Below are 230,686 nucleotides of genomic sequence, written 5' to 3' on the forward strand. Positions count from 1 at the left end.
GACATAGCCCTTCTTCACCGACAGGTGGCCCGCCTCCTCCAGCGCGCTCGCCGCCTTGCTGAGCACCGAGTCGGAGACCTGGCAGTAGTCCCTGACGGCGGAGAACTCGGCCTCGATGCAGCCGCCGAGGAACGCCAGCACGGTGAGCCGGGTGGGGTGCTGGAGCAGCGGGTCGAGCCCGGCCATCAGACGCCCTCCGCCTCACGGCGGATCCGGGCGTTCACGCGCACCATCGCCAGCCAGAACAGCGCACCGGCCGTGACACCGGCACTGCCGAACGTCCCCCGGGCGTCGGCACCCAGCAGCTGGACGACGCCGGCCACGGCGAGGGCTCCGGCGAAGACCAGCACCACCCAGCGCGTCATCGGTCCGCCGTAGCCGGGCGTCCAGCCCCTCGCGACACCGCCGCGACGGGTCACGACGGCCCCCAGGGCGCCGCTGGCCGCCGCGAAGACCGCGCCCAGCACGCCGGCCAGCCAGCTCGCGTCCGCCCACAGCGCGTAGCCGAGGCCGAGGCCGTAGAGCGAGAAGCCGGCCGCGAAGGTGGCGCCGTACCAGGTGGGCACCAGCTGCGGTGCCTGGGCGGCGGCGCGGGCCCGGGCGGCGAGGCCCAGCGCCTCGGCCGCGGACAGCTCGACGGGCACGGAATCGCTCATGAAGTCCCCCGGTGGTGATCGTTGATCTTGATTCCACTATGGCACGCACTTTCCGCGATGGAAAGTACTTTCAGTGGAGCACCGGGTTTCAGTGGAGCACCGGACCGCCGCACCCGCTCCTCAGCAGCGGGAGTCGATCTCCTGGAAGGTGGCGTAGTGGTCCGCGGTCCAGTACTGCTCGCCGGAGTCGCCGGTGACCACCCGGCGGGCGCCCCGGTCACCGGAGCCGGGGGTGACGACGGTGAACTCGTGGTAGTAGCCCGAGGTCTTGCGCGGAAGGCGGCTCTCCCGGTTCTCGAAGACGATGCCGTCGGAGCGGTAGGGGTAGGGGCCGCCCTTGGCGATCAGCCCGAGGGTGTCGCGGGCCTGGTCCGGGAGCCTGGTGCGGCAGACGTCGGCCAGCGCCGGGTCGGTCGGCACCCAGCCGGTGCCGGCGGCGGTCGCGGGCGGCGTGGCGGGGGCCGAGGACCGGGGTGCGCTGGGCTTCGGCGCCACCGGGGCGGTCGAGGCCGCGGCCGGGCCGGTGGCGGTGGCGGTGGCGCCCGGGGCGGTGGTTCTGGACGCGGCGGTCTTGGACGCGCTGCCGCCGGTGTCGTCCGAGAGCAAGTAGCCGACCGCGGCGGCGAGCACGCAGATCAGTACGGCGAGGGCGGTCCACAGGCGGTTTCTGCTGGTCATGGGCCCAGCTTGGCAGTCGGCGGACCGGGGCCCGGCCAGCCACACGCGTGGTCGGCACCACAACGGGGGGCCGACCGCCGCGGCGGCGGGCGACCCCCGGGGCGGGGGGCGGCCTCCGGGGCGGGTCCGGCCGGGAAAAGCATGCGGCCGGGGCGGGTACGGACGCCATTGTCCGTTCCTGCCCCGGCCGCTTCACGTACGCCGGTTCTCCTGCGCCGAGCTCCGGTGTACGCCCCTCCCCGATGGAGGGGACACGGTCAGCGATTCGGCCGCGCCGGGGGGCTCATGACGAGCCCCCGGCACTCAGCGCGAGTCGCTGCCCGCAGTCTCGATGGCGGCGCGGCCGGCCTCCAGGCGCGCCACCGGGATCCGGAAGGGGGAGCAGGAGACGTAGTCCAGCCCCACCTCGTGGAAGAAGTGCACCGACTCCGGGTCGCCGCCGTGCTCGCCGCAGACGCCGAGCTTGAGGTCGGGGCGGGTGGCCCGGCCGGCCTGGACGGCGTGCTTCACGAGCGCGCCGACACCGTCGCGGTCGATGGTCTCGAACGGCGAGACCCCGAAGATGCCCTTCTCCAGGTAGGCGGTGAAGAAGGAGGCCTCGACGTCGTCGCGGGAGAAGCCCCAGACCGTCTGGGTGAGGTCGTTGGTGCCGAAGGAGAAGAACTCGGCGGCCTCGGCGATCTGGCCGGCCGTCACGGCGGCGCGCGGCAGCTCGATCATGGTGCCGAGCTTGATGTCCAGCTGGACGCCGGTGGACTGGGCGACCTCGGCGAGCACGCGCTCGCACTCGTCGCGGACCAGCTCCAGCTCCTGGACGGTGCCGACCAGCGGAATCATGACCTCGGGGCGCGGGTCCGCCCCGGCCAGCTTGCGCTCGGCGGCGGCCTCGGCGATGGCGCGGACCTGCATGCCGAACAGACCGGGAATGACCAGGCCGAGGCGCACACCGCGCAGGCCGAGCATCGGGTTCTGCTCGTGCAGCTTGTGCACCGCCTGGAGCAGGCGCAGGTCGTTCTCGTTCGGGTCCTTGCGGGCCTCGGCGAGGGCGACGCGCACCGACAGCTCGGTGATGTCGGGCAGGAACTCGTGCAGCGGCGGATCGAGCAGACGGACGGTGACGGGCAGTCCGTCCATCGCCTGGAACAGCTCCAGGAAGTCGCCCTTCTGCAGCGGCAGCAGGGTGGAGAGCGCGGCCTCGCGGTCCTTGTCGTTGTCCGCGAGGATCAGGTGCTCGACCTCCTTGCGGCGCTCCTCACCGAGGAACATGTGCTCGGTGCGGCACAGGCCGATGCCCTGGGCGCCGTACCGGCGGGCGCGCGAGCCGTCCTCGGCGTTGTCGGCGTTGGCGCGCACCGCGAGGCGGCGGCGGCCGTCGGCGTGCGACATCAGCCGGTGCACGGCCTGGACCAGACCGCCCTGGACGTCGGCGCCGGCGTGCAGGGTGCCCTCGAAGTACTCCACCACTGCGGAGGGGAGCACGGGTACCTCGCCGAGGTAGACCTTGCCGGTCGCGCCGTCGATGGAGACGACGTCGCCCTCCTCCAGCTCCAGGCCGTCGGCGGTGGTCATCCGGCGGCGCTTGGTGTCGACCTCCAGCTCCTCGGCACCGCAGACACAGGTCTTGCCCATGCCGCGGGCGACGACGGCGGCGTGCGAGGTCTTGCCGCCGCGCGAGGTGAGGATGCCCTCGGCGGCGATCATGCCGTCCAGGTCGTCCGGGTTGGTCTCGCGGCGGACCAGGATGACCTTCTCGCCGGAGCGCGACCACTTCACCGCGGTGTAGGAGTCGAAGACGATCTTGCCGATCGCGGCGCCGGGCGAGGCGGCGAGGCCCCGGGCGATCTGCTTGGACTCGGCGTTGGGGGCGAAGCGCGGGAACATCAGCTGGGAGAGCTGGCCGCCGGTGACCCGCATCAGGGCCTCGTCCAGGTCGATCAGGCCCTGGTCGACCAGCTGGACGGCGATCCGGAAGGCCGCGGCGGCGGTGCGCTTGCCGACCCGGGTCTGGAGCATCCAGAGCTTGCCGCGCTCGATGGTGAACTCGATGTCGCAGAGGTCCCGGTAGTGGGTCTCGAGCGTCTGCATGATCGACATCAGCTCGTCGTACGACTTCTTGTCGAGCTTCTCCAGCTCGGACAGCGGCAGGGTGTTGCGGATGCCGGCGACGACGTCCTCGCCCTGGGCGTTGGACAGGTAGTCGCCGTAGACGCCCTGGGCGCCGGTGGAGGGGTCGCGGGTGAAGGCGACGCCGGTGCCGGAGTCCTCGCCGAGGTTGCCGAACACCATGCTGCAGACGTTGACCGCGGTGCCCAGGTCGTTCGGGATGCGCTCCTGGCGGCGGTAGAGCCGCGCCCGGTCGCCGTTCCAGGAGTGGAAGACGGCGTGGATGGCGAGGTCCATCTGCTCGCGCGGGTCCTGCGGGAAGGCCCGGCCGGTCTCGCGCTCGACGATGCCCTTGAACACCTCGACCAGCTGCTTCAGGTCCGCGGCGTCGAGATCGAGGTCGTCGGCGGTGCCCTTGGCGTGCTTGGCCTCGTCCAGGGCCTCCTCGAACAGCTCGCCGTCGACACCCAGCACGGTCTTGCCGAACATCTGGACCAGGCGGCGGTAGGAGTCCCAGGCGAAGCGCTCGTTGCCGGACTGCGCGACCAGGCCGGTCACCGAGGTGTCCGAGAGGCCGATGTTCAGGACGGTGTCCATCATGCCGGGCATGGAGAACTTGGCGCCCGAACGCACCGAGACGAGCAGCGGGTCGTCGGCCTGGCCGAGCTGCTTGCCCATCTCCTGCTCGAGCGCGTCCAGGTGGGCGCTGATCTCCTCGTGCAGCGAGGTCGGCTCGGTGCCGGTCTCCAGGAAGACCTTGCAGGCCTCGGTGGTGATCGTGAACCCCGGAGGGACCGGAAGGCCGAGGTTGGTCATCTCGGCCAGGTTCGCGCCCTTGCCGCCAAGAAGATCCTTGAGGTCCTTGTTTCCTTCAGTGAAGGAGTAAACAAACTTCTGCTGGGACGACACGGGTCTGTCTCCTCGCGCACGGTTGCCCTGACGCCGGAGAACATACCCATTTCGAAGGCTCTTCTGCGCTGCCAATAGGCCGTACGTGGCCAGGACCAGCAGGTAACCCGATAGATCGAATGCATGGAACGGCGTTCACCTCTGGAGGCGAAATCGTCCGGATGACGCTAGCAAGCGTTCAAGTCTTGAACGCGGGGAAACCGGAAGATCACATAACCGGAACACACGGTAGCCACCGGGCGCCCGGCCTGACGGCCCGGCTTGATTTCCTGCACCCTCAGTGCCGATCCGTCGCCGCCCCCCTTCGGGAAGCGATCCACCATCGACTTGTTCATTTCGTCCTGTCGGACCCCTGGGGCACGCAGGGTATGTGGCAAGCGTCACGGACACATCTCACCGATCGAACGTAGGCCGACCCCGCCCATCGTCGCACTACGTCCAGAAACGTGCTCGCTCCGTGACATTCGAATGCCAAAAAGGAGCCCTCTTGTCCATAGTGGAAAAGAGGGCTGGGACGGGATGGCCAGCGACCCGAGAGGGTCATCTTTGCCATCCCGTACAGATCATCCGCCAGAGGTGTCCGATTCGGCGTCTTCGCCCGGTCGGGCGCAGTCGTACGGATCGTCCAACCAGCCTTCCGGCAGAACCACGCGGTTGTTGCCGCTGGTCCGGCCCCGCGGACCGTCGGCACCGGCCGGCCAGCTCTGCGACTGCTCCACCAGGGCCAGGGTTTCGGCCAATTCGGCCAACGAGGACGAGTTCGCCAGCTTCACCCGCAGTTCCGAGCCCACCGAGAAGCCCTTGGTGTACCAGGCGACGTGCTTGCGGAAGTCGATCACACCGCGGGCCTCGTCGCCCAGCCACTCACCGAGCAGCTGCGCGTGGCGGACCATCGCCCGCGTCACGTCGGCGAACGTCGGACGGGCGTAGTCGACCTCGCCCTCGAAGATCGCCACGAGGTCCCTGAACAGCCACGGCCGGCCCAGGCAGCCACGACCCACCACGACGCCGTCGCAGCCGGTCTCGCGCATCATCCGCACCGCGTCGTCCGCCGACCAGATGTCCCCGTTGCCGAGCACCGGGATCCCCGCCGGGACGGCCTCGCGCAGCCGGGCGATCGCCGACCAGTCGGCGGTACCGCCGTAGTGCTGGGCGGCGGTGCGTCCGTGCAGGGCGATCGCGGAGACGCCCTCCTCGGCGCCGATCCGGCCGGCGTCGAGGTAGGTGAGGTGGTCGTCGTCGATGCCCTTGCGCATCTTCATGGTGACCGGCAGGTCACCGGCGTTGGACACGGCCTCGCGGAGGATCTCGCGCAACAGGTTGCGCTTGTACGGGAGCGCCGACCCGCCGCCCTTGCGGGTCACCTTGGGGACGGGGCAGCCGAAGTTGAGGTCGATGTGGTCGGCGAGGTTCTCGTCCGCGATCATCCGAGCCGCCTTGCCGACGGTCACCGGGTCCACGCCGTACAGCTGGATCGACCGCGGCTTCTCGCTCGGGTCGAACTTGATCAGCTGCATGGTCTTGGCGTTGCGCTCGACCAGGGCCCGGGTGGTGATCATCTCCGACACGTAGAGGCCCTTGCCTCCGCTCTGCTCACGGCAGAGGGTGCGGAACGGCGCGTTGGTGATGCCGGCCATCGGCGCCAGGACCACGGGCGGCCAGACCCGCATCGGGCCGACGGTCAGCGGCGCGAACTCGCCGGTGGCCGGGGTGGCTGCGGTGGCGCTGCCGGTCGCGGTCGCGGTGCCGGTGAGGCCGGTGGCCGCGGTGCCGGTGGCGCCGGTCGCGGTGCTGGTGCCGGTCGTACCGGTGGCGCCGGTCGTGCCGGTCGCGGTGCTCGGCTCGGTGGGTGCGGGCGGGACTGTCATGCGCGGCTGACCTCGGGGACGGCGATTCGGGGACTCTCCATTGTCCCCCACCCGCCGGACCCGCCCCGGGGGGCCGCCGACCCGGGCTCCCCACCGCCTCTGGGGCGGCCCGGCCCGGGCTCCTTGCCTCCCTCTCCCCGACGCCGCCCGGGCCCCTCCCGACCCCCGGTCCGGTCGGCCTTCAGCCGCTGCCGTCGACGTCCCTCGCGCGGACCTCCACCGAACCGGAGCTGACCGAGATCCTGACCTTGTGCGGGCTGGAAGGGTCGGCCAGCGCCGTATCTATCCCGCCCCTGGGAGCCATGCCGCCCTCGAAGTCGTAGTGGGATCCGCGTGGCAGGCCCAGGCTCACCGATCCCGAGGTGACACCGATGTCCACGGCCGAGGGCTCCGTGACGAAGCCCAGCTCCACCGAGCCCGAGGTCGCGGCCACGTCGGCCCTCGGGGAGGTGAGGCGCCGGCCGTGCACGGAGCCGGAGGTGGTGCGCACGGTCAGCGGACCGGACACATCGGCCAACCGGACCTCCCCCGAGGTGGAGACCAGATCGATCTCACCCCTCACCCCGGCGATGTCGATGTTGCCGCTGGACTGGCGGCCGGTCACCGCGACCCCGGGCGGAACCTCCAGCTCGACCACCGCCCCGCAGCCGACGTCCCTGACCGCGAACACCTGGTTGCAGAACATCCGGACATCGAGCTCGTCCTGGTCGAACAGCGCCGAGACCACCGGCTTCCGCACCACCCAGTTCAGGAACTGCCGGACCACCACCTGGCCCTCCTGCCCGGGCTTGATCCGGACGGTGGCCCGCCCGGTGTCCAACCGCACCTTGGTCACCGCGATCCCGTAGGTCCGCTCCGAACGGGCCTGCTGCTGCACCGTCATCGCCCAGGTCTGCACCGCACCGATCAGCACCACCACGACGAGTGCCAGGGTCCCGATCACCCGCCAGCCCCGGTGGCCGCCGCGCGCGGGCCCGGGCACCGGTGCCTCCGGGCGGGCCGTCGTCGACCCCCCGTTCCGGGACGGGCCGGTGCCCGCCGCCGGAGCGGCCTCCGGCGTCCTCATGCCACCTCCAGGAAACGCAGCACCGCCATCACCCGGCGGTGGCTGTCGTCGGCCTGCGGCAGGTCGAGCTTGGCGAAGATCGAGTTGATGTGCTTGGCCACCGCGCTGTCGCTGACCACCAGGGATCCGGCGATGGCCGCGTTCGACCGGCCCTCCGCCATCAGGGCGAGCACGTCCCGCTCGCGCGGGGTCAGCCGCTCCAGCGGATCGCGGTGGCGCCGCACCAGCAGCTGGGCCACCACCTCCGGGTCCAGTGCCGTCCCGCCCTCGGCGACCCGCTGCAGCGCGTCCACGAACTCGTCGACATTGGCCACCCGTTGCTTGAGCAGGTAACCGACCCCGCTGGTGTTGCTGGTCAGCAGGTCCGCGGCGTAGCGCTCCTCGACGAACTGGGAGAGCAGCAGCACCGCCACCTCCGGCCACTGGCGGCGGATCACCAGCGCGGCCCGCACCCCCTCGTCGGAGAAGCCGGGCGGCATCCGGACGTCCGCCACCACCACCTGCGGGCGGTGCTCCTCCACCGCGACGAGCAGCGCCTCGGCGTCCCCGACGGCGGCGGCCACCTCGTAGCCCACGGCCTCGAGGACCTTGACCAGACCGACCCTGAGCAGGACCGAGTCCTCGGCGATCACAGCACGCACGGCAACTCCACGGTAATGGTGGTCGGGCCCCCGACGGGGCTGAGCAGGGTCAGGGATCCGTCGACCGAGGCGGTGCGCTGCCGCAGGCCGGTCAGACCGGTGCCCCGAGCGGCGTCCGCCCCGCCCACGCCGTCGTCGCTGACGACCAGGCGCAGCCGGCCGCCGGCCGTCCGCACCGAGACGTCCACCCGGGAGGCCCGGGCGTGCTTGGCGACATTGGTCAGCGCCTCGGAGACGGTGAAGTAGGCGACGGCCTCGACCGTCGGCGCTATCCGCTCGGTCAGGTCGACGTCCAGCCGGACCGGCAGCGGGACCCTGGCCGCGATGCCGGAGAGCGCCGCGTCCAGCCCGCGGTCCTCCAGAACGGCCGGGTGCAGGCCCCGGACGAGGTCCCGCAGCTCGTCGATGGCCGCCTGGGCCTCCTCGTGCGCCTCGACTATCACCTGCATCGCCTCGGGCGGGACGTCCTTGAGGGTGCGGCGGGCCAGGCCGAGGTTCATCGCCAGGGAGGTGAGCCGCTGCTGGGCCCCGTCGTGGAGGTCGCGCTCGATCCGGCGGCGCTCGGCGTCGACCGCGTCCACCAGGCCGGCCCGGCTCTCCACCACCTCCTCGATCCGGTGCTCCAGCACCGCCGTCCGGCCCGGACCGAGCATGCGCACCGCGAGCGCCTCGTCCAGGGCGGCCAGCAGCCGGACCGCCCGGGGCAGGACCGCCAGCAGCAGCACGCCGCCGACGGTGAGCGCGACGTCCAGCTTGGCCCAGTGGTCCGCGACCGGCGAGGTGGACGGCATCATCCAGGCCCAGCCGAGGACCGTCGCGGCCACCGCGGCCGCGCCCCACGCCCACAGCACGGCCAGCGCGCCGAGCGCGACCAGCGGGCCGACCACCAGGTGGTAGCCGACCTGGCGCCAGCTCACGGCGGTGCGCAGCGCGGTCACCGCGCCGGACGAGGAGCCGACGGGCCGCAGCAGCGGCGGGACGTCGACCCCGCGCAACGCCCGCAGCCGGGCGCGCTGCGCGGCGGAGAGCAGGCGGATCCCGAGCAGGATCGCGCCCACGAGGAACAGCGATGCCTTGGGGACGGTGAGGGTCAGCCAGACGGGAAGGGAGAGTGGGATTCCGGCGGCGAGGAACCGGGCGTCCCGCCAGGACGCCGCAGGCCACGGGGGCCGGGCGGCGCTCCCGATGAGCGCACGGCGCGGCTTCGTGGAGAGCATGGCGGACAGCCTAGAGGGCCGTGATCGGCCGTCACCATGAAGGCCGGTGCCGAGAAATGGTGAAGCTGGGTACACCCCCGATTCGGATCGGTGCACTACCGACAACGCTGCCCGGGACGGCCAGTCTTGAGGGCATGACGAGCTACGCATCGCACTCCGCCGATCTGCCGCACGGGCGTCCGACCCACGGCGCCACCGCCGCGGCCGCCCCGGCGGACCGGGCCGAGGGGCGGCTTCCGGTCGGGCCGGCCGCCCTGCGCGGCCAGGGCCACCCGGCCGCCGGGCCGTGGTCGGTGCGCAGCGTCCGGGCCGGCCGGTCCCGCGGCCGGGCGGCCCTGGAGATCTACGAGCACGACGAGTTGGTGGACGTTCTGGTCGCGACCCGCCTCACCGGCGGTCTGCTGCGCGGGGCCCGCGCCTGGGCCGCGGCGGGGGCGGGCCGGCGCCGCAGTTCCCGACTCGGTCTCGCCTGGGGGCGGCTGCCGGACGGCGGCGCGGTCCCGGTCGTCGGGTTCACCGGCGGGCGGCTGCTCCGGCTGCCCGGCCGTCCCGCCCCGGTCGTCCGCGCGGCCGAGGTGGTCACCGTGGGCGGGGAGTTCTGGCTCGCCTGGGGCGAGGGCGTGTTCGACGGTGTGCTGGTCGAGGCGAGCGGTGCCGCCCCCGAGCGGTCGCCGCTGGTCCGGGCCCGTGTCGGCGCCGCCGGGGGTGCCCGATGAGCACCGCCGTCCTCGGCCGCACCCCCGCCTTCGCGCCGCGCGCCGCACGGGCCGGCCGTCCCGTGCTCGGCCCGCTCGCCGAGCAGGTGCCCGCGCTCGCCGCGTTCCTGCTGCTGCCGTGGACGGCCCTGCTCGTGGCCGCGGGGGACACCGCGTGGGCCGCCCTCGACCTGTGCGAACTGGCCGCCCTGCTCCGGCTCGATGCCGGGCTGCGCCGCCGCGGCGCGGCCGCCGCCGGACCGGCCGCGGTGGTGGCCCTGCTGCTCGCGGGCGACGCCCTGGTCGACATCGCCACCGCGCTGCCGGGCCAGGAGACGCTCGCCGCACTGATCATGGCGGGCTGTGTCGAGCTCCCGTTGGCCGCGCTCTGCCTCGCTCTCGGCCTGGCCCGCACCGGGCGGCCGTCAGCCGAGCGACGCCCCCGCCCCCGCCGCGGCCGACGGAAGCCGGGTGGGCAGCCGCGACAGCAGCGCGGCGGTCTCCTCGTCCTTCGGCGTGTAGACGATCATTCGCGGCCCCTGGACCGGACCGAGCCAGAGGCTGGTGTAGTCGAGCCGCAGCAGCCCCACCTCCGGCACCAGGAAGCGCTTCAGACCGTTCCCGGGCCGCAGCACGTCGTGCCGCTGCCAGGCCGCGTCGAAGACCGGAGAGGCCTTGCGCAGCCGGCAGAGCAGCGCCCGCCAGGCGGGCTCGGCCCCGTGGTCGCCCATCCCGGACCGGAACCGGGCGACCATGACGTCCCGCTCCTCCTCGTGGTCGACCAGCACCTCGCGGAAGCGCGAGGGGGTGAAGGCCAGCCACATCAGGTTGCGGTCCTCGGGCGCCAGCGCGGCCAGATCGCCGACGATCCCGGTGTACTGCGCGTTGTGGGCCAGCACGTCGTAGCGGGAGTTGATCACCGCGGCGGGGTAGGGAGCCATCCGGTCCAGCGTCATCCGGACCGCGGGCGTGACGGTCGGGCACTCCCGGACCGGCGTCGGATCCTCCGCCCCGGCCAGGGTGAACAGATGGGCCCGCTCACTGGGGTCGAGCAGCAGGGCACGTGCCACCGCGTCCAGTACCTGCACGGACACCTGGATCTCGCGCCCCTGCTCGAGCCACGTGTACCAGGTGACGCCGACGGCGGCGATCTGCGCCACCTCCTCACGGCGCAGCCCCGGCGTCCGCCGCCGACCGGTCGGCGGCAGCCCCACCTGCTCGGGGGTGATCCGCTCCCGACGACTGCGCAGGAACGCCGCCAGCTGTTGCCGCCGAGGATCGGCGGGCACTTTCCCGGTGGTTGCCGTGACGGCGGTCAGACTCATTCCACCAGCATGCGGCACAGCTCATCCTGTTGCCAGGTACTTCTTATACCTGGATAAGCACACTCTGGTACCAGGGTGCGGCACGGCGGATCGTATGACCGTGACCCAGCAACTGACCGCCACCAGGCCCCTCGTCCCCGCCACCGCCTCAGCCGCTTCCACCGGCACCGCCACCGCCCCCTCCTCCGCTCCTACTTCTCCCTCCTCCCCGTCCCTCGGTACAGCCGGACTGGTCACCGTCCTGCTCGGGGCGTTCCTCCCGATGCTTGACTTCTTCATAGTGAATGTCGCCCTGCCGACCATCGACCACGACCTCGCCGCCGGGCCCGCCGTCCTGGAGCTGGTCGCCGCCGGGTACGGCATCGCCTTCGCCGTCCTCCTCGTCCTCGGCGGACGACTCGGCGACCTCTTCGGCCGGCGCCGCCTCTTCGTGGTCGGAGCGGCCGCCTTCGCCGTGACCTCGCTCGCCTGCGGACTCGCCCCCGGGGCATGGAGCCTGGTCGCCGCCCGGGCCGCCCAGGGCGCGTCGGCCGCCCTGCTGATCCCCCAGGTCCTCGGCACCATCACCGCCGCCACCCACGGCGCCCGGCGCGGGCGCGCCCTCTCGGTGTACGGCGCGGTCGGCGGCATCTCGGTGGTCATCGGGCAGGTGCTCGGCGGGATGCTGGTCGCCGCGGACCTCTTCGGCACCGGCTGGCGCTCGGTCTTCCTGCTGAACGTCCCCTTCGCCCTGCTCGCCCTCGTCCTCGCCCTGCGCTTCGTCCCGGAGAGCCGCGCCCCGCAGGGCGCCAAGGTCGACGTCGCCGGGACGGTGCTGCTCACCGCCACCCTGCTCGCCCTGCTGGTGCCGCTGATGGAGGGCCGCGCCGCCGGCTGGCCGCTGTGGTCCTGGCTGCTGCTCGCCCTGTTCCCCGTGTTCGCCACCGCCTTCGCCCTGGTCGAGCGCCGGGCCGAGCGCCTCGGCGGCGCACCGCTGGTACCGCCCACCCTGCTGCGCATCCCCGAGATGCGGCGCGGCCTCGGCATCGCCCTCCCCTACTTCGGCGGCTTCGGCGGCTTCATGTTCGTCATCGCGGTAGCCCTCCAGCAGGGCCTGCACCTCGGACCGGTCGCGGCGGGCTGGGCACTGGTCCCGATGGCCGTCGGCTACTTCACCGCCTCGCTCTCCGGCCCGCGCCTCATCGGCCGCTTCGGCAGCCGGGTCCTGACCGCCGGCGCCGTCGTCCAGGCCCTCGGCCTCGTCACCCTGGCCGTCACCGTGCTCGCCGACTGGAACGGGTTCTCCCCGCTGCGGATGGCCCCCGGCGTCGCACTGGCCGGCATCGGCCAGGGCCTGATCGGCACCCCGCTGTTCCGCGTCGTCCTCTCCAAGGTCCCCGCCGCCCGGGCGGGTGTGGGCAGCGGTGTCCTCGCCACCGGTCAGCAGTCCAGCCTCGCCCTGGGCGTCGCCACCCTCGGCTCCCTCTACCTGAGCCTCTCCCCCACGCTGGGCATGGACCGCGCGCTCGCCCTCTGCCTCGGCATCCAGCTGCTGGGGTCCTTCACCGTCCTCTACCTGACGACCCGCCTCCCCCGCTCCATCGGCTGACGGCCGGCCCTGGGTCCCCCTTCCGTCGTGGCCACCCGCTCCGGGTGGCCACGACCGGTCCTACTCCGCCCGGGTGGGGCGCAACTCGCACCGCCCGTCGGCACACTCCCGCCGCAGCCGACCCCGGGACACCGTCTCCAGGAGCCCGATCACCCAGCAGGTCGGACACCCGCGCAGGGCGACCACCCCGAGCGGCAGGAGGAGCAGCGCCACCGGCCCGGCGAACGGCAGCAGCAGGAACGCCCCCGCCAGCGCGCCGAACCCGACCCCGCCCCGCACCAGATGCCCGGCCACCGTCCGACTGGCATATCCGGAAGCGCCGCCCTTCACCACTCCGCTCCGACGGTGACCGCCCGGACCGCCGCCCGCGCCCGGTGCAACCGCGACTTCATGGCCGCGGTGCTCAGCCCCAGCAGATCGGCGACCGTCCGCCCGCTGAGCCCCTGGACGTCCCGCATGACCAGAACCCGCCGCTGATCCTCCGGCAACGCCGCGATCGCCTCCGCCACCCGCCCGGCCTCCAGCCGCCCCAGCACCTCGTCCTCGGCCGACCGGTACGGCGTCTCCCCGGCCGCCGGCCGCTCCCGCAGCACCGAACGCGCCCGTCGCAGGCACTCGTTCCGCACGATCCGGAACATCCACGAGGCCAGCGCCCCGGTCGCCCGCAGCATCCCGATCTTGCGGTAGAGAATGATCAGCGCCTCCTGCGCCGCGTCCTCGGCGTCCTCCGGCGTGGCGCAGAGCGACCGCGCGAACCGCCGCACATGCGGATGCGCCCCCGAGACCAGCGCGGCGATCGCCTCCACATCACCGTCCTGCGCCGCGGCCACCACCGAACTCCCCGGCCACTCCCGCACCTCAGCCACGCCGCCGCCCCCACTTCCGCAGCACCGTCGCACTGCACGCCCCGACCAGCAGCACACCGACCACCACAGCTGCCCAGACCATCGTCGCAACCTCCTCGTCCGCCCCGGTCCTCACCGAAGTCGTCCATAAGAGGCGGCGACCCCGGGAAAGGATTCACCCCACCGCGACCGGAGGCCACTCCGCGGCCGGGTCGCCCGAGGTCGGTACAGAGGGTGAGCCGGAGCCCCCCGCACCCCCACCCCCACACCCGGCACCCCGCACCCCGCACCCCGCCGGGAAATCCGCTCGCCGCAGCGAACCCCTTTGTGTCAGCATGACGATATGAGCGACGAACGCACGATCGACCCCGCCGACACCCGCGACCGCGCCGCCCTGACCGCGGCCGTGGCGGCGGGCGCCCAGGCCAAGTGGCTGATGTTCTGGGGCCATCAGCCGCAGCGGGACGGGTCGTTCGGCCCCGGCGTACTGAGCCAGTGGTGGCCCGACCACCCGTTCACCGTCGACGGTACCGAGTACCGGACCGCCGAGCACTGGATGATGGCGGGCAAGGCCCGGATGTTCGACGACAGCAGGACGCTCGCCCTGATCCTCGCCGCACCGAGCGCCGGCGAGGCGAAGAAGCTGGGCCGTCAGGTCCGCGGCTTCGACGACGCCGTCTGGCGTGCGGGCCGCTTCGAACTGGTCGTCACGGGCAACGTCGCCAAGTTCGACAGCCATGCCGGGCTCCGCGCCTACCTGCTGTCGACCGCCCGACGGGTCCTGGTGGAGGCCAGCCCGCTGGACCGGATCTGGGGCATCGGCCTCGGCGCGGAGAACGAGCGCGCCGAGCGGCCCGCCGAGTGGCGCGGCGAGAACCTGCTCGGCTTCGCCCTCATGGAGGCCCGCGCCCGGCTCGCCTCGGCCTGAGCGGTGAGCCGGACCGGCACCGCCGACCGGGAGGCGCACGGACAGCAAGCGCGCGCCTGGTCGCTCACGATCCGTGCGCCCCATGCGCCCCCGGACACCACTCGCAAGACTGTGGACGCACTGCCGTAACTCCAGCGCCGTATTCCAACGCCAGGATGACTGGCCGTCAGGGTCAAGTTGGACAGGTTGCGGTGATCATGCGTACACGGCACACGGAACAGCCCCTCGCCCCGGACGCGGGCATCGGTGCGAGCGAGCAGGACGCTCTCGAACTCAGAGCCCAGTTGGACGAATTACTGCGGGCCAGACAGTACGCGGTGCAACGCGAGCGGCGGCTCGCCGAAGCCGTCCGGTCGCTGCCCGAGCGCCGGCCGGTGGACGGCGAGCTGCTGCGACAGCTGACCCAGGCGCGGACGCTGCGCGAAGGACTCGGCACACGCTGCCTGGAGCTGAGCGACCGACTGAAGACCGTGGAGGAGCAGTTGCGACAGCCGTCGCCACGGATCAGCGGCGGAGAACGGCCGGGGAGCACTGCGGGCACCCCGGACGGCATACCGGACAGCGCCCACGGCGAGGCCCACCACGACCTCCGCCACAACGTCCACCACGACCTCCACCGGGCCCCGGCCGACGACGGCCCCCACCTCACCCCCACCGGACCCGCGCCCTCACCCGCGCCCTCACCCGGGCCCACATCCGCACCCGGCCCCGCACCCGCGCCGGCACCCGCCCCGCCCCGCCACCGCTCCCCCGGCGAGCTCGCCGCCCTCGCCGAGCGCATCACCGGCCTGTACCGGAACGCCTCCCCGACCGAGGCCGCCGACATCCTCGGCCAGGCCGCCGAGCACCTCACCCCGGAGGACACCGCCGCGCTGGCCGCCCGGCTCTCCCACCGGGGCCCGACCGACGCCTCCCTCCACCTCGCCCGCAGCGCAGTCCACGGCAGCCCCCACCACGCCGCCGCCACCCTCGCCGAGCTGCGGCGGGCCGGGCTGGCCGACGAGGCCGGGGACCTGTTCAACGCGCTGCGCTCCTGCCCCGCCGCCGACCTGCCGGCCCTGCTGGACGGGTTGGAGCGGGCCGGGCAGCACGCCGACGGCGCCACCCTGCTCTGGGAATGGGGCTCCGCCCCGACCGCCGAGCTGGCCGCCCTCGCCACCGTCCTCCACCAGGCGGACCGCGCCGCCGACGCCCGGACCCTGCTGCGCCAAGCCGCCGGCCGTCCCACCGGCGACCTCACCGCCCTGGCCACCACGCTCCCGGCCCCGCTGCCCGCCCTGCTGCTGGGCGAGTTGGCGACGCTGCGCCCACCGGCCGAACTGGTCCGGCTGGCCGGCGCGCTGGCCGGTCGGACCGACCTCTACGAGGCCCTGCTCCTGCCTCTGCTCGCGGACCCCGGTCAGCACCGCACCACTCTCGCCGCACTCCGGACCGCCGGCCTCCCCACCACCCCGGCCAACCGCCCCCGCTCCCGCTGGGGCCGCCGCTGAGCGCCGGAGCCTCTCGCCGACACCCCTCAGGAGGCCGGGGCGGACTCCCCCTGCGGCGGAAGGACGACCGGGGGCGGCGTCGGCATCACCCCGGCCGCGCGCAGCGCCCCGGCGAGCGCCTCGAACTTGGCGGATAGCCCCCGGTCGCGCAGCTCGTCGCCGTGCGCCTCGGCCAGGGCCTCGATCAGTCGGCGCCGGATCTCCGGCAGGTTCCTCTCCCAGCTCGCCACATGCATGGCGATGGCCTCGTCGAGGAAGCGCACGGGAGAGCTGCGGCGGACCCGGTCGAGCGGCGACCGGATCATGGACCGTCGGCCCTGGAGGACGCGCTCGAAGCACCACAGCATCGTGAAGTAGGCCGCGAGCACCTCGGGTCCGTACGGCTGCTGCCCCCGACGGAAGGCCACCAGGGTGTAGCGGGCCAACGCCACTTCACCGCTCGTCAGGTCGAGGTGGAGCGTCCGGGCGAGTTCGAAGTCCACCTGCCGGGTCTGTCCCCGGTAGACCGCCCAGGCCCCCGCGACCGATGCCAGGGCGCCGACACCCGACGCGATCGACCATGGATCCGCCATCCCCACCTCCCCGTAGCTGGGGCCGGTCCGACGGCCCGGAGCGGAGATTAGCCGATCGTCACGGCGGCCGGGCCTCGAAGCGGAAACCCCGGGAACAGCGCCCCCAGGACGCAGCGCTCCCGAAGCAGCACCCCAGGAAACAGCGCTCCCAACGCGGAACCCCCGCCCGCCCCGGGGAGACCGGGGCGAACGGGGGTTCGCACGGAAGACCGCGGGCGCGGGGCCCGCCGACGTCAGCAGCCGATGAGCCGCGCCGCCAGGTAGGACTTCACCTGGTCGAGCGAGACGCGCTCCTGCGTCATGGTGTCGCGCTCGCGCACGGTCACCGCGTTGTCCTCCAGGGTGTCGAAGTCGACCGTCACGCAGAACGGCGTGCCGATCTCGTCCTGGCGGCGGTAGCGCTTGCCGATGGCACCGGCGTCGTCGAACTCGACGTTCCAGGCGGTGCGCAGGTCGGCGGCCAGGCCGCGGGCCTTCGGCGAGAGGTCGGCGTTGCGCGACAGCGGCAGCACCGCGACCTTGACCGGGGCCAGTCGCGGGTCGAGCCGCATGCCGACGCGCTTCTCCATGACGCCCTTGGCGTTCGGCGCCTCGTCCTCGAAGTAGGCGTCGATCAGGAAGGCCAGCATGGCGCGGTTGAGACCGGCTGCCGGCTCGATGACGAACGGGAAGTACCGCTCGCCGGACTCCTGGTCGAAGTACTTGAGGTCCTGGCCGGAGGCCTCGCTGTGCACCGTCAGGTCGTAGTCGGTGCGGTTGGCGATGCCCTCCAGCTCGGAGAACTCGGTGCCGCCGAAGTTGAAGCGGTACTCGATGTCCACCGTGCGCTTGGCGTAGTGGGAGAGCTTCTCCTTCGGGTGCTCGAACAGGCGCATGTTGTCGGTGCGCAGGCCGAGGCCGACGTACCAGTCCCAGCGCTGCTGGAGCCAGTACTCGTGCCACTGCTCGTCCTCGCCCGGCTTGACGAAGAACTCCATCTCCATCTGCTCGAACTCACGGGTCCGGAAGATGAAGTTGCCGGGGGTGATCTCGTTGCGGAAGCTCTTGCCGACCTGGGCGATGCCGAACGGCGGCTTCTTGCGCGAGGTGGTCTGGACGGCCTTGAAATTGGTGAAGATGCCCTGGGCGGTCTCCGGGCGCAGGTAGGCCAGGCCGCTCGCCTCCTCGGTGACGCCGAGGTGGGTCTTCAGCATGCCCGAGAAGTCCTTGGGCTCGGTGAACTGGCCCTTGACGCCGCAGTCGGGGCAGTTGACGTCCTGGAGGCCGTTCGGCGGCGGGAAGCCGTGCTTGGCCTCGTACTTCTCCTCCAGGTGGTCGGCCCGGTGGCGCTTGTGGCAGGAGAGGCACTCGGTCAGCGGGTCGTTGAAGGTCTTGACGTGGCCGGACGCCTCCCAGACCTCGCGGGCCAGGATCACCGACGAGTCGAGTCCGACGACGTCCTCACGGGCCTGCACCATCGCGCGCCACCACTGGCGCTTGATGTTCTCCTTGAGTTCGACGCCCAGCGGACCGTAGTCCCAGGCGGCACGCGTGCCGCCGTAGATCTCGCTGCAGGGGTAGACGAAGCCACGGCGCTTGCTAAGGCTGACGATCGTCTCGATCTTGTCGGCTGCCACAGTGCTCTCTTCAGTACGTACGGCACGGTCAGGGCACGGCTGGTTGCGCGTACCCGAATACCTCAGGTTACCGGCCATATGGGTACGGGGTTCAAATCGGTATCTCCGCCACCGGCCCACTCACCGTCACCACCCGTTCACCCGTCCGAGTGATTTGACAATCATTTCCATCTAATCTGAGAATGGTTGTCATGATGATCCGACGACGTACTCGCGGCGCCATAGCCCTGACCGCCACCGCCCTCACCGCCGGCCTCACCCTGACGGCCTGCGGCAGCAGTGGCGGCGCCCAGGGCGCGGAGGGCAAGCTGAACGTCGTCGCGTCCTTCTACCCGATGGAGTTCCTCGCCGACCGGATCGGCGGCGAGCACGTGAAGGTCACCGACCTCACCGCCGCCGGCGTCGAGCCGCACGACCTCGAACTCACCGCCAAGCAGGTCGGGACGGTCAAGAAGGCCGACGCGATCGTCTACCTCAAGGGCCTGCAGCCCACCGTCGACAAGGCGGTCGCCGGCTCCGGCTCCAAGCACAAGATCGACGCCACCGCGGCCGCCCCGCTGGAGGACCACCACCTCGCCGAGGGCCACACCGAGGGCGACGGGCACGACCACGGCGGCGACGGGCAGAGCGGCGACGGCCACGACGGCCACGACCACGACGGGGCCGCCGGCGATCCGCACATCTGGCTCGACCCGGCCCGCTACGCGGCGGTGGCCAGGAGCGTCGGCGCCGAGTTCGCCAAGGCCGACCCGGCCCACGCCGAGGACTACCGGAAGAACACCGACGAGCTGGTCGGCCGCCTCACCGCCCTGGACCAGGAGTTCAAGGACGGGCTGAAGGACGTCCGGAACCGCACCTTCGTCACCAGCCACGCCGCCTTCGGCTACCTCGCCGGGGCCTACGGCCTCACCCAGGTCGCCATCAACGGCGTCGACCCCGAGTCCGAGCCCACCCCGGCCCGCCTCGCCGACGTCCAGAAGGCCGCCAAGGAGAACGGCGTCACCACGATCTTCTTCGAGACCCTGGTCAGCCCCAAGCTCGCCGACACCGTGGCCAAGGACCTCGGCCTCAGGACCGCCGTCCTCGACCCGCTGGAAGGCGTCAAGGACCCGGCCAAGGACGACTACCTCTCGGTCATGCGGCAGAACCTGGCCAACCTGCGGACCGCCCTCGGCGCCGACACGCCGGCCGCGGCCGCCCCCTCCGGCGCGACCACCGCGACCACTGCGCCGGCCGCGCCCGCCGCACCCACCAGCTGACGGGACCACCGGCATGACCTCCCCGACATCCCCGGCCTTCCCCGCCTCCGCCGCCTCCCCGGCCCACCCGGCCCACCCGGCCCACCCGGCCCACCCGGCCGTCCGCCTCCACGACGCCGTCGCCTCGCGCGGCGGACGGCCGGTGCTGCGCGGCATCGACCTCACCGTCCGCCCCGGCGAGGTGGTCGCCCTGCTCGGCGCCAACGGCTCCGGCAAGTCCACCACCGTCAAGGCCGTCACCGGGGCCGTCCCGCTGGAGCGCGGCACGCTCGAACTGTTCGGCACCCCGCTCGCCCGGTTCCGCGCCTGGCACCGGATCGGCTACGTGCCGCAGCGCACCACCGCCGCCTCCGGCGTCCCGGCCACCGTCCGGGAGGTCGTCTCCACCGGCCGGCTGCCGCTGCACCGGCTGCTGCCGTTCCGCCGCGCGGACCGCGACGCCGTGGACCGCGCGCTGGCCGCCGTCGGCATGCTCGACCGGGCCCGGGACGGGGTCGCCGACCTCTCCGGCGGCCAGCAGCAGCGGGTGCTGATCGCCCGCGCCCTGGCCGGCGCCCCCGATCTGCTGATCATGGACGAGCCGATGGCCGGGGTGGACGCCGCCAGCCAGCAGGTGCTCGCCGACACCCTGCGCGCCGAGGTCGCGCGCGGCGCCGCCGTCCTGCTGGTGCTGCACGAACTCGGGCCGCTGGAGCCGCTGATCGACCGGGCCGTGGTGCTGCGCGACGGCTGCGTCGCGCACGACGGCCCGCCCGTTCCCAACACCGGTCTGCACGCCCTGCCGGGCCACGACCACGTCCATCCGCACGCCGACCACGGCCACGAACACGACCGACCCCGGGGACTGCTGTCATGACCGAGATGCTCAGCTACGACTTCATGCAGCGGGCGCTGATCGCCGCCGTACTGGTCGGCATCACCGCCCCCTCCGTCGGCATCTACCTGGTGCAGCGCCGCCAGGCGCTGATGGGCGACGGCATGGGCCACGTCGCGATGACCGGCGTCGGCCTCGGCTTCATCTTCCAGACCAGCCCGGTCTGGATGGCCGTGGCGGTCTGCGTGCTCGGCGCCGTCACCATGGAACTGGTCCGCGCGCGCGGCAACCAGCGCGGCGACATCGCCCTCGCGATGCTCTTCTACGGCGGCATGGCCTGCGGCAAGCTGCTGGTCTCCAAGTCCGCCCAGGCCGGCGCCGGTTCGCTGGAGAGCTACCTCTGGGGCTCCATCCTGACCGTCTCCCCCGCCGACCTCGCCACCATCGGCGCGCTCGGCGCCGTCGTCGTCGCCGTCACCCTGGGCCTGCGCCGCCAGCTGTTCGCGATCTGCCAGGACGAGGACTTCGCCCGGGTCACCGGCGTCCCGGTGCGGCTGCTCAACCTGCTGCTCGCGGTGATGGCCGCGGTCACCGTCACCGTCGCCATGCGGGTGGTCGGCCTGCTGCTGGTCAGCGCCCTGATGGTGGTTCCGGTCGCGGCCGCCCAGCAGCTCACCCGCTCCTTCGCCGCCACCCAGGCCGGCTCGATCGCGGTCGGCGTGCTCGTCGCCCTGGCCGGCGTCACCGGCTCCTACCAGCTGGACGTGCCCTCCGGCCCGGCCATCGTGCTGCTGGCCATCGTCGTGTTCGCGGTGTTCGGCGCGATCGCGGCCCCGCTCGCCCGCCGCCGCCACCGCGACACCCCGGAGAGCGGACCGCAGGTCTGCGACGTCCGACTGCCCGGCCCGGAGCGGGTCGACGCGACCACTCCGGCGCCCAGTGCGGGGCTGGCACAATGAGGTGCCAGTCGCCCACACCAGCAGGAGGACCCACGGTGACCACCGCAGGCCCGTCGCCGCGAGCCCGATCGACCCGGCAGCGCGCCGCCGTCTCGGCGGTCCTGGACGAGATCGAGGACTTCCGCAGTGCCCAGGAGCTCCACGACATGCTGAAGCACCGGGGGGACTCGGTCGGTCTGACCACCGTCTACCGGACGCTCCAGTCCCTCGCCGACGCCGGCGAGGTGGACGTCCTGCGCACCGCCGACGGTGAGGCCGTCTACCGCCGGTGCAGCAGCGGGCACCACCACCACCTGGTCTGCCGCCAGTGCGGTGCCACCGTCGAGGTCGAGGGCCCCGCCGTCGAGCGCTGGGCCAACTCGGTCGCCGCCGAGCACGGGTTCAGCGACATCGCGCACACCCTGGAGATCTTCGGCACCTGCGCGGAGTGCGCCGCGAAGGTCTGAGCACCGGCGCCGGAACGCCGAAGGGCCCGCTGGGAGTCACCTCCCACGGGCCCTTCTCCGCGCGCGGACCCGGCACCGCACCGAGCGCCGCACCAGCGGCACCGGCTCGACGCAGGACCGGCCCGGCGCCGCACCGAACGCCGCACCGGCTCGACGCAGGCGCCGAACCCCGCACCGCTCAACGCCGCGACTCAGCGCCGCGGCTCAGCGCTGCGCCGGCACCTCGCCGACCAGCTCGGCCGGCGCCTCGTTCGGGAGCGCCCCGCCGAACCGGCGGTCGCGCATCGCGTACTGCTCGCAGGCCCGCCACAGGTCACGGCGGTCGAAGTCCGGCCAGAGCACGTCCTGGAACACCAACTCGGCGTAGGCCGACTGCCAGAGCAGGAAGTTCGACGTCCGCTGCTCGCCGCTGGGGCGCAGGAACAGGTCCACGTCCGGCATGTCCGGGTGGTACAGGTACTTGGTGAGGGTCTTCTCGTTGACCTTCTTGGGGTCCAGCCGGCCCGCCGCGACATCGGCCGCGATCGCCGCCGCGGCGTCCGCGATCTCGGCCCGGCCGCCGTAGTTGACGCACATGTACAGCGTGACGGCGTCGTTGTCCTTGGTCTGCTCCTCGGCGACCTGGAGCTCCTGGACGACGCTCTTCCACAGCTTCGGCATCCGGCCGGCCCAGCGCACCCGCACGCCCATCGCGTCCATCTCGTCGCGGCGGCGGTGGATCACGTCGCGGTTGAAGTTCATCAGGAACTTCACCTCGTCGGGTGAGCGCTTCCAGTTCTCGGTGGAGAACGCGTAGAGCGAGATGTTCTTCACGCCGAGCTCGATCGCGCCCTTGAGCACGTCCAGCACGACGGACTCGCCGACCTTGTGCCCCTCCGTGCGCGGCAGCCCGCGCTCCTTGGCCCAGCGGCCGTTGCCGTCCATGACGATCGCGACATGGCCCGGGACGAGCTCGCCGGGGATCTTCGGGGGCCGGGCGCCGCTGGGGTGCGGGGTCGGGGGGAGGTACTCCCTCTGCTTGCCGCCGCCGAAGAGCCGTCGCGCTGCCATGTGCTCACTTCTCCACGTATCTCATCGAGCGGATGCCCCGCTCCAGGTGCCACTGCAGATAGGCCGCGACCAGTCCGCTGCCTTCCCGCCAGTACCTCGGCTCGCAGGCGTCCGCCGTCTGCCAGTCCCCTGACAACAACGCGCCGAGCAGTACCAGTGTCTCAGGGGAGGGTACGGCACATCCGGGCACGCGGCAGTCCGGGCAGAGCACGCCTCCGGCCTGGAGCGAGAAGAACCGGTTGGGTCCCTCCATGCCGCATTTCGCGCAGTCGTCGAAGGTCGCTCCGTACCCGTTGACCGCGAGCGAACGCAGCAGGAACGCGTCCAGCACCAGGTGCGACTCGTGCACCCCGGCGGCCAGCGTGCGCAGGCCGCCGACCAGCAGCAGGTACTGCTGGACGGCCGGCTGGCCCTCGTTCTCGGCGAACCGTTCCGCCGTCTCCAGCATGGCCGTCCCCGCGGTGTACCGGCCGTAGTCGGTGACGATCGAGCCGCCGTACGGGGCGATCGTCTCCACCTGGGTGCAGAGCGGCAGGCCCCGGCCGACCAGCTCGCTGTTGTTCCGGCTGAAGAACTGCACGTCCACGTGCGAGAACGGCTCCAGGCGCGCGCCGAACTTCGACTTGGTCTTGCGCACCCCGCGCGCCACCGCGCGCACCTTGCCGTGGTGGCGGGTGAGGAGGGTGATGATCCGGTCCGCCTCGCCGAGCTTCTGCGCCCGGAGCACCACTCCGTCGTCGCGGAAGAGGCTCATGCGCCCGTCTCACCGCCGCTGCGGCCCTGGAACAGTGTGGACATCCCACCATTGTCCCCCAGGGGCGGACAGCCGTGTGCCCGCACCGGGGCCGTGGGGGCTCGCCGAGCGGTGCGGGTCACGGCGGGCCCCGGCCGTGGGGACGCCACCGGCCGGGAGCCGGGGGCGGAAGGGGCCCGGTTGTGGGGGTCTGGAGGAGGTGCCGAACGAGGAGAGGGAGTCGCGGGTCCGGCGAAAGGATCTGCCGGAAGGACCGCGAACGGAACGATCAGGAAGCCGAAGGACCGGGAAGCCGAAGGACCGGGAGAAGGAGAACAGGAAGGCCCGGAGCGCTAGTACGGCGCCCGGGTCGCCGCCTCCAGCAGCGCCCCGACCCGCGCGTGCGGCAGGTCCAGACAGCGCCCGATCGCGGCCAGCGCCTCCCGCTCCTGCGGCCGGTACCGGCCGTCGGCCAGCGCGATCGCCGCCCCCTGCAGCAGCAGCCGCTCCCGGCCCGGCCGGGCCAGGTGCGGGGCCAGCGGCTCCAGGACGGCGTGCAGTTCCACGGCCAGCCCGCCCGACATGCCGTGCGCGTCGTACAGCTCGCCACCGAGGCCGGACATCGCGGCCAGGGCCGCCAGCACCTGCGCCTCGCCGCAGTCCTCGAAGCCGGCGTCCCGGACCGCCCCGCAGGCCGCCTCGCGGGCCGCGCGGTGGGCCGTGCCACCGGCCGCCAGCACGGCCAGCGCGACGGTGTACTGCGCGTCGCGCAGCATCCCGCCCAGACGCACGCAGGTCGGCTGCTCCAGGCTCTCCACCCCGAACCGGCCGTGGCAGCTGGTGCACTGCACGCTGCCGATCACCGGTCCGAGCGGAAGTACCGGAGTCCCCAGCAGCCGCAGCCACCGCCGGCCGTGTTGCCGGCGGTAGTTGCGGTCCCCGCCGCAGCCCGGGCAGAAGAAGTCACCGAGAACATCAGTCCGCCACCTCGGGCGAACACCCCACATCCCTGTCACGGCGCCACTCCCCAGACATGGCAGGCGGCCTGCACAACAATGGGCAGGTCACGCGACCGGCCACCGGGCCGTCCCACCGACCCGGCTTACCGGTGGGACGATGTTGCCACGGTTGCCGACACGTGTCAGTACCTCGAACGGCCCGATCCGGCAAAAAATGTGGCGCAGGACACAGCCGGGGCACCCCCGGCCGGACGGCCGCCCCGCGACGTCCGGGAACGCCGCCGGGCCGCCCCGCAGGGGACGGCCCGACCACTTTTACCCGTACGAACTAACCGCGCTGCGCCCGGTTGACAGCGCTGATCATCGCCTTCAGCGAGGCCAGCACGGTGTTGCTGTCGATCCCGACGCCCCACAGCACCCGGCCGTCCACCGCGCACTCCACGTACGCGGCGGCCTGGGCGTCGCCGCCCTCGCTCAGCGCGTGCTCCGCGTAGTCCAGCACCCGGACGTCCACGCCGATCTGCGCCAGCGCGTCCGCGAAGGCCGAGACCGGGCCGTTGCCGGTACCGGCCAGGCTGACCGTCGCCCCGTCCACCACCGCGTGGGCGGTCAGCGCGTCCCGGCCGTCCTCGGTGGTCAGGGTGCGCGAACCGGTCAGCGAGATCCGGCCCCACGGGTTGCCCGTGGTCGGCAGGTACTCGTCCTCGAAGACCCGCCAGATCTCGGCCGGGGTGACCTCGCCGCCCTCGGCGTCGGTCTTGGCCTGGATGATCCGGGAGTACTCGATCTGCATCCGGCGCGGCAGGTCCAGCTTGTGGTCGTTCTTCAGGACGTACGCCACACCGCCCTTGCCGGACTGGCTGTTGACCCGGATGACCGCCTCGTAGGTGCGGCCGACGTCCTTCGGGTCGATCGGCAGGTACGGCACGCCCCAGGTGTGCTGCTCGACCGGCACGCCCGCGGCGGCGGCGTCCGCCTCCAGCGCGTCGAAGCCCTTCTTGATGGCGTCCTGGTGGGAGCCGGAGAAGGAGGTGTACACCAGGTCGCCGGCGTACGGGTGGCGCGGGTGCACCTCCATCTGGTTGCAGTACTCGGCGGTGCGGCGGACCTCGTCGATGTCGGAGAAGTCGATCTCCGGGTCGATGCCCTGCGAGAACAGGTTCATGCCCAGGGTCACCAGGTCGACGTTGCCGGTCCGCTCGCCCTGGCCGAACAGGCAGCCCTCGATCCGGTCGGCGCCGGCCATGTAGGCCAGCTCGGCGGAGGCCACGGCGGTGCCCCGGTCGTTGTGCGGGTGCACCGACAGACAGACGAACTCGCGCCGCGACAGGTGGCGCGACATCCACTCGAACTGGTCGGCCTGGACGTTCGGGGTGGCCCGCTCGATGGTGGCCGGCAGGTTCAGGATGATCTCGCGGCCCTCGCCGGGCTGCCAGACGTCCATCACCGCCTCGCAGACCTCCAGCGCGAAGTCCAGCTCGGTGTCGACGAAGATCTCCGGCGAGTACTGGTAGCCGAAGGCGGTGTCGTCGCCCAGCAGCTTCTCGGCGTACTCCATCACCAGCCGGGTGCCGTCGACGGCGATCGCCTTCGTGGCCGCCTTGTCGTTGCGGAACACCACCCGGCGGAACAGCGGCGCGGTCGCGTTGTACAGGTGCACGGTCGCCCGCGGCGCCCCGACCAGCGACTCGACGGTCTTCTCGATCAGCTCCTCGCGCGCCTGGGTCAGCACCGAGATGGTGACGTCCTCCGGGATCGCCCCCTCCTCGATCAGCGAGCGCACGAAGGCGTGGTCGGTGGCCCCGGACGACGGGAAGCCGACCTCGATCTCCTTGTAGCCCATCGCCACCAGCAGGTCGAACATCTTGCGCTTGCGGGCCGGGGACATCGGGTCGATCAGCGCCTGGTTGCCGTCCCGCAGGTCGGTGGACAGCCAGCGCGGCGCCTTGGTGATCACCTGGTTCGGCCAGGTGCGGTCCGGCAGGTCGACGGCGCCGAACGGCAGGTAGCGGCCGTGCCGCATCCCGGACGGCCGCTGGCGTACCGAGGCGGCGGTGATCGGGGTCGGACGGTCGACGAAGGCGCGGGCGGCGTGGATGGGCGCGGCGGAACTCTGCTCGGTCATGGAGGTGAGTCTCGGCTTCCTGTGATGCGTGGTGCGGGCGGGTCGGGGTGAGATGTCACCCGACTCGGCCGGCCTGCTGCCGCTCACGACCCGTTCCCGGGTCGTCCGAAATCAGCGCGCAGCACAGTCCCCGCGGCGAGGGAAGCCGGCCCTTGACGGACTACAGGCCCTCGACGCGGCAGCTAAGAAGAAGCAGCCCGATGCGCATGATGCGATCCAGCCTAACCCAGCGCCTCGCGACCCCGAAGCCGCCCGGGCGGTCTTCCCACCCCTTGAGACGGCCCGCGGCGGCGCACGGCGCGGCGCGGGCGGCGCGCAAATCCTGTCCGCGCCGGTGACAACACGTCATCAATGCCTCACCCTGGGCCACATGACAGCCGAACCGACGCTCTGCGCGATCGTTCCGCCGTACGTCCTGGACCGCCTCGCCGAGGACGGTCACGAGCCCGCCGCCCGCTCCCTCGCCCTCGACGCCGCGCACCGGGCCGCGCGGCTCACCGCCGCCCTGCCGGACCGGGCCGCCGCCGACCGGCTGGAGCGGGTGATCTCCGACGCCGCGCACCGCGAGCGCCTGCCCGGCCGCACCGTCCGCCGGGAGGGCGACGGCGCCGTCCCGGACCAGTCCGTCAACCACGCCTACGACGGCCTCGGCGCGACCTGGACCCTGTTCTCCGCCGTCTACGGCCGGCACTCCATCGACGACCAGGGGCTGCGCCTGGACGCCACCGTCCACTACGGCCAGGACTACGACAACGCCTTCTGGGACGGCCGGCGGATGGTCTTCGGCGACGGCGACGGCGAGGTGTTCGGCGACTTCACCGCCTGCATCGACGTGATCGGCCACGAGCTCGCCCACGGCGTCACCCAGTTCACCGCGGGCCTGGAGTACCGGGACCAGCCGGGCGCGCTCAACGAGTCGGTCTCCGACGTGTTCGGCTCCCTGGTCAAGCAGTACGCGCTGGTCCAGGACGCCGCCGAGGCGGACTGGCTGATCGGCGCCGGACTGCTCGCCCCGGGAGTCCAGGGCGTGGCGCTGCGCTCGATGAAGGAGCCCGGCACCGCGTACGACGACCCCCGGCTCGGCAAGGACCCCCAGCCCGCGCACATGCGCGACTACGTGCGCACCGGCCAGGACAACGGCGGCGTGCACATCAACTCGGGCATCCCCAACCACGCCTTCTACCTGCTCGCCACCGCGCTCGGCGGCCGGTCCTGGGAGCGCGCGGGCCAGATCTGGTACGACGCGCTGACCGGACGGCGGCTGCCGGCGGACGCCGACTTCACGGCCTTCGCCCGGGCCACCGTGGCGGCCGCGAAGGCCCGCTACCCGGAGCCGGAGGTCGCGGACACGGTGACCGCGTCCTGGGCGAAGGTCGGCATCAGCCCGACCTGAGTGGCGATTGGGTCAAGGTCCGGAAAAACACCGGCAAACGCCATCCCTGGGTAGCACCATGGACACCATGCGTATCCAGGTGACCCGGACCGGCGGCCTCGCGGGACACGTCCGCCGCGCTGAGCTCGACACCACCGAGCGGGTGGACGCCCCGCACGTGCACGCGCTCGCCCGCGAGGCCGTCGCGGGCGGGTTGCGCGCGCCCTCCTACGGGGTGCCGGACGGCTACCACTACGCGATCACCGTCGACGGGCGCACGGTGCACTGCGCGGACCCCAAGCTCACCGAGTCCCAGCGGGAGCTGGTCTCGCTGGTCCTGCGCGAGGGCGCCTGACCGGCCCCTCCCGGCCCGCACCCGAGCCGTCGCGGCGCGGCCGTCGCAACCGACCGTCGCACCGCGGCGGTCGGAGCCGACCCTCGCACCACGGCCGTCCGAGCCGACCGTCACACCCCAGCTGTCACAACGCGGCCGTCACAGCCAGCCGTCGAGCGAGGCCAGGAAGCCCGGGAGGTCGTCCCGGTGGATGGTGTGCCCGGCCCCGGGCACCGTCCGGACCTCGTAGCCCAGGCCGCGCAGCGTCGCGGCGTCCTCGGGCCCGATCAGCCAGCTGTTGTCGGCCAGCTGCACCAGGGACGGCACCACCGGGGCGCCGGGCAGCGCGGCCCGGTCCGCGAGGGCGGAGAGGGCGAGCGCGGTGTCCGGGTCCCAGGCCGCGAGGGTGGCCAGCTCGACCTCGACGTCCGCCGCGTCCCAGCGCGGGCTGAGCGCGCCGATCTGCTCCCGGGTGGCCGCCTTGAACTGGGTGAACACGGCCGGGTCGAACAGGCCGGGCCGGACGAACCGCCAGGCCGGGTCGGAGTAGACGGCCCGGGCCGGCCGGAGCCGGTCCACCGCGTGCAGCAGGGTCAGGGCGCCGAGGGAGTGGCCGATCGCGAGGTCCGCGCCCGCCGGCAGGGTGTCCACCAGGTCCTGGGCGTAGTGCTCGGGCCCGTAGCGGTCCTCCGGGGCGGCGCCCTCCCCGCGCGGGCTGGCGCCGTGCCCGCGCAGGTCGACCGCGATCACCCGGTAGCCGCGCCCGGCCAGCGCCGGGCCGACCGACCGCCAGCTGCGGTGGTCGGACATGATCCCGTGGACCAGCAGCGCCACCCGGTCGCCGGTGCCCCACTCACGCGTGTTCAGCCTCATCCCCGCCCCCTCGCCGCCACCGCCGTCGACCCGGACCCGCCGTCGGTCAGAACCCGAGCTTGCGCAGTTGCTTCGGGTCCCGCTGCCAGTCCTTGGCCACCTTGACGTGCAGGTCCAGGTAGACCGGGGTGCCGAGCAGCGCCTCGATGTGCTTGCGGGCGGTGGTGCCGACGTGCTTGAGCCGGGCGCCCTTGGCGCCGATGACGATCGCCTTCTGGCTCTGCCGCTCGATGTACACGTTGGCGTGGATGTCGAGCAGCGGCCGGTCGGCCGGACGGCCCTCGCGCGGCAGCATCTCCTCGACCACGACGGCCAGCGAGTGCGGCAGCTCGTCGCGGACGCCCTCCAGGGCGGCCTCGCGGATCAGCTCGGCCACCATGATCTGCTCGGGCTCGTCGGTGAGGTCGCCGTCCGGGTAGAGCGGCATGCCCTCCGGGAGCAGCTTGGTGATCAGCTCGGCGACCAGCTCCACCTGCTTGTCGCCGACCGCGGAGACCGGGATGATCTCGGCCCACTCGATGCCCAGCTCGGCGCCGAGCTGGTGGACGGCGATCAGCTGCTCGGCGAGCCGCTTGGAGTCGACCAGGTCGGTCTTGGTGACGATGGCGACCTTGGGGGTCTTCTTGATCTCGGCGAGTTCCTTGACGATGAACTTGTCGCCGGGGCCGAGCTTCTGGTCGGCGGGCAGGCAGAAGCCGATCACGTCGACCTCGGCCCAGGTGCTGCGGACCAGGTCGTTGAGGCGCTCGCCGAGCAGGGTGCGCGGCTTGTGCAGGCCGGGGGTGTCGACCAGCACGAGCTGGGCGTCCGGGCGGTGCACGATGCCGCGGACGGTGTGCCGGGTGGTCTGCGGGCGGTCGGAGGTGATCGCGACCTTCGTCCCCACCAGAGCGTTGGTCAGGGTCGACTTGCCCGCGTTGGGCCGGCCGACGAAACACGCGAAGCCGGAGCGGTACGAGGAGGAAGGGGCACTCATGGACCCCATTCTCCCTGATCACCCGCGAGGGGACCGCCACCGGCGTCCGGGCCGGTCATTTCTTCCCGCCGAACAGCGCGCCCAGCCCCCAGCCGAGGACGATCAGCAGGAAGGAGACCGAGCCCCAGAGCCAGAACGGCGAGCCGGTCTCCTGCCACTTGCCCATGCCCATCACGCCCAGCAGCAGTCCCGCGAAGAACGCGTACGGCCCCATCGCCCAGCCCCCTCACCGTGCGGATTCCCCGCCCGTCCCCGGTGAGATTATCCGTCGATTCCAGGGGGGTTCGAACGCACGGGTGCCCGGGGCGCGAACCCCGGGCACCGGCCCCGCTCCGAGCTCTCAGCGCGCCTCGACGGAGACCCGCAGCACCCCGTCCGGCCCGGCCAGCAGCAGCGGGGTGCCCGCGCCGCCGAGGTCCCGCACGGCCGCCAGATCGGCCTCGGCGGGCTGCTCCGCCTCGGACACCACGGCCGCCGCCTCCAGCGACTTCGCACCGCTGGCCACCGCCATCGCCACCGCCGTCTGGACCGCGGTCAGCCGCAGCGACTCCAGTGCGACCGTCCCGGCCACGTACGTCCGGCCGGTCTCGTCACGCACCGCGGCCCCCTCCGCGACGCCGTTGCGGGCGCGGGCGGAGCGGGCCAGGGTGATGATCTTCTTGTCTTCGGGGTCCAGCTCGACGATGTCACTCATGCCCAGGAGCATAGGCCCCGCCGGCCGGCGCCCTCAGTGGCCGATCGGATTGGGCGGACCGGGCCGGATCACCTTCACGAAGGTCTTGGGACCGTTGGGCATCGCCACCTCGTCCGCCGCCCGCTGGCGCCAGTACGGGTTGTCGTGCGGCAGGTGGCTGCTGACCCGTCCGTACATCCCGAAGGTGGTGATCACCACGCCGAAGGCGAAGGCGAAGATCACGTTGTGGATCCCGAAGTTCAGGATGTTGGCGTCCGAGCGGCCGAGCACGGTCAGCCCGTAGAACCCGGACAGCACGAACAGCACGCCGACCGCCATGTTCACGTTGGCGGCGACATTGCCGCCGATGACCGCGGCGACCACCAGCACCCCGCCCATCACGATGGACAGGACGCTCAGCGCGCCGTTGGTGGACATACCGGCGATGTCGTTGCCCTCGGTGGACAGGAATCCCGGGTGGTCGGCCAGCCCCAGGCAGCCGAACACGATCAGGAACACCCCACCGAGACCCGCCCCGATCCGCCACACCAGCACCAGCTTGTGGTCGACGGGCAATTCGTCCTGCAGCTTCATGGCGACCTCCGACACGGTCGTAGCGCCTGGCTGTTTCTTGTCGGGCCCGGGCCCGCCTAGCTGTAGGGGTGGCTCCCCTGCATGTGCGGCACCTCGTGCATGTACAGCGAACCGCACTGCTGACAGCACCGGAGCCCGGTCCCCCACTCCCGGTCCGACCGGGTCTCCACGTCGGCGGGCATGCTCCGGCCGCACAACGCCACGGCCGGATCCCCCTCCCGCACCACGTGCCAGACCTTCACCCCGCCCGCCGCCCCCTGCGGGCCGTACTCCGCGCGAAGTTGGTGACTCATGCCCCCATCGTCGCTCCGGACGTACCCGAACGCTACTCGTCGGCCCCGTGGGCCGGGTCCTCCGCCGTCCGCACCGGGGCGGCGACGACGGAGCCGATGCGGTTGCGGCGGCCGGCGGAGCTCTCGGCGGTGAGGCGGATGGCGGTCAGGCCGCCCGGGACCTCCTCGGGGAGCGGGATCGCGCAGGAGGAGCCGGGGATCGGGACCCGGCCCAGGTGCTTGGCCAGCAGGCCGCCGACCGTCTCGACGTCCTCGTCCTCCAGCTCGATCCCGAACAGCTCGCCCAGGTCCTCGACCAGCAGCCGGGCGGTGATCCGGTAGGAGCCGTCCCCGAGGTCCTCCACCGGGGCGATCTCCCGGTCGTACTCGTCGGTGATCTCGCCGACGATCTCCTCCAGGATGTCCTCGATGGTGACCAGGCCGGCCGTGCCGCCGTACTCGTCGATCACGATCGCCACGTGCGAGCGCATCTGCTGCATCTCGCGCAGCAGGTCGGTGGCGGGCTTGGAGTCCGGGACGAACACCGCCGGGCGCATCACGGCGCCGACCTCGTCCGACTCGGAGTCCCGGTTGATGTGGGTGCGGCGCACCAGGTCCTTGAGGTAGACGATGCCGACCACGTCGTCCTCGTTGTCGCCGACCACCGGGATCCGCGAGAAGCCCGAGCGCAGCGCCAGGGTCAGCGCCTGGCGGACGGTCTTGTGCCGCTCGATCATCACCAGGTCGGTGCGCGGCACCATCACCTCGCGGACGATGGTGTCGCCCAGCTCGAAGACGGAGTGCACCATCCGGCGCTCCTCGTCCTCGATGACGTCGTTCTTCTCGGCCAGGTCGACCAGCGCCCGCAGCTCCGCCTCGGAGGCGAACGGACCCTCCCGGTAGCCCTTGCCGGGCGTGAGGGCGTTGCCGAGCAGGATCAGCAGCCGCGGGATCGGGCCGAGGATCCGGGCCAGCGGCAGCAGCACGAAGGAGGCCGCGGTGGCGGTGGTGAGGGGGTGCTGGCGGCCGATCGTGCGCGGGGAGACCCCCACCGCCACGAAGGACACCAGCACCATCACGCCGAACGCCAGCAGCACGGCCTGCCAGGTCGTGTCGATGTTGCGCACGCACACCACGGTGACCAGCACCGCCGCCGCCATCTCGCTGGCCACCCGGATCAGGGTGGCCAGGTTGAGGTAGCGGATCGGGTCGGAGGCCAGCGCCAGCAGCCGGGCCGAGCCCCTGCGGCCGGACCGGACCGCCTCCTCGGCCCGGAACCGGGACACCCGGGAGATGCCCGCCTCGGCGCACGCGGCCAGCCAGCCGAGCACGACCAGCGCGACCGCGCCGAGGATGAAGCTCGTACTTTCACCACTCACAGGGGTTCGGGCTCCGCGCTCAGTGGGTGGTGGGGGCCGGGGAGATGCCGCCGAGGCCCCGCTCGGCCCGCCAGCCGTCGAGGATCGCCTTCTGGAGGCCGAACATCTCCTCCTCCTCGTCCGGCTCCTCGTGGTCGTAGCCGAGCACGTGCAGCACACCGTGCACGGTGAGCAGCTGCAGCTCCTCGTCCATCGAGTGCTTGGACGGGGCCGCCTTGCCCTGCTGCTCGGCGACCTCGGGGCAGAGCACGATGTCGCCGAGCAGGCCCTGCGGCAGCTCCTCGCCCTCCTTGCCGGGGCGCAGCTCGTCCATGGGGAAGGACATCACGTCCGTGGGACCCGGGAGGTCCATCCACTGGATGTGCAGCTCCTCCATCGCCGCCCCGTCCACGAGGATCACGGACAGTTCGGACTGCGGGTGGATCCGCATCTTGTCCAGGGCGTAGCGGGCGACGGCGAGGACGGACTCCTCGTCGACGTCCCAGCCGGACTCATTGGCGATGTCGATCGACATGACGGGCTGGTTACTCAGCTTTCGGTGCGATGGGACTGTCGGGGTGCGCGTGAGCCGCGCCGCTGGGCGGCCTTGACCGGGGTGCGTCGCTCCTCGGTCTCCTGGGCCTCCTGGAGGGCGTCCCAGCGCTCGTACGCGTCCACGATCCGGCCGACCAGCTTGTGGCGGACCACGTCGGTGCTGGTGAGGACGGAGAAGTGGATGTCGGGCACGTCGACCAGGATCTCCTGGACGACCTTGAGGCCGCTGCGGGTGCCGCCCGGGAGGTCGATCTGGCTGGTGTCGCCGGTGACGACCACCCGGGAGTTGAACCCGAGGCGGGTGAGGAACATCTTCATCTGCTCGGGCGAGGTGTTCTGGGCCTCGTCCAGGATGATGAAGGCGTCGTTGAGGGTGCGGCCGCGCATGTAGGCGAGCGGCGCGACCTCGATCGTCCCGGCGGCCATCAGCCGCGGGATGGAGTCGGGGTCCATCATGTCGTGCAGCGCGTCGTACAGCGGCCGCAGGTACGGGTCGATCTTCTCGTAGAGGGTCCCGGGCAGGAATCCGAGCCGCTCGCCCGCCTCGACGGCCGGACGGGTCAGGATGATCCGGTTGACCTCCTTGGCCTGGAGGGCCTGGACGGCCTTGGCCATCGCGAGGTAGGTCTTGCCGGTGCCGGCCGGGCCGAGGCCGAAGACGATCGTGTGCTTGTCGATGGCGTCGACGTAGCGCTGCTGGTTGAGGGTCTTCGGACGGATGGTCCGGCCCCGGTTGGACAGGATGTTCGCGGTGAAGACCTTCGACGGCACCGGGCTGTCCGGGTCGTCGACGCCGCTGCGGAGCATGGCGATGGAACGCTCCACGGAGTCCTCCGTGAGGGGTTGGCCGGTGCGCAGCACCAGCATCAGCTCGCTGAACAGCTGCTTGACGAGGGCGACCTCGGCGCGCTCGCCGGTCGCGGTCACCTCGTTGCCCCGGACGTGGATGTCGGCGGCGGGGAAGCCCTGCTCGATCACTCGCAGCAGCGAGTCGGCGGCACCGAGCAGGGTGACCATCGGATGCTTCTCGGGGATGACGATCCGGGCGCTGACACGGCCGTCCTCGGCCGGTTCGGGGCGCGGCTGTCCGTTGGAACGGGTCTGCGATGTGTCACTCATAGGTCGGCGCTGGGCCTGCCTCATCCCATCCGTGTCTCGTGTGCCGCTCGGTCTCTCCGGGGCACCAGGGTACGCCGCGCGGATGATCGACGCGGCGGGCGGCGGGGCCGCACCCGACGATGCTGCGGCAGAACGCCGGGCGGCGCGAGCGGTTTTCCCGGCTGTTCACCGCGGCCCTGACGGGTGGGCGCCTCACTTGTGCCGGGGCGGTACTGGTACCCGGGCGAGGTCCTCGGCAAGCACGATCGGTCCGTCGAAGTGCTTGCGGGCGTCGGCGAGGTGCTGGCCGAGGTCGGGGTAGCGCTGCGAGAAGTGGGTCAGCACCAGGGTGCGGACGCCCGCCTCGGCGGCCACCTTGGCGGCCTGGCCGGCGGTGAGGTGGCCGTGGTCCTCGGCCAGCCCGGCGTCCGCGTCGGAGAAGGTGGCCTCGACGACCAGCAGGTCGGCGCGCTCGGCGAGCTCGTACACGCCCTCGCAGAGCCGGGTGTCCATGACGAAGGCGAACCGCTGCCCGGGCCGGGGCTCGCTGACCTCCTCCAGGGTGACCCGCCGGCCGTCCACCTCGATCGCGCCCTGGTGCTGGAGCCGGCCGGTGTCGGGGCCGGCGATGCCCAGGGCGGCCAGCCGTTCGGGCACCAGCCGGCGGCCGTCCGGCTCGCTCAGCCGGTAGCCGAAGGACTCGACCGGGTGCGAGAGCCGGACCGCCTCCAGCGCGAAGCGGGCGCCGGGCGCGGGCAGCGGGCCCGGCTCCTCGATCGGACGGGGCCGCAGCACGGCCGTCTCGTGGAAGGCGGTGGCGTGCCGCAGCCGCTCGAAGTACACCTCGCCGGAGGCCGGGAAGTAGACGTCCACCGGGTGCGGGACCCGGTCCAGGTTGATCCGCTGGATCACCCCGGCCAGGCCCAGGCTGTGGTCGCCGTGGAAGTGGGTGACGGCGATCCGGGTGAGCTGGGTGGCCGAGACCCCGGCCCGCAGCATCTGCCGCTGGGTCCCCTCACCGGGGTCGAACAGCAGGCCCTCGCCGTCCCAGCGCAGCAGGTAGCCGTTGTGGTTGCGGTGCCGGGTCGGGACCTGGCTGGCGGTCCCGAGGACGACCAGTTCGCGCTGCGACACCCCTCAGACCATGCGCTCGGTCATGGAGGTGCCGCCCAGCACGTGGACGTGGGCGTGGAAGACGGTCTGGCCCGCGCCGGCGCCGGTGTTGAAGATCAGCCGGTAGTCCTCGACGCCCTCGTCCGCGGCGACCCGGCCCGCCTCGGCGAGCAGCTCGCCGGCGATGTCGGGCTCCGCGTCGGCCAGCGCGGCCGCGTTCGGGTAGTGGGCGTGCGGGATCACCAGGACGTGCACCGGGGCCTTCGGGGCGATGTCGCGGAAGGCGAGGGTCCGGTCGGTCTTGCGGACCACGGTGGCCGGGATCTCACCCGCCACGATCTTGCAGAACAGGCAGTCGGGCTGCGGCTCGCCGGCCATCGGGATCTCCTCGCGGGATGCTGGTGCCGGTCCGGTGGGACCGTACGGCGGCATGCTAGGCCCTCTCTTTCGGATCACGCCAGGCGGCAGCACCGGGGCGGGAGGCCGGACCGGGGCCCGGCCTCCCGCCGCCGTCGGACCACCCCTAGTGCTCCCAGGGCAGCGCCGGCGGGGTCTTCGCCGGCCGCTCCGCGAGCGCCGCCAGCGCGATCCGCACCCCCTCGGCGAGCTGCGGGTCCTCCCCCGCCGCCCAGGCGTGCGGCGGGAACGGCACCTCCACGTCGGGGTCCACCCCGTGGTTCTCCAGGCCCCAGCCGAGCCGCTCCGACCAGAACGCGTACTTGGGCTGGGTCACCAGGGTCCCGTCCACCAGCGAGTAGCGGCTGTCGATGCCGATCACCCCGCCCCAGGTGCGGGTGCCGACCACCGGGCCGATCCCCAGCGCCTGGATCGCCGCGTTGACGATGTCGCCGTCCGAGCCCGAGTACTCGTCCGCCAGGGCGACGACCGGACCGCGCGGCGCGTCCTCCGGGTACGGCGCGGGATTGGCGACGTCCCGGCCCACGCCCCAGCCGACGATCCGCCGCGCCAGCTTCTCCACCACCAGCTGCGAGGTGTGGCCGCCCCGGTTGCCCCGGATGTCGACGACCACGCCCTCCCTGGCCATCTCCGACCGCAGGTCGCGGTGGATCTGCGCCCAGCCGGTGGTCTGCATGTCGGGGATGTGCAGATAGCCCAGCCGGCCGTCCGACAGCTCCCGGACGGCGGCCCGCCGCCCGGCCACCCAGTCGTGGTAGCGCAGCGCCTCGTCGTCGGCGAGCGGCACGACCACCGGGTGCCGCTGGTCGGTGCCGTCCTTGCTGACCACCGTCAGCTCGACCGGCTGCCCGGCGGTGCCGGCCAGCAGCGGCGCCGGACCGGTCACCGGGTCCACCGGGCGGCCGTTGACCGCCAGCAGCGCGTCCCCGGGGCGGACCGCCGCGCCCGGGGCGGCCAGCGGCGAGTGCGCCCGGGGGTCGGAGGACTCCCCCGGCAGGATCCGCGCGACCCGCCACACCTCGCCGTCCCGGACCAGGTCCGCGCCCAGCAGGCCCTGCCGGCGGGCCGGCTCGGTGTGCACCCCGTGCGCCACCACGTACGCGTGCGAGGTGCCCAGCTCGCCGTGCACCTCCCAGAGCAGGTCCACCAGGTCGTCGTGCGAACCGAGCCGCTCCACCAGCGGGCGGTAGCGGGCCAGCACCCCGGCCCAGTCCACCCCGCCGAGGTCGGGACGCCAGAAGTTGTCCCGCATCAGCCGGCCGTTCTCGTCGTACATCTGCCGCCACTCGGCCGCCGGGTCGACCGTCACCCGCAGCCGGTCCAGGTCGACGTCGATCTCGTCGTCCTCGCCGGACGCCTTGTGGTCGGCGGGCACGATCCGCAGCTCGCCCTCGTCCAGCACCGCGAGCCGGGTGCCGTCCCCGCTCACCGCGAACGCGTCCAGGCCGTCCACCAGCTGCTCCGCCCGGCGCTTGCGGAAGTCGAATCGCTCCAGCGTCGGCCTCGGGCGCTCGTCCTCCAGCGAGGCGGCCTCGTCGCCCAGCTCGCCGACCAGCGGGAGCCTGGTCCACAGCACGCCGTCCCTGGCGGCCCGCAGGACGCCGAACCGGCCGCCCTCCACCGGGAACGGCACGATCCGGTCGGCGATGCCGTCCAGGTCGACCCGGGTCGCCGGCGGCGCGTCGGCCGCGCCCTCCTCGCCGTCCGCCCGGCGGCCCTTCGGCTCGTCCTCCTCCCCGCCGGCCGGGCGGCCCGCGCGGCGCGGCCCGAACGGCGACGGCGTGTCGGCGGCCAGCGTGATCAGGTACGGGCGGCAGCCGTTGGGGAACGACAGGTCGAAGACGTGCGAGTCGTACACCGGGTCGAAGCTGCGGACCGAGAGGAACGCCAGGTGCCGGCCGTCGGCGGTGAACGCCGGGGAGGTGTCGACGAACCGCTGCGGGGTCGCCTCGGAGACCGTCCGGGTGGCCAGGTTGGCCAGCACGATCTGGCGCAGCGACCACGCCCCGAGGGTCGGCTGCGACCAGGCCAGCCAGGCCGAGTCCGGGCTGAACGCCAGCCCGCTGACCTCGCCGTCGGTGCTGTGCGCCAGCTCGTGCACGGCGCCGTCGGCCAGGCCGACCAGCAGCACCCGGCCGTCGTGCGCGCCGACCGCCAGCTGCTTGCCGTCCGGGGAGACCAGCAGCGAGCGGACCCGGCCCAGCTGCCCGGCGGCCAGCCGGCGGCGCTCGGTGCCGAGCACCGCGGGCGCGTACTCGATCGCGTCCTCGCCCTCGGCGTCGGTCACCCAGACCACGCCCTGCGCGGCGTCCTCGCCGACCGGTCCCGGCACCACCCGGGCCAGCCGGCCGCGCACGCCCGGCGTCTCGTCCAGCACCCGGGCCGGGCCCTCCCGGTGGGTCAGCCAGTGCACGGAGCCGCGCACCACCACGGCCCCGGCCCGCCCGGTGCGGTCCGGGGCGACGCCCTCCAGCCAGTGCGCGGCGGACACCGGGCGGGGGCGGCGGCCGGTGCGCGGGCCGGCCGGGCGGACGTCCAGGCGGCGCGGTTCGGCGCCGTCGAGGTCCTCCAGCAGCCACAGGTCGCCGGCGCTGTGCCAGACCACCCGGCTCCCGTCGGTGGTGGCGGTGCGGGCGTAGAAGCCCTCCGGCGAGAGGCCGTGCCGGCGCAGGTCGGAGCCGTCCGGGAGGCTGGAGTACAGCGCGCCGACGCCCTCGTGGTCGGAGAGGAAGGCGATCCGGCCGCCCACCCACAGCGGCGACTCGATGTGCCCGGCCAGCTCCTCGTGGACGCGCTCGAAGCGGTCGGCGCCGATCCACAGCCGACCGGTCCGCCCGCCCCGGTAGCGCTTCCACCAGGCCGGCTCGGTCGCGTAGGCGGAGACCAGCAGCACCCGGTCGCCGCCGGGCTCGAAGGCCAGCCCGCCGACCGGGCCGTACGGCAGCCGGGCCGCCTCGCCGCCGTCCAGCGGCACCGCCCGCGCCCAGGTGCGGCGCAGCGAGGCCTGCCCGGTGGCGGTGGTGGCGATCGGCCGGCCGTCGGCGGTCCAGCCGCGCAGCTGGGTCTGCGCGTCGCCCCAGTGGGTCAGCCGCCGGGACGGCCCGCCGTCCACCGGGGCCACGTGCACCTCGGGGGCGCCGTCCCGGGCGGAGGTGAAGGCGACGTGGCGGCCGTCCGGGGAGAACATCGGTCTGCGGACCGGGCGGTGGTCGGCGGTCAGCCGCCAGGCCCGGCCGCCCTCCAGCGGGGCGAGCCACACGTCGTTCTCGGCCACGAAGGTGATCAGGTCGCCGTGCAGGTGCGGGTGGCGCAGGTAGGCGCCCTCGGGGGTGCTCTCGGGTTCGCTCACGGTCGCCACCCTAGGCAGCCGGGGGCGCGGCGCGCCCGCCGTTCGCGGTCCGCGAACCCCCACGGGGGACGCCGGTGTCAGGCCCAGCGGCCGGTGCGGCCCAGCAGCAGCGCGCCGGCCGCGACGCCGGCCGTGGAGGTGCGCAGCACCGAGGGGCCGAGCCGGTACGGCCTCGCGCCGGCCTCGGCGAAGGCGGCCAGCTCCTCCGGGGAGACGCCGCCCTCCGGGCCGACCACCAGCACCAGGTCCCCGCCCGTCGGCAGGGCGGCGGCGGCCAGCGGTTCGGCGCCCTCCTCGTGCAGCACGGCGGCGAACGCGGCGGCGGCCAGTACCGGGGCCAGCTGCCGGGTGGTCATCGCCTCGCGGACCTCGGGGAAGCGCAGCCGCCGGGACTGCTTGCCGGCCTCCCGGGCGGTGGCCCGCCACTTGGCGAGCGCCTTGGCGCCGCGCTCGCCCTTCCACTGGGTGATGCAGCGCGACGCGGCCCAGGGGATCACCACGTCCACGCCGACCTCGGTCATGGTCTCCACCGCCAGCTCGCCCCGGTCGCCCTTGGGCAGGGCCTGGACGACGACGATCCGCGGCGCCGGCTCCGGCTCGCGGCGCACCGCCGTCACCGTCACCTCGATCGCGTCCTTGCCGTGCACCGCCGCGACGGTGCCGTCCACGCCGAGGCCGAGCCCGTCGGCCAGGGTGACCGCCTCGCCCGGCTCCAGCCGCTTCACCGCGGCGGCGTGCCGGCCCTCCGGCCCGTCCAGGCGCACCGTCGCGCCCGGCGCGGCGGCGGCGATCCGCTCGGTGTCGACGACGAAGACGGGCGCGGTCATGCGGGGAACCTCCGGGGTGGGGACGGGAACGGGAACGCGAAAGGGGTGCCGAGGAAGCCTCGGCACCCCCGCGCGGGACGGCTACCGGCCGTTGAAGGCGTCCTTCAGCCGGGAGAACAGCCCCTGCTGCCCGGGCGCGAACTGGCCGGAGGGCCGCTCCTCGCCGCGCAGCACCGCCAGGCGGCGCAGCAGCTCCTCCTGCTCGGGGTCGAGCTTGGTGGGCGTCTGCACCTCGACATGCACTATCAGGTCGCCCCGGCCGCCGCCGCGCAGGTGGGTGATGCCCCGGCCGTGCAGCGGGATCGACTGGCCGGACTGGGTGCCGGGCCGGATGTCGACCTCCTCGATCCCGTCCAGGGTCTGCAGCGGCACCTGGGTGCCGAGCGAGGCCGCCGTCATCGGGATGGTGACCGTGCAGTGCAGGTCGTCGCCGCGCCGCTGGAAGGTCGGGTGGGCGGTCTCGGCGATCTCGACGTAGAGGTCGCCGGCCGGGCCGCCGCCGGGGCCGACCTCGCCCTCGCCGGCCAGCTGGATCCGGGTGCCGTTGTCGACCCCGGCCGGGATCTTGACGGTCAGGGTGCGGCGGGCGCGGACCCGGCCGTCGCCGGCGCACTCCGGGCACGGGGTCGGCACGACGGTGCCGAAGCCCTGGCACTGCGGGCAGGGCCGCGAGGTCATGACCTGGCCCAGGAAGGACCGGGTGACCTGGGAGACCTCGCCCTTGCCGCGGCACATGTCGCAGGTCTGCGCGGAGGTGCCGGGCGCGGCGCCCTCGCCGCTGCAGGTGGTGCAGGTGACGGCGGTGTCGACCTGGAGTTCCTTGGTGGTGCCGAACGCGGCCTCCTCCAGGGTGATCTCCAGCCGGATCATGGCGTCCTGGCCGCGCCTGGTCCGGGAGCGCGGTCCGCGCTGGCCGGAGGCGGCGCCGAAGAAGGCGTCCATGATGTCGGAGAAGCCGAAGCCCGCCGCGCCCGCACCGAAGCCCGCACCGGCTCCGCCGTTCGGCGAGAGCGGGTCGCCGCCGAGGTCGTAGACCTGGCGCTTCTGCGGGTCGGAGAGCACCTCGTAGGCGGCGTTGATCTCCTTGAACCGCTCCTGCGTCTTCGGGTCCGGGTTGACGTCCGGGTGCAGTTCGCGTGCCAGGCGCCGGAACGCCTTCTTGATCTCGTCCTGCCCCGCATCCCGTCGGACGCCGAGTACCGCGTAGTAGTCCGTGGCCACCAAATGCTCCGCTTGTTCCGCCTGTGTGAGTGCTTGCGACTTAGGGCGCCGTCAGCTGTCCGACGACGACCGTTCCTACGACTCGGCCAGAATCTGGCCCACGTACCGTGCCACCGCTCGCACCGCCCCCATTGTGCCCGGGTAGTCCATCCGGGTCGGACCGATCACCCCCAGTTTGGCCACGCTCTCGTCGCCCGAACCGTAACCGACCGAGACGACCGAGGTGGAATTCAGCCCTTCGTAGGCGTTCTCCCGCCCGATCCGGACCGTCATCCCGGCGTCCGCGGTCTCACCCAGGAGGCGGAGCAGGACGACCTGCTCCTCCAGCGCCTCCAGCACGGGCTGGATGGTCAGCGGGAAGTCGTGGCCGAAGCGGGTCAGGTTGGCCGTGCCGGCCAGCATGATCCGCTCCTCGCGCTGCTCGGCGAGGGTCTCGAAGAGCGTCGCCAGCACCGTCGACACGGTCGGCCGGTCGACCGCCTCGAACTGCCCGGGCAGTTCCTCCAGCAGCCCCGGGACGTCCGGGAGCCGCTGTCCGGCGGCCCGGGCGTTGATCCGGCCCCGGAGGTCCGCCAGCACGGTCTCGCCGACCGTACCCGGGCAGTCCACCAGTCGCTGCTCGACGCGGCCGGTGTTCATGATCAGCACCAGCATCACCTTGGCCGGGGCCAGCGCGACCAGCTCGATGTGCCGGACCGTGGAACGGCTCAGCGAGGGGTACTGCACCACCGCGACCTGGCGGGTCAGCTGCGCGAGCAGCCGCACCGTGCGGGCGACCACGTCGTCGAGGTCCACCGCGCCGTCGAGGAAGTGCCGGATCGCCCGCCGCTCGGGCGCGCTCATCGGCTTGACCTCGGCCAGCTTGTCGACGAACAGCCGGTAGCCCTTGTCGGTGGGGATCCGCCCGGCGCTGGTGTGCGGCTGGTGGATGTACCCCTCCTCCTCCAGCGCCGCCATGTCGTTGCGGACGGTGGCCGGGGAGACCCCGAGGTTGTGCCGTTCGACCAGGGCCTTGGAGCCGACCGGCTCCTCCGTCCCCACGTAGTCCTGGACGATCGCGCGAAGCACCGCGAGTTTGCGGTCGTCGAGCTGGCGGACCTCACCGGCCATGGGCACGCACCTCCGTCTTCACGCGTTGTCCGTTGTGACACACCGTCGTGGCATGTGTCCGTGTTCGAGCTGTCCGGTCCGACCCCGCGGGGCCCGGCCTTGGCACTCTGAACACACGAGTGCCAGAACCGTACCTGCCAGTGTAAGGCCCGGGTCCGACGGCAGGAACGGCCCGGCCGGGGTGATCCTGCCCGCAGTCCCCGGCGCGCGGGTGATGCCGCGGGGCCCGCCCGGTGGCAGCATCGGAAGCGGACGGCGAACGGAGGAGCAGCGATGTCGAGCTCGGGCCAGCACACCCGCTTCGCCCCCGACCGCGGCCTGACCGGCCGCATGGTGGGGACGATGTTCCTGATCGGGCTGTTGTACGTGGGATTCACCGGTCTGCTGATCGTGCTGCTGCGCGGCGCGTGGCCGATCGTCGTGCTGATCTCGGGCGGCCTCTTCGTCGCCCAGTTCTGGTTCAGCGACCGGATCACCGAACGGGCGATGGGCGCCCACCGGGTCACCCCGGAGCAGTACCCGCAGCTGCACGGCGCCGTCGACCGGCTCTGCGCGCTCGCCGACATGCCCAAACCCCGGGTGGCGGTCGCCGACAACGACATGCCGAACGCCTTCGCCACCGGCCGCAACCCGCAGAACGCGGTGGTCTGCGTGACCACCGGCCTGCTGCGCCGGCTGGAGCCCGAGGAACTGGAGGGCGTGCTCGCCCACGAGCTGTCGCACGTCGCCCACCGGGACGTCGCCGTGATGACGATCGCCGGCTTCCTCGGCGTGCTGGCCGGCGCGATGACCCGGATCGCCATGTACGGCGGCTTCATGGGCGGCGGGCGCAACAACAACGACTCCAACGCCGCGATCGCCGCCCTGGTGATCCCGCTGGTGTCGATCGCCGTCTACGCGATCAGCTTCCTGCTGACCCGGCTGCTCTCCCGCTACCGGGAGCTGGCCGCCGACCGGGCCGCCGCGCAGCTCACCGGACGCCCCAGCGCGCTGGCCTCGGCGCTCACCAAGGTGACCGGCCAGATCGCCGCCATCCCGACCCGGGACCTGCGCCAGTCGCAGGCGTACAACGCGTTCTGGTTCGCGCCGGCGCTCAGCGCCCGGGAGGCCGCCACCCAGCTGTTCTCCACCCACCCGTCGCTGGAGCAGCGGCTGGCCCAGCTGGCGAAGATCTCCTCCGACCTCGGCCACTGAGCCGCCCGTACCGCACCGCTCCCCGCACCCGCACCCGCCTCCGCACCCGCTCTTCGACGAGGAAGGACCGCCGTGGGCATCCTGGACACGCTGTTCGGCCGCACCAAGCCCGTCAAGCCCGACCTCGACCAGCTGTTCGGCGTACCGTCCGCCGCCCTCACCCTGGAGGCCGCGGCCGGCTTCCGGCCCACCGGGCTCGGTTCGGTCTGCTTCGCCTCCGTCGAGGGCGGCGCCTTCGACGAGGTCGAACGGCAGGTCCGGGCCCTGCTCGACGCCGACACCGAACGCGGCGGCGTCCCCGTCGAGGCCTCCAAGGACTCCTACGGCTATTCCTGGCTGCTCGCCCGGCACACGCCCGAGGAACTGCCCGAACTGGTCAACGACCTGCACGCGGTCAACAGCGAACTCGAGGCGCACGGCTTCGGCCCCCAGCTGCTCTGCTCCCTGGTCGGCTTCCGCGACGCCGACGGAGGACGCCCGCTCGCCCTCGTCTACCTGTACAAGCGCGGCACCTTCTACCCCTTCGCACCGCTGCCCGGCGGCGGGGAGAAGCGCGACAACCCGCTGGAACTGCAGGTCAACGCGATGCTCGGCAACGACCTGCGGCTGGAGAAGGACCTCACCCGCTGGTTCCCGGTCTGGGGCGCGCCGGGACTGTGAGCCGACGGCCGCCCCCGGCCCGGTAAATCGGTGGCCCGCGGCCGCCCCCGCCCCTAGGGTCCGCCCCGTGATCAACTGGACCGCGCTCGAATCCGCCGCCCCCACTCCCGACACGCTCGCCGCCGTCAGCGCCGCGCTGCGCTCGCCCGACCCGCACGTCCGCGACAGCCTCGCCTACGAGCAGCTGTGCCGCTGGGTGCCGCTGCTCACCCCCGAACAGCGCCTCGCGCTCGGCGACGAGATGGCCGAACGCCTCACCGACCCCGAGATCCAGGCCCGCACCTTCGCCCCGCTGGTCCTCGCCGACCTCGCCGACCACGGCGCCCACCGCCCGGCCTGGCTGGAGGCCTTCGCCCGCTGGTACGTCGACGAGACCGACCTGCGCGGCTTCGACCCCGAACTCGGCTGGCTGCACGCGGTCGCCCACGGCGCCGACCTGCTGGCCGCCCTCGGCCGCGGCCCGCTGCTCGCCGACCCGACCCCGCTGCTGGACCTGGTCACCGCCCGGCTGCTGGCCCCCACCGACCACGTACTGGACGCCATGGAGGACGACCGGCTCGGCCGCGCCGTCGCCCAGATCCTCACCCGCCCGGAGCTGACCGAGCGCCAGGCCCTCGGCTGGCTCGACCCGATCGCCGCGCAGCCGCCGCGCCGCCCCTCCGCGACCGCGGGCGCCGTCCCCGCCGTCGTCTCCAACACCCTGCGCACCCTGCGGGCCGTCTACGTGCTCGCCGACCGGGGCGTCCGCACGGAACGCGGCGGCGCACCGGTGCCGCTGCCGCACTCCGCGGCCCTGCGCGCGCGGATCGCCGAGCTGCTGGTGCTGAACTCGCCGTTCACCGGCTGACGCCTCGTAGACTCCGAGGAATGCGCAGCCGCCAATACGGTCCCGACCTGACCCCGCCGTGGAAGAAGACCGCACCCGCCCCGGAGGTGCCCGCCGAGCGGGACCTGGTGGTCGAGGAGGCGGCGACGGGCTTCTGCGGGGCGGTGGTGCGCTGCGAGCGGACCGCCGAGGGCCACACCGTCACCCTGGAGGACCGGTTCGGCAAGCACCGGGTGTTCCCGCTGGTCCCCCGCGGCTTCCTGCTGGAGGGCCGGACGGTCACCCTGGTACGCCCCTCGGGCCCCGCCCCGGCCCGCACCCCCGCCCGCACCGCCTCCGGCTCGGTCGCCGTCCCCGGCGCCCGGGCCAGGGTCGCCCGCGAGTCGCGGATCTACGTCGAGGGCCGGCACGACGCCGAGCTGGTGGAGCGGGTCTGGGGCGACGACCTGCGGATCGAGGGCGTGGTCGTCGAGTACCTGGAGGGCGTCGACGACCTGCCCGCGATCGTCGCCGAATTCGCCCCCGGCCCGGAGCGCCGCCTCGGCGTCCTCGTCGACCACCTGCTCCCGGGCACCAAGGAGCACCGCATCGCCGGACAGGCCGGCGGCCCGCACGTCCTGGTCGTCGGCCACCCCTACATCGACGTCTGGCAGGCCGTGAAGCCCTCCTCCGTCGGCATCCCGGCCTGGCCCGCCGTCCCCCGGGGCGAGGACTGGAAGACCGGCACCTGCCGCCGCCTGGGCTGGCCCGAGGACACCCCGGCGGCGTGGAAGCGCATCCTGTCGAAGGTGGACTCCTACCGGGACCTGGAGCCCGAGCTGCTGGGCAAGGTCGAGGAACTGATCGACTTCGTGACCCTGCCGGGTCAGGAGTAGGGCCGGAACTCCGTGGTGTCGAGCGTGATGCCCAGCAGGTCCACCGGAACCGGCTCGCCGAACTTGGTGGTCCGCTCGGCCACGTAGTCGGGCAGCCCCGAGGCCGCCGCCCGGGCCGGCTCGGTGAGCAGGACGCAGAGGCCCTTGATCGGATCGACGATCAGGTACACGGGGATCGCACCCTCGGCGTACAGCTCCCGCTTGGTCCGGTAGTCGCGCAGCACGCTGGTCTTCGAGACGACCTCGACGACCAGCGTCACGGCGGGCGCGGGCACCAGACGCCCCGGACCGTCGACCGCCCCGCGTTCGAACACGACCAGGTCCGGCTGGGGCTCGCTGAGCGCACCGACGAAGGCCACGTCCTGCGTGGTCAAACCGTGCCAGCGATGATGCGGAATCTGGTCCCGCACAGCTGCGGTGATCAGGTTGGCAGTCAGGTCCGAGCTCATGCTCAGCACAATCTCGCCACGGATGAGCTCCGCCCTCCACCCTTCCGGGACTTCCAGCCCTTCGAATAGCGCCATCACCCTGTGTCCATCGGTCGTCACAGGAGAAAGCTAGCGCGGGTCAGTCCACCAGGTCACGTACCACCGCGTCCGCCAGGAGGCGGCCGCGGAGGGTGAGGGCGGCGCGGTCGGCGGCCCAGGGTTCCGGGGCGAGGAGGCCGTCGGCCAGGTGCCGGCGCGCGGCCTTCAGTCCGGTCTCCGTCAGCAGGTCCAGCGGGATGCCCTCGGCCAGGCGCAGTTCCAGCAGGATCCGCTCGACCCGGCGGTCCTCGGCGGCGAGGCGCTCGCGGCCCTGGGCGGGGGTGCGGCCCTCGGCGAGGGCGCGGGCGTAGGCGGCGGGGTGCTTGGCGTTCCACCAGCGGACGCCGCCGACGTGGCTGTGCGCGCCGGGGCCGGCGCCCCACCAGTCGCCGCCGGTCCAGTACAGCTCGTTGTGGCGGCAGCGGCCCTCGGGGGTGGTGGACCAGTTGGAGACCTCGTACCAGGAGTAGCCGGCCGCGGCCAGCGCCTCCTCGGCGATCAGGTAGCGGTCGGCGTGCACGTCGTCGTCGATCATCGGCAGTTCGCCGCGCCCGACCCGGGCGGCCAGCTTGGTGCCCTCCTCGACGATCAGCGAGTAGGCGGAGACATGGTCGGGGCCGGCGCCGATCGCGGCGTCCAGGGAGGCCCGCCAGTCGTCGTCGGACTCGCCGGGGGTGCCGTAGATGAGGTCGAGGTTGACGTGCTCGAAGCCCGCCGCGCGCGCCTCGGCGACGCAGGCCTCGGGGCGGCCGGGGGTGTGGTGGCGGTCGAGCAGCTGCAGCACGTGCGGGCGGGCCGACTGCATGCCGAAGGAGATCCGGTTGTAGCCGCCCTCCCGCAGCTCCGCCAGGTACGCCGGGTCCACGGACTCCGGGTTGGCCTCGGTGGTGACCTCGGCCCCCTCGGCGAGCCCGAACTCCTCGCGGATCGCGGCGAGCATCGCCACCAGGTCGCGGGCGGGCAGCAGGGTCGGGGTGCCGCCGCCCAGGAAGACGGTGCGCACCGGCGGGGCGGCGTCGCCGAGCACCCGGCGGGCCATCCTGACCTCGGCGACCACGTTGTCCGCGTAGGTCTCCTGGGAGGCGACCGTGCCGGAGGAGCGCAGCTCGGTGGCGGTGTAGGTGTTGAAGTCGCAGTAGCCGCAGCGGCTGGCGCAGTACGGCACGTGCAGGTAGAAGCCGAACGGCCGGGAGCCCAGCCCGTCGAGGGCGTGCGCGGGCAGGGAGCCGTCGGACGGTACCGGTTCACCGTCGGGGAGTGCGGAGGGCATGACCCCATTGTCCCGTACGGCCGGAGTGATCCCCCCGGGCCGTACGGGACGCCGCCGGCACGCGGCGCAGCGGGGCCGGGATCAGGCCTCGTTGGCGCCCGAGTACATCGCGGTGACCTCGTCCGCGTAGGTCCGCTCCACCACCGGGCGCTTGATCTTCAGGCTCGGGGTGAGCTCGCCGTGCTCGACGTCCAGGTCGCGCGGCAGCAGGTGGAACCTCTTGATCGTCTGCCAGCGCTGCAGCGAGCCGTTCAGCCGCCGGACGAAGCCCTCGATCAGCTCGTGGGTCCTCGGGTCGGCCGTCACCTCGGCGTAGGAGCTGCCGGCCATCCCGTGCTCGGCGGCCCACGGCATGATCACGGCCTCGTCCAGGCCGATCAGCGCGGTGCAGAAGTTGCGGCCGTTGCCGATCACCAGGATGTTGCTGACGAACGGGCAGACCGCCTTGAACTTGCCCTCCACCTCGCTCGGCGCGACGTACTTGCCGCCGGAGGTCTTGAAGAGGTCCTTCTTGCGGTCGGTGATCCGCAGGAAGCCGTCCGGGGACAGCTCGCCGATGTCCTCGGTGTGGAACCAGCCGTCCGACTCCAGCACCTCGGCGGTCTTCTCCGGCAGGTTGTGGTAGCCGCGCATCACGCCGGGGCCGCGCAGCAGGATCTCGCCGTCCTCGGCGATCCGCACCTCGGTGCCCGGCAGCGGACGGCCCACCGTGCCGACCCGGATGTCCTCGGCCCGGTTGACGCAGGAGCCGGCGCTGGTCTCGGACAGGCCGTAGCCCTCCAGGATCGGCACGCCCGCGCCGACGAAGAAGTAGCCGATCTCGGGCGCCAGCGCGGCACTGCCGGACACCGCCCCGCGCAGCCGGCCGCCGAACGCGGCCCGGATCTTCGCGTACACCAGCCGGTCGGCGATCGCGTGCTTCAGCCGCAGCCCCACCGGCGCGGTGCCCACCCCGGTCGCCACCCGGCTCTCCTGCACCGCACGGGCGTGGCCGCGGGCGGTGCGCGCCGCCCACAGGAAGATCTTGTACTTGGCGCCGCCCTCGGCCCTGGCCTTGCCGGCGATGCCGTTGTAGACCTTCTCGAAGATCCGCGGCGCCGAGGCCATGATCGTCGGCCGGATCACCGGGAGGTTGTGGATGATCCGGTCCACCCGGCCGTCCAGCGCCATCACGTGCCCGGTGGCGATCTGCCCCGAGATCAGCGTCTTGCCGAACACGTGCGACAGCGGCAGCCACATGAACTGCACGTCGTCGGCGGCCAGCAGCCCGCTGGCCTCCTGGGCCCGCCCCTCGTACGCCCAGCAGTCGTGCACCAGCCGCACGCCCTTGGGGCGGCCGGTGGTGCCGGAGGTGTAGATCAGGGTCGCCAGCTGCTCCTTGTCGAGCGCGGCGATCGCCTTCTCCACCGCGTCCGGGTGCGCGGCCAGGTACTCGGCGCCGAGCCGCTCCAGCTCGGTGAAGGACAGCACCTTCAGCCGGCCGGCCTCGGGCGGCCCGTCGGGCGCGTCGAAGAGGACCACCGTCTCCAGCGCGGGCAGCCGGTCCAGCTCGGCGACCACCTTGTCCAGCTGGGCGGTGTTCTCGGCGAACATGGCCCGGGAGCCGGAGTCGGAGAGGATGAACGCGGTCTCGTCGGCGTTGGTGCTCGGGTAGACGGCCGTGGTGGCCGCGCCCGCGCACATGTTGCCGAGGTCGGCCAGGACCCACTCCAGCCGGGTGGAGGAGGCCAGCGCGACCCGGTCCTCGGCCTCGATGCCCAGCGACAGCAGCCCCGCCGCCACCGCGTGCACCCGGGTCGCGGTCTGCGCCCAGGTCAGCGACCGCCACTGCTCGGCGCCGGGGGTGCTGTCCGCCGCGTGCTCGTCCACCGGCACCGGGTAGCGGTAGGCCTCACCGCCGGGGGTCAGCGCGACCCGCTCCTGGAACAGGTGGGCGACGGAGGTGGGGCGCCCGGCGACGAGGTCGGGACGGCCGGAGTCGATCAGGGACTGCGCGGAACTCAACGAGGACCTCCGGGGGCGGGTGGCCGTCCGATGGACGTGGAGGGACGGGTCTGCGGCTGGGGCCGGCACCGCGGACGGAACGCGCGGCGGCCGTGGGGGCGGTCGCCGGCCCGCCTGACGCAAACCGGGCCGGTACCAGTGAGTAACAAGAGGGCTTTCAGCAGCCTAGGGGGAAACCGGTCATTCCGTAAGAGGGCGGGCCGAGCTGGCACCCTGCCGAACCATCGGTGCCCGGCACCACCCCGCCGCCCGGAACGTTCGGCAAAGAGCCGGACAAAGATCCGGCTCGCTTGCCCGGAATCGGCTGTACGAGCCCTCCGAACAACGAGAATTGGGATGCCAACGACGCCGCCGACGACAAGAGTGAGCCAGTGCTGATCAGACTGCTAAGGGCGTACCTCCGCCCCTATTCCCGACCGATCACCCTGCTGGTGCTGCTCCAGCTGGTGTCCACCCTCGGGCTGCTCTACCTGCCCACACTCAACGCCGACATCATCGACAGCGGCGTCATCAAGGGGGACACCGGCTACATCCTGCGGGTGGGCGCCGTGATGATCGGCGTCACCGTCCTCCAGACCCTCTGCTCGATCTCCGCCGTCTACTACGGGGCGCGCACCGCCATGGCCGTCGGCCGCGACATCCGCGCCGCCGTCTTCGACCGCGTCCAGGGCTTCTCCGCCCGCGAGGTCGGCCAGTTCGGCGCCCCGTCCCTCATCACCCGCACCACCAACGACGTCCAGCAGGTCCAGATGCTGGTCCTGATGTCGTTCACGCTGATGGTCGCCGCGCCGATCATGTGCATCGGCGGCATCATCATGGCCCTCAACCAGGACGTGCCGCTCTCCGGCCTGCTGCTGGCGGTCGTCCCCGCCCTCGCCGTCGTGGTCGCCGTGCTCGTCCGCCAGCTCCGCCCGCGCTTCCGCAGCATGCAGGAGAAGATCGACACCGTGAACCGGGTGCTGCGCGAGCAGATCACCGGCATCCGGGTGATCCGCGCCTTCGTCAAGGACGACCACGAGCAGAACCGGTTCGCCGACGCCAACGAGGACCTCACCGGCGTCTCGCTGCAGGTCGGCAAGCTGATGGCCTACCTGTTCCCGAGCGTGATGCTGGTCGTCAACATCTCCAGCGTCGCCGTCCTGTGGTTCGGCGCCCATCGGATCAACAGCGGGGACATGGAGATCGGCGCGCTCACCGCGTTCCTCTCCTACCTGCTGCAGATCCTGATGAGCGTCATGATGGCCACCTTCATGTTCATGATGGTGCCGCGCGCCGAGGTCTGCGCCGAACGCATCCAGGAGGTGCTCGGCACCGACTCCAGCGTCGTACCGCCCACCGACCCCGTCACCGAGGTGCTGCGCCGCGGCCACCTCGAACTGCGCGAGGTCGACTTCCGCTACCCCGGGGCCGAGGCCTCCGTGCTGCGCGGCATCGACATCACCGCCCGCCCCGGCGAGACCACCGCCGTCATCGGCTCCACCGGCAGCGGCAAGTCCACCCTGCTCGGCCTCGTCCCCCGGCTCTTCGACGTCAGCTCCGGCCAGGTCCTGCTCGGCGGCGTCGACGTCCGGCAGCTCGACCCCGGCGCCGTCTCGGACAGCGTCGGACTCGTCCCGCAGAAGCCCTACCTGTTCTCCGGGACCGTCGCCAGCAACCTCCGCTACGGCCGGCCCGACGCCACCGACGAGGAGCTCTGGCACGCGCTGGAGATCGCCCAGGCCAAGGAGTTCGTCGAGAAGTTCCCCGAGGGCCTGGACGCGCCCATCGCCCAGGGCGGCGGGAACGTCTCCGGCGGCCAGCGCCAGCGCCTGGCCATCGCCCGCACCCTGGTGCGCCGGCCCGACATCTACCTCTTCGACGACTCGTTCTCCGCGCTCGACTACGCCACCGACGCCAAGCTGCGCAAGGCGCTCGCCCGCGAGACCACCGAGGCGACCGTGGTGATCGTCGCCCAGCGCGTCTCCACCATCCGCGACGCCGACCGGATCATCGTCCTCGACGAGGGCGCCGTGGTCGGCACCGGAACCCACGGCGAGCTCATGGCCGGCAACCCGACGTACCGGGAGATCGTGCTCTCCCAGCTCACCGAGCAGGAGGCGGCGTGACCAGCCCCGACAGGCCCGCACCCGGGCCCGACGCAGCACCCGGCGGACGGCCGGGCGACCCCGGCGGCCCCGGCGGACGACCGGACTTCGCCAAGGCACCGGGCGGACGACCGGGAGGACCCGGCGGCCCGGGCGGCCCGGGCGGACGACCCGGAGGACCCGGCGGACCCGGCGGACCCGACGCGCCGGCCGGTGACTCCCAGTCCGCCGCCGCCCGCCGCGGCCCCGCCGGACCCGGCCGCTTCATGGGCGGTCAGGGCGCCGAGAAGTCCATGGACTTCAAGACCTCCGGCAAGCGGCTGCTCAAACTGCTCCGCCCCGAACGCGCCCTGATCGCCGGCGTCCTCGGCCTCGGCGTCCTCAGCATCGGCGCCGCCATCGTCGGCCCCAAGATCCTCGGCCACGCCACCGACCTCATCTTCGCCGGCGTCGTCAGCAGCCGCTTCCCGGCCGGCTCCTCCAAGCAGCAGATCGTCGACGCCATGCGCGCCCGCGGCGACGGCGACATCGCCAACCTGATCTCCTCGGTCGACTTCACCCCCGGCCAGGGCATGGACTTCGACGCCATCGGCAGCATCCTGCTCTGGGTCCTCGCCATCTACGTCGCCTCCGCCGTCTTCGGCGTCGTCCAGGGCCGCCTCGCCGCCCGCGCCATCCAGCGCGTCGGCTACCGGCTGCGCCAGGACACCGAGGCCAAGCTCGCCCGGCTGCCGCTCAGCTACTTCGACAAGCAGCCCCGCGGCGAGGTCCTCAGCCGGGTCACCAACGACATCGACAACATCAGCCAGACCATGCAGCAGACCACCGGCCAGGTGATCAACTCCCTGCTCACCGTCATCGGCGTGCTCGCCATGATGTTCTGGATCTCCTGGCTGCTCGCCCTGATCGCGCTGATCGCCGTCCCGCTGTCCGTCGTCGTCGCCACCCGCGTCGGCAAGCGCGCCCAGCCCCAGTTCGTCCAGCAGTGGCGCTCCACCGGGCAGCTCAACGCGCACATCGAGGAGATGTACACCGGCCACTCCCTGGTCAAGGTCTTCGGCCGCCAGAAGGAGTCCGCCGCCACCTTCCGCGAGCACAACGAGGCCCTCTACGCCTCCAGCTTCAAGGCCCAGTTCATCTCCGGCATCATCCAGCCCGCGATGATGCTCATCGGCAACCTCCAGTACGTGCTGATCGCCGTCGTCGGCGGCCTGCGGGTCGCCAGCGGCGCCCTGAGCATCGGCGACGTCCAGGCGTTCATCCAGTACTCCCGGCAGTTCAGCCAGCCGCTCACCCAGGTCGCCAGCATGGCCAACCTGGTGCAGTCCGGCGTCGCCTCCGCCGAGCGCGTCTTCGAACTCCTCGACTCGGCCGAGCAGACCCCCGAACCGGCCATGCCGGAACGCCCCGACACCCTGCGCGGCCGGGTGGTCTTCCAGGACGTCGCGTTCCGCTACGACCTCGACAAGCCGCTCATCGAGGACCTCTCGCTCAAGGTCGAACCCGGCCAGACCGTCGCCATCGTCGGCCCCACCGGCGCCGGCAAGACCACCATGGTCAACCTGCTGATGCGGTTCTACGAGGTCAGCTCCGGGCGGATCACCCTCGACGGCGTCGACATCGCCGCCATGTCCCGCGAGGAACTCCGCTCCGGCATCGGCATGGTCCTCCAGGACACCTGGCTGTTCGGCGGCAGCATCGCCGACAACATCGCCTACGGCGCCGAGGGCGCCACCCGCGACCAGGTCGTCGAGGCCGCCCGGGCCGCCCACGTCGACCGCTTCGTCCGCACCCTGCCGGACGGCTACGACACGGTCATCGACGACGAGGGCACCGGCGTCAGCGCCGGCGAGAAGCAGCTCATCACCATCGCCCGCGCCTTCCTCGCCCAGCCGTCGATCCTGGTCCTCGACGAGGCCACCAGCTCCGTCGACACCCGCACCGAGGTGCTCATCCAGCGGGCCATGGCCCGGCTGCGCACCGGCCGCACCAGCTTCGTCATCGCCCACCGGCTCTCCACCATCCGGGACGCCGACGTGATCCTGGTGATGGAGAACGGCTCCATCGTCGAACAGGGCGGCCACGACGAGCTGATCGCCGCCGACGGGGCCTACGCCCGGCTCTACCAGGCGCAGTTCGCCGAGGCGGTCGCCGAGGTCGAGTAACTCCCGGAGGATCCTCCCGGCGAACCTCTCCGCGAACCCGGGGCGGCCGGCCCGACGGCCGACCGCCCCGGGTTCCCGCACGTCCGGGGCCGTCCCGCCCCACCGCACCCGGGGGCGGGACGCTACCGTGGGGCCGTGAGTGACGACCCGTCGGCGACGACCGCCGCGCCCAGCACCGGCAGCGGTGGCACCGGCAGCACCGACGCCGCGACCGGCGGCACCGCCCCGGACGCCTTCGAGGCCAACCGGCGCTACCTCGGCTCCGTCGCCTACCGGATGCTCGGCTCCTTCACCGACGCCGAGGACGTCCTCCAGGAGGCCTGGCTGCGCTGGCGCGCCGCCGACCGCACCGCCGTCGCCGACCCCCGGGCCTTCCTCACCACCGTCGTCACCCGCCTCTGCTACGACCAGCTCGGCTCCGCCCGGGCCCGCCGCGAGTCCTACTTCGGCGAATGGCTGCCCGAACCGTCCGTCTCCTACCAGAGCGGCCCCGCCTCCCCCGCCGAGCTCGCCGAACTCGGCGAATCCGTCTCCCTGGCCCTGCTCGCCGTCCTCGAACAGCTCACCCCCGCCGAACGCGCCGCCTTCGTGCTGCACGACGTCTTCGCCGTCGGCTTCGACGAGATCGCCGCCTCCCTCGACCGCAGCCCCGACGCCGCCCGCCAGCTCGCCTCCCGCGCCCGCCGCCGGGTCAAGGACGGCGGCCGCCGGGCCACCGCCGACCCCGCCGAGCACCGCCAGGCCGTCGAGGCGTTCGCCGCCGCCACCGCCCGCGGCGACATCGAGGGCCTGCTCGCCGTCCTCGACCCCGAGGTGGTCTGGCACTCCGACGGCGGCGGCCTCGTCACCGCCGGCGCCCGCCCGGTGTTCGGCGCGGAGAAGGTCGCCCGGCTCGTCGCCGGCCTGGTCGCCAAGTGGGGCACGCCCGACACCGTCATCGAGTTCGCCCTGGTCAACGGCGAACCCGGCCTGGTCTGGTACCAGCAGCCGGGCCTGGTCGGCGGTGTGGTCGGCTTCACCGTCGCCGACGGCCGGATCACCTCGGCCTACACCGTGGTCAACCCGGAGAAGCTCACCCACCTCAACCCGGCCGACACCCCTCCGGCGGTGTGACGCAGGTCACCGTCACACTCCGACCGGCTCCGTCGTCCCCCTTCCGAACACGCGGAGAGCGCTCCCCGGCCACCCCGGGGGCGCCGGGAGAGGACGCCGCCGACGGCGCCACGAAGGAGCGGGACGACATGACCGAGAAGCAGATCGTCGTACTGGGTGCCGGCTACGCGGGCCTCGCCGCCGCCACCCGCGCCGGCAAGCGCGGCCAGGTCACCCTGATCGCCCCCGAGCAGCGGATCCTGCACCGCGTCCGGCAGCACGAGACCGCCGCCGGGCACCCCGAGCACCGGCCCGCCGTCGCCGAGGTGCTGCGCGGCCGCGCCGTCCGCCACATCGCGGCCCGCGCCACCGGCATCGACCTCGACGGCCGCAAGATCGTCCTCGACAACGGCGAGGTCGTCGCCTACGACACCCTCGTCCACGCCCTCGGCAGCCGCACCGCCTGGCACGGCGTCCCCGGCGCCGCCGAGCACGCCTACGCCGCCGAACGCGCCGCCGGGATCGCCGAACGGCTGCGCACCGCCGACCGCCCCGGCACCGTCGCCGTGGTCGGCGGCGGCGCCACCGGCATCGAACTGGCCGCCGAACTCGCCGAGGCCCACCCCCGCTGGACCGTGCGGATCGTCGCCGCCGACCAGGTCGGCGGCTGGTTCTCGGCCAAGGGCCGCGGCCACGTCCACCGGGTGCTGCGCGGGCTCGGCGTCGCGATCCACGAGCACACCACCGTCACCGCCGTCGACACCGAGGGCCTCACCACCGCCGACGGCCGGATCCCCGCCGACCTGGTCGTCTGGGCCGCCTCGATGGAACCGCACCCGCTCGCCGCCGAGGCCGGCCTCGCCGTCACCCCGGCCGGCCGGGCGATCGTCGACGACCACCTGCGGTCGGTCTCGCACCCCGAGGTGTACGTGATCGGCGACGCCGCCGAGGTCACCGTCCCCGGCACCGGCACCCTGCGGATGGGCTGCGCCACCGCCCTGCCGCAGGGCCAGTACCTCGGCAAGGTGCTCGCCGGGCGCACCGACAAGCCGTTCGCCTTCCGCTACGTCGTGCAGTGCCTGAGCCTCGGGCGGCGGGACGGAGTGGTCCAGCTGATCCACGGCGACGACTCGATGCGGCCCTCCGTGCTCACCGGCCGGACCGGACGGCTGGTCAAGGCCGCGATCCTCAGGAGCGTCGTCATGTCGCTGCGCTGAAGCACGCGCGAGGGGCCCGGGACGCGCAGTGCGTCCCGGGCCCCTCACGGTGGAGAGCGAGCGACCGGGTCCTCCCCGGCCGCCCCTCCCCCGGTTACTTCTTCTCGCCCTTGGGGGTCTCGGCGTCGGTGGACAGCGCGGCGATGAAGGCCTCCTGCGGGACCTCGACCCGGCCGACCATCTTCATCCGCTTCTTGCCCTCCTTCTGCTTCTCCAGCAGCTTCCGCTTACGAGAGATGTCACCGCCGTAGCACTTGGCGAGGACGTCCTTGCGGATGGCGCGGACGGTCTCACGGGCGATCACCCGGGAGCCGATCGCCGCCTGGATCGGCACCTCGAACTGCTGGCGCGGGATCAGCTTCTGCAGCTTGCCGGCCATCATCACGCCGTAGCCGTAGGCCTTGTCCTTGTGCACGATCGCGGAGAACGCGTCCACCGCGTCGCCGTGCAGCAGGATGTCGACCTTGACCAGGTCGGCGGTCTGCTCGCCGATGGGCTCGTAGTCGAGCGAGGCGTAACCGCGGGTCTTGGACTTCAGCTGGTCGAAGAAGTCGAAGACGATCTCCGCGAGCGGGAGGGTGTAGCGCAGCTCGACCCGGTCCTCGGACAGGTAGTCCATGCCCTGGAGGTTGCCGCGGCGGGACTGGCACAGCTCCATGATCGCGCCGACGAACTCGTTCGGCGCCAGGATGGTGCCGCGCACGACCGGCTCGTACACCTCGGCGATCTTGCCGACCGGGAACTCGCTCGGGTTGGTGACGGTGTGCTCGGAGCCGTCCTCCATGATCACCCGGTAGACCACGTTCGGGGCGGTGGAGATGAGGTCGAGGTTGAACTCGCGCTCCAGGCGCTCCCGGATGATCTCCAGGTGCAGCAGGCCGAGGAAGCCGCAGCGGTAGCCGAAGCCGAGCGCGACCGAGGTCTCCGGCTCGTACACCAGCGCCGCGTCGTTCAGCCGCAGCTTGTCCAGGGCGTCGCGCAGCAGCGGGTAGTCCGAGCCGTCCAGCGGGTACAGGCCGGAGAACACCATCGGACGCGGGTCCTTGTAGCCGCCGAGCGGCACGGTGGCACCCTTGTGCATCGACGTGATGGTGTCACCGACCTTGGACTGCCGGACGTCCTTCACACCGGTGATGATGTAGCCGACCTCGCCGACGCCCAGGCCGTCGGCGACCTTCGGCTCCGGCGAGATGACGCCGATCTCCAGCAGCTCGTGGGTGGCGCCGGTGGACATCATCGCGATGCGCTCGCGCTTGGTCAGCTGGCCGTCCACGACACGGACGTAGGTGACCACGCCGCGGTAGGAGTCGTACACCGAGTCGAAGATCATCGCGCGGGCCGGGGCGTCCTTGACGCCGACCGGGGCCGGGACGGTGTTGACGATGTGGTCCAGCAGGTCCTCGACACCGAGACCGGTCTTGGCGCTGACCTGGAGCACGTCGGACGGGTCGCAGCCGATGATGTGCGCGATCTCCGCGGCGTACTTCTCCGGCTGCGCGGCCGGCAGGTCGATCTTGTTCAGCACCGGGACGATGGTGAGGTCGTTCTCCAGCGCCAGGTACAGGTTGGCGAGGGTCTGCGCCTCGATGCCCTGGGCCGCGTCGACCACCAGGACGGTGCCCTCGCAGGCCGCGAGGGAGCGCGACACCTCGTACGTGAAGTCCACGTGGCCCGGGGTGTCGATCATGTTGAGGATGTGCGTGTTGCCGGCGTGGGGACCGGTCCTCGGCGCCCACGGGAGACGGACGGCCTGCGACTTGATCGTGATGCCGCGCTCGCGCTCGATGTCCATGCGGTCGAGGTACTGGGCGCGCATCTGCCGCGGGTCGACCACACCGGTGATCTGCAGCATCCGGTCGGCGAGGGTCGACTTGCCGTGGTCGATGTGGGCGATGATGCAGAAGTTGCGGATCAGCGCCGGGTCGGTACGGCTGGGCTCTGGCACATTGCTGGGGGTCGCGGGCACCTTGGTCCGATTCTCCGTTGGTCCGGGGGCCGGGGGTGTCCGGATCATCGCTGACCGGCTTCCCGGGCGACCGGACGGTCGTCCGATCGAGATAGTTCCTCCCATCTTCCCACCTCCTGCGGGCGGACCGCGCGCCACCCGTCCGCTTCGGGCCGCCCGGGGGCCCGCGAGGGGCCGTGCGGCGGGGTCGGAGCGGCAGGTCGGGGGCGGCAGGTCGGGGCGGCAGGGTCGGAGCCGGGGGCAGCGGGGCACGGTGGCGGGGCGGCCGGGCAGGATGGCGGGCCATGATCCTCGAAAGCGCCCTGCTCGACGTCCTGCCCGGCCTGGAGGAGGAGTTCCTCGCCGCCTTCGCCGAGGCCCGCCCCCTGATCGCCGGGCAGCCCGGCTTCCGGTCCCTGGCCCTGCGCCGCCGCCTGGACGAGGGGCGCGGCTCCCGGTTCCTGCTCCAGGTGGAGTGGGAGAACCTCGCCGACCACACCGAGGGCTTCCGCCGCTCCCCCGAGTACCAGCGGTGGCGCGCGCTGCTGCACCACTTCTACCGGCCGTTCCCCGAGGTCGAGCACTACGGCGAGCCGCTCCTGCGGGCCTGACCGGCGTCCGGCGCCCGACCGCCCGCCGGACGCCCGCACGGGCCCCGCCCAGTTTGGGCCGGACCCGCCACCCCTGGTAGCGTTGGCCGCTGCACCTGGCCCCGGCATGCCCTCTCAGCTGACCCGAGCGCCGCTGGTGCAGCCCTCCCAGCCTCCGGCCGGGAGACCCCAGATCCGATTTCACAGACTGAGGCACTTTCGTGGCGAACATCAAGTCCCAGATCAAGCGCAACAAGACCAACGAGAAGGCGCGCCTGCGCAACAAGGCCGTCAAGTCCTCGCTGAAGACCGCCCTGCGCAAGGCCCGTGAGGCCGCTGCCGCCGGCGAGACCGAGAAGGCCGCTGTGCTGGCCCGCGCCGCCTCCAAGGCGCTGGACAAGGCCGTGAGCAAGGGCGTCATCCACGCCAACCAGGCCGCCAACAAGAAGTCGGCCATCACCAAGCGCGTCAACACCGCCGTCCAGGCCTGACGCCCCCGGGGCCGCACGACGGCCCCACCCCTCGGGACGCCCGGCCCTCTACCCGGAACCCCCGAGGCGCACAACAGACTTCGCACCGCACGCGGCCTGCGTTCGCCACGCGGGTGCGGTGCACAGGGATTGACCGGAAGTACCTGCCCGCAGGACTTCCCACCACTGCCCGCCCGGTACACACCGGGCGGGCAGTCGGCGTTTTATCCGCGTGGATCCGAGCGCAGCCCCATGTGGCGAGCACAGTCCCGGTCCCGGCCGCGCGCGGCGGCCGGACGCGTCAGTGCTGGGTCAGCCAACCTTCGTCCACATCTGGCATCCCTGCGACTTGAACAGAGCATCGGACTTCTTGATCGTGACGACCCCCTGCCCGGTCAGCGCGTCGTTGGCGATGATCGAACCGGCGTCCCCGCTGGTGCCGCTGCTGCGTTCCCAGTAGCAGAGGCCCGTGCTGTCGCTCGGGCCGGCTGTCTTGTACGTCCCGGGCTGAACGTCCGCACCGACCAGATAGGTCCCGCTCCCGGCGATCGTGCCGTCAGGCTTTGCCGCAGCCTCACTGGTCGGCTGCAGCGTGGTGGTCGCGGTCACCGTCGCCGTCACCGTGACTGTGGGAGCAGGGGCTGCGGGCGCTGTGACCGTTTCGACGACGGTCTTCGTGATTGTCGGCAGTGCGGACGGCGAGCCGGCCGCAGCGCTGGTGCCGGAAGTGCTGCTGCACGCCGTTGCGGTCCCGACCAGGACCGCAACGGCAAAGGCGATGCGTATGCGCATGGCGATCCCCGTTGAAATGGATGTGAGAGCGGGACCATATCGCTCGTACTCACAGGGACTACGGTCTGTTGCGGAGCCGTGATGTGCCGTAGTTCGCCCTCTTCCCCACAAGAAGTGGCGCGCGGTCGTGGCCAACCCTCGGAGTCCGGCCTGAGCAGCAGGGCAATCGCGTCGGCCGTCGGGCAGAGCGACATTCAAGTGCGACAGTACCTGGCCGCGACAAATGGCCCTCGATGCCGTCGGAGACACCCGGTCCTCGGAGTTCCGTCAGCAGGCCCGACGGGGCGGGAACCGGGGCGGCCCGGCGGCCGTCGCTTTCCACGAACGGTCGCCCGGCCCGGCCGATAGGGTCGGGTCTCCGGCACCCACGTCGCAGGCCCGAGGGGGGCACACATTGGGGACACCGCCGCCGCCGTCATCACCTTCACCGGCACCGTCACCGCCGCCGCAGAACGGACCCGGTTTCGCCGGCTTCCCGCAGCAGCCGCCGGCGCCCAGCAGCCCGCCCGGCTTCGGGCCGCCGCCCGGCCTCCCCAGCGCGCCCGGCGCCCCGGGCACACCGGGTGCTCCGGGCGCTCCCACGGTGCCCGGCTCGGCGGCGGTGGCCGGTACCCCCGGACCGGGCGGCCGTCGGAGCGGCGGACTGCGGCGCAACGCGACCTGGGCGTTCGTCGGCGCGATCCTCGCCTCCGCGGTCTGGACCGGCACCGTGCTCGCGGTGCCCGGCCTCGTCGGCGACGGGTCCGCGGCGAAGAACCTCCGCGGCTACCACGCGGTGGACCGGATCTGCGACGCCGGCAAGCTCACCGCGTTCCGCGGCAAGTACAAGATGGTGGACAACTACCCGCTGGAACACGTCGGCCGCACCGACACCATGGACGTGATGCGCTGCTACGCGCTGATGAAGCGCACCCCGTCCGACAGCGAGACCACCGACTACGCCACCCTCGACATCCGGGCCGAACTGCACCGGGCCGTCGACTCCGTCCCGGAGTTCACCGCCCTGCGGCAGTACTTCGAGCAGCAGAAGTACGAGATCACACCCGTGCCGGGCCTCGGCGAGGAGGCCTACCTCGCCTACGGTGACGAACCGACCAGCTCGGACAAGACCTTCCACGACATCAACTACTACCTGCAGATCCGGGACGGCGGCATGACGTACTCGCTGTACTGGACGGACAACTACCAGGTCGGCAAGAACCACACCCTGGACCGGGAGACCGTGCGCAAGGCCATGCTCGACGACACCCGGGACATGCTCAAGGCGATCGGCGGCCCGTAGCCCCGGGGCGGGCTCAGTACGAGGGCTGCCGGGAACCGGCCCTGGCGGCCCTCGCCACGGCGACCACGGCGCGCTCCAGGGCGAAGGCCGGGTCGTCGGAGCCGCCCTTGACGGCGGCGTCCGCCTGCGCGATCGCCGTCAGCGCCACGGCCACGCCGTCGCCCGTCCAGCCGCGCATCTGCTGGCGGACCCGCTCCACCTTCCACGGCGGCATACCCAGCTCACGGGCGAGGTCCCCCGGGCGCATGTTCCGTCCGGCCGTCGCCAGCCGCCCGATGCTCCGCACGCCGGACGCCAGCGCGTAGGTGATGCCGGTCGGCGGCTGGCCGACCGCCAGGGCCCAGCGCAGGCGCTCCAGCGCCTCGGCGGCCCGGCCGGTGACCGCCAGGTCCGCCACCTCGAAGCCGGTGGCCTCGGCCCGGCCGCTGTAGTAGCGGGCCACCACGGTCTCGTCGATGGTGCCCTCGACGTCGGAGGTCAGCTGGCTGCAGGCGGCCGCCAGCTCGCGCAGGTCGCTGCCGAGCGCGTCCAGCAGGGCCTGGCAGGCCTCCTGCGTGGCCGAGCGGCCGAGAGTGCGGAACTCGCCCTTGACGAAGGTCAGCCGCTCGCCGGCCTTGGCGAGCTTGGCGCAGGCCACCTCGCGGCCGCCGGCCTTGCGGCCCGCGTCCAGCAGGCCCTTGCCCTTGGCACCGCCCGCGTGCACCAGGACCATGATCACTTCTTCGGCGGGGGCCTCGATGTACGCCTTGACCTCCTTCACGGAGTCGGCGGAGAGGTCCTGCGCGGCCCTGACCACGATGACCTTGCGCTCGGCGAAGAGCGAGGGGGTGGTGAGCTCGGCCAGACTGCCGGGCTGCAGGCCACCGGGCGGGAGGTCCCGCACATCGGTGTCCGGGTCGGCGGCCTTCGCCGCGGCCACCACCTGCGCCACCGCGCGGTCCAGCAGCAGCTCCTCCTGGCCGACCGCGAGGGTCAGCGGGGCGAGCAGGTCGTCGGGTGCACTCTTCCTGGCCATCGCCTACCAGCATCCCACGGGGCACGGACAGCTCCGGCCGCCCTGGAGAATGGGCAGGTGACCGAAGACCCCACCACCGAGCCCGTGACCGAGCCCAGCGTCGGGCCGGCCGCCGACCTGCCGGACGACTTCGACCCGCACGCCCGGCAGCTGCTCGTCCTGCCCGACCGCGATGCCGCCGAGGAAGCCGCCGAGGAGCTCGGCGCCGACCACCCCGACCTCGACGAGCCGGAGATCGTCCGGGACGCCCTCGCCGGGGAGGACGACGCCGAGGACGCCCAGTGGCTGGTGGTCGTGGAACCCCCCGAGCACGGCTGGACCCCGGCCCTCCTCCACGCCCTCGACACCGTCGCCGCCTCCCACGACGGCTGGCGCGAACAGCACTGACCCGCCCCTCGTACGGGATCGCGTGGGAAGTCGGACGGGCCGACTTCCCGTGCGAGGCACCTGGCGATCCCGGGTCGCCCGACCGATCCGGCCTGTCCCTCACACCCACCCGGGCAACACCTGCTGCCCCCACCCCGACCGCCCGCCCTCGCCGGGCCCGAGCGCACCGCTCGGGCCCGGCGAGAAAGGCCCACACAACCAGTGGCCTACCAAGAGCGGGGCGGCACACGTCAAGGTGACCGTCCGACTGGCCCCTCGTCGCCACCGGGGTGTCCGGGTTCCGCCAGGGGCAGCGGGCCGAACCGGTCTTGCCCAGCCCCAGCCTCCTCTGGCCTGCTTCAGATGACGGAAGCGATGGACGACGCCTCGTGCGACTCGCGCTGCAGCAAGATCGCAGAAGAGGACCTTGCGGCCCTCTGCGAGTCCTTCGGGCTCGGTGAGATCCAGACGTGCGACTTCCCCCAGTAACGGGCGCTGATTGCCGAGACCTCACTTCGCGGCGATCGAACGCACTGCCTTGGCATACGAGGCTCTCCAGTGCGGGATCGCACGGGAAGTCGGACGGGCCGACTTCCCGTGCGAGGCGCTTGGTGCTCCAGGGTCGCCCGCCGGATCCGGCCCGTCTCGCCGTTGCGCTCCGGGTGGGGCCCGGGGCGCAACGAAATGCCCCCTCGCCCGAGCAACACCTGCTGCCCCTCGCCGGGCCCGAGCGCTGTGCTCGGGCCCGGCGAGGAAAATCGTTTCTGCTGGGCCCGCCCCCGCCCCTCCTCCCCAACCCCCACCCCCAATTTCCCACCCCCACACTCACGGGGTCGGGGAGGAAGGCAGCAACGGGGATCACCCGGGCGGCGCGCGGGGCCCGTGGCCCCCGCGCGCCGCCGACGCGACGCCGGGCTCGGCCGCCCGACCGGCCCGGGCCCCGGGGCGACCGTGGCCGGAGCGCTCCCCTCGTGGGTGGACGGAGGCACCGAGATCACCCGGACCCGCACCGGTCACCGCGATGTCGCCCACCCGGTCCGTGCGCAGCACCGTGGCGCCCAGAGCCCGCAGCCGGTCCACCGTCCGCGGCGACGGATGGCCGTACGGGTTGCCCTCCCCGCAGGAGATCAGAGCCAACCGGGGGCTCAACTCCGCTGTCAGCGCCCAGTCCTGATAGGCCGAGCCATGATGCGCCACCTTCAGCACGTCCACCTCGTTCTCCTTCCCCGCCGCCCTCAGCCGGCTCAGCAACACTTCCTGGGCCGGCGGCTCCAGATCGCCCAGCAGGGCGAAACGCAGACCTCCCGCCACCGCCACCCGCAGCACGACACTCGCGTTGTTCGGACCCGACACCACCGACGACTCCTCTCCGTCCGGCCACAGCACCTCCCACGAGACCCCCGGCCCCGCCGACCGCCGCTCACCAGGAGCGGCCCGCACCAACGGGACCCCCGCCCGCGCCGCCCACTCGGCCACCCGGGCGGCCTCGCCCGGCGGATCGTCCACCGCCGTACCCTCCACCGCCCCGACCCTCCGACCGCGCAGCACTCCCGGCAGCCCCTCCACGTGATCCGCGTGGAAGTGCGTCGCCAGGAAGAGCGGCACCCGGTCGATCCCGAGATCACGCAGACAGCGGTCGGCCTCCCGCGGATCCGGCCCCGCGTCCACCACCACCGCGCTGTCCGGCGGCCCGCCGCCCTCGGGCGGCACCGGTAGCACCACCATGTCGCCCTGCCCCACGTCGCACATGACCAGCCGCCAGTCGGGCGGCGGCCAGCCGGTCGCGATCCGGGCCAGCGGCGGCGGCCGGAGCAGCACGGTCAGCAGGACCAGCAGCAGGGCTACTGTCACCACCGGGCGGATCCAGCCCCGCGGGGAGCCCTGGCGGCGGGGCCCTGCGGAGCGCCCGGGCAGCAGCAACGGAACCGTCCAGCACAGTGCGGCCGTGCCGACGGCGAGGCTCACCGTGCCGAACCATCCGCCCGGCCAGGACAGTCGGCCGCCCGGCAGTTCGGCGCCGTGCCTGGCCACCGCGGCCAGCCAACCGGTCGGCACCGCGGCGGGCTCGGCGAGGAACCGGGCCAGCGCCGGGGAGAACGGGTCCGCGATCAGGACCGCGAAGCCGAGCAGGGTCGCCGGGGCCACCGCCAGTTCGGCCAGCAGATTGCAGGGGATCCCGACGAGGCTGACGTGTCCGGAGAGGAGCACCGTCACCGGCGCGCAGAGCGCCTGGGCCGCGGCCGCCGCAGCGACCGCGCCCGCGAGGTGCCGGGGCCAGCCCCGTGCCCGGAGGGCGTCCGCCCAGCGCGGACCGAGCACCAGCAGCCCGGCCGTGGCGAGCACCGACAGCAGGAAGCCGAAGGAGCGTGCCAGGTAGGGGTCGAGGAGGATCAGCAGCAGGGCTGTGCCGGCCAGCGCGGGCACCGCCCGGCGCGGACGGCCGGTGGCCAGCGCCAGCAGTCCGATCAGCCCGGTGCCCGCCGCTCTGAGCACGCTCGGCTCGGGGCGGCAGATCGTGACGAAGGCCAGTGTCACGGCCGCCCCCACCAGCGCCGTGGTGCGCAGCGGGATCCCGAGCAGCGCGGCGAGTCCGCGCCGCTCGGCAGTCCCGGCACGCCCCGGGGCGCCGATCAGCACCCCCAGGACGATCGCGAGGTTGGCCCCGCTGACCGCCACCAGGTGGGCCAGGTCGGTGTCCCGGAACGCCTCCCGGAGGTCGTCCGGCAGCCGGGAGGTGTCGCCCACGACCAGGCCCGGGAGCAGTCCGCGCTCGTCCGGCGGCAGGCCGTCGGTGGCCGAGCGCAGGCCCGCCCGGAGCCGTCCGGCGATCCGCTGCGGAAGGCTCGGCGGAGCCGACGCGCGGGGCTCGCCGTGTGCGATCAGCAGTGCCGCCGACTCGTGGTCGCCCTCCCCGGGTGGCCGGACGGTCACGCTGGCCACCAGCCGGGCCGACGGCAGCAGGGGCTCCCAGGCGGCCACGTCCTCGCCGCGCACCAGGACGGTGACGGGTGTGCGGGTCCGGACGGTGCGCGGACCCGGCTCGCCCGGCAGCAGGCCGTCGGGGACGGTGACGCGGTCCACGACCGCCTCCACGGTGAGCAGGCTCTGCCCGGCACCGGATCCGCCACTGCGGGAGATCCGGACCCTCGGGTCCCCGGTGACGGTGAGGTCGAGGCCCACCTCCGGGGCCGGGCCGCCGGTCCGGGCCAGTTCGGGCAGCGGTCCACGGCGCAGATCGGCGGTGTGCAGGAGGGTGGCGGCAGCGGCGGCGGCCGCGGTGAGCAGGACGACCGCCGCGGTCACGGCGACGGAGCGGCCCCGGGTCGGACCGGTGAACGCCCGGGTCCCGAGGACGAGGAGGGTCAGGCCGAGGAGTGCCGCCGCGCCCACCGCCACCGCGAGGGCCGCGCCGTGGTCGGAGCCCGCCCCGAGAACGCCGGCGGTCACCGCCCAGGCGGCACCTGCGGGCAGCAGCAGTCGAAGGTCACCCGGCCGTGGCCCGGCGGAGGAGCCGGTTCCCGGCTCCGTGCCAGGGGTGGGGGCGAGGACGGTGGCGATGACGACACCTCCTTTCGTCGGAGCGAAGGGGAGCAGCAAACAGAGCAGCGGGGGGACAGGGCAGACCGGGGAGACCGCCGCCCGGCTGCGGCGCACGGCCCGTCAGAGGGTGAGCAGCGGCCGGAGTTCCGCGTAGATGCGCTCGCCCACGCCGCTCACCTGGCGGAGTTGGTCGAGCGAACGGAAGGCACCGCCGTGGGAGGCGCGGAAGGCGATGATGCGCTGGGCGAGGGTCGGGCCGACGCCGGGAAGCGTGTCGAGCTGTTCGAGGGTCGCGCGATTCAGGCTGACCGGCTGCTTGGACGGCCCGGCCGGGGGCGGTCCCGGGCCCGCTCCCGCGGCCGGCTGGGGACTCGGCTCGCCGACGAGGATCTGTTCGCCGTCCGCCAGGACGCGGGCCAGGTTGAGGTTCCTGGTGTCCGCACCCGGCAGCGGTCCGCCCGCCACCCGCAGCGCGTCCGCCACCCTGGAACCGTTCGGCAGGGTGTGGACGCCCGGGGTTGCGACCCGGCCGCCGATGTCGACCACCACGACGGCGGAAGCCCCGCCGCCGGTGTCGCCTCCCGGGGACCCGGGACCGCCGCCGGGCAGGCCGGCGCCCGAGGTCCCGGTCGGTGCCAGCGGGCCGACGGCGACCGTCGGCACCTCCACCGGTTGCGGCCGCGCGAGCCAGAAGTGCTGGACGCCGTAGCCGACGGCGAGCAGCAGGAGGACGAGCAGGCCGACCGCCGCCCGGCGTTCGAGCACCAGCGGATGCCCCGGCGGCAACGACGACTGCGACGACGACGGACCCGGCGGCACCTCGCCCACCGCGCCCGCCACCGGGTCCGAGGGGCCCGGTTCACCGCTCTCGGACGCCGGGCCCGGCGCCACTCCCCTGGCGACGCCGTCGTCGGACGGCCTGTCCGGCACACGCTCGGCCGCCCCCTCGGAGGTGCCGGCGTGCGGACCGCCGTCGCCCCGCCCCGGCGGGGACGCCGTGTACACCGAGGGCTCGGTGTCCGGCGGCTCGGCCGCCCCCGGCAGCAGGGCCGCCATCCGCAGGCGGGCGGTCTCGTGGGCCCGACGGATCTCGTGGCGCTTGCGTGCGCCGATGCGCAGGTTCGTCATGCGGAGCACGGTAGGAACCGGCCGAGCAGCGCGCGGACTTTACCGAAATCCTGTGGACAACCCCGGGGTTGTGGACAGCCGAGCACACCCTGAGGAGTGAAGTGGGCCCGCTGGCGTTGACAGTCCCCCGGCAGACCTCACCCGGCAGACCTCACCCGGTAGACCTCACCGGGGTGAGACCACCACCGCCAGCAGCCCCGGCCCGACATGCGCGCCGATCACCGCGCCGACCTCGGCCACGTACAGTTCGCGCAGCCCCGGAATCCGCCCCCGCAGCCGCTCGGCCAGGGGCTCGGCCCGCTCCTCCGCCGCCAGGTGGTGGACGGCGATGTCGACCTCCCGCTCCCCCGCCCGCTCGACCGCGATCTCCTCCAGCCGGGCGATCGCCCGGGACGCCGTGCGCACCTTCTCCAGCGGCTCGATCCGTCCCCCGGCCAGGTGCAGCAGCGGCTTCACCGCCAGCGCCGAGCCCAGCAGTGCCCGCGCGGCGCCGATCCGCCCGCCCCGGCGCAGGTACTCCAGGGTGTCGACGTAGAAGAAGCCACTGGTCCCGGCGGTCCGGCGCACCACGGCCGCCGCCGCCTCGTCGAGCTGCTGCCCGGCCTCGATCGCCTCGGCCGCCGCCAGCACCCCGTACCCGAGCGCCATGCCGACCAACCGGCTGTCCACCACCCGCACCGGGACGGGGGACTCGGCGGCCGCCAACCGGGCGGCCGCCACCGTCCCGGACAGCTCGCCGGAGATGTGGACCGAGACGATGCCGCGCGCGCCGCTCTCGGCCGCCGCCCGGTAGGCGGCGGCGAAGGCCTCCGGGTTGGGTCGCGAGGTGGTCACCCGGTGCTTGCCCCGCAGCGCCTCGGCCACGTCCTTCGGGGAGATCTCGACGCCCTCCGCACGCACCTCGTCGCCGACCGCGACGCTCAGCGGGACGATGGTGATCCGGTGCCGGTCGACGGCCTGCTGGGGCAGGTAGGCGGTGGAGTCGGTGACGAGGGCGAGGTCGGCGGCCATGAGGCGGAGGTTACTCCCAGCTCGGGCCGGTCGGCAGCATCCGGAGGCCGCTCAGCCGGCCGAGGGGCCGGTGGTCGGCTTCCGCAGGCGCTGCGCCAGCTTGGCCACCGGGTCGGCGAGGCCGAGGAGCTCCTCGGCGCTGGGCCGCCCGCCCCGTCCGTCCGTGAGCCCGCGCCGGGCGCCGGCGGCCTCCCGCGCCGCGCCGGCACCGCCACCCGCACCGGCCGAGTCACCCGCAGCCGAGGCCGTACCCGAAGCCCTCGCCGCCGTACCCGTACCCGAAGCCCCAGCAGCCGTACCCGCCCCCGGAGCCCCCGACACGGTGTCCCAGTGCCGCAGCGCCCCCGCCTCGTCCTCGCACTCCCGGCTCAGCCGCCCCAGCTCGTCGGCCGCGAACCGGTGCATCCGGTCCTGCGCCGCCCACCGCATGGTCTCCGCCGAGTGCGTGATCCGCTCGGCCCGCTCCCGCAGCTCGGGCAGCTTCGCCGCGACCCGCCCGGCGTCCGGTTCGCGCTCCAGCATCCGCAGTTCGCCGTCCAGCTCCGCCGCGTGGGCGTCCAGCCGGCCCAGCAGCGCGAGCGCCTCGCCGAGCTGGCCGTCCTGGCCGACAGCGCCCTCCAGGACCCGCCGGGTGCCGTCCAGCGAGGTCCGCAGTCCGAGGCGGACGGCGGAGATCTGCCCCTGCGGACCGGTCTGGGTGTAGGACTTCGCCTTGAGCGTGACGTTCTCCACGGCCCGTCGGGCCTTGGCCTCCTGGCGTTCCACCTTCTCGCCGACCGCCCGGGCCGCCTTGACCAGGCCGATGACGACGAGCACCACCACCCCGAGCCCGAGGAGCAGGGCGACTCCGAGCAACACCCCGAGAATCTCCATCACACGCCGCCTTCCGCCAGCCGAACCGGCCCCCACCGGGCCCAACGCGGGCCGGCCCACCGAGGGTTCCACCGTAGCCCCGGGACCGGCCGGGCGGGCCACCGTTCGGGGGTGCCGGGACCGAGTTCAGGGAAAGGTTCAGGGACGCATCGGGGGGAACCCCGAGTCCCGAGGGGCCCGCCGTCCCCCTGCCGCACCCCCGGAGACCCCCCGCCGCACCCCCGGAGCCTCCCGGAGACCCCTCACCGACCCCCCGGAGACCCCCGGAACGCCGCAGGGCGGGCGCCCCGAAGGAACGCCCGCCCCGCCGAAGCAGATCAGCCTCAGCCTCAGCCTCGACCTCGGCCTCGACCTCAGCCGGTGACGATGTTCACCAGCTTCGGCGCCCGCGCGATCACCTTGCGCACCTCGGCCCCGCCGATCGCCGCGACGACCGCCGGGTCGGCCAGCGCCAGCGCCTCCAGCTCGGCGTCCGAGATCGACGGCGCGACCTCCAGCCGGGCCTTGACCTTGCCCTTGATCTGGACGACGCAGGTCACCGACTCGTCGACGACGTACGCCGGGTCGGCCACCGGGTAGTCGGTGTGCGCCAGCGAGTCGCCGTGCCCCAGCCGGCGCCACAGCTCCTCGGCGATGTGCGGGGCCAGCGGCGCGACCATCAGCACCACCTGCTCGGCCACCGAACGCGGCGTGGAGCCGCGCTTGACCAAGTAGTTGTTCAGCTCGATCGCCTTGGCCACCGCGGTGTTGAAGCGCAGCCCGGCCATGTCGGCGCGGACGCCGTCGACGGCCTTGTGCAGGGCGCGCAGCGTCGCCTCGTCCGGCTCCTCGTCCGTCACGACCAGTTCGCCGCTGGTCTCGGAGACGATGTTGCGCCACAGCCGCTGCAGGAAGCGGTAGGAGCCGACGACGGCGCGGGTGTCCCACGGGCGGGAGACGTCCAGCGGGCCCATCGACATCTCGTACAGGCGCAGCGTGTCGGCACCGTACTCGTCGGCGATCTCGTCGGGGGCGACGGCGTTCTTCAGGGACTTGCCCATCTTGCCGGCCTCGCGCTTGACCGGCTCGCCCTGCCAGAAGTACTGGCCGTCGCGCTCCTCGATCTCGGCGGCGGGCACCGGGAAGCCGCGCTCGTCGCGGTAGACGTCGGCGGTGATCATGCCCTGGTTGAACAGCTTGTGGAACGGCTCGACGGAGGAGACGTGCCCCAGGTCGTGCAGCACCTTGTGCCAGAAGCGGGCGTACAGCAGGTGCAGCACGGCGTGCTCGGCACCACCGACGTACAGGTCGGCGCCGCCGCCGGGCTTCTGCTCGGTGGGGCCCAGCCAGTACTGCTCGTTGGCGGGGTCGACGACCTGCTCGCGGTTGGACGGGTCGATGTAGCGCAGCTCGTACCAGCAGGAGCCGGCCCAGTTGGGCATGGTGTTGGTCTCGCGGCGGTACGTCTTCACGCCGTCGCCCAGGTCCAGTTCGACGTTGACCCAGTCCTCGTTGCGGGACAGCGGGGTCTTCGGCGTGGAGGTGGAGTCGAACGGGTCGTAGGTGTGCGGCGAGTAGTCGTCGACCTGCGGGACCTCGACGGGCAGCATCGACTCGGGCAGCGCGTGCATGACGCCGTCCTCGTCGTAGACGATCGGGAAGGGCTCGCCCCAGTACCGCTGGCGGCTGAACAGCCAGTCGCGCAGGCGGTAGTTGACGGTGCCCTCGCCGATGCCGCGGGCGGTCAGCCAGGCGGTGACGGCGGCCTTGGCCTCGACGACGCCCAGGCCGTTCAGCGAGATGCCGTCCTCGGTACCCTCGGTGTGGGCCGAGTTGACGATGACGGAGTCGTAGGTGTCGAAGGCGTCGTCCCAGCCGGCCGGGTTCTCGTCGCGCCCGTCGGTGGGCTCGACGACGCAGCGCATGGGCAGGTCGAAGGCGCGCGCGAAGGCGAAGTCACGGTGGTCGTGGGCGGGGACGGCCATGATGGCGCCGGTGCCGTAGCCCATCAGCACGTAGTCGGCGATGAAGACCGGGACGGGCTCGCCGCTGACGGGGTTGACGGCGTGGGCGCCGGTGAAGACGCCGGTCTTGACCTTGGCCTCGACCTGGCGCTCGACGTCGGACTTGGCGGCCGCGGCGGCGCGGTAGGCGGTGACGGCCTCGGCGGGGGTGGCGGCGCCGCCGGTCCAGGCCTCGGGGGTGCCCTCGGGCCAGGTGGCGGGCACGATGGTGTCGACCAGGTCGTGCTCGGGGGCCAGCACCATGTAGGTGGCGCCGAACAGGGTGTCGGGGCGGGTGGTGAAGACGGTGATCTTCCGCTCGCCGACGGCGAAGTCGACCCGGGCGCCCTCGGAGCGGCCGATCCAGTTGCGCTGCTGCAGCTTGATCGCCTCGGGCCAGTCCAGCAGGTCCAGGTCGGAGATCAGCCGGTCGGAGTAGGCGGTGATCCGCATCATCCACTGGCGCAGGTTGGACTTGAAGACGGGGAAGTTGCCGCGCTCGGAGCGACCGTCGGCGGTGACCTCCTCGTTGGACAGCACGGTGCCCAGGCCGGGGCACCAGTTGACCGGCACCTCCTTGGCGTAGGCCAGCCGGTACTCGCCCAGCACCTCCTCGCGCTCGGCGCCGCTCAGCGCGGCCCAGTCGCGGCCGCCGGGGACCTCACGGGTGCCGTCCGCGAACGCGGCGACCAGCTCGGCGATCGGGCGGGCCCGGTGGGCCTGCTCGTCGTACCAGGAGTTGAAGATCTGCAGGAAGATCCACTGCGTCCAGCGGTAGTACTCCGGGTCGATCGTGGCGATCGAGCGGCGCGGGTCGTGGCCCAGGCCCAGCCGGCGCAGCTGGTGGCGCATGTTGGCGATGTTCGCCTCGGTGGACACCCGCGGGTGGGTGCCGGTCTGCACGGCGTACTGCTCGGCCGGCAGGCCGAACGAGTCGTAGCCCAGGGTGTGCAGCACGTTGTAGCCGTTCATCCGCTGGTAGCGGGCGAACACGTCGGTGGCGATGTAGCCCAGCGGGTGGCCGACGTGCAGGCCCGCACCCGACGGGTACGGGAACATGTCCATGATGAAGCTGTGCGGCTTCGCGGCGACGTCGGCGGCGGCGGGATCGGCGAGGTCGCCGGCCGGGTTGGGGGCGTGGAACGTGCCCTCCTTCTCCCAGATGTCCTGCCAGCGGGACTCGATCTCGGCTGCCAGGGCAGCGCTGTACCGGAACGGCGCGGTCGCGGTGTCGGCCGCGCCGGACGCAGGGGTCGTCTCGCTCATGGTCCTTAAAGCTCCATCGATGTCAGTTGGCGAACCGGCGTTCAGGGCCGGCGACGGGGCGGGGTGTCCGGACCGGGGCCCGGACGGTGCCGGGCGGTGAGCCGGGCGGAAAACAAAAAAGCCCCTCGCAGGAGGGGGTGCCACGCCGACTCCGGCTCCGCCCTGGGGCGTGGCCGGTCCTGGTCAGCGCGGCCGACTAAGGAGCAGGCGCGCGGTTCGCATGGGCTCAGGGTACCGCAAGGGGCCGGGCGCCTCCGGGGGTGACCACGGGCGCGCCCGTCAGGCGCCGGTCCCCGCCGGCACCTCCACCGCGGCACCCTCCGCCCCGGCGAACGCCGCCACGACCACCCCCGCCACAGGCCCCGCCACAGCCCCCGCCTTCCCCGCCGACTCCGCCTCAGCCTCCGCCTCCGCCTCCGCCTCCGCCGCGCGGAACTCCGCGTCGATCCCGCGCAACGCCCGCGCCACCCGCTCCGACTGCATCCCGGCGGCGAGCGCCCGCGCCCGGTCCGCCGTCCGCACCGCCTCGGCGGCCGCACCGGCCAGCCGCTGCGACTCGGCCAGCCGCACCATCAGCAGCGCCCGCGCCCTGGCGCGCCCCGGCCCGAGCGCCGCCACCGCCCCCGTCAGCAGCTCCTGCGCCCGCCGGTGTTCGCCGAGGAACAGGTGCCCCTCCCCCACCATCCCGGCAAGATCCCCCCACGCCTCCCCGCCGACCGCCCCCTCGGCCTCCCCGTCCAGCTCCGCGAACGCCCGCCGCGCCGCCTCCGCCAGCCCGGCGGCGTCCCCGCGCCGCCCGTGCGCGCGGGCGATCCGGCCGAGCTGCAGCGCCCGGTCGGCCGGGCCGAGCGCGTCGCCGGCCGCCGCCACCGCCTCGGCCAGCACCGTGACCACGTCCAGCCCCCGCCCGCCCGCGCTCCCGGTGGCCAGTACGACGAGGCCGCCGAGCACGTCCACCCCGGCCCGCCGCTCGCCGCTGAGGTGGGCGGCGCGCAGCGCCGCCGCGAACGCCCGCTGGGCGGTGGCGTCGTGACCGAGGTCGTAGGCGGCCCAGGCGGCGAGGCCCGCCAGGCGACCGGCCGCGCCGTACAGTGCCCGGCCGAGCGGTCCGTCGTAGGCGCCGAGCTCCAACAGCTTGGTGACCATGGCCAGTTCGGCGCGCGCGGGGCCGAGCACGAGTCCGCCGCCGCAGGACCGTTCCAGCCGCTGCTTGCTGCGGTGGGCGGCGGCGAGCTCGCCGACCAGCGCGGGGTCGACGCACAGCACGCCGTCGCCGCCGAGGGCCGGGGGCGGGGTGGTGAGCCGACGGGCGGCCTCGGCGAGGTCGGCGCCGCGGAAGAGGTCGGTGAGGCGGACGGGTCCGGCGTCGGCGGCGGTCTCGCGCAGCGCGGTCTGGGCGGTGTCGGCCGTCCACGGGTCGGTCAGCAGGCGCGGGGAGAGGATCTTGGCGCCCCGGTGGCCGCCCATCCGGCCCCACAGCTGCTCGTAGGTGACGGCGATGCCGAGGGTGCGGCTGAACACCTCGCAGACGGCCTGGTCGTGGGGGCTGCGCGGGACCATGCCCCGGTCGCGCCACTTGTAGGGGGCGGTGGAGCTGATCGCGAGCCGGGCCGGGAGGGTGAGGTTGACCTCGCGGGCGAGCCGCTCCGGGCTCCATCCCAGCTGGTGGAGTATCCGGGCGAGTTCCTCGTTGCGTCTGCGCTCCAGATCGGCCATGGCTCCGACGGTAGCGGTCCGCCGGGGGCCGTCGTCGGGAGGTCACCGAAAACCGGTCGCCGCACCCTGGCCGCGGGCCTCGAACGGGCGCCGGGCCCCACCAGCGCCGGCAGCACCGCCTGCACCGCCGGCGCCGGGCAGCACCGACACCTCGGACGAGGACCCGCCGGTGCCCCGGGAACGCCGAAGGCCGCCCCCCGTTTCCGGGAGACGGCCTTCGATTCCTGTGGAGCTACGGGGAATTGAACCCCGGACCTCTTGCATGCCATGCAAGCGCTCTACCAACTGAGCTACAGCCCCTCGACCTGCGATGTCACCGGGGGTTCCGTTCCGTTTCCCTCGGCGACATCACTTACTTTACACGGTCCGGGGGGTGCTCCACGAATCCGTTCCCGCGGGGCCCGCACGGACGCCCGCGCCGGCGCGACCCGAGCCCCGTAGGGACGCCCGCCCTACCCCTCCTCCTCCCGACGCTCCTCCCGACGCGCCTCCCGCCGGTCCGCCCGCCCCGCCCGGACGGCGAGGCCCGCGGCGAGCACGACGACCCCGCCGATGGCGACCGAGGTCACCAGCAGCGCGTGCCCGGACCCCCGGGCGGAGGTCGGCGCGTCCACCGCGCCGAGGAACACCGAGCCGAGCAGCGCGATCCCGAGCACCTGGCCGAGCTGGACGGCGGTGACCACCAGCCCGCTGGCGTCCGCCGCGTCGGCGGGTGCCACCCGGGCGAGCGCCCGCCCGAACAGCGGCGCGTAGGCGCAGCCCGCCAGCACCCCCAGGACGGCGGTCAGCAGCAGCGGCACCGCGCCGACCCCGGAGCCGTCGCCCAGCAGCCGGCCGAGCAGCAGGTAGCCGACGGCGAGCAGTCCGGTGCCGAGCGGCGGCAGGACGCCGTGCAGGCGCCGGGGCAGCCGCTGCCAGTACAGGCTGGCGGCGCCGAAGCCGACCGCGATCGGCGCGGAGCAGAGCCCGGCCCGCAGGGCGCTGTGGCCGAGCCCGGCCTGCTGGTGCAGGGCGAAGGAGAACATGAAGCCCGCGAAGGCCAGCATGATCATGAGCAGCGCGCCGACGGCCGGCAGCAGACCGGCCGCGCCGAGGACGCGCCCGTTGATCAGCGGTTGTCCGCCGCGCCGCGCGATCCGCCGCTCGACGACCGCGAACAGGGCGAACATCAGCGCGCTCGCGCCGAGCATCACCCAGCCCCGGAGCGGCCAGCCGAGTTCGTGGCCGAGCACCAGCGGGACCACCAGCAGGCCGAGGGCGGCGCCGAGCACCAGCAGGCCGGGCAGGTCGAAGCCGCGCTCCCGGTCGCCGGGAAGATCGGGCAGCAGCCGGGCCCCGGCCGCGAGCAGCACCAGGCCGATCGGCAGGTTCACCAGGAAGACCGGGCGCCAGCCGGAGCCGAACAGGTCCGCGCTGACCAGCAGGCCGCCGAGCACCTGGCCGGCCGCGATGCCGCCGGCCAGCACGGCCGAGTAGAGGCCCAGGGCCCGGATCCGGGCCCGGCCGGTGAAGGTCCGCTGGATGATGCTCATCACCTGGGGCACCATCAGGGCCGCCCCGGCGCCCTGGAGCAGCCGGAAGCCGATCAGCCAGCCGGTGGCGGGGGCGAGCCCGCAGGCCAGCGAGGCGGCGGTGAAGACGGCCAGGCCGGACTGGAAGAGCCGACTGTAGCCGTACCGGGCGCCGAGCCGGGCGCCGGTGATGAGCAGCACGGCGTAGGCGACGGTGTAGCCGGCCACCACGAACTGGAGGGCCGCGCCGGAGGCGTGCAGGTCGGTGCGGACGGTCGGCACGGCGACGTTGACGATGGCGGTGTCGAGCACGGCCATGAACTGGCCGCCGAGGACGAGCGCGAGCAGCAGTCCGGGCCTGGCGACCGGGGCCGCGGCGGTCCCGGCACCGGTCGCGCCGGTCGGCGGGGCGGTCCGGACCGGGCCGCGTCGGGTCTGGAGATCGGTCATGGATCGAGCCTCGCGGGATCCTGGTACCAGTGGTTAGAGCCTGCGGATCCTGGTACTGGCAGCACCTGTTGCGCCCCACCGGGCTGCGGCACCATGGCGGGTATGACCGTCGTGGACACCCCCGGCACCCTCCCGCCCGCCCCCGTCCCGCCCACCCCGCGCGACCGGCGCCGCACCGAGCTGGCCGAGTACCTGCGCGCCTGCCGCGCCCGGGTCTCCCCCGAGGACGTCGGTCTGCCGCCCGGCCTGCGCCGCCGCACCCCCGGGCTGCGCCGCGAGGAGGTCGCCCAGCTCGCCGGCGTCGGGGTGACCTGGTACACGTGGTTGGAACAGGGGCGTCCGATCAACGCCAGCGCGCAGGTGCTGACGGCGGTGGCCCGGGTGCTGCTGCTGGACGCGACCGGGCGCGAGCACCTGTTCCGGCTGGCCGGGGTGGCGGTCCGCCCGTCGGCGCACCCGGACCCGCCGGTACTGGACCCGTCGACCCAGGTGATCCTGGACGCGCTCGCGCCGCTGCCGGCCGCCGTCTCCAACAGCCGGTTCGACGTCCTGGCCTGGAACTCCGCCTACGAGGCGCTGTTCGCCACGAGCCGGCCCCGCACGGGCGACGGCTGGTTCAACAGCCTCTGGTGCACGGTCACCAGCCCGGAGTGCTGCAATCCCTTCCTGAACCGGGCCGAGCAGCTGCCGCAGATGGTCGCGGTGCTGCGCGGCGCGTACGGCAAGCACGTCGGGGAGCCGCGCTGGGAGGAGTACGTGCGGTCGCTGCTGCGGGCGAGCGCCGAGTTCCGGGAGCTGTGGGCCAGGCAGGAGGTGTCGACGCGGCGGACGGCGCTGAAGGTGTTCCGGCACCCGCAGGCGGGGGTGATGCGGCTGAACGCGACGTACCTGACGATTCCGGGGGTGCCGGAGGCGTACGTGGCGGTCTACACGCCGGAGGGGCCCGAGGACCGTGACCGGGTCGAGCGGCTGTCGACGCTGCCCCCGGGCGGCTGGACCGCCCCGTGCGGCCACCGGTTCACCGGGCCCGTCGGCTGAACCGCCCCGCCGGCCGAACCGGCCCCGCCCTCCGCACCGGCCCCGCTCTCCGGACCGGCCCCGCCCGTCGCACCGTTCCCACCGGCCGGTCCGCCCCCGGGAACGACCGAAGGCCGCCACCCGGGGGTGACGGCCTTCCGTTCGTCTGTGGAGCTACGGGGAATTGAACCCCGGACCTCTTGCATGCCATGCAAGCGCTCTACCAACTGAGCTACAGCCCCGCTACACACAAAGTCTCCTGAGGGAACACTCCGGGTGCGGAGTGGAGCTACGGGGAATTGAACCCCGGACCTCTTGCATGCCATGCAAGCGCTCTACCAACTGAGCTACAGCCCCTCGTCGTCTGGATCTCCCGCTTCCCTTCCGGGCCGCGTTCCCTCCGTGCGAACGAGGAAAACTCTAACCGGTCGGACCCGGAACTGCGAAATCCGCCCTTCCCGGCCCCGCCCCGCACCCGCTCCGCGCCCTCGACCGGGCACACCTCGGCGGACATCGCCCGGACACCGTCCCGACCATGCCCGGGCACCACCCGGACACCGTCCGGACGGTGTCCGGACCGCTCAGGTGTCGTCGCCGATGACCGGCTGCGGCAGGGTGCCGGCGTTGTGCTCCAGCAGCCGCCAGCCCCGCGTGCCGAGGCCCAGCACGGACCAGCAGCAGTTCGAGAGCCCGCCGAAGCACTCCCACAGCTCCGGCTCCAGGCCGAGCATCCGCCCCAGCACGGTGCGGATGGTGCCGCCGTGGCTGACCACCACCAGGGTGCCGTTCTCGGGCAGCTTGCCGACCGCGTCGAGCACCACCGGCACCGCGCGGTCCGCGACCTCGGTCGCGAGCTCGCCGCCGCCGCGCCGGACGGGTTCGCCCTGCGCCCAGGCCGCGAACTCCTCCGGGTAGCGCTCGCGGATCTCCGCGTTGGTCAGCCCCTGCCAGGACCCGGCGTAGGTCTCGCGCAGGCCCTCGTGGTGCTGGACGTCCAGGCCGGTCACCTCGGCCAGCTCGTCCGCGGTACGGCGGGCCCGCGAGAGGTCGGAGGAGACCAGCAGGTCGGGACGCAGGCCGGAGAGCAGCCGGGCGGCGCGCCGCGCCTGCAGCACGCCCTCCTCGGTCAGCTCGATGTCCGTGGTGCCCTGGAAGCGCGATTCGAGGTTCCAGGAGGTCTGGCCGTGTCGCCAGAAGACGATGCGCGGACCTCGCGCCTCCCGGCTCAGCTGTAGTCCTCGGCGCCGAAGTCGTCTGCCGGGGCCTGCTCGGCCGGGGCCAGGGCGTTGCCGGCCGCGTCGGCGTGGGCGTCCGGGCGGTTGCGGGAGGCGATGGCGTCCTCCGGCAGCGGCAGCTCGGGGCAGTCCTTCCAGAGGCGGTCCAGCGAGTAGAAGGAGCGCTCCTCGGAGTGCTGGACGTGCACGACGATGTCGAGGTAGTCGAGCAGGACCCAGCGGCCCTCGCGCTCGCCCTCGCGGCGCACCGGCTTGATGTCCAGCTTCTCGCGCAGCTGGTCCTCGATCTCCTCGGCGATGGAACGGACCTGGCGGTCGTTGCTCGCGGAGGCGATCAGGAAGGCGTCGGTGATCGACAGCACCTCGCTGACGTCGAACGCGACGATGTTGTGGGCCAGCTTGTCGGCCGCCGCCTGGGCGGCGACGTTGATGAGTTCCTGGCTGTGCTCAGTGGCGGTCACGATGTACTTCCGGCTCGGCTGCTTGGGGTCGCCCGGCGCACGGGGCGCGGGGATCGCCTTCCAGGATCTCACGCCGCCCCGGCGGTCCCGGAACCGTTTTCCGGGACCGCCGGGCCGCGGGCCGGCGGGGCACCGCCCGCGCGGGCGCGCGGGGCGCCCCGCGGACGGCGCGACCGGGCGGACCCCTACGGCGCCTTCGGCGGCGCGTAGTCCTTGCCGAGCACCACGACCAGGTCGGCGTTCTGGGCGTCGGTGACCTTCTTCACCGCCGTCTCCGGCAGGTTGAGGCTGGTCGCCAGGGACTTCGCCGCGGCCTGCCGGGCGTCGTCGGTGTAGCGGATCTCACTGGCGGCCTGCGGCGCGGCCTTGGCCCCGCCGGGGACGAAGGTGAGGCCCGCGTTGACCACCTGGACCTGGGCGGCGGGCGCCGCCAGGTCGTTTCCGGAGGCGTCCTGGACGGAGACCCGGGCCGGCGCGTCGGCGCTGGTCGCGGACTTCACGGTGCCGCCGAGCACGTCCTTGACCTGCTTGCCGGCGGTGGCCTCGTCCAGCGAGCCGTCCGGCTTGACGGTCAGCGTGGCGGTGCCGAACTTCCCGTCCTTCGACTGCTGGGCGAGCTGGACCAGCACTCCGGCGAGCGCGTCCTCGGGCAGGGAGGGGTCGAGCACCGCGTTCATCCGGTGCACGTCGTCCTTGGCGTCCTTGAACACGACCGGCATCGTGCGCACCACCGCGTCCATCACCTGGCCGAAGCGGGCGAGTTGGGCGTCGCGGCTCTCCCCGGTGTTCTGGAGGGTGGCGTAGCCGACCGCGGCCTTTCCGCCGAGCAGGGTGTTCTTCCCGGCGGCGGCGAGCACCTTGCCGTCGGGCCGGCCGCCCTCGTGGACCTCGGCGTCGGTGTCCACCCGGACGCCGCCGAGCTGGGTGACCAGCAGTTCCAGGTAGGGGGTGTCGAGCCGCCAGGTGCCGGCGACGGGGGCGCCGAGCACGGTGGTCAGGCCGTCCCGGGTGCCGGAGGCGCCGAGGGAGTCCATGGCCTGGCCGACGGTGGTGACCGGCGGGTCGCCGGGGCCGGGCAGCCGCAGGGTGTCCGGCAGGAGCAGCACGGTGCCCTTCTTGCCGGCGTTGTCGTTGACCAGCAGCGCGCTGGAGACCTTGCCCTGGAGGTCGCGCAGGTGGACGACGTTGACCTGGCGCGGACCGGCGGCGGCGGTGGCGGAGTCGCCCTTGTCGCGGGTGAACCAGAGGTAGCCGCCGGCGCCGGCACCGGCGACCGCGGCCACGGCGACGAGGCCGATCAGCCGGTTGCGGAGCTTCCGGCGGCGCTCGGCGCGCACCTCGCTGCGGGACTCGGCGAACTTGAGCCAGTCGATGACGTCCTCGGACTCCGCCTCCTCCTCGTCGACGAAGGTGAACTCGCCGGTGGCGTAGTTGTCCTCGGAGCCGGCGGCGGTCCTGGTCCGGGTCGCGCGGGAGCCGCCGACCTGCTCGGACGGCGGTTCGGGGCGGGCGGGGGCGGCCGGCGCGGCGGCGGGACGCGGCACCCGGGCCCGCGGGGCGACCGGGGCGGCGGGCGCGGCCGGCTCCGGCTCGACGACGGCCGGCATCGGAGCGGTCGCGTACGCCTGCGCCGGGGACTGCGGCTGCGCGGGCTCCTGCGGCTGGTAGCCCTGCTGCTGGTACTGGTCCTGGTAGCCGTAGCCGCCCTGCTGCTGGTACCCCTGGGCCGGCTGCTGCCCGTACGGACCGGGCTGCTGCTCGTAACCCTGCTGGTAGCCCTGCTGCTGGTACTGGTCCTGGTAGCCGTACTGGCCCTGCCCGTAGGGCGCGGAGGGCACCGGCTGCCCGTACTGGTCGTACTGCTGGTGCTGCCCGGGCTGCTCGTACCGGCCCGACGGGTCGTGCTGCCCCGTCGACTCGTACTGCCCCGCTGGCTCGTAGATCCCCGGCTGCTGCTCGTACTGGTCGTACTGCTGCTGCTCGTAGCCCTGCTGCTGGTAGGGCTGGTACTGCCCGGTCGACCAGTCGTCCGGCTGCCCGGGCTGCTGCCCCTGCGGTCCCCTGCGTTCGCTCATCCGTCGGCCCCTCCGGGATCAGGTCCGGTGCGGCGCGTAGAGCGCCCGCTTGTCGATGTAGCGGACCACGCCGTCCGGGACGAGGTACCAGACCGGCTCGCCCTTGGCGACGCGGTCGCGGCAGTCCGTGGAGGAGATGGCCAGCGCCGGGACCTCCACCAGGGAGACCCCGCCCACCGGGAGCCCGGCGTCCGTCAGCGTGTGTCCCGGCCGGGTGCAGCCGATGAAGTGGGCGAGCGAGAAGAGCTCCTCGGAGTCGCGCCAGGAGAGGATCTGGGCGAGCGCGTCGGCGCCGGTGATGAAGAAGAGGTCGGCGTCCGGGTGCAGCGCCCGCAGGTCGCGCAGGGTGTCGACGGTGTAGGTCGGTCCCTCGCGGTCGATGTCGATCCGGCTGACCGAGAACTGCGGGTTCTCCGCGGTGGCGATGACCGTCATCAGGTAGCGGTCCTCGGCCGGCGTGACCTCACGGTCGCTCTTCTGCCAGGGCTGCCCGGTCGGGACGAAGATCACCTCGTCCAGGTGGAACGCGCTGGCGACCTCACTGGCCGCGACCAGGTGCCCGTGGTGGATCGGGTCGAAGGTGCCGCCCATGACGCCGAGACGACGCTTCGCCGGCGCCGGTACACCGGGACTCCCGGTCTGCTCTCCCATGGCGCCACACCTTACGCGACGCCCGTTACGGTGCGGGAACGGCCGGGTGCCGGGCGTCCCGGGGGCGGTTCCGCACCCCGGGCCGCCGTCGGCCGGGCCACCGCGTCCGGGTCAGCGGTCCCGGTTGAAGCGGGTGGTCACGAAGAGCAGCAGCAGAAGGACGAAGAACGCGGCGCCACCCGTCAGGTACGGGTTGAGGCTGTCGTGGTTGCCCCCCTCGCTCTCGTTGGCGAGAAGGTTCAGGACAGGGAGTGCGGCGGCAGTGCTCATGGTCGGCGGGACCTTCTCGGCTCGGATGACGGACAGGGGTGTCGTTCGGGCCGGTGAGGGCCCACCCGTCATCGTACGGGGGGTTACAGGGCAACCGCTCGGCGGCCCACCACGTCTGAACCGCCGTGAGCCCTCGGCCGGGGACGCTCCGCCGCAGGAGCCGGTCAGCTGTTGCGGCCGGCCCGCAGCAGGATCCAGGCGAGCAGGCCGACGCCGACGAAGGAGGCGATCAGGATGATCCGCAGGAAGAGCCCGGGACCGTTCTCCCCGGAGATCGGGGTGGCCAGGCTGACAAGGGCGGCGGTGGACATCGGCGGGCTCCTCGGACTGCTCGGTGCCGAGGCCGGAGGTGGCCCGGCTTTCCCCGGGCATTCAGGGTAAACCGCCCTCACACCGGGGCCGCCCACCGCCCCCGGCGCGGCTCCGACCGGGCTCCGGACGAGCTCCGGACGGGCTCCGGACGACACGTAGGGTGGCCGCGGGGACGAGTACGCAACCACGGACGTTGCACAGACAGTCGTTACAGGCGAAGGACCAGCGGGGGCCGGCCGGATGCCGGGGCCGCCGTCGACAGGAGGTACTCACACCATGACCGACCCGATCGCGAAGACCCCGAGCCGGCGCCGTCAGCGCTTCCCGGAGATCTCCACCCGGGCCTGGGAACACCCGGCCGACCGTTCCGCGCTCGTCGCGCTGCGCAAGCTCACCGGCTTCGACGACGTGCTGAAGAAGCTCGCCGGCCTGGTCTCCGAGCGCTCGATCCGGCTGATGTTCCTGGCCACCGCCGTGAAGACCTCCGAGCGGCAGTTCCCCGAGCTGCACGGCATGGTGCGCGACGCCGCCTACGTGCTCGACCTCGACAAGGTGCCGGACCTCTACGTCAGCCAGGACCCGGCGGTCAACGCGTTCTGCATCGGCATCGACACGCCGGTGATCGTGGTCACCAGCGGCCTGGTCGAGCTGCTGGACGAGGAGGAGCTCCGCTCGGTGATCGGCCACGAGGTCGGTCACGCGATGTCCGGCCACGCGGTCTACCGGACGATGCTGATGATCCTCACCAACATCGCCGCCCGGATCGCCTGGGTGCCGCTCGGCAATCTGGCGATCATGGCGATCGTCACCGCGCTCAAGGAGTGGTTCCGCAAGGCCGAGCTCTCCAGCGACCGAGCCGGCCTGCTCGCCGGGCAGGACCTCCAGGCCTCGATGCGGGCGCTGATGAAGCTGGCCGGCGGCCACAACCTGGCCGAGATGAACGTGGACGCCTTCCTGGAGCAGGCCGAGGAGTACGAGAAGGCCGGCGACCTGCGCGACGGCGTGCTCAAGCTGCTGCAGGTGCTGCCGCAGAGCCACCCGTTCGCGGTGGTCCGGGTCGCCCAGCTGAAGAAGTGGGCCGAGAGCGAGGACTACCGCTCCATCCTGGCCGGCGCCTACCCGCGCCGCACCGACGACCCGAACACCTCGGTGGGCGACCAGTGGCGGGCGGCGGCCGACCACTACACGACCTCGGTGAAGGAGAGCAAGGACCCGCTGATGGGCCTGATCCGCGATGTCGCGGGCGGCGCGGCGACCGTCGGCGGCAAGCTCCGCGACACCTTCGCCGGGGCCCGCGCCGGCGGCAACGGCTCCACCAACGGCTCCACCAACGGAAGCGGCAGCGGCGACGGCGGCAACGACGGCGCGTCCGGGACGAACTGAGCCCGGCCCCGCCCCCGCGGCGGCCCCGGCGGCCCCCGGTCACCCCGACCGGGGGCCGCCGGGGGTTCCGGCCCCGCCCGCCGACCGCCCGACCGCCGCCGTCCGTCCAACCGCCCGTCCGACCGCCCGACCGTCCGTCCGTCCGCCCGTCCGGCGAGGAGCCGGGACGCTCAGCCGCCCGCCAGCACCCCGCACACCTGCCAGGCCGGCCGGGCGTGGTTGCCCGGGTCCACCGCCGCCGGCCCACTGGGCGGAGCGGCGGGATCCGTCCCGGCCAGCACCGGCTGCACCACCCCGGCCAGCGAGCCGTCGCACGGCGCCGGCCCGGCCTGCAGCACCGAGTCGACCAACCGCAGCTGCGCCGCCGCCAGGTCGATCCGGTCGAACTCGAAGGTCAGCTGCCGCCGCACGGTCTCCAGGGTGACCGGCGCCCCGGCGGGCGCCCCGGCGGCCTTCAGCGCGTAGACGAAGGTGTGGTCGGTGGTGATCCGCAGGGTGCCGCTGTCCGCCTCGTCGATCCGCATCGCCCCGGCCACCTTCACGGTGTCGGCGGCCAGCGCGACCTGCGCCGGGTCGAAGCGGACCAGCCAGCCGGTCAGCGCGTGGTGCCGGTCGTCGGTCGGCTGGAGCACGCTCGCGTCGAACTGGGCCTGCTCACCGGGCGTGACGAAGGCCCGCACCTCCGCGGTCGCCCCCTGCACCAGCACGGCGGGCGACAGCGAGGAGGCCACCAGGTAGCGCTGCACGGTGTCGAGGGCCTTGGTCACCTCGACCCGGGAGAAGTGGCCGCTGGCCGCCCCGGCGGGCGTCCCCAGCCCGACCGCGCCGTCGCTGTAGCCCGGCGGCAGGGAGACGAACGGGTTCGCCGGGTCGGCCACCGGACGGACCGACGAGGGCGGGGTCAGCGCCACCAGGCTCACGGTCAGCTGGCTGCCCTGGGGCCGGGCGGTGGGCCGGGTCGGCGAGGTGACACCGAAGTACACGGCGGCGCCGAACGCCAGCAGGATCACCAGCAGCAGGGCCAGCGCCTGCCGGGGCACGCTGCCCAGCGGCCCCAGCCGGACCTTGGGCCGAGTGGCGCGGGCGAAGGAGCCGGAGAGCCGCTCGCGCGCGGACAGCTCCTGGATCCGGGCAGCCCGGACGAACGATTCGTCGAACACGACGGACCGGTACTCGTCCTCGTTCCCCGAACCACCGTCGGGCGCACCCTCCGGAGGCTCGCGCGGGTCACCCATGACACCAGGGTAAGGCGCGTCCCCGCTCCGCCACGAGGGTCCTGCGACAGATCACCGGAAGCTCTCCGTGACCGGTGGCAGCCGCCCCGGGGCGCGCCGGACCGGCCCGCCCGCCGGGCAGCGGCTCAGCCCGCCGGGCCGGTGACCACCAGCGACGGCTCGGCCGGCGGCGGCGCCGGGTCGACCCCGGCACTGCTGCTGCCGGACCCGGGCCGCTGGGGGGAGCCGCCGGCCCCGCCCACGCCCTGGTAGATCGCCGCGACGGCCACCGCGACCAGGCTCACGCCCATGATCACGGCGAGCACCCAGGCCACCGGCCGGTGCCAGCGCTGCTGGGCGACGTACCGGCCGCGGCCGGCGCCGATCGGGTCGAATCCGCCCGGGCGCCAGCGCCGCGAGCGCCGTCCGCCGGTCCGGCCGGGGCCGGACCACGGATCGGGATAGAGGCGGTCGTCGTCGAGCCGGCTCGGGTACGGGCGCAGCTCCAGTGGCAGTCCGTCCGGGGCCGGGGGTTCGAAGCCCCAGCCCGGTCCGGCCGCGTCCGGCTCGAGACGGGCCTCGGCGGCGGCGAGCTGCCGCTCCTTGGCCGTCGGCTCGTGCACGGCGGCGGACCGGACGAACGCCTCGTCGAAGACCACGGTGGCGAACTCGTCGTCCGCACCACCGTGGTCGGCACCGTCGGGGTACGGCAAGCCCCCCACATCGTCAGCCACGGATTCAGCGTATTACCGGGCGGGCGATTTGTCTGGGGCTCGGGCCAGTTGGTCCGTCGCCCGTGTGACGGCGGGGCCGCCGGGCCCCGGGCGGGGCGGGTTCAGCCGGCGTCGGCGGCGCCGCCCACGGTCTGCGTCGCCTCGCCCCGGACATGGCCGTCACCAGTGACGATGTACTTGGTGCTGGTCAGTTCGGGCAGGCCCATCGGGCCCCGGGCGTGCAGCTTCTGGGTGGAGATGCCGATCTCGGCGCCGAAGCCGAACTCACCGCCGTCGGTGAACCGGGTCGAGGCGTTGACGGCGACCGTGGTCGAGTCGACGAGCTTGGTGAAGCGGCGGGCGGCGGTCTGCGAACCGGTGACGATGGCCTCGGTGTGGCCGGAGGTCCAGCGGCGGATGTGCGCGACGGCGGCGTCCAGCGAGGGCACGACGGCGGCCGCGATGTCGTACGACAGGTACTCGGTCTCCCAGTCCTCGTCGGTGGCGGGCAGCACGGTGGCGCCGGTGCCCTCCGCGGCTTTGAGCACCGCCTCGTCGCCGTGCACGGTGACCCCGGCCCCGGCGAGCGCGGCGAGCGCGAGCGGCAGGAAGGCGTCGGCGATGTCCTGGTGGACGAGCAGGGTCTCGGCCGAGTTGCAGACGCTGACCCGCTGGGCCTTGGAGTTGAGCAGGATGCCGACGGCCATCGCGAGGTCGGCCTCGGCGTCCACGTAGACGTGGCAGTTGCCGGTGCCGGTCTCGATGACGGGGACGGTGGAGCCCTCGACGACGGTGCGGATCAGCGAGGCGCCGCCGCGCGGGATGAGCACGTCGACCAGGCCGCGGGCGCGCATCAGCTCCTGGACGGAGTCCCGGCTCTCGCCGGGGACGAGCTGGATCGCGTCGGCCGGCAGCCCGGCCCCGGCGACGGCGTCGCGCAGCACGGCGACCAGGGCGGTGTTGGAGCGGTAGGCGGAGGCCGAGCCGCGCAGCAGCACGGCGTTGCCGGACTTCAGGCAGAGCGCGGCGGCGTCGGCGGTGACGTTGGGGCGGGCCTCGTAGATGATGCCGACCACGCCGAGCGGCACCCGGACCTGACGGACGTCCAGGCCGTTGGGCAGGGTGTAGCCGCGGACGACCTCGCCGACCGGGTCGGGCAGGCCGGCCACGTCGCGGACGTCGGAGGCGATGGCGGCGATCCGCTCCTCGGTGAGGGTGAGCCGGTCGACCACCGACTCGGGGGTGCCGGCCGCGCGGGCCCGGTCGACGTCCTCGGCGTTGGCGGCGGTGATCTCGGCGGTGCGGGCGACCAGGGCGTCGGCGATCGCCCGCAGCGCGGCGTCCTTCGCGGCGCGCGGCACTGGGGCGAGCGCCGCGGCGGCCTCCCTGGCTCGGCGCGCTACGGCGAGGACGGGGCTGTCGGCGGAGGCGGGGTCGCTGCTCATGCGCCCAGGGTAGTGGAGGCCGTCGCCGCTCCCCCGCCCCATTTCGCCGGGTGAGACGCCGTTCCCGGCGCCTGCCCCGGCGCCGTCCGGCCGTCGGCGGGGTCAGTAGGGGTGGACGCCGCCCAGCTGCGGGGGCGGGCCGGCGAAGCCCTCGGCGACGCGCTTGTGGTACGTCGCCCGGTCGACCACCTCCAGGCCGACGATCTCCCACGGCGGCAGCTTGGCCGTCGCCTTGTGCTCGCCCCAGAGCCGCAGCGCGATCGCCGCCGCGTCGTGCAGGTCCCGGGCCTGCTCCCAGTAGCGGATCTCGGCGTGGTCGGCGGCGTAGCGGGCGGTCAGGAAGAACGAGTGGTCGTGGGCCAGCCGCTCCAGCCCGGCCCGCAGCTCGGTCAGCGGGGTGACCGGCCCGGCCACGCTGAGCACCACGTGCCAGAGCCGGGCCTGGTCGGGCGCGGCGGGCGGTTCGGCCGAGGTGTGCCGCTCCGTGGGGAGCCGGCGCACCGTGCCGGGACCCTCCGGCGGACCGGCCGGTCCGCCGGGGCCCTCGTCCCCGCCGCCGTCGATGCTGGTCAGCCGTCGGCCCGCGGTTCCTCCGGTCAGCGCTGCCTCGCGCCTGCGTTCCACCGGCGGCCTCCTGTTCGGCGATGTCGTGTCGTCGTGCCCGCCGGCCCCGGCCGACGCGGATCCGACCGCGCCCCTCCTCGCCCGTGGCCGGGCGTGCTCCCCGCACGGAGCCGCCCCTGTTCCCGGCGGTCCGACGGCGGGTCAGCCGCGCAGGACGACCAGGTCGTCGCGGTGGACGACCTCCCGCTCGTAGGCGGCGCCGAACTCCTGGGCCAGGTCCCGGGTGGACCGGCCGAGCAGGCGGGGCAACTCCCTCGCATCAAAGTTGACCAGTCCGCGCGCCACGATGTGGCCGTTTTCGGCAAGAAGGTCCACCGGATCGCCCGCGGCGAACTCGCCGTCGACCTTGGTGACCCCGGCGGGCAGCAGCGAGGCGCCGCCGGAGACCACGGCCTCGACGGCCCCGGCGTCCAGGTGCAGGGTGCCGCGCGGGCTGCTGGCGTGGGCGAGCCAGAGCATCCGGTCGGAGGAGCGGCTGCCGGTGCGCAGGAACAGGGTGCCGGTGGGGCGGCCGGCGAGCGCGTCGGCGGCGTGGCTGGCGGCGGTGAGGACGACCGGGATGCCGGCGCCGGTGGCGATCCGGGCGGCCTCGACCTTGGTGACCATGCCGCCGGTGCCGACGCCCGCCTTGCCGGCGCTGCCGATCTCGACGCCGTCGAGGTCGTGCGGGCCGGCGACCCGGGCGATCCGGCTGCTGCCGGGGCGGCTGGGGTCGCCGTCGTAGAGGCCGTCGACGTCGGAGAGCAGCACGAGCAGGTCGGCGCGGACGAGGTGGGCGACGAGCGCGGCCAGCCGGTCGTTGTCGCCGAACTTGATTTCGGCGGTGGCGACGGTGTCGTTCTCGTTGACGACCGGCATCGCGCCCATCGCCAGCAGCTGGTCCAGGGTGCGGTAGGCGTTGCGGTAGTGGGCGCGCCGGCTGGCGTCCTCGGCGGTGAGCAGGACCTGGCCGACGCGCAGCCCGTAGCGGGCGAAGGAGGCGGTGTAGCGGGCGATCAGCAGGCCCTGGCCGACGCTGGCGGCGGCCTGCTGGCGGGCGAGGTCCTTGGGTCGCCGCTCCAGGCCGAGCGGGGCGAGGCCGGCGGCGATGGCGCCGGAGGAGACGAGCACCACCTCGGGGGCGTCCGGGCGGGTGCGGACCTTGGCGAGCGCGTCGACGAGGGCGTCCACCCGGTCGGCGTCGATGCCGCCGGCGGCGGTGGTGAGTGAGGAGGAGCCGACCTTGACGACGATGCGCCGGGCGGTCAGCACCTCCGCCCGCAGTTCGTCCTCGCTCATCTCGGGTCTCGCCCTTCCGGTGTGGTGCGCTGGCGGCGGGCCCGGCCCGGCCGTATCCCCCGCAATCTACGCGATCGGGCCGCCCGGCCCGCACCGCGTTCCAGCCGCCGGACGGCGCCCGGACGGCCCGCGGGGCGGTCCGGCCGGACCGCCCGGACCGTCAACGCGCGAGCCCCCGCCGCCCGTTGACGGGGCGGCGGGGGCTCGCGAGGCTCGCGGCGGGGACTCAGCTGTCCTCGTCGTCACCCTGGATGGAGGCCTGGCGGCCGCTGGAGAGCGCCTCGAAGGCGAGGTACTCGGCCTCGGCGGCGTCGCGGCCCTTCTGCTTCTCGCGGCGGCGGTCGACGGCCGGACGCTGGGTCTCCATCCGGTGGTCCTCGCCGCGGCGGCCGAGCATCTCGGCGCCGGCGGCCATGGTCGGCTCCCAGTCGAAGACGACGGAGTTCTCGTCCGAGCCGATGACGACGGTGTCGCCCTCGTGGGCGCCGACCTTCCACAGCTTGTCCTCGACGCCGAGGCGGGCCAGCCGGTCGGCGAGGTAGCCGACGGCCTCGTCGTTGGAGAAGTCGGTCTGGCGGACCCAGCGCTCCGGCTTGACGCCGCGGATACGGAAGACGCCGTCCTCCTCGATGATGGTGAAGCCCTCGTCGTCGACGGCGGTGGGCCGCAGCACGATCCGGGTGGACTCCTCCAGCGGCTTGGCCGCGCGGGCCTCGGCGACGATCTGCGCCAGGGCGAAGCTGAGCTCGCGCAGGCCCTTGCGGGAGGCGGCCGACACCTCGAAGACCCGGTAGCCGCGCTCCTCCAGGGAGGCGCGGGTCAGGTCGGCGATGTCCTGGCCGTCCGGCACGTCGACCTTGTTGAGGGCGACCAGTCGCGGACGGTCGTCGAGGCCGCCGTACTCGGAGAGTTCGGCCTCGATGGTCTCCAGGTCGGTCAGCGGGTCGCGGCCGGGCTCCAGGGTGGCGCAGTCCAGCACGTGGACCAGGACCGAGCAGCGCTCGACGTGGCGCAGGAACTCCAGGCCGAGGCCGCGGCCCTGGCTGGCGCCGGGGATGAGCCCAGGGACGTCGGCGATGGTGTAGACGGTGTCGCCGGCGGTGACCACGCCGAGGTTGGGGATCAGGGTGGTGAAGGGGTAGTCGGCGATCTTCGGCTTCGCGGCGGAGAGCACGGAGATCAGCGAGGACTTGCCGGCGCTCGGGTAGCCCACCAGGGCGACGTCGGCGACGGACTTGAGCTCCATGACGATGTCACGGGCGTCGCCGGGCTCGCCGAGCAGCGCGAAGCCGGGCGCCTTGCGGCGGGCGGAGGAGAGCGCGGCGTTGCCGAGGCCGCCGCGGCCGCCCTGGGCGGCGACGAAGCTGGTGCCGTGGCCGACCAGGTCGGCGAGCACGTTGCCCTCGCGGTCCAGGACGACGGTGCCGTCCGGCACGAGGAGGACGAGGTCCTGGCCGAGGGCGCCGGTGCGGTTGCCGCCGGCGCCGGGCTTGCCGTTGGTGGCCTTGCGCTTGGGCGAGTGGTGGTATTCGAGCAGGGTGGTGACCTGCGCGTCCACGGTGAGGACGACACTGCCGCCGTCCCCGCCGTTACCGCCGTCCGGGCCGCCGAGCGGCTTGAACTTCTCGCGGTGCACGGAGGCGCAGCCGTGGCCCCCGTTGCCCGCGGCGACATGAAGTTCGACGCGGTCCACGAAGGTGGTCATGGTTGTGCCTCCAGTACGAAGAAGTCAGTGTTCTACCTGTAAAGCATGAAGGGTGGACCGGAACATTCCGGCCCACCCTTCATTGTGAGTCTGGTGTGACTCAGGCCTCGACGGCCACGATGTTGACGACCTTGCGGCCGCGGCGGGTGCCGAACTGCACAGCACCGGCGGTCAGCGCGAACAGGGTGTCGTCGCCACCGCGGCCGACACCGGCACCCGGGTGGAAGTGGGTGCCGCGCTGGCGGACGATGATCTCGCCGGCGGAGACGACCTGGCCGCCGAAGCGCTTCACGCCGAGGCGCTGGGCGTTCGAGTCACGGCCGTTACGAGTAGAGCTTGCGCCCTTCTTGTGTGCCATTTTTCGCTATCCCCTTTACTTGCTGACCGAGTCGATGCTGGTGATGCGCACCGCGGTGTGGCGCTGGCGGTGACCCTGACGGCGACGGTAGCCCGTCTTGTTCTTGTAGCGCAGGATGACGATCTTGTCGCCCTTGGTCTGGTCGACCACCTCGGCGTGAGCCTTCACGCCGGCCAGCACCCACGGGTCGGAGGTGACGGCCTCACCGTCGACGACCAGGATGGTGGAGAGCTCCACCGAGTCACCCGGCTTGGCCTCGATACGGTCGATCTCCAGCACGTCGCCGACGGCGACCTTGTGCTGGCGGCCGCCTGCGCGAACGATCGCGTACATGCGGTACCTACTTTCCCAACTCGGTCGGAACTCTCGATGCCAGCCACCTGGGTACGGACACAGGGGCCTCCCCCGTCCCCCCTTACGAGGGGCCGTCCTCTTGCAAGGACCGGGAGGTGATGTGCTCGGGAGCAAGGCGTAGACACGCCAGTGGTCAAGAATACGGGCCGGTCGCCGCTGGGGCAAACCGGCCCGTACGGGTCCCGGGCGGAGGGTGTCCGCCCGGGACCGGGCCCTACTCGGCCGCCGTATCACCCTCGGCGGCCGCCGCCTTCTTGGCCGCCGCGCTCGTCCGCTTGGTGGCGGTCTTGCGGGCGGTGGTCTTCTTCGCCGCCGTCGTCGTCTTCTTGGCGACGGTGGCGGTGGTCTTCTTGGCGGCGGTCTTGCGGGCCGCCCGCTTCTTCGGGGCCGGCGCCTCCTCGGCGGGCTCCTCGGTCGCGTCCGGGGCGGCCTCGGCAGCGGCGGCCTCGACGGCCTCCGGGGCCTCGACGGCGACCGGCTCGGCCACGGCCTCGGCCGGGGCCTCCTCGACCGCGGCCGGCTCGGCCTGCGGCTCCTCGACCGGGGTCTGGGCCGCCGGGGCCTGGGCCGCCGGGGAGACGGCCGCCAGGGCCGACTCCAGGGCCGCCTCGGCCTTGGCCTGCAGCACCACGATCTCCGCTCCGGCCGGCGCACCGGCCGGAGCCGTCGCCTTGCGGACCGCCCGACGGCGGGGCCGTCCGGCGGGGGCGGCGGCCGGAGCCGGGGCGACCGGCTCCTCGACCGGGGCCTCGACCACGACCGGCGCGGCGGCGACCGGCTCGGCCACGACCTCGGCCTCGACCTCGGCCTCGCCCGGAACCTCGATGGCCAGCTGGCCCTCGATCTCCTCGCGGACCGGCGCGGTCTCGACGATCTCGAAGTCCTCGTCGGCCTCCTCGACCGAGACGGACCCGGCCGCCTCGACGGCCGGCGACTCCTCGTTCCCGGCGCCGCCCTTGCCCCGGCGCCGACGCTTGCCGCTGCCCGCGCCCGCCTCGACAGCAGCCGCGCCGCCACCGGTGTGGGTGTGGGTGTGGGTGTGGGCGCTCGGCTGCTCCATGTGGACGATCACGCCGCGGCCGTTGCAGTGCACGCACGGCTCGGAGAAGGACTCCAGCAGGCCCTGGCCGACCCGCTTGCGGGTCATCTGGACCAGGCCCAGCGAGGTGACCTCCGCCACCTGGTGCTTGGTCCGGTCCCGGCCCAGGCACTCCAGCAGACGGCGCAGCACCAGGTCGCGGTTGGACTCCAGGACCATGTCGATGAAGTCGATCACGATGATGCCGCCGAGGTCGCGCAGCCGCAGCTGGCGCACGATCTCCTCGGCCGCCTCGATGTTGTTCCGGGTGACCGTCTCCTCCAGGTTGCCGCCCTGGCCGACAAACTTCCCGGTGTTGACGTCGACGACGATCATCGCCTCGGTGCGGTCGATCACCAGCGAGCCGCCGCTGGGCAGCCAGACCTTGCGGTCCAGCGCCTTCATCAGCTGCTCGTCGATCCGGTAGGTCGCGAAGACGTCCACCTCGGAGGTCCAGCGCTGGAGCCGCCCGGCGAGGTCCGGGGCCACGTTGGCAACGTAGTCGTGGATGGTGCTCCACGCCTCGGTGCCGGAGACGATGACCTTGGTGAAGTCCTCGTTGAAGATGTCGCGGACGACCCGGACGGTCATGTCCGGCTCGCCGTACAGCAGGGCCGGGGCGTTGCCGGAGGTGGCCTTCTTCCGGATGTCCTCCCACTGCTGCTGGAGGCGCTGGACGTCGCGGGTCAGCTCCTCCTCGGAGGCCCCCTCGGCGGCGGTGCGCACGATGACGCCCGCGTCGTCCGGGACGATCTTCTTGAGGATCTGCTTCAGACGGGCGCGCTCGTTCTCCGGCAGCTTGCGGGAGATGCCGGTCATCGAGCCCTCGGGCACGTAGACCAGGTAGCGGCCGGGCAGCGAGATCTGGCTGGTCAGGCGGGCGCCCTTGTGGCCGATCGGGTCCTTGGAGACCTGGACCAGCACGGACTGGCCGGACTTCAGCACCGACTCGATCCGACGCGGACCGCCGTGGCCGCCCAGCGCGCCGAAGTTGACCTCACCGGCGTACAGGACCGCGTTGCGGCCCTTGCCGATGTCGACGAACGCGGCCTCCATCGACGGCAGCACGTTCTGGACCTTGCCCAGGTAGACGTTGCCGACGTACGAGGTGGCCTGCTCCTTGTTGACGTAGTGCTCGACGAGCACGCCGTCCTCGAGGACGCCGATCTGGGTGCGCTGGCCGTTCTGGCGCACCACCATGACGCGCTCGACCGACTCGCGGCGGGCCAGGAACTCGGCCTCGGTGATGATCGGCACCCGGCGGCGGCCCAGCTCGCGGCCCTCGCGGCGGCGCTGCTTCTTGGCCTCCAGACGGGTGGAGCCCTTGATGGACTGCACCTCGTCCGGGTCGAAGGACGGCTCGGTGGAGCGGCGGCGCGGCTCGCGCACCTTCACCACCGTGCGGACGCCGTCCTCGGTGGTCTCGGCGACCTCCACGGCGCCGGCCTCACCGCTGCGGCGGCGACGGCGGCGACGGCGGCGCGAGGAGGACAGGCCGGCGGCCAGGTCGTCGTCGTCCTCGTCGTCCTCGTCGGCGGCCGCGGCGACCGGCTCCTCGACGGCGGGCTGCTCGGTCTCGGGGGCCTCGGCCTCCTCGTCGGCCTCACCGCGACGGCGGCGACGGCCACCCCGGCGGCGGCGGCGCGACGGGCGACCGTCCTCCCACTCGTCCTCGGCCTCGGGGCCGGTGGCGGGGGCGGCGACGGCCGGGGTCTCCACGGCGGCGGGCGGCTCGACCACGACGGGAGCCTTGACGGGGGCCGGGGCCTTGACGGCGGGGGCCTTCGCGGCGGGGGCCTCGACCCGCTCCGCGGCGGCGGAGCGCCGACCCCGGGCGGGGGTCTGCACCCGCACCGAGGTGCGGCGACGGCGGCCGACACCGCTGTACTCGAACTCCTCCTCCTCGCGCTGCGGCGCGGCCGGGGCGGACTTCGCCTCGACGGCGGCCGGCTGCGCGGCGGCGGGGGCGGGCTGGGCGACCGGGGCCGCCTGGGCCGCCGGAGCGGTCGGGGCGACGAAGGGGGCGGGCTCCTGGAAGACCGGGGCCTGGAAGATCGCGGTGGACGGGCGGACCGCGCGGCGGCGGACCCGCTGCGGCGGCTCGGCGGCCTCGACGACCGGCGCCGGGGCGACCGGCTCCTCGACCGGGGCCTCCTCGGCCACGGGCTCCTCGACCTCGGCCTCCTCGGCCACCGGCTCCTCGACCACCACGGGGGCGGCCTCGACCACCCGGCGGCGGCGGGGACGGCGCGCCGGGGCGGCCGACTCCTCCACGGCGGCGGGGGCCTCGGCGGCGGCGGGGGCCTCGACGACCACCGGCTCCGCCGCGGCGGCGGGCGCCTCGACCGCGGGGGCGGCCTCGGGCTCGGCCTTCTTGCGGGTCCGACGGGCCCGCACGGGCTTCTCCGCCGGCTCCGTCTCCGTCTTCTCGGCCTTCTCGGCCTTCCCCGCCCGGGGGGCCTTCTCCGCCTTCGCGGCGGCGACCGGGGCCGGCTCGGCCTCCGGCGCGGTGACCACGATCGAGGAGGCCTCGGGCGCTCCGGCGGGCGCCTCGGCCCGCTTACGGGTGCGGCGGGCCCGGACCGGCTTCTCCGCCGCCGGCTCGGCGGCGGGGGCCTCGGCGACCGGCGCCTCGGCCGGACGGGTGGCCTCGGCCTCGGCCTGGACGACCGTCTCGGCGGCCTCGGCGGCAGCGCCCTGCGGCGCTCCGGCCGGGCGGGACACGGCGCGGCGACGTCGGCGCGGCGGCGCGGCGGACGCGCTGTCGCCGCCGGTCGCGGCGGTGTCGTTCGGTTCCGTTGCCGCAGACTGCTGCGGATCGGTGTTATCGAGCATGCGGGTGGATCTCCCGTCAGGCCCCCGGGCTCCGCATCCGGGCACGGCACGGCACCGGTGGCCGGCCGGCATCACGACGATGCTCGGCCCGGACCCTCTCACGGTGCCGCCGCGCGGACGCGAGGCCGCACAGGGGCTCGTAGTCTCGCTCGGCGCCCCGCCCTCGGCGGGGTGTCGAAAGTCTTCTGGTCTGACCAGTCTTCTGAGGTTTTCCCAAGCTGCGCCGTCCCCCAACCCCGGGTGGCTCCCGGACGGGGTCCTCGGGCCCACCGACCATCGGGGTCGGCGGGCCGCAAGAGGCCGGCCTGTGCTTCGACGACGCTCGCTCCCCTGGGGAGCAGCGGGGGCCTGGAGAACCAGCGGGCCCAGTGGGGAACTGGACCCGGCCTCCGCCCGCTAGGCGGACGCGGTTGCGCGCGGCTCGCCGACCGCCAGAGGGTCGGCCTGGGCCGCGGCGCGGTCGAGCGCCAACGGGTCGGTCACCGTGCCGGTCCCCTCGTCGAGCGGCCCCTGCGCCAGCCTGGTCACCTCTGCGGGGACCGGCGGCGCCAGGTCGGCCGTCGCACGGAGACCGGACAACACGTCGTCGGGTCGTACGGCGGGTGTGGCGTGTCGTACTACCAGGCGCAGTATCGCACAGGGACGCCCGGTCCGAACATCGCGGGTCTCTTCGCCCTCCGTGTCCGCACCACCGTCGACCTGCGACGGGAGGACCTCAAGAGCCGCAACCGCCCCGCGCGCGTCGAAGACGCGCAGACCGTTCTTGGTGAGGCGTTCGACCTCGACCCGCTCCTCGGCGAGGAACAGGGCGGCCGCGCGGGCCGCCTCCTGCGGCTCGACGCCGTCGAGCCGCACCCGCCACTCGGAGGCCTCCAGGCGCTCCACGAAGTTGGACGTCCGCACCTCGACCGCGTCGATCACGTCCAGTCCCTCGGGCAGCGACTCGTCCAGTTGGACGCGCAGCTCCTCCGGGTCCCGGTGGGCCGCGAGGCCGATCTCCAGGTACTCCGCCTCACTGGCCACACCGGTCGGCGCGGCATTGGCGTAGGACACCTTGGGGTGCGGGGTGAAGCCGGCCGAGTAGGCCATCGGCACCACCGACCGGCGCAGGGCGCGCTCGAAGGCGCGCTGGAAGTCGCGGTGGCTGGTGAAGCGGAGCCGGCCGCGCTTGGTGTAGCGGAGACGAATCCGCTGCACCGTCGGCGCGGGCGGCGGACCGTCGGGCGTACGGCGTGCCAGGGTCGCTCAGTCCTTCGTCAGTGGTCCCCGTCCGCGGCGGCGGCGATTTCCCGCCACTGTCCGGACTCTTACACCTCAAAGGGTACGCGCCCCCGCCCACCCCTCGCTCCGCCCCCGCCCGCACCGACCCACGAGCGCCCCCGCCGGACGAGTCCGACGGGGGCGCTCCGGTGCCTCTGCTGCTACTTGTTCACCACGGTGAGCGGGAGCATCGTCTTCCCGGTCGGACCGATCTGGATCTTGGTGTCCATCTGGGGACACACGCCACAGTCGAAGCACGGCGTCCAGCGGCAGTCGTCGACCTCGACCTCCTCCAGGGCGTCCTGCCAGTCCTCCCACAGCCAGTCCTTGTCGAGGCCGCTGTCCAGGTGGTCCCAGGGCAGGACCTCCTCGTAGCCGCGCTCGCGGGTGGTGTACCAGTCGACGTCGACGCCGGTGCCGGCCAGGCCCTTCTCGGCGGAGGCCATCCAGCGGTCGTAGGAGAAGTGCTCGCGCCAGCCGTCGAAGCGGCCGCCGTCCTCGTAGACCGCGCGGATGATCGCGCCGACCCGGCGGTCGCCGCGGGAGAGCAGGCCCTCGACGATGCCGGGCTTGCCGTCGTGGTAGCGGTAGCCGATGTTCTTGCCGTACTTGCGGTCGCCGCGGATCGAGTCGCGCAGCTTGGCCAGGCGGGCGTCGGTGGCCTCGGCGGACAGCTGCGGGGCCCACTGGAACGGGGTGTGCGGCTTGGGCACGAACCCGCCGATGGAGACGGTGCAGCGGATGTCGTTCTGGCCGGTGACCTCGCGGCCCTTCTGGATGACGTTCTTCGCCATCTCGCCGATCTGGAGCACATCCTCGTCGGTCTCGGTGGGCAGGCCGCACATGAAGTACAGCTTCACCTGGCGCCAGCCGTTGCCGTACGCGGTGGCGACGGTGCGGATGAGGTCCTCCTCCGACACCATCTTGTTGATCACCTTGCGCATGCGCTCACTGCCGCCCTCGGGGGCGAAGGTGAGGCCGGAGCGGCGGCCGTTGCGGCTGAGCTCGTTGGCGAGGTCGATGTTGAAGGCGTCGACGCGGGTGGACGGCAGCGACAGGCCGACCTTGTCGTCCGTGTAGCGGTCGGCCAGGCCCTTGGCGATCTCACCGATCTCGGTGTGGTCGGCGGAGGACAGCGACAGCAGGCCGACCTCCTCGAAGCCGGTGGCCTTGAGTCCGCGGTCAACCATCTCGCCGATGCCGGTGATGCTTCGCTCCCGCACGGGGCGCGTGATCATGCCGGCCTGGCAGAAGCGGCAGCCGCGGGTGCAGCCGCGGAAGATCTCCACGGACATCCGCTCGTGCACGGTCTCCGCGAGCGGGACGAGCGGCTGCTTGGGGTAGGGCCACTCGTCGAGGTCCATCACGGTGTGCTTGGAGACCCGCCACGGCACGCCGGGGGCGTTCGGCACGACCCGGCCGATCCGGCCGTCCGGCAGGTACTCGACGTCGTAGAACTTCGGCACGTACACGCCGCCGGTGCGGGCCAGCCGCAGCAGCAGCTCGTCGCGGCCGCCCGGGCGGCCCTCGGCCTTCCACTCCCGGACGATCCTGGTGATGTCGAGCACGGCCTGCTCGCCGTCACCGATCACCGCGCAGTCGATGAAGTCCGCGATCGGCTCGGGGTTGAACGCGGCGTGGCCGCCGGCCAGCACGACCGGGTGGTCCTCGGTGCGGTCGCGGGACTCCAGCGGGATGCCGGCCAGTTCGAGCGCGGTCAGCATGTTGGTGTAGCCGAGCTCGGTGGAGAAGGAGAGCCCGAACACGTCGAACGCCTTCACCGGCCGGTGGGCGTCCACGGTGAACTGGGGCACGCCGTGCTCGCGCATCAGTGCCTCCAGGTCCGGCCACACGCTGTAGGTGCGCTCGGCGAGGACGCCCTCCTGCTCGTTGAGCACCTCGTAGAGGATCATGACGCCCTGGTTGGGCAGACCCACCTCGTAGGCGTCGGGGTACATGAGCGCCCAGCGGACGTCGCAGGCGTCCCAGTCCTTGACGGTCGAGTTGAGCTCGCCGCCGACGTACTGTATCGGCTTCTGGACGTGCGGGAGGAGAGCCTCCAGGCGTGGGAAGACCGATTCGACAGTCATGAGTACCAGGAACCCTTACGACGTTCGGAACCGCCGCGCGCTCAGCACGGCGACGGCTGGGTGGGGTGACCCTCAAGAGTAGCCGAACCGCCGTGTTCCCCGGCCCGAGCGCCTTCGCCCCCGGGACCGGCCGCGGGGCCGCGCGACCGCCCGTGCCGGGGGGTGTACGGACAGGTCCCGGCACGTGAACGCGGCCCCACCGCGGGACCCCGGCGACTGTTGACACGCTCCGAGGCCGCGTGCGGTACTGGCAAGGCTCCACCGGAAGGTCCTGTGCGTCCCCGGGACGAGGGAGTCGGCCGCGCGCGCACCGGCCGTGCCGGGCGGACCGGCGCGACCCCGCGCCGGACTCCCGGCCCAGGCCCCCGGGCCGCGCCGACCCGCCCGCCCCCGAGGACAGGAGAGCCATGACCGACACGGGCCGGCGGACGCGCCGGATCGACAGCCCGTGCAACGACACCGAGAGCTACCCGACCGTGGCCCGGGCGATCGCCGCGGCCCGCGGGCTGGCCCGCCGCCACCCCGGCCGCTGCCGGGTGAGCGAGGTGGGCCGTTCCCGCGCCGGACGTCCGCTGGTGCTGCTCTCGGTGGACGACGGCGAGCACACCGTCCTCGTGGTCGGCGGCCCGCACCCGAACGAACCGGTCGGCCTGGCCGCCGCCGTCCGGCTGGCCGAGCAGGCGCTGGCGCAGCCGCCCCGTCCCGGGGTCGGCTGGCACGTCCTGCTCTGCCTGGACCCGGACGGCGCCGCGCTGAACGAGGGCTGGCTGAACGGGCCGCTCACCGCGGCCCGGCACTACGAGCACTTCTTCCGGCCCGCCTTCCACGAGCAGCCCGAGCTGCTGCCGCACCCGGACGGGCCGCTCACCCCGATGCCGGAGAGCCGGGTGCTGACCGGGCTGATCGACGAGCTGCGCCCGGTGCTCCAGTGCTCGCTGCACGGCGTGGACTTCGGCGGCGCCTTCGTCCAGCTCACCCGGCCGCTGCCGGCACTGGCCGGGCGCTTCGCCCGTTCGGCGGCCCGCGGCGGCATCCCGCTGGACGTCGACTCCTACGACGCGCTCGGCTGGGCCAGCCCGGCCCCCGGCACCTATCTGATGCCGCTGCCGGGCCGGAGCCGCCAGCCGCTGCCGGACCGCCCCGAGCTGTCGACCTGGGCGTACGCGGGGCGCCACGGCGGGACGACGGCGGTGCTGGAGGTCCCGATGTGGGCGGTCGACGCGGTCGGCGACCACCGCCCGGCCCCGGACGTGGCCGCCGCCATGGCGGCCTGCGCGGACCGGCTGCGGTCCCGGGTGGCGGAGCTGACCGCCCTGCTGCCGCAGGTGCCGACGCACGCGGGGGTGGCGTACGGGCCGCTGCTGCGCTCGGTCGAGTTCAATCTGGCGGTCTGCCCGCCGGTGGTGGACGACTGGCTGGCGAACTGGTCGGCGGCGGCGCTGTCGGTGTCCCGGGTGACGACGGCCCGGATCGTCGCCGAGCGGCTGCCGCTGCGGATCGCCGCGATGCTGCTGCGGCTGCTCGCGGACAGCGGCGGCCCGGCGGCGGACACGGCCCGGGCGCGGGCCCGGGGGGTGGCGGCGGCCAGCCTGGAGGGCCTGCAGCGCCTCGGCGCCCGCTGGGTCCCGGTCGAGACCCAGGTCGCGCACCAGACCAGGGCCGTGCTCGCCGCCGCCGACCTGCTGCTGCCGTAGCGCCCGGACGTGCGGCGAGGGCCGGACCGGGGATCCCCGGTCCGGCCCTCGCCGCACGCCCTCGCCGTACGCCCTCGGCCCGCTCAGGCCGCTATCGGCCGTTGGCTCTGCACCGCCTGGAGCAGCCCGATCGCCACCCAGGTGGAGAACATCGACGATCCTCCGTAGGAGACGAACGGCAGCGGGATGCCGGCCACCGGCATGATGCCCAGGCACATCCCTATGTTCTCGAAGCCCTGGAAGGCGAACCAGGCGACCACCCCGGCCGCCACGATCGTGCCGTACAGGTCGGTGGCCTGGCGGGCGATCCGGCAGCCGCGCCAGAGCACGACGCCCAGCAGCACGATGATCGCCATCGCCCCGAGGAAGCCGAGCTCCTCGCCGGCGACCGTGAAGACGAAGTCGGTCTGCTGCTCCGGCACGAACTGCCCGGTGGTCTGGGTGCCGTGGAACAGCCCCTTGCCGGTGAGTCCGCCGGAGCCGATCGCGATCCGGGCCTGCGCGGTGTTGTAGCCGACGCCGGACGGGTCGAGCGCCGGGTTGGCGAAGGCCGCGAAGCGGTCGATCTGGTACTTGCTCAGCACGCCGAGCTTCCAGATCGCGACGCAGCCGCCGACGCCCGCCAGGATCAGTCCGAACACCCAGCGGTTGGCCGCGCCGGAGGCCAGCAGGATGCCCAGCACGATGACGGCCATCACCATCACCGAGCCGGCGTCCGGCATCAGCATCACGATCGCCATCGGCAGGGTCGCCCAGACCAGCGCCCGGAACACCGCCTTGTTCGCCGGGAACTCCCGCTCCCCGGCGTCCACCTGGTCGGACATCACCAGCGCCATGGACAGCACGATCGCCAGCTTGGCGAACTCGGCCGGCTGCACGGAGAAGCCGCCGCCCAGCTGGATCCAGGAGTGCTGGCCGTTGATGGTCGAGCCGAGCGGGCTCAGGGTGGCCATCAGCAGCAGGATCACACCGGCGTACAGGAAGGGCACCACGGTGCGGAACCGCCGGCTCCCTATCGCTATCACCACCGCGCACAGCGCCGCCCCGACCATGACGTTGGTCAGGTGCCGGAACAGGAAGTACTGCGGGTCGCCGTGGGTGAGGGAGTCGCGCCCCCGGGTGGCCGACCAGACCAGCAGGGAGCTGCCCAGCGACAGGACGGCCGCGGCCAGCAGCAGTATCCAGTCGATCCGCCACAGCGGGGAGTCCTTGGCCAGCGCCTTGGGCACCCCGCCGCGCTGCGGGGCGAGCCGCAGCTGGCGGTAGGAACCGTAGGAGGTCATGCCCGGCCCCTTCCGGTGGTGGAGCGGGTGGGTTCGACGGCGGCCGCGGCGGCGACGCCCGGTACCGGGGTGCCACCGCCGGACCGGTCCGGGTCCAGGAAGGCCCGCGGCGCACCGAGCAGGGCGGCCGGGGCGACCGAGGTGGCAGAACCGGCCGAAGCGGTGGAGCCGGCCGCGGCGTCGAAGGACACCGGCTTGATGATCGCGGTGCCGTCCGGGTTGAACTTCGGCAGCTCGGCCTGCGGCTTCGGCAGCAGCGCCTTGCCCTGGTCGATGTTGCCCTTGTCGTCGACGCCGTACAGGGACTGGTAGATCCGCCGGATCGCGTCGCCGGAGCCGCCGGAGCCGGTGCCGCCCTGGCTTATCGTCATCACGACCGCGTAGTCGCGGCTGTAGGTGGTCAGCCACGAGGTGGTCTGCTTGCCCTCGACCTCGGCGGTGCCGGTCTTGGCGTGCAGTTCGATCTTGCCCTGGGGCCAGCCCGCGCCGGTGAACTTCCAGGCGGCGGTGCCGCTGGTGATGACGCCCGCGGTGGCCTGGTCGATGTAGCCGAGCAGCTTCTGGTCGCCGGGCAGCCGGCCGTCCTCGTGCGGGGCGATCTCGCGGACGAGATCCCCGCCCGGGCTTATCACGGCCTTGGCGACGGTGGGCCGGTAGAAGGTGCCGCCGTTGGCGAGCGCCGAGTAGATCCGGGCCATCTGGACCGGGGTGACCAGGGTGTCGCCCTGGCCGATCGCGAAGTTGACGGCGTCACCGGCGCGCATCTGGTAGCCGTCGACGCAGTTCTCCCGGGCGATCTGGTCGGAGAAGCTGTTGCCGCCCTTCTCCGCCTGCTTGCACCAGGCGTCCTTGTTGTTGTCGTAGAAGGACTGCTTCCACTGCCGGTCGGGGACCCGGCCGGTGACCTCGCTGGGGAGGTCGATGCCGGTCTTGGCGCCGAGGCCGAACTGGTGGGCGGTCTTGAAGAACCAGTCGCCCGGGTCCTTCTTCGGCTTGATGCCGCCGTCCTTCATCCACTGGTCGTACGCCAGGCCGTAGAAGACGGTGTCGCAGGAGACCTCCAGGGCGCGCTCCAGGGAGATCGCCCCGAAGCTCTCGCTCTCGAAGTTCTTGAACTCGCGGCCGCCGATGGTCATGCTCTTCGGGCAGTCGTAGCGGCCGTCGAGCGAGTAGCCGGCCTGGACGGCGGCGGTGGTGGAGATGACCTTGAAGGTCGAGCCGGGGGCGGACTGACCCTGTATGGCGCGGTTGAGCAGCGGGAAGTTGGAGTCCTTGCTGGTCAGCGCCTGGTAGTCCTTGCCGCTGATGCCGCCCTGCCACAGGTTGGGGTCGTAGGTGGGGGCGCTGGCCATCGCGACGATCCGCCCGGTGTGCACGTCCATCACGACGGCGGCGCCGGAGTCGGCCTCGTAGTTGCGGTTGGTGACCTTGTCGAAGGTCTTGCGGGCGTCGCCCATCGCCTGCGCGAGGTTGTCCTCGACGACCTTCTGCACCTTGGCGTCGATGCTGGTCACCAGGTTGTTGCCGGTCTGCGGGGCGGCCTGGTCGGCGGTGCCGATGACCCGGCCGAGGTTGTCCACCTCCAGCTTGGTGATGCCGGCGGTGCCGCGCAGGTCGCGGTCGTAGACGGACTCCAGTCCGGCCCGGCCGATCTGGTCGGCCGGCAGGTAGCGGTCGAGCCCGGCCTTGTCGGCGGTCTTGGAGACCTCCTCGTCGGTGACCGGCGAGAGGTAGCCGAGCACCTGGGCGAGGTTGGCGCCCTCGGCGCCGGTGTAGTGGCGCACGGCGGTCGGCTGGGCGGTGATCCCGGGGAAGTCCTCGCGGCGTTCCATTATCTGCATCGCCTGCTGGGTGGTCGCTTCCTTGGTGACCGGGATCGGCTGGTAGGGAGAACCGTTCCAGCAGGGCTGCTGCGTCTTGGCGTCGCAGAGCCGGACCTTCTCCTGGACGTCCTTGGCGGGCATCCCGAGCACCTCGGCGAGCCGGGTCAGCACCGCCTTGCCGGCGTCCTTCTGCTGGAGCAGCGAGGTGCGGCTGACCGAGACGACCAGCTTGGTCTCGTTCCCGGCGAGGATGCGGCCGGAGGCGTCCAGGATCTCGCCGCGGACGGCCGGTTCGACGACCTCGCGGATGTGGTTGCCGGTCGCCTTGGCGGTGTAGACGCTGGCGTTGCGGATCTGCAGGTACCAGAGCCGTCCGCCGAGGGTGGCGAGCAGCGAGACCACCAGGATCTGCAGCACCACCAGACGGATCGTCACCCGCCGGGTTCGGCCGGTCTCGGGGATGTTGCTCACGTCTCGTGCGCTCCAAAACTGAACAGGGCGGGCAGGCTGGTCGGGGGCCGGGCTACGGGCGCTTTCCCGCGCCGAGCAGGCGCTTCTTGCGGTAGGCCGGGCCGGCGGTGGGCTCGCGGGTGGTGCGGTAGCGGGTCAGGCTGCCGAGGCCGGGTCCGCCCTCGTCGTCCTCGGCGACCGACAGCGGGTCCTTGCCGAAGCGGCGGGCGACCAGCATCACGGCGGGCACCACGAAGGGGGCCAGCAGCAGGTCGTAGAGCAGGGCGGTGACGACGAGCTGGCCGAGTCCGACGTGCCGGGCGGCGGTGTCGCCGACGAGGGCGCCGACCATCGCGTACAGCAGGGTGGAGGCGATCGCGGCGCCGGCGACCACGAGCAGCGCGCTGGAGACCGAGCGCTGGCGGCCGTGCTCGGGGCGCAGCAGCCCGGCGGCGTAGCCCATCAGGCAGAGCACCAGCGCGTAGCGGCCGATGGCGTGGTCCGAGGGCGGGGCGAGGTCGGCGAGCAGGCCGGCCGCGAAGCCGACCAGGCAGCCGCCGGTGGGTCCGTAGACGAGGGCGAGGCCGACGACCACGAGCAGCAGTATGTCCGGGGTCGCGCCGGGCAGTTGCAGTCGGCCGAAGACGCTGACCTGGAGCAGCAGTCCGAGCAGGATCAGGATCGCGGAGACGGGGATGCGGGCGAGGCGCATGGCTCAGTTCCCCCCAGTGGGCTTGGCGGGCGGGACGGCCGCGGCCGGCGCGGCGGGGGCCGCGGGGGCGGCCTGGCCCTGGGCGCCCGGCGCGGGCGCGGGCGGCAGGACGGCGTCGCGCGGGTCGGTGCGGGGCGGGACGACGACGACGCCGACCAGGTCCAGCCGGGTGAACTGGACGAAGGGCTCGACCAGGACGGTCTTGGTGAGCTGTCCCGGGGTGGCCTCGACCTGGACGACCCGGCCGACCGGGACGCCGGGGACGAACGGGCGGCCGCTCTGCGAGCCGAAGGTGACCAGCCGGTCGCCCTCCTTGACCTGGGCCTTGCCGTTGAGCAGGGAGACCTTCATGGCGCTGGTGCCGCCGCCGGCGGCGAAGCCGATCTCGCCGGTGCCCTCCAGCCGGGTGCCGGCGGTGAAGCCGGGGTCGGAGGCGAGCAGCACGGTGGAGGTGGTGGGGGCGACGGTGGTGATCCGGCCGACCAGGCCCTGGCCGTTGACGACGGTCATGTCGCGGGTGAGGCCGTCGTCGCTGCCGGCGTCGATGGTGATGGTCCAGGAGAAGCCCTGGGCCGGGCCGATCGCGATGGTCTGGGCGGCCTTGACGGTGTAGCCGCCGGCGCCGGCGGTGCGCAGCAGGTCGTCGAGCTGTTTGGTGCGTCCGCCCGCCATGTCGGAGGAGGCGAGCTTCTGCCGCAGTTCGGTGTTCTCGCGGGCGAGCTGGTCGGTGCGGCCGCTGTTGGAGGCGGCGTCGCGGAAGGCGCGGACGGTGTCGGCGACCGGGTCGACCGCGCTGGCGGCCCCGCGTTCGACCGGGCCGAGGACGGTGGCGGCGGCGCGCCGGGCGCCGCCGAGCGGGGAGCTCTCGCCGCCCTTGATGTCGACGGTGATCAGTGCGAACGCGACGGCCACCAGCAGGATGAGCAGCAGCCGGCTCTCTCGTGTGTCCCTCACGGTGCTGGTACTGCCCCTTCGTGCCCCTGGTCCGCCGGCCCGGGCTGTGGACCCGGGCGGGGACCTGTCGGTTCGGCTGGTGGTCCGGTTCTGCTAACGGCGCGGCGCGGCGTCGAGTACCTGCTGGAGTGCCTCGAACTCCTCGACGCACTTGCCGGAGCCGAGCGCGACGGAGTCCAGCGGGTTCTCGGCGATGTGGATCGGCATGCCGGTCTCCCGGCGCAGCCGCTCGTCCAGGCCGCGGAGCAGGGCGCCGCCGCCGGTGAGCACGATGCCCCGGTCCATGACGTCGCCGGCCAGCTCGGGCGGGCACTGGTCGAGGGTGGTCTTGACCGCGTCGATGATCGAGTTGACCGGCTCGTCGATGGCCTCGCGGACCTCGGCGGCGGAGATGACGACGGTCTTGGGCAGACCGCTGACGAGGTCGCGGCCGCGGATCTCGGCGTGCTCGTCCTTCTCGCCCTCCAGGCCGAAGGCGGAGCCGATGCTCATCTTGATCTGTTCGGCGCTGCGCTCGCCGAGGAGCAGCGAGTACTCCTTCTTGATGTGCTGGACGATGGCGTTGTCCAGTTCGTCGCCGGCGACCCGGATGGACTGCGCGGTGACGATGCCGCCGAGGGAGATGACGGCGACCTCGGTGGTGCCGCCGCCGATGTCGACGACCATGTTGCCGGTGGGCTCGTGGACCGGGAGTCCGGCGCCGATCGCGGCGGCCATCGGCTCCTCGATGATGTGCACCTGGCGGCAGCCGGCCTGGAGGGAGGCCTCGATGACCGCGCGGCGCTCGACGCCGGTGATGCCGGAGGGGACGCAGACGACGACCCGGGGGCGGGCGAGGAAGCGGCGGCGGTGCACCTTGAGGATGAAGTAGCGCAGCATCCGCTCGGTGATCTCGAAGTCGGCGATCACGCCGTCCTTGAGGGGGCGGATGGCCACGATGTTGCCGGGGGTGCGCCCGATCATCTTCTTGGCCTCGGTGCCGACGGCGAGGATGCCCCCGGTGTTGGTGTTGACCGCGACGACGGACGGCTCGTTGAGAACGATCCCCTTGCCCCTGACGTACACCAGCGTGTTGGCAGTTCCGAGGTCGATCGCCAGGTCGCGGCCGATGAACGACAGGTTGCTCGCCATGGGGTGTGGGTGCCTTCCCGGGCTCGGAGTCATGTGGGGGTGGAGGGTGCGGGCGCCCGCGGGCGGGCGACGACCGGCTGAGCTGCCTTACCGGGCCCTTGAGTCGCGTCCATCGTAGTCACGCCGTTCGGCACGGACGTCGACCCGGGGCACGCCGTCCATTGTCCGGGGCGTGATCGCTTCTCAGGGCATTGGGACGCCGTGTCGGAGGGCCTGGTTCCCTATTTCCCGATAAGAATGCCCCGGCCGGGCCAATGGTCCCGGCCGGGGCGTCCCGAAGGTCCCGGTGCCCGCTCGGTCAGGCGTGGGCGGGGAAGAAGATCTTGATCTCGCGCTCGGCGGACTCGACCGAGTCGGAGGCGTGGATCAGATTCTCGCGGGTGATGGTCGCGAAGTCGCCGCGGATGGTGCCGGCCCCGGCCTCCAGCGGGTTGGTGGCGCCGGCCAGCATGCGGATGCCGGCGACGACCTCCTCGCCCTCGACGATCAGGGCGATCGACGGGCCGGAGGTCATGAACTCCAGCAGCGGCTCGTAGAACGGGCGGCCGACGTGCTCCGCGTAGTGCTGCTCCAGCGTCGCCCGCTCGAAGGTGCGCAGCTCGGCGGCGGCGAGCCGCCAGCCGGCCTTGCGCTCGATCCGGCTGATGATCTCGCCGGCCAGGCCGCGCTTGACGGCGTCGGGCTTGAGCAGGACGAGAGTGCGCTGGGACACGGGGCTTCTCCTGGGGAAATCGGGTGCGGCGCACACGGATCGGCGCGCACGCGGATCGGCACGCACGCGCGATTTCCGCGTGCGCCGTGCGACTACCGCAGAGGTTACCTTGCGTGAGCGAACGCCCCGGACCCGGTCCTGGCCCGGCCCCGGGGCGTCCCGGCAGCGTCCCGGAGGCGCCTCAGGCGGTCGCGGCGGCGGCCCGGGCGGCCTTGAGTTCGTCGATCCTGCGGCCGTAGTGCACCGAGCACCACCAGAGGCCGGCGAAGATGACGCCGAGCACGAACATGGTCGGCACCACGAAGCCGCTGGCGATCAGCCCGAGCTGCAGCGCCCAGCCGACGGCCACCGCGCCGGGGCGGGTGATCATGCCGCAGAGCAGGACGCACAGCACCATGGCGATGCCGCTGACCGTCCACAGGGCGCCGTGCGAGACGTCCGTGAGCTGCATCGCGACCAGGGCCGCGAAGAGCACCACGAGGGCCTCGCCGATCAGCGTCGAGGAGCAGAGCGTCCTCATCGTCACTTCCTCCCGAGCAGCAGGCGGGCCTCGCCCACCGTGATGACCGATCCGGTGACCAGCACCCCGGCGCCGCCGAGGTCGCCCTCCTCCTCGGCCAGGGTGACGGCGGCGGCGATGGCGTCGTCGAGCCGGGGCTCGACCTGGACCCGGTCCTCGCCGAAGACCTCGACCGCGAGCGCGGCCAGGGCGTCCACGTCCATCGCGCGGTGGGTGGAGTTCTGGGTGATCACGACCTCGGCGAGGAGCGGCTCGAAGGCCTCCAGCAGGCCGGCCACGTCCTTGTCACCGCTGGTGCCGATCACGCCGACCAGCCGGGTGAAGCCGAAGGACTCGCCGATGGCGGCGGCGGCCGCGCGGGCGCCGTGCGGGTTGTGGGCGGCGTCCAGCAGGATGGTGGGGCTGCGCCGGACGACCTCCAGCCGGCCCGGGGAGCTGACGCCGGAGAAGCCCTGGCGGACCTTGTCCGCGTCGAGCTGTCCGCCGCGGGCGCCGCCGACGCCGAAGAACGCCTCGACGGCGGCCAGCGCGAGGGCCGCGTTCTGGGCCTGGTGCTCGCCGTGCAGCGGCAGGAAGACGTCCTCGTACTCCCCGCCGCCGATCCCGCGCAGCGTCACCAGCTGGCCGCCGATCGCGAGTTCGCGGCGGACGACGCCGAACTCCATGCCCTCGCGGGCGACCGTGGCGTCCACCTCGACCGCGCGCCGCAGGATGGTCTGGGCGGCGTCGAGCTGCTGCTGGGCGACGACCGCGATGGCGTCGGACTTGATGATCCCGGACTTCTCGACGGCGATCTCGCCGGTGGTCCCACCGAGCTTGTCGGTGTGGTCGAGGCCGATCGGGGTGATCACGGCGACCCCGGCGTCGATGACGTTGGTGGCGTCCCAGGAGCCGCCCATGCCGACCTCGACCACGGCGACGTCCACCGGCGCGTCGGCGAAGGCCGCGTAGGCCATGCCGGTGAGCACCTCGAAGAAGGACATCGCGACCGGCTCGCGCTCGTCGACCATCCGCACGTAGGGCTCGATGTCGCGGTAGACCTCGACGAACCGCTCGGGGGTGATCGGGGCGCCGTCCAGGCTGATCCGCTCGGTGACGCTCTCCACGTGCGGGCTGGTGTAGCGGCCGGTGCGCAGCTCGAAGGCGCTGAACAGCTGCTCGATCATCCGGGCGGTGGAGGTCTTGCCGTTGGTGCCGGTGATGTGGATGGAGGGGAAGGACCGCTGGGGCTGGCCCAGGATGTCCATCAGGGCCTCGATCCGGTCGAGCGAGGGCTCCAGCTTGTTCTCCGGCCAGCGCTCGGAGAGTTCCACCTCGACGTCGCGCAGGGCGTCGGCGGGACTGCCGTCGGCGGGGCGGAGGGTGTACGGGTTCGGGTCGGCCTTGTCGCTCACGTCCACAGTCTACGGAGCGCGGGGCGGCTCTCCCGACGGGGTGAGAACCACCACTTTGCCCGAGTTGGGCGTTTTCCGCGTTTACTATCGTTTTCGCGACATCAGACCGCAAAGAAGCATTGATTCGCACCCCAGGGAGACAAATCGCCTTTGATCATGAGGAGCACCGCGCCATGCCCGACGCCCTGCGCCAGTTCGTCGAGATGCGCCGGGACGGCTTCGTCCAGCTCGCCGGTCTGATCTCGCTGGCCCTCGTGGTCTACATGGCCCTGGTCTTCGGCCGCTTCCTGGTCTACTGGGCCGGCTCCCGGCACGCCTTCCGCCGCAACCGCCCGGCCCGCCCCGGCGACCCCGCCGCCTTCCAGTGGCACCTGATGGTCCCCTGCCGGGACGAGGAGGCGGTGATCGCCCAGACCCTGGCCGGGCTGCGCGCCGTCGCCCCCGCCGCCCACCTCTGGGTGATCGACGACGACAGCGAGGACGCCACCCGCGACCTGGTGCTGGCCGCCGCCGGGCACGACCCCCTGGTCCACCTCGTCCAGCGCCGCCGCCCGCACGCCCGGATCGGCAAGGGCGCCGCCCTCAACGCCGCCTACCGGGAGATCTCCGCCTCGCTGCCGCCCGGCACCGACCGCTCCCGGGTCGTCCTCGGCGTCGTCGACGCCGACGGGCAGCTCGACCCCGGCACCCTCGAACAGGTCGGCAACGAGCACGCGATGGGCCGCCCCGACACCGGCGCCGTGCAGATCGGCGTCCGGATGCGCAACGCCGAGGACCCGCGCCCGCTGTCCGGCCGGGGCCGGACCGCCAACGCCCTCGCCCGCGCCCTGGTCCGGATGCAGGACGTCGAGTTCCAGGCCAACAACGCCGGCATGCAGCTGCTGCGCCGCCGCACCGGCAGCGTCGGCCTCGGCGGCAACGGCCAGTTCGTCCGGCTCACCGCCCTCGACTCGCTCACCGCCGAGGAGGGCCGCGACGGCCGCCCCTGGCCCGAGCGCGCCCTGCTGGAGGACTACGAGTCCGGCCTCGACCTGCGGCTGGCCGGCTGGCGGCTCACCCACGTCACCGAGACCAACGTCTCCCAGGAGGCCCTGGTCTCCTGGCGCCGCTTCCTCACCCAGCGCACCCGCTGGGCCCAGGGCAACATGCAGTGCCTGCGCTACACCGGCCGGGTGCTGCGCTCGCCGCACTACCGGCCCGCCGGCAAGGCCGAGGTGCTCTACACCTTCCTCCAGCCGGTGGTCTGCGTCCTGCTGGTCGTCCTCACCCCGCTGTCGCTCGCCATCACCGGCGCCGGACTGGTGCTCTTCCCCGAGGAGACCGCCGACTTCCAGCTGACCTACGGCCCCTGGATGGTGGTCGCCTTCGTGCTCGCCACCCTGCCGATGGTCTTCTGGGGCCCCACCTACCGCCGGCTCGTCCGCCCCGACCGCAGCAGGCTCACCGGCCTGCTCTGGGGCGTCCTGGTCTGGCTCTACGCCTACCACCTGTTCGTGGTCGCCACCCGGGCCGCCGTCCGGATGCTGCTCGGCCGCAACGGCTGGGCCAAGACCCGGCGCAACGCCGAGAAGGTCGCCGTCGGCGCCCCCACGGCCCTGGAGTCCTGACCCCGGCCGGACACCCCGCCGCCCGCTCCCTCCGCCGCCCCTCCCCCGCCGCCCGCCCCAGACCCCGGAGCCGTCCCGCATGAACCTGTGCCCCGCCCCCCGGTCCGCCGCCCGCCCGCTCGCCCCCGGCAGCGTCGCCGTCGTCCTCGGCACCCGCCCCGAGCTGGTCAAGCTCGCCCCGCTGATCCACGAGCTCGGCCCCGCCACCCGGCTGGTCCACACCGGCCAGCACTGGGACGAGGCGATGTCCGGCCGCTTCCTGCGCGACCTCGGCCTGCCCCGCCCCGAGCTGCTCACCGGCGTCGGCGGCCGCCCCCGGGCCGGCCAGATCGCCCAGTCCCTCGGACAGCTCGACGCCGCGTTCGCCGAGGACCGCCCGGCCGCCGTCGTCGTCCAGGGCGACACCAACGCCACCCTGGCCGGCGCCCTCGCGGCCAACGCCCGGGAGATCCCGCTCGTCCACGTCGAGGCCGGACTGCGCAGCTTCGACCGGGCGATGCCCGAGGAGCACAACCGGGTGATGGTCGACCACGTCTCCGACCTGCTGTGCGCCGCCACCCCCGACAACGCCGCCAACCTGCGCGCCGAGTCCCTCGACGAGCAGCGGATCGCGCTCACCGGCAACACCGTCGTCGAGGTGGTCCGCCGCTCGCTGCCCGACGCCGGGGAGCGGGCCGCCCTGCTCGCCCGGCACCGCCTCGCCGCGGACGGCTACGTCCTCGCCACCGTGCACCGGCCGGAGAACACCGACACCGCCGAGGCGCTCGGCGCCGTCCTCGCCGAGCTCGACCGGATCGCCCGGGCCGGCACACCGGTGCTGTTCCCGATGCACCCGCGCACCCGGGCCGCCGTCGAGCGCTTCGCCCTGGACGGCCTGCTGGCCCGGCTCACGGTGACCGGACCGGTCGGCTACGCCGACTTCCTGGGCCTCGCCCGGCACGCCGCGCTGCTGGTCTCCGACTCCGGCGGGGTGCAGGAGGAGTGCACCGTGCTCGGCCGCCCGCTGCTGGTCGTGCGCCGCTCCACCGAACGGCCCGAGGCCGTCGAGACCGGCTTCGCCGCGCTGGTGGCGCCCGGTGCCGAACTCGGCACGCTGGCCCGCGACTGGCTCGCCGACACCCCGGAACGGCTCGCCCGGCTCGCCGGCACCCCCAGCCCCTACGGGGACGGGCTGGCCTCCGCCCGGATCGCCGGGCTGACCGCCCGGCTCGCCCACGGGCCCGCCGCGGCGCCGCAGGCCGCCTGACCCGCCGGGGCCGCCCGGCCGGGGGCCCTCTTGACAGCGGAATTGGTCTACTCCACCTTGTGAAGGCAAGTCTCCTCCCCCGACAGGGACTTGTGTTGTCGGTAGCTCCCGCACACAGATCCGTCGACACCCGGACGGCCCTCCCCCACGAGGACCGCCGGCCTCCCCCACCGGAGATGGAGCCATGCCACCTGCCACACACCGGCGCCCGCGCGCCGTCCACTCGCTGCTCGCCGGCGCCACCGCCGTCGCCCTCGGCCTCGGCGGCCTGGTCCTCGCCGGCGGCGCCGGCGCCCAGGCCGCCCCCAGCGACGTCGAACTCGTCACCAACGGCGGCTTCGAGGACGCCAACCGCCTCAACGGCTGGACCTGCGCGGCCGGCGCGCCGGAGACGACCACCGTCCACTCCGGCACCGGCGCGCTGCGCTCGACCCCGGCCGGCAGCGCCACCGGCGAGTGCACCCAGACCGTCACGGTCAAGCCCTCCTCGACGTACACCCTGAGCAGCTGGGTCCAGGGCTCGTACATCTACCTCGGCGCCCGCGGCACCGGCGGCACCGATCCGAGCACCTGGACCCCCGGCGGCACCGGCTGGTCCAAGCTCAGCACCACCTTCACCACCGGGGCCTCCACCACCAGCGTCACCGTCTACCTGCACGGCTGGTACGGGCAGCCGGCCTTCCTGGCCGACGACGTCTCGCTGCTGGGCCCGGGCGACCCCAAGCCCTCCCCCACCGCGACCAGCCCCAGCCCGACCGTCACCGCGTCGCCCACCGACACCACCACGCCCTCCCCCACCGCCACCACGCCCCGGCCGCCGACCAAGCACCTGCTCACCGGCTACTGGCAGAACTTCGACAACGGCGCCACCGTGCAGCGGATCAGCGACGTCCCGGCCGCGTACGACATCATCGCGGTCTCCTTCGCCGAGGCCACCGGCACGGCCGGGGGCCTCGGCTTCGCCCTGGACCCGACGCTCTCCTCCCGGCTCGGCGGCTACACCGAGGCGCAGTTCAAGGCCGACATCGCGGCCAAGAAGGCGGCCGGCAAGAAGGTGATCCTGTCGGTCGGCGGCGAGAAGGGCACGGTGTCCGTCAACAGCTCCGCCTCCGCCACCAACTTCGCCAACAGCGCCTGGTCGCTGATGCAGACCTACGGCTTCGACGGCGTCGACATCGACCTGGAGAACGGCGTCAGCTCCACCTGGATGGGCCAGGCGCTGCACACCCTGGCGGCGAAGGCCGGCTCCGGCTTCACGCTCACCATGGCGCCGCAGACCATCGACATGCAGTCGACCGGCGCGGAGTACTTCAAGCTGGCGCTGAACGTGAAGGACATCCTCACCATCGTCAACATGCAGTACTACAACTCCGGCGCGATGCTGGGCTGCGACGGGCAGGTCTACTCCCAGGGCACCGTCAACTTCCTGACCGGCCTGGCCTGCATCCAGCTCAAGGGCGGGCTGCGGCCCGACCAGGTCGGACTCGGCGTCCCGGCCTCCACCAGCGCGGCCGGCGGCGGCTACGTCAGCCCGAGCGTGGTCAACAACGCGCTGGACTGCCTGGCCGCCGGCACCAACTGCGGCACCTTCAAGCCCGACACCAAGTGGCCCGGGATCGGCGGGGCCATGACCTGGTCGACCAACTGGGACGCCAAGGCCGGCGGCGGGATCGCCTCCACCGTCGGCTCGCACCTGCACGCGATGCCGTAACCGGCACGCGGACCCCGCCGACGAGGTGGGGTGGAGGCCCGGAGCCGGTCGGGGCTTGTCTCTTGGATTTTGTCGGATCAGGGCGCGGCGGTGGGGTGCGTGCATCGCAAGGCGGAGGAGAGAGCCACTGCGGTGGGGGCACCTCCCGGCCGGAGGCTGGGGGCCATTGGCGACCGACGACAACGCGGCGTGGGGGTACCCCCGGCCGAAGGCTGGGGGAGTGCGTGCCCCGGCGGCGCGACCCCGGCAAGGATCCGAGAGACAAGCCCTAAACGCCGGCCCGGGCCTCCGGCACGCCTGCGGGCGCGCCGCCGTGACGGCGGCGCAGCTCGGCGGTGATCCCGGCCAGCTCCCCCTCCGGCAGCAGCGGCAGCATCATCGCCACGCCCTGGAGCAGCCCGCCGAGCAGAAAGGTGGTGTCGGGGGTGGCGGCGACCAGGTCCCTGACCTCCGTCACCCCGCCGGCCGCGACCGCCTCGATCAGCCGGGCCGCGTCCACGCCGTCCTCGTCGACGAGCACCGCGCCGGTGTCGCGCGGGGCCCGCCGGGCCATCGACCGCAGCACCCGGTCGCCCACCTCGGGCGCGTAGGCCTTGCGGACCGCCTCGGCGGCGATCCAGGTCAGCAGCGTGGCCACCTCGCGCTCGACGTGCTCGTCCAGCAGCCGGTCCAGCGCGTGGTCGAACGCGAGCTGGTTGCCGTGCCGGAACGCGAGCAGCAGGGTCGCCGCGCGCGCCTTGGCCTCCTCGACCGCCTCGGCAGGCAGCTCGTCGGCCGACACCTCGGTCACCACCACCACGCCCATGCCCTCCCGTCGTCCCTCACTGTCCGGAACTCGAAGCACACCGTACACATCCGACCTGCGAAATTCCGCGAAACCGCGCGGGCAAGACAGGAATCGATTCGGGCGGAATAGGACCTCACCCGGTCCAGGATGAATATTCGCCGGAAGGGAGCAACGAATTGGGCTATTGGGACTCACGATCAACCGACATCCGGAAAAGCGGAGGAGCCGCACCCCGCGTCGGCGGGGTGCGGCTCCTGGTGTGCCGGGCGACGGCTCCGGGGAGCCGTCGGCGCGTCAGCCCTGCGGCAGCGCCGCGAGCTGGGCGGTGATCCGGGCGATGTCGGCCTCGGCGGCCTCCTGACGGGTCCGGATCTTGGCGACCACGTCGTCCGGCGCCTTGGCGAGGAACGCCTCGTTGCCGAGCTTTCCGGCGGTCTGGGCCTTCTCCTTCTCGGCCGCCGCGAGGTCCTTGGCGAGGCGCTTGCGCTCCGCCGCGACATCGATCGTGCCGGACAGGTCCAGCGCCACGGTGGCACCGGCGACCGGCAGCGAGGCGGTGGCCGCGAAGCCCTCCTCCGGCACGGTCAGCCGCAGCAGCGAACGGATCGCGTCCTCGTGCACGGCCAGCACGGTGCCGTCCAGGTCCAGCCGGGCCGGGACCCGCTGGCCCGGCTTCAGGCCCTGGTCGGTGCGGAACCGGCGCACCTCGGTGACCACCCGCTGCAGGGTGGCGATCTCCGCCTCGGCCCCGGCGTCGCGGTACCCGCTGTCCTGCGGCCAGTCGGCGACGACGAGCGACTCGGCCCCGGTGAGCGTGGTCCACAGCGTCTCGGTGACGAAGGGCACGATCGGGTGCAGCAGCCGCAGCGTGATGTCGAGGACCTCGCCGAGGACCCGGCGCGCGGCGTCGGCCTGCGGGCCGCCCTTGGCCAGGGTGGTCTTGGAGAGCTCCACGTACCAGTCGAAGACCTCGTCCCAGGCGAAGTGGTACAGCGCCTCGGAGAGCTTCGAGAACTGGTAGTCGTCGTAGAGCGCGTCCACCTCGGCGACGGTGCTGTTCAGCCGCGACAGGATCCAGCGGTCCGCGGCCGTCAGCTCCTCCGGCGCGGGCAGCGGGCCCTCGACGGTGGCGCCGTTCATCAGCGCGAACCGAGTCGCGTTCCAGATCTTGTTGGCGAAGTTGCGGGCCGCCTGGACCCAGTCCTCGCCGATCGGGACGTCGACACCCGGGTTGGCGCCGCGGGCCAGCGTGAACCGCAGCGCGTCCGAGCCGTACTTGTCCATCCAGTCCAGCGGGTTGACCACATTGCCGAAGGACTTCGACATCTTCTTGCCGTTCTGGTCACGGACCATGCCGTGCAGCGCGATGGTGTGGAACGGCGGGGTGCCGTCCATCGCGTAGAGCCCGAACATCATCATCCGGGCGACCCAGAAGAACAGGATGTCGTAACCGGTGACCAGGACGGAGTTCGGGTAGAACTTCGCCAGGCTCTCGGTCTGCTCCGGCCAGCCGAGCGTGGAGAACGGCCACAGGCCCGAGGAGAACCAGGTGTCCAGGACGTCGGTGTCCTGGTGCCAGCCCTCGCCCGTGGGCGGCTGCTCGTCCGGGCCGACGCAGACGATCTCGCCGTTCGGGCCGTACCAGACCGGGATCCGGTGGCCCCACCACAGCTGGCGCGAGATGCACCAGTCGTGCAGGTTGTCCACCCAGTCGAAGTAGCGCTTCTCCATCTCCTGCGGGTGGATCTTGACCCGGCCGTCCCGGACGGCGTCGCCGGCCGCCTGGGCCAGCGGGCCGACCTTGACCCACCACTGCATCGACAGCCGCGGCTCGATGGTGGTCTTGCAGCGCGAGCAGTGGCCCACCGAGTGCACGTACGGGCGCTTCTCGGCGACGATCCGGCCCTCGGCGCGCAGCGCGGCGACGATCGCCGAGCGGGCCTCCAGCCGGTCCAGGCCCAGGAACGGGCCGTGCACGGTGATCACCGCGTGCTCGTCCATCACCGCGATGTTCGGCAGGCCGTGGCGCTGGCCGATCTCGAAGTCGTTCGGGTCGTGGGCCGGGGTCACCTTGACGGCGCCGGTACCGAACTCCGGGTCGACGTGCTCGTCGGCGACGATCGGGATCCGGCGGCCGGTGAGCGGCAGCTCGATCTCGGTGCCGACCAGGTGCCGGTAGCGCTCGTCGTCCGGGTGGACGGCGACCGCGGTGTCACCCAGCATCGTCTCGGCGCGGGTGGTGGCGACGACGATGGAGTCCTCGCCCTCGCCGTAGCGGATCGAGACCAGCTCGCCGTCGTCGTCCTGGTACTCCACCTCGATGTCCGAGATGGCCGTCAGACAGCGCGGGCACCAGTTGATGATGCGCTCGGCGCGGTAGATCAGCTCGTCGTCGAAGAGCTTCTTGAAGATGGTCTGGACCGCCTGCGACAGGCCCTCGTCCATGGTGAAGCGCTCGCGCGACCAGTCGACGCCGTCGCCGAGCCGGCGCATCTGGCCGGAGATCTGGCCGCCGGACTCCGCCTTCCACTTCCAGACCCGCTCGACGAACTCCTCGCGGCCCAGGTCGTGGCGGGACTTGCCCTCCTTGGCCAGCTCGCGCTCGACCACGTTCTGGGTGGCGATACCGGCGTGGTCCATACCGGGCTGCCAGAGCGCCTCGAATCCCTGCATCCGCTTGCGGCGGACCAGGGCGTCGATCAGCGTGTGCTCGAAGGCGTGGCCCAGGTGCAGCGAGCCGGTGACGTTCGGCGGGGGGATGACGATGGTGTACGGGGGCTTGTCGCTCGTGGCGTCGGCGGTGAAGTAACCGCGCTCTACCCAGCGCTCGTACAGCTCGCCCTCTACGTCCGCCGGAGTGTAGGTCGTCGGGAGGGTGGCTGCGTCGTCCCCTGCGGGCGTGCTCGCGGGGCGCTGGTTCGTGGTGTCGGTCACGACACACAGTTTACGTAACCCGGGAACCCGGTTACGAACGCCTTTCACCCCCCGGACTCCCGGAGCGGCCCGGAAGGGCGCGTACGCGAGGGCCCCGGCGCCGCCGCGGGGGCGGCACCGGGGCCCTGGCCCGGCCCAGGAGCACTGGGCCGGAGGGGTCTCAGGCGCTCTTGTCGCGCCGCTCCCGCTTGATCATGTCGCGCGGCACCAGGGTGGGGATGGCGTGCTTGGAGACGACGTCCCCGGTCACGACCACCCGGGCGACGTCCTGACGCGAGGGGACCTCGTACATCACGGACATCAGCACCTCCTCCATGATGGCCCGCAGACCGCGCGCGCCGGTGCCGCGCAGGATCGCCTGGTCCGCGATGGCCTCCAGCGCGTCCCGGGAGAACTCCAGCTCCACGCCGTCGAGTTCGAAGAGCTTGCGGTACTGCTTGACCAGCGCGTTCTTCGGCTCGGTGAGGATCTGCAGCAGCGCCTCGCGGTCGAGGTTGTGCACGCTGGTGATCACCGGGAGACGGCCGATGAACTCGGGGATCATGCCGAACTTGACGAGGTCCTCCGGCATCACCTGACGGAAGTGGTCGCTGGCGTCCTGCTCGCGCTTCGAGCGGATGTTCGCCCCGAAGCCGATGCCCTTGGCGCCCGCCCGGCCCTCGATGATCCGCTCCAGGCCCGCGAACGCGCCACCCACGATGAACAGCACGTTGGTGGTGTCGATCTGGATGAACTCCTGGTGCGGGTGCTTGCGCCCGCCCTGCGGCGGCACCGAGGCGGTGGTGCCCTCCAGGATCTTCAGCAGCGCCTGCTGCACGCCCTCGCCGGAGACGTCCCGGGTGATCGACGGGTTCTCGCTCTTGCGGGCGACCTTGTCGATCTCGTCGATGTAGATGATCCCGGTCTCGGCCTTCTTGACGTCGTAGTCCGCCGCCTGGATCAGCTTCAGCAGGATGTTCTCGACGTCCTCGCCGACGTAGCCGGCCTCGGTCAGCGCGGTGGCGTCCGCGATCGCGAACGGCACGTTCAGCATCCGGGCCAGGGTCTGCGCCAGCAGCGTCTTGCCGGAACCGGTCGGACCGAGCAGCAGGATGTTGGACTTCGCCAGCTCGATGGCGTCCTCGCGGCCGTTCCCGCCGCTGCGCCCGGCCTCACCGGCCTGGACCCGCTTGTAGTGGTTGTAGACCGCCACCGACAGGGCCTTCTTGGCGAGGTCCTGGCCGACCACGTACTGGTCGAGGAACTCGTAGATCTCGCGGGGCTTCGGCAGCTCCTCGAAGCGCACCTCGGAGGTCTCGGCGAGCTCCTCCTCGATGATCTCGTTGCACAGGTCGATGCACTCGTCGCAGATGTACACGCCTGGGCCGGCGATCAGCTTCTTCACCTGCTTCTGCGACTTGCCGCAGAACGAGCACTTGAGCAGGTCGCCACCGTCTCCGATGCGTGCCACGAGGTGCTTCCCCTTCGCCAGGGGCCCCGCGGGGTTTCCGGGGCCTGGTGCTGTGGACCGAAGACGCCGACGGCGATCGGTCTCGCTGTCCGACGGTACTCTGCCGAGCCGTCGATTCCGCCCTCTTCGCCGGGTCTGCCCTACGCCCTGGGCGAATTGATACCGAACAGATGCCGTCGGAGGAGCCACCGGTGCGCCGGGGGCGGGGCGCGCGAACCGATCGCGCGCCCCGCCCCCGGCTCCCCCGGCCCGGGTACGGCGCCGAGGGGGTGCTGGCCTCAGGAGGTCAGCGAGGCCTTGCGGGTCGAGATGACGAGGTCCACCAGACCGTACTCGACGGCCTCCTCGGCGGTGAGGATCTTGTCGCGCTCGATGTCCTCGCGAACCTCCTCGACCGACTTGTTGGAGTGCTTCGACAGCATCTCCTCCAGCTGCTCGCGCATCCGGAAGATCTCCCGGGCCTGGATCTCCAGGTCCGAGACCTGGCCGCGGCCGGTCTCGGTGTAGGGCTGGTGGATCAGGATGCGGGCGTTCGGCAGCGCCATCCGCTTGCCGGGGGTGCCCGCCGCCAGCAGCACGGCCGCCGCCGAGGCCGCCTGGCCCATGCAGACGGTGGTGATGTCGGGCTTGACGTACTGCATGGTGTCGTAGATGGCCGTCAGGGCCGTGAACGAGCCGCCGGGCGAGTTGATGTACATCTGGATCTCGCGGTCCGGGTCCATCGACTCCAGGCACAGCAGCTGCGCCATGATGTCGTTGGCCGAGACGTCGTCCACCTGGGAGCCGAGGAAGATGATGCGCTCCTCGAACAGCTTGGCGTACGGGTCGTACTCGCGGATGCCCTGGGAGGTGCGCTCGACGAAGCGCGGGACGATGTAGCGGCCCTCCGCTCGCATGTCCTCGACGCGGGCCTTGGCGGCCGACAGGCTGGGGATGTTCATGGGTGTTCTGGTCCTCCGGAGCGTTGTGGCTGTGGTCTCGTGGGCCCGGGGCGGGGCTCAGGCGCCGGTGCCGCCGCCGCCGGGGACGTCCGCGGCACTGTGCATGATCGCGTCGATCAGGCCGTACTCCAGGGCCTCCTCCGGGGTGAACCAGCGGTCACGGTCGGAGTCCCGGGTGATCTGCTCGAAGGACTGGCCGCTGTGGAAGGCGATCAGCTCCGACATCCGCTTCTTGGTGCGCAGCAGCTGCTCGGCCTGGATCCGGATGTCCGTGGCCGAGCCGCCGAGGCCGGCGGACGGCTGGTGCATCAGGATGTTGGCGTTCGGCAGCGAGAAGCGCTTGCCCTTGGCGCCCGCGGTCAGCAGGAACTGACCCATCGAGGCCGCCATGCCCATCGCGATCGTCACGACGTCGTTCTTGATGTACTGCATGGTGTCGTAGATCGCCATGCCGGCCGAGATCGAGCCGCCCGGGGAGTTGATGTAGAGGAAGATGTCCTTGTCCGGGTCCGCGGCCAGCAGCAGCAGCTGAGCGGTGATCTTGTTGGCGATGTCGTCGTCGACCTGCTGACCGAGGAAGATGATCCGCTCGTTGAGCAGCCGGTTGTAGACCTGGTCGCCGAGGCCGCCGAGCACGTCACCAGCGGCGGCGTGCGGCGCCATCGGGCCGGGCATCTGCATCTGCGGGTACGTCACTTAGCCACCTGCTCAGTCGATTTGGACGGTCGCTCCACGGCCGTCACGATGTCGCACAGCTTCCGGGTATCACGTCGTGATTGTTGCTGTCCATGGACCCTAACGCGCAGGCCGGGCCGCAGAATCCCTCACGCAGAACTGTTCGCTGTGAGCGCAGGGTTCGCGGCGGCAACGCAGCGGGCCCGGACACCGTGAGGCGTCCGGGCCCGCTGTCGGCTCGGGGCGAGCGAGGCTACCGGGGCGATCAGGCCTCGGTCTTCTCCTCGGCCTCGGCCTCGGCGGCCGGGGCCTCGACGGTCTCGGCCGACTCGTCGGCCTCGTCGTCGTCGAAGTTGACCTCGTTGCCCTCGGTGTCGACGACCTTGGCGGCCTCGACCACGGTGGCCAGCGCCTTGCCGCGGGCGACCTCGCCGACCAGCAGCGGAACCTGGCCGCCCTGGACGACCTGCTGGGCGAACTGGTCCGGGGTGAGGCCCGAGCCGGCGGCGCGACGGATGAGGTGCTCGGTCAGCTCCTCCTGGGAGACGTTGAGCTCCTCGTCGGCGACGATCTGGTCCAGGACGAACTGGGTCTTGATGCCCTTCTTCGCCTGCTCCTCGGTCTCCGCCAGGAACTCCTCCTCCGACTTGCCCTGGGTCTCCAGGTAGGTCGCCAGGTTGAGGCCCATCGGCTCCAGCTGGTGGTGCTCGAGGTTGTGCTTGCGGGTCTCGATCTCGTCCTTGAGGAGCTTCTCCGGGAACTCGATCTCGACCAGGCCGAGCAGCGCGTCCAGCACCTTCTCCTGGGCCTGGGTGGCCTGGTCGTACTCCTTCATGCGCTCCAGGCGCTTGCGGGAGTCGGCCTTCAGGTCCTCCAGGGTGTCGAACTCGCTCGCCAGCTGGGCGAACTCGTCGTCCAGCTCCGGCAGCTCCTTCTCCTGGACCGCGGTGACCGTGACGGTGACCTCGGAGGTCTGGCCGGCCTGGGTGCCGCCCTTGAGCTCGGTGGTGAAGGTCGCGGTGCCACCGGCCTCCAGGCCGACGACGGCCTCGTCGATGCCGTCGATCAGACGGCCCGAGCCGATCTCGTAGCTGACGCCGGACGCGGTGCCGTCCTCCGGCACCTCGCCGTCGACCTTGGCCTCGAGGTCGAGGACCACGGTGTCACCGGCGGCCGCGGCGCGCTCGACGTCCTTGACCGAGGAGAAGCGCTCGCGCAGCTGCTCCAGGGACTTGTCGATGTCCTCGTCCGAGACCACGATCGGGTCGACGGTGACCTCGATGGCCGAGAAGTCCGGGAGAGTGATCTCCGGACGGATGTCCACCTCGGCGGTGAACTTCAGGTCGCCGCCATCGGCGATCTTCTCGACACCCTCGATGTTGGTGATGTCGGGCTGTCCGAGGACCTCGATCTTGCCCTCGTCGACGGCCTGCGTGTAGAAGCGCGGCAGGGCGTCGTTGACGGCCTCCTCCAGCACGGCGCCACGGCCGAAGCGCTGGTCGATGACCCGGTTCGGGATCTTGCCCTTGCGGAAGCCCGGGACCGAGACCTGCTGGTTGATCTTCTTGTACGCCGCGTCGAGGCTGGGCTTGAGCTCCTCGAAGGGCACCTCGACGGTGAGTCGAACCCGGGTCGGGTTCAGAGTCTCGACGGCGCTCTTCACGGTGGGGTCTCCTATGGGGCTTGCGGTCGGGTTGCCTGCACCCTCCCCGGACGGCCGGCCGGAGCCGGGTCGGTCGAGTCGGGCGAGACGGGCGATGGGCGGTTGGAGCTGCATCTCCCGTGGGGGGTGGACGGTGAGCGTGACTCCTCGCCCTCGTGCGGTCGGCCTGGGTTGACGCCACAGGGACTACCGCCAGCGCCCCATCCTACCGGTACCACGAAAGGCGGACGCCAGCGCGCCGCCTTCGGTGGCCCTTCGGGGCCGTTCCGGGGCGTTTCCGGCCTGTTCGCGGGCGATCGGGGAGGCGGCCGCGCCCGGGGGCGCGCGCCCGGAGTGTGGCGTGCGGCACTCTTTCCGGTGAGCGCTCCGCACGGCACCGCGGGACACCGCGGGGAGGGGTCGCGCCGGGCACCAACGACAACAGGGCCCCGCCGTGGGCGAGACCCTGCGCACTCTGTCGGGGTGGCCGGATTCGAACCGACGGCCTTCCGCTCCCAAAGCGGACGCGCTACCAAACTGCGCCACACCCCGTGGTGCCGAGAGGAAGCGTACACGCCGGGCCCTGCCGGATCGGCGAGATATTCCGAGGCCCTCACGGGAATGGGGTGTGCGCGCAGCCGACCGGACCAGGTACGCTGTTCCCGACCTTCCGTCCGGTGACGGCCGGGGGTTCGCGCGGGTGTAGCTCAATGGTAGAGCCCTAGTCTTCCAAACTAGTCACGCGAGTTCGATTCTCGTCACCCGCTCCGCGGGACGGCCCCGAGGGATGCTGAGCATCCGTCGGGGCCGTTCGCATGTCCGGGGCCGTTCTCGCCTCCGCGGCCGGTCGTCCGGCGCGGGCGGCTCAGAGGCCGAGCCGGGCGGCGCGGGCGGCGGCCCGCTCCAGCAGCCGGTGCACGTCGGACTGACGGGTGGAGGGCCGGTCGTTGAACTCGTCCGGGGAGCCGACCCGGCAGCCGGTGGCGTGCAGCACCTCCATCAGCTGGACCCGGGCGGTACGGACGGTGGCCGGGGTGCCGTAGCCGTGGGCGAGCACCGCGGCCTGGGCGCCGAGCAGGCAGACCCGGCCGGCCCCGTCCCACATCGCGCCCTGCAGCCATCCGTGCGCCGTGATGTAGCGGGAGGCGAGGCCGAGGTGCTCGGCGGCGGTCACCGGCACGGGCCGGGCCGGGCGGCGCAGCGCGCGGTCGAGCAGGGTGGCGCGGGGCGGGGCGTGCTCGGCGTACCAGGGCCGGAGCACCGAGCCGAACGGGCAGACGTACGGCCCGCCGCCGGGCGGCAGGTAGGGCGCCGGGGTGCGCGCCGGGGCGGGCAGTGTGGCCAGGTACGCCTCGATCTCGGCGACCAGGCCGGAGGCGTCCGGAGTGAGCAGCGGTGCCGGCGGGGGTTTCGGGGCGGTGCGGGGCATGCGGCGTTCTCCAGGCGGTGCCGAGGGTGTCCGCTACCCAAAGTGGGGCATCCGTGACATTCCCGCGACCGGAGCGCGGGGTCCGCGGCCGTGCGCGCACCCGGGCCGCTCCGGCCCGCTCCCGCCGGGCCCGCGCGGTTTCCCGGGGGGCCTCCGGGCCGATAGCCTCGGCGGCGTTCGAGAGCAGTTCGACGGGCAGACGACAGTTCGAGACGATGCGAAGCCCAGAGCCTAGGAGTCCCCGTGCGCCCGCAGGACCGACTGGCCGTCATACAGCGCTGCGTGGTCCGGGAGATGGCACGGCTCGGGCAGGTGTTCACCGCCGACGGCGAGGTGGTGCGCGGTCCCGGCACCACGGCGGTGGCCGTGCGCGAGCACCAGGACGGCGAGGGCCCCGGGCACGTCGACCTCGGCTGGGTGCTGGAGCTCGGCCGGGCGGACGCGCCGGTGGTGTGGGACTGCACGGCGGGCCTCGGCAAGACCGAGGAGGAGAAGCTCGACAACGCGGTCCGGATGTGGGCGACCACCACGGCGAGCGCGCTGGTCGAGCTGGGGGAGGGCCGGGGCGCGCACGGCGACCACGCCGACCACCCCGAACTGCCGGGCTGGCACGCCGTTCAGGGGCCGGCGGCGGTGTTCGGGTTCGGCAACGAGCGGCTGGCCGCCTGGCTGGCCGGGAACCGGGTGGTGCCGGCGCTGGCGCCCGCGCTGCTGGCGGGGCTGGCCGGACCGGGCGGGCGGCGGCCGCACGGGGTCAAGCTGTTCCTGGGCGGCCGCGCGGGGGACGACGTGGCCGAGGTCCGGGTCGACGGCGAGGTCAGCGAGGCGGCCTCGGCGGCGCTGCGCGCGCTGGACTGGCCGCGCGGCGAACGGCTCTGCTGGGCGCGGCTGTTCGTCCTGCTGACGGCCCACGGGGAGCCGCAGGCCCCGGCCGCGGGCGCCGACGGAGCGGCGTCGGCCCGGCCGGCGGCCGTGGCGGCGGCACGCCCGCAGGGCCTCTTCGCCCGGTGGCGGCAGGCAAGACGCGCGGACCGGTGAACGGTTCGCCGGCCGCGGAGGGCCGGCGGGCCGCAGATCAGCTGGCGATGCCGGAGATGGACTTGGCGACCTGGCTCAGGAAGTCCTGGATCGGCTTGGCGGCCGTGCTCTGGTTGAGCATGAAGCCGAACAGGGCGGCCAGGATGAAGTGCCCGGTCTTCAGCTGCTTCTGGCGGATGAAGATGAAGCAGACGATGCCGAACAGGACCAGCGCGGAGACGGAGAGTGCCACCCGGACTCACTTCCTCGTTTCATAGCGGGGCGCCACCGGCTGACGACCCCTGTGAAGCCGGACCCCGGCCTGTCCGACGGTCCCGAGGCGGAACAGCAGTTCGTCCGGCCCGTCGAAGCCGGAGAGAAGGCCGCCCGGCACGGCCGCACGGTGTCCTTCGTGCCGCATGTGACGCCCCCCATCCCCCGAATCCTGAACAGTCCCGCCCGGACTCAGTGTGGTCGACCGTGCCGACTGCGTAAAGGCCTGACTGACTGTCGAACGCCGACATCCTGCGATGCGAGACGAGTTTCCGCCGACCGGGACGATAGTCGAGACATCCTGACGAATCGTCGGCGGGGTGCCGCTGAGCGGCCGGGAAACGTTCGGCGGGCCGGACCGGAACCGGCAGGTCCGCTCCGCCTCCGGAGCAACGGAATTGGCCGAAGATCAGCTCAGGGGGTTGACAGCAGCTGCCGTTGGCACGTGCCACGGTCCGCGGGCCCCGGCCGGGGCCGGTGCGCCGCTCAGTCGCGCCAGATCAGCAGGACGGCGCGGTCGTCGTTGATGTCCCGGGCGACCGTCTCGATCAGCCGGGACGCCGAGCCGCCGCCGGCGCCCGGGCCGCCGCCCGGCACCAGCCGGTCCGCCTCGCCCATCAGCCGGTCCATGCCCTCGGAGAGGTCCCGGCCGGGCGCCTCGACCATGCCGTCGGTGCACAGCATCAGCACGTCGCCCCGGTTCAGCCGCCCCCGCACGCCCTCGAACTTGGCGCCGTCGTAGATGCCCAGCGCCGGGCCCTCCAGGGCCTCCTTGGTCTCCCAGCGGCCGGCGCCCGCCAGCCGCTGCATCCCCGGCAGGTGGCCGGCCGAGAGCAGTTCGTACTCGCCGCTGTCCAGGTCGAGCACCAGGTGCACGGCCGTCGCGAAGCCCTCCTCCCAGGACTGCCGCAGCAGATAGCCGTTGGCGGCCGGGAGGAAGTCGTGCGCGGGCAGCGAGCCGAGCAGGCCGCCGAACGCCCCGGAGAGCAGCAGGGCCCGGGAGCCCGCGTCCATGCCCTTGCCGGAGACGTCCGCGAGGACCACCTCCAGCACCCGCCGGCCGGGGCCGGTGCGGTCGGCGACCACGAAGTCGCCGGAGAAGGACTGCCCGCCGGCCGGGCGCAGCGCCATGTCGGCGTGCCATCCCTCCGGCAGCCGGGGCACCCGGCTCTGCACCCGGAGCCGCTCGCGCAGGTCGAACAGCATCGTCGAGCCGCCCCACCAGGGCACGCCGACCCGGCTGCGGAACTGGGCCAGCAGCAGGCCGCCGACCCCGGCCGCGCCGACCACCAGGGCGGCGCCGGGGGTGACCCCGTAGGTGTAGGCCTCGGGATGGTCGCTGGCGACCCGCTGGCCGGTGTGGATGACCGACTCGGCGGACAGCCCGAGCGCGGCGAGCGCGTACAGCACCACCAGCGAGCCGGGGCGCAGCAGCAGGGCGGCCGCCAGGATCGGCAGGACCAGCGCGGTGGGCGGGGCCCAGGCGGGCCAGCGGACGTTGAGCACGATCAGCAGCGGCACCAGCAGGGCCAGGGCGCAGAGCACGGGCCAGTCGGCGGCGCCGCCGCGGAACCAGTCGACAGCGGCAGTGCGCAGCCTTCGGCGGACCCGGCGGAGCCTCTTGCGCAACCGGGCCGTCACGGGGTCGGACGCCGGTACGGCGCCGGGCCTCGTCGCAGTCGTCTGGGGCGGTGTGCCCGGCGGTCTGCCAGCCATGGGGACCGACCATATCCAGCGCTCCCGGTCGGCGTCGACGGCCGGGGCGGTGGCGATGTCCCGCTGGCGCGGGCGTGTCAGCGGGTTTCGGCCGATTGCGGCGGGCGCCGTCCGGAGCGTCAGGAGGCGTACGGGCACGGGGCGTACGAACCGCCCGGGCGGCGCACGCGGCCCGCGCGCGGGCGGTCGGACGGGTCGCGCGCCGCGGTACGCGCTGTGGCCGATCACACAGCGAACACACGGTGAACACACAGCTGCCGTCCAGCTGCCGCACAGCTGCCGTCCGGCCGGTTCCGGCCGCTCCGCGGGGGCCCGCGGAGCGGCGGCGCCGGGCCCGGGAACACGGCGACCGGCCGCGCCGTCGGGGCGCGGCCGGTCGAGGGGGCCGGTAGGGGCGGGAGGGTCAGCCCTCCTGCTGCGGGTGGTGGGCCGGGATCGGCGGGAGCTCGCCGGTGGTCTCGTACACGGCCAGCATGTCGATCCGGCGGGTGTGCCGCTCGTCGCCGCTGTACGGGGTGTTGAGGAAGATCTCGACGAACTTGGTCGCCTCCTCCTCGGTGTGCATCCGGCCGCCGATGGAGATCACGTTGGCGTTGTTGTGCTCGCGGCCGAGCGCGGCGGTCTGCTCGCTCCAGGCCAGCGCGGCGCGGACGCCCCTGACCTTGTTGGCGGCGATCGCCTCGCCGTTGCCCGAGCCGCCGATCACGATGCCCAGCGACTGCGGGTCCGAGGCGGTGCGCTCGGCGGCCCGCAGGCAGAACGGCGGATAGTCGTCGAGGGCGTCGTAGATGTGCGGCCCGCAGTCGACCGGCTCGTGGCCCGCCTCCTTCAGCCACTCCACGAGGTGGTTCTTCAGTTCGTATCCGGCATGGTCGGAGCCCAGGTACACGCGCATGCCCATGAGTGTGGCATGCGCCCGTACCCGGGCTCCGCAGGGGGCCGGTGAGCCCCGGTCACGAGTCCCGGCGGCCGAGCAGCTTCCAGGCGAGCGGGAGGGCGCCGGCCGCGAGCACGGCCTTCAGGGCGTCGCCGACCAGGTACGGGTAGAGGCCGAGCTCGGCGGCGCGGGCGAGCGGCACGTCGAGCGCGAACGCCAGGTAGGGCACCCCGACGGCGTAGATCGCGAGGCTGCCGAGCACCATGGCGGCGGCGGTGCGCACCGGCGAGCGGTCGGCGCCGCGCCGGGCCAGGGCGCCGACCAGGCCGGCCGCGAGCACGAAGCCGATCACATAGCCGAACGAGGCCATCGCCCAGCCGGAGGTGGCCTCGGCGAACCACGGCAGGCCCGCCGCCCCGGCCAGCAGGTAGAGGCCGAGCGAGGCGACGCCGCGGCGGGCGCCGAGCGCGGTGCCGACCAGCAGGGCGGCGAAGGTCTGGCCGGTCACCGGCACCGGGGAGCCGGGGACGTTCACCGACAGCTGGGCGGCCAGGCCGGTGAGGGCGGCGCCCCCGGCGACCAGGGCGAGGTCCCGGGCCTGGGTGCCGAGGCGGGTGCCGGCGGCGGGCAGCAGGTCCGCCAGGACGGCGCGGCTGGGGACGGGGGTGCTGGCGGTGGCCATCGGGCTTCTCCTCGGCACGGTGCGGATCCGGACGGCCCGGGGGCCGGCGGACGGAGTGAGTGATCACTCCGAACCTACGCGTCGATCACCCGGGCGACCGTCATGGATCCGGACAAACCCCCGGGCCCCGTCCTTGTCGGGTCCCGCCCCCGTCCGCCGCCCGCTCCCGGCCCGCTCCCGGCCGCTTTCCACTACCCAGTGCGAGCGGATGGGCGAGTAGAGTCATGACAGGGTCCGCATTCTGGGCCCGAACCGGACATTCTTGGCGCCGAAGGCCTCGTCCCCGGATATTGGGCAACTCGCACCGCATGTCGAACAGTCTGGATCCCACCCCCATGGCCCCCACCTCCGCGCCCACGGCGCCCGGGACCACCACGCCCGCTCCCCCGGGCGGCGGCCAGCAGCTCTCCCACGGGCTCAAGCAGCGCCACCTCTCGATGATCGCGCTCGGCGGCGTCATCGGCGCCGGCCTCTTCGTCGGCTCCGGCGCGGGCATCGCCGCGGCCGGGCCCGCCATCATCCTGGCCTTCGTGCTCTCCGGCCTGCTGGTCATGCTGATCATGCGGATGCTCGGCGAGATGTCGGCGGCCCGCCCCGCCTCCGGCTCCTTCTCCGTGCACGCGGAGAAGGAGATCGGCCCCTGGGCCGGGATCACGGCCGGCTGGATGTACTGGGTGATGCTCTGCTGCGGCGTCGCCGCCGAAGCCACCGCCGCCGGGAAGATCGTCAACGGCTGGGTCCCCGGCGTCTCCGCCTGGGTCTGGGTCGCCCTGTTCATGGTGTTCTTCTGCGCCAGCAACCTCACCGCGGTGAAGAACTTCGGCGAGTTCGAGTTCTGGTTCGCCACCGTCAAGGTCGCCGCGATCGTCGCCTTCCTGGTGCTCGGCGGACTCGGCCTGGCCGGGGTGATCGGCCCCGGCGCCCCCGGCACCGCCAACCTCACCGGCCAGGGCGGCTTCCTGCCCAACGGCACCAGCGGACTGATCGTCGGCCTGCTCGCCTCCGTGTTCGCCTACGGCGGCCTGGAGACCGTCACCATCGCCGCCGCCGAGTCCGACGACCCCAAGCGCAACGTCGCCAACGCCGTGCGCACCGCGGTCTGGCGGATCGCGATCTTCTACATCGGCTCGATGGCCCTGGTCGTCACCCTGGTCTCCTGGAAGGACCCGGCGGTCGTCTCCGACGGCCCCTACGTCACCGTGCTGAGCCACCTCGGGGTGCCCGGCTCCGGGACGATCATGCAGGTGGTGGTGCTGATCGCGCTGCTGTCCGCGATGAACGCCAACATCTACGGCGCCTCCCGGATGGCGTACTCGCTGGTCGGCCGCGGCCAGGGCCCGCGCTCGCTCGCCAAGGTCAGCGGCGGGGTCCCCCGGCGGGCCGTGCTGGCCTCCTGCCTGTTCGGCTTCGGCGCCGTCCTGGCCGCCAAGTTCTGGCCCGACACCGTCTTCACCTGGCTGATGAACACCACCGGTGTCGCCATCCTGGTGGTCTGGCTGTTCATCTGCGTCGTCCAGCTGCGGATGCGCCGCCGGCTGGAGCGCGAGACGCCCGAGCTGCTCACCGTCCGGATGTGGGGCTACCCGTACCTGACCTGGATCGCGATGGCCGCCGTCGTCGGCATCCTGGCGCTGATGACCACCACCGAGGGCAACCGCGAGCAGCTGTACGCCGCCGGCGTGCTGGTCGCCCTGCTGATCGGTGCCGGGCTGATGAAGCAGCGCCGCGACGCCGCCGCGACCACCACCACCGACTGACGGGCCGGACCCGACACGCGGGAGGGCCCGGTACCACCTGGTACCGGGCCCTCCCGCGTGCGCGGCGCTACCGCTGGGCGACTGCTACTCGAAGGACGGGCTCGCGGTGCGGGTCCGCTTGAGCTCGTAGAAACCCGGGGTGGAGGCCACCAGCAGCGTGCCGTCCCACAGCCGGGCCGCGGCCTCGCCGCGCGGGGTCGGGGTCACCACCGGCCCGAAGAACGCGACCCGGTCGCCGTCCGCGCCCTCGACCGCGATCACCGGGGTGCCGACGTCCTCGCCGACCAGGGTGATGCCCTCCTGGTGCGAGAGCCGCAGGGCGTCGTCGTGGGCGTCGGTACCGGCGGCCTCGGCCAGCTCCACCGGCAGACCGGCCGCGGCCAGCGCCGCCTCGATCGTCTCCCGGTTCTGCGGCAGGCCCTGGTTGTGGAAACGGGTGCCCAGCTCGGTGTACAGCCGGCCCAGCACCTCCTCGCCGTGCTTCTCCGCGGCGGCGATGCACACCCGCACCGCGCCCCAGGCGTTGTCCAGCAGCTCCCGGTAGTTCGCCGGCAGGTCGCGGTGCTCGTTCAGCACCGACAGGCTCATGACGTGCCACTTCACGTCCACCGGACGGAGCTGCTGGACCTCGATCAGCCAGCGGGAGCTCATCCACGCCCACGGACAGGCCGGGTCGAACCAGAAGTCGGCGCTCTTGCGCTCGGTGGCGGTGGAACCGGCGGCGGAATCAGCGGCAGTCGTCACGGCTGTCGTCCTTCGAGGGTCGTCCGGGAGTCGTCCGGGAGGAAAAGCGGCGGGAAAGCGGTCGGGGCCGGGGCCGCGCGGACCCGCGCGACCGCCCCGTCACCCCCCAACACCCGGACCCGGCCGGTGATTCCGGCCCGCCCCGACGAGTTGTGCAATGGTACCGGCGCGGGGGGCGTGAAAGGATGCCCCCGCAGCGTCACAGAGCGCCGCACCAGTGCACCAGCGAAGACCGCACCACCGTGCGAGCCGGACAAAGGAGTACCGCCGTGCCGGGCAAGAACCTGAGCCGCGACGAAGCCCAGCAGCGGGCCAGCATCCTCACCGTGGACAGCTACCGGGTCCGGCTTGACCTGACCTCGGCCCCCGATCCGGCGGCCGCGACCTTCCGGTCCACCACCACCGTCGCCTTCCGCTGCGCCGAGCCGGGCGCCTCGACCTTCGTCGACCTGCTCGCCCCCGCGGTCCGCGCCGTCACCCTCAACGGCCGCGCCCTCGACCCGGCCACCGCCTACGACGGCGCCCGGGTGCACGTCGACGGCCTGGCCGGCGAGAACGTGCTCACCGTCGAGGCCGACTGCGCCTACAGCCGCACCGGCGAGGGCCTGCACCGCTTCACCGACCCGGCCGACGGCGAGACCTACCTCTACACCCACTACGAGCCGGCCGACGCCCGCCGGGTCTTCGCCACCTTCGAACAGCCCGACCTGAAGGCGCCGTTCACCTTCACCGTCACCGCGCCGGCCGCCTGGGACGTCCGCTCCAACGCCGCGCACGAGAGCGTCACCGAGGACGGCACCGCCCGCACCTGGGAGTTCGCGCCGACGAAGCCGATCTCCACCTATCTCACCGCCGTCGTCGCCGGCCCGTACCACGTCGTGCGCGACCACTACAGCCGCACCCTCGCCGACGGCACCGTGCTCGACATCCCGCTCGCCGCGCTCTGCCGCCGCTCGCTCGCCCCGTACTTCGACGCCGACGAGATCCTCGGCGTCACCAAGCTCGGACTCGACTTCTTCCACGAGAAGTTCGACTACCCGTACCCCTTCGGCAAGTACGACCAGGCGTTCGTCCCCGAGTACAACATCGGCGCGATGGAGAACCCCGGCTGCGTCACCTTCCGCGAGGAGTTCGTCTTCCGCTCGAAGGTCACCGACGCCGCCTACGAAGCCCGGGCCAACGTCGTCCTGCACGAGATGGCGCACATGTGGTTCGGCGACCTGGTCACCATGCGCTGGTGGGACGACCTGTGGCTGAAGGAGTCCTTCGCCGACTTCATGGGCTCCTACGGGCTGGTCGGCGCCGGCACCCGCTACCAGGCCGCCTGGGTCACCTTCGCCAACCAGCGCAAGGCCTGGGCCTACCGGCAGGACCAGTTCCCCACCACCCACCCGATCACGGCGGACATCCGGGACCTCGAGGACGCCAAGCTCAACTTCGACGGCATCACCTACGCCAAGGGCGCCTCGGTGCTCAAGCAGCTCGTGGCGTACGCCGGCGCCGACGCCTTCTTCGAGGGCGCCCGCCGCTACTTCCGCCGGCACGCCTTCGGCAACACCGAACTCGCCGACCTGCTGGACATCCTGGAGGAGACCAGCGGCCGCGACCTCAAGTCCTGGGCCGCCGCCTGGCTGCAGACCGCCGGCGTCAACACCCTCACCCCGCAGCTCACCGTCGACGCCGAGGGCCGGATCACCGAACTCGCCGTGCTCCAGGACGGCGACGTCCAGCGCCCGCACCGGATCGCGGTCGGCCTCTACGACCGCGACGCCGACGGCGCCCTGGTGCGCACCGAGCGCTTCGAACTGGACGTCACCGGCGCCCGCACCGTCGTCGACGGCGCCGCCGGCCGCGCCCGGCCCGCGCTCGTCCTGCTCAACGACGACGACCTGACGTACTGCAAGATCCGCTTCGACGAGGAGTCGCTGGAGACCCTGCGCACCGGGCTCGGCGACATCAAGGACGACCTGGCCCGCGCGCTCGCCTGGTCCGCCGTCTGGAACCTCACCCGGGACGCCCTGATGCCGGCCCGCGACTACGTCGCGCTGGTCCTGCGGTTCGGCGGTCAGGAGGCCAACATCGGCGTCCTGCAGTCGCTGCACGCCCAGGCCAAGACCGCCGTCGACCTCTACGCCGACCCCGCCTGGCGCGGCGAGGGCGGCCGGCTGCTCGCCGACAGCGCGCTGCGCGAACTGCGCGCCGCCGCGCCCGGCAGCGACCACCAGCTGGCCTGGGCCCGGTTCCTCGCCCAGACCGCCAACGGCTCCGAGCACCTCGGCCTGGTCCGCGGCCTGCTGGCCGGCAGCGCCCGGATCGACGGCCTGGACGTCGACCAGGAGCTGCGCTGGGCGCTGTGGCTGACGCTGGCCGCCTCCGGCCAGGCCGGCGAGGAGGAGCTGGCCGGGGAGCTGGCCGCCGACAACACCGCGAGCGGCCGCCGCCAGCACACCCAGTGCCTGGCCGCCCGGCCGACCCCGGAGGCCAAGGCCGCCGCCTGGTCCGCCGTGATCGACTCCGACGAGCTGCCCAACGCGCTGGTCGAGGCCAACATCGCCGCTTCGCGGTGGTACCACCGCGACCTGACCGCCCTCTACGCGGCGCCCTACTTCAAGCTGCTGGAGCGGGTCTGGGCCGAGCGGACCATCGAGATCGCGATGCGGATCGTCGGCGGCTTCTTCCCGCAGACCCAGGTCGACGAGGCCACCCTGGCCGAGGCCGACACCTGGCTGACCGGCCACCCGGACGCGGCGCCCGCGCTGCGCCGGCTGGTGCTGGAGCGCCGGGACGACCTGGCCAGGGCGCTGCGGGCGCAGGCCTGCGACCGGGGCTGAGCGACCGCCCGGGGGCCCGCCGCGACGTGTCGCGGCGGGCCCCCGTCGTACCGGCGGCTCAGCGCCGGATCACTTGCCGCGCAGGCCCTTGTCCAGGGCGGCGATCCCGCTGCCCCGCGCGTCGTCGCCGTCCAGCGACCACACCATCACGCCGCCCAGGTCGTTCCAGCGGGCGTAGCGGGCCTTCTCGGTGAGCACCTCGGCCGAGTCGAAGCTGTAGAAGGTGGTGCCGTCGTACTTCCAGGACGCGCCGTGGTCGCGGTCCACGTACGTCCGGCCGGGCAGCGCGTTGATCTCCTTGTAGGAGAGGTCCGGCACCGTACCGGTGGCCTTCTGGTACAGGCCGCCGCGGTTCCCGGCCGGCACCCCGGTCCAGCCGTGGCCGTAGAACGGCGCACCGAGGACGAGCTGCTCGGCGGGCAGGCCGCGCTCCTGGTAGTGCGTCACGGCCTTGTCGGCGCTGCGCTGCCGTGCGTCGGGGTCGGCCGGGTCGGAGTAGAGGTTGGCCTGGTGGTTGGCCGGGCCCTTGCCCTCCCAGGGACCGTGCAGGTCGTAGGTCATCAGGTTGAGCCAGTCGACGGACTCCGCGACCTCGGGCAGCTCCAGCCGGTCGGCGACGGTCTCGTTGGCGGCGACCGCGGCGGTCAGCAGGTAGTGCTTGCCCTTGCGGCCGCCCAGGGCGTCCAGCTGCCGTCGGAACTCGGCCACCAGCAGGGTGAAGTTGTGCCCGTCCTCGGGGCGGACCACGTTGCCCGCGTCACCGCCGCCGCCCGGGTACTCCCAGTCGAGGTCGATGCCGTCGAAGACCCCGGCGGCCGCGCCGGGGCCGCCCTCCGGGGAGCCGGCGAGCCGCGGCAGGTCGCCCTTGAGGTAGAGGTCGAGGCAGGAGGAGACGAACTTCCTGCGGGCCTCGTCGGTGGCGGCGGCGTCCGAGAAGTACTTGGACCAGCTCCAGCCGCCCAGCGAGATCACCGTCCTGAGCCGGGGGTTCTTCGCCTTCAGCTTGCGCAGCTGGTTGAAGTGGCCCTTGAGCCGCTGGCCGGGGGCGTCGGCCACGCCGTCCACCGAGTCGGCGGCGGAGAACGCCCGCTGGTAGTCGTTGTGGGCGTCGCCCTGGCCGGCCTCGTCGGTCTCGAAACAGGTGCCGTCGGCGGAGACGTTGCCGAAGGCGTAGTTGATCACGGTGAGTCGGCCGGCCTGCCCCGTCTCCTGGACGCGCTTCGCGGAGCTGTCCGCGCCCCACTGGGTGAAGTAGCCGACCCGCTGGCCCTCGAGCCTCGGGCCGTGGTGGGCCTCGGCGACGGTCGCGGTGGCGGTGGTGGTCAGCAGTGCGGCGACGGTGGCGGCGGCGAGCATGGCGGAGGCACGTGTGGGCATACCTGACCTGTCCTCTGAGACGTCGTCAAATGGTCTGGACCAGACTGACAAAGAGGTTTAGTCCATTGCGCCCGGGCCGCACAAGGGGACGGATCCGGACGGTGCAGCATGCAAAAAGGCGGCACGCGAGCAGGCGGCACGCGAAAGGGGCCGGACCGCGCGGACGCGGTCCGGCCCCTCTCAGGCCGTGCGGGTACTGCCGGGTGGTCAGCCGTTGATCAGGCTGCGCAGCACGTACTGCAGGATGCCGCCGTTGCGGTAGTAGTCCGCCTCACCGGGGGTGTCGATGCGGACGACCGCGTCGAACTCCTTGTCACCGGCGACGACCCGGACGGTCTTCGGGGTGCGGCCCTCGTTGAGCTCGGTCACACCGGTGAAGGAGAAGGTCTCCTCGCCGGTCAGGCCCAGCGAGTCGGCGTTCTCGCCCTCCGGGAACTGCAGCGGGAGGACACCCATGCCGATCAGGTTCGAGCGGTGGATGCGCTCGTAGGACTCGGCGATGACGGCCTTGACGCCGAGCAGCGCGGTGCCCTTGGCGGCCCAGTCGCGGGACGAGCCGGAGCCGTACTCCTTGCCGGCCAGGACGACCAGCGGGGTGCCGGCGGCCTGGTAGTTCTGCGAGGCGTCGTAGATGAACGACACCGGCGCGTCGGCCTGGGTGAAGTCGCGGGTGTAGCCGCCCTCGGTGCCCGGCGCGATCTGGTTGCGCAGGCGGATGTTGGCGAAGGTGCCGCGGATCATGACCTCGTGGTTGCCACGGCGCGAGCCGTAGGAGTTGAAGTCGCGCTTCTCGACACCGTTGGCGGTCAGGTACTGCGCCGCCGGGGTGCCCGGCTTGATGTTGCCGGCCGGGGAGATGTGGTCGGTGGTGACCGAGTCGCCCAGCTTGGCCAGGACGCGGGCGCCGGCGATGTCGTTCACCGGGCTCGGGGTCTTGGCCATGCCCTCGAAGTACGGGGGCTTGCGGACGTAGGTGGACTCGGCGTCCCACTCGAAGGTGTTGCCGGTCGGGACCGGGAGCGACTGCCAGCGGTGGTCACCGGCGAAGACGTCCTGGTAGCCCTTGTCGAACATGGCCTCGTCGATGGAGCCGGCGACGGTGTCGGCGACCTCCTGCTCGGACGGCCAGATGTCGGCGAGGAAGACGTCGTTGCCGTCGGCGTCCTGGCCCAGGGCGTCACGGGTGATGTCGATGTTCATGTTGCCGGCGAGGGCGTAGGCGACCACCAGCGGCGGGGAGGCCAGGTAGTTCATCTTGACGTCCGGGTTGATCCGGCCCTCGAAGTTGCGGTTGCCGGAGAGCACCGAGACGACCGCGAGGTCGGCCTCGTTGACGGCGGCCGAGACCTCCTCGGGCAGCGGGCCCGAGTTGCCGATGCAGGTGACGCAGCCGTAGCCGACCAGGTTGAAGCCCAGCTTCTCCATGTACGGGAGCAGGCCGGCCTTCTCGTAGTAGTCCATGACGACCTTGGAGCCCGGCGCCAGGGTGGTCTTGACCCAGGGCTTGACCGTCAGGCCCTTCTCCACGGCCTTCTTCGCCAGCAGGGCGGCGCCCAGCATGACGGAGGGGTTGGAGGTGTTGGTGCAGGAGGTGATCGAGGCGATCACGACCGCGCCGTTGTCGATCTCGTAGGTCGAGCCGTCGGGGGCGGTGACGGCGGTCGGCTTCGAGGCCTCGGCGGAGTAGGTCGGCAGCGCCTCGGCGAACTTCGCGGCGGCCTCGGCCAGGACCACGCGGTCCTGGGGGCGCTTCGGGCCGGAGATCGACGGGACGACGGTGGAGACGTCCAGCTCGAGGTACTCGGAGTAGACCGGCTCGACCGACGGGTCGTGCCAGAGGCCCTGCTCCTTGGCGTACGCCTCGACCAGGGCGAGCTGCTGCGCGTCGCGGCCGGTGAGCTTCAGGTAGTTGATGGTCTCGGCGTCGATCGGGAAGATCGCGCAGGTCGAACCGAACTCCGGCGACATGTTGCCGATGGTGGCGCGGTTGGCCAGCGGGATCGAGCCGATGCCGTCGCCGTAGAACTCGACGAACTTGCCGACCACACCGTGCTTGCGCAGCATCTCGGTGATGGTGAGCACCAGGTCGGTGGCGGTGGTGCCGGCCGGCAGCTCGCCGGTCAGCTTGAAGCCGACGACGCGCGGGATCAGCATGGAGACCGGCTGGCCGAGCATCGCGGCCTCGGCCTCGATGCCGCCGACGCCCCAGCCCAGCACGCCCAGGCCGTTGACCATGGTGGTGTGCGAGTCGGTGCCGACGCAGGTGTCCGGGTAGGCCTGGCCGCCGCGGACCATGACGGTGCGGGCCAGGTGCTCGATGTTCACCTGGTGGACGATGCCGGTGCCCGGGGGGACGACCTTGAACTCGTCGAAGGCGGTCTGGCCCCAGCGCAGGAACTGGTAGCGCTCCTTGTTGCGGCCGTACTCGATCTCGACGTTCTGGACGAAGGCGTCCGGGGTGCCGAACTTGTCCGCGATGACGGAGTGGTCGATGACCAGCTCGGCCGGGGCCAGCGGGTTGATCTTGGCCGGGTCGCCGCCCAGCTCCTTGACGGCCTCACGCATGGTGGCGAGGTCGACCACGCACGGCACGCCGGTGAAGTCCTGCATGATCACGCGGGCCGGCGTGAACTGGATCTCCTGGCTCGGCTGGGCGTCGGCGTCCCAGCCGCCGAGGGCCCGGATGTGGTCGGCGGTGATGTTGGCGCCGTCCTCGGTGCGGAGCAGGTTCTCCAGCAGCACCTTGAGGCTGTAGGGCAGCCGCTCGGACCCCTCGACGGCGGAGAGCTTGAAGATCTCGTACGACTCGTCGCCCACCTGCAGCGAGCTGCGGGCGTCGAAGCTGTTCGCGGACACGACTGACTCCTTCTAGGTGCTTCGTGCGGTATCCGGCCGCCACGGTGGTAAGGTCAGCCTTACTTAGGCTTACCTTGCCCGCACCGCCGGTGAGCGCCTCTCGGCAAGTATCTTGATGTCGAGATATATCTTAAGGCGGAGTTATCTCGATGTCGAGATAAACCATAGTGCATGGCGCAGCGTCCGCCACGTCGGCACCACGTCCAGCCTGCCCCCTCCCCCCGGAGGCGCGCCACGCGCCCCCGCGTTACCACGCGGCCGGCGCCGTGCGGACCCGTCCAGCAACCGTCGAGCACCCGCCGCCGCACCCGCCGCCGCAGGCCCGGGCGGAGCACCCCGGTAGCGTGGCCGACCAAGGACATGCCGAACGGGCCGGGGGCCGACCGATGATCGTGGTGGACGCGTCCGCGCTGGTGCTCGCACTGGCCGACGAGGGCGAGCGCGGCACCGCCGCCCGCGCCGAACTGGCCGCGGACGGGGAGTGGGTGGCGCCCGAGCACGTCGTCGTCGAGGTGATGCAGTCCCTGCGCGGCCTCTACCTGGCCCGCGAACTCGACGCCGAACGGGTCCGCGAGCTCACCGCCGAACTGCCCCGGCTGGCGATCCGCAAGATCCCGGTCGAGCCGCTGCTCGGGCGGATCTGGGAGCTCAAGGACAACCTCACCCCCGACGACGCCGCGTACGTGGCGGTGGCGGAACTGGTCGGCGCACCGCTGGTCACGGCCGACCTGCGGCTGATGCGGGCCACCGGGCCCCGGTGCGAGATCCGGGGGATCGGCCGGTCCGGCACGTAGGACGAACGGGGGCGGAGCGGGCCACTCGCGCGGGACGGGTGGGACGGCCGGGCAGGGCGCGGAGCGGGCCGCTCGCACGGGACGGGCGGGACGGCCGGGCAGGGCGCGGGTGGGGCCGCTCCCGCGGGACGGGTGGGACGACCAGGCGTGTCCGGGGTGCCCGCGGGGCCGTTGAACGGGGCGTCAGGTCCGCCGCGTACCCGGTCCGGGTGCGCGCGCCCCCGCGCCCCCACCCGAAGAGGTCCGCCGATGCCCGCTCCGCTCGCCGCCGCCCTGCTCCCGCTCGCCCTGCTGGCGCCCGCCGCCTCGCCGGTCTCGGTCACCGAGGCCGACTTCGACCCGGCCACCGCCTTCCTCCCGCCGACCGCGATCAGCCACGCACCGGACCTGGTGCCGTTCGGCTCGCACGTGCGGGTGATCGTCGACCGCTCGGTGCCCGGCCGCACGATCCTCACCATGAGCGTGTCCGGGGTCGCCGCCGACCACGAGTTCCCGGTGCACCTGCACACCGGCGCGTGCGGGGCCGACCCGGCCGCGTCCGGCCCGCACTACCAGGACGCGGTGGACCCGGTCAGCCCGTCCACCGACCCCGCCTACGCCAACGACCGCAACGAACTGCGGCTCGCCCTGCACACCGACGGGCAGGGCGAGGGCACCGCCGCCACCTCGGTGGCCTGGCGGCCCCGGCCGGGCGAGGCCCGCTCCCTGGTCCTGCACGCGGGCACCCCGGTCGGCGCGCACACCGCCGCCGAGCGGGCCGCCTGCGTGAACCTGGAGGACCTGGACGGCCAGACCCTGTAGCGGGACGGGCCTTCGACCGTCCGGGGATGTCGGGTCAGTTGCCGAGGGTGGCGACAAGGACGGCCTTGATGGTGTGCAACCGGTTCTCGGCCTGGTCGAAGACCACGGAGTGCGCCGACTCGAACAGTTCGTCGGTGCACTCCAGCTCGGCCATGCCGGTCTCCTCGAACAGCTGCCGGCCGAGCACCGTGCCGAGGTCGTGGAAGGCCGGCAGGCAGTGCAGGAACTTCACCCGCGGGTTGCCGGTCGCCCGCACCGTCTCCATCGACACCTGATACGGCCTGAGCAGCGCGATCCGCTCGGCCCAGACCTCCTTGGGCTCACCCATCGAGACCCACACGTCGGTGTAGAGGAAGTCGGCGCCCGCGACGCCCTCGGCGACGTCCTCGGTGAGGGTGATCCGGGCCCCGGTGTCCCCGGCCAGCGACTCCGCGGCCTTGCGCACCTCCTCGTCCGGCCAGAGCGCGCGCGGCGCGACGATCCGGATGTCCATGCCGAGCAGCGCGCCGGTCACCAGCAGCGAGTTGCCCATGTTGGAGCGCGCGTCGCCGAGGTAGGCGAGCGTCACCTCGGTGAGCGGCTTGGTGGTGTGCTCGGTGACCGTGAGCACGTCGGCCAGCATCTGGGTCGGGTGCCACTCGTCGGTGAGGCCGTTCCAGACCGGCACCCCCGCGTACGCGGCCAGCTCCTCGACCACCGCCTGCCCGTGCCCCCGGTACTCGATGCCGTCGAACATCCGGCCGAGCACCCGGGCGGTGTCCTTGATCGACTCCTTGTGCCCGATCTGCGAACCGGCCGGGTCCAGGTAGGTGGTGGTGGCGCCCTGGTCGTGCGCGGCCACCTCGAAGGCGCAGCGGGTCCGGGTGGAGGTCTTCTCGAAGATCAGCGCGATGTTCCTGCCGCGCAGCCGGGGCTGCTCGGTGCCCGCGTACTTCGCCGCCTTCAGGGTGGCGGCGAGGTCCACCAGGAAGCGGAACTCCTGGGGGGTGAAGTCGAGCTCCTTGAGGAAGTGTCTGTTCCGGAGGTTGTACGCCATGCCGGGCTCCTGTGATGACGGTGACGGTGACGGGCGGGCGAGTGGAAAGCGGCAAGTCTATACGATGCTCAGAATTTGTATGCACTGATACCCCTGCCGGCCGCCCACCCGCCGCCTGCTCACGGCCGCGGGTCCACCGGCTCCGACTCCAGGGCGAGGACCGCGAAGACCGCCTGGTGCACCCGCCACAGCGGCTCCCCGGCGGCCAGCCGGTCCAGGGCCTCCAGGCCCAGCGCGTACTCGCGCAGCGCCAGCGAGCGCCGCAGGCCCGACGCGCCGCCGGACGGCCGGGACAGGTCGGGCGGCTGTGCCGCCCGGGCCGGGCCGTGGAGCAGCCTCAGCCACTCGCGGCCCCTGACCCGCACCGCCGGCTGCACCAGCCCGCCCGGGCGGCCCTCCCCCGGCGCCGTCCGCGTCGGCGACACCGGCGGACGGACCACGATGCCCGCGCCGCCCGCCGCCGTCAGCTCCTCCCACCAGGCGACGGCGGCGGCCGTGGACTCCTCGTCCGCGGTGTCCACCCAGCGGTGGGCCGTCCGGTACAGGACGGGGGCGGGGGCGGTGCCGTCAGCGGGGGCCGTCCGGTCGGCGGGGGCCGTGCCGTCGGCGGGGGCCGTCCGGTCGGCCTCGACCAGGCGGTCGATCCGGGCCAGGTGCTCCCGCTCGGGACCGGTCGCGAGATTCGCGCCCTCGGCGGCCAGCAGCCGGAACGGAGCCAGCAGCACACGCCCCGGCACCCCCGCCCGCCGGTGCGCCCCGGCGAAGTCCCGCAGGTCCGCCGCCCGGTCACGCTGCCGGTCGAGCAGCCCGGCGACGTCCAGCCCCCGGGCCGCCGCCCGTTCCAGCGCGGACAGCACCGGCGGCAGCAGCGCCCCCGCCGACGCCACCGCCGCCGCGTTCCGGCCCCGCCGGGCCTCCGCCGAGGACGCCGCGAGGTCCGGGTCGACATCGGCGCCCGGTGCGGGCACCCCCGTCAGGGCGGCGTCCAGCAGCAGCCAGCCGCTCCCCAGCTCCTCGAAGAGCCCCGACCGTTCCGCCGCCGCCCGCAGCCGGGCCAGCAGCTCCGCCTCCTCCACCGGGCCGAACAGCGCCCGCCCGGTCCGCGACCAGACCGCCCCCGGCCCGGCCGGACCGAACCGCCGCGCCAGCGCCGCGTCGTCCCGCGCCACCAGCACCACCGCGCGCGGCCCCGGCAGCAGCTCCGCGCACAGCACCCGCCCGACCCCGTCCGCCCGGTACCCGGCGAACGCCTCGTCCGGGTGCTCCGCGAAACCCGGCCGACGGGCGGCACCCACCGGCGGCACCGACGGCGGCAGGTACACCAGCAGCCGGGGGTCGACCGAGGACCGCCCCACCGTCTCCAGCGCCGCGGCGGCGTTCCCCGGCCGCACCGCCACCGTCCCGTGCAGCGCCGTCTCCACCGTGTGCGGCCCCGCCACGTCCGCCACGTCCAGCGGACGCCCCTCCCGGCCGCCCGGCGCACCGCTCAGCAACGGCCGGACCGGCTCGTACCACCGGCGCTCCGCCTCCACCCGGACCAGCTCGCGCTCCGGGTACCGCAACGCCGTCAGCGCGCCGCCGAAGACACAACCGGTGTCCAGGCAGACCGTGTTGTACAGGAAGCTCGCCACCGGCAGCGGCGTGTGCCCGTAGACCACCAGCGGCCGCCCCCGGTACTCCTCCGCCCAGGCCTGACGCACCGGCAGTCCGTAGTCGTCGGTCTCCCCCGTCGTGCCGCCGTACAGCGCGTGCGACCGCACCCGGCCCGAGGAACGGCCGTGGTACCGCTCCGGCAGCCCCGCGTGGCAGACCACCAGGGCGCCGCCGTCCAGCAGGTAGTGGTCGGCCAGGCCCCGCACGAACTCCCGCACCTCGGCCCGGAACTCCGCCGGCTCCGCGCCCAGCTGCTCCATCGACTCCCGCAGGCCGTAGGAGAGGGTCACCCGGTCGCCGTCCAGGGCGCGGGCCACCTTCAGCTCGTGGTTGCCCGACACGCAGAGCGCGTGACCCGCCGCCACCATGCCCATCACCAGGCGCAGCACGCCCGGGGTGTCCGGGCCCCGGTCGACCAGGTCGCCGACGAACACCGCCGTCCGGCCGGCCGGCGGCACCGCGTCCACCGGGCGGCCCGCCGCGTCCCGCACCAGCCGGTAGCCGAGCCGCCCCAGCAGCGTCTCCAGTTCGGACCGGCACCCGTGCACATCGCCGACCAGGTCGAACGGGCCGGTCAGATGGCGCAGATCGGCGCGCCGGCGCTCCAGCACCACCTCGGCGGACGCCACCTCGGCCGCCCCGCGCAGCACATGGACCCGGCGGAAGCCCTCCTTGGCCAGGCCCGGGAGGGAGGCGCGCAGCTCCCGGTGCTGGCGCGGGATCACGAACGCCGGCAGCTCGCGGTCCGGGCGGGTGCGGTTGCGCTCGGCGCACACGCCCACCGGGACGTCGAGCACGATCGCCTCCGCCCGCGCGTCGTGCTCCCGGGCGACGGCGAGCAACTGCTTGCGGGCGTCCGCCTGCACGTTGGTGGCGTCCACGACGGTCAGCCGGCCGGCCGCCAGGCGCTTGCCGACCAGGAAGTGCAGCAGCTCGAAGGCGTCCGCGGTGACGGACTGGTCGTTCTCGTCGTCGCCGACCAGGGCGCGGCAGGTGTCGGAGGAGACCACCTCGCTGGGGCGGAAGTGACGGCGGGCGAAGGTCGACTTGCCCGCGGCACTGGTGCCGACCAGGAGGACGAGGGAGCCCTCGGTCACGGGGAGGACGGGGTGGGGTCCGGGGACCCGCTCCGGGGTGGGGGTGGGGGTGGAGCTCGGGGTGATCGGGGTCGGGGTGGTCGGGGTGGTCCGGGTGGTCGGGGTGCTGGGTGTGTCGTCGGGCCGGGTCATCGGGGCCCACCTCCTCCGGGGGCCGGGGCAGCGCGTTCGAACAGGGCGAGCAGGGGCGGTCGGGGAACCGACGGGAGGGTGACGGCGTAACCGTGCCCGGCGGCCGTCCGGTGCGCCCAGGCGGCGAAGGCCGCCCCGTCGGCGCCGGGCGGCGCGGTCGCGACCACGACCGGCGGGCGGGCGGCGCCGAACACCGCGTGCTCCCGGTACGCCGGGTGCGCGGCGGGCGTCACCCGGTCCGTCGTCCCGGTCGCGGCCGGAGGCCCGGGCGTGGCCACGGCCGGCGCCACGGCCGCGGCTTCGAACACCATCGCGTCGAACCCCGTCAGCCGGGCGTCCGCGTAGACCGGCGCGCCCTGCACCAGACGGACCCGGGGGCGGCCCGCGCCGCTCCCCGACTCCCACTCCGGCGCCGGGTCCGCCGTCCGCTCCAGCCCCAGCCGGCGGGCGGCCGCAGCGAGGGCCGCCGGTGAGACGTCCACGCCCAGCAGTTCGGTGAAGCCGCCGTCCGCGAGCAGCCCGGCGAGCAGTTCGCCGTTCCCGCACCCGAGGTGCACCACCCGGCCGGCCCCGACCGTGCCCAGCGCGGCCCGCACCGCTGCCGCGCCGACGCGGTCGTCCTCTTCCTCCTCGCCCCAGGCCACGGCGTGGCCGTGCCGGGCCAGACGGCGGGCGATCACGGCCCGCTCGGGGTGGGCGGCGAGCAGCCCGTCGACATCCGCCCGCTCCGGCGGCACCCAGTGGTGCGCGGCGCCGTCCAGCACCGGCAGCAGCGCCGACAGTTGCCGCAGCGCCTCGACCGGCCGGACCGCCGGCGCGGCCAGCCCGAGCCGCAGGTACGGCGAGCCACCGAGGGCGGCTTCCGCGTCCAGCGGCAGTTCCGCCGCCTCGACCCGCCAGCCCAGCGGCTCGAACAGCCGCCGCGCCAGCTCGGCACCGTCGACACCACCCGGGGCGGGCCCCGGCTCCCGGTCCGCGCGGACGACCGGCAGCTCGATCTCCAGCGGCAGCACCTCGTCCCCGGCCGAGTCGGGCGAGTCGGACGTCGCGGGCGACCCGGACGACCCCAGCGACCCGGACGACCCGGGCAACTGCGCGAGCGGCTGCCGGAACACCGTCCGCAGCACCGCCGCGAACACCGAGGAGGCCGCGTAGGGGCGGTCGCCGACGTGCGCGTCGGGCACCGCGGGCGGCCGGCCCTTGCCCCGGCGGCCTCGCCCCGGTGCCTCCGGGTCGGGTTCCGCCAGCAGGACGGCGGTGCAGCGTTCCGCGTCGGCCTCGGGGAAGAAGACGTGCGCCTCACCGAACGCGGTCGCGACCCGGTGCACCGTGTCCGGCCGCCGGTGCAGCAGGCGCGCCAGATCGGCGGCCGGGCGTCCGGGGGTACCGGCGGGGCCGGTCGGGCCGGTCGGGGCGGTTTCCCCGGCGGGGCCGGTGGCTCCGGTGGATCCGGTGGTGGAGATCGACATGAACACCCGTCCGAGTATCGCCCAGCCGCGCCCGCCCGACCGCCGGATTTTCCCCGGTGCGCCGCGAGCCGCCGATCGGTCCGGACGGTGAGCGCGTTCGGCAACGGCCGCCCTGATTCGTTAACGTGCACGATGTGACTGCTGAATCCACCTCCCCCGTGAGCGGCGCCGTTGCCGCAGGTCTGGCCACCATCGCCGCGGACGGCACCGTCCTCGACACCTGGTACCCGGCCCCCGCGCTGAACGCCGCACCCGGCCCGGCCGGGACCGTCCTCCTGACCGCCGAACAGGCCGAGGCCGAGCTGGGCGCGGGTGCCGCCGAGGCACTGCGCGCCGACGCCCGCCGCGGTGTCGAGGTGGTCGCCGTGCGCACCACCATCGCCTCGCTGGACGAGAAGCCGCTCGACGCGCACGACGCCTACCTGCGTCTGCACCTGCTCAGCCACCGTCTGGTCCAGCCGCACGGTCTGAGCCTGGACGGTGTCTTCGGGCTGCTCGCCAACGTGGCGTGGACCAGCATCGGCCCCGTCCCGGTGGACAAGGTCGAGCAGGCCCGGCTGGCCGTGCGCGCCCAGGGCGGGCAGCTCGCCGTCTACGGGATCGACAAGTTCCCGCGGATGACCGACTACGTCGCCCCCTCCGGTGTGCGCATCGCCCACGCGGACCGCGTCCGCCTCGGCGCGCACCTGGCCGTCGGCACCACCGTGATGCACGAGGGCTTCGTCAACTTCAACGCGGGCACGCTGGGCACCTCGATGGTCGAGGGCCGGATCAGTGCCGGCGTCGTGGTCGGCGACCACAGCGACATCGGCGGCGGCGCCTCGATCATGGGCACCCTGTCGGGTGGCGGCAAGCAGGTCGTCTCCGTCGGCGAGCGCTGCCTGCTCGGCGCCAACGCGGGTATCGGCATCTCGCTCGGCAACGACTGCGTCGTCGAGGCCGGCCTCTACGTCACCGCCGGCACCCGGGTGACCACCCCGGACGGCACCGTGGCCAAGGCCGTCGAGCTGTCCGGTCAGGACAACCTCCTGTTCCGCCGCAACTCGCAGACCGGCGCCGTCGAGGTCATCGCCCGCTCCGGCTCCTGGGGCGGCCTCAACGCCGACCTCCACGCGCACAACTGACCCCACCCGCCCCTGAGGGTCCGGCTCCCGGTGCCGGGGCTCCGAGCCAATGGCTCGGAGCCCCGGCATCAGCTGTTCCGGTCCCCCGGCGGCCGCCACAGGGGCGGGCCTCCCGGGGGAAGCACGGCCCTCGGCAGCGCTCCGCGCACCTGGGCGGCCGTAGCCCAGGCCGGTCGGTGGCGGCAAGCCCGGGGTCACCCGGGCGGCTTACCCGTGCCGGTGGTTGGACCGCATCGAGTGGTGGCCGGTGACCGCGCGGCGGGGTGTTCGTTGGTTGCAGCGGCGGGGACCGCGTCCGGCCGCCCGCCGACCGTTCCACACCGCACCACCGATCCGAAGAGGTCCCCGCATGTCCGAGCCCTGGTCCGAGGTGTCCACCACCTCGCCCTACCCCACCGCCCACGGGGCGGCGGCGCCGGCCGCCCCGAAGAGCCTGTTGGAGCAGATGCAGGAACTGCTCGCCTCGGTGACCGCGGACCTCGCCGACCTTCAGGCCATCGGTGCCCGTACCACCTCCCCCGCCGCGACCGGCTCCGCCGACGGCGAGGACGGCGGGCTCGCCGCCGCCCGCTGACCCGGCGGGTCGAGCCGGAGCACCAGTAACCGCTCCTCGTGCTCCGCCACCGGTTCGGGGAGCCCTCGGGCACCGTCCGGCCCGAACGGCTCCCCGGGCCCGCCCTCCGCCGCCGCGCACGGCTCCGCGTCGTACTCCTCGGGCCGCTCGCCCGCCGCCTGCCGTACGGCGTCCAGCAGTTGGTCGACCAGCTGGGTGCACTCCGCTCCCGCGTCGACCCCGTCGATGCAGGCCCAGTAGAGGCTCTCGGTGTCGGCCCCGCAGGCCAGCACGACCAGCGTCTCCCCCATGTCCCGCAGCAGGCGGCCGAGTTCGTCGAGCATCGGCCCGAACTCCCCGAGCTCGGTGAGCCTTCGGGCCCGGCCGCCCGGCCCGAAGGCGGACGCCGAGGGGGCGCCCTCCTCCGGGTGCTCCAGGCAGCAGGCCGCGTGGGTGGCCGCCTCGGCCAGCAGCTGCCCGAGGCCGGAGAGCCCCTCCTCCCCCGATCTGGCGAGCCGGGTGGCCACCGCCTCGGTGAGCAGCGCGGCCTGCCGGGCCTCGGCCAGCACGTCGGGGACGTTCCTGGTCTCCGCCAGGGCGTGCCGGGCGGTCTTGATCAGTCGCAGCGCTTCCACGGCCGGACACCCCTTCCGTCGCCCGCGCGGCGCCTTGCCGTGCGGTCACGGTGAGAGGGTGCGACGGGGCGCAGGGGCGGCGCATCCGGACTTCGGAAAGCTGTGGACAACCCCGGGGCTGTGGACAACTTCCGTCCCCCGCAGGGGGTATGGACAGCCCTACGGGTTGACTTCCTCGCCCTCGGCGGGGAAGTCGGGGACCGGGAAGCGCAGTTCGTTCCGCTCGATCTTGGCGGCCAGGGCCGTCAGCGGATCGACCCCGACGGCCGTGCAGAACTGGAGCAGGTAGGCGAGCACGTCGGCCACCTCGTCCCGCACCCGGTGGGCGCGGTCCGGGTCGGCCATCACGGCGGCCGCCTGCTCGGGGGTGAGCCACTGGAAGATCTCCAGCAGCTCGCCGGCCTCCACGGTCAGGGCCGAGGCGAGGTTCTTGGGGGTGTGGAAGGGCTCCCAGCGGCGGGCCGCGGCGAAGGCCACGAGCCGTTGCCGCAGCTCCTCCAGGGTCGGCCCGGCGGGTTCCGTGTGTCGTTCGTTCACCTGTCCAGGTCTACCGCATCGCCCGCGGTCCGGTCGGCCCCGGGGCCCGGCGCCCAGGACTCCGGCGACGGCACCCCCGCCCCCTGGCCCGACCTCGGCCCCGACCCCGCCGACGGACCCGGGGCCGCCGGTACGCCGTCGCGCACCGCCTGGACCGGCACCCGCGCCGTCTCGGTCCGCAGCACCGTGAGCCCCGAGCTCGGATCGCGCCGGCACTCCACCACCGCCACCCCGCCCGGCAGTTCACCCGGCCCGCCCAGGGCGTCCCGGGCCGCCGCCGGCTCCTGGAGCGTGGCCAGCACCCGCAGCTGGTTGCGCCCCGCCATGTCGCGGGCGAGCCGCAGCAGCGAGGCGGCCTGGTCCGTGGAGAGCCCGGCGCCGAGGTCCTCCGCCAGCACGGTGAGCTGCCGCTGCGCCCACGGCACCTCGGCGGCCACGTCGAGGTCCAGCACGCCGGCGCCGGTGAGCAGCACGGCGGCGAAGGCGAGGTGGCGGAGCATGCCGTCGGAGGCCTGGTCGGCCCCGGTGCGGCCGAGGACGCCCTCGTCGAACACCGCGAGCACCCGCCGGTCGGCGCCGGTGCCGCGGTGGGCGAGGTCGAGGCCGAGCAGCGGGTGCGGGGCGGCGGACTGGACGACGCGCAGCAGCTGCCCGAACCGGCGGCCGCACTCGTTGCCGAGCCGGGCGACGACGGCGGAGATGTTGGCGGCCGAGCTGAGCAGCCTGGCCTGCGGGTGGGGACGGGCCCAGCCCCGCATCAGGGCGGGCACGGGGCAGACGGGGAAGACCTCGCGCAGCGCGGTGAGCAGGTGTTCGGCGGCCCCGAGGACCTTGCGTTCGCCGGGCGAGGATCCGGCCACGCGCAGCGGGATCTGGGCGGTGACCAGGGTGCCGCTGGGGAAGGGGGCGCGGATGTCTCCCTGCCGGGTGTCGTTGTGCCAGCTGACGTTGACGCGCCGGTGGCGCAGGTCCTGTTCGCCGGTTTCGACGAGGGTCCGGCCGTCGAGGGTGAGCTGCTCCCTGGCGATGCGGACGGGGCCGTCGGTGCGGACGACGACCTCCAGGGCGATCGGCCCGTCCGGGGAGCGGACGGTGCAGCCGAGGATGAAGGCGTCGCGGCCGTGCGGCACGCACCCGGCGAGGCCGCCGCGGACGGGGGCGGCGAGCGGCCCGGTGGTGCCGGGCCGGCCGTCGAGGGAGTCGCCGATCTCCTCTCCGAGGGCGAGTCGGGAGAGGACGGCGAGGGCGTCGAGCGCGTTGGACTTGCCGACGCCGGCGGGGCCGTGCAGCACGGTGAGGGGGGCGAGCGGGAGGGTCGCGCGCCGGTAGGACTTGAAGGAGGTGAGCCGGAGCTCCTCGACGATCGGGCGCCGGGCGGTCGCGGCCGCCGGTCCTGGTTCCGGGGTGCGCTGCTGCGGGTGGGCCGGCACGGCGGGGCGGGTGGCGTCGCGGTTCACCCGTCGGACGTTAGCCGCCGGTCGCGCGGCAGAAACGTGCCTGCCCGGCAGATTCATCCCATCGGGGTGACTCCGGCAGGGGCCGGGGCGCCGGGCCGGACGCCGGGCCGGCGGCCCCCGCGCCGGGGGCCGCCCGCCGGTTCAGCGCCGGTAGGCGGCGACGGTGACGGAGGCCGTGACCGCGACCGGGTCGGGCAGTGCGGCGAGCCGCTCCGCGAGCCGGGCCGGGTCGGTGTGCCAGGCGCTCGGCCCCATGCCGACCACGGTCCGCACGTCCTCGGCGGACAGCCGCATGGTGAACTCGACCTCGCGCCGACCGGCGGGCGTCAGGTAGGGCCCGAGCTTCTCGTCGATGCGTCGCTGCTTCTCCTCGTCGACCGACAACAGGCCGAGGGTGTCGACGAGTTCGCGCAGGTGCCGGGAGGTGGGCGAGACCAGCAGCAGGGTGCCGCCGGGCCGCAGCACGCGGCGGATCTCGGGTCCGTTGCGCGGGGCGAACACATTGAGGACGAGTCCGGCGGAGGCGTCCAGCAGGGGCAGCGGCCGCCAGGCGTCGCAGACCACGGCGCCGATCCGGGGGTGGGCCCTGGCGGCGCGGCGCAGCGCGTACTTGGAGATGTCGAGGGCGGCGCCGGGCCGGCCGGGCAGGGCGTCCAGGACGTGGGCGAGGTAGTGGCCGGTGCCGGCGCCGAGGTCGGCGACCAGCCCCCCGGGGCCGTCACCGCCGTCGGAGGCCTCGGCCTCGGCGACGGCCTCGACGGCGGCCGCCGCGAGCGCGTCGGCGATCGGCCGGTAGTGGCCGGCGGCGAGGAAGTCGTCCCGGGCGGCGACCATGTCGGCGGTGTCCCCGGTGCCGGTGTGGGCGTCGCCCGCGAGCAGGCTGACGTAGCCCTGCTTGGCGAGGTCGTGGCTGTGCCCGCCGGGGCAGCGCAGGGTGCGCCCGTCGAGGGTGAGCGGCCGCGCGCAGTGCGGGCAGGCCAGGTAGGGCTCGATGTCCTGCAGCAAGGGTCCGTCTTCTCTCGCGGCCCGGTCGTGTGCTCGGGCCGGGAGTGCCAGCCTAACCAGCGGCGGGGCGCGGTCCCGCATCCGCCGGCGCGGGCGTCGTGGCGCCGCTGCCCACGCCGGGGCCGGTGCCGTCCGCCCGCGGGCGCGGGACCCCGGACGCCGCCCCGCCGACGCGCAGGGCGAGCGCGGCGAGCGCCTCGGGCGCCCCGGCCTGCCCCCGGATGCCCGGGAAGGCGTTGACGTCGACGACGACCGGTTCGCCCGGCCCGTCCAGCAGGTCGACGCCGTAGACGTCGAGGCCGAACACCTCACCGGCCCGCAGCGCCACGGCGGCCCGCTCGGCGGACAGCTCGGCGGGGCCGAACCCGCCGCCCCCGTCGGGGAGTTCGGCGTGCTCGGGGCCGGCGAGCTCGGAGCGGCGGCGGGCGCAGAACAGCTGCCCGGCGACGACCCACAGCTTCTGGTCCCAGCCGGTGCTCGGCAGGTAGGGCTGGGCGACGACGGGCTCGTCCGGCCATTCCTCGGCGAGGGCGCGCAGCCGGGCCGGATCGTCGACGCGGGCGACGAGGTCGTGGCGGCGGCTGTGCCGGCTCTTGACGACGATCGGCAGCAGGAGGTCCCCGGCCTCGACCGCCGCGAGCAGTTCGGCGGGGTCGGCGGCGGCGCGGGTGGGCGCGAACGGCAGTCCGGCCCGCCGGGCGAGTTCGGCCATGGCCAGCCGGTCCTGGCAGAGCTCGGTGGCGGCGACCGGGTTGACGACGGGCACGCCGTGCTCCTCCAGCCGCCGGGCGAGGGCGAGCGCCGCCGGGGTGTGCGCCTTGAGCAGGTAGACGTCCGCGGGCGGGTCGAACGGCCCGGCCTGCCCGTCCGGACCTGGCTGCCCTGCCTGCCCGTCCGGACCGGCCGTCGGGTCGAGGGCCTCGACGCGGTGGCCGCGCGCGGTCAGCAGCGCGGTGGTCGCGGCGAGCACCGGGTGGTCCGGGGAGGAGGTGATCAGACCGATCCTCATATCGCGCCGCCGACCGGCGCGGCCCCGACGCCACCGATGCCGACACCGCCGACGCCACCGACCGCGACACCGCCGCCACCGAGTCCGCCGCCGAGTCCGCTCGCGACACCGGCCCCGACCGCCGCTCCGCCGCCCTGCGCGGGCATCCGGACCGCCCCGGCCCCCAGGCCGACCGTCTCCAGCCCCGAGGCGTCGAGCGCCACCGCGGGGGCCGTGACCGCCGTCCCGGTGCGGGCCAGCCGCAGCACCGCCCGCGCCACCCGCGCGACCGCGTCCGGCACCTGCCGGAAGCTCGGGAAGTCGTTGATGTCGACGACGACGGGACCGTCCGGCCCGAGCAGCACGTCGACGCCGTAGAGGTCGAGCCCGAACACCTCGCCGACCTGCGCGGCGATCCGCGCGACCTCGGCGGGCAGCGGCACCTGCCGCTCCCGCACCCCCTGGTCGGGGTTGAGCGGCGAGCACCGCTCGGTCGCGTACAGCTCGCCGTCGACGCAGTACACCTTGAGGTCGGTGCCGGAGTTGGGCACGTAGGGCTGGGCGATCAGCAGGCCCTCGCCGGCCAGCAGGGGGCCGAGCTCGGCGAGGTGCCCGGGGTCGCGGACGAGCCGCACGGCCCGTCCGGAGCTGCCGTCGGCGGGCTTGACGACCAGCGGGTACTCGGCCGCGGGGATCTCCGCCAGCCGTTCCCACCGGGCGGCCGCGTAGGTGACCGGGACGGGCAGCCCCCGGGTGCGGGCGATCACGGAGGCGAGGGCCTTGTCGCGGACGCCGCGGATGGACCGGACGTCGTTGACGGTGGTGAGGCCGACGGCGGCGGCCGCCTCCAGCAGGGTGAGGCCCGGTCCGCCGGAGACGGTCTTGAGCACCCAGGCGTCGTGGCTGCCGGCCCGGACCGCCTCGGAGATCGCCATCAGCGAGTCGCCGGGGCGCAGCACGTCCACCCGGTGCCCCCACGCCGTGAGTTGGCGTACGACGTCGAGCGGCATTCCGTCGTGCCGGTAGTGCTCCTCCACCAGAAAGCAGAGCCTCATGAGCCAGTCATCCCCCTCGCTTCGCCCAGCGCGGACGTCCGCCGTTCACGTCCGGCAGAGCTGTAAAAGCCCCAGGATGCCACGCGCCCCTCACGCAAGATCGCCCGGCCTGTAAGCGTTGGGCAACAATCGCGGTGAAATGCCCGGGCCGAACGGCCGCCGGGCCGCCCCGCGGGTCACGTCGGCGCGGCCCCAGGCAGGGCCGGACGGGGCGTCCGGAAATTCCCGGCGGGAACGCGGCGGGCCTGCTTTGATGCACGGCGTGACCTCCCACGATCCCGCATCCACCGCCCCGACCGCCCCCGACGCCACCGCCCCGGCGCAGCCCGACCCGGTCCTGCTCGAAGCGATCGAGCGCTACTACGACGCAGTGCCGCGCGGTTCCGCCCGGGTCGAGGACTTCGGCCCGCTCAGTCTGTTCGTCGCGGAGGGCACCGGCTGGCCGTACTACGCCCGGCCGGCGCTGGGCCACGAGGGTCCGGCCGCCACCGCGGCGGACGTCCGCCGGGTGCGGGCGCGCCAGCGCGAGCTGGGACTGCCGGAGGCCTTCGAGTGGGTGGCGGAGCACGACCCGCTGCTGCGCGCCGCCGTGGAGGAGGCGGGGCTGACCGTGCACGAGCACCCGCTGCTGGTGCTCGGCCCGCAGGACGGGCACCCGGACGGCCACGGGGGCACCTCCGGACCGGACGGCGTGTCGGTGCGGGTGCTGGCCGCCGACGATCCGGCCCTCGCCGAGGCGCTGGCCGTTCCGCACCTGGCGTTCGGCGAGCCGGGTACCGGTGTCGGCAACGCGGGTCCGGCCGAACTCGCCGCGCGGGCCGAGGCGTTGAGGGCCGACGGGAGCGCGGAGCGGCTCGCCGGCCGGATCACCGCCGGGAGGACGGCGCTCGCGGCGGCGTTCGGGGACGGCACGGCGCTCTGCGCGGGCCAGCACAACCCGGTCGGCGAGGTCACCGAGGTGGCCGGGGTGGGCACCCTCCCCTCCGCCCGGCGGCGGGGCCTCGCGCAGGCGGTCACCGCGGCCCTGGTCGCCCACGCCCGGGCCGGCGGGGCGCGGACGGTGTTCCTGTCCGCCGCGGACGAGGACGTGGCCCGGATCTACCGCCGGGCCGGCTTCCGCTCCTTCGCGACGGCCCTGATCGCCGAACCGGGAGCCGAGCCCGGAGCCGGGCCGGACGCCACGGCGACCACCGGGGCCCACTGACCCCGCCCCGTCCGCCGGGACCCCCCGCTCACTCCGCGTCGTCGTCGTCCTCGCCGCTGACCTCCTCGTCCTCGGCCTCGTCCACCACCCAGGCGGCCAGCCGGTCCGCCACCCCGGAGACGGTCAGCCGCCCCTCGCGGATGGCCCGGGCGAGGCTGCGCACCTCACGGGCGGTGGTGGCCACCGTGCAGCCGCTGGCCACCAGGTAGGCGTAGGCGACGGCGGTGGCGAACAGCTCGTTGGTCTTCTCCAGCGCCGGCACCCGGATCAGCTGGTGCATGAGGGCGGCGGCGCGGTCCTGCGGCTCGGGGTAGACGGCGATGTCGAAGATCTCGGCCTGGTGCCGGGCGACGGCTGCGAGCAGCGATCCGTAGTCGGTGACCTGCGGGTCACCGGGCGTGTACTGCTCGGCGGTCATGAGCAGCCACGAGAGGTCGACCTCCAGTTTCAACGACGCACGTCCTGGAGGTCGGCCTCGCCCCGCTGCTCGCCGAACTCGGCCAGGAAGGCCGTCTCGTACTCCTTCATGAACTGCGCGGCCGCGTCGACGAACACCCGCCCCGCCTCGCCCATGTCCTGCTGGACCAGGCGTTCGATGTACTGGTTCATGCTGATCCCCTGCTGCTCCGCCCGCTCCCGGGCCATCTCCGCGGTGGTGGCGTCCACCCGGACGTTCAGCTGCTTCTTACCCATGCTTTCAAGCTAGCGCCGAAGTGCTAGCACAACAAGGGCTCGCACGTCCCGCCGCACGCCCCGCCGGCGCACACCCGCGCGCCCCACCGGCACACCCGCCGTACGCCCCTACCGACTACCCGCTCCCCCGCCGTCCGACGCGCCCGGGCCCACCGGGAGTGAGACTTGAAGAGTTCTTCACGTTCGGAGACTCTGAAGTGCCCTGAGCATTCCCTGGAGCGGCACCGACCGGTTGTGGAGGCCGGCAATGACAGCCATGTTCGACCAGGAGCTGCGCGAGCAGCTCGACCAGGCCCGCAAGGAACTCGCGGCCGCCCGGGCCGAGGGGGACGCCGACGGCGTCCAGGCGTACGAGGGCCGGATCGCCGGGCTGCTGCGGCTCGCCGCCCAGCACGGCGTCGACCTGCCGCACGACGCCCGGGAAGAGGAGCACAACCTGCCCTGAGCCGCCGCACCGGCCCACGAGACGACGGAGGCGGTACCCGCGCGAACGCCGGGTACCGCCTCCGTCCTGTCCTGCCCTGTCCTGCCCGTGCCCGGCCGCCGGCCGGGCCCGCGGCTACGCGCCCGCGACCGGCTCCAGGATCGCCACGCACTCGAAGTGGTGCGTCATCGGGAACAGGTCGAACGCCCGCAGCGACACCGGACGGTAGCCGCCCTCGCGGAAGAACCCGAGGTCCCGGGCCAGCGCCGCCGGGTCGCACGCCACGTACGCGATCCGGCGGGCGCCGAGACCGGCCAGGTGCGCGACGGTCTCCCGCCCGGCCCCCGCACGCGGCGGGTCGAGCACGATGAGGTCGGTAGCGGTGATGCCGGTGCGCGGCAGCAGCGCCTCCACCCGGTCGCACTCGATCCGGACGTTCTCCAGCGCGGCCAGGTTGTGCCGGGCGTCGGCCACGGCCTGCTTGCCGGACTCGATGCCGAGCACCGCGCCGTCCTCGCCGACCCGGTCGGCCAGCGCGCCCGCGAACAGGCCCACGCCGCAGTACAGGTCGAGCGCGTTCTCGCCCCACTGCGGGTCCAGACCGTCCAGGACGGCGTCGACCAGCGTGTCCGGGGCCTCGGGGTGGATCTGCCAGAAGCCGCCGTCGCTGACCCGCCAGGTCCGCCCGGCGGCGCGCTCGCGGACGAAGTTGCGGCCGTGCACCCGGTGGATGTCGCCCTGGTCGTCGATGCGGCTGATGGAGACCGGCCGGTCCAGCTCGACCAGCGGCAGCTGGGCGCCCGGGGCCGGGGTGAGCACCACCTGGCGGTCGGAGGAGCCGGCGGCGGCGATGACCTCGACCGTGGCGACGCCCGGCCAGTCGTGCGCCTCCACGCCCAGCTCGGTGACGCCCTCGGCGGCGATCAGGCAGCGGTCGATCGGCTGGATGTCGTGCGAGCGGTGCTTGCGCAGCCCGACCTTGCCGGTGCCCGGGTCGACGGCGTACTGGACCCGGCTGCGCCAGGTCGGCACCTGCCCGGCCGGCAGCTTGTCGCCGACCGGCTCGACGCTGCCGTCCCAGCCGGCCTCGGCCGGGGTCAGGCCCGCCAGCTTGGCCAGCTGCTCGGTCAGCACCTGCACCTTGAGCTTGCGCTGGCCGCCCGGCGTCACGTGCTGCCAGTCGCAGCCGCCGCACTTGCCGGGCCCGGAGAACGGGCACGGCGGGGCGATCCGCTCCTTGGCGGGCTCCAGCACCTCGACCGCGTCGGCGCGCAGGAAGCGCGAGGAGGAGGTGCCCTCGGTGACCTGGGCGATCACCTTCTCGCCCGGCAGCGTGTGCCGGACGAACAGCACCCGGCCCTCGTGCCGGGCCACGCAGTGCCCGCCGCCGTGGGCGACCGGACCGACCTCGACCTCGTAGCGCTCGCCGATCAGCGAGTCACCGGCCGGCACCCTGGGCGCCGACTCGGCGCGGGGCGCGCGGACGCTGGAGCGCAGCGCGCGGGGCGGGCGCACGGCCTGCTTGCGCGGGCGCGCGCCGTCCTTCGACCCGTCGCCCTGCTGCCCCTGCTGCCCCTGCTGACCCGAACGACGGCCGTCACGCTCGCCGCGCGGCGCACGCTCGGTACGCCCGGCGCCCCCGGACCGCTCGGCCTTCTTCGGCCGGTCGGTGCGCTCGGCACGCTCAGGACGCTCAGCGCGCTCCGGGGCGCGCTCCGGAGCGCGCTCCTCCGGCGCGAGCGGCGCCGTCCGCGCGGTGAAGCCGTCGCGGTCGGTCGCCTCCGGCCGCTGCGGCTTGCCCCAGCGGGGCCGGGCGACCTGCCCCGGCTTGCCGGACGAACCGCCCTTGCGGGCACCCTTGCCGGAGGAGCCGTTGGAACGAGACGGGGTGTTGCGGGTCACTGGGAGGAGTCCTTCTTGCCGCTGTCAGCCGACCCGGCGGGCTTCGCCGAGACTTCCGACTTTACGGCCTTCGGCGCCCGGGGCTCACCACGTCGCACCGCACCCGGCGCCGACCAGGCCTTCTGCGGCTTGCGCCGTTCGGACGACTCCAGCTGCCACGGCACCGAGGTCACCATCACTCCCGGCTTGAACAGCAGCCGGCCCTTCAGCCGCAGCGCGCTCTGGTTGTGCAGCAGGTGCTCGTACCAGTGGCCGACCACGTACTCCGGGATGTACACCGAGACCACGTCGCGCGGGCTGCTGCGGCGCAGGTTCTTCACGTAGTCCAGCACCGGCGCGGTGATCTCCCGGTACGGCGAGTCCAGGACCTTCAGCGGCACCTCGATGCCGCGCTCGTCCCACTCCGCGCGCAGCGCCGCGGTGTCCGCCGGATCGACGTTCACGGTCACCGCCTCCAGGGTGTGCGCCCGGGCGAGCCGCGCGTACGCCAGCGCGCGCAGCGCCGGCTTGTGCAGCTTGGACACCAGGACGATGGCGTGCACCCGGGTGGGCAGCACCACGTCGTCCGGCTCCTCGGCGGCGACCAGCTCGGCCGACACCCGGTCGTAGTGCCGGCGGATCGCCTTCATCATCACGAACAGCACGACCATCGCCGCGATCGCGATCCAGGCGTGGCTGATCTTGGTGGCGAGCACCACGATCAGCACGGCCATGGTCATCACCAGGCCGAAGGTGTTGATCGCCCGGCTGCGCTGCATGTGGCGGCGCTTCGCCGGGTCGGTCTCGGTGCGCAGGTGCCTGGTCCAGTGCCGGATCATGCCGGACTGGCTCATGTTGAACGACACGAAGACGCCGACGATGTAGAGCTGGATCAGCCTGGTCGGGTCCGCGTCGAAGGCGATGATGAACAGGATCGCGGCCAGCGCCAGCAGGATGATGCCGTTGGAGAAGGCCAGCCGGTCGCCGCGGGTGTGCAGCTGGCGCGGCAGGTAGCGGTCCTGGGCCAGGATCGAGCCCAGCACCGGGAAGCCGTTGAACGCGGTGTTCGCGGCCAGCACCAGGATCAGGCCGGTCACGGCGGCGACGAAGTAGAAGCCCGGCGTGAAGTTCGAGAACACGGCCTCGCTGATCTGCGCCAGCGCGGTCTTCTGGTGGTAGTCGCCGGGCACGCCGACCAGCTGCTCCGCGGGCTGCTCGGCCATCTGGACGCCGGTCAGCCGGGCCAGCCAGATGATGCCCATGAACATCACGACCGCGATGCTCGCCATCATCAGCAGGGTGGTCGCCGCGTTCTTGCTCTTCGGCTTGCGGAACGCGGGCACGCCGTTGGAGATCGCCTCCACGCCGGTCAGCGCCGCACAGCCCGAGGAGAACGCCTTGAGCAGCAGGAACACCATCGCGAAGCCCGCCAGCGACTCGTTCCCGGGGGTCGCCTGCAGATGGAAGCCGGCGCTCTCGGCGGGCATGTCCTGCCCCAGGCCGAAGTGCCGGACCACGCCGTACACCACCATGCCGAGCACGCCGACCATGAAGGCGTAGGTCGGGACGGCGAAGGCCGAACCGGACTCCCGGACGCCGCGCAGGTTCATGCCCATCAGCACGATGACCACGACGACCGACAGGGTCAGCTCGTGGCCGCGCAGTGCCGGCACCGCCGACACCACGTTGGCCACGCCGGAGGTGGTGGAGACCGCGACGGTGAGGATGTAGTCGACCATCAGCGCGCTCGCGACCACCAGGCCGGAGTTGGGGCCGTGGTTCACGGTGGCGACCTCGTAGTCGCCGCCGCCGCTCGGGTAGGCATGCACGTTCTGCCGGTAGGAGGCCACCACGGCGAGCATGACGATGGCGACGACGACGCCGATCTGCCACGAGAAGTGGATGGCCGAGGCACCCGCCAGGGAGAGTGTCAGCAGGATCTCCTCGGGCGCGTACGCGACCGAGGAGAGCGCGTCCGAGGCGAAGACGGGCAGCGCGATGCGCTTGGGGAGCAGAGTCTCCCCCAGCTTGTCGCTGCGCAACGCACGCCCGATCAGGATGCGTTTCGGTAGGTCAGTCGGCATAGGCACGTTAAGGAATCGTAGGGGTAGTCGACGCCGGGGTCCGAAGGGCCACCCCCTTGCCGCCCGTCGGGGTGCCCCTTCGTCGCGACTGTGTTCGGTGGACCGGCTAGCGTGTCGGATACGAGCAGGGCGGCAACACTCAGGTTGTCGTACCTAGCCCCACGAGGACGCCCGCCCCGGACACCGGAGCGGGGAAACGGAGATTGAGCGGTGTTTGCGCAGGTCATGGCCCCAACGGGACGGGTGAGGTAGCGCCGGTGCACATCGTCATCATGGGCTGCGGCCGGGTGGGCTCCGCGCTCGCCCGCGCACTGGAGAAACAGGGCCACTCGGTGGCCGTGGTCGACCAGGACCCGACGTCGTTCCGCCGGCTGGGTGCCGGGTTCAACGGACGCCGGGTGACCGGGGTCGGCTTCGACCAGGACACCCTGAAGGAGGCGGGGATCGAGGAGGCCGGCGCGTTCGCCGCCGTCTCCAGCGGTGACAACTCCAACATCATCGCCGCCCGGGTGGCCCGCGAGAACTTCGGTGTGGAGAACGTCGCGGCCCGGATCTACGACCCCCGTCGCGCCGAGGTCTACCAGCGCCTGGGCATCCCGACCGTCGCCACGGTCCGCTGGACTGCGGACCAGATGCTGCGCCGGCTGCTGCCGAGCGGCTCCGAGCCGCTCTGGCAGGACCCGAGCGGCGCCGTCCAGCTCGCCGAGGTCGCCTACAACCCCGAGTGGGTCGGCCACCGACTGAGCGAGCTGGAGGAGGCCTCCGGCACCCGGGTCGCGTTCCTCACCCGGCTCGGCGAGGGCGTGCTGCCCTCGTCCCAGATGGTGGTTCAGGAGGGCGACCTGGTGCACGTGATGCTGCGCCGCGCCGACCTGACGACGGTCGAGGCCGCGTTCGCGCGGGGCCCGGAGCAGGAGGGCCACTGATGCGCGTAGCCATTGCCGGAGCCGGAGCCGTCGGCCGCTCGATCGCGGGCGAGCTGCTGGAGAACGGCCACGAGGTCCTGCTGATCGACAAGAACCCGAACTCCATCTCGGTGGAGCGGGTGCCCATGGCGGAGTGGCTGCTGGCCGACGCCTGCGAGATCACCTCGCTCGACGAGGCCGCGCTGCAGCGCTGCCACGTGGTGATCGCCGCGACCGGCGACGACAAGGTCAACCTGGTCGTCTCGCTGCTCGCGAAGACCGAGTACGGGGTGCCCCGGGTGGTCGCCCGGGTCAACAACCCGAAGAACGAGTGGCTCTTCAACGAGTCCTGGGGCGTGGACGTCGCCGTCTCCACCCCGCGCCTGATGTCCGCCCTGGTCGAGGAGGCCGTCAGCGTCGGCGACCTGGTCCGGCTGATGCGCTTCAGCCAGGGCAACGCCAACCTGGTCGAGCTGACCCTCGCCTCCGACACCGAGCTGGTCGGCACCCGGGTCGGCGACGTCGCCTGGCCGCAGGACACCGCCCTGGTGACGATCATCCGCGAGGGCCGGGTCCTGGTGCCGGGCAAGGACGACACCCTGGAGGGCGGCGACGAGCTGCTCTTCGTGGCCGCCCAGGAGCGCGAGGAGGAGCTGGAGGACCTGCTCTCCAGCTCCCCGAACGCCCAGTAGCGGCGCCGTACGGGAACGCCGGGGGCCCGCACTCGCGAAGAGTGCGGGCCCCCGGCGTTCCCGCGGTGCGTGCCGGCCGGGTCAGTTCCCCCGGACCGGACCCCCCGCGGAGTGCTCGTGGCCGGGCTGCTCCTGCCCCGGCTCCGGCTCCTCGTCCAGCTGCGCCTTGATCGGCGGCGGCGCCTTCAGCAGGATCTGCCAGGTCACGTACATCGCCAGCAGCAGCGGCGGGATGCCCAGGGCGACCTTGAGCCAGCCCAGCAGGTTGACGTTGTGGGTGAAGTACAGCGGGAAGAGGATCAGCGGCTTGATGCCCATGATCACCACCCAGGCCCAGGTGGCCTTGGTGTAGGCGGCCAGCCGGCCCGGGTTCTCCTTGCGCCAGGTGAACATCTCGCCGGTCACCGGGCCGAGCATGATGCCGATCAGCGGCCAGCGGACCAGCGCCGACACGGCCAGGCCGACGCAGTAGCCGACGTTCCAGAGCAGACCGGGCAGGTAGAAGTTCTCCGCCTTGCCGGTCTTCATCGAGATCCAGGCACCGATCGCGACGCCGAACACCCCGCTGAAGGCGTGCTGGACGGTCTCCCGCTTCAGCAGCCGCGCCACCACGAACAGCGCGCTCAGGGCCAGCGCCGCCCAGGCGGCCGCCGGCACCTTGTGGGTGATGTTGTAGGTGACGATGAAGACCAGGCCGGGCAGGGTCATGTCGATCATGCCCCGGACCCCGCCGAAGGCCTTCATGACGGTGTCGGCGGCCTCCCGCGAGGCCTGCGCCTGCCGGGCGGCCTCCTCGGCGTCGATCTCCACCAGGCCGAGCTGGGCGGCGGAATCGCCGCCGGACTGCTTGCTCACGCTCATTCGCTCCCGTGTCCGACCGGACGCAGCTCGTAGCGGGGGTTGAACAGCACCCGCCGACCGCGCGCATGACTGATCCGGCCGCTGGCGACCAGACGACGCCCCGGCTCGATGCCCATGATGGAGCGGCGCCCGAGCCAGACCACGTCCAGCGCCTCGGTGCCGTCGAAGAGCTCCGCCTCCAGCGCCGGCACACCGGCCCTCGGGCGCAGCGTCACGGTGCGCAGGGTGCCCGCGACGGTGACCAGTTCCCGGTCCCCGCAGCTGGCGATCGGGGTACAGCCCGACTCCGCCGCGATCTCCTGCCGCAGCTCCTCGGCCTGGAGCTCCTCCGCGGAGGAGGTCAACCGGCTGAGCATGCGGCGGAAGCGCCCCTGCGGCTGGCCGCTGCTGTTGTCACCACTCATGCCGGAAGGGTACCGGTTCCGGGGCCCCCGGCGGCAGGCCGCGCAAGCCGCCCGGGGCCCTCGCGGGGCTCCGCCGGGCCTCCCGCGGCGGCCGCCGGACGCCCCCGGGCGGCCGCCCGCTCACGCCTCGAAGCGGTAGCCCATCCCCGGCTCGGTGATGAAGTGGCGCGGGTGGGAGGGGTCCCGTTCGAGCTTGCGCCGCAGCTGGGCGAGGTACACCCGCAGATAGTTCGTCTCGGTGCGGTAGGCGGGCCCCCACACCTCCTGCAGCAGCTGGGTCTGGCTGACCAGGCGGCCCGCGTTGCGGACCAGGACCTCCAGCAGATGCCACTCGGTCGGGGTAAGGCGGATGTCGCCGCCGTCCCGGTTCACCTTCTTCGCCGCCAGGTCGACGGTGAAGCTCTCGGTGACCACCACCGAGTCGTCCTCCCCCGCGACCGGCTCGGCCCGGCGGACGGCGGCACGCATCCGGGCGAGCAGCTCGTCCATGCCGAAGGGCTTGGTGACGTAGTCGTCGGCCCCCGCGTCCAGGGCCTCGACCTTCTCGTCGGAGGCGTGCCGGGCCGAGAGCACGATGATCGGCACCCGGGTCCACCCGCGCAGACCGCGGATCACCTCGACCCCGTCCATGTCGGGCAGGCCGAGGTCGAGGACGACGACGTCGGGATGGCGGGCGGCGGCGAGCTCCAGGGCGCTCGCGCCGTCGTGCGCCGCGTCGACCTCGTACTTGCGGGCCTTGAGGTTGATCACCAGCGCGCGGACGATCTGCGGTTCGTCGTCCACGACGAGGACCCGGGTCATGCGGGCTCCGCCTTTCGGGGCTGTCGGATCGGGGGGTGGTCGTCGGGCAGGTGCTCGTCGGACGGACGGTCGTCCAGTGGGCGGTCGTCGAGCGGGCGGTCGTTCGGGGCCCGGCCGTCGGGCAACCGGTCGACGGCCGGCAGGGTGACCACCATGGTCAGCCCGCCGCCCGGGGTGTCCTCCGCGGTCACGGTGCCGTCCATCGCCTCGACGAAGCCCCGCGCCACCGCCAGACCCAGCCCCACCCCGGCGCCGCGCGGCGCGTCGCCGTAGCGCTGGAAGGGCGCGAAGATCCGCTCCTTGGCATCCTCCGGCACCCCCGGCCCTCGGTCCACGATCCGCAGCTCGACCCGGCCCGGTTCCCCCGGCGGCCGCAGGGCACCGGCCTTGACCAGCACCTTCACCCCGTCCGGGCTGTACTTCACGGCGTTCTCGATCAGATTGGCGAGCGAGCGCTCCAGCAGCCCGCCGTCCGCCCGGATCATCGGCAGCGTCTCCGGCACGTCCAGCCGCACGGCACCCGCCGGGACACCGCCCAGCGCGAACGGCACCACCTCGTCCAGATCGGTCTCCAGGATCAGCGGGGTGACCGTACCGGTCTGCAGCCGGCTCATGTCGAGCAGATTGTTGATCAGATGGTCGAGCCGGTCCGCCCCCGCCTCGATCCCGGCCAGCAGCTCCGCCTCGTCCGCCTCGTCCCACTCCACGTCCGCCGAGCGGAGCGAGCTCACCGAGGCCTTGATCCCGGCCAGCGGGGTCCGCAGATCGTGCGAGACCGCCGCCAGCAGCGCGGTCCGGATCCGGTTGCCCTCCGCCTCCCGGCGCGCGGCCGCCGCCTCGCCCGCCAGCCGCCGGCGCTCCAGCACCACGGCCGCCTGGGCCGCGAACGCCCCGAGCAGCCGCCGGTCCTCGCCCGGCAGCACCCGGCCCCGCAGCGCCAGGGCCAGGTTCTCCCCGACCGGGACGTCGACGTCGGCCGTCTCCGGCCGCTCCGGCGGACGCGGGCCCGCCGTCGCCACCGGGTGCCACGCGCCGAGCGGGTCGGGCCGCTCCAGCAGCGCCGCCGACTCCTGCTGGAAGGTCTCCCGGACCTGCTCCAGCAGCGCGGTCAGCACCCCGTCCCCGCTGGGCGCCCCGCGCAGGACCGTGCCCGCCAGCGCGCTGAGCGTCTGCGCCTCGGTCTGGCTGCGGGCCGCCTGATGGGTCCGCCGGGCCGCCAGGTCGACCACCGAGGCCACCGCGATCCCGACGGCGGTGAATATCGCCACCGCCAGGATGTTCTGCGGCTCGTCGATGGTGAAGGTGTGGATCGGTGGAGCGAAGTAGTAGTTCAGCGCCGAGGAGCTGACGAGTGCCGACGCCATCGCCGGGTACAGCCCGCCCACCAGCGCCGCGCACACCGTCAGCGACAGGAACAGCAACATGTCCGTGGTCAGGCCGAGACCGTCCACGTTGATCAGCAGCAGCGCCAGCAGCGGCGGACCGGCCACTCCGATCAGCCAGCCGCCGATCGTCCGCGTCCGGCCCAGATCGGTCACCCGGCGGACCGGAATCCGCCCCCGGCCCTTCGCCTCGTGCTCGTGCGTGACGATGTGCACGTCGATGTCGCCCGACTCCCGGGTCACCGTGCCGCTCACACCGGGCCCGTAGATGTACTGCCAGGCCGGGCGGCGGCTGGTGCCCAGCACGATCTGGGTCGCGTTCACCCCGCGGGCGAACTCCAGCAGTCCGGCGGCCGGATCGTCCCCCAGCACCGCGTGGTACGAGCCGCCCAGGCCCTCCACCAGCGCCCGCTGCTCGATCAGCGCCTGCGACGACCCCGAGCCGGAGCCGGCCAGCCCGTCCGAGCGGGAGATGTGCACGGCCAGCAGCTCACCACCGGACCCGCGGGCCGCGATCCGGGCCGCCCGGCGGATCAGCGTCGCGCCCTCCGGACCGCCCGTCAGACCGACCACGATCCGCTCGCGCGCCTGCCAGGTGCCCTTGATCCCCTGCTCGGCCCGGTACTTCTGCAGGTACTCGTCGACCCGGTCGGCCGTCCACAGCAGCGCCAGCTCCCGCAGCGCCGTCAGGTTTCCCGGCCGGAAGTAGTTGGCGAGCGCCGCGTCGACCTTCTCCGGCGCGTACACGTTGCCGTGCGCCAGCCGGCGCCGCAGCGCCTGCGGCGACATGTCGACCAGTTCGATCTGATCCGCCCGGCGCACCACCTCGTCCGGCACGGTCTCCCGCTGCCGCACCCCGGTGATGCCCTCGACGACGTCCCCGAGCGACTCCAGGTGCTGGATGTTCACCGTCGAGATGACATCGATCCCGGCCGCGAGCAGTTCCTCGACGTCCTGCCAGCGCTTCTCGTTCCGGCACCCCGGCACATTGGTGTGCGCCAGTTCGTCCACCAGCGCCACCTGCGGCCGGCGGGCCAGCAGCGCGTCCAGGTCCAGCTCCGTGAACCGGGCCCCGCGGTGCGTCAGCTCCCGCCGCGGCACCAGCTCCAGACCCGTCACCTGTGCCGCCGTGTGCCGGCGCCCGTGATCCTCGACGAACGCCACCACGACGTCCGTGCCACGCTCCAGCCGCCGGTGCGCCTCCGCGAGCATGGCGTACGTCTTGCCGACCCCGGGGGCCGCCCCGAGGTAGATCCGTAGCCTGCCGCGTCCCATGTGCACCATTCTTGATCCGACCGAAGCTGGCGGCCATCCCGGACACCAGTTCCCTTCGCCTTCGAGACTACGGCGAAGACGTCGCTTTGCCAGCGATCGGGGCCTTGAGCTGGGAGTTTTAGCGCCATTTTGATGGGGATCCGTCGGCTGCGGCTGGGCCGTCGGCGGGGCGGCCGACTGGGCGGGCCGGGCGGACGGCCGAATTCTCGGCTTTCTCCGCGGCAATTCACGCACAACGCAAAGAACCCCCGTCGGTTTCCCGACGGGGGTTCTTCACAATGATTGTTCGGCGGCGTCCTACTCTCCCACAGGGTCCCCCCTGCAGTACCATCGGCGCTGTGAGGCTTAGCTTCCGGGTTCGGAATGTAACCGGGCGTTTCCCTCACGCTATGACCACCGAAACACTATGAAACTGTCAACCGCACCCACGACAGGCCATGTCATGGGGGTCGTTGTTTCAGAACAACACAGTGGACGCGAGCAACTGAGGACAAGCCCTCGGCCTATTAGTACCGGTCAACTCCACCCCTCACAGGGCTTCCATATCCGGCCTATCAACCCAGTCGTCTACTGGGAGCCTTACCCTCTCAAGGAGGTGGGAGTGCTCATCTCGAAGCAGGCTTCCCGCTTAGATGCTTTCAGCGGTTATCCCTCCCGAACGTAGCCAACCAGCCATGCCCTTGGCAGGACAACTGGCACACCAGAGGTTCGTCCGTCCCGGTCCTCTCGTACTAGGGACAGCCCTTCTCAACACTCCTACGCGCACAGCGGATAGGGACCGAACTGTCTCACGACGTTCTAAACCCAGCTCGCGTACCGCTTTAATGGGCGAACAGCCCAACCCTTGGGACCTACTCCAGCCCCAGGATGCGACGAGCCGACATCGAGGTGCCAAACCATCCCGTCGATATGGACTCTTGGGGAAGATCAGCCTGTTATCCCCGGGGTACCTTTTATCCGTTGAGCGACGGCGCTTCCACAAGCCACCGCCGGATCACTAGTCCCGACTTTCGTCCCTGCTCGACCCGTCAGTCTCACAGTCAAGCTCCCTTGTGCACTTACACTCAACACCTGATTGCCAACCAGGCTGAGGGAACCTTTGGGCGCCTCCGTTACTCTTTAGGAGGCAACCGCCCCAGTTAAACTACCCACCAGACACTGTCCCTGATCCGGATCACGGACCCAGGTTAGACATCCAGCACGACCAGAGTGGTATTTCAACGACGACTCCACCATGACTGGCGTCACGGCTTCAAAGTCTCCCACCTATCCTACACAAGCCGAACCGAACACCAATATCAAGCTATAGTAAAGGTCCCGGGGTCTTTCCGTCCTGCTGCGCGAAACGAGCATCTTTACTCGTAATGCAATTTCACCGGGCCTATGGTTGAGACAGTCGAGAAGTCGTTACGCCATTCGTGCAGGTCGGAACTTACCCGACAAGGAATTTCGCTACCTTAGGATGGTTATAGTTACCACCGCCGTTTACTGGCGCTTAAGTTCTCAGCTTCGCCCCGACGAATCAGAGCTAACCGGTCCCCTTAACGTTCCAGCACCGGGCAGGCGTCAGTCCGTATACATCGCCTTACGGCTTCGCACGGACCTGTGTTTTTAGTAAACAGTCGCTTCTCGCTGGTCTCTGCGGCCACCCCCAGCTCTGGCAGCAAGTGCCGTCACCAGGAATGGCCCCCCTTCTCCCGAAGTTACGGGGGCATTTTGCCGAGTTCCTTAACCATAGTTCACCCGAACGCCTCGGTATTCTCTACCTGACCACCTGAGTCGGTTTGGGGTACGGGCCGCCATGAAACTCGCTAGAGGCTTTTCTCGACAGCATAGGATCATCCACTTCACCACAATCGGCTCGGCATCAGGTCTCAGGCTCATGTTGTGCGGATTTGCCTACACAACGCCCTACACCCTTACCCCGGGACAACCACCGCCCGGGCTGGACTACCTTCCTGCGTCACCCCATCGCTCACCTAGTACAGACTTGGTTCAGCGGCTCCACCACGTCCCTTTGTCCGAAGACTCCGGGTGGCTTCACGGCTTTAGCATCACCTGGTTCAGCGTTGGCGCTTCAAAGCGGGTACGGGAATATCAACCCGTTGTCCATCGACTACGCCTGTCGGCCTCGCCTTAGGTCCCGACTTACCCTGGGCAGATCAGCTTGACCCAGGAACCCTTGGTCAATCGGCGCAAGAGTTTCCCACTCTTGTATCGCTACTCATGCCTGCATTCTCACTCGTGTACCGTCCACGACTGGTTTCCACCGCCGCTTCACCCGGCACACGACGCTCCCCTACCCATCACAGCAGGCGTTGGCCCTATATGCTGCAATGACACGACTTCGGTGATGTGCTTGAGCCCCGCTACATTGTCGGCGCGGAATCACTTGACCAGTGAGCTATTACGCACTCTTTCAAGGGTGGCTGCTTCTAAGCCAACCTCCTGGTTGTCTCTGCGACTCCACATCCTTTCCCACTTAGCACACGCTTAGGGACCTTAGTCGGTGTTCTGGGCTGTTTCCCTCTCGACCATGGAGCTTATCCCCCACAGTCTCACTGCCACGCTCTCACTTACCGGCATTCGGAGTTTGGCTAAGGTCAGTAACCCGGTGAGGCCCATCGCCTATCCAGTGCTCTACCTCCGGCAAGAAACACGTGACGCTGCACCTAAATGCATTTCGGGGAGAACCAGCTATCACGGAGTTTGATTGGCCTTTCACCCCTAACCACAGGTCATCCCCCAGGTTTTCAACCCTGGTGGGTTCGGTCCTCCACGAAGTCTTACCTCCGCTTCAACCTGCCCATGGCTAGATCACTCCGCTTCGGGTCTTGGGCATGCAACTGTATCGCCCTGTTCGGACTCGCTTTCGCTACGGCTACCCCACACGGGTTAACCTCGCTACACACCGCAAACTCGCAGGCTCATTCTTCAAAAGGCACGCAGTCACGAGACACACAGCAAGCTGCATGTCCGACGCTCCCACGGCTTGTAGGCACACGGTTTCAGGTACTATTTCACTCCGCTCCCGCGGTACTTTTCACCATTCCCTCACGGTACTATCCGCTATCGGTCACCAGGGAATATTTAGGCTTAGCGGGTGGTCCCGCCAGATTCACACGGGATTTCTCGGGCCCCGTGCTACTTGGGAGTTCTTCAAACGAGCCGTACAGATTTCGCCTACGGGGGTCTTACCCTCTACGCCGGACCTTTCGCATGTCCTTCGACTACCTGTACGGTTTCTGACTCGCCGACCGGTAGGCAGACCGGTCAAGAAAAATCCCACGACCCCGTATCGGCAACCCCTGCCGGGTCTCACACCAATACGGTTTAGCCTCATCCGGTTTCGCTCGCCACTACTCCCGGAATCACGGTTGTTTTCTCTTCCTGCGGGTACTGAGATGTTTCACTTCCCCGCGTTCCCTCCACATACCCTATGTGTTCAGGTATGGGTGACAGCCCATGACGACTGCCGGGTTTCCCCATTCGGAAACCCCCGGATCAAAGCCTGGTTGACGGCTCCCCGGGGACTATCGTGGCCTCCCACGTCCTTCATCGGTTCCTGGTGCCAAGGCATCCACCGTGCGCCCTTAAAAACTTGGCCACAGATGCTCGCGTCCACTGTGCAGTTCTCAAACAACGACCAGACACCCACACTCAGCAGCCCGAAGACCACCTCGCATGAGACCGGCACTGAAGAAACAGACCATACGGCCGTTCCCTCAGGACCCAACAACGTGCCCGACACCCAGGACCAATCAACCACGTTCCACGCCGAAGCAGTACTTGCGAAAGTTGATCCTGTGTGCCGAATAGTCAACGTTCCACCCATGAGCAACCGTGCAGGACATTCGCCTGCAAGCGGCATATTGCTCCTTAGAAAGGAGGTGATCCAGCCGCACCTTCCGGTACGGCTACCTTGTTACGACTTCGTCCCAATCGCTGGTCCCACCTTCGACGGCTCCTCCCCTTACGGGTTAGGCCACCGGCTTCGGGTGTTACCGACTTTCGTGACGTGACGGGCGGTGTGTACAAGGCCCGGGAACGTATTCACCGCAGCATGCTGATCTGCGATTACTAGCAACTCCAACTTCATGGGGTCGAGTTGCAGACCCCAATCCGAACTGAGGCCGGCTTTTTGGGATTCGCTCCGCCTCGCGGCATCGCAGCCCTTTGTACCGACCATTGTAGCACGTGTGCAGCCCAAGACATAAGGGGCATGATGATGTTTGACGTCGTCCCCACCTTCCTCCGAGTTGACCCCGGCAGTCTCCTGTGAGTCCCCATCACCCCGAAAGGCATGCTGGCAACACAGAACAAGGGTTGCGCTCGTTGCGGGACTTAACCCAACATCTCACGACACGAGCTGACGACAACCATGCACCACCTGTATACCGACCACAAGGGGGCGACTATCTCTAGCCGTTTCCGGTATATGTCAAGCCTTGGTAAGGTTCTTCGCGTTGCGTCGAATTAAGCCACATGCTCCGCTGCTTGTGCGGGCCCCCGTCAATTCCTTTGAGTTTTAGCCTTGCGGCCGTACTCCCCAGGCGGGGAACTTAATGCGTTAGCTGCGGCACCGACGACGTGGAATGTCGCCAACACCTAGTTCCCAACGTTTACGGCGTGGACTACCAGGGTATCTAATCCTGTTCGCTCCCCACGCTTTCGCTCCTCAGCGTCAGTAATGGCCCAGAGATCCGCCTTCGCCACCGGTGTTCCTCCTGATATCTGCGCATTTCACCGCTACACCAGGAATTCCGATCTCCCCTACCACACTCTAGCCTGCCCGTATCGAATGCAGACCCGGGGTTGAGCCCCGGGCTTTCACATCCGACGCGACAGGCCGCCTACGAGCTCTTTACGCCCAATAATTCCGGACAACGCTCGCACCCTACGTATTACCGCGGCTGCTGGCACGTAGTTAGCCGGTGCTTCTTCTGCAGGTACCGTCACTTGCGCTTCTTCCCTGCTGAAAGAGGTTTACAACCCGAAGGCCGTCATCCCTCACGCGGCGTCGCTGCATCAGGCTTTCGCCCATTGTGCAATATTCCCCACTGCTGCCTCCCGTAGGAGTCTGGGCCGTGTCTCAGTCCCAGTGTGGCCGGTCGCCCTCTCAGGCCGGCTACCCGTCGTCGCCTTGGTAGGCCATTACCCCACCAACAAGCTGATAGGCCGCGGGCTCATCCTGCACCGCCGGAGCTTTACACCCGGGACCATGCGGTCCCAGGTCATATCCGGTATTAGACCCCGTTTCCAGGGCTTGTCCCAGAGTGCAGGGCAGATTGCCCACGTGTTACTCACCCGTTCGCCACTGATCCACCCCGAAGGGCTTCACCGTTCGACTTGCATGTGTTAAGCACGCCGCCAGCGTTCGTCCTGAGCCAGGATCAAACTCTCCGTGAATGATTACCCGTAATCGGGTCAGCACTCGCGTCGAGCGGCACGGCAACCACCGGAATAGGGTGGTCCCGCGCACTGCGTCCTCGCTAGTGTTTTACTTCAAAAGGAATCTCCAACCCCAGGAAACCCTGAGGCCGGGGATGTCAACATATCTGGCGTTGACTTTTGGCACGCTGTTGAGTTCTCAAGGAACGGACACTTCCTTCAGGCGGCTTTCACACCGGCCCTCCGGGCGCTTCGTTCTTTCGTGTTCCCAGCTTATCAGATGTTTTCCGTGCCGTTCCCGGCGCTTCCTTCATCCAACTCGCTGGTGTCTTCTGCGGCTTGACGCCCCGTCCGACGTTTCAAACTCTAGCCGATCCCCGCTCCGAAAAGCGAATCCGGCCGCAATCCCTGAAAGCAGGCACACCTAATAGACCCTGAGCCGGAACGTATCGAAAGAAATAACGACACGCCTCGGCCCGAAATGGGAAGAGGTGGTGTTTCAGAGGATTGGCCGCTCCGGGACCGTCCGCGCCGATGCGTGTCCGGTGCTCCCTGCCGAGCGACTACAGAACACTACGCCCGTTCGGAGGCAAAGGCAAACGGTCCGCCCGGACGATGCGGGTGCAGACGGCGCGGCCCGCCTTCACGTACTCGCCGTTGGGGCGGTCGTTGCCGGTGACCCAGCGGCGGGCGGTGGCCTCGTCCCGGCCGCCGGTGCGGTGGCGGTCGAGGAGACGGGCCTCGCGGACGGCGTCGTCGGCCTCGACGTACCAGAGCTCGCGCAGCAGTCGGCGGGCCTCCGGCCAGGGGTGGTCGGCGGAGGCGAGGTAGTTGCCCTCGGTCACCACCAGGCGGGTCCGCGGGTGGACGACGTGGCGGGCGGCCACCGGTTCGTCGAGGTCGCGGTCGAAGTCGGGGACGTAGATGTCCTGGAACCGCTCGGTGGCGACCCGGCGCAGCAGGGCGACGTAGCCGTGCGCGTCGAAGGTGGCGGGGGCGCCCTTGCGGTGGCCCAGGCCGAGGCGGTCGAGCTGGGCGGCGGAGAGGTGGAAGCCGTCGAGGGGGAGGTAGGCGGCGCTGCCCGGGCCCTCCCGGCGCTCGACCTCCGCGACGAGGTGCCGGGCCAGGGTGGACTTGCCGGCGGCGGGCGGGCCGGCGAGTCCGAGGACGGTGCGGGCCTCGCTCCCGGGGCCTCGCAGCAGGCCGAGGGCGAGGGCCGTCAGGCTGTCGGCGCCGGGGGTGTCCCCCGTGCGGTCCCCGGTGGTGCGGTCCGCGTTCATGGGCGAACCCTACTCAGAGAGCGACCTCAGCGAGCGACCTCGGCGGGCCGGCCGCCGCGAGCAGCCCCGGCGGGCACCCCCGGCGGCCGGCCCCCGGCTACGCGGGGCGGTCGGCGAGGGCGGGCAGGTCCAGGGTGAGCGTCCCGGCGTCCGCGTCGAGCAGGGCGGGGACGCCGAGCGGGACGGTGAGGGTGGACGGGCAGTGGCCGAAGCCGAGCTCCCAGACGACGGGGATGCCGAGCGGTCCGAGCCGGTCGAGCATGACGTCCCGGACCCGGTCGAGCGGGCCGCAGCCCTCCCAGGAGCCGAGCGCGATCCCGGTGACGCCGTCGAAGGCGCCGGAGCGCAGGAACTGGGTGAGGAGGCGGTCGAGCTGGTACGGGTGCTCGTTGACGTCTTCGAGGATCAGGATGTTGCCCGCGTAGGAGGGGCGGGCGGCGGGGGTGCCGCGCTCGGCGGCGAGGACGTGGGTGCAGCCGCCGGCGGTGACGCCGCGGGCCCGGCCGGGGACGAGGGCGGCGGCGGTGGGCGAGGTGATGACGGTGGTGGCGGCGGGGTCGAAGAGGGTGCGGCGCAGGTGTTCGGCGGTGGGGGCGTCGCCGATGAAGCCGGCGGTGGCGGTCATCGGTCCGTAGAGGGTGGCGAGGCCGAGGCGCTGGGCGAAGGCCTCGTGCAGGGAGGAGACGTCGCTGAAGCCGATGAGGATCTTGGGCGGGGCGGCGCGCAGGGCGTCCCAGTCGAGGAGGTCGACCATGCGGTGGACGCCGTAGCCGCCGCGGGCGCAGACGACGGCGTCGACGGTGGGGTCGAGCCAGGCGGCCTGGAGGTCGGCGGCGCGGTCGGCGTCGGTCCCGGCGAGGTGGCCGAGGACGGGGTGGGTGTCGAGGACGTGCGGGGCGACGGTGACGCGCAGTCCCCAGGAGCGGAGGACGGCGGTGCCGGCGCTGAGCCGCTGCGGATCGATGGGGCCGCTGGTGGCGACCACGGTGATGTGGTCCCCGGGGCGGAGGTGCGGCGGGCGGGTCAGCCCTCGGCCTGGGGTGGTCGGGTGCTGGGCCATGGCCGGGTTCCTTCCGGGTCGGGGTGCTCTCGGGGCCGGCGCGGGACCGGCCCCGAGAGGTTATGCCCCGGCCGCGTTCACAGCGATCCCATGACGGCCCGCACTTCGGTGAGGGTGGCGTCGGCGATCGCGTTGGCGTGTTCGGATCCGGTGCGCAGGACCTGGCGGATGTGGGCCCGGTCGGCGGCGAGTTCGGCGCGGCGGGCGCGGATCGGCCGGAGGTGTTCGTTCACGGCCTCGGTGACGGTGCGCTTGAGGGCGGCGGCGCCGCCGTCGCCGATCTCCTCGGCGAGCTCCTCGGGCGCCCGGTCCTGGCAGAGGCCGGCGAGCAGGAGGAGGTTGGCGACCTCGGGGCGGCCGACGGGGTCGTAGGTGATGCGGCGGTCCGCGTCGGTCTTCGCCCCCTTGAGGAGGCGGGCGGTGGTGTCCTCGTCGGCGGCGAGCGGCACGGAGTTGCCGCGGCTCTTGCTCATCTTGCCGCCGTCGGTGCCGAGGAGCAGCGGTGCGGAGGAGAGCAGGGCGCGGGGGCGGGGGAAGACGGGGGTGCCGTCGGGGCGCGGGTAGCGCTCGTCGAAGCGGCGGGCGACGGTGCGGGCGACTTCGAGGTGCGGCAGCTGGTCCTTGCCGACGGGGACGAGGTCGGCCTTGCAGAAGAGGATGTCGGCGGCCTGGTGGACGGGGTAGGTGAGCATCAGTCCGTTCACGGCGGCCTGGCTGGAGTGGGCGATCTCGTCCTTGACGGTGGGGTTGCGGTGGAGTTCGGCGACGCTGACCAGGCTGAGGAAGGGCAGCAGCAGCTGGTTGAGGGCGGGGACGGAGCTGTGGGTGAAGATCGTGGCGCGGTCGGGGTCGATCCCGGTGGCGAGGTAGTCGACGACGAGGTTCTCGGTGTGTTCGGCGAGGCGGTCGGCGAGGTCCCGGTCGGTGATGACCTGGTAGTCGGGGACGACGAGGAACATCTCGACGCCGAGGCGCTGGAGGTGGACGCGGTTGCGGAGGCTGCCGAAGTAGTGGCCGAGGTGGAGCGGGCCGGTGGGGCGGTCGCCGGTGAGGACGCGGTGGGCGGCCGGGTTGTCGCGGATGCCCTCGGCCAGGTCGGCCAGGTCGGTCAGGTGGCTCGGGCCGGTCGCGTCGGTGGGGACGTTCGGGGCGGTCGCGGTGCTCGCGGTGGTCACGGGGTTTCTCCTCGGTACGGCGGTGGTCGCGGCCGTCCGGGGCTCGGGGCCCGTCCCGTCGGAGAAACGCAGCAGGGCCGTCCGTCCCGGACGGCCCTGGTCAGGCGTGGCTGGTGGCCGTCCTAGGACGGCCACCAGTCGAGACCTGCGAAGCGCTTCATGGGTGCGAGGGTAGCGGTCGCGGGTGCCGGACCGCCGCCGGTTTTCCGCTTCCGCGCCGCGGTTCCCCGCGCTGCCGCTTTCCGCGCCGCTCCGTCGCCCGTCAGTCCTCGACGACGAGGGCGGGGGTGTCCTGGCGGAGGGTCTCGCCGCGGAAGAACGCGGGCCGGTAGGCGCCGTACACGAGCATCAGGACCGCGCCCAGCAGCAGGATGCCGACGCCGATGACGAACACCGAACCGATGCCGAACACGGCGCCGCTGCCGTACTCCGGGTCCCAGGCGTCGGTGAGGGTCTGCAGGAAGACCCCGCCGAGCAGGAGGCCGCCGAGCAGTGGGGCGAGGCCCTTGAGCACGAGGTCGCGCAGGCTGTCGCGGAGCGAGTGCCGGAAGTACCAGACGCAGGCGAAGGCGGTCAGCGCGTAGTAGAAGCAGATCATCAGACCGAGGGCCAGGATGGTGTCCTGGACGACGTTCTCGCTGATCACGCTCATGCCGACGTAGAACACGGCGGTGGCGGCTCCGGCGGCGACGGTGGCGAAGCCGGGGGTGCGGTGGCGCGGGTGGACGGTGCCGAAGCGGGGCGGTACGGCCCGGTAGGCGCTCATCGCGAGCAGGGTCCGCGCGACCGGGATGAAGGTGGTCTGCAGGCTGGCGGCGGCGCTGGCGACGACGGCCAGGAAGAGCAGGATGCTCCACGGCGAGCCGAGGACCGGCCGGGCCAGGGCGGAGAAGACGTTGTCGGCGGTGTCCGGGTTGCCGAGGCCGTTGCCGGTGCTGCCGACGCCGGCGAACATCTGGGCGGCGACGGCGACCAGCAGGTAGGAGCCGACCAGGGTGATCATCGAGATCATCGCGGCCCGGCCCGGGGTCTTGGCGCTGCCGCTGGTCTCCTCGTTCATGGTGAGGCAGGTGTCCCAGCCCCAGTACATGAAGATCGAGAGGGACAGGCCGGCGGTGAAGGCGCTGAACGAGCCCACCTCCAGCGGGTTGAGCCAGGAGGCGGAGAAGCCGACGGAGTCGGGCAGGTCGCCGGTGGCGGCCTTACCGATGGCGACGCCGGCGAACAGCAGCAGGACGGCGAGCTGGAGCCCGACCAGGCTGTACTGGAACCACTTGGTGGCCGTCATGCCGCGGTAGCTCATCGCGGTGGCGGCGGCGATCAGGACGACGACGGTGGCCAGATGGACGGCCTTGTTGTCGTTGAGGTCGGCGACGGCTCCGCTGCCCGTCATCTCGCCGAGCATGAGGTACAGGAAGTCGGTGGCCACCCCGGCGAGGTTGGACAGCACGATGATGGTGGCGACCGTCAGGCCCCAGCCGGCCATCCACCCGACGCGGGGGCCGAAGGCCTTGACCGTCCAGGTGAAGGACGTGCCGCAGTCCGGGAAGTCCTTGTTCAGTTCCTTGTACGCGAACGCGACGAGCAGCATCGGCAGGAAGCCGGCCAGGAAGACCGCGGGCATCTGGACGCCGACGGCGGTGACCGTCGGTCCCAGGGTGGCGGTCAGGCAGTAGACCGGGGCGACCGTGGAGACGCCCAGGACCACGCTGCTCAGCAGGCCGACCGAGTTGCCCCGTAGGCCCTTGTCCCCCGCTGCCCCCGTCGCCCCCGTGCCGGGGGCTCCACCACTGGCACCACTGACCGGGGCACCCTGCGGAGCGGCGGGCGCCGTTGCCCGGCCGCTGCTTCCGTGCTCTGAGAGCTGCTGATCAAACACCTGCGCACCCTAGGTGCGGGTACCGAAGGTTGAGTAGGCCAACCCTTGGTGATTTGAACCACTCCCTTCGATTTGCCCGTACGGAGCTGGGCGTTGGCCGATGATGCATGGGGCGTTAAGGCGTGTACCTTTATTTCAAAGGGTTGTTACCGAATTGATTTGCCCGCTGTGTCACCTTTTGAGACGTTTTGCCGTCGGCTGCGCGGACCCGGCCGACGCGGCGCGGGACCGTTCGGGGACGTCGGATAGGTTTGCCTTGCCTAACCAACATTCCGCCCCCGAAGGAGCGCCGCGTGTCCCCCACTCCCGGCCACCCGACCACCCCCCGCCCCGGCCGACGGGCCCTGCTCACCGCGGCGCTCACCGGCGGCGCCGTCCTCGGCCTCGGCGGACTCCTCACCGCCTGCGGCAGCTCGGGCGGCTCCGGCGGGTCGACCGGACCGGGCGGTGCCGGCGGCACGGCGAAGCCCTCCGGCGGCTCCTCCCCGGACCAGAAGTCCGTCAAGCAGGGCGGCGACGACTACGCCACCGTGATCGAGAAGATGAAGGGCTTCGGCACCGACGCCGCACCCGGCGTCTACCCCCGGACCATCAGGCACGCGCTGGGCGAGACCGTCGTCCCGGCGAAGCCGACCCGGGTCGTCGTCCTCGACACCGGCGAGCTCGACAACGTCGTCTCGCTGGGCATCCAGCCGGTCGGCGTGGTCCACACCGACGGCTCCAAGAGCATGCCGTCCTACCTCAAGGACAGGGCCGGCAGCCCCGCCGCCGTCGGCACCATCAACAGCCTCAACCTGGAGGCCATCGCCGCGCTCAAGCCGGACCTGATCCTCGGCAGCCAGCTGCGCGCCCAGGACCAGTACCAGCAGCTCTCCAAGATCGCGCCGACCGTCTTCTCGCTGCGCCCCGGCTACCCGTGGAAGCAGAACTTCGTGCTCAACGCGAGCCCGTTCGGCCTGGAGGCGGAGGCCAGGGCGCAGCTGGACGCCTACCAGGCGGCCGCCGCGGCGATCGGCGCCGCGCTCGGCGACAAGCGGCCCACCATCACGCCGCTGCGCTTCATGCCCGGCAAGACCCGGCTGTACGCGGAGCTGTCCTTCATCGGCACCGTCCTCACCGACGTCCGGCTGCCGCAGCCCCCGATCGAGCAGGTCAAGGAACTCGCGGTGGAGATCGGCCCCGAGCAGATCGACAAGGCGGACGCCGACTGGATCTTCTACGGGGTCTACGGCACGCCCAGCTCCACCAACCAGGACGCGGTGCTCGGCGGGGCGCTCTGGAAGACCCTGGGCGCGGTCAAGTCCGGCCAGGCGCGGCCGGTCCCGGACGAGACCTGGTTCCTCGGGCTCGGCGTGGCCGCCGCGAACGTTGTCCTCTCGGACCTGAAGGGCTTCGTGGCACCCGGGGCCTGACCGGCACCCTCCCCGGGGGGACCGGGGCCGGCGGGAATCCGGTGGGCCCGACGAGGGAACCTGCGAGCCCGACAGGACGTCAGGGTGTTGTGCAGGTGGGACCGGTGGTACGAGGGGGACTCGTGGGGCGTGACGGTGTTGTGGGGCGCAGGGGGCGGAAACGCGCTTGGAGCACGTCGCCCGGTGCGGGAGGATCGACGGGACCGTACCCCGAAGGGCCCGTGCCAATGACCACGCTCGACCGGACCGCCGCCGACCGACAGCCGTCCGCCCCGTCCGTTCCCCCGGCGCTCGACGCCGCCGACCCGGTGGACGGGGGGACCCGCTGTTCGATCACGGCGGCGGGCACCGACGCCCGGACGGGCGGCGCGGCCGGCGGCCTGCTGGGCGGCTCCGTGCCCCGGCCGCGCGGCGGGGACGCCGACGGCGGGTCCGAGGCCTCAGAGTCCGCCGCGGCCGCCGAGGAGGCCGCGGCGGGCGGGTCCGGCCGGTCGGGCGAGGCGTCCCCCGGGCTCCGGCAGCCGCCGGCCGTCCAGGAGCGGACGGTCCCGGTGCTGCGGGCGGCCCACGAGGAGCTGCGCACCGCCATCAGCCGACGGCCCTCGCCGTCGCGCCGCCTCCGTCTGCTGCATCCGCAGACGGCGGCCCCCGTCCGGCCGGACGGCGCGCGCACCGGCCCGGCGCCGGCCGGCGGCACGCCGGTCGTGCCCGCGCCGCGCACCGGCGGCGACCGGGACACCTCCCGGCCGGGGGCGGCGGCGGCCGAACCCCCGCTGGGCGTGCTGATCGGTGGCACGCCCCAGCCGCCGGACGCCGGCGGGCGACCGGGGTGGCCGGGCCGCCCCGAGGAGCGGCCCGCCGTCCGGGCGACCGCCGAGCTCCTCCGGCTCGGCCGGGGGACGTGTCTGGTCGTGCTGCCCGTCTGGCGGCCCGCGATCGCCGTCTCGGTACCGACCGAACAGCTGCTGAGCGCCACCGGACTCGCCTACGAACAGCTCACCGAGGCGCGGCTCTCCGTCGTGATCAACCCCGCCGCCCTGCACGACCGGGAGCTGGAGCTCCGGGACTGGCAGGTCGGCCCGCCCGGGCGGCCGGGCCGACGCGGCCGGCGTCGCCCGCTCCAGGCGTTCGGCGCCGACGGGACCGCCGCTCAGGAGCGGACGGATCCGCCGTTCGGGATGTAGCCGAGATCGACGGGCCGGGGTTCGCGCCGCTCGGTGAGCCAACCCTCCCGGACCTCGGCCAGCAGCTCCGGCAGCCGGGGCGGCCAGAGGGCGTCCGCGTTCTCGTCCGCGAGGTCCGCCGGGGTCCACCAGCGCCAGTCGAGGATCCGGTCCGCGGCGTGCACCGCGCTGACGTCGCCGACCGGGCCCCGGTGCGGGCCGTCGGTGAGGTAGATGTGCTCGTGCTGGCGGACCGGCGTGCCGTGCCAGGTGAAGTCGTGTTCCCAGGTGCAGAGCAGCGGGCCGGGTTCGAGGTCCGACCAGCCGGTCTCCTCCCAGAGCTCGCGGCGTGCCCCCGCCCACGGCGTCTCGTCGGCCTCGATGCCGCCACCCGGCATGGTCCAGTGCACGCCGACCTCGCTGTTGTCCGAACGCAGCAGGAAGACGGCGCCGTGCTCGTCCAGGACGACCGTCCTGGCGGCCCGGCGTGGGACCCTTCGCGCGTTTCGCCACAGGTTTCGCATCGGGTCACTCTGCCAGTGGTGCGCTCCGGCGGTCGAACGGTTTCCACGGCCCGCGGGGCGGTGGCCGCGACGGCCGGAGGGCGGTGGCCGCGACAGCCCGGCCCGGCCGGACAGGGCCGGTCAGGGCCTGTGGCGTCGGGGTTTTGACGGCTCGACGGGCTGTTCCTGCCCGTACTCTGACGCCCATGCCCGCACCCGCGTTCCTCCTCCCCTCCCATCCGCTGGACCCGCGCCGGATCGATCCCCAGTTCGTCCGGGAGGCCCGGCTGCTGCGGGACCTGGGCGGTGAACACCACCTGGTCGACCACGACGCGCTGCTCGCCGGTGACGCCCGCGCGGCCGTCGACCGGGTCCCGGCGGGCCGCGGACCGTTCTGGTACCGGGGGTGGATGCTCCCCTCGGACCGGTACGCGGCGTTCGCCGCCGCCCTGGCCGAACGCGGCGGGCATCTGCTGACCAGCCCGCCCGGGTACGCCTCGGCGCACGAACTGCCGGGCTGGTACGGGGTGTTCGAGGGGGCGACACCGCAGAGCGTCTGGCTGCCGCTGGCGGGGGCCGGCAGCGGCAGCGGGGACCGGGGCGGTGCCGGGGACGGCAGCGGCGGTGAGGGCGGGAGCGGCGGGGACGGGGCCGGGATCGCGCCGCCCGGTCCGGAGCGGTTGGCGGCGGCCGTCGCCGGGCTCGGCGGGCGGGGACCGGCGATCGTCAAGGACTACGTGAAGTCCCGCAAGGAGGAGTGGAGCGAGGCCTGCTTCGTCCCGGAACTGGCGGACCTTCCGGCCGTGGCCCGGGTGGTCGCCCGGTTCGTGGAACGACAGGGCCCCTACCTGGCCGGTGGCGTGGTGCTGCGGCGGTTCGAGGAGTTCACCCGGGTGCTGTGGGACGCCACCGACGCGCCGTCCGGCGGTTCCGGGCCGGACCGGTCGCAGGACCCCGGGCTGCCGGACGACGGACGGGGCGGGCGACGGCGGGCGGTGGAGTCCCGGGTGTGGTGGCTGGACGGCGAGCCGGTGCTGGTCGGACCGCATCCGGACCTGCCCGGCTCCCCGTCCGCGCCCGACCTGTCCGGGGTGCGGGCACCGGTGCGGACGCTCGGCTGCCGGTTCGTCACCACCGACCTGGCCGAGCGGGCGGACGGCTCCGGCTGGCGGGTGGTCGAGGTCGGTGACGGGCAGGTGAGCGAACTGCCCCGGGGAATCGATCCTTCGAGGCTGCTGATCGCGCTGCTCGCGGCGTGAACGACCGGGGTCACCTGGCCCGGGAATGCCGGGGCACGCGGGCGGTACGGCGCGGGCGGGGCACGCGGTCGGGGCGGCGCGGGCGGTCGTGAGGACCGCCCGCGGCGCCCCGGCCGCTCACGCTCCGGCGATCGCGTCCGGGACCGGGGCGAACCCGGCGCCCGCGCCGGACCGGTGGTGCCCCTCCGCCACGAACGCCTGCCAGAGCCGGGTGTACGCCCCGCCCCGCGCCAGCAGCTCCTTGTGCGTGCCGTCCTCGATCACCCGGCCCCGGTCCAGCACGACCACCCGGTCCGCGCGCTCGGCGGTGGTCAGCCGGTGCGCGATGACCAGGGTGGTGCGCCCGCCGCTGAGCCGGTCCGCGGCGTGGTTGACCGCCGCCTCGGTGGCCAGGTCGAGCGCCGCGGTGGCCTCGTCCAGCAGCAGGATGTCCGGATCGACCAGTTCGGCCCGGGCCAGCGCGATCAGCTGGCGCTGACCCGCCGAGAGGTTCCGCCCCCGCCCGGCGACCTCGTGCTCGTAGCCGCCGGACAGCCGGAGGATCATGTCGTGCGCGCCGACGGCCCGGGCCGCCGCCTCCACCTCGGCCGGCGAGGCCCCCGGCCGGCCGTACGCGATGGCCCCGCGCACCGTCCCGGCGAACAGGTATGCCTCCTGCGGCACCACCCCGAGCCGGTGCCGGTACTCGGCGAGGTCGTAGCGGGTCAGGTCCACGCCGTCGACCCGGACGGTGCCGGACGTCGCGTCGTAGAACCGGGCGACCAGCTTGACCAGGGTCGACTTGCCGGCCCCCGTCTCGCCGACCAGCGCCACCGTCTGCCCGGCCGGGATCCGCAGGCTGATGCCGGTGAGGACGTCCGGGGCGCCGTCCGCGCCGCCGTTGTAGGCGAAGCCGACGCGGTCGAACTCGATCTCGCCGCGGAGCCCGGCCGGGACGGGCACCGGGTCGGCCGCCTGCGCGGTGCTGGTCGGGGTGCGCAGCAGTTCACGGATCCGGCCGAGGCCGACCGCCGCCTGCTGGTAGCCGTCGAACACCTGGGAGAGCTGGTTGACCGGCGCGAAGAACAGGTCGATGTAGAGCAGGTAGGCGACCAGCGCGCCGACGGTGAGCGTCCCGGCGTCCACCCGCGACGCGCCCATGATCAGCACCAGCGCGGCGGCCACGCTGGAGAGGAACTGCACGAACGGGAAGTACAGCGAGATGTAGAACTGCGCCCGGACCCGGGCGTCCCGGTAGGCGATGCCCCGGGCGACGAAGCGGTCCGTGTTGGCGTCCAGCCGGCGGAACGCCTGGACGATCCGCATCCCGGCCACGTTCTCCTGGAGGTCCGCGTTGACCGTGCTGATGAGGTCCCGGGAGATCTCGTACTGCGCCTTGGACTTCCGGCGGAACACCAGGGTCGCGACCGCCAGCAGCGGCAGCACCGCGAAGACCGCCAGGGCGAGTCCGGCGTCGATCACCAGCAGCGCGGCGAAGATGCCGAGGAAGGTCAGCAGGCTGACCACCGCCGTGACCACGCCGGTCTGGAGGAACGAGGTGAGCGAGTCCAGGTCGGTGGTCATCCGGGTCATGATCCGGCCGGAGAGTTCGCGCTCGTAGTAGTCGAGGCCGAGCCGGTTGAGGTGGGCGAAGATCTTGAGCCGGAGCGTGTAGAGCACACGCTCACCGGTGCGGCCGCTGACCCGGTTCTCGGCGCCCTGCACCAGCCAGTCCAGCAGGACGATCACCAGGGCGGCGAGCGAGGCGACGGCGACGCCGGTCATGACGCCCTTGCTGACGCCGTCGTCGATGCCGTGCCGGATCAGGATCGGCAGCACCAGTCCGGCGCCCGCGTCCAGGGCGACCAGGAGCAGAGCCAGGGCGAGCGGGAGGCGGAAGGGGCGCAGCAGGCGGCGGAGGCTGAAGTCCGGGTCTCCGCGCTCGGCCTCGGCCCGGGGGATCTCCGGGTGGTCGGTGGCCGGCGGGAGGGCGGCGACCCGGGCGAGCAGGTCGGGTGCGGCGGTGCGGGCGGCCTTGGCCAGGGCCGGGGTGGGCATGGCGGGGGTGGGGGCGCCCTGGTCCTGGGTGGGCTCCGCGGGGGTGTTCTCTTCGCCGGTGGCCTCTGCGCCGGTGGCGGTGGTCCCCGCGCCGGCGGTGGTGGGCGGCGCGGCCGCTCCGGGTGCCGCCGGGGGTGCGGCGGGGGTGGTCCGGCCCGCCTCGGGGTCGGTGATCAGGGCCCGGTAGCGGGGACATCGGGCGTCGAGTTCCTCGTGCGTGCCGATGTCGAGCAGACGGCCGTGGTCCAGGACGGCGATCCGGTCGGCCAACTGGAGGGTGGAGCGGCGGTGGGCGATCAGCAGGGTGGTGCGGCCGGCCATCACCGAGCGCAGCGCGTCGTGGATCTCGGCCTCGATCTGCGGGTCCACGGCCGAGGTGGCGTCGTCGAGCAGCAGGATCCGGGGGTCGGTGAGGATCGCCCGGGCCAGGGCGATGCGCTGGCGCTGGCCTCCGGACAGGGTGAGGCCCTGCTCGCCGACCTTCGTCCCGTAGCCGTCGGGCAGCGCCCGGACGAACTCGTCGGCCTGGGCGGCGCGGGCGGCCGCGACGACCTGCTCGTCGGTGGCGTCCGGGCGGCCGTAGGCGATGTTGGTGCGGACGGTCTCGGAGAAGAGGAAGCTCTCCTCGGGCACGATGCCGACGGCCGACCGGACCGAGTCGAGGGTCAGGTCGCGCAGGTCGTGGCCGTAGAGGCGGACGGCGCCCTCCGCCGGGTCGTAGAACCGGGGCACCAGCTGCGCGACGGTGGACTTGCCCGAACCGGAGGAGCCGACCAGGGCGAGGGTCTCGCCGGGGGCGAGGCGGAGGCTGAGGCCGTGCAGGACGGGGGCCGGGTGCTCGGGGTCGTAGCGGAACCCGACCCGGTCGAACTCCAGCGCCACCTCGGTGGTGAGCGGTCCGACCACGCGGGGGGCTGCGGACAGGGTGGCGTCCGGACCCGCGTCGGGCGCGGGGGCGTCCGGACCTGCGGGCGTGGTGGCGGGCGTGGTGACGTCCGAGCCCGCGAGCGTGGTGGCGGGCGCGGGGGCGGCCGTGGTGGCGGGCGAACCGCCGTCGGGTGCGGCGGGGCCGGCGGCCGGTTCCGCGGTCAGGTCGAGGACGACCGCGTCCGGGCGTTCCCGGACCAGCGGGCGTTCGTCGATCAGCTGGAGCACGCGCTCGACACCGGCCCGGGCCTGCTGGCCGACCGTGATGACCATGGTGAGCATCCGGACCGGACCGGTCATCTGCGCGACATAGGTGGAGAAGGCGACGAAGGTGCCGAGCGAGACCCGCCCTTCGACCGCCAGCCAGCCGCCGAAGGCCAGCACCGCCACCTGGGCGAGCGCCGGAACGGCCTGCATGGCGGGGTTGTAGCGGCTGTTGAGCCGGATCGAGCGCAGCCGGGCGGCGAAGAGACTGCGCGAGGCCGTCTCCAGCTTGTCCAGCTCCTGCCCCTCCTGGCCGAAGCCCTTGACCACCCGCACGCCGCCGATCGCCTCGTCCACCACGCCGGCGACGGCCGCGGCCTCCTGCTGGGCGGCCCAGGTGGAGGGGAACAGCCGCTTGCGGCTGAGCGTCGAGACCCACCACAGCACCGGGGCCATCACCAGCGCGACCAGGGTGAGCGGCGGCGAGAGCCAGAGCATCACGCCGAGCGACATGACGAACATGAGCAGGTAGCCGGTCATCATGGGCAGCATCGAGAGCAGCCCGTTGACCAGTTGGAGGTCGGAGGTCGCGCGGCCGACCACCTGTCCGGTGTCGAGCCGGTCCTGGCGGTGGCCGTCGAGTCTGCCGAGCGAGCGGAAGAGGTCCGCGCGCAGGTCGTGCTGAACGTCGACGGCCAGCTGCCCGCCGTAGTAGCGGCGGACCTGGGTGCAGCCGAACACGACGGCGGCGGCCAGCAGCAGGACGACGGCCCACGGGGCCAGCGGCCGGGAGTGCGCGGTGATGACGTCGTCGATGATCAGCTTGGTGACCAGGGGCACCAGGGCGGTGACGGCCATGCCGAGCAGCGAGGCGCCGAAGGCGAGCAGCACGCTGCGCCGGGAGCGCCAGCAGTAGCCGAGCAGCCGTCGGAGCCAGCTCGCGCCCTCGGGGTCGTCGGCGCCGGCGGGCGGGCCGGAGCCGTCGGGGGCGGTCGTGGACGGTCCGGGCTTCCGGCCCGGTCGGGCCGGACCGCCTCCGGGCTCGTCCGCCGAGGTGCCCGCGTCGCTCTTGGCGGCGTCCGCGCCCGGGGTGCCGGTTCGGGTGCCGCTCGGGGAAAGCTCCACCGTAGATCCGTGAGTCTCAGGCATATTTAGGGATGCTAACCATTCCGTCGGGTGACCGCCATGGATTTTCAGGCCAGGACGCGCCGGGGGTCCCGGCCCGACGGTCGGGCCAACAGCCCGCGGCCTGCGGTGATTCCCGCCGGGCCGGACCGGCGCTCGTTACCAGGGTCGCCGACGGAGCGGGAACCGCCCACCGCCCACCGACGCAGGGGGCGGACCTCCCTTGGTCCTAGGCCCTCTTTCGGATCACGCCGGGCGGCCGACCCGGCTCGCCCGAAGGGAGCAACGGCGCCGCGGGCGTCGGCGGGCCCGGCGGTCAGGCCCGGGCGGCGTCGGTGACGGTAGTGGCGTCGGTGGCGGTCACTTCGACAGCGGCGGCGGCCGCAGTGGCGGCGACGGAGTCGGCGGCCGCCGAGAACGCGCCGTGGGCGAGGCCGCGCAGCAGGGCGGCCATCGCGTCGCGGGTGAGCCCGGCGCGCTCGTCCCCCTGGGCGGGGTTCGGGCCGTGGCTGTGCGGGGTCGAGTTGATCAGCCCGAAGACGGCGTGCACGGCCGCCCGGGCGACCGGCTCGGCGGCCGGGGCGGCGAGCGGCGGAAAGGCCCGGCGGACCTCCTCCACCCAGAGCTCCACGTAGGCGCGCTGGAGGCGGCGGACGGTCCGGCGGTCCTCGTCGCGGAGGTTGAGCAGTTCCCGGTCGTGCAGCGTGATCAGGTCGCGGTCGTCGAGCGCGAAGTCGACATGGCCGCCGATCAGCGCGTCCAGCGCGGCGGCCGGGCCCTCGCTGCCGCCCGCCCGGCGGCGGCCCTCCTCCAGCAGCCGCTCGCTGATGCCGACCAGTAGGTCGGCGAGCATCGCGTCCTTGCCGGCGAAGTGCCGGTAGAGGCCAGGGCCGCTGATGCCGACGGCCTTGCCGATCTCGTCGACACCCACCCCGAGGAAGCCACGGGCCGCGAACAGTCGGGCGGCCTCCCTGCGGATCTGGTCGCGGCGTGCGAGCCCGGAGGCGGATGGGACGTTCGGCATGCCGACCATCGTAGACAGTCGGGTTATCGGTGGTTAACCTGGGCGACGGAAGTTAACGTTCATTAACGTGTGGGGGTCGCGGGCTCACCGGCCCTGTCGGCCCACCTGCCGCCGAGGGCAAGGGAGCTCTTGGGATGGTCATCTCCACTGTCGGCGCACCCACCGGCATCAATGGCAGCGCGGCTACCGGCACCCCGGCGGGCGGCGCGGCCCACGGCCGCGGCGCACCCGGCGCGGCCGCACCGGCGCCCCGCCTCGACACGGCCGCCGACCCCGGGTCCGAGGCGTTCCGGACGAACACCGACGCCCACCGGGCCCTGGTCGCCGAACTCCGCGAGAAGCTCGGCACCGCCGCGCTCGGGGGCGGCGCCAAGGCCCGCGCCCGCCACACCGCGCGCGGCAAACTGCTCCCCCGTGACCGGGTGGACACCCTGCTCGACCCGGCCTCCCCCTTCCTCGAACTGGCCCCACTGGCAGCCGACGGGATGTACGACGGCGCCGCACCGGCCGCCGGCGTGATCGCCGGCATCGGCCGGGTCGCCGGGCGCGAGGTGGTGGTGGTCGCCAACGACGCCACCGTCAAGGGCGGCACCTACTACCCGATGACGGTCAAGAAGCACCTGCGCGCCCAGGAGGTCGCGCTGGAGAACCGGCTCCCCTGCGTCTACCTGGTCGACTCCGGCGGCGCCTTCCTCCCGATGCAGGACGAGGTCTTCCCGGACCGCGACCACTTCGGCCGGATCTTCTACAACCAGGCGCGCCTCTCCGCCGCGGGCATCCCGCAGATCGCCGCCGTGCTGGGCTCCTGCACGGCCGGCGGCGCGTACGTCCCGGCGATGAGCGACCAGGCCGTCATCGTCCGCAACCAGGGCACCATCTTCCTCGGCGGGCCGCCGCTGGTGAAGGCGGCGACCGGCGAGGTGGTGACCGCCGAGGAGCTGGGCGGCGGCGATCTGCACTCCCGGACCTCCGGTGTCACGGACCACCTGGCCGAGGACGACGCCCACGCCCTCTCCATCGTCCGCGGCATCGTCGCCGGGCTCGGCCCGCGTTCCGCCCGCCCGTGGCCGCTCGCCCCGGCCGAGCCGCCGGCCGTCGACCCGGCCGGCCTGTACGGGGCCGTCCCGGTCGACCCGCGCACGCCGTACGACGTGCGCGAGGTGATCGCCCGGCTGGTCGACGGCAGCCGGTTCGCCGAGTTCAAGGCCGAGTACGGCGCGACCCTGGTGACCGGCTTCGCCCGGATCCACGGCCACCCGGTCGGCATCGTCGCCAACAACGGCGTGCTGTTCGCCGAGTCCGCGCTCAAGGGCGCCCACTTCATCGAACTGTGCGACCAGCGCGGCATCCCCCTCCTCTTCCTGCAGAACATCACCGGCTTCATGGTCGGCCGGCAGTACGAGGCGGGCGGCATCGCCAAGCACGGCGCCAAGATGGTCAACGCCGTCGCCTGCACCCGCGTCCCGAAGCTGACGGTGGTCATCGGCGGCTCCTACGGGGCCGGCAACTACTCGATGTGCGGCCGGGCCTACTCACCCCGCTTCCTGTGGATGTGGCCGAACGCCAAGATCTCGGTGATGGGCGGCGAGCAGGCCGCGTCGGTGCTGGCCACCGTCCGCCGCGACCAGCTGGAGGCCCACGGCGAGGAGTGGGCCACCGAGGCGGAGGAGGAGTTCAAGCGCCCCGTCCGCGAGCAGTACGAGCGCCAGGGCAACGCCTACTACGCCACCGCCCGGCTCTGGGACGACGGCGTGATCGACCCGATGGACACCCGGACCGTCCTCGGCCTCGCCCTCACCGCCTGCGCCAACGCCCCGCTCCCGGCGCCCGGCCCGTTCGGCGTCTTCCGCATGTAGCGCTCCGCCCGGGGCGGCGGCCCACCCGCTCCGCCGCCCTCCCCGGTGCCCGGCACCCACCCGGTGCCCGCCACCTCCTTCGTACGGCCCCCTCGACCCGGAGGAACGCCTCCCATGTTCGACACAGTTCTGGTCGCCAACCGCGGCGAGATCGCCGTCCGGGTGATCCGCACCCTGCGGCGGCTCGGCGTGCGCTCGGTCGCCGTGTTCAGCGACGCCGACGCCGACGCACCGCACGTCCGCGAGGCCGACGTCGCGGTCCGGCTCGGCCCGGCCGACCGCAGCGACAGCTCCGCCGCCGAGACCTACCTGCGGACCGACCAGATCCTCGCCGCCGCCCGCCGGACCGGCGCCCAGGCCGTCCACCCCGGCTACGGCTTCCTCGCCGAGAACGCCTCCTTCGCCCGCGCCTGCGCCGACGCCGGCCTCGTCTTCATCGGTCCTCCTCCCGCCGCGGTCGAGCTGATGGGTGACAAGATCAACGCCAAGGAGGCCGTGCGGGCCGCCGGCGTGCCGGTGGTGCCGGGCAGCCAGGCCGCCGCGCCCACCGACGAGGACCTCGTCGCGGCGGCCGACGTGATCGGCTACCCCGTGCTGCTCAAGCCCTCCGCCGGCGGCGGCGGCAAGGGCATGCGCCTGGTCCGCGACCCGGCCGAGCTGCCGACCGAGATCGCCGCCGCCCGGCGCGTCGCCCGCACCGCCTTCGGCGACGACACCCTGCTGCTGGAGCGCTGGGTCGACCGGCCGCGCCACATCGAGGTGCAGGTGCTGGCCGACGCCCACGGCACCACCGTCCACCTCGGCGAGCGCGAGTGCAGCCTGCAGCGCCGCCACCAGAAACTGATCGAAGAGGCTCCCTCCGTCCTGCTCAACGCCGAGACCCGCGCCGCCATGGGCGCCGCGGCCGTCCGGGCCGCCGAGTCCTGCGGCTACACCGGGGCCGGCACCGTGGAGTTCATCGTCCCCGGCCTCGACCCGGACTCCCCCACCCCCGCGGAGGGCGTGCGGGACTTCTTCTTCATGGAGATGAACACCCGTCTCCAGGTGGAACACCCCGTCACCGAACTCGCCGTCGCCGTGGCCGGCTCGGGACGGCTCGACCTGGTCGAGTGGCAGCTGCGGGTCGCCGCCGGTGAACCCCTCGCCTTCACCCAGTCCGACATCTCCTTCCAGGGCCACGCCATCGAGGCCCGGATCTGCGCCGAGGACCCGGAACGCGACTTCCTGCCCACCGGCGGACGCATCCTGCTCCTCGACGAACCCCGGGGCGAAGGCATCCGGGTGGACTCCGGGGTCGCCCCCGGGACCGTGATCACCAGCTCCTACGACCCCATGCTCGCCAAGGTCATCGCCTACGGACCCGACCGCCCGACCGCGCTGCGGCGCCTGCGCGCCGCCCTCGCGGACACCCGGATCCTCGGCGTCACCACCAACACCGGTTTCCTGCGACGGCTCCTCGCACACCCCGAGGTCGCCGCAGGACGGCTCGACACCGGCCTGGTCGAGCAGACGGCGCAGCGGGAGCCCGGACTGCTCGCCTCGCCGTACTCGCCGACCGCCGCGGCCGCCCCGGCCGAGAAGCCGACGTCGGCCTCCGAGAACCCGGCGACGGCCTCCGGGGCCCCGGACACCCTGCCGCCGGAGGAACCGGCACCGGCCCACCTCCTCTACTACGCGGCCGCGCTCGCGCGGCACCTGGACCTCACCCCCGCCGCCGACGCCGACGGCTGGACCGACCCCTTCTCCCTTCCCTCCGGCTGGCGCCTCGGCGGCGACCCCGCCTGGACCACCCACCGGCTCCGCGTCCCCGGCCAGGACCCGGTGTCGGTGAGCATCCGTCCGATCACTGCGAGCAACGTAGCGGAGGCCACCGACAATCCGTCCGGGGCCGCCGCCGAGGTCGAGATCAGGCTCGGCGCCGGGCCGGTCCACCGGGCCGTGGCCGACCGCTCCGACGACCGCCTCCGGCTGACCGTCGACGGCCTGCGGACGGGCTTCGCCCTCGCCGAGGACCGGACCGCCACGGCCGCCGGACCGGTGACCTGGCTCGGTGTCGACGGCGACGCCTGGCCGGTGCACGGCCACGACCCGGTCGGCGAGGGCGCCGCCGACGGTGCCGCCCACCACGGCGCCCTGACCGCGCCGATGCCGGGCACCGTCACGGTCGTCAAGACCACCGCCGGGGAGTCGGTCCGCAAGGGCCAGCCCCTGCTCGTCCTGGAGGCCATGAAGATGGAGCACGTGATCTCCGCCCCGCACGACGGCACGGTGAGCGAGCTCCGGGCCACCGCCGGCGCCACCGTGGCGATGGAGGAACTGCTGGTCGTCGTGACCCCGGCCGAGGCCGGGTCCGAGGCCGACTCCGAGCCCCGGCCGGCCGCCGACGGGCCCGTCCCGGCGGTCCGGTCGTGACCGCCACCGCGCCGAGAGGCGCCGGCCCCGCGCGCGAACCCGACGCCCTCGACCTGGGACTGCCCGCCCCGGTGCGGGCCCCCGGCCTGCCCGAGGAGGTGCGGATCCACGAGGTCGGTCCGCGCGACGGGCTGCAGAACGAGAGCGCCCTCGTCCCGGTCGGGGTCAAGGCCGAGTTCATCGACCGACTGGCCGCCGCCGGGCTGCGCACCGTCGAGGCCACCAGCTTCGTCCACCCGAAATGGGTGCCCCAGCTCGCCGACGCCGAGGAACTGATGCCCCGGCTGGCCGGCCTCCCGGAGCGCCGCCCCGGGCTGCGACTGCCGGTGCTGGTCCCCAACGAGCGCGGGCTCGACCGCGCGCTGGCCCACCACGCCACCGACGTCGCGGTGTTCGCCAGCGCCACCGAGACCTTCGCCCGCCGCAACCTCAACCGCTCGGCGGACGAGGCGATGGCGATGTTCCGCCCCGTGGTGGAACGGGCCTCGGCCGCCGGGGTCCCGGTCCGCGGCTACCTGTCGATGTGCTTCGGCGACCCCTGGGAGGGTCCGGTCCCGGTCGCCCAGGTGGTCCGGTCCGGTCTGCGGCTGCTGGAGATGGGCTGCGCCGAGCTGAGCCTCGGCGACACCATCGGCGTGGCCACCCCGGGCCAGGTCACCGACCTGCTCGACGGGTTCGCGGCGGCGGGCGTGCCGGTCGGCCGGCTGGCGGTGCACTTCCACGACACCTACGGCCAGGCGCTCAGCAACACGCTGACCGCGCTGCGCGCCGGGGTCACCACCGTGGACGCGTCCGCCGGCGGACTGGGCGGCTGCCCCTACGCCAAGAGCGCCACCGGCAACCTGGCCACCGAGGACCTGGTGTGGATGCTGCACGGCCTCGGCATCCGGACCGGCGTCGACCTGCGCGCCCTGGTCGCCACCAGCGGCTGGATGGCGCGCCGGCTCGGCCGCCCGAGCCCGTCCCGCACCGTGCAGGCCCTGCTCGGCGCCGTCGGGGCCGGAGCCCGGGACTGACCCCGCACCGACCGTCCCGCCCGTCGGCCGGGCGACTGCCCGCCCGGTCGACATCCCGCGGACCCGGCCGTTCGACCACCGGCCGGTCCGCTCCCGTTCGTCCGCACTTCGCACCGCCCGCCGTCCGTCACACCCGCACGGACGCCGGCCGCCCCGACCACGCCCGCGCCCACCCCGGCGGGGCCCCAGGAGGATCACCATGCTCGACCACCGGTTGAACACCGAGTACGAGGAACTGCGGCGCACCGTGGCCGAATTCGCCCAGGACGTGGTCGCGCCGAAGATCGGCGAGTACTACGAGCAGGGCGAGTTCCCCTACGAGATCGTGCGGGAGATGGGGCGGATGGGCCTGTTCGGCCTGCCGTTCCCGGAGGAGTACGGCGGCATGGGCGGCGACTACTTCGCGCTCTGCCTGGTGCTGGAGGAGCTGGCCCGGGTCGACTCCTCGGTCGCGATCACCCTGGAGGCGGCGGTCTCGCTCGGCGCGATGCCGATCTACCGCTTCGGCACGGAGGAGCAGAAGCGGGAGTGGCTGCCCCGGCTGACCTCCGGCGAGCTGCTCGGCGCGTTCGGCCTGACCGAGCCGGAGGGCGGCTCCGACGCCGGGGCGACCCGCACCACCGCGCGCTACGACGAGGCCACCGACGAGTGGGTGATCAACGGCACCAAGTGCTTCATCACCAACTCCGGCACCGACATCACGGGTCTGGTCACCGTCACCGCGCTCACCGAACCGCTCGCTCGTTCGAGTGAAGAGGGCGAATTCTCCTCGCCGCGGCGCGAAATCTCCTCCATCATCGTGCCCACCGGGACCCCCGGGTTCCAGGTGTCGAAGAAGTACTCGAAGGTCGGATGGAACGCATCCGACACCCGCGAACTGTCCTTTACCGACTGCCGCGTTCCCGCGGCCAACCTGCTGGGCGAGCGAGGTCGCGGCTACGCCCAGTTCCTGCGGATCCTCGACGAGGGCCGCATCGCGATCGCCGCCCTGGCCACCGGCCTGGCCCAGGGCTGCGTCGACCAGTCCGTCCTCTACGCCGGTACCCGCCGCGCCTTCGGCCGAGCGATCGGCGCCAACCAGGCCATCCAGTTCAAGCTCGCCGACATGGAGATGCGCGCCCACACCTCCCGCCTCGCCTGGCGGGACGCCGCTTCCCGGCTGCTGCACTCGGAACCGTTCAAGAAGGAGGCCGCGATCGCCAAGCTGTACTCGTCGGAGGCTGCCGTCGACAACGCCCGCGAGGCGACCCAGATCCACGGCGGGTACGGCTTCATGAACGAGTTCCCCGTCGCCCGCTTCTGGCGGGACTGCAAGATCCTGGAGATCGGCGAGGGCACCTCGGAGGTGCAGCGCATGCTCATCGCCCGTGAGCTCGGCGTCTCCTGAGGCTGCGCCAGGCCCTTCTACGGCCCTCCGCGCCGCCCGTCGGGGCCGGCGCGGAGGGCCGCAACACATTCAGGAGGGCGCTCGGAGGGGCGCCCGGAACGAGGAAGGAGACCGACGGCGGACTCTCCGGTGCGGGTCCGCGTGGACGGCACGTCCGTCCCGCGTCCGACCAGTGGCCGCCACCCACGACCGCACCCGGCGCCTCCGGCTCGACCCGCCGGCTCGACCCGGGAACAGCAGCCCCGGAACAGCAGCACCCGTGGACGTCAGGGGATGACGATCACCGGGCGGTTGGCGCGGCGGGCGAGACGACCGGAGACCGAGCCGAAGATCTTGCCGAGCAGGCCGTGCGTGGTGCCGACCACGATCGCGTCGGCGGCGAACTCGCGGCCGACCTCCTCGATCTCGTGGCAGATGTCGCCACCCCGCTCGACCAGGATCCAGGGCACTCCGGAGAGGAAGTCCGCGCAGGCGAGTTCCAGGCCGAGCACCTCCGTCCGGTGGTCGGGGAGGTCCACGAACACCGGCGGTTCGCAGCCGGCCCACACGGTGGCGGGCAGCCGGTTGGCGACGTGCACGATCACCAGCCCGCACTGGGAGCGGCGGGCCATGCCCACCGCGTAGGCGAGGGCGCGCTCGCTGGACAGCGAGCCGTCGAAGCCCACCACCACGCCGTGCTGGAAGGCGGGGTCGCAGGACTTGGCGGGTGCTTCCCGGACGGCCGCCTCTCCGGCCGCGCCGGGCAGGCCAGCGGTGTCCGGGCGGTCGGCGCCCGGTCCCGGTCGGCCGGTCACCGGTGGCTCCTGGGGGCCGGACCGCCGGGCGTCGCGCCGCTGGCGGGAGCCGGAACCGGAGCGGCCGCGGCGTGCGAGGTTGCGCAGGGGGCGGGCGAAACCACCGCCCCGGGCGTCCGCGCCCGGTTCCCCCGGTCGGGAGTGCTCAGAACCAGCCATGGCACAAGGCTCTTCGAAGGAGATGGGCCAACAGGAGAGGACAACGCTGCCCGAGCGGCAGGCCCGCCCACGGGAAGTCGTCGGTCTGCACCGAGCACCACCGTTTGTGACCTGTTCCTTTCAGAGTACGTCGGGCGGGGCATACCGCCCAGCCACGCGGCCTCGGGGCGACACTCTTCCCGCGAACGAGGGATGCGCGTGCCGACGGCCGTGCGCCCCTTGCCCGAGCGCGAGAACGCCCCTCCGGCGAAGGAGGTTCCCTGGAGCTTGACTGAGCGGACCGGGTGGCGCAACAGGACTCCGGGACACCGTGACCGGACTGTCATGGATCGATGACGATCCGTCGCGGGCCCGTCACCGGGCAGTGAGTCGGCCGGGGCCGCCGCCCGCCCCCGGGACCGTGCGGAGCCGAACCGTCCCGGCACCCCGTTTCAGCCAATACGTACGGGTTCGCGACGGCGCCCGGCATTTGCCAGATGCATAGGCAGGGCCGCTGGCACCATGCTCGACATGCCCCTGCTCCTGCTCGACCTCGACAACACGCTGCTCCCCAGGGACGCCGCATTCCGGGCCTGGGCTCAGGACTTCCTGCTCGAACGGGCCCTGCCGCCCGCCGACGTCGAGTGGCTCGCCACCATCGACGGCGGCGGCTACGTGCCGCGCAGCACCGTACTGTCCGCCGCCCGCCGCCGCTACGGCCTGGACGAGTCGCTCGACCGGCTGCTCGCGCACTACCGGCGCGGTATCAACGCCCACATCCACTGCCCGGCGCGCAACCTCGACGCGTTGCGGGCCGCGCGCGCCGCCGGGTGGACGCTGGGCATCGTCAGCAACGGCGGCACCGGGGCCCAGCTGGAGAAGATCCGGCGGACCGGCCTCGGGCCGATGGTCGACGGCTGGGTGATCTCCGAGGAGGCCGACTGCCTCAAGCCGGACCCGCTGATCTTCGAGATCGCGGCGCGGCGGTGCGGCGTCGCACCGACCGGGGACTGGGCCCTCCACACCTGGATGGTCGGGGACCACGCCCCCGCCGACATCGCGGGCGCCGAGCTGGCCGGGCTGCGGAGCGTCTGGCTGCACCACGGCCGCCCCTGGGCCGAGCCCGGCTACCGGCCCACGCTCAAGGCGGCCGGTCTGCCGGAGGCCGTCGGGCAGGTGCTGGCCGCCCGCAGCGCCCGTCGCCCCGGCCGGCGGCGCGGGCCGGGGCGACGGGGCGACGGCGCGGGGCGGCCGTGAGCCTGTCGGCCGCGAGCGGAGCGGTCGTGAGCCTGCCGGTCGCCGGCGCGGCAGTCGCGAGCGGGGCTGTCGCGAGCGGGGCAGTCGCGAGCGGGGCAGTCGCGAGCGGGGCGCGGGCTGGCGCGGTGCTGGAGCCGGGCCCGACGGCGCAGAGCGGCGCGCACCACGGCGTGCAGTTCCTGCCGTCCGCCCCGGACGGCGGGCATGCGCCTTCTGTCGCGCACGCCGACGGCGAGGCCTCGTCCGCCGCGACGGCCGGATCCGCTGTCCGAAACCGGTCCGACGGGTTTGCCCGGTGGCCCGACGGCCGCCCCGGAGCCACGCCGCCGCCGGTTCCGCTCCCCGTCCGGCCGTCCTCGCCGCCGTCCTCGACGCCGTCGATGCCGGCTCCGGACGCCTCGGCGGCGAGTCCGGCCCGCGCCGGGTAGCGCACCACGGGCCCCGGCGGCCCCTCGGAACCGACCGGTCGACCGGGCCGCCGACCGACCCTCCGTCCCCAGCCGCCCCAGGGGCGGGCAACCTCACCCTCCGTCAGCAGTTCGATCCGGAACCGGCCGAGGGTCCGTCGGGGGCCGGGGGCGGCACCGGCGCCGGCCGGACCGGCCGCGGCCCACCGGTCGGGCCGGTGCCCGACCGGGGGCGGACCGCCGGGCACTCCGCCAGTAGCGGGATCGACACCGTCAGTTCCGGTTCCTGTACGGCCTGTTCGTGCACGGGCGGCATGCCCCGGGGCCGCACCGCACCTCGACCCGGCCTCCACGCGGGCATCCCGGCCGGTCCGACGCCCGCGCGGGGCCGCCACCATTGGCCGGTTCGAGCCGGCGGCGATCTCCGCCGGAGCTCGGTGACACGACGTCACCGGTTCCCGTTTCCCGGCTCCGGCACTGGCCGGATGAAGCCTGGGAGGCGCATACTCCGGGGCTGTGCGCCCCTCATGTGCACCGCCTATTTTCGGTCAATCTCGCCCGGGTCCCCTGCCCTTGGGCAAATCCGCAGCCCAGGCGCACCGGCCGGGTACGTCGGAGCCGGACGCCCCAGGACCCGTCCCGCGACAACCAGCCACCGTTGCACCGACCCTCTTCCCAGAAGGGTCGACGGGTGCCACGCTTCGTGATCGAATGCATCACGCCAAATTGCCATGTCGACATAGCGTCGGATGGTGAACTTGTCACAACGGCAACGGTCCACCCGATAGATTCGATCTTGGCCAGCAGTGCCGCACCACCACACCACACCACCGAGGGGGCTTGAGCGCCTTGAGCAGGGTGAGCAGGAGCGACGCGGGTCCTGACAGCGGCCAGCCCGTGGCCGGCATCGTGGGTCGTTCCGCGAGAGGCACCGGCTCCCAGGCCTCCACCGCCAACACCCGTCACTCCGGCACCGCCTCGTACCCCTCCTATTCCACTGCGGTCCCGACAGCCCCGGGCGCACCTTCCGCACCAGGCGCCCCAGCCGGCGCGGGCGCACCGTCGGGCGCGGGTTCCCCGTCCTTCCCGGTCACCCCGGAGCACGGCGGACGCCCCGTCAGTCGATCGGGCGTCAGCCACGGGGGCGGGTACGGAGCGGGTCCGGACGGCCGGGCCGGGGCGTCGGTTACCGGCCATTCCGGCAGCCACCAGAGCGGCCATCAGAGCGGTCCCCAGAACGCGCACCAGAACGGCGGTGGCCACCCCGGAAGCGGATACGGCCACGGCGGCCCGGAGGGCGGCTTCGCGACCTTCGCCGCGACGGGCGCGCCCGGCCAGGGCCTCGGCGCGGTCGCCCACGGCATGGTCGGCGTGACGGCCTCCGCCGGCCTCCCCGCCGGACCGCTCGGCCTCGGCGCGGCCAGCCACGGCGGCCACGGCGGTCCCTCGGCCGGTCCCAACGGCTCCTCGACGCCGGTGACGGCCGCCTCCCCGCGCAAGCTCTCCGGCCGTCGGCGCCGGGAGACCGTCGCCGTCCTGATCTTCGGCGGCGCGCCGATCTTCGAGAGCTCGATCCCGCTCTCGGTCTTCGGCGTCGACCGCCAGGACGCCGGGGTGCCCCGCTACCGGCTGCTGGTCTGCGCCGGCGAGGAGGGCCCGCTCGCCACCACCGGCGGCCTCACCCTCTCGGCCCCCTACGGGCTGGAGGCGCTCGCCCGGGCGGGCACGATCGTCGTCCCGGCCTGGCGCTCGATCTCGCAGCCGCCGCCGGTCGAGGCGATCACCGCACTGCGCAAGGCGCACCACGAGGGCGCGCGGATCATCGGCCTGTGCACCGGCGCGTTCGTCCTGGCGGCCGCCGGTCTGCTGGACGGCCGCCCGGCGACCACGCACTGGATGTACGCGCCGACCCTGGCCAAGCGCTACCCGCGGGTGCACGTGGACCCGCGCGAACTGTTCGTCGACGACGGCGACGTGCTGACCTCGGCCGGCACCGCCGCCGGGATCGACCTCTGCCTGCACGTGGTGCGCAGCGACCACGGTGCCGAGGCGGCCAACGCGCTCGCCCGCCGTCTGGTGGTGCCGAGCCGGCGCAGCGGCGGAGGACAGGCCCAGTACATCGATCAGTCTTTACCTGAGGAGATCGGCAACGACCCGCTGGCCGAGGTGGTCACCTGGGCGCTGGAGAACCTCAACCAGCAGTTCGACGTCGAGGTGCTGGCGGCCCGCGCCTACATGAGCCGACGGACCTTCGACCGGCGGTTCCGGACGCTGACCGGCAGCGCCCCGCTGCAGTGGCTGATCACCCAGCGGGTGCTGCAGGCGCAGCGGCTGCTGGAGACCTCGGAACTGTCGGTGGACGACGTCGCGCGCCGTTGCGGCTTCCGTTCGCCGGTGGCGCTGCGCGGGCACTTCCGCCGTCAGCTCGGGGTCTCGCCGGCCGCGTACCGGACGAGCTACCGGGCCCGTCGGCCCGGTGCGTCGGCCCAGGTCCCCGCCGCGTCGGCGGGCGGTGACCTCCGGTCCGCCGGTGCGATCGCCTCCGCGGCCGCCCTCGGCGGGACGGTGCCGGGCCAGCACGGCGCGCTCGGCGGGCACCCGGCGCTCGGCGGCCACGGCCTGCCGGGCGGGCACGGGCAGGCGCCGGCCCCGGGTTTCCCGGGCGGTCCCGGTGCCGCCGCGCACCCGGGCCAGCACGGGCAGCCGTCCGGCCAGGGCGTCCACGCGCGGGCCGGGCAGCCGTACCCGCACCAGACGGCCGGGCACCAGGCGCACCCCGGGCAGCCGGGGACGGGGCGCGGTCCGGCGCGGCCGCCGATCGTCCCGGCCCAGCCCGGGCCCGGCGCGGGCCGTCCGCCCCGGACGGCGGAGCACGCCGCCGCCGAGGACGGGCACCCGCAGCCGGGGGCTCGCGGTCAGGGCCAGGGGCACCGGAGCGAGCCTTCCGGCGGACCGGCCACCGGTGCGCACGGCGCGCCCGGCGGGCGTCTGCCGGCCGCCGCCCCGGGCGGGTCGGCGGAGGCCAGGGCCCGGCAGGCCCGGGCGGGTCAGCTGCGTCCGCAGGGCGGTCGGAGCGCCTCGGCCGAGGCCAGGGAGCCCCGCGAGGCGCGGTCCGCGCGGGACGGCCGGCCGGCGCATCCCGGCGGCCACCCCGGCCGGGACGCCAGGGAGGTCCGGGACTCCCGGGAGACCCGCGAGGTGCGGGAGGCGGACGACCGCACGCCGGACGAGCACGCTTCCGAGGGCTACGCCCCGGCGCCCCGCTCGGCTCCATCGGTGCCCGCGGCGCGTGATCGCGCCGTAGGGTGAGTGGCGTGAATGACCGTTTGGTATGGATCGACTGTGAAATGACAGGCCTCGACCTCGACCGGGACGCCCTGGTCGAGGTCGCGGCGCTGGTGACGGACTCCGAGCTGAACATCCTCGGCGAGGGTGTGGACGTCATCGTCCGCCCGCCGGCGGAGGCGTTGGCGAACATGCCCGACGTGGTGCGGGCGATGCACACCTCGTCCGGGCTGCTGGACGAGCTGGAGCACGGCGTCACCCTGGCCGAGGCGGAGGCGCTGGTGCTGGCCTATGTGCGCGAGCACGCGCCGGAGGCCGGGCGCACGCCGCTGTGCGGGAACTCGGTGGCCACCGACCGGGGCTTCCTGAGCCGGGACATGCCGGCCCTGGAGGGTCACCTGCACTACCGGATCGTGGACGTCTCCTCGATCAAGGAGCTGGCCCGCCGCTGGTACCCGAAGGCGTACTACAACAGCCCGCAGAAGGGCGGGAACCACCGCGCGCTCGCCGACATCCGCGAGAGCATCGACGAACTGCGCTACTACCGCGAGGCGGTGTTCGTCGCCCAGCCCGGCCCGGACACCGACACCGCGCGCGCGATCGCCGAGAAGTTCCAGCCCCCGGCGGGCTGACCCACCGGCCTCGGCCCGTCCCGGGCGGGCGTCCGGACACCCGGACGCCCGCCCGGAGCGGGGAGCGGGAACCCTGGCGCGAGCACCCTCTCGGATCCTGTAGAGTTCTTCTTGTCGGAGCGGGAACGCCGAAAGGCGCGAACGGTCCGGACTGATGGTGGGTGTAGCTCAGTTGGTAGAGCACCTGGTTGTGGTCCAGGTGGCCGCGGGTTCAAGTCCCGTCACTCACCCCACGACCCCGAGGGTCGGTCTCGTCAAGAGACCGGCCCTCGGGGCTTTTTCGCGTTCCCTCACATCCGCAGCGGGGCGGGAGGGCAGTGCGACTGGGCCGCGCCGTGGCCCGCGTCTCACCTTTTTCCCCGGTCACAGACCTGCCGCCAAAAGCTACCGGCTAGTAACGTAGCCGCCATGACGACACCTACGATCGGCCAGCTGCTCGACTCCACCGTGCCGATGGCGCGGACCCTCAAGCTGGAGTACCTGGAGACCTCCCCCGAGCGCGCCGTGCTCCGGCTGCCGGACCAGCCCGAGTACCACAACCACGTGGGCGGCCCGCACGCCGGCGCGATGTTCACCCTCGCCGAGTCGGCCAGCGGCTGCATCGTCCTGGCCGCGTTCGGCGACCAGCTCTCGCGCGCGGTGCCGCTCGCGGTGAGTGCCGAGATCGCCTACAAGAAGCTCGCCATGGGCGTCGTCACGGCCACCGCGGTGCTCGGCCGGCCCGCCGCCGAGATCGTCGCCGAGCTGGACAAGGGCGAGCGCCCCGAGTTCCCGGTGACCGTCGAGATCACCCGCGCCGACGGCGGCGTGACCGGTGTCATGACGGTGATCTGGACCCTGCGTCCGAACTCCTGATCACCTGCGCCACCTGACGGACGGGCCGGGAGCGGCCGGGCGGAAGCCGGCGGGGAGCCCGGCGGAAGCGCGGCGCGGGCACCGCGGGGCAAGGGCCGCGCGCGGATCGCGACGACCGTCCGTGGCGGTGCGGCCGTGGCGGTGCGGCCGTGGCGGTGCGGCCGTGGCGGTGCGGCCGTGACCTCACGGCCCGTCCGCTCGTTCTCGATTCACGTGCGAGCCAATCACGCGGCCAGTGGCCCGGAACCCGCCCGACGGACCGTCCGCGGCCGGTGGCGTCCGGCCGGGTGGCGCCGGGCCCGGCGGTGGCTGCCCGGCCCCCGGGCCGTCGCGGCCGGCGGGGCGCTGCTCGCACAGCTCTGGGGCTTCGGTGCCCCCAGCGCCTGCGCCGCCGCCGAGGCGCTCCCGGAACCGGCCGGCCGGACCGTCGGCCGGACGCTGACCGGCGGCGCGGCACCGGTCGGCGGAGCGTCGGCCGAGCACCCGGGCGGAGTCCTGGGCGGCGCCGCCCAGGTCGGGGCCGCGACCGCCCGGACGGCGGCGCCCGCGCCCCGCGTCCCGGCCGCCGTGCCCTCCCCCTCCCCCGCGTCCGGGCCGTCGTCCGGGCCGGACCTGCCGGGACAGGACCCGACCGCCGGACTGCTCGACCGGATCACCGGCCCGGCCCCGACGGACGCCCCCGGGACGGGCGCCGCGGGCATCGGCCCCGCGACCGGCGGCGCCGTACCGGAGCTGGACGGCGCGACGGCCGTCGTCGGCAGCGCGCTCCAGGACCGGATCCGGGCCGGCGGGCTCCCCCTGCCGGGGCAACGGGCCGCCGTGCCCGACGCGTTCGCGATCGCCTCCGGACTGCTCGGCGCCGTGCCCGCCCAGGCCCGCCCGGCCGAGGCGCACGCGACCCGGGGCGAGTCGGCCGACGGACCGGCGGGCGGTTCCGCCGGGACCGGCGGGAGCACCGGGACCGGCCGGCCGGCCGGCGACCAGCGCCACCCGGCGGCACCGCCCCCGTCCGCCGCCCCCTCGGACCGACCGCGACTCCCCGCCCCCGGGCACCCCGACTCCGCCGGCACCGGGAGCACCCCGGCGGCCGGCCCCGCACCCGGTCGGCCGGCGGCCGACACCCGGGCGGCGGCCGGGACGGCACCGGCGCCCGCCCGGGCCGCGGCCGCGACGGCCGTGGTCACCGTCGCGCACGACACCGCGGGCACCGCGACCGCCGTGCTCGCCCCGATCGCGGCCGGGCTGGCCCTGACCGCCGCCGCGATGTACAAGCACCGGGGCCTGCCGAAGGGGCACTGAGCACGGCCGGTGGGACCAGCGCCCCGGGACTCCCCACGCTCCCCTGCCCCGTGCCCCGTCCCCCGGCGTCGGTCAGTGGCCCGGGCCGGGCCCGGTCAAGTGCAGGGTGAGGACCGGCAGTTCCCGACCGGGGATGGAGCCGGACGCGACGGTGCCGGTGCGGACGGCGCCCACCGCCAGGTAGAACGGCTCGGCGTGCGGGTCGGACTCGACGACGATCCGGGTGAAGCCCAGGCCGGCGGCCTCCGCGCACAGGTGCTCCACCAGGCGGCGGCCGATCCCCCGGCCGAGGGCGTCCGGCTCGACGAAGAGCATGTCCATCTCGCCCTCCGGCGGCACCCCGGTGAGGGTGACGAAGCCCAGCACCCGGCCGTCGTCCTCGGCGACGGTCGTGCGGTCGGCCTCGATCCGCCCGGGCTCCAGGGTGAGTTCGGCGCGGCAGGCCTCCATGAAGGCGGCGTCGTAGCCGAGATGGGCCTTGGATCGCAGGGCCAGGGCACTGAGTGCCGCCGCCTCGCTGGGCCTGGCCGGTCGGATCGGCATGACGTGCGCCCTTCCTGGTCGGGTCGGCGCGACCGGGTCCCCGCCGCGCCGGTCCCATTCTCGGCGGCCCGACGCCGCGGCGGCCAATCGGGCGCCGGACCGGCCGAACGTGCGGCCGGACCGCCGAACGGACCTGCGAGCAGGGCCCGTTCGGCCGCGCCGGGCGCCGCCGCGGCTAGCGGAAGACGCCCGGGGGCGGGGCCGGGGACGGCGCGGCGGCGGCGTCGGTCACCGGGGCCGCCCCGGCGGCGAAGTCGACCAGGGCGCGGCCGTGTTCGACCCGGCCGAGAGCCGCGTCGGAGGCCACCCGGCGGGTCAGCTCGGCCAGCGGGAGCGGGGTGTGCGCGGCCGCCAGGACCAGGTTGCCGAACCGCTTGCCGCGCAGCACCGCCGGGTCGGCGACCAGGCAGAGTTCGGGGAGGACGGCGCCCAGGGTGGCCACCTGGGAGCGGGCGAACGCCAGCGCCGAGCCGTCGGCGATGTTGACGGCGTACCAGCCGCCGGGGGCCAGGGCGCGCGCGGCCAGCGCGGTGAACTCGACGGTGGTGCAGTGGGCGGGCACCCGGGCGCCGGAGAAGACGTCGGCGATCACCAGGTCCACGCTGCCCTCGGGGGTGCGCTCCAGCACGGCGCGGGCGTCGGCGCCGCGCACCTTGACCTGCCAGCCGCGCTCCAGCGGGAGTTCGGTGCGGACCAGGTCGGTGAGCGCGGTGTCGATCTCGGCGACCTGCTGGCGCGAGCGCGGGCGGGTGGCGGCGACGTAGCGGGCCAGGGTGAGGGCGCCGCCGCCGAGATGGAGGACGGTGAGCGGACGGCCGGGCGGGGCAACCAGGTCGACCAGGTGGCCGAGCCGGCGCTGGTACTCGAAGCCCAGGTGGGTCGGGTCGGCGAGGTCGACCAGCGACTGCGGCGCACCGTCGACCAGCAGCGACCAGGCGGCGGGGCGGTCGCGGTCGGGGCGGAGTTCGGCGAGGCCGGAGTCGACGGCCCGGGTGAGCGGTCCCTGCGCGTGGGTGCGGCCCCCGGGGCCGGTGGCGGCCTGCTCGTCCGCGGCGGCGGCGCGGCCCCGGTCCGTGGTGCGGCCGGCTCGGTTGCTTCGTCCCATACCGGCCATTATCGCCGCCCGTCGGGGCGGCCCGGCGGCCCGGCCCGGACGGCGGCGGCCCCGGAGCCGGGGGCGGCGGCCTCAGAACGGGCCGAGGCCGCCCGCGGTGAGGGTGCAGGCGGCCTCGCAGAGCGCCGAGCGCAGGACCCAGGCGTCGGTGGGGCGGGCGGCGCAGTCGGCTCCGGCCGGGGGCATCACCCAGCGCGGGTCGGTGGCGGGCGGCAGCTGGGCGCCGGCGGTACAGGAGCTGCCGGGCAGGTGCCAGGTCGCCGAGGTGCCGGCCGGGACGAGGAAGGAGACGGTGGCGCCGTTGCGGCTCTGCAGGACGGCACCGCAGGCCCGCCGCAACCGCAGGATGTCGACCGCCTCCAGTCCGTGCCGCAGGGCGACGGTCACGGTGTCGTGGGTGTCGACCGGAACGCCGTCCCGGGCGACGGCCGGGCGGTGGGAGGGGCCGCCGCCGGACAGCGGGCGGGCGGGGCCCCGGTCGTCGGCGGACTCGGGCAGCAGGGCGGGGGCGGCGGCGGCCGGCATCCCTCCGGCGACCAGGCGGCGGTACTGCGGTACTCCAGTGGCCGGCATCGGCCCTCCTGTCACCTCGTCGGGGGTGGAAGCCGCGCCGCCCGGCGTGGGGGGTGCCGCTGGGGCTGCCGCCAGGGGGGTGCGGCAGGGGCGGCGGACGGGGCTTCCACGTAACAGCACAACGCCGGGCGGGCCCCCGAGGCCACGGGGCGCCTTACAGCAAGGCATGGCATTTCATGGCGGATCCCGGCAACTACGCCCGGTTTGCCCGGTATTGGTGGCACATCATCCATCGACGCACTGTGGCCGACCGGTGACTCCCGGTACTGTCGGTGCCGCGCCCGGCGGCCCCGGGCCGAACCACCGGACACGCCCCAGCAGACCCGTTCGTGGCCGGGCGCCCCCATCGCCCCACCGCCGCCCGACCCCCGTACCACCACCCCGCACCACCACGGAGCGCACCATGGCAGCCACCCCACCGGCCGAGCCGAACCGCCCGTCGCCCAACACCGTGATGCGCGCCCTGCGCGGCGACCGCTCGCCGGGCGAGTTCGCCATGGCCGTGCGCCGGGCGGCCCGGGAGATCGGCGAGCACGTCTCGTGCGACGCCCGGTACATCGGGCGGGTCGAGTCCGGCGAGATCCGCTGCCCCAACTACGCGTACGAGCGGGTGTTCCGGCACATGTGGCCGGAACGGCCGCTCACCGAACTGGGCTTCGCCCCCCGTACCGCCGTCCGGCGCCGCTCGACGGACGGCGGTACGGGGGGCGAGGGCGAGCGCGGGAGCGACGGCGGCGTCCGGCCCGGCGGGACGAACGCCCTCGGGCAGCACCTGGGACAGCACCCCGGCCCGCGCCCGGACCCGGCCACCGCGCCGGACGGCGGACCACCACCACTCCTCCACCCCCCGTTCCCGCCCCTGCCCGCCCCCCGCTCTCCGCTCTCCACCCAACTCCCGTACGCTGCCTGGCCGTACGCGGAACCGCCCCCACCGGAAGGGCCCCCGGGACCGAGGTCCGCGACGGCGCCACGGGGGTCCGCCGAACCGCACCATCCCGACGAGGAGAACGACGACGTGCGTCGCCGTACGTTCCTGGCCGGCGGCCCTGCCGCGCTGGCCACCGTGATCGGCATCGACCGGCCCGCCGCGGCCGCCGCGGCCGATGCCCCCCGCCCGGCGGACGCCCGCCCGGGCCCGGCCGCCCTCCCCGGACCGGGCGACGGCCTCGCGCCCGCCGACGGCTTCGTGCCCGGCCGGCCCCGCGCCGTCCCGCCGCCCCGCAAGGTCGGCACGGCCGAGGTGCTGGGCGTCGAACAGGCCGTCCGGGACCTCCGGTTGGCCGACGACGCGCACGGCGGCGACGCGCTGTTCGAGCAGGCGGGCCGCTCGCTGCGGGAGGCCTACATCCTGCTCGACGCGTGCGAGTACTCCACCGGGACCGAGCGCAGACTCCAGGCCGGCTCGGGCGAACTCGCCGTCTCGGTCGGCTGGTTGGCCCACGACTCGAACCGGCTCGCGGACGCCCGCTCGTACTACGCCGAGGCGCTGGCCACCGCGCGGATGGCCGGGGACGCCGCCCTGGAGGCGCACGTCTTCTGCAACAGCGCCTTCCTCGCCCGCGACGCCGGCCGGCCCCGGGAGGCGCTGCGGGCGGCCCAGGCCGGGCAGTCCGCCGCCCGGGGGCTCGACTCGGACCGGCTGCTGGCCCTGCTCGCGATGCGCGAGGCCGGCGGCTGGGCGCTGCTGCAGGACCGCGCCGCCTGCGAGCGGGCGGTCGCCAGGGCCTGCCGGCACTTCGACCGGGGCCCGTCCGGGGCCGACCCGGAGTGGATGTCGTTCTTCGGCGAGGCCGAACTCGCCGGGCTGCAGGCCCAGTGCTGGTCCGCCCTCGGGGACTGGGAGCGGGCGAGCGAGCGCGCCGGGCTGGCCATAGCGCTCCAGAAGCCGCACTTCGTCCGCAACCGGGTGCTGTACACCGCCGAGCTCGCCCACGACCGGCTCGGACGCGGCGACCTGGCGGGCGCGGCCGAGCACGGCTCGGCCGCCGTGGCGCTGTTCGGCAACGTGCGCTCGGCCCGGATCCGCTCGATGCTCGCGGACACCGCGCAGCGGCTGGGGCAACACCGGCGGGTGCCGGAGGTCGGGCGGTTCCTGGCCGCGTACGGCGCGGCGACCGCGGCCGCCTGAGACCCGGCCCGCCGCCCACAGCCCACAGCGCACCGCCCGCCGCCCAACGCCCCGACGGGGCAGGGACGACGGGCGGCTCGGATCAGGACCTGTGCGTGAGGGTCTCCAGGTGGCCCTGGTCGTTCCAGAGCTCGACCGCCGGCGCGCCGTACTCCCAGGAGAGGATGCAGAGCGCGGCCGTGCCGAGCTTGAACCGCTGGGCGAACTCAGGCGGCAGGCCCAGCCAGCGGGCGGTCAGGATGCGCAGCAGGTGGCCGTGGGCGAAGAGCACCACGTCGCGGTCGGCGCAGTGCATGACGGTGGTGTCCGGCTCCGGCACACCGTGCTCGGTGTTGAGGTCGGCGAGCAGGGCGTCGACCCGGGCGGCGACGTCGGAGAGCTTCTCGCCGCCGGGGACGCCGTCGCGCCAGATCAGCCAGCCGGGGTGGTCGGCGGCGCGGATGTCGGCGCCGGTGCGGCCCTCGTACTGGCCGTAGTCCCACTCCATGAGCTCGGGGCGTTCGACCGCCCGGTCGCCGAGGCCGGCCAGCGCGCAGGTCTCCTTGGCGCGGTCGAGCGGGCTGGTGAACACGAGGGCGTCGGGCAGGCCGTTCCAGGGCGCAGCGGCGAGGCGGACGCCGAGCGCCCGGGCCATCGCGCGGCCGTCCTCGGTCAGCGGGATGTCGGTGCGGCCGGTGTGGCGGCCGGTCGCCGACCACTCGGTCTCACCGTGGCGGACCAGCAGGATTCGGGCGGGCATGGCAGGCTCCTCGCGATCGGGGCGGGTGTCGACGTCGGCCTCGCCATCGAGCACCGGCCTCCATGATCCCCCACCCGCCGAGCACCCACGATCCCGGCCTCCGGCTCCCGCTGCACCGGGTCCGCCGGCCCGCTCCGTCGCTCCCGCCACCGCTCCCCTCACCGCCCCCGGTGGCCGCCCGTTCGTCGCCCGTTCGTCGCCAACGGCCGGTTCCGGCCGGATTGTCGGAGGTGGATGCGACACTGGGCCGCACCATGAACGTCTCGACGAACGCCCCGCTCCGCGGGCCGGCGGAGCCGCTCGCCCAGCGGCTCGCCGAGCTGCGCGGACCGGCGCCGCAGCGCAGTCTGAACGCCCGCGCCCTCGCCGCCCTGGCCGCCAATCCGGGGTGCCACCGCCGCGCCGTGCTGGACGCCGCCGGGGTGGACAAGACGGCGCTGGCCGCCCGTCTCGGCCGCCCCGCCCCCTTCGGCCGCTCGCCGCTCGCCCTGGCGCGCGGCGTCGTGTTCGAGGCCCGGCTGAAGGAGAACGGCTACGCGGCGCTGCTGGAGCCGCTGCGCCACCGGCTCGGGCCGGCCGGCGAGGACGGCCCGCTGCTCGTGCCGGACCTGCTGCGTTCCTCCGGTCCGGCCGTGCGGGCCGACCGGACGGCGGCGGCGCTCGCGGAGGCGGCCGCGGAGGAGCACGCCTGGACGCTGCTGGACCATCCGCTGCTGCGGCTGGACGTGGCCGGTTCGACCGCCTACCTGGAGCCGGACGCCGTCGTGGTGCACGGCGGCCGCTGCACCGTGGTCGAGATCAAGTCCTTCCCGGTGCTGGACGGCACCGCCGACCCGGGCAAGGTGGGCGCCGCCGCCCGCCAGGCGGCGGTCTACGTGCTGGCGCTCCAGGAGGCCGCGGCGGCGCTGGCCGGGCTGGCGGTGGACCCTGACCCGTACGCCGAGCAGCGGCTGCCGGGCAGTCCCCGGACGACGGTGCTGCTGGTCTGCCCGGAGGACTTCGGCAGCCGGCCGACCGCCGTGCCGGTGGACGTCCGCCGCGAGCTGGCGACCACCCGGCGCCAGCTGAGCCGGATGACCGGCATCGAGCGGCTGCTGGCGGTGCTGCCGCCGGGGGCGGACTTCGACCTCTCCCCCGACGCGGACGGCAGCCCCGTCCGCTCCACCGAGGAGCTGGAGAAGACGGTCGGGACGGTGCCGGCCGCGTACAGCCCGGACTGCCTCTCCACCTGCGAACTCGGCTTCCACTGCCGGGCCCAGGCCCGCTGCGGCGACCGGGTCGAGCAGCTCGGCCGGGGTGTCCGGGGCGAGCTGGGCAGCATCCGCACGGTGGGCGAGGCCCTGGCGGTGGCCCGGACCGGGCCCGTCGGCCACCTCGGCGGCGACACGAACGGCGAGCACGGCGAGCACGACGAGGACAACGACGGCGACGGGGCCGACGAGGCCGCCGCCCGGCTGGCCTACGCCGCCGCCCTGCGCGCCGAGGCGCTCGGCCGCCCCCACCCGGCCACCGGCCCGGAGGGCGGCCGATGAGCCTGCTGACCACCCTGGCCCGGCTGGAGGCCGTCCGCGGCGGCCGGGCCGAGCCGCTGGCCACCGTCCGCCACCGGCACCTGTCGGAGCGCCCGATGGTGCTCGTCCCACTGACCTCGGCCGGTGAGGACGGCGCCCCGCTGGCCGTGCTGCTCGGCACCGACCGGGACGCGCCGGTGCTGCACATCGTGCCGCAACCGCTCAACCGCACGCTGCGCTCCGAGTTCCTGGCCGACCTGGCCGCCGACCTGCTGCCCTACCTGGAGTCCTTCGGCGACGAGGTCGAGCTGATCGAGGGCACCGAGAAGGACCCGGAGACGGGCGAGAAATCCCCCGTGGTCCGCGAGCTGTGCGCGGACGCGCCGCAGCTGGTCGTGCCGAACACCGGGGGCGTGCGCCACCTGGCGCTGCTCGGCCGCTCGACCCGGTTCCGCCGCACCGCCGAGGACGAGGACCCGGGCCCGTTCCCGGCCCCGGCCCGGGTGCCGCTGCTCGGCCGCTGGCTGACCCACCTGGCCGAGCGCTCGGCCGTGCCCGGGTCCAGCCTGCTGCTGCCGATGACCGGGCTGCTCGCCCGGCACTGGGCCACCGGCCAGAGCCACCTGGAGGACCAGCACCTGGCCGCCCTGCTGGCCTGGCACGCCCCGCCGGACGGGCAGACCGGCGCGGAGGCGGCCGAGCGGGCCGAGACGGAGCGCAACGCCGAGGGCCGGCTGGTCCGCCCGCCGGCCGGCCCGACCACCGACCCGGTGTTCGACACCAAGGTGCTCGCCCCGGCGATCACCCGCTACGACGCGGCCGCGGCGGCCCTGCGCGAGGCCGAGGGCCCCGACGGCGGCGGGGACGTCGCGGCGGCCCGGGAGGCCGTCCGGGTCTCGGTGGACCGGCTGCGCGCCGTGCTGCGCGCGGAACTGCTGCCGGCCTGGCACGACGTCTGGCACGGACTGGACCTGCTGCGGGCGCTGCCCCCGGCCGGCCACCTGGCGGAGCGCTGGACCGGCGACCGCTGGTCGTACACCGGCCACCGGGACCGGCTGGCTGCCGGGGAGCCCCCGCAGCCCCGGGTCGACGACGCCGTGACGGCCGCCCGCAAGCTCGCCCAGCGCGAGCGCGAGCAGACCCGGCTGGACGTCCAGGAGGCGCTGGACGACCCGCTGGCGATGGCCGAGCACCGGCTCTCCGGGGAGGCGTTCAGCGGAGTGGTGACCGAGGTGGTGCCCGACTACGACACCACCGGCCGCTCCCCCAAGCCGCGCCCGCTGGTGACGGTGCGCACCGGCGACCGGCCGCACGCCGACCCGGGCCGGGAGGTGCACCGGGTCCGGGCGGCGCCGGGGCCCGACGCCGGGCCGGCGCCGGCGGCGCAGAAGGCGGTGATCGCCGCCGTCGACCCGGAGGCGGGCACCGTCACCGTGCGGGTGCTGTCCGGCATGGGGCGGAAGAAGGAGCCCGAGCCGGGGAGCCTGCCCGAGCCGGGCGAACGGGTGACCTTCACCCTGTTCGAGCTGACGGTCCGGCAGGCGGCGCCGCTGCCCGATCCGGACGACACCCCGTGGACGCACGGCGGACCGCCCGGGGCCGTCGTCACCGTGCTGCCGGCCGTGCCCGGCAACGGCACCGGCACCGGCACAGACACGCGTACCGACACCGGCACCGCCGAGGACTGGGAGTGATCCGGCCGATGAGCAGCACCGAGCAGACCTCCCCGCCGGCCGACCCCGGCGACCCGACCCGCGACCCGACCGCCGATCCGGCCGGGGAGCCGACGCCCGGAGCCGCGGCCGACGCGGCGGTGGCCCGGATCCTGGAGGCGACCGTGCGCCCGGCCGTCGGCGCGCCGCGCGGTGTCGTGGTGGACTCGCCGCCCGGCGCCGGCAAGTCGACCCTGGTGGTGCGCGCCGCCCGGGAGCTGGTGGCCGCCGGTGAGCGGCTGATGATCGTCGCCCAGACCAACGGCCAGGTGGACGACCTGGTCGACCGGCTGGCCGCCAAGGCCCCCGATCTGACGATCGGCCGACTGCACGCGGCGGACGCCCGCCCCGGCCCCGAGGTGCTGCGCCACGCCAATGTGACGCCCTCGGACAAGGTCGCCGAGCTCGCCGAGCTGGACGTGGTGATCTCCACCTCGGCCAAGTGGCAGTGGGTGCGGACCGAGCAGCCGTGGCGGCACGCGATCGTCGACGAGGCGTACCAGATGCGCTCGGACGCTCTGCTCGCGGTGGCCCGGCTGTTCGAGCGGGCGCTGTTCGTCGGCGACCCGGGCCAGCTGGACCCGTTCACGGTGGTCGGCACCGAGCAGTGGGCGGGCCTGTCCTACGACCCCTCGGGCAGCGCGGTGGTCACCCTGCTCGCGCACAACCCGCAGATCCGCCCGCACCGGCTGCCGGTGTCCTGGCGGCTGCCGGCCAGCGCGGCGCCGCTGATCTCCGGGGCGTTCTACCCGTTCACGCCGTTCCGTTCGGGCACCGGGCCCGGGGACCGTCGGCTGACCTCGGCGGTGCGGCCGGACGGTTCGGCCCTGGACGCGGCGATCGACCGGGCGACCGAGCACGGCTGGGCCCTGCTGGAGCTGCCCGCCCGGCACACCGTGCGGACGGATCCGCAGGCGGTCGCGGCGGTGGCGGCGACCGTGCGGCGGCTGCTGGACCGGGGGCTGACCGCCCACTCCGAGCAGGGGTCGGCCCCGCTCACGGCGGACCGGGTCGCGGTCGGCACGGCCCACCGGGACCAGGCCGCGGCGGTCCGGGCGGCGCTGGCCAAGGTCGGGGTGCCGGTGGACGGGGCGGCCGGCCCGGCGGTGACGGTGGACACCGCGAACCGGCTGCAGGGCCGGGAGTACGACGTCACGGTGGTGCTGCACCCGCTCTCCGGGCGGCCGGACGCGACCGCGTTCCACCTGGAGACCGGCCGGCTGTGCGTGCTCGCCTCCCGGCACCGGCACGCCTGCATCGTGGTGGCCCGGGCCGGGATCGCCGAGCTGCTGGACGAGCATCCGGCCACCGAACCGGTGCAGTTGGGTGTCCCGGTCGCCTTCCCCGACGGCTGGGAGGCCAATCACCGGGTGCTGCACCACCTGTCCGGGCACCGGGTGCGGCTGGGCCGGTCCTGAGGCCGGGCGCCGCCGGGGTGCGGCCTGCCGGCGCGGATCCACGGCGGGGAGACGGCGGGCGACCGGTGGACGCACGCCCCCGGCGCGTCCGCCGGGAATAGCGCCCGGACGCGCACCGTTCCGTTACCGGCCGCCGGCGCGAGAGAATGGACGGCGGCCACGACCGGGCGGCGCCCGTCCCGAGCAACTGTCGCCCGCCCCCATCGAGCACCCGGAGGTGTCCGTCCATGCCCGACTCCCAGGCGCAGGCGTCCGACCCGAGCGGCCCCGCCGCGGCGGCCGGTCCCGGTGCGGGCGCCGGTGCGGCGCCCGGCCGGCGGCAGCGTCCGGTGCAGCTGCTGTTCGAACCGCAGGCCGACGAACCGGAGCCGGAACGCTTCTTCGACCTGGAGTCGATCGACGACCCGGCCGAGCTGCTGCGCCGCTCCACCGAGCTGGCCCTGGCCTTCCGCGCGGCCGCCGAGCGGGCGACCGACTTCCAGGCGGTCGCGGCCGCGCAGCTGGCGGATCCGCGCCGGTTCGACGCGCTGCCCGAGACCGAGATCGCCACCCGGGCGGACTGGACCCCGGACTACGCGGCCAAGATGATCGAGTACGGCCGCAGCCTGCTCCGGCCCCGGCGGCACGAGGACTGACCCCGGCCGGGGCGGCCACCCGGCCCGCTCCGACCCGAGCGGTCCCGCGTCGGTCCCGCGCAGCCCCGAGCAGTCCAGGGTCGACCCCGCGCGGCCCCGGTCGGCGTCCGACGCCTCTGGCATATGCCGGAGGAAGCGGAAGGGTACGCCCGCGCCCGCCCTACTGTCCGGCGAACCGGAGTTTCCCTCCCGGTCACGACCCGGACACCCCAGGCTGCTGTCCGTGGACATCTGGACCTATCAGTCGGTGGAGTACGTGACCGTGGCCGGGGAGGCCTGGCTCGCCTCCGCCAGCGAGTACCCCCGCAGCATGCGCGCCCTCTGGGAGTCCCGGCCGTGGGCGCCCTCGGTACTGCCCTGCGGCCGGGCCTTCGACGTGATCAGCATGCCGTCGCTGTTCGGCCGCCGGGTGCTGGACGAGCTGTGGGCCTCCGGCCCCGGCTGCGGGCCGGTGGCGGTCTTCCGGGGGCGGACCCTGCTGTTCGTGCAGCCCGGGGCGGCCCCCCGGCTGCGCCGGCTGCTGGCCTGGGAGGAGTGGGCCCGGGACGTGCCGCCGCTGCTCTGCCACGGCAAGGGCGACGCGGTGACCGTGCCGCCGGTGCAGCGGATGGTGAACAGCCCGGACTCGCCCGGTCTGGGCGCCGGGCGGTGGATCGTCGCCCCGGAGAGCCGGGAGCCCTGGCTGCCGGGCGCCTCCGTCGTCCTCTGGGCCTGCGTCCGGGCGGCCCGGGAGCCGGTCGGCGCGCTCTGACCGCCCGGGGGTCCCCCGGGCCCGGAACGGCCGCCCGGGGGGCGCGGTATTCGATTTTGGCCCGACCGCGCCCCGCTGCTAGAGTCCTCTCTGTCAGCAGGCGCCGCTAGCTCAGTTGGTTAGAGCAGCTGACTCTTAATCAGCGGGTCCGGGGTTCGAGTCCCTGGCGGCGCACAGACAACCGGAAGGCCCCTCGCGCGAGCGAGGGGCCTTCCGGCGTTTCCGGCACTCTCCGGGCGGGGCCGACGAACGGCACCCGGGCCGCCGCCCGCCGGAGCGGACGACGGCCCGGAGAAGTCCGGTCGCCGGGCGGGCCTCAGCGGCCCCGCAGCTCCCGGTAGCGGGCCACCAGCGCGGCGGTGGAGCTGTCCAGCTGCTCCGTGCCCTCACCGGTCAGCAGCACCGGCTCGATCCGCTTGGCGAGCACCTTGCCCAGCTCGACGCCCCACTGGTCGAAGGAGTCGATGTTCCAGATCGCGCCCTGCACGAACACCTTGTGCTCGTAGAGGGCGACCAGCTGGCCGAGCACCGAGGGGGTCAGCGCACCGGCCAGCACGGTGGTGGTCGGGTGGTTGCCCCGGAAGGTCTTGTGCGGGACCAGCTCGGCCGGCACGCCCTCGGCCGCGACCTCCTCCGGCGTCCGGCCGAAGGCCAGCGCCTGGGTCTGGGCGAAGAAGTTGGCGAGCAGCAGGTCGTGCTGGGCGACCAGGCCCGGCAGCAGGTCGGCGACCGGCTCGGCGAAGCCGATGAAGTCCGCCGGGATCACCTTGGTGCCCTGGTGCAGCAGCTGGTAGTAGGCGTGCTGGCCGTTGGTGCCGGGGGTGCCCCAGACCACCGGGCCGGTCTGCCAGCTCACCGGCTTCCCGTCGCGGTCCACCGACTTGCCGTTGGACTCCATGTCGAGCTGCTGGAGGTAGGCGGTGAACTTCGACAGGTAGTGCGAGTACGGCAGCACCGCGTGCGCCTGGGCGTCGAAGAAGGCGCCGTACCAGACCCCGAGCAGGCCGAGCAGCAGCGGGACGTTCTCCTCCGGCGGGGCGGTGCGGAAGTGCTCGTCGACCAGGTGGAAGCCGTCGAGCATCTCCCGGAACGCGTCCGGGCCGATGGCGATCATCAGCGAGAGGCCGATCGCCGAGTCGTAGGAGTAGCGGCCGCCGACCCAGTCCCAGAACTCGAACATGTTCGCGGTGTCGATGCCGAAGTCCGCGACGCCCTCGGCGTTGGTGGAGAGCGCGACGAAGTGCTTGGCGACCGCTTCGGTGCCCGCGCCCAGCTCGGCGAGCAGCCAGTTCCGGGCCGAGACCGCGTTGGTGATGGTCTCGATGGTGGTGAAGGTCTTGGACGCGACGACGAACAGCGTCTCGGCGGCGTCCAGGTCGCGGACGGCCTCGTGCAGGTCGGCGCCGTCCACGTTCGAGACGAAGCGGACGTCGAGGTCCCGCTGGGTGAAGGAGCGCAGCACCTCGTGGGCCATCGCGGGGCCGAGGTCGGAGCCGCCGATGCCGATGTTGACGACGGCGCGGATCCGCTTGCCGGTGTGGCCGCGCCACTCGCCGCCGCGCACCTGCTCGGCGAAGGCGGCCATCCTGTCCAGCACCGCGTGCACGGCGGGGACGACGTTCTCGCCGTCGACCTCGATCACCGCGTCGCGCGGGGCGCGCAGCGCGGTGTGCAGGACGGCCCGGTCCTCGGTGGTGTTGATCCGCTCGCCGCGGAACATCGCGTCCCGCAGGGCGGCGACACCGGTGGCCCCGGCCAGTTCGCGCAGCAGCGCCAGGGTCTCGTCGGTGACGAGCTGCTTGGCGTAGTCGACGTGCAGGTCGCCGACCTGGAGGGTGTAGCGGCGGCCGCGCTCCGGGTCGGCGGCGAACAGTTCGCGCAGGTGCGTGTCGCCGAACTCCTCCCGGTGCTTGGCGAGGGCGGCCCACTCCGGGGTGCGGTCCAGCGGGGTACGGGCGTCGGCGCGGGTCTCCGACATCGGTGGCTCCTCGTTTCCTCGGGTGCAGATACCGGCAGGACCGGGCGGGAGGGTTGCGCGCGGCCGTGCGGGTCCTGGGGGTGCGCCGACTCCGTTGACGGCCTTGCCCGGGCTCAGCCTATGCAACGCCGGGGGTCCCGGCGCACATTCCGTTCGTCGGCGTCCGGTCGGGGTCCCCGCTGTTCGGGCGGGCTTCGCGGAGTGTCCGTCCGGCCGTCACGGTCCGTCCGTGCGACCCGCCGCGGGGTCGCCCGGACGGACGGGCCGTCACTTCCGTTCGGACCGCAGGTCGAGGCCGCGCAGCACCCGGTCGACGAGTTCCGGGTCGGCTCCGGGCTCGGCGCGGGCGACCAGCATCTCGCGCCGGGAGGCGGCGATCATCTCCTGTTCGACGCTGTGCGCCGCGCGCCACTGGGCGAGCCGCAGCTTGGCCTCGCTGGCCTCCTCCTCGGCGTAGTTCTCGGGGCAGAGCCGGGCCAGCCGGTCGTGCTGACGGTCCCGCAGGCGGTCGGCGACCTCGGCGGGCAGCTTGTCGGCCTCCTCCAGTTCGCCGAGCCGGCGCAGTCCGGCCTTGGCCGCCCGCCACCAGAGCAGCCGGACCTCCTGCTCGTGCCGGTCGTGGTCGAGGTCGAGGTGCAGCCGCTTGGCCGTCCAGGGCAGGGTGAGGCCCTGGACCAGCAGGGTGAAGAGCACCACGCTGAAGGCGATGAAGACGAGTCGGCCGCGTTCCGGGAAGGGCTCGCCGGTGTCGACGGTGAGCGGGATCGCGAGGGCCAGGGCGACGGTGGCGACCCCGCGCATCCCGGACCACCAGAGCACCACGCTCTCCTGCCAGCTGATCGGGGTGTCCTCCTCGGAGTCGGCGCGCAGCCGCCGGGAGAGCCAGCCGGCCGGGAGCAGCCAGAGCAGCCGGACCGCCACCACGACGGCGATCACCACGGCGGCGTCGCCGAGCATGCCGGTCCAGCCGGAGCCGGCCTCCTTGAGGACGGTGGCGAGTTCGAGGCCGATCAGGCCGAAGGCGACGCCGGTGATGAGGATCTCGACGATCTCCCAGAAGGCGTTGCCGACCAGCCGGTAGGCGACGGCGTCGGCGTCGGCGGCCCGTTCGGCGAGGTAGAGGCCGCAGACGACCACGGCGAGCACGCCGGAGCCGTGGATCTCCTCGGCCAGGCTGTAGGCGGCGAACGGCACCAGCAGGTTGAGCGCGACCTGCTGGGTGGGGTCCTCCAGGTAGTTGGCGATCCTGGTGTTGGCCCAGCCGAGGGCGACGCCGATGACGACCGCGAGCACGGCGGAGAGCACGAAGCGCAGCACGGCGCCGCCGCCGGAGAAGTCGCCGCCGACCACGGCGTCGATGGCGAGCGAGTAGACGACGATCGCGGTGACGTCGTTGAACAGGCCCTCGCTCTCCAGGATGGCGACCAGCCGGCGGGGCAGTCCGACGCTGCCGGCCACGGCGACGGCGGCGACCGGGTCGGGCGGGGAGACCAGGGCGCCGACCGCGATGGCGGCGGCGATCGGCAGGCCGGGCAGCAGCCAGTGCACGGTACCGGCGACCGCGATGGTGGTGACCACGACCAGGGCGACGGCGAGCAGCAGGATGGAGCGGATGTTGGCCTTGAAGTAGCGGACCGAGGAGCGCCGGGCGACGGCGAAGATCAGCGGTGGCAGGACCAGCGGCAGGATCAGCTCGGGTTCGATCGCGATGTCCGGGATCTGCGGGATCAGTGCCATGGCGATGCCGAGCAGGGTCATCAGGACGGGCTGCGGCACCCCGGTCCGGCGGGCCAGCGGCATGGTCACCACGGAGGCGAGCAGCACCAGGAAGAGCAGGGGCAGCTGGCCCACGGGGAGGTCCTCTCGACGGCGGGCGGGTGGTCGAACGCGGATACGAGCCGAACTGCGGACGCGGATGCGGACCGGAGCACGGACCCGGACATGGCCCGGGCCGCCGTCGAGGATAAATCTGACAATGATCTCAACTCGGGCGACACGCCGGAGGGGGGTTGACCTCAAGCGCGCTTCAGATTCGATGATCGGAGCCTCGTGGTTCGGACCGACGCGGACCGCGGGCCCGGCAGGACCGACAGCACGTGACAGGAGCGCCCGGCATGAAGGCAGTGACCGTCCCCCGGTTCGGCGGCCCCGAGGAGCTGCGGGTGACCTCCGTGCCCGACCCCACGCCCGGCCCGGGCCAGGTCCGGATCCGGATCCACGCCGCCGGGGTGCAGCCGGTGGACCTCGCGATCCGGGAGGGCCGGGCGCCGTACGGGGTGGAGCTCGTCCCCGGGCTGACTCCGGGCAACGAGTTCGCCGGGGTGGTCGACGCCCTCGGTCCCGGCGTCGACGGCTGGACGGTCGGCGACGAGGTGCTGGGCTTCCGGGTGCTCGGCTGCGCCGCCGAGATGGTCGTCGCCGACGCGGACCGGCTGGTGCGCAAACCGGCCGGGATGCCGTGGGAGCACGCCGGGTCGCTGTCCGCCTCCGGGCAGACCGCGCACGTCGGGCTCACCGCGCTGAAGGTCGGCGAGGGCGACACGGTGCTCGTCCACGCGGCCGCGGGCGGGGTCGGCACGGTCGCCGTCCAGCTGGCCCGGGCCTGGGGCGCCACGGTGGTCGGCACCGCGAGCGAGCGCAACCACGACCATCTGCGGGCGCTCGGCGCGATCCCGGTCGGCTACGGCGAGGGGCTGGTCGAGCGGGTCAGGGCGGTGGCGCCGCAGGGGGTGGACGCGGCCCTCGACCTGGCCGGGCGCGGGGCACTGGAGGCCTCCGTCGAGCTGGTCGCCGACCGGTCCAGGATCGGCACCGTGGTCGACTACCCGACGGCCGGGCGACTGGGTGCCGTCGGCATCAGGGGGGAGCGGACGGCGGCCCGGCTGGCCGAGCTGGTCGCGCTCTGGGAGGCGGGCGGGCTGCGGCTGGAGATCGCCGGGGCCTTCCCGCTGGAGCGGGTGGCCGACGCCCACCGGCTGGTGGGCACCGGGCACGTCCGGGGGAAGGTCGTCCTCGTCCCCTGACCGGCACGGCGGTCCGGACCGTCCGGGGGGCGGTCCGGACCGATTGTGTGTTTCCGCCGCTGACCAGGTAATGTTTCCCGCGTCAGCAGGCGCCGCTAGCTCAGTTGGTTAGAGCAGCTGACTCTTAATCAGCGGGTCCGGGGTTCGAGTCCCTGGCGGCGCACCGACGGTCGAAGGCCCCCTCGCAGCAGCGAGGGGGCCTTCGGCGTTCCCGCCCGGTCCCCCGGCCGGGGCCGGGGGACCGGAGGTCCGCGTCAGTGCGGGATGGCGGCGATCAGCTCGGAGGCACCCTGCCGCTTGAGGGCCAGGGCGGTCGCGGTGCCGAGGTCCTCCGGGCTCAGCGAGCCCGCCCACTCGTGGGCGTCCAGGACCTGCTTGCCGTCCGGGGTGAAGACCCGGCCGCGCAGCGAGAGGCGGCCGTCCTCCTCGGCCTTGGCCCAGCCGGCGATCGGCGAGTTGCAGTGCCCCTGGAGCACGTGCAGGAACATCCGCTCGGCGCTCGCCTCGCGCCAGGTCGCGTGGTCGCCGAGGCCGGCCACGGCGTCGATGGTGGCGGTGTCGTCGTCCCGGCACTGCAGGGCGAGGATCCCGGCGCCGATCGGCGGGCACATCACCTCGACCGGCAGCACCTCGCTGATCCGCGCGGTCTCGCCGATCCGCTCCAGCCCGGACAGCGCGAGCAGCAGGGCGTCCGCCTCCCCCGCTGCCAGCTTGGCCAGCCGGCTGTTGGCGTTGCCGCGGATCGGCACGTACTCCAGGTGCGGGTGGGAGGCCGAGAGCTGGGCCCGCCGGCGGACCGAGGAGGTGCCGATCCGGGTGCCGGGCGGCAGCTCGTCCAGAGTCAGTCCGTCGGGGTGGACCAGCGCGTCCCGGATGTCGTCGCGGCGCAGGTGGGCGGCGAACACGGTGCCGGCCGGCAGCGGGCGGTCGGCCGGCACGTCCTTGAGGCAGTGGACCGCGAGGTCCGCCTCACCGGCGAGCAGCGCGGCGTCCACCTCCTTGGTGAACGCGCCCTTGCCGCCGAGCCGGGCCAGGTCGCCCATCCAGCGGTCGCCGGAGGTGGTCACCGGGACCACCTCGGTGCGCACCCCCGGGTGCAGGGCGGCGAGTTCGGCCCTGACCCGCTCGACCTGGGCGAGCGCCATCGGCGAGGAGCGGGAGACGATCCGGATCAACTCTGCGGTGGTCATTGCTGGATGATAGGTCGTCAGCAGGTCCGGCCCGGAATCGGGTCACCCGGCCGGCGGTGCCGCCGGAACGCGGCCGGTGCGGGCGGTCGGGGGAAGTCCCGGGAGCCGGGCTATCAGGTGCTCGGCCACCACCAGGTTGATCAGCCAGCAGGTCCAGGCGGCGGTCGCGTAGGCCTGGTCGAACGGGACGCCCGCGAGGTCCATCACCGGCAGCCAGATCCGCAGGGTCGCGGCGGCCATGATCAGCGCGAAGGAACGGACCGCCCAGGCGCGGTGCCGGAGGAGGTCGCGGCGCCGGCCCGCCCGCCAGGCCAGGGCCGAGGAGAGCAGCAGCAGGACGGCCAGCCCGGTGAAGCCGATCGGCGCGACCGGGCCGACCAGACCTCTGGGCGCCATCAGCAGGCCGCCGGTGCCGGCGGCCAGGACGGCGATCAGGTAGAGCCGGCCGACGAACCGGTGCAGCCCCGGGCGGCGGGCGCGCAGCCGGGGCAGGAACTGCCACGGGCCGAGCAGGATCGCCAGCACGCCGCCGCCCACGTGCAGGACGAGCGAGCCCCGGTGGGCCAGGTAGACGGCGCGCTGCTGGTCGAGGAAGACCTCCGGGTCGAGGGTCAGGTAGCGGGCGGTGAACAGGGCCGTGAGGAAGGCGAGCGCGGTGACCGTCCACCAGCCCGCCCGGCGGGCGGGGGCGGTCCTCGGGACGGCGGCGGCAGCAGGGGCGACGGCGGCATCAGGGGCGACGGGGGTGCCGGGGACGGCGGACGGGACGCGGGGGTCCGGAGCGTTCATGGCCCGGACGCTACGGACCGGGCCCGCCCGGCCGCGTCCGCCCGCCGGGGTCCGGCGGCCTCCCCCCTGCGGGCGGCCGGACACCCCCCGGCGGGGTCGGCGGGCCGGAGCGCACCCCCGGTCGGACGGGTCCGGGATACCCCACCAGGGCGATGCGCCGGGCGGACGGCCGCCGCTACCGTACGGCCCGGCACCCGCGCCACCGCGCGGGCGGCCACTCCCCCGATTCCGCCTGCCCCCCGAACCGGAGCCGCCATGAGCCCGCCGCCCCGCACCCGGGCGATCCGGACCGCACCGGTCCCCCCGGCCGCCCCCGTTCCCGGCGGGCCCGGGTCCTGGCCGGCCGGGGCCCGGGCGGCGCGGACCCTCCGGGCCCTCCGGGCGGTGCCGGGCGGGCACTGGGACCTCGTGCTGGCCGGCGGGTTCCTGCTGCTGATGGCCGTCGAACGGACCGGCGCGGCCGACCGGCTGCACGGCGGCCTGCCCCTGGCCCTGGCCCTGAGCACGGCGGTGGCCGCTCCGCTGGCGGTCCGCCGGACCAGGCCGCTGGCCGGCTACCTGGTCGGCGCGGCCGCGCTGTCGGTGGAGGCGCTGTTCGTGCTGCCGAGCCCGGTCTCGCCGTACGCCGACCTGGTCGGCCTCTACTCGCTCGGCCTGTACGCGCCCCGGCGGCGGGCCTGGTCCGGACCGTTCGCCGCCCTGCTCGGGATGGCCGCCTACTTCGCCGACCTCGGGCACGACTACCCGGTCATCCCCGCCGGGGTGCTCTTCCTCTGGCTGCTCGGCTGGGCGGTCGGCTACGGCACCGCGCGGCGGGCGGAGGAGCGCGAGGCCGCCCGGTGGCGGCTGCGCCGGGAGGTGGTCGCCGAGGAGCGCGCGCGGCTGGCCCGCGAGCTGCACGACTCCGTCGGCCACACCCTCAACGTGGTGCTGGTCCAGGCCGGGGCCGCCCGCCGGCTGCTCGACCGCGACCCCGCACGCACCCGGGAGCTGCTCTCCGGGATGGAGCACACCGGACGGGACGCGCTGGACGACCTCGACCGGGTGCTCGGCCTGCTGCGGCGCGGCGGTGACGGCGAGTACGGCGACGACGGCGAGGGGGCGGCCCCGCAGCCGGGCCTCGCCGACCTGGAGCGGCTGGCCGAGCGGCTCGGCCGGGCCGGGCCCCGGGTGCGGGTGCGGATCGACCCGGCGGCCCGGCGGGTGCCGCGCAGTCTGGACGTGTCGGCCTACCGGATCGTCCAGGAGGCGCTCACCAACACCGTCAAGCACTCCGGCGCCCGGACCGTCGAGGTCACCGTCCGCTGCGCGGGCGGGCGGCTCGCCGTCGAGGTGCGCGACGACGGGCGGGGCGCCCCGGCCGGGTACACGCCCGGCCGGGGGCTGCTGGGCGTGGCCGAGCGGGTGTCGGTGCTCGGCGGCCGGGTGGAGCACGGGCCGATCGGCTCCGGTGGGCCCACCGGACCGGGCGGGTTCCGGCTGCGCGCCGAACTGCCGGTCCCGTGACGGCCGCCGACCGGCCGGACGGACCCGGCCTCCCGAAGGTGCGGGTGGTGGTCGCGGACGACGACGCGCTGCTGCGGGCCGGGGTCTCGCTGGTGCTGGAGACCGACGACCGGATCGAGGTGGTCGGCCAGGCCGCCGACGGGCTGGCCGCCGTCGCCCTCTGCCGCGCGCTGCTGCCGGACGTGGTGCTGATGGACGTCCGGATGCCCGGGGTCGACGGGGTGGAGGCGACCCGGCGGATCGTCGCCGCCGGCCTGCCCACCCGGGTGCTGGTGCTGACCACCTTCCACCACGACGACTACGTGTGGGGCGCGCTGCGCGCCGGGGCGGCCGGCTTCCTGCTGAAGCGGGCCTCGGCCGAACGGCTCGTCGACGCGGTGCACACGCTGGCCGGCGGCGAGTCCGTACTGGACCCGGCGGTCACCCGGGACCTGGTCGCCCAGGTGGTCGGCCGGGGCGACGAACGCCCCCCGCCGGAGCCGGAGGACACCCGGCTCGCCCGGCTGACGGCCCGGGAGCGGGAGGTCCTGCGGCTGGCCGCCGAGGGGCGTTCCAACCAGGAGATCGCGGCGCTGCTGGTGCTCGCCGAGTCGACAGTGAAGACCCATATGAAGCGGATCCTGGCGAAGATCGACGCCCGGGACCGCGCCCAGGCGGTGGCCATCTCCTACCGCGGCGGCCTGATGCCGCACCGGGGTCCGGCGGGCGGGTACTGAGGCCCCGCCCTCCGGACCGTGCCGCGCGGATCAGGAGGCGGGGCCCGGGCGGCGGGCCGGGAAGCCGTGGGTACGGGCGGCCAGCACGACCCCGAGCACGGCCAGCAGCAGGAGCAGCACCGCCCACGGGAAGGAGTCCGCGCCGAGCCGGTCCAGCAGCAGGCCGCCGGCCACGCCCCCGCCGGCCATCGCCGCGTTCCACAGGGTGACCAGCAGCGTCTGCGCGGCGTCCGCCTGCTCGCCGCCCGCGTCGCCGACGGCGGTCTGCAGCAGGGTGGGCAGGCCGCCCCAGCCGAGTCCCCAGAGCGCGGCGGCCGCGTACACCGCGAGGGTGCTGCCGGTGGCCAGGCCGAGCACGGCGGCCGCGGCGGCGATCAGCAGGGTGGCGCCGAGGGTGAGCGCGCGCAGCCGGCGGTGGATGTGCGCGCCGGTGAACCAGATGCTCACCAGCGAGGCCGCGCCGAAGGCGAGCAGTACCGCGTCGGTGGCGCCGCCCAGGCCGCGCCGGTCGAGGAAGGGCGCGATGTAGGTGTAGAGCACGGTGTGGGCGAGGACGACCACGACGGTCACGGCGAGCACCGGGGTCACCCCGGGGACGGTGAGGGAGCGCAGCACCGGGGTCCGTTCGCCGCGGGCCCGGCCGGGCACCTCGGGGACGGCCGCGGCGATCCAGCCGGTCACGCCGACCGCGATCGCGGTCATCAGCAGGAAGGGCACCGTCCAGTCGAGCGCCGAGCCGAGGAAGGTCCCGGCGGGCACGCCCAGCGACAGGGCGAGCGGCACCCCGGTCATCGCGACGGCGATCGCCCGGCCCTGGAGCTCGGGCGGCGCGAGCAGGCGGGCGTACCCGGCGAGCAGCGCCCAGGCGAGGCCGGCCGCGACCCCGGCGAGGAAGCGGGCGGCCATGGTGAGCGGGTAGCTGGTGGACAGCGCGGTGACGGTGTTGGCGGCGGCGAAGCCCACCATCGCGGTGAGCAGCAGGCGTCGGCGGCCCCAGCCGGCGGTGGCCGAGGTGAGCGGGACGGCGGTGAGGGCGGTGCCGACGGCGTAGACGGTGACGGCCTGGCCCGCGGCGGACTGGCCGACACCGAGGTCGGCGCTCATCGCGGGCAGCACGCCGGCCGGCAGGGTCTCGGTGAGGGCGGTGACGAAGACGGCGGTGGCGAGGGCCAGCAGGGCGGGCAGCGGCAGGGTCGCCGGGGCCGGGGCGGTGGGTGCGGTGGGTGCGCTGGTCCGGACGGTGGTCCGTGGCGTGGTCGGCATGCCGGTTATGCTCGAACCCTCACATTGATGTGAGGGTCAACGCGACCGACTGTGAGGTGGGGCACATGCGGATCGGCGAGCTGTCCGAGCGGACCGGGGCGTCCCGGCGGCTGCTGCGGTACTACGAGGAGCAGGGGCTGATCGTGGCCGAGCGCTGCGCCAACGGCTACCGCTCCTACGACGAGCCGACGGTGGACCGGGTGCTGCAGGTCCGGGGGCTGCTGGACGCGGGGCTGCCGACCAGGATCATCAAACAGATCCTGCCCTGCCTCGACAAGCCCCGCACCATCCACTTCGAGCACGCCACCCCGGAGATGATCGCCACCCTGGAGCAGGAGCTGTCCGGGATGAGCGAGCGGATCTCCTGCCTGACCCGCAACCGGGACGCGATCGCGGAGTACCTGGCGGCGGTCCGAGTGGACCGCTGAGCGGCGGGTTCGTCCGACCCACCGCCGCCCAGCGGTCGTTCCGGGCTCCGGCCCCCAGCCTTCGACCGGCGGCCGGTGGGCCGTCAGCGGCGGAAGTAGGAGTCGAAGTTCTTCGAGAACTCCCGGCCGCCGAACTGGTCCCAGTTGATGGACCAGGTCATCAGACCGCGCAGGCCGGGCTGGGCACCCGCCTTGGGCACGTAGCTCCCGCAGTTGGCGAGCTTGGTGAGGCAGTCCAGCGCCTTGTTGACCTCGGCCGGGGCGACGTAGCCGTTGCCCGCGTTGGTGGTGGCCGGCATGCCGATGGCGAGCTTGGAGGCGGGCAGCGCCGGGAACACGTTGTTGGTGTTGCCCGCCACCGGGAAGCCCTTGAGCAGCATGTCGGTCATCGCGACGTGGAAGTCGGCGCCGCCCATCGAGTGGTACTGGTTGTCCAGGCCCATGATGGAGCCGGAGTTGTAGTCCTGGACGTGCAGCAGGGTCAGGTCGTCGCGCAGGGCGTGGATGACCGGCAGGTAGGCGCCGGCCCTCGGGTCCTGGCCGCCCCAGGGGCCGGAACCGTAGTACTGGTAGCCGAGTTGGACGAAGAAGGTCTCCGGCGCCATGGTCAGCACGAAGTTCGGGCCGTACTTGGCCTTGAGCGTGCGGATCGCCGAGATCAGGTTGACGATGACCGGGCTGGTCGGGTTCTTGAAGTCGGTGTCGCCGGTCTGGAGCGACAGCGAGTGGCCCTCGAAGTCGATGTCCAGGCCGTCCAGGCCCCACTTGTCGATGATCGCCGAGACCGAGCTGACGAACGTGTCCCGGGCCGCGGTGGTGGTGAGCTGCACCTGGCCGTTCTGGCCGCCGATCGAGATCAGCACCTTCTTGCCCTTGGCGCGCTTGGCCGCGATGGCGGCCTTGAAGTCGGCGTCGGACTCGACGGTCGGGCACTCGGTGGCCGGGCAGCGGTTGAACCGGATGTCGCCCGAGGTGACGGAGGTCGGCTCGCCGAAGGAGAGGTTGATGAAGTCCCACGAGTCGGGGACGTCCGCCACCTTGGTGTAGCCGGCGCCGTTGGCGAAGCTCGCGTGCAGGTAGCCGACCAGGGCCTTGGAGCCGGGCGGCGGGCTGGTCGGGGTGCCGGTGGGCGTGACGGTCGGGGTCACCGTGGGGGTGACCGTCGGCGTCACGGTCGGCGTCACCGTGGGGGTGACGGTCGGGGTGACCGTCGGGGTGGCGGTGGGCGTCGCGGTCGGGCTGGGGGCACCGGGGCCGTCCAGCGAGACGTCGTCCGCGTAGTAGGTGCCCTGGCCGTACCAGCCGTGGGTGTAGACGGTGGCGCTGGTCTGGGTGGCGCCGGTGGTGAAGGCGACGCTCAGCTTCTGGTAGGCGCCGCCGGTGCCGGGCGTCCAGGTCGAGGTGCCGCCGTCCACGCCGAGGTAGACGTACGAGCCCTTGACGTAGGCGCTGAGCGTGTAGGCGGTGTTCGGCGCGACGGTGACGGTCTGCGCGCAGCGGGCGGTGTCGCCCGCCGAGGCCGCCCCGGCGAGAGCGTAACTCCCGCCGTGGGACTGGCCGGTGACGACGCTGCCGGTGCCGCCGGAGCAGCTCCAGGGGCCGAGGGCGCCGCTCTCGAAGCCGCCGTTGACCAGGAACTCGCCGGCCGAGGCGCTGGGCGCGAGGCCCAGGGTGAGGCCGACCATGGTGGCGGCGGCGACCGCCGAGGCGGTGCCGGCGGCCAGCAGGGCGCGCGGCCGGCGGCGGGCGGGCGCGGGCAGGGGGACGGTTGATCTGCGCATGTGGGGGACTCCTCGCGGAGGCGCGGGTGTGGGGGTGTCCGGGGCATGCCCGGGCGCGCACCGGTGGTGGGGGAACGGTGCGTCCGGGCAGGAGAGTTGGACTAGACCACTGAAGTGGATCCGGCCGTACGGTGTCAATGGTCCAGACCGGTTCCGGACCCGGGAGCGGCAGGTCGGGGCGGGTTCCGAGGGTCGGGAACAGCAGGCCGGGGCGGGGGCCGGAAGGTCCGGAGCGCCCGGTTCCGGTTGCCGGGCCCGACCCCCGGCCGAAGCATGGAAGGGTGACGTCGCCCGGCTACCTCCGCCACCCCCACCTGCGCGGGGGCCTGCTGGCGTTCACCGCCGAGGACGACGTCTGGATCGCCCCGCTCGACCCCGACGCCACCGGCACCGGCCGGGCCTGGCGGATCAGCTGCGACCGCACCCGGGTCAGCCACCCCCGGCTCTCCCCCGACGGCCGCACCCTCGCCTGGACCGGCTGGCTGAGCCTCGCCCCCGAGGTGTGGACCGCCCCCGTCGACGGCGGCGAGGCCCGCCGGCTCAGCCACTGGGGCAGCCAGGACACCCGGCTGCGCGGCTGGCTGCCCGACGGCGAACTGCTCGCCGTCACCTCGTACCACGAGCCCTTCGGCCACTACACCTGGGCGCACGCCCTGCCCGCCGACGGCAGCCCCGCCCGCCGGATGCCCTGGGGACCGGTCGGCGACGCCCAGGTCGGCCCCGCCCACACCGTGCTGCTCACCGGAGCCGCCCCGCACGAACCCGCCGCCTGGAAGCGCTACCGGGGCGGTGCCACCGGCCGGCTCTGGGTCGACGGCGAACGCATCCTCGCCGACCTCCCCGGACACCTCGCCTGCCCGATGCCGGTCACCGCCGCCGACGGCGACCGGATCGCCTTCCTCTCCGACCACGAGGGCATCGGCAACCTCTACTCCTGCCGCCCCGACGGCACCGGACTGCGCCGGCACACCGACCACGCCTCCTACTACGCCCGCGAGGCCGCCACCGACGGCACCCGGATCGTCTACCAGCACGCCGGCGACCTCTGGCTGCTGGACGGCCTCGACGCCCCCGCCCCGCACCGGCTGCGCGTCCCGCTCGGCGGCGCCCGGGCCGGCCGCCGCCCGTACCGGGTCACCGCCGCCTCCCACGTCAAGGACCTCGCCTGCGACCGCACCGGCCGGGCCGGGGTGATCACCGTCCGCGGCAGCCAGTACTGGCTCACCCACCGCGACGGCCCGGCCCGGGCGCTCGCCGACACCCCCGGCGTCCGCACCCGGCTGCCGGTCGTGCTCGCCGGCACCGGCGAGGCCGCCTGGATCACCGACGCCGAGGGCGAGGACGCCGTCGAGATCGTGCCGCTGCCCGGCCACGAACAGGCACCCTCGCAGCACGGCCACCGGGTGCTCGCCGCGGGGCGGCTCGGCCGCGTCCTCGAACTCACCGCCGCCCCCGACGGCGCCCTCCTCGCCGCCACCTCCTCCGACGGGCGGCTGCTGCTGGTCACCGCCGCCGACGGCACCGTCCGGGAGCTCGCCACCTCCGGCCACGGGCCGGTCACCAGCGCCCGCTTCTCCCCCGACTCGCGGTGGATCGCCTGGTCCCAGCCCGCCGCCGGCCGCTCGCTGCGCCGGATCCGGCTCACCCGCACCGACGCCCCCGCGCCGGTCGTCGACGTCACCGACGGCCGGTTCGAGGACGAGCAGCCGGCCTTCACCCGGGACGGCCGCTACCTGGCCTTCCTCTCCTGGCGCGGCTTCGACCCCGTGCACGACGTGCACACCGGCGACCTCTCCTTCCCGCTCGGCTGCCGCCCCTACCTCGTCCCGCTCGCCGCCGGCACCCCGTCGCCGTTCGCCGCCCCCGACGAGGACCCCGCCCCGCACGGCGACGGCGGTGGCGACGGCACCGTCCACGTCGACCCCGAGGGCATCGGCGGCCGGCTGATCCAGTTCCCCGTCCTGGCCGGCAAGTACTCGGCCACCGACGCCGTCCGGGGCGGCCTGGTCTGGCTGCGCTGGCCGATCTCCGGCACCCTCGGCCAGACCTTCACCAACCCCGACGACACCTCCGGCCGCCCCTCCCTGGAGTACTACGACCTGGCCCGCGGCAGCCGCTCCACCCTCGCCGACCGGCTCGACGGCTTCGCGGTCTCCGGCGACGGCGGCTCGGTCGCCGTCTACTCGGCCGGCACCCTGCGGATCGTCCCGGTCGCCGCCCCCTCCGCCGCCACCACCGTCGACCTGCGGCGGATCACCCACACCGTGCACCCGGCCGCCGAGTGGCGGCAGTCCTGGGCCGAGGCCGCGCGGATCGTCCGGGACCAGTTCTGGGACGAGGGGATGTGCGGACTGGACTGGCCCGCCCTGGTCGCCCAGTACGAACCGCTGCTGGAACGGATCGCCGGCCCCGACGACTTCGCCGACCTGCTGCGCGAACTCCTCGGCGAACTCGGCACCTCGCACGCCTACGTCACCCCGTCCCGGCGCGGCGAGGGCCCCTCCCTCGCCCAGCAGCCCGTCGGCCTGCTCGGCGCCAACGCGCACCGCTCCCCCGACGGACACTGGCTGGTCGACCGCATCCTGCCCGGCGAGTCCTCCGACCCGCGCGCCCGCGCCCCGCTCGCCACCCACGGCGTGCACGACGGCGACGAGCTGCTCGCCGTCGCCGGGCGGCCCGTCGACCCGGTGCGCGGACCGCTGCCGCTGCTCTCCGGCACCGGCGGCACCAGCGTCGAACTCACCCTGCGCCGCGGCGGCCCCGACGGCACCGCGCGCCGGATCACCGTCACCCCGCTCACCGACGAACGACCCATCCGCTACCAGGACTGGGTGGTCAAACGGCGCGCCCTGGTAAGGGAGTTCAGCGACGGCCGGTGCGGCTACCTGCACATCCCGGACCTCGGCGGCTCCGGCTGGGCGCAGTTCAACCGGGACGTGCGGCGGGAGATGGACAAGCCCGCGCTCGTCCTGGACGTGCGCGGCAACGCCGGCGGCAACGTCTCCGAACTCGTCCTGGAGAAACTCACCCGCCGTGTGCTCGCCTGGGACTTCAGCCGGGGCCGGGAACCCGTCCGGTGGCCGCGCGACGCGCCGCGCGGGCCGGTGGTGGCCCTCGCCGACGAGGCCACCAGCTCGGACGGGGACGTCGTCATCGCCGCGATCCGGCTGCTCGGGCTCGGCCCGGTGGTCGGCAACCGCACCTGGGGCGGCGTGGTCGGCATGACCGGGCGGCACCTGCTCGGCGACGGGACGCAGATCTCGGTGCCGAAGAACGCCTCCTGGTTCACCGGCGGACTCGGCTGGTCGATCGAGAACCGGGGCGTCGAACCGGACGTGCACGTGATCCGCGCACCCAGGGACTGGGCCGCCGGGCGCTACCCGGAACTCGTCACGGCGGTGCGGCTGGCCCTGGAGCTGCTGGAGGACGCGCCGGCCGCGGTGCCGCCGCCCGCGGACACGCCGCGGCCGGACCTGCGTCGGCCGCCGCTACCGCCCCGGGAGCGATGACGCCCGGAACGGCGAGCGGCGGCCGACGTGCTCGCCCTGGTGGGTTCACCCCCAGGGGTCACCCTCGGCGGTCATGTCCTGGCGGGCCCGCTCCTCGGCCTCCCGCTCGGTGAGCGCCGTGGACTCCTGCGCCTCGCGCGTCCTCTCGACCTCGGGGCCGAAGGCGTCGGCGGCCTCGTCGTGCGCGAGCGCGGCACGCTGGGCGGCGTCGCCCTGCTCCGCACTTCCGCCGAGCGAGGACCTGGCCTCCTCGGCGGAGTGCTGCGCCTTGTGGCGGAACCTGTCGAAGATGCCCATGACTCCTCCTCCGGGCGAATTCCGGTTTGCCCCCACTCTCACACCGCGATGCCGGGGCCGCACCCGCTGCGGGGGCGACGGCCGACGGGCCGCGATGCTCCGGCGGGAGCATTGAGCCGTTGGTCCCTGGTGGTGGGCACCGAAAGGCCGTAGCCGGGCCGGTGGGGCCGGGGAAGGGTGGGAACCGTCAGCCGGTCCCGTCCACCCCAGGAGCCCGCCGTGACCGTCGCCGCCCGCCCCCGTGTCCCCCGTCCGAGTGAGGACCCGCACGGCGGGCCGCGCCGACTGGTCGGCTCACTGGCCGCGCTCGGCGGACGGCTGCCCGGCGCCCACGACCTGCTGCTGATGCAGTGCACCGGCTCGCTGCGGCCCCTCGGTGGTGGAGAGCTACCGGCCTGGGCCCGGCAGGTGCTGCGCGCGCACCCGTGGGTGACGGTCGCGCGGGCCCGCTCGGTGGCGGGGTCGCCCGCTGACACCCCACGTCCCGTGCGCTGCACCCGGGAGGCGACGGCCGCCGCCGAGACGTGGATCCCGGTCACGGTGCGCGGCCCCGAGCGCGGGCAGCGCCTCGACGCCCTGGCACCCCGTGCGGCCGTGGCCCGCACCCTGCGCCCCGAGCAGCTGCCGGACCGGCTCGGTCTGCTGCCTTCCGGGCGCATCGCCGCGATCCCGGCCCTGGCGGTCCTGCCCGCCGCCGGACAGCTGATCGCGGACCACCGCCTGGCCTGGGGCCCGATCGGCGCGATCGGCTACGAACTGGCCACCGGCGAAGCGGTGGCGGGCCCGCTCAGCCCGCTGCGGGTGGTGCTGCGCGCCCCGCAACCGATCAGCCGCCGCGACGCGCTGCAGTTGCGGCGAGCGCTGAGCCGACTGCGGGTGCCGCTCCAGGCCGAGCTGGAGACGCGTCATGGAGCGGTGCTGCTGGCCGAGTACGCGGCGTCGCCGTTCACGCTCACCCTGTTGACGCCGGACGGACCCCGGGAGGTCCACGACCCGTGGTTCCCTCGGGAGTTGTGAGCCTCGGCCGCCGGGCTCGGCGGCCGAGGACGACCAACGGCTCCTCGAACGGCTGCCGGGCAAGGTAGGCCGCCGACCAAGCGACACCCCACCGCGCGCACCGCGGGCAGTTCCACGTCCGCCCGGCGGCACTGGCGTCGTCGAACAGATCGACCGGCGTCCGGCAGTGCGGCGCAGGACAGATCGCGGCGCCGGTCACCGGGAGCGGTCGGATCGCGGCGGGGTCGAGCGCCCGCTCGACCCCGCCGCCCACCTGTGTCACGTCGGCGACTCCACTCTGGGTGCCCACGAAGTCGACATCGTGGCCAGTCGTCAGGTCCTTCATCAACTCACCGACCCGGAGCGATGGGAGATTGGGCGGGCTCCTCTTCCGCGCCACAGCGGACGTCCTGGTCTCACTTCAGCGGGAGTGCGGAACTCCGTACGACCGTCTGCGGGTCGTCGAGCCAGAAGCTGTGCGACCCGTCGGGGGCCACGGTCAGACCGAATCGGTCCGGTCCGGGCTCGTCGTTGGCCAGCCACCAGGCCTGGGCCTCGGCCACCTCGGCCCACAGCCGCCGGGGACCGTGCTGCCACACCGTGAACCCCTTCGTTCCCTCGCCCGCCCAGTCCACGGCCGCCCACGACTTCGCGTCCGTGGTGGCGAGCCAGAGCCGGCGAGCTACGCCGTCCACGTCCGGATCGTTGTCCCACGCCTGCCACACGTCGGCGAGGCGAATACCGAGGCCGAACGACAGGTCCCCCCGATCCTCGGCGATCTCGAACGCGGGCAGATCGGTGGACGACTCGTCGGGCACATGCTCGTCGTGGACCACGTCCCGGTAGAGCCGGACCCCGGACCGGTGCCTCCGGTTGACCATGAACGCGCTGTGAGGACTGAACCGCCCCGAGGCACCGCCGCCCTCGGCAACCGTCAACGACAGCAAGCCCCACCCCGTCCACGGACTGTCCCACGGCAGCAGAACCAACCCGCCGGGCACTGTCTGTGCGATCAGATCCGACGGCACGGACCGGAACGCGCAGGTGCCGACCACACGGTCGTACGGGGCACCCGGGGACCAGCCCCGGCTGCCGTCGCCGCACACCACCAAGGGCGACAACCCCAGGTCGTTCAGGGCAGCGCGGGCGCCCGCGGTCACGTCGGGGTCGACTTCGACGCTGGTCACCAGGCCCGGGCCGAGTCGGTGCGACATGAGCCCCGCGTTCCACCCCGGACCGGTGCCGATCT

General features: G+C 73.5%; 183 protein-coding genes, 8 tRNA genes, 3 rRNA genes and 1 pseudogene (2 of these 195 running past the window's edge). 67 read left to right on the forward strand and 128 right to left on the reverse strand.

The features are described 5' to 3' along the window. The 8 genes from ACW14Y_RS14830 to ACW14Y_RS14865 all read right to left on the reverse strand — a co-directional run. Positions 1 to 186 carry the 5' portion of a transcriptional regulator gene (locus tag ACW14Y_RS14830; RefSeq protein ID WP_380300642.1) on the reverse strand. 135 nt of this gene lie to the left of the window's left edge, so the window shows 186 of its 321 coding nt (coding positions 1–186); the start codon lies at positions 184 to 186; the stop codon falls past the left edge of the window. After that, positions 186 to 656, reverse strand: coding sequence for a hypothetical protein (locus ACW14Y_RS14835; RefSeq protein WP_380300640.1), 471 nt, complete (start codon positions 654 to 656; stop codon positions 186 to 188). The genes ACW14Y_RS14830 and ACW14Y_RS14835 overlap by 1 nt, the downstream gene beginning before the upstream one ends. 120 nt (positions 657 to 776) lie before the next feature. Beyond that, positions 777 to 1,334 (reverse strand): ribonuclease, encoded by a 558-nt coding sequence (locus tag ACW14Y_RS14840; RefSeq protein WP_456987100.1) that lies wholly within the window; start codon positions 1,332 to 1,334, stop codon positions 777 to 779. Between the two features lie 303 nt (positions 1,335 to 1,637). Next, positions 1,638 to 4,346, reverse strand: coding sequence for a pyruvate, phosphate dikinase (gene ppdK, locus ACW14Y_RS14845; protein WP_380300636.1), 2,709 nt, complete (start codon positions 4,344 to 4,346; stop codon positions 1,638 to 1,640). Between the two features lie 563 nt (positions 4,347 to 4,909). Next, on the reverse strand, positions 4,910 to 6,016 hold the full coding sequence (gene dusB, locus ACW14Y_RS14850) for a tRNA dihydrouridine synthase DusB (RefSeq protein ID WP_380300681.1): 1,107 nt from the start codon (positions 6,014 to 6,016) through the stop codon (positions 4,910 to 4,912). A gap of 379 nt (positions 6,017 to 6,395) precedes the next feature. Continuing rightward, on the reverse strand, positions 6,396 to 7,280 hold the full coding sequence (locus ACW14Y_RS14855) for a DUF4097 family beta strand repeat-containing protein (RefSeq protein WP_456987102.1): 885 nt from the start codon (positions 7,278 to 7,280) through the stop codon (positions 6,396 to 6,398). Next, on the reverse strand, positions 7,277 to 7,921 hold the full coding sequence (locus ACW14Y_RS14860; protein WP_266269310.1) for a response regulator: 645 nt from the start codon (positions 7,919 to 7,921) through the stop codon (positions 7,277 to 7,279). Before ACW14Y_RS14860 ends, ACW14Y_RS14855 begins: the two co-directional genes overlap by 4 nt. Beyond that, complete coding sequence (locus tag ACW14Y_RS14865; RefSeq protein ID WP_380300632.1) at positions 7,909 to 9,138, reverse strand: sensor histidine kinase; 1,230 nt, start codon at positions 9,136 to 9,138, stop codon at positions 7,909 to 7,911. Before ACW14Y_RS14865 ends, ACW14Y_RS14860 begins: the two co-directional genes overlap by 13 nt. 134 nt (positions 9,139 to 9,272) lie before the next feature. On the opposite strand from ACW14Y_RS14865, the gene ACW14Y_RS14870 reads away from it, so the two are divergent. Further along, positions 9,273 to 9,854 carry a hypothetical protein gene (locus ACW14Y_RS14870; RefSeq protein ID WP_456987105.1) on the forward strand — a complete coding sequence of 194 codons (582 nt, stop codon included), beginning with the start codon at positions 9,273 to 9,275 and terminating at the stop codon, positions 9,852 to 9,854. A gap of 404 nt (positions 9,855 to 10,258) precedes the next feature. On the opposite strand, the gene ACW14Y_RS14875 is transcribed toward ACW14Y_RS14870, so the two are convergent. Then, positions 10,259 to 11,158: a helix-turn-helix transcriptional regulator gene (locus ACW14Y_RS14875; protein WP_380300628.1), complete on the reverse strand. Its 900-nt coding sequence runs from the start codon at positions 11,156 to 11,158 to the stop codon at positions 10,259 to 10,261. A gap of 94 nt (positions 11,159 to 11,252) precedes the next feature. Here ACW14Y_RS14875 and ACW14Y_RS14880 point away from each other — a divergent pair, with 94 nt between their 5' ends. Next, on the forward strand, positions 11,253 to 12,746 hold the full coding sequence (locus tag ACW14Y_RS14880; RefSeq protein ID WP_456987108.1) for an MFS transporter: 1,494 nt from the start codon (positions 11,253 to 11,255) through the stop codon (positions 12,744 to 12,746). A gap of 60 nt (positions 12,747 to 12,806) precedes the next feature. On the opposite strand, the gene ACW14Y_RS14885 is transcribed toward ACW14Y_RS14880, so the two are convergent. Both ACW14Y_RS14885 and ACW14Y_RS14890 read right to left on the reverse strand, forming a co-directional pair. Then, a complete protein-coding gene (locus ACW14Y_RS14885; RefSeq protein ID WP_380300624.1) occupies positions 12,807 to 13,040 on the reverse strand; it encodes a hypothetical protein in 234 nt (77 codons plus the stop codon). 32 nt (positions 13,041 to 13,072) lie between these two features. Then, entirely contained in the window at positions 13,073 to 13,612 is a 540-nt protein-coding gene (locus ACW14Y_RS14890; RefSeq protein WP_380300622.1) for an RNA polymerase sigma factor, read from the reverse strand. Positions 13,613 to 13,934: 322 nt separating this feature from the next. On the opposite strand from ACW14Y_RS14890, the gene ACW14Y_RS14895 reads away from it, so the two are divergent. Both ACW14Y_RS14895 and ACW14Y_RS14900 read left to right on the forward strand, forming a co-directional pair. Continuing rightward, positions 13,935 to 14,519 carry an NADAR family protein gene (locus ACW14Y_RS14895; protein ID WP_380300620.1) on the forward strand — a complete coding sequence of 195 codons (585 nt, stop codon included), beginning with the start codon at positions 13,935 to 13,937 and terminating at the stop codon, positions 14,517 to 14,519. A 197-nt stretch (positions 14,520 to 14,716) separates the two neighbouring features. Continuing rightward, positions 14,717 to 16,009 carry a hypothetical protein gene (locus ACW14Y_RS14900; protein WP_456987111.1) on the forward strand — a complete coding sequence of 431 codons (1,293 nt, stop codon included), beginning with the start codon at positions 14,717 to 14,719 and terminating at the stop codon, positions 16,007 to 16,009. Between the two features lie 26 nt (positions 16,010 to 16,035). Here ACW14Y_RS14900 and ACW14Y_RS14905 read toward each other — a convergent pair whose 3' ends face one another. Together ACW14Y_RS14905 and ACW14Y_RS14910 are read right to left on the reverse strand one after the other, a co-directional pair. After that, positions 16,036 to 16,581 (reverse strand): hypothetical protein, encoded by a 546-nt coding sequence (locus tag ACW14Y_RS14905; protein WP_456987113.1) that lies wholly within the window; start codon positions 16,579 to 16,581, stop codon positions 16,036 to 16,038. A 233-nt stretch (positions 16,582 to 16,814) separates the two neighbouring features. Continuing rightward, positions 16,815 to 18,197 (reverse strand): glycine--tRNA ligase, encoded by a 1,383-nt coding sequence (locus tag ACW14Y_RS14910; RefSeq protein ID WP_030395794.1) that lies wholly within the window; start codon positions 18,195 to 18,197, stop codon positions 16,815 to 16,817. 191 nt (positions 18,198 to 18,388) lie between these two features. Between ACW14Y_RS14910 and ACW14Y_RS14915 the strand changes: the two genes are divergently transcribed. The 4 genes from ACW14Y_RS14915 to ACW14Y_RS14930 are packed head-to-tail and all read left to right on the forward strand — an operon-like array spanning position 18,389 to position 21,675. Then, positions 18,389 to 19,456, forward strand: a complete 1,068-nt coding sequence (locus ACW14Y_RS14915; protein WP_456987116.1) for a metal ABC transporter substrate-binding protein — start codon at positions 18,389 to 18,391, stop codon at positions 19,454 to 19,456. Between the two features lie 13 nt (positions 19,457 to 19,469). Beyond that, positions 19,470 to 20,312 carry a metal ABC transporter ATP-binding protein gene (locus ACW14Y_RS14920; RefSeq protein WP_456987118.1) on the forward strand — a complete coding sequence of 281 codons (843 nt, stop codon included), beginning with the start codon at positions 19,470 to 19,472 and terminating at the stop codon, positions 20,310 to 20,312. Continuing rightward, positions 20,309 to 21,229 carry a metal ABC transporter permease gene (locus ACW14Y_RS14925; protein ID WP_375924549.1) on the forward strand — a complete coding sequence of 307 codons (921 nt, stop codon included), beginning with the start codon at positions 20,309 to 20,311 and terminating at the stop codon, positions 21,227 to 21,229. Before ACW14Y_RS14920 ends, ACW14Y_RS14925 begins: the two co-directional genes overlap by 4 nt. Before the next feature lie 35 nt (positions 21,230 to 21,264). Further along, positions 21,265 to 21,675: a Fur family transcriptional regulator gene (locus tag ACW14Y_RS14930; RefSeq protein WP_045938470.1), complete on the forward strand. Its 411-nt coding sequence runs from the start codon at positions 21,265 to 21,267 to the stop codon at positions 21,673 to 21,675. A 204-nt stretch (positions 21,676 to 21,879) separates the two neighbouring features. On the opposite strand, the gene ACW14Y_RS14935 is transcribed toward ACW14Y_RS14930, so the two are convergent. From ACW14Y_RS14935 to leuA, 4 genes are all read right to left on the reverse strand, one after another. Further along, positions 21,880 to 22,725, reverse strand: a complete 846-nt coding sequence (locus ACW14Y_RS14935) for an isoprenyl transferase (protein ID WP_340634779.1) — start codon at positions 22,723 to 22,725, stop codon at positions 21,880 to 21,882. 4 nt (positions 22,726 to 22,729) lie between these two features. Beyond that, on the reverse strand, positions 22,730 to 23,479 hold the full coding sequence (gene recO, locus ACW14Y_RS14940) for a DNA repair protein RecO (RefSeq protein ID WP_266269327.1): 750 nt from the start codon (positions 23,477 to 23,479) through the stop codon (positions 22,730 to 22,732). Between the two features lie 332 nt (positions 23,480 to 23,811). Then, positions 23,812 to 24,321 (reverse strand): TerB family tellurite resistance protein, encoded by a 510-nt coding sequence (locus tag ACW14Y_RS14945; RefSeq protein ID WP_266269328.1) that lies wholly within the window; start codon positions 24,319 to 24,321, stop codon positions 23,812 to 23,814. A 424-nt stretch (positions 24,322 to 24,745) separates the two neighbouring features. Then, positions 24,746 to 26,542: a 2-isopropylmalate synthase gene (leuA, locus tag ACW14Y_RS14950; RefSeq protein ID WP_456987122.1), complete on the reverse strand. Its 1,797-nt coding sequence runs from the start codon at positions 26,540 to 26,542 to the stop codon at positions 24,746 to 24,748. 370 nt (positions 26,543 to 26,912) lie between these two features. Between leuA and ACW14Y_RS14955 the strand changes: the two genes are divergently transcribed. Continuing rightward, the gene (locus tag ACW14Y_RS14955; protein WP_380300606.1) at positions 26,913 to 27,935 is read left to right on the forward strand and encodes a M4 family metallopeptidase; all 1,023 of its coding nucleotides are present in this window, start codon (positions 26,913 to 26,915) and stop codon (positions 27,933 to 27,935) included. Positions 27,936 to 28,002: 67 nt separating this feature from the next. Continuing rightward, positions 28,003 to 28,269 carry a protealysin inhibitor emfourin gene (locus tag ACW14Y_RS14960; protein ID WP_030395784.1) on the forward strand — a complete coding sequence of 89 codons (267 nt, stop codon included), beginning with the start codon at positions 28,003 to 28,005 and terminating at the stop codon, positions 28,267 to 28,269. Positions 28,270 to 28,407: 138 nt separating this feature from the next. Here ACW14Y_RS14960 and ACW14Y_RS14965 read toward each other — a convergent pair whose 3' ends face one another. The 15 genes from ACW14Y_RS14965 to hrcA form a co-directional block, all read right to left on the reverse strand. Further along, positions 28,408 to 29,121, reverse strand: coding sequence for an alpha/beta fold hydrolase (locus ACW14Y_RS14965; RefSeq protein ID WP_380300604.1), 714 nt, complete (start codon positions 29,119 to 29,121; stop codon positions 28,408 to 28,410). Between the two features lie 46 nt (positions 29,122 to 29,167). After that, complete coding sequence (gene era, locus ACW14Y_RS14970; RefSeq protein WP_380300602.1) at positions 29,168 to 30,097, reverse strand: GTPase Era; 930 nt, start codon at positions 30,095 to 30,097, stop codon at positions 29,168 to 29,170. A 55-nt stretch (positions 30,098 to 30,152) separates the two neighbouring features. After that, positions 30,153 to 30,311 (reverse strand): hypothetical protein, encoded by a 159-nt coding sequence (locus tag ACW14Y_RS14975; RefSeq protein WP_266269334.1) that lies wholly within the window; start codon positions 30,309 to 30,311, stop codon positions 30,153 to 30,155. A gap of 126 nt (positions 30,312 to 30,437) precedes the next feature. Beyond that, positions 30,438 to 30,791, reverse strand: coding sequence for a cytidine deaminase (locus tag ACW14Y_RS14980; RefSeq protein ID WP_380300599.1), 354 nt, complete (start codon positions 30,789 to 30,791; stop codon positions 30,438 to 30,440). 33 nt (positions 30,792 to 30,824) lie between these two features. Then, the gene (locus ACW14Y_RS14985) at positions 30,825 to 31,364 is read right to left on the reverse strand and encodes a DUF4383 domain-containing protein (RefSeq protein WP_380300597.1); all 540 of its coding nucleotides are present in this window, start codon (positions 31,362 to 31,364) and stop codon (positions 30,825 to 30,827) included. Between the two features lie 56 nt (positions 31,365 to 31,420). Further along, positions 31,421 to 31,657 carry a hypothetical protein gene (locus tag ACW14Y_RS14990; protein WP_380300595.1) on the reverse strand — a complete coding sequence of 79 codons (237 nt, stop codon included), beginning with the start codon at positions 31,655 to 31,657 and terminating at the stop codon, positions 31,421 to 31,423. Between the two features lie 32 nt (positions 31,658 to 31,689). Further along, on the reverse strand, positions 31,690 to 33,015 hold the full coding sequence (locus tag ACW14Y_RS14995) for a hemolysin family protein (RefSeq protein ID WP_456987127.1): 1,326 nt from the start codon (positions 33,013 to 33,015) through the stop codon (positions 31,690 to 31,692). A gap of 19 nt (positions 33,016 to 33,034) precedes the next feature. Further along, positions 33,035 to 33,529 (reverse strand): rRNA maturation RNase YbeY, encoded by a 495-nt coding sequence (gene ybeY / locus ACW14Y_RS15000; RefSeq protein ID WP_030395777.1) that lies wholly within the window; start codon positions 33,527 to 33,529, stop codon positions 33,035 to 33,037. A 14-nt stretch (positions 33,530 to 33,543) separates the two neighbouring features. Further along, positions 33,544 to 34,566 carry a PhoH family protein gene (locus ACW14Y_RS15005; protein WP_380300679.1) on the reverse strand — a complete coding sequence of 341 codons (1,023 nt, stop codon included), beginning with the start codon at positions 34,564 to 34,566 and terminating at the stop codon, positions 33,544 to 33,546. Between the two features lie 294 nt (positions 34,567 to 34,860). Then, a complete protein-coding gene (locus tag ACW14Y_RS15010) occupies positions 34,861 to 35,781 on the reverse strand; it encodes a ribonuclease Z (protein ID WP_045938459.1) in 921 nt (306 codons plus the stop codon). 3 nt (positions 35,782 to 35,784) lie between these two features. Next, the gene (locus tag ACW14Y_RS15015) at positions 35,785 to 36,138 is read right to left on the reverse strand and encodes a histidine triad nucleotide-binding protein (protein ID WP_266311090.1); all 354 of its coding nucleotides are present in this window, start codon (positions 36,136 to 36,138) and stop codon (positions 35,785 to 35,787) included. A 145-nt stretch (positions 36,139 to 36,283) separates the two neighbouring features. Next, positions 36,284 to 39,526: a S41 family peptidase gene (locus ACW14Y_RS15020; protein ID WP_456987130.1), complete on the reverse strand. Its 3,243-nt coding sequence runs from the start codon at positions 39,524 to 39,526 to the stop codon at positions 36,284 to 36,286. Between the two features lie 77 nt (positions 39,527 to 39,603). After that, positions 39,604 to 40,353: a 16S rRNA (uracil(1498)-N(3))-methyltransferase gene (locus tag ACW14Y_RS15025; protein ID WP_380309450.1), complete on the reverse strand. Its 750-nt coding sequence runs from the start codon at positions 40,351 to 40,353 to the stop codon at positions 39,604 to 39,606. A gap of 81 nt (positions 40,354 to 40,434) precedes the next feature. After that, positions 40,435 to 41,574 (reverse strand): molecular chaperone DnaJ, encoded by a 1,140-nt coding sequence (gene dnaJ / locus ACW14Y_RS15030; RefSeq protein ID WP_266269346.1) that lies wholly within the window; start codon positions 41,572 to 41,574, stop codon positions 40,435 to 40,437. Between the two features lie 75 nt (positions 41,575 to 41,649). Next, positions 41,650 to 42,684, reverse strand: coding sequence for a heat-inducible transcriptional repressor HrcA (hrcA, locus tag ACW14Y_RS15035; protein WP_380309448.1), 1,035 nt, complete (start codon positions 42,682 to 42,684; stop codon positions 41,650 to 41,652). A 273-nt stretch (positions 42,685 to 42,957) separates the two neighbouring features. Between hrcA and htpX the strand changes: the two genes are divergently transcribed. From htpX to ACW14Y_RS15055, 4 genes are all read left to right on the forward strand, one after another. After that, entirely contained in the window at positions 42,958 to 43,878 is a 921-nt protein-coding gene (htpX, locus tag ACW14Y_RS15040) for a zinc metalloprotease HtpX (RefSeq protein WP_456987133.1), read from the forward strand. Positions 43,879 to 43,950: 72 nt separating this feature from the next. Continuing rightward, positions 43,951 to 44,538, forward strand: a complete 588-nt coding sequence (gene pspAB / locus ACW14Y_RS15045) for a PspA-associated protein PspAB (protein ID WP_380309444.1) — start codon at positions 43,951 to 43,953, stop codon at positions 44,536 to 44,538. A gap of 67 nt (positions 44,539 to 44,605) precedes the next feature. After that, positions 44,606 to 45,385, forward strand: coding sequence for a DUF2785 domain-containing protein (locus tag ACW14Y_RS15050; RefSeq protein ID WP_380438089.1), 780 nt, complete (start codon positions 44,606 to 44,608; stop codon positions 45,383 to 45,385). A 20-nt stretch (positions 45,386 to 45,405) separates the two neighbouring features. Then, entirely contained in the window at positions 45,406 to 46,239 is an 834-nt protein-coding gene (locus ACW14Y_RS15055; protein WP_380309440.1) for a DUF3097 domain-containing protein, read from the forward strand. Here the strand turns inward: ACW14Y_RS15055 and ACW14Y_RS15060 are convergent. From ACW14Y_RS15060 to ACW14Y_RS15070, 3 genes are all read right to left on the reverse strand, one after another. Next, entirely contained in the window at positions 46,230 to 46,763 is a 534-nt protein-coding gene (locus ACW14Y_RS15060; RefSeq protein ID WP_380309438.1) for a Uma2 family endonuclease, read from the reverse strand. The two genes, ACW14Y_RS15055 and ACW14Y_RS15060, sit on opposite strands and share 10 nt — an antisense overlap. Before the next feature lie 43 nt (positions 46,764 to 46,806). Next, positions 46,807 to 48,036 carry a radical SAM family heme chaperone HemW gene (gene hemW / locus ACW14Y_RS15065; RefSeq protein WP_380391923.1) on the reverse strand — a complete coding sequence of 410 codons (1,230 nt, stop codon included), beginning with the start codon at positions 48,034 to 48,036 and terminating at the stop codon, positions 46,807 to 46,809. Between the two features lie 81 nt (positions 48,037 to 48,117). Beyond that, positions 48,118 to 50,040, reverse strand: a complete 1,923-nt coding sequence (locus ACW14Y_RS15070; protein WP_380309434.1) for an AMP-dependent synthetase/ligase — start codon at positions 50,038 to 50,040, stop codon at positions 48,118 to 48,120. Between the two features lie 371 nt (positions 50,041 to 50,411). Here ACW14Y_RS15070 and ACW14Y_RS15075 point away from each other — a divergent pair, with 371 nt between their 5' ends. The 4 genes from ACW14Y_RS15075 (at position 50,412) to ACW14Y_RS15090 (ending at position 56,598) form a co-directional block, all read left to right on the forward strand. Further along, entirely contained in the window at positions 50,412 to 52,145 is a 1,734-nt protein-coding gene (locus ACW14Y_RS15075; RefSeq protein WP_380309432.1) for an ABC transporter ATP-binding protein, read from the forward strand. A 245-nt stretch (positions 52,146 to 52,390) separates the two neighbouring features. Continuing rightward, positions 52,391 to 54,289: an ABC transporter ATP-binding protein gene (locus tag ACW14Y_RS15080; RefSeq protein ID WP_456987137.1), complete on the forward strand. Its 1,899-nt coding sequence runs from the start codon at positions 52,391 to 52,393 to the stop codon at positions 54,287 to 54,289. Between the two features lie 135 nt (positions 54,290 to 54,424). After that, positions 54,425 to 55,402 (forward strand): sigma-70 family RNA polymerase sigma factor, encoded by a 978-nt coding sequence (locus ACW14Y_RS15085; protein WP_380391930.1) that lies wholly within the window; start codon positions 54,425 to 54,427, stop codon positions 55,400 to 55,402. A gap of 128 nt (positions 55,403 to 55,530) precedes the next feature. Further along, positions 55,531 to 56,598, forward strand: a complete 1,068-nt coding sequence (locus tag ACW14Y_RS15090) for an NAD(P)/FAD-dependent oxidoreductase (protein WP_456987140.1) — start codon at positions 55,531 to 55,533, stop codon at positions 56,596 to 56,598. Between the two features lie 94 nt (positions 56,599 to 56,692). Here the strand turns inward: ACW14Y_RS15090 and lepA are convergent, their stop codons facing one another. Continuing rightward, entirely contained in the window at positions 56,693 to 58,564 is a 1,872-nt protein-coding gene (gene lepA / locus ACW14Y_RS15095) for a translation elongation factor 4 (RefSeq protein WP_045938445.1), read from the reverse strand. 284 nt (positions 58,565 to 58,848) lie between these two features. Between lepA and ACW14Y_RS15100 the strand changes: the two genes are divergently transcribed. Beyond that, positions 58,849 to 59,154, forward strand: a complete 306-nt coding sequence (locus ACW14Y_RS15100; protein ID WP_456987142.1) for an antibiotic biosynthesis monooxygenase family protein — start codon at positions 58,849 to 58,851, stop codon at positions 59,152 to 59,154. Between the two features lie 200 nt (positions 59,155 to 59,354). Continuing rightward, positions 59,355 to 59,624, forward strand: coding sequence for a 30S ribosomal protein S20 (gene rpsT, locus ACW14Y_RS15105; RefSeq protein ID WP_045938443.1), 270 nt, complete (start codon positions 59,355 to 59,357; stop codon positions 59,622 to 59,624). 291 nt (positions 59,625 to 59,915) lie between these two features. On the opposite strand, the gene ACW14Y_RS15110 is transcribed toward rpsT, so the two are convergent. Continuing rightward, entirely contained in the window at positions 59,916 to 60,395 is a 480-nt protein-coding gene (locus ACW14Y_RS15110) for a hypothetical protein (RefSeq protein ID WP_456987145.1), read from the reverse strand. Positions 60,396 to 60,978: 583 nt separating this feature from the next. Here ACW14Y_RS15110 and ACW14Y_RS15115 point away from each other — a divergent pair. After that, a complete protein-coding gene (locus tag ACW14Y_RS15115) occupies positions 60,979 to 61,677 on the forward strand; it encodes a hypothetical protein (RefSeq protein WP_456987147.1) in 699 nt (232 codons plus the stop codon). A 13-nt stretch (positions 61,678 to 61,690) separates the two neighbouring features. Here ACW14Y_RS15115 and holA read toward each other — a convergent pair whose 3' ends face one another. Continuing rightward, complete coding sequence (gene holA / locus ACW14Y_RS15120) at positions 61,691 to 62,692, reverse strand: DNA polymerase III subunit delta (RefSeq protein ID WP_093862087.1); 1,002 nt, start codon at positions 62,690 to 62,692, stop codon at positions 61,691 to 61,693. A 150-nt stretch (positions 62,693 to 62,842) separates the two neighbouring features. Between holA and ACW14Y_RS15125 the strand changes: the two genes are divergently transcribed. Beyond that, the gene (locus ACW14Y_RS15125) at positions 62,843 to 63,079 is read left to right on the forward strand and encodes a hypothetical protein (protein WP_375971181.1); all 237 of its coding nucleotides are present in this window, start codon (positions 62,843 to 62,845) and stop codon (positions 63,077 to 63,079) included. Between the two features lie 837 nt (positions 63,080 to 63,916). Here ACW14Y_RS15125 and ACW14Y_RS15130 read toward each other — a convergent pair. The 8 genes from ACW14Y_RS15130 to ACW14Y_RS15165 all read right to left on the reverse strand — a co-directional run bounded on the left by ACW14Y_RS15130 (position 63,917) and on the right by ACW14Y_RS15165 (position 76,535). Beyond that, a complete protein-coding gene (locus tag ACW14Y_RS15130; protein WP_456987149.1) occupies positions 63,917 to 66,505 on the reverse strand; it encodes a ComEC/Rec2 family competence protein in 2,589 nt (862 codons plus the stop codon). 213 nt (positions 66,506 to 66,718) lie between these two features. Next, positions 66,719 to 67,726, reverse strand: coding sequence for a helix-hairpin-helix domain-containing protein (locus tag ACW14Y_RS15135; protein ID WP_456987151.1), 1,008 nt, complete (start codon positions 67,724 to 67,726; stop codon positions 66,719 to 66,721). A 165-nt stretch (positions 67,727 to 67,891) separates the two neighbouring features. After that, positions 67,892 to 68,737 carry a DegV family protein gene (locus ACW14Y_RS15140; RefSeq protein WP_456987153.1) on the reverse strand — a complete coding sequence of 282 codons (846 nt, stop codon included), beginning with the start codon at positions 68,735 to 68,737 and terminating at the stop codon, positions 67,892 to 67,894. Positions 68,738 to 68,788: 51 nt separating this feature from the next. Further along, positions 68,789 to 69,610, reverse strand: a complete 822-nt coding sequence (locus ACW14Y_RS15145) for a hypothetical protein (RefSeq protein ID WP_380443266.1) — start codon at positions 69,608 to 69,610, stop codon at positions 68,789 to 68,791. Between the two features lie 353 nt (positions 69,611 to 69,963). Continuing rightward, positions 69,964 to 72,858, reverse strand: coding sequence for a leucine--tRNA ligase (gene leuS / locus ACW14Y_RS15150; RefSeq protein WP_456987155.1), 2,895 nt, complete (start codon positions 72,856 to 72,858; stop codon positions 69,964 to 69,966). A gap of 279 nt (positions 72,859 to 73,137) precedes the next feature. Continuing rightward, a complete protein-coding gene (locus tag ACW14Y_RS15155; protein ID WP_456987157.1) occupies positions 73,138 to 74,574 on the reverse strand; it encodes a hypothetical protein in 1,437 nt (478 codons plus the stop codon). A 227-nt stretch (positions 74,575 to 74,801) separates the two neighbouring features. Beyond that, positions 74,802 to 74,874, reverse strand: a tRNA-Ala gene (locus ACW14Y_RS15160). Positions 74,875 to 75,026: 152 nt separating this feature from the next. Next, complete coding sequence (locus tag ACW14Y_RS15165; protein WP_456987159.1) at positions 75,027 to 76,535, reverse strand: MFS transporter; 1,509 nt, start codon at positions 76,533 to 76,535, stop codon at positions 75,027 to 75,029. Positions 76,536 to 76,637: 102 nt separating this feature from the next. On the opposite strand from ACW14Y_RS15165, the gene ACW14Y_RS15170 reads away from it, so the two are divergent. After that, entirely contained in the window at positions 76,638 to 77,573 is a 936-nt protein-coding gene (locus ACW14Y_RS15170) for a helix-turn-helix transcriptional regulator (RefSeq protein WP_380307531.1), read from the forward strand. Positions 77,574 to 77,721: 148 nt separating this feature from the next. Here the strand turns inward: ACW14Y_RS15170 and ACW14Y_RS15175 are convergent. The 8 genes from ACW14Y_RS15175 to ACW14Y_RS15210 form a co-directional block, all read right to left on the reverse strand. Continuing rightward, positions 77,722 to 77,794, reverse strand: a tRNA-Ala gene (locus ACW14Y_RS15175). Positions 77,795 to 77,836: 42 nt separating this feature from the next. Continuing rightward, positions 77,837 to 77,909 (reverse strand) — tRNA-Ala (locus tag ACW14Y_RS15180). Positions 77,910 to 78,133: 224 nt separating this feature from the next. Further along, positions 78,134 to 78,781 (reverse strand): histidine phosphatase family protein, encoded by a 648-nt coding sequence (locus ACW14Y_RS15185; protein WP_340634855.1) that lies wholly within the window; start codon positions 78,779 to 78,781, stop codon positions 78,134 to 78,136. After that, the gene (rsfS, locus tag ACW14Y_RS15190) at positions 78,778 to 79,248 is read right to left on the reverse strand and encodes a ribosome silencing factor (RefSeq protein ID WP_266269375.1); all 471 of its coding nucleotides are present in this window, start codon (positions 79,246 to 79,248) and stop codon (positions 78,778 to 78,780) included. The genes ACW14Y_RS15185 and rsfS overlap by 4 nt, the downstream gene beginning before the upstream one ends. Before the next feature lie 185 nt (positions 79,249 to 79,433). Continuing rightward, positions 79,434 to 81,323: an LCP family protein gene (locus ACW14Y_RS15195; RefSeq protein WP_456987162.1), complete on the reverse strand. Its 1,890-nt coding sequence runs from the start codon at positions 81,321 to 81,323 to the stop codon at positions 79,434 to 79,436. A gap of 18 nt (positions 81,324 to 81,341) precedes the next feature. Then, positions 81,342 to 81,974: a nicotinate-nucleotide adenylyltransferase gene (nadD, locus tag ACW14Y_RS15200; protein WP_093862077.1), complete on the reverse strand. Its 633-nt coding sequence runs from the start codon at positions 81,972 to 81,974 to the stop codon at positions 81,342 to 81,344. A gap of 111 nt (positions 81,975 to 82,085) precedes the next feature. Beyond that, positions 82,086 to 82,244 carry a hypothetical protein gene (locus tag ACW14Y_RS15205; RefSeq protein WP_167349791.1) on the reverse strand — a complete coding sequence of 53 codons (159 nt, stop codon included), beginning with the start codon at positions 82,242 to 82,244 and terminating at the stop codon, positions 82,086 to 82,088. 164 nt (positions 82,245 to 82,408) lie between these two features. Next, positions 82,409 to 82,555 carry a hypothetical protein gene (locus ACW14Y_RS15210; protein WP_380307525.1) on the reverse strand — a complete coding sequence of 49 codons (147 nt, stop codon included), beginning with the start codon at positions 82,553 to 82,555 and terminating at the stop codon, positions 82,409 to 82,411. A 277-nt stretch (positions 82,556 to 82,832) separates the two neighbouring features. On the opposite strand from ACW14Y_RS15210, the gene ACW14Y_RS15215 reads away from it, so the two are divergent. Further along, entirely contained in the window at positions 82,833 to 83,939 is a 1,107-nt protein-coding gene (locus tag ACW14Y_RS15215) for a M48 family metallopeptidase (RefSeq protein ID WP_456987165.1), read from the forward strand. Positions 83,940 to 84,109: 170 nt separating this feature from the next. Here the strand turns inward: ACW14Y_RS15215 and ACW14Y_RS15220 are convergent, their stop codons facing one another. The 11 genes from ACW14Y_RS15220 to ACW14Y_RS15270 form a co-directional block, all read right to left on the reverse strand. Further along, positions 84,110 to 85,174, reverse strand: a complete 1,065-nt coding sequence (locus ACW14Y_RS15220; RefSeq protein ID WP_380307521.1) for an SCO2583 family membrane protein — start codon at positions 85,172 to 85,174, stop codon at positions 84,110 to 84,112. Positions 85,175 to 85,299: 125 nt separating this feature from the next. Then, on the reverse strand, positions 85,300 to 85,887 hold the full coding sequence (locus ACW14Y_RS15225) for an SCO2584 family spore wall biosynthesis protein (RefSeq protein WP_380307519.1): 588 nt from the start codon (positions 85,885 to 85,887) through the stop codon (positions 85,300 to 85,302). A 101-nt stretch (positions 85,888 to 85,988) separates the two neighbouring features. Beyond that, on the reverse strand, positions 85,989 to 87,311 hold the full coding sequence (locus ACW14Y_RS15230) for a glutamate-5-semialdehyde dehydrogenase (protein WP_380307517.1): 1,323 nt from the start codon (positions 87,309 to 87,311) through the stop codon (positions 85,989 to 85,991). 102 nt (positions 87,312 to 87,413) lie between these two features. Further along, on the reverse strand, positions 87,414 to 87,935 hold the full coding sequence (locus tag ACW14Y_RS15235; protein WP_380307515.1) for a hypothetical protein: 522 nt from the start codon (positions 87,933 to 87,935) through the stop codon (positions 87,414 to 87,416). Between the two features lie 141 nt (positions 87,936 to 88,076). Next, a complete protein-coding gene (gene proB / locus ACW14Y_RS15240) occupies positions 88,077 to 89,213 on the reverse strand; it encodes a glutamate 5-kinase (protein ID WP_266269386.1) in 1,137 nt (378 codons plus the stop codon). 226 nt (positions 89,214 to 89,439) lie between these two features. Continuing rightward, positions 89,440 to 90,918 (reverse strand): GTPase ObgE, encoded by a 1,479-nt coding sequence (gene obgE, locus ACW14Y_RS15245; protein WP_380385153.1) that lies wholly within the window; start codon positions 90,916 to 90,918, stop codon positions 89,440 to 89,442. Positions 90,919 to 91,018: 100 nt separating this feature from the next. Further along, entirely contained in the window at positions 91,019 to 91,276 is a 258-nt protein-coding gene (rpmA, locus tag ACW14Y_RS15250) for a 50S ribosomal protein L27 (protein ID WP_030397425.1), read from the reverse strand. A 15-nt stretch (positions 91,277 to 91,291) separates the two neighbouring features. Continuing rightward, positions 91,292 to 91,609 carry a 50S ribosomal protein L21 gene (gene rplU / locus ACW14Y_RS15255; protein ID WP_380312324.1) on the reverse strand — a complete coding sequence of 106 codons (318 nt, stop codon included), beginning with the start codon at positions 91,607 to 91,609 and terminating at the stop codon, positions 91,292 to 91,294. Positions 91,610 to 91,844: 235 nt separating this feature from the next. Then, positions 91,845 to 95,543, reverse strand: a complete 3,699-nt coding sequence (locus tag ACW14Y_RS15260; protein WP_456987170.1) for an Rne/Rng family ribonuclease — start codon at positions 95,541 to 95,543, stop codon at positions 91,845 to 91,847. 396 nt (positions 95,544 to 95,939) lie between these two features. After that, positions 95,940 to 96,740, reverse strand: a complete 801-nt coding sequence (locus ACW14Y_RS15265) for a TIGR03936 family radical SAM-associated protein (protein WP_380443619.1) — start codon at positions 96,738 to 96,740, stop codon at positions 95,940 to 95,942. Between the two features lie 224 nt (positions 96,741 to 96,964). Further along, positions 96,965 to 98,893, reverse strand: a complete 1,929-nt coding sequence (locus ACW14Y_RS15270; protein WP_380385144.1) for a TIGR03960 family B12-binding radical SAM protein — start codon at positions 98,891 to 98,893, stop codon at positions 96,965 to 96,967. A gap of 407 nt (positions 98,894 to 99,300) precedes the next feature. Here ACW14Y_RS15270 and ACW14Y_RS15275 point away from each other — a divergent pair, with 407 nt between their 5' ends. Then, entirely contained in the window at positions 99,301 to 100,587 is a 1,287-nt protein-coding gene (locus tag ACW14Y_RS15275) for a M14 family zinc carboxypeptidase (RefSeq protein WP_380443617.1), read from the forward strand. Between the two features lie 83 nt (positions 100,588 to 100,670). Here ACW14Y_RS15275 and rodA read toward each other — a convergent pair whose 3' ends face one another. From rodA to folC, 8 genes are all read right to left on the reverse strand, one after another. Next, on the reverse strand, positions 100,671 to 101,870 hold the full coding sequence (gene rodA, locus ACW14Y_RS15280) for a rod shape-determining protein RodA (protein WP_266269395.1): 1,200 nt from the start codon (positions 101,868 to 101,870) through the stop codon (positions 100,671 to 100,673). Beyond that, the gene (mrdA, locus tag ACW14Y_RS15285; protein ID WP_380303348.1) at positions 101,867 to 104,164 is read right to left on the reverse strand and encodes a penicillin-binding protein 2; all 2,298 of its coding nucleotides are present in this window, start codon (positions 104,162 to 104,164) and stop codon (positions 101,867 to 101,869) included. Before mrdA ends, rodA begins: the two co-directional genes overlap by 4 nt. 52 nt (positions 104,165 to 104,216) lie before the next feature. Beyond that, positions 104,217 to 104,855: a rod shape-determining protein MreD gene (gene mreD, locus ACW14Y_RS15290; RefSeq protein ID WP_380303350.1), complete on the reverse strand. Its 639-nt coding sequence runs from the start codon at positions 104,853 to 104,855 to the stop codon at positions 104,217 to 104,219. Between the two features lie 3 nt (positions 104,856 to 104,858). Then, positions 104,859 to 105,809, reverse strand: coding sequence for a rod shape-determining protein MreC (gene mreC / locus ACW14Y_RS15295; RefSeq protein ID WP_266269399.1), 951 nt, complete (start codon positions 105,807 to 105,809; stop codon positions 104,859 to 104,861). A gap of 93 nt (positions 105,810 to 105,902) precedes the next feature. Then, positions 105,903 to 106,928: a rod shape-determining protein gene (locus ACW14Y_RS15300; RefSeq protein ID WP_323182175.1), complete on the reverse strand. Its 1,026-nt coding sequence runs from the start codon at positions 106,926 to 106,928 to the stop codon at positions 105,903 to 105,905. A 310-nt stretch (positions 106,929 to 107,238) separates the two neighbouring features. Then, positions 107,239 to 107,652: a nucleoside-diphosphate kinase gene (gene ndk, locus ACW14Y_RS15305; protein ID WP_266269402.1), complete on the reverse strand. Its 414-nt coding sequence runs from the start codon at positions 107,650 to 107,652 to the stop codon at positions 107,239 to 107,241. A gap of 181 nt (positions 107,653 to 107,833) precedes the next feature. After that, entirely contained in the window at positions 107,834 to 108,172 is a 339-nt protein-coding gene (locus ACW14Y_RS15310; RefSeq protein WP_380303353.1) for a DUF4233 domain-containing protein, read from the reverse strand. Between the two features lie 2 nt (positions 108,173 to 108,174). Next, on the reverse strand, positions 108,175 to 109,566 hold the full coding sequence (folC, locus tag ACW14Y_RS15315) for a bifunctional tetrahydrofolate synthase/dihydrofolate synthase (RefSeq protein WP_380303354.1): 1,392 nt from the start codon (positions 109,564 to 109,566) through the stop codon (positions 108,175 to 108,177). A gap of 173 nt (positions 109,567 to 109,739) precedes the next feature. Between folC and ACW14Y_RS15320 the strand changes: the two genes are divergently transcribed. From ACW14Y_RS15320 to ACW14Y_RS15330, 3 genes are all read left to right on the forward strand, one after another. Beyond that, positions 109,740 to 111,173 (forward strand): glycosyltransferase, encoded by a 1,434-nt coding sequence (locus ACW14Y_RS15320; RefSeq protein ID WP_402724315.1) that lies wholly within the window; start codon positions 109,740 to 109,742, stop codon positions 111,171 to 111,173. Between the two features lie 79 nt (positions 111,174 to 111,252). After that, positions 111,253 to 112,419, forward strand: coding sequence for a non-hydrolyzing UDP-N-acetylglucosamine 2-epimerase (gene wecB, locus ACW14Y_RS15325; protein ID WP_456987176.1), 1,167 nt, complete (start codon positions 111,253 to 111,255; stop codon positions 112,417 to 112,419). 184 nt (positions 112,420 to 112,603) lie between these two features. Next, positions 112,604 to 114,130 carry a chitinase gene (locus ACW14Y_RS15330; RefSeq protein WP_380303359.1) on the forward strand — a complete coding sequence of 509 codons (1,527 nt, stop codon included), beginning with the start codon at positions 112,604 to 112,606 and terminating at the stop codon, positions 114,128 to 114,130. 268 nt (positions 114,131 to 114,398) lie between these two features. Here the strand turns inward: ACW14Y_RS15330 and ACW14Y_RS15335 are convergent, their stop codons facing one another. The 7 genes from ACW14Y_RS15335 to ACW14Y_RS15365 all read right to left on the reverse strand — a co-directional run bounded on the left by ACW14Y_RS15335 (position 114,399) and on the right by ACW14Y_RS15365 (position 123,111). Continuing rightward, a complete protein-coding gene (locus tag ACW14Y_RS15335) occupies positions 114,399 to 114,974 on the reverse strand; it encodes a hypothetical protein (protein ID WP_380303361.1) in 576 nt (191 codons plus the stop codon). 237 nt (positions 114,975 to 115,211) lie between these two features. Then, positions 115,212 to 117,851 carry a valine--tRNA ligase gene (locus ACW14Y_RS15340; protein ID WP_380385130.1) on the reverse strand — a complete coding sequence of 880 codons (2,640 nt, stop codon included), beginning with the start codon at positions 117,849 to 117,851 and terminating at the stop codon, positions 115,212 to 115,214. A gap of 160 nt (positions 117,852 to 118,011) precedes the next feature. Next, positions 118,012 to 119,301: an ATP-dependent Clp protease ATP-binding subunit ClpX gene (gene clpX / locus ACW14Y_RS15345; RefSeq protein ID WP_030397392.1), complete on the reverse strand. Its 1,290-nt coding sequence runs from the start codon at positions 119,299 to 119,301 to the stop codon at positions 118,012 to 118,014. Positions 119,302 to 119,579: 278 nt separating this feature from the next. Beyond that, a complete protein-coding gene (locus ACW14Y_RS15350; RefSeq protein WP_030397391.1) occupies positions 119,580 to 120,242 on the reverse strand; it encodes an ATP-dependent Clp protease proteolytic subunit in 663 nt (220 codons plus the stop codon). A 57-nt stretch (positions 120,243 to 120,299) separates the two neighbouring features. Continuing rightward, entirely contained in the window at positions 120,300 to 120,917 is a 618-nt protein-coding gene (locus ACW14Y_RS15355; RefSeq protein WP_380303373.1) for an ATP-dependent Clp protease proteolytic subunit, read from the reverse strand. A 265-nt stretch (positions 120,918 to 121,182) separates the two neighbouring features. Next, the gene (gene tig / locus ACW14Y_RS15360) at positions 121,183 to 122,580 is read right to left on the reverse strand and encodes a trigger factor (RefSeq protein ID WP_380303366.1); all 1,398 of its coding nucleotides are present in this window, start codon (positions 122,578 to 122,580) and stop codon (positions 121,183 to 121,185) included. A gap of 457 nt (positions 122,581 to 123,037) precedes the next feature. Continuing rightward, positions 123,038 to 123,111, reverse strand: a tRNA-Pro gene (locus ACW14Y_RS15365). 144 nt (positions 123,112 to 123,255) lie between these two features. Between ACW14Y_RS15365 and ACW14Y_RS15370 the strand changes: the two genes are divergently transcribed. Then, positions 123,256 to 123,326, forward strand: a tRNA-Gly gene (locus ACW14Y_RS15370). A 98-nt stretch (positions 123,327 to 123,424) separates the two neighbouring features. Here the strand turns inward: ACW14Y_RS15370 and ACW14Y_RS15375 are convergent. After that, positions 123,425 to 123,988 (reverse strand): DUF6197 family protein, encoded by a 564-nt coding sequence (locus ACW14Y_RS15375; protein ID WP_456987180.1) that lies wholly within the window; start codon positions 123,986 to 123,988, stop codon positions 123,425 to 123,427. 243 nt (positions 123,989 to 124,231) lie between these two features. Between ACW14Y_RS15375 and ACW14Y_RS15380 the strand changes: the two genes are divergently transcribed. Continuing rightward, positions 124,232 to 125,026, forward strand: coding sequence for a DUF6348 family protein (locus ACW14Y_RS15380; protein ID WP_380303370.1), 795 nt, complete (start codon positions 124,232 to 124,234; stop codon positions 125,024 to 125,026). Between the two features lie 37 nt (positions 125,027 to 125,063). On the opposite strand, the gene ACW14Y_RS15385 is transcribed toward ACW14Y_RS15380, so the two are convergent. The 4 genes from ACW14Y_RS15385 to ACW14Y_RS15400 form a co-directional block, all read right to left on the reverse strand. Beyond that, positions 125,064 to 125,258, reverse strand: a complete 195-nt coding sequence (locus ACW14Y_RS15385; protein ID WP_030397386.1) for a hypothetical protein — start codon at positions 125,256 to 125,258, stop codon at positions 125,064 to 125,066. Between the two features lie 506 nt (positions 125,259 to 125,764). Then, a complete protein-coding gene (locus ACW14Y_RS15390; protein WP_340634831.1) occupies positions 125,765 to 126,907 on the reverse strand; it encodes a PP2C family protein-serine/threonine phosphatase in 1,143 nt (380 codons plus the stop codon). A 490-nt stretch (positions 126,908 to 127,397) separates the two neighbouring features. After that, positions 127,398 to 127,889, reverse strand: coding sequence for a ribose-5-phosphate isomerase (locus tag ACW14Y_RS15395; RefSeq protein WP_266269417.1), 492 nt, complete (start codon positions 127,887 to 127,889; stop codon positions 127,398 to 127,400). A gap of 58 nt (positions 127,890 to 127,947) precedes the next feature. Then, a complete protein-coding gene (locus ACW14Y_RS15400; RefSeq protein ID WP_380305725.1) occupies positions 127,948 to 128,553 on the reverse strand; it encodes a biotin transporter BioY in 606 nt (201 codons plus the stop codon). A gap of 335 nt (positions 128,554 to 128,888) precedes the next feature. Between ACW14Y_RS15400 and ACW14Y_RS15405 the strand changes: the two genes are divergently transcribed. Continuing rightward, the gene (locus ACW14Y_RS15405; RefSeq protein ID WP_380305723.1) at positions 128,889 to 130,310 is read left to right on the forward strand and encodes an amino acid permease; all 1,422 of its coding nucleotides are present in this window, start codon (positions 128,889 to 128,891) and stop codon (positions 130,308 to 130,310) included. 84 nt (positions 130,311 to 130,394) lie between these two features. Here ACW14Y_RS15405 and ACW14Y_RS15410 read toward each other — a convergent pair whose 3' ends face one another. Continuing rightward, positions 130,395 to 131,054, reverse strand: a complete 660-nt coding sequence (locus ACW14Y_RS15410; RefSeq protein WP_380391722.1) for a mycothiol-dependent nitroreductase Rv2466c family protein — start codon at positions 131,052 to 131,054, stop codon at positions 130,395 to 130,397. A 269-nt stretch (positions 131,055 to 131,323) separates the two neighbouring features. On the opposite strand from ACW14Y_RS15410, the gene pepN reads away from it, so the two are divergent. Next, the gene (gene pepN, locus ACW14Y_RS15415; RefSeq protein WP_456987184.1) at positions 131,324 to 133,885 is read left to right on the forward strand and encodes an aminopeptidase N; all 2,562 of its coding nucleotides are present in this window, start codon (positions 131,324 to 131,326) and stop codon (positions 133,883 to 133,885) included. Positions 133,886 to 133,954: 69 nt separating this feature from the next. Here pepN and ACW14Y_RS15420 read toward each other — a convergent pair whose 3' ends face one another. Both ACW14Y_RS15420 and acnA read right to left on the reverse strand, forming a co-directional pair. Beyond that, complete coding sequence (locus ACW14Y_RS15420; protein ID WP_456987186.1) at positions 133,955 to 135,262, reverse strand: glycoside hydrolase family 18 protein; 1,308 nt, start codon at positions 135,260 to 135,262, stop codon at positions 133,955 to 133,957. Positions 135,263 to 135,469: 207 nt separating this feature from the next. After that, a complete protein-coding gene (acnA, locus tag ACW14Y_RS15425; RefSeq protein WP_380305715.1) occupies positions 135,470 to 138,118 on the reverse strand; it encodes an aconitate hydratase AcnA in 2,649 nt (882 codons plus the stop codon). Positions 138,119 to 138,462: 344 nt separating this feature from the next. Between acnA and ACW14Y_RS15430 the strand changes: the two genes are divergently transcribed. Both ACW14Y_RS15430 and ACW14Y_RS15435 read left to right on the forward strand, forming a co-directional pair. Next, positions 138,463 to 138,912 (forward strand): type II toxin-antitoxin system VapC family toxin, encoded by a 450-nt coding sequence (locus ACW14Y_RS15430; RefSeq protein WP_456987189.1) that lies wholly within the window; start codon positions 138,463 to 138,465, stop codon positions 138,910 to 138,912. A 249-nt stretch (positions 138,913 to 139,161) separates the two neighbouring features. Further along, positions 139,162 to 139,713: a superoxide dismutase family protein gene (locus ACW14Y_RS15435; protein ID WP_456987191.1), complete on the forward strand. Its 552-nt coding sequence runs from the start codon at positions 139,162 to 139,164 to the stop codon at positions 139,711 to 139,713. Positions 139,714 to 139,747: 34 nt separating this feature from the next. Here the strand turns inward: ACW14Y_RS15435 and argF are convergent, their stop codons facing one another. The 3 genes from argF to ACW14Y_RS15450 form a co-directional block, all read right to left on the reverse strand. Further along, a complete protein-coding gene (gene argF, locus ACW14Y_RS15440; RefSeq protein ID WP_380391736.1) occupies positions 139,748 to 140,749 on the reverse strand; it encodes an ornithine carbamoyltransferase in 1,002 nt (333 codons plus the stop codon). A gap of 119 nt (positions 140,750 to 140,868) precedes the next feature. Beyond that, positions 140,869 to 143,631: a polynucleotide kinase-phosphatase gene (locus ACW14Y_RS15445; protein ID WP_456987193.1), complete on the reverse strand. Its 2,763-nt coding sequence runs from the start codon at positions 143,629 to 143,631 to the stop codon at positions 140,869 to 140,871. Further along, positions 143,628 to 145,100 (reverse strand): hypothetical protein, encoded by a 1,473-nt coding sequence (locus ACW14Y_RS15450; RefSeq protein WP_456987195.1) that lies wholly within the window; start codon positions 145,098 to 145,100, stop codon positions 143,628 to 143,630. Before ACW14Y_RS15450 ends, ACW14Y_RS15445 begins: the two co-directional genes overlap by 4 nt. 134 nt (positions 145,101 to 145,234) lie before the next feature. Between ACW14Y_RS15450 and dapD the strand changes: the two genes are divergently transcribed. Both dapD and ACW14Y_RS15460 read left to right on the forward strand, forming a co-directional pair. After that, positions 145,235 to 146,224: a 2,3,4,5-tetrahydropyridine-2,6-dicarboxylate N-succinyltransferase gene (gene dapD / locus ACW14Y_RS15455; RefSeq protein ID WP_266269429.1), complete on the forward strand. Its 990-nt coding sequence runs from the start codon at positions 145,235 to 145,237 to the stop codon at positions 146,222 to 146,224. A gap of 349 nt (positions 146,225 to 146,573) precedes the next feature. After that, the gene (locus ACW14Y_RS15460; protein WP_380305700.1) at positions 146,574 to 146,798 is read left to right on the forward strand and encodes a hypothetical protein; all 225 of its coding nucleotides are present in this window, start codon (positions 146,574 to 146,576) and stop codon (positions 146,796 to 146,798) included. On the opposite strand, the gene ACW14Y_RS15465 is transcribed toward ACW14Y_RS15460, so the two are convergent. The 6 genes from ACW14Y_RS15465 to ACW14Y_RS15490 form a co-directional block, all read right to left on the reverse strand. Beyond that, positions 146,714 to 147,412, reverse strand: a complete 699-nt coding sequence (locus ACW14Y_RS15465) for a DUF6099 family protein (RefSeq protein ID WP_380305698.1) — start codon at positions 147,410 to 147,412, stop codon at positions 146,714 to 146,716. The two genes, ACW14Y_RS15460 and ACW14Y_RS15465, sit on opposite strands and share 85 nt — an antisense overlap. A gap of 159 nt (positions 147,413 to 147,571) precedes the next feature. Beyond that, positions 147,572 to 147,949 (reverse strand): nucleotide pyrophosphohydrolase, encoded by a 378-nt coding sequence (locus ACW14Y_RS15470; protein WP_340634840.1) that lies wholly within the window; start codon positions 147,947 to 147,949, stop codon positions 147,572 to 147,574. Next, positions 147,946 to 149,406, reverse strand: coding sequence for an AAA family ATPase (locus ACW14Y_RS15475; protein WP_456987198.1), 1,461 nt, complete (start codon positions 149,404 to 149,406; stop codon positions 147,946 to 147,948). Before ACW14Y_RS15475 ends, ACW14Y_RS15470 begins: the two co-directional genes overlap by 4 nt. A gap of 141 nt (positions 149,407 to 149,547) precedes the next feature. Further along, a complete protein-coding gene (locus ACW14Y_RS15480) occupies positions 149,548 to 150,411 on the reverse strand; it encodes a putative RNA methyltransferase (protein ID WP_380305694.1) in 864 nt (287 codons plus the stop codon). Positions 150,412 to 150,463: 52 nt separating this feature from the next. Then, complete coding sequence (locus ACW14Y_RS15485) at positions 150,464 to 151,420, reverse strand: ATP-grasp domain-containing protein (RefSeq protein WP_456987201.1); 957 nt, start codon at positions 151,418 to 151,420, stop codon at positions 150,464 to 150,466. Beyond that, a complete protein-coding gene (locus ACW14Y_RS15490; protein WP_380305690.1) occupies positions 151,417 to 152,454 on the reverse strand; it encodes an ATP-grasp domain-containing protein in 1,038 nt (345 codons plus the stop codon). The genes ACW14Y_RS15485 and ACW14Y_RS15490 overlap by 4 nt, the downstream gene beginning before the upstream one ends. Before the next feature lie 337 nt (positions 152,455 to 152,791). On the opposite strand from ACW14Y_RS15490, the gene ACW14Y_RS15495 reads away from it, so the two are divergent. Next, positions 152,792 to 153,658, forward strand: a complete 867-nt coding sequence (locus ACW14Y_RS15495; RefSeq protein ID WP_456988172.1) for a GNAT family N-acetyltransferase — start codon at positions 152,792 to 152,794, stop codon at positions 153,656 to 153,658. Between the two features lie 28 nt (positions 153,659 to 153,686). Here the strand turns inward: ACW14Y_RS15495 and ACW14Y_RS15500 are convergent, their stop codons facing one another. Next, on the reverse strand, positions 153,687 to 154,109 hold the full coding sequence (locus ACW14Y_RS15500) for a hypothetical protein (RefSeq protein ID WP_037782157.1): 423 nt from the start codon (positions 154,107 to 154,109) through the stop codon (positions 153,687 to 153,689). Further along, the gene (locus tag ACW14Y_RS15505) at positions 154,106 to 154,351 is read right to left on the reverse strand and encodes a toxin-antitoxin system HicB family antitoxin (protein WP_030397363.1); all 246 of its coding nucleotides are present in this window, start codon (positions 154,349 to 154,351) and stop codon (positions 154,106 to 154,108) included. Before ACW14Y_RS15505 ends, ACW14Y_RS15500 begins: the two co-directional genes overlap by 4 nt. 247 nt (positions 154,352 to 154,598) lie before the next feature. On the opposite strand from ACW14Y_RS15505, the gene ACW14Y_RS15510 reads away from it, so the two are divergent. Further along, entirely contained in the window at positions 154,599 to 154,796 is a 198-nt protein-coding gene (locus ACW14Y_RS15510) for a hypothetical protein (protein ID WP_149030414.1), read from the forward strand. Between the two features lie 114 nt (positions 154,797 to 154,910). Here ACW14Y_RS15510 and ACW14Y_RS15515 read toward each other — a convergent pair whose 3' ends face one another. Both ACW14Y_RS15515 and ACW14Y_RS15520 read right to left on the reverse strand, forming a co-directional pair. Continuing rightward, positions 154,911 to 156,227: a class I SAM-dependent RNA methyltransferase gene (locus ACW14Y_RS15515; RefSeq protein ID WP_456988174.1), complete on the reverse strand. Its 1,317-nt coding sequence runs from the start codon at positions 156,225 to 156,227 to the stop codon at positions 154,911 to 154,913. A gap of 446 nt (positions 156,228 to 156,673) precedes the next feature. Further along, the gene (locus ACW14Y_RS15520) at positions 156,674 to 158,746 is read right to left on the reverse strand and encodes an APC family permease (RefSeq protein ID WP_266269441.1); all 2,073 of its coding nucleotides are present in this window, start codon (positions 158,744 to 158,746) and stop codon (positions 156,674 to 156,676) included. Between the two features lie 251 nt (positions 158,747 to 158,997). Between ACW14Y_RS15520 and ACW14Y_RS15525 the strand changes: the two genes are divergently transcribed. Next, the gene (locus ACW14Y_RS15525) at positions 158,998 to 159,666 is read left to right on the forward strand and encodes a potassium channel family protein (protein ID WP_045942213.1); all 669 of its coding nucleotides are present in this window, start codon (positions 158,998 to 159,000) and stop codon (positions 159,664 to 159,666) included. Then, a complete protein-coding gene (locus ACW14Y_RS15530; protein ID WP_266269443.1) occupies positions 159,666 to 160,337 on the forward strand; it encodes a potassium channel family protein in 672 nt (223 codons plus the stop codon). Before ACW14Y_RS15525 ends, ACW14Y_RS15530 begins: the two co-directional genes overlap by 1 nt. A gap of 81 nt (positions 160,338 to 160,418) precedes the next feature. Here ACW14Y_RS15530 and ACW14Y_RS15535 read toward each other — a convergent pair whose 3' ends face one another. The 11 genes from ACW14Y_RS15535 to ACW14Y_RS15585 form a co-directional block, all read right to left on the reverse strand. After that, complete coding sequence (locus ACW14Y_RS15535) at positions 160,419 to 161,192, reverse strand: DUF3159 domain-containing protein (RefSeq protein ID WP_380312748.1); 774 nt, start codon at positions 161,190 to 161,192, stop codon at positions 160,419 to 160,421. A 2-nt stretch (positions 161,193 to 161,194) separates the two neighbouring features. After that, positions 161,195 to 161,602: an OB-fold nucleic acid binding domain-containing protein gene (locus ACW14Y_RS15540; protein WP_030397356.1), complete on the reverse strand. Its 408-nt coding sequence runs from the start codon at positions 161,600 to 161,602 to the stop codon at positions 161,195 to 161,197. Between the two features lie 120 nt (positions 161,603 to 161,722). After that, positions 161,723 to 162,403, reverse strand: coding sequence for a response regulator (locus ACW14Y_RS15545; protein WP_030397355.1), 681 nt, complete (start codon positions 162,401 to 162,403; stop codon positions 161,723 to 161,725). Further along, positions 162,400 to 165,060: an ATP-binding protein gene (locus tag ACW14Y_RS15550; protein WP_456987207.1), complete on the reverse strand. Its 2,661-nt coding sequence runs from the start codon at positions 165,058 to 165,060 to the stop codon at positions 162,400 to 162,402. Before ACW14Y_RS15550 ends, ACW14Y_RS15545 begins: the two co-directional genes overlap by 4 nt. A gap of 284 nt (positions 165,061 to 165,344) precedes the next feature. Beyond that, positions 165,345 to 165,461 (reverse strand): 5S ribosomal RNA (gene rrf / locus ACW14Y_RS15555). A gap of 85 nt (positions 165,462 to 165,546) precedes the next feature. Continuing rightward, positions 165,547 to 168,667, reverse strand: a 23S ribosomal RNA gene (locus tag ACW14Y_RS15560). A gap of 276 nt (positions 168,668 to 168,943) precedes the next feature. After that, positions 168,944 to 170,469 (reverse strand): 16S ribosomal RNA (locus ACW14Y_RS15565). Together the 16S, 23S and 5S rRNA genes form the textbook arrangement of a ribosomal RNA operon. A 545-nt stretch (positions 170,470 to 171,014) precedes the next feature. Further along, positions 171,015 to 171,731 carry a nucleoside/nucleotide kinase family protein gene (locus tag ACW14Y_RS15570; protein WP_380312218.1) on the reverse strand — a complete coding sequence of 239 codons (717 nt, stop codon included), beginning with the start codon at positions 171,729 to 171,731 and terminating at the stop codon, positions 171,015 to 171,017. 97 nt (positions 171,732 to 171,828) lie between these two features. Then, positions 171,829 to 172,791, reverse strand: a complete 963-nt coding sequence (locus ACW14Y_RS15575) for a S66 peptidase family protein (RefSeq protein ID WP_456987209.1) — start codon at positions 172,789 to 172,791, stop codon at positions 171,829 to 171,831. A gap of 77 nt (positions 172,792 to 172,868) precedes the next feature. Then, positions 172,869 to 173,966 (reverse strand): tryptophan--tRNA ligase, encoded by a 1,098-nt coding sequence (gene trpS, locus ACW14Y_RS15580; RefSeq protein WP_456987211.1) that lies wholly within the window; start codon positions 173,964 to 173,966, stop codon positions 172,869 to 172,871. Positions 173,967 to 174,228: 262 nt separating this feature from the next. Continuing rightward, entirely contained in the window at positions 174,229 to 175,845 is a 1,617-nt protein-coding gene (locus ACW14Y_RS15585; RefSeq protein ID WP_456987213.1) for an APC family permease, read from the reverse strand. Positions 175,846 to 176,138: 293 nt separating this feature from the next. Between ACW14Y_RS15585 and ACW14Y_RS15590 the strand changes: the two genes are divergently transcribed. Together ACW14Y_RS15590 and ACW14Y_RS15595 are read left to right on the forward strand one after the other, a co-directional pair. Beyond that, entirely contained in the window at positions 176,139 to 177,257 is a 1,119-nt protein-coding gene (locus ACW14Y_RS15590) for an ABC transporter substrate-binding protein (RefSeq protein ID WP_380312212.1), read from the forward strand. A gap of 227 nt (positions 177,258 to 177,484) precedes the next feature. Continuing rightward, positions 177,485 to 178,441 carry a hypothetical protein gene (locus ACW14Y_RS15595; RefSeq protein WP_456987215.1) on the forward strand — a complete coding sequence of 319 codons (957 nt, stop codon included), beginning with the start codon at positions 177,485 to 177,487 and terminating at the stop codon, positions 178,439 to 178,441. On the opposite strand, the gene ACW14Y_RS15600 is transcribed toward ACW14Y_RS15595, so the two are convergent. After that, positions 178,408 to 178,944, reverse strand: a complete 537-nt coding sequence (locus ACW14Y_RS15600; RefSeq protein WP_402723832.1) for an NUDIX hydrolase — start codon at positions 178,942 to 178,944, stop codon at positions 178,408 to 178,410. The genes ACW14Y_RS15595 and ACW14Y_RS15600 overlap by 34 nt on opposite strands. A 185-nt stretch (positions 178,945 to 179,129) precedes the next feature. On the opposite strand from ACW14Y_RS15600, the gene ACW14Y_RS15605 reads away from it, so the two are divergent. Beyond that, positions 179,130 to 180,182 carry an ATP-grasp domain-containing protein gene (locus ACW14Y_RS15605; protein WP_402723833.1) on the forward strand — a complete coding sequence of 351 codons (1,053 nt, stop codon included), beginning with the start codon at positions 179,130 to 179,132 and terminating at the stop codon, positions 180,180 to 180,182. 117 nt (positions 180,183 to 180,299) lie between these two features. Here ACW14Y_RS15605 and ACW14Y_RS15610 read toward each other — a convergent pair whose 3' ends face one another. Together ACW14Y_RS15610 and ACW14Y_RS15615 are read right to left on the reverse strand one after the other, a co-directional pair. Then, positions 180,300 to 184,274, reverse strand: a complete 3,975-nt coding sequence (locus ACW14Y_RS15610; protein WP_456988176.1) for an ABC transporter ATP-binding protein — start codon at positions 184,272 to 184,274, stop codon at positions 180,300 to 180,302. A 517-nt stretch (positions 184,275 to 184,791) separates the two neighbouring features. Then, a complete protein-coding gene (locus ACW14Y_RS15615; RefSeq protein ID WP_380310716.1) occupies positions 184,792 to 185,499 on the reverse strand; it encodes a TetR/AcrR family transcriptional regulator in 708 nt (235 codons plus the stop codon). Between the two features lie 134 nt (positions 185,500 to 185,633). Here ACW14Y_RS15615 and ACW14Y_RS15620 point away from each other — a divergent pair, with 134 nt between their 5' ends. The 4 genes from ACW14Y_RS15620 (at position 185,634) to ACW14Y_RS15635 (ending at position 192,170) form a co-directional block, all read left to right on the forward strand. After that, the gene (locus ACW14Y_RS15620) at positions 185,634 to 187,355 is read left to right on the forward strand and encodes a carboxyl transferase domain-containing protein (protein ID WP_380310714.1); all 1,722 of its coding nucleotides are present in this window, start codon (positions 185,634 to 185,636) and stop codon (positions 187,353 to 187,355) included. A gap of 114 nt (positions 187,356 to 187,469) precedes the next feature. Next, on the forward strand, positions 187,470 to 189,767 hold the full coding sequence (locus ACW14Y_RS15625; protein WP_456987219.1) for an acetyl/propionyl/methylcrotonyl-CoA carboxylase subunit alpha: 2,298 nt from the start codon (positions 187,470 to 187,472) through the stop codon (positions 189,765 to 189,767). After that, positions 189,764 to 190,783 carry a hydroxymethylglutaryl-CoA lyase gene (locus ACW14Y_RS15630; protein ID WP_402723836.1) on the forward strand — a complete coding sequence of 340 codons (1,020 nt, stop codon included), beginning with the start codon at positions 189,764 to 189,766 and terminating at the stop codon, positions 190,781 to 190,783. Before ACW14Y_RS15625 ends, ACW14Y_RS15630 begins: the two co-directional genes overlap by 4 nt. 199 nt (positions 190,784 to 190,982) lie before the next feature. Beyond that, entirely contained in the window at positions 190,983 to 192,170 is a 1,188-nt protein-coding gene (locus tag ACW14Y_RS15635) for an acyl-CoA dehydrogenase family protein (protein ID WP_456987221.1), read from the forward strand. A 266-nt stretch (positions 192,171 to 192,436) separates the two neighbouring features. Here the strand turns inward: ACW14Y_RS15635 and ACW14Y_RS15640 are convergent, their stop codons facing one another. After that, a complete protein-coding gene (locus ACW14Y_RS15640) occupies positions 192,437 to 192,916 on the reverse strand; it encodes a universal stress protein (RefSeq protein WP_234371483.1) in 480 nt (159 codons plus the stop codon). Positions 192,917 to 193,633: 717 nt separating this feature from the next. On the opposite strand from ACW14Y_RS15640, the gene ACW14Y_RS15645 reads away from it, so the two are divergent. The 6 genes and pseudogenes from ACW14Y_RS15645 to ACW14Y_RS15670 all read left to right on the forward strand — a co-directional run bounded on the left by ACW14Y_RS15645 (position 193,634) and on the right by ACW14Y_RS15670 (position 200,837). Continuing rightward, the gene (locus ACW14Y_RS15645; protein WP_456987223.1) at positions 193,634 to 194,359 is read left to right on the forward strand and encodes an HAD family hydrolase; all 726 of its coding nucleotides are present in this window, start codon (positions 193,634 to 193,636) and stop codon (positions 194,357 to 194,359) included. Between the two features lie 1,883 nt (positions 194,360 to 196,242). Then, positions 196,243 to 197,241 (forward strand): annotated as a pseudogene (locus tag ACW14Y_RS15650) (helix-turn-helix domain-containing protein); the annotation flags it as partial. Between the two features lie 839 nt (positions 197,242 to 198,080). Then, on the forward strand, positions 198,081 to 198,683 hold the full coding sequence (gene orn / locus ACW14Y_RS15655) for an oligoribonuclease (protein ID WP_078880011.1): 603 nt from the start codon (positions 198,081 to 198,083) through the stop codon (positions 198,681 to 198,683). A 157-nt stretch (positions 198,684 to 198,840) separates the two neighbouring features. Beyond that, positions 198,841 to 198,916, forward strand: a tRNA-His gene (locus ACW14Y_RS15660). Between the two features lie 175 nt (positions 198,917 to 199,091). Beyond that, positions 199,092 to 199,538, forward strand: coding sequence for a DUF4442 domain-containing protein (locus ACW14Y_RS15665; RefSeq protein ID WP_266269457.1), 447 nt, complete (start codon positions 199,092 to 199,094; stop codon positions 199,536 to 199,538). Positions 199,539 to 199,751: 213 nt separating this feature from the next. Then, the gene (locus ACW14Y_RS15670) at positions 199,752 to 200,837 is read left to right on the forward strand and encodes a hypothetical protein (protein WP_456987226.1); all 1,086 of its coding nucleotides are present in this window, start codon (positions 199,752 to 199,754) and stop codon (positions 200,835 to 200,837) included. 72 nt (positions 200,838 to 200,909) lie between these two features. Here the strand turns inward: ACW14Y_RS15670 and ACW14Y_RS15675 are convergent, their stop codons facing one another. The 3 genes from ACW14Y_RS15675 to ACW14Y_RS15685 all read right to left on the reverse strand — a co-directional run bounded on the left by ACW14Y_RS15675 (position 200,910) and on the right by ACW14Y_RS15685 (position 203,067). After that, entirely contained in the window at positions 200,910 to 201,380 is a 471-nt protein-coding gene (locus ACW14Y_RS15675) for a GNAT family N-acetyltransferase (RefSeq protein WP_380305898.1), read from the reverse strand. Positions 201,381 to 201,555: 175 nt separating this feature from the next. Beyond that, positions 201,556 to 202,485, reverse strand: a complete 930-nt coding sequence (locus tag ACW14Y_RS15680; RefSeq protein WP_402723840.1) for a spermidine synthase — start codon at positions 202,483 to 202,485, stop codon at positions 201,556 to 201,558. Positions 202,486 to 202,566: 81 nt separating this feature from the next. Continuing rightward, a complete protein-coding gene (locus ACW14Y_RS15685) occupies positions 202,567 to 203,067 on the reverse strand; it encodes a hypothetical protein (RefSeq protein WP_380389882.1) in 501 nt (166 codons plus the stop codon). 403 nt (positions 203,068 to 203,470) lie between these two features. Here ACW14Y_RS15685 and ACW14Y_RS15690 point away from each other — a divergent pair, with 403 nt between their 5' ends. Continuing rightward, on the forward strand, positions 203,471 to 205,195 hold the full coding sequence (locus ACW14Y_RS15690; RefSeq protein ID WP_456987229.1) for a hypothetical protein: 1,725 nt from the start codon (positions 203,471 to 203,473) through the stop codon (positions 205,193 to 205,195). Between the two features lie 82 nt (positions 205,196 to 205,277). Here ACW14Y_RS15690 and ACW14Y_RS15695 read toward each other — a convergent pair whose 3' ends face one another. Next, positions 205,278 to 205,934, reverse strand: a complete 657-nt coding sequence (locus tag ACW14Y_RS15695) for a histidine phosphatase family protein (protein WP_380389877.1) — start codon at positions 205,932 to 205,934, stop codon at positions 205,278 to 205,280. Between the two features lie 254 nt (positions 205,935 to 206,188). Between ACW14Y_RS15695 and ACW14Y_RS15700 the strand changes: the two genes are divergently transcribed. The 6 genes from ACW14Y_RS15700 to ACW14Y_RS15725 all read left to right on the forward strand — a co-directional run bounded on the left by ACW14Y_RS15700 (position 206,189) and on the right by ACW14Y_RS15725 (position 212,135). Next, positions 206,189 to 207,466, forward strand: coding sequence for a hypothetical protein (locus tag ACW14Y_RS15700; protein ID WP_456987231.1), 1,278 nt, complete (start codon positions 206,189 to 206,191; stop codon positions 207,464 to 207,466). Continuing rightward, a complete protein-coding gene (locus tag ACW14Y_RS15705; protein ID WP_456987233.1) occupies positions 207,463 to 209,139 on the forward strand; it encodes a hypothetical protein in 1,677 nt (558 codons plus the stop codon). The genes ACW14Y_RS15700 and ACW14Y_RS15705 overlap by 4 nt, the downstream gene beginning before the upstream one ends. Positions 209,140 to 209,147: 8 nt before the next feature. Beyond that, entirely contained in the window at positions 209,148 to 210,575 is a 1,428-nt protein-coding gene (locus tag ACW14Y_RS15710; protein WP_456987235.1) for an AAA family ATPase, read from the forward strand. A gap of 227 nt (positions 210,576 to 210,802) precedes the next feature. Then, on the forward strand, positions 210,803 to 211,210 hold the full coding sequence (locus ACW14Y_RS15715; RefSeq protein ID WP_380305883.1) for a hypothetical protein: 408 nt from the start codon (positions 210,803 to 210,805) through the stop codon (positions 211,208 to 211,210). Between the two features lie 223 nt (positions 211,211 to 211,433). Then, positions 211,434 to 211,961, forward strand: coding sequence for a bifunctional DNA primase/polymerase (locus tag ACW14Y_RS15720; protein ID WP_380305881.1), 528 nt, complete (start codon positions 211,434 to 211,436; stop codon positions 211,959 to 211,961). 100 nt (positions 211,962 to 212,061) lie between these two features. Next, positions 212,062 to 212,135 (forward strand) — tRNA-Lys (locus ACW14Y_RS15725). Positions 212,136 to 212,277: 142 nt separating this feature from the next. Here the strand turns inward: ACW14Y_RS15725 and pgi are convergent. Both pgi and ACW14Y_RS15735 read right to left on the reverse strand, forming a co-directional pair. After that, the gene (gene pgi / locus ACW14Y_RS15730) at positions 212,278 to 213,939 is read right to left on the reverse strand and encodes a glucose-6-phosphate isomerase (RefSeq protein ID WP_380389870.1); all 1,662 of its coding nucleotides are present in this window, start codon (positions 213,937 to 213,939) and stop codon (positions 212,278 to 212,280) included. 267 nt (positions 213,940 to 214,206) lie between these two features. Beyond that, positions 214,207 to 215,790: a Na+/H+ antiporter gene (locus ACW14Y_RS15735; RefSeq protein ID WP_380389869.1), complete on the reverse strand. Its 1,584-nt coding sequence runs from the start codon at positions 215,788 to 215,790 to the stop codon at positions 214,207 to 214,209. A gap of 263 nt (positions 215,791 to 216,053) precedes the next feature. Here ACW14Y_RS15735 and ACW14Y_RS15740 point away from each other — a divergent pair, with 263 nt between their 5' ends. Continuing rightward, complete coding sequence (locus ACW14Y_RS15740) at positions 216,054 to 216,962, forward strand: NADP-dependent oxidoreductase (RefSeq protein WP_380305875.1); 909 nt, start codon at positions 216,054 to 216,056, stop codon at positions 216,960 to 216,962. 89 nt (positions 216,963 to 217,051) lie between these two features. After that, positions 217,052 to 217,125: transfer RNA gene (locus ACW14Y_RS15745), tRNA-Lys, on the forward strand. A gap of 91 nt (positions 217,126 to 217,216) precedes the next feature. Here the strand turns inward: ACW14Y_RS15745 and hemC are convergent. After that, the gene (gene hemC, locus ACW14Y_RS15750; RefSeq protein ID WP_380299976.1) at positions 217,217 to 218,152 is read right to left on the reverse strand and encodes a hydroxymethylbilane synthase; all 936 of its coding nucleotides are present in this window, start codon (positions 218,150 to 218,152) and stop codon (positions 217,217 to 217,219) included. A gap of 42 nt (positions 218,153 to 218,194) precedes the next feature. After that, positions 218,195 to 218,941 (reverse strand): DUF2306 domain-containing protein, encoded by a 747-nt coding sequence (locus ACW14Y_RS15755; RefSeq protein ID WP_402723846.1) that lies wholly within the window; start codon positions 218,939 to 218,941, stop codon positions 218,195 to 218,197. A 255-nt stretch (positions 218,942 to 219,196) separates the two neighbouring features. Between ACW14Y_RS15755 and ACW14Y_RS15760 the strand changes: the two genes are divergently transcribed. Continuing rightward, positions 219,197 to 220,447 (forward strand): sensor histidine kinase, encoded by a 1,251-nt coding sequence (locus ACW14Y_RS15760; RefSeq protein ID WP_456987239.1) that lies wholly within the window; start codon positions 219,197 to 219,199, stop codon positions 220,445 to 220,447. Beyond that, complete coding sequence (locus tag ACW14Y_RS15765; protein WP_380299982.1) at positions 220,444 to 221,163, forward strand: response regulator; 720 nt, start codon at positions 220,444 to 220,446, stop codon at positions 221,161 to 221,163. The genes ACW14Y_RS15760 and ACW14Y_RS15765 overlap by 4 nt, the downstream gene beginning before the upstream one ends. A 30-nt stretch (positions 221,164 to 221,193) precedes the next feature. Here the strand turns inward: ACW14Y_RS15765 and ACW14Y_RS15770 are convergent, their stop codons facing one another. Further along, positions 221,194 to 222,426 (reverse strand): MFS transporter, encoded by a 1,233-nt coding sequence (locus tag ACW14Y_RS15770; protein WP_456987242.1) that lies wholly within the window; start codon positions 222,424 to 222,426, stop codon positions 221,194 to 221,196. Between the two features lie 65 nt (positions 222,427 to 222,491). Here ACW14Y_RS15770 and ACW14Y_RS15775 point away from each other — a divergent pair, with 65 nt between their 5' ends. Then, positions 222,492 to 222,854 (forward strand): MerR family transcriptional regulator, encoded by a 363-nt coding sequence (locus tag ACW14Y_RS15775; protein WP_380299986.1) that lies wholly within the window; start codon positions 222,492 to 222,494, stop codon positions 222,852 to 222,854. Between the two features lie 83 nt (positions 222,855 to 222,937). Here the strand turns inward: ACW14Y_RS15775 and ACW14Y_RS15780 are convergent, their stop codons facing one another. Continuing rightward, the gene (locus tag ACW14Y_RS15780) at positions 222,938 to 224,635 is read right to left on the reverse strand and encodes a chitinase (RefSeq protein ID WP_380299988.1); all 1,698 of its coding nucleotides are present in this window, start codon (positions 224,633 to 224,635) and stop codon (positions 222,938 to 222,940) included. Between the two features lie 281 nt (positions 224,636 to 224,916). On the opposite strand from ACW14Y_RS15780, the gene ACW14Y_RS15785 reads away from it, so the two are divergent. Next, a complete protein-coding gene (locus ACW14Y_RS15785; RefSeq protein WP_380299990.1) occupies positions 224,917 to 228,144 on the forward strand; it encodes a S41 family peptidase in 3,228 nt (1,075 codons plus the stop codon). Positions 228,145 to 228,189: 45 nt separating this feature from the next. On the opposite strand, the gene ACW14Y_RS15790 is transcribed toward ACW14Y_RS15785, so the two are convergent. Then, the gene (locus ACW14Y_RS15790; RefSeq protein ID WP_380299992.1) at positions 228,190 to 228,441 is read right to left on the reverse strand and encodes a hypothetical protein; all 252 of its coding nucleotides are present in this window, start codon (positions 228,439 to 228,441) and stop codon (positions 228,190 to 228,192) included. A 219-nt stretch (positions 228,442 to 228,660) separates the two neighbouring features. Between ACW14Y_RS15790 and ACW14Y_RS15795 the strand changes: the two genes are divergently transcribed. Further along, a complete protein-coding gene (locus tag ACW14Y_RS15795; protein ID WP_456987245.1) occupies positions 228,661 to 229,458 on the forward strand; it encodes a phosphoribosyl-dephospho-CoA transferase MdcG domain-containing protein in 798 nt (265 codons plus the stop codon). A 395-nt stretch (positions 229,459 to 229,853) separates the two neighbouring features. Here the strand turns inward: ACW14Y_RS15795 and ACW14Y_RS15800 are convergent, their stop codons facing one another. Beyond that, positions 229,854 to 230,686 carry the 3' portion of a methyltransferase domain-containing protein gene (locus tag ACW14Y_RS15800; protein WP_456987247.1) on the reverse strand. It continues 355 nt past the right edge of the window, so only the last 833 of its 1,188 coding nucleotides appear in the window; its start codon lies off the right edge, out of view; it ends in the stop codon at positions 229,854 to 229,856.

The sequence above is a fragment of the Kitasatospora sp. cg17-2 genome (assembly GCF_054031055.1).

Bases quoted from the DNA above. Each gene is read 5' to 3' on its own strand.
- ACW14Y_RS14965 (WP_380300604.1), bottom strand. From the start codon at position 29,121: ATGAGGCTGAACACGCGTGAGTGGGGCACCGGCGACCGGGTGGCGCTG.
- ACW14Y_RS14835 (WP_380300640.1), bottom strand. From the start codon at position 656: ATGAGCGATTCCGTGCCCGTCGAGCTGTCCGCGGCCGAGGCGCTGGGC.
- ACW14Y_RS15080 (WP_456987137.1), top strand. From the start codon at position 52,391: ATGGGCGGTCAGGGCGCCGAGAAGTCCATGGACTTCAAGACCTCCGGC.
- ACW14Y_RS15790 (WP_380299992.1), bottom strand. From the start codon at position 228,441: ATGGGCATCTTCGACAGGTTCCGCCACAAGGCGCAGCACTCCGCCGAG.
- ACW14Y_RS15460 (WP_380305700.1), top strand. From the start codon at position 146,574: ATGTCCGAGCCCTGGTCCGAGGTGTCCACCACCTCGCCCTACCCCACC.
- dusB (WP_380300681.1), bottom strand. From the start codon at position 6,016: ATGCGGGTCTGGCCGCCCGTGGTCCTGGCGCCGATGGCCGGCATCACC.
- ACW14Y_RS15600 (WP_402723832.1), bottom strand. From the start codon at position 178,944: ATGCGAAACCTGTGGCGAAACGCGCGAAGGGTCCCACGCCGGGCCGCC.
- ACW14Y_RS15310 (WP_380303353.1), bottom strand. From the start codon at position 108,172: ATGAGGACGCTCTGCTCCTCGACGCTGATCGGCGAGGCCCTCGTGGTG.
- ACW14Y_RS15100 (WP_456987142.1), top strand. From the start codon at position 58,849: ATGATCCTCGAAAGCGCCCTGCTCGACGTCCTGCCCGGCCTGGAGGAG.
- leuS (WP_456987155.1), bottom strand. From the start codon at position 72,858: ATGAGCGAGACGACCCCTGCGTCCGGCGCGGCCGACACCGCGACCGCG.
- ACW14Y_RS15715 (WP_380305883.1), top strand. From the start codon at position 210,803: ATGCCCGACTCCCAGGCGCAGGCGTCCGACCCGAGCGGCCCCGCCGCG.
- ACW14Y_RS15530 (WP_266269443.1), top strand. From the start codon at position 159,666: ATGCGCGTAGCCATTGCCGGAGCCGGAGCCGTCGGCCGCTCGATCGCG.
- ACW14Y_RS15775 (WP_380299986.1), top strand. From the start codon at position 222,492: ATGCGGATCGGCGAGCTGTCCGAGCGGACCGGGGCGTCCCGGCGGCTG.
- ACW14Y_RS15420 (WP_456987186.1), bottom strand. From the start codon at position 135,262: ATGCCCACACGTGCCTCCGCCATGCTCGCCGCCGCCACCGTCGCCGCA.
- mreD (WP_380303350.1), bottom strand. From the start codon at position 104,855: ATGCGCCTCGCCCGCATCCCCGTCTCCGCGATCCTGATCCTGCTCGGA.
- ACW14Y_RS14955 (WP_380300606.1), top strand. From the start codon at position 26,913: ATGACAGCCGAACCGACGCTCTGCGCGATCGTTCCGCCGTACGTCCTG.
- ACW14Y_RS14985 (WP_380300597.1), bottom strand. From the start codon at position 31,364: ATGAAGCTGCAGGACGAATTGCCCGTCGACCACAAGCTGGTGCTGGTG.
- ACW14Y_RS15330 (WP_380303359.1), top strand. From the start codon at position 112,604: ATGCCACCTGCCACACACCGGCGCCCGCGCGCCGTCCACTCGCTGCTC.
- ACW14Y_RS15350 (WP_030397391.1), bottom strand. From the start codon at position 120,242: ATGAACATCCCCAGCCTGTCGGCCGCCAAGGCCCGCGTCGAGGACATG.
- ACW14Y_RS15700 (WP_456987231.1), top strand. From the start codon at position 206,189: ATGAACGTCTCGACGAACGCCCCGCTCCGCGGGCCGGCGGAGCCGCTC.
- ACW14Y_RS15635 (WP_456987221.1), top strand. From the start codon at position 190,983: ATGCTCGACCACCGGTTGAACACCGAGTACGAGGAACTGCGGCGCACC.
- ACW14Y_RS15275 (WP_380443617.1), top strand. From the start codon at position 99,301: ATGACCGACACGGGCCGGCGGACGCGCCGGATCGACAGCCCGTGCAAC.
- hemW (WP_380391923.1), bottom strand. From the start codon at position 48,036: ATGCCCTCCGCACTCCCCGACGGTGAACCGGTACCGTCCGACGGCTCC.
- ACW14Y_RS15145 (WP_380443266.1), bottom strand. From the start codon at position 69,610: ATGGAGATTCTCGGGGTGTTGCTCGGAGTCGCCCTGCTCCTCGGGCTC.
- ACW14Y_RS15575 (WP_456987209.1), bottom strand. From the start codon at position 172,791: ATGGCCCAGCACCCGACCACCCCAGGCCGAGGGCTGACCCGCCCGCCG.
- ACW14Y_RS14905 (WP_456987113.1), bottom strand. From the start codon at position 16,581: ATGGCGGATCCATGGTCGATCGCGTCGGGTGTCGGCGCCCTGGCATCG.
- ACW14Y_RS14840 (WP_456987100.1), bottom strand. From the start codon at position 1,334: ATGACCAGCAGAAACCGCCTGTGGACCGCCCTCGCCGTACTGATCTGC.
- ACW14Y_RS15770 (WP_456987242.1), bottom strand. From the start codon at position 222,426: ATGCCGACCACGCCACGGACCACCGTCCGGACCAGCGCACCCACCGCA.
- ACW14Y_RS15090 (WP_456987140.1), top strand. From the start codon at position 55,531: ATGACCGAGAAGCAGATCGTCGTACTGGGTGCCGGCTACGCGGGCCTC.
- ACW14Y_RS15625 (WP_456987219.1), top strand. From the start codon at position 187,470: ATGTTCGACACAGTTCTGGTCGCCAACCGCGGCGAGATCGCCGTCCGG.
- ACW14Y_RS15705 (WP_456987233.1), top strand. From the start codon at position 207,463: ATGAGCCTGCTGACCACCCTGGCCCGGCTGGAGGCCGTCCGCGGCGGC.
- ACW14Y_RS14990 (WP_380300595.1), bottom strand. From the start codon at position 31,657: ATGAGTCACCAACTTCGCGCGGAGTACGGCCCGCAGGGGGCGGCGGGC.
- ACW14Y_RS14875 (WP_380300628.1), bottom strand. From the start codon at position 11,158: ATGAGTCTGACCGCCGTCACGGCAACCACCGGGAAAGTGCCCGCCGAT.
- ACW14Y_RS14880 (WP_456987108.1), top strand. From the start codon at position 11,253: ATGACCGTGACCCAGCAACTGACCGCCACCAGGCCCCTCGTCCCCGCC.
- ACW14Y_RS15025 (WP_380309450.1), bottom strand. From the start codon at position 40,353: ATGACCGCGCCCGTCTTCGTCGTCGACACCGAGCGGATCGCCGCCGCC.
- proB (WP_266269386.1), bottom strand. From the start codon at position 89,213: ATGAGCGAGGACGAACTGCGGGCGGAGGTGCTGACCGCCCGGCGCATC.
- ACW14Y_RS14975 (WP_266269334.1), bottom strand. From the start codon at position 30,311: ATGGGGCCGTACGCGTTCTTCGCGGGACTGCTGCTGGGCGTGATGGGC.
- ACW14Y_RS15215 (WP_456987165.1), top strand. From the start codon at position 82,833: ATGACCGACCCGATCGCGAAGACCCCGAGCCGGCGCCGTCAGCGCTTC.
- ACW14Y_RS15055 (WP_380309440.1), top strand. From the start codon at position 45,406: ATGCGCAGCCGCCAATACGGTCCCGACCTGACCCCGCCGTGGAAGAAG.
- ACW14Y_RS15485 (WP_456987201.1), bottom strand. From the start codon at position 151,420: ATGAGGATCGGTCTGATCACCTCCTCCCCGGACCACCCGGTGCTCGCC.
- ACW14Y_RS15110 (WP_456987145.1), bottom strand. From the start codon at position 60,395: ATGCGCATACGCATCGCCTTTGCCGTTGCGGTCCTGGTCGGGACCGCA.
- ACW14Y_RS14925 (WP_375924549.1), top strand. From the start codon at position 20,309: ATGACCGAGATGCTCAGCTACGACTTCATGCAGCGGGCGCTGATCGCC.
- ACW14Y_RS15435 (WP_456987191.1), top strand. From the start codon at position 139,162: ATGCCCGCTCCGCTCGCCGCCGCCCTGCTCCCGCTCGCCCTGCTGGCG.
- ACW14Y_RS15405 (WP_380305723.1), top strand. From the start codon at position 128,889: ATGGCCCCCACCTCCGCGCCCACGGCGCCCGGGACCACCACGCCCGCT.
- ACW14Y_RS15165 (WP_456987159.1), bottom strand. From the start codon at position 76,535: ATGACCGATCTCCAGACCCGACGCGGCCCGGTCCGGACCGCCCCGCCG.
- ACW14Y_RS15755 (WP_402723846.1), bottom strand. From the start codon at position 218,941: ATGAACGCTCCGGACCCCCGCGTCCCGTCCGCCGTCCCCGGCACCCCC.
- ACW14Y_RS15400 (WP_380305725.1), bottom strand. From the start codon at position 128,553: ATGGCCACCGCCAGCACCCCCGTCCCCAGCCGCGCCGTCCTGGCGGAC.
- ACW14Y_RS15680 (WP_402723840.1), bottom strand. From the start codon at position 202,485: ATGGGACGAAGCAACCGAGCCGGCCGCACCACGGACCGGGGCCGCGCC.
- ACW14Y_RS15135 (WP_456987151.1), bottom strand. From the start codon at position 67,726: ATGACGAACCTGCGCATCGGCGCACGCAAGCGCCACGAGATCCGTCGG.
- htpX (WP_456987133.1), top strand. From the start codon at position 42,958: ATGTCGAGCTCGGGCCAGCACACCCGCTTCGCCCCCGACCGCGGCCTG.
- ACW14Y_RS15505 (WP_030397363.1), bottom strand. From the start codon at position 154,351: ATGGGTAAGAAGCAGCTGAACGTCCGGGTGGACGCCACCACCGCGGAG.
- ACW14Y_RS15570 (WP_380312218.1), bottom strand. From the start codon at position 171,731: ATGAACGCGGACCGCACCACCGGGGACCGCACGGGGGACACCCCCGGC.
- rodA (WP_266269395.1), bottom strand. From the start codon at position 101,870: ATGACCTCCTACGGTTCCTACCGCCAGCTGCGGCTCGCCCCGCAGCGC.
- ACW14Y_RS15615 (WP_380310716.1), bottom strand. From the start codon at position 185,499: ATGCCGAACGTCCCATCCGCCTCCGGGCTCGCACGCCGCGACCAGATC.
- ACW14Y_RS15620 (WP_380310714.1), top strand. From the start codon at position 185,634: ATGGTCATCTCCACTGTCGGCGCACCCACCGGCATCAATGGCAGCGCG.
- ACW14Y_RS14900 (WP_456987111.1), top strand. From the start codon at position 14,717: ATGCGTACACGGCACACGGAACAGCCCCTCGCCCCGGACGCGGGCATC.
- ACW14Y_RS15260 (WP_456987170.1), bottom strand. From the start codon at position 95,543: ATGCTCGATAACACCGATCCGCAGCAGTCTGCGGCAACGGAACCGAAC.
- ACW14Y_RS15710 (WP_456987235.1), top strand. From the start codon at position 209,148: ATGAGCAGCACCGAGCAGACCTCCCCGCCGGCCGACCCCGGCGACCCG.
- ACW14Y_RS15545 (WP_030397355.1), bottom strand. From the start codon at position 162,403: ATGACCCGGGTCCTCGTCGTGGACGACGAACCGCAGATCGTCCGCGCG.
- nadD (WP_093862077.1), bottom strand. From the start codon at position 81,974: ATGGGAGAGCAGACCGGGAGTCCCGGTGTACCGGCGCCGGCGAAGCGT.
- ACW14Y_RS14980 (WP_380300599.1), bottom strand. From the start codon at position 30,791: ATGAGTGACATCGTCGAGCTGGACCCCGAAGACAAGAAGATCATCACC.
- ACW14Y_RS15645 (WP_456987223.1), top strand. From the start codon at position 193,634: ATGCCCCTGCTCCTGCTCGACCTCGACAACACGCTGCTCCCCAGGGAC.
- ACW14Y_RS15170 (WP_380307531.1), top strand. From the start codon at position 76,638: ATGACCGTCGTGGACACCCCCGGCACCCTCCCGCCCGCCCCCGTCCCG.
- obgE (WP_380385153.1), bottom strand. From the start codon at position 90,918: ATGACCACCTTCGTGGACCGCGTCGAACTTCATGTCGCCGCGGGCAAC.
- ACW14Y_RS15760 (WP_456987239.1), top strand. From the start codon at position 219,197: ATGAGCCCGCCGCCCCGCACCCGGGCGATCCGGACCGCACCGGTCCCC.
- ACW14Y_RS15510 (WP_149030414.1), top strand. From the start codon at position 154,599: ATGACAGCCATGTTCGACCAGGAGCTGCGCGAGCAGCTCGACCAGGCC.
- ACW14Y_RS15740 (WP_380305875.1), top strand. From the start codon at position 216,054: ATGAAGGCAGTGACCGTCCCCCGGTTCGGCGGCCCCGAGGAGCTGCGG.
- hrcA (WP_380309448.1), bottom strand. From the start codon at position 42,684: ATGGCCGGTGAGGTCCGCCAGCTCGACGACCGCAAACTCGCGGTGCTT.
- ACW14Y_RS15195 (WP_456987162.1), bottom strand. From the start codon at position 81,323: ATGAGCGAACGCAGGGGACCGCAGGGGCAGCAGCCCGGGCAGCCGGAC.
- ACW14Y_RS14935 (WP_340634779.1), bottom strand. From the start codon at position 22,725: ATGGCAGCGCGACGGCTCTTCGGCGGCGGCAAGCAGAGGGAGTACCTC.
- holA (WP_093862087.1), bottom strand. From the start codon at position 62,692: ATGGCCAGGAAGAGTGCACCCGACGACCTGCTCGCCCCGCTGACCCTC.
- leuA (WP_456987122.1), bottom strand. From the start codon at position 26,542: ATGACCGAGCAGAGTTCCGCCGCGCCCATCCACGCCGCCCGCGCCTTC.
- ACW14Y_RS15605 (WP_402723833.1), top strand. From the start codon at position 179,130: ATGCCCGCACCCGCGTTCCTCCTCCCCTCCCATCCGCTGGACCCGCGC.
- ACW14Y_RS15140 (WP_456987153.1), bottom strand. From the start codon at position 68,737: ATGGCCGCCGACCTCGCCCTCGTCACCGACTCCACCGCCTACCTGCCC.
- ACW14Y_RS14865 (WP_380300632.1), bottom strand. From the start codon at position 9,138: ATGCTCTCCACGAAGCCGCGCCGTGCGCTCATCGGGAGCGCCGCCCGG.
- ACW14Y_RS15220 (WP_380307521.1), bottom strand. From the start codon at position 85,174: ATGGGTGACCCGCGCGAGCCTCCGGAGGGTGCGCCCGACGGTGGTTCG.
- ACW14Y_RS15665 (WP_266269457.1), top strand. From the start codon at position 199,092: ATGACGACACCTACGATCGGCCAGCTGCTCGACTCCACCGTGCCGATG.
- ACW14Y_RS15155 (WP_456987157.1), bottom strand. From the start codon at position 74,574: ATGGCCGATCTGGAGCGCAGACGCAACGAGGAACTCGCCCGGATACTC.
- ACW14Y_RS15205 (WP_167349791.1), bottom strand. From the start codon at position 82,244: ATGAGCACTGCCGCCGCACTCCCTGTCCTGAACCTTCTCGCCAACGAG.
- pgi (WP_380389870.1), bottom strand. From the start codon at position 213,939: ATGTCGGAGACCCGCGCCGACGCCCGTACCCCGCTGGACCGCACCCCG.
- ACW14Y_RS15490 (WP_380305690.1), bottom strand. From the start codon at position 152,454: ATGAGGCTCTGCTTTCTGGTGGAGGAGCACTACCGGCACGACGGAATG.
- argF (WP_380391736.1), bottom strand. From the start codon at position 140,749: ATGGCGTACAACCTCCGGAACAGACACTTCCTCAAGGAGCTCGACTTC.
- ACW14Y_RS14870 (WP_456987105.1), top strand. From the start codon at position 9,273: ATGACGAGCTACGCATCGCACTCCGCCGATCTGCCGCACGGGCGTCCG.
- ACW14Y_RS15445 (WP_456987193.1), bottom strand. From the start codon at position 143,631: ATGACCCGGCCCGACGACACACCCAGCACCCCGACCACCCGGACCACC.
- ACW14Y_RS15355 (WP_380303373.1), bottom strand. From the start codon at position 120,917: ATGCCCGGCCCGATGGCGCCGCACGCCGCCGCTGGTGACGTGCTCGGC.
- ACW14Y_RS14920 (WP_456987118.1), top strand. From the start codon at position 19,470: ATGACCTCCCCGACATCCCCGGCCTTCCCCGCCTCCGCCGCCTCCCCG.
- ACW14Y_RS15675 (WP_380305898.1), bottom strand. From the start codon at position 201,380: ATGCCGATCCGACCGGCCAGGCCCAGCGAGGCGGCGGCACTCAGTGCC.
- rpmA (WP_030397425.1), bottom strand. From the start codon at position 91,276: ATGGCACACAAGAAGGGCGCAAGCTCTACTCGTAACGGCCGTGACTCG.
- ACW14Y_RS15060 (WP_380309438.1), bottom strand. From the start codon at position 46,763: ATGGCGCTATTCGAAGGGCTGGAAGTCCCGGAAGGGTGGAGGGCGGAG.
- ACW14Y_RS15375 (WP_456987180.1), bottom strand. From the start codon at position 123,988: ATGCCCCGCACCGCCCCGAAACCCCCGCCGGCACCGCTGCTCACTCCG.
- ACW14Y_RS15015 (WP_266311090.1), bottom strand. From the start codon at position 36,138: ATGGCCGGCGAGCCGCAGCCCGACTGCCTGTTCTGCAAGATCGTGGCG.
- ACW14Y_RS15395 (WP_266269417.1), bottom strand. From the start codon at position 127,889: ATGCGCGTGTACCTGGGCTCCGACCATGCCGGATACGAACTGAAGAAC.
- ACW14Y_RS15780 (WP_380299988.1), bottom strand. From the start codon at position 224,635: ATGCGCAGATCAACCGTCCCCCTGCCCGCGCCCGCCCGCCGCCGGCCG.
- ACW14Y_RS15320 (WP_402724315.1), top strand. From the start codon at position 109,740: ATGCCCGACGCCCTGCGCCAGTTCGTCGAGATGCGCCGGGACGGCTTC.
- ACW14Y_RS15690 (WP_456987229.1), top strand. From the start codon at position 203,471: ATGGCAGCCACCCCACCGGCCGAGCCGAACCGCCCGTCGCCCAACACC.
- ACW14Y_RS14915 (WP_456987116.1), top strand. From the start codon at position 18,389: ATGATGATCCGACGACGTACTCGCGGCGCCATAGCCCTGACCGCCACC.
- ACW14Y_RS14855 (WP_456987102.1), bottom strand. From the start codon at position 7,280: ATGAGGACGCCGGAGGCCGCTCCGGCGGCGGGCACCGGCCCGTCCCGG.
- rplU (WP_380312324.1), bottom strand. From the start codon at position 91,609: ATGTACGCGATCGTTCGCGCAGGCGGCCGCCAGCACAAGGTCGCCGTC.
- ACW14Y_RS15550 (WP_456987207.1), bottom strand. From the start codon at position 165,060: ATGGGACGCGGCAGGCTACGGATCTACCTCGGGGCGGCCCCCGGGGTC.
- ACW14Y_RS15230 (WP_380307517.1), bottom strand. From the start codon at position 87,311: ATGAGCAGCGACCCCGCCTCCGCCGACAGCCCCGTCCTCGCCGTAGCG.
- ACW14Y_RS15270 (WP_380385144.1), bottom strand. From the start codon at position 98,893: ATGACTGTCGAATCGGTCTTCCCACGCCTGGAGGCTCTCCTCCCGCAC.
- era (WP_380300602.1), bottom strand. From the start codon at position 30,097: ATGAGTGCCCCTTCCTCCTCGTACCGCTCCGGCTTCGCGTGTTTCGTC.
- ACW14Y_RS15450 (WP_456987195.1), bottom strand. From the start codon at position 145,100: ATGTCGATCTCCACCACCGGATCCACCGGAGCCACCGGCCCCGCCGGG.
- ACW14Y_RS14895 (WP_380300620.1), top strand. From the start codon at position 13,935: ATGAGCGACGAACGCACGATCGACCCCGCCGACACCCGCGACCGCGCC.
- ACW14Y_RS15210 (WP_380307525.1), bottom strand. From the start codon at position 82,555: ATGTCCACCGCCGCCCTTGTCAGCCTGGCCACCCCGATCTCCGGGGAG.
- ACW14Y_RS15695 (WP_380389877.1), bottom strand. From the start codon at position 205,934: ATGCCCGCCCGAATCCTGCTGGTCCGCCACGGTGAGACCGAGTGGTCG.
- ybeY (WP_030395777.1), bottom strand. From the start codon at position 33,529: ATGTCGATCGACATCGCCAATGAGTCCGGCTGGGACGTCGACGAGGAG.
- hemC (WP_380299976.1), bottom strand. From the start codon at position 218,152: ATGACCACCGCAGAGTTGATCCGGATCGTCTCCCGCTCCTCGCCGATG.
- ACW14Y_RS15685 (WP_380389882.1), bottom strand. From the start codon at position 203,067: ATGCCGGCCACTGGAGTACCGCAGTACCGCCGCCTGGTCGCCGGAGGG.
- ACW14Y_RS15540 (WP_030397356.1), bottom strand. From the start codon at position 161,602: ATGAGTGGTGACAACAGCAGCGGCCAGCCGCAGGGGCGCTTCCGCCGC.
- wecB (WP_456987176.1), top strand. From the start codon at position 111,253: ATGAACCTGTGCCCCGCCCCCCGGTCCGCCGCCCGCCCGCTCGCCCCC.
- recO (WP_266269327.1), bottom strand. From the start codon at position 23,479: ATGAGCCTCTTCCGCGACGACGGAGTGGTGCTCCGGGCGCAGAAGCTC.
- ACW14Y_RS14960 (WP_030395784.1), top strand. From the start codon at position 28,003: ATGCGTATCCAGGTGACCCGGACCGGCGGCCTCGCGGGACACGTCCGC.
- ACW14Y_RS15595 (WP_456987215.1), top strand. From the start codon at position 177,485: ATGACCACGCTCGACCGGACCGCCGCCGACCGACAGCCGTCCGCCCCG.
- ACW14Y_RS15005 (WP_380300679.1), bottom strand. From the start codon at position 34,566: ATGGTCACCCTGCTCGGTGCCGCCGACTCGCTGCTGCGAGTGATCGAG.